The organism is Chryseobacterium angstadtii (assembly GCF_001045465.1).
Classification (GTDB): Bacteria; Bacteroidota; Bacteroidia; order Flavobacteriales; family Weeksellaceae; genus Chryseobacterium; species Chryseobacterium angstadtii.
Window position 1 is genome coordinate 1 of record NZ_LFND01000002.1, and the last position, 230,686, is coordinate 230,686.

Sequence of the window (230,686 nt, forward strand, 5' to 3'; positions counted from 1 at the left end):
TGGTTCTTGGCTCTTGAATCTTGGCTCTGAATCACACTCATTCCCATCAGAATATCCCTGTTTCCGAAACTGAAAGACTTCTGCCAGATTTCTTCACCTCTTTCATTCAAAGAAAGCAGCCAAAGATCTGTACCTTCTTCAATTCCAACTGTTTTATTCCCTGATCTTTCGGATCTTGATTCACCACCGATTAAATAGCCTGTTGATGTTAAGGCTAATGTTCTGATATGATCATCCCCTTTTCCTCCATAATTCTTCTCCCATTCTACTTTTCCGGTTTTGTCGAGCTTGACGATCCAATAATCGCTTTCGCCGGAGTTTTCGGAATTCTTTGAATAATTGATGATTGATAAATGATCATTGATACTGGAAGACGCCCCATTTCTATTAGGCTGCTTTACATCATTGATCATTGATCTTTTATCATTGATGCTTGTGGAACTTCTGGAGTAAATCCCTAACAGTGCTCCTCCATCTTTCGTAGGAATTATTTTCTCCACTTCATCCAGGCCTTTTCCACCGAGAATGGTTTCAGAAAGTACTTTTCCATTTTTATCCAATCTTGAAATCAAGACATCTTTGGAACCGTAACCATTAGTTCCCTGAGGCTCTCGAAGGGAACTTTGTCTGTTACCGGCTACAAAAAATCCCAAATCCGTCGTCTGAATAACAGATCTCGCTTCCTCATCCGAAGAGCTGCCCAAAGTTTTCTGCCATAGTTCATCTCCAAATTCATTGAGTCTTACGAGCCAGATGTCAGATCCGCCTTTGGAATCTTCTTTTTTATCGAAACCTTTTCCGGAATAAGAAGTTCCTGCCAGAAGAAATCCCCCTTCCTGAGTGGCTACAGAAGCCGACAAATAGTCGTGATTATTCCCGGAGAGGTATTTTTCCCATACCTGCTCACCTTGCTGATTGAGTTTTATCAAATGAAAATCATAACCATTGTTTTGCTTTTGGCTATTAGCTGCTGGCGTCTGGCTTTTTGACTGGATTGAACTCCCTGAAATAAGATACTGCTGGTCAATAGTCGTCGTAACCTGGCTTAAAAAATCCTGCGAAGAAGATTGGATATCTTTCTGCCACAATACTTCCTGGGCAGATAACCCAAGAACGGTGCATAAAGTGCATGCACCCAAGTAGAATTTCTTCATCTTTTGTGTATTTAATATTAGTTTTTATAATTTCGAATCAAATTTAACATTTTTTAACATGTGAAAAATACTATTATTAAGATTTAACATAAATAATATCAATTTTGAGTATTTTTCTATGAACACCACCTCCTTAGAATACAAAAATATCTCAGCAAAGCGACAGAACCTGACGTATTTTATACCAATAATTTATTAATAGAAATATCCCAACCGGACGAGTTTTTGAAACAGAATTCTGTTCATTTGAAATAAAAACATAAAAAAATTAAGTTGAAAGATAATTAGTCACTACCCTTCAATTTTTTTCATTTTCAAATTGTCCGTCAGGAGATTCACATTTTCTCACTAAATTTGCAGTGTGTATATAAATAAAGAAGATTTAAACGAATTAGAGTTTCCGCAATTGCTCGCGGAAATCTCTCCATTTGCGTATTCTCCGAAAACGAGAGAAAAAATTCTTCAACTTCGTCCCATGGAAATTGACGAGGCGGAGCTTTCACTGAAAAAAACGTCGGAATATCTTTCGAGTTTTGAAAGCTCAAATGCAATTCCGTTCGATGAATATGAAGATATCGAAAGTGAGCTGAAATTAATGCTGATTGAGAATTACCGTCTGGAAAACAGTGCTTTCATTAAAATAAAAACCTTAACAGAACAGATAGGAAAGCTTCAGAAGTTTTTCCCAACCATGCCGGAAACCTTCCCTACTTTAATTGAAGATGTTTCTGTGCTGGAGTTTAAAAAAGAGATTATTGATAAGGTAGATAAAGTTTTTAACCGTTTCGGGGAAGTGAAAAGTGATGCTTCTCCTGTTTTAAAAGAGCTCAGAACTGAAATTCAGCATGCCAAAAAGGCGATTCAGGAAAACTTTAACCGGGCACTTTTCAATTACGGGCAAAGCGATTTTCTGGACGATATCCGTGAAACGATTATTGAGGATATGAGGGTTTTAGCTGTAAAATCCGGGTTCAAGAAAAGGGTTGCAGGAAGGGTTTTGGGAATTTCAAAAACAGGTTCTATTACCTACATTCAACCGGACAGCGTAGTAAAACACTATTTTAAGCTTCGTGAAAGTGAAGAGGAAGAGAAGAAAGAAATAGACAAAATCCTCAGAAAACTTACCGGTGAACTGGCAGAATTTCAACCACAGCTTTGGAAATATCAGGTATATATTTTTGATCTTGATCTTACGAGAGCAAAAGCAAAATTTGCAGAACTGGTGAATGGAGTTCTTCCCAAGATCAACCGCCACAAGACATTAAAATTAAAAGATGCTTTCCATCCGTTGTTATGGCTGAGAAATAAAGCGGAAAATAAAACTATTTTCCCTCAAACACTTTCATTAACGGAACATAACCGGATTATCTGTATTTCCGGTCCGAATGCCGGAGGAAAATCCATTACGCTGAAAACAGTGGGACTCCTCCAGCTGATGATCCAGAGCGGAATTCTGGTTCCTGTACATCCAAGATCTGAAATGTTTTTCTTTGAAAAGATCATGACGGATATTGGTGATAATCAATCGATAGAGAATCATCTGTCTACTTATTCATCCAGGCTTAAAAAAATGTCCGGGATTATTCGTGAGGCCGATGCCAATACACTTTTGCTTATTGATGAATTCGGGACAGGATCTGATCCTGAACTTGGTGGGGCACTGGCAGAAAGTTTCATGGAGTATTTCTATGATAAAAAGAGTTTTGCCATTATTACCACACACTATACCAATATTAAACTGGTGATAGAGCAGCTTCCGAATGCTGAAAATGCAGCCATGCTTTTCAATGAAGAGACTCTTGAACCCATGTACAAACTGGAAGTAGGGCAGGCAGGAAGTTCGTTCACTTTTGAAGTAGCAGAGAAGAACAGGATCCCAAGATTCATTATTCATGCGGCGAAAAAGAAGGTAGAACATGATATTGTTAACCTGGATAAAACGATTGTAAAGCTTCAGCAGGAAAAGTTCGAAGTTGAAAAACTGAAAACAGATCTTGCCGAAAGAAAAGAGTCTGTGGAAGACAAACGTGATAATCTGCAAAAACTGAATGACCAGTTGCAGCAGAAGCTTTTTAATTTCCAAAAACTGTATGAAGAGGAACACCGCAAACTTCAATTCGGGAATAAAATTGAAGCTTTTATCGACAGCTATGTAAAAGGAAGGTCACGAAAAGATGTGGTGAAAGATTTCGTGAAGATTCTTGAACAAGAAAAATTCAGAAAAATAGGGGCTGATAAAGATGAATCAAAACGTCTTCAGGTGGTTAAAAGAAAGATCACACAGCAGCTTAAAAAAGAAGAGGTCATTGAAAAAATTGCGGAAACCAACGAAAAACTGGAAGAAAAACGTAAAATAGACCGTGCCGTGTGGATGAAGGAAGGACAACGCGTCCGTATTCCGGGAAGTACCAGCGTAGGAACCATTGAAAAAATTTCCAAGAATAAAGTGACTGTGAATTATGGTACTTTCAAGACGACGATTAATGCGGATGAATTGGAGAGGATTTGATGATGTGATAATGCGAAGACGTGGTGATTTGATGATGTGATGATGTGGCAATTATGATTACGATTTACTTATTGGTAGTTTTACAACTTTTAAATTTATAAAAAATAGCGCTGGATTTTTCAGCGCTATTTTAGTTTATTTATTTTTATGAAGCTCAGAAGGGTTGCATTTTCCTTATTTCTAAAACATTTAATTTATATATTTGGGGGATCAAAAAATTTCATCCCATGATTTTCATAAACAGAGCATTGTACCTATCCGCTTTCAGTCTTTTTTCTTTAGCATTTGTCAAAGGGCAGAATAAAGTTCCTTTCGGTGTTGTAAAAGCTGAGGAAGGCTACGCCAATGTACGTGTACACAAGGATAACTACAGAAAAATAGTAGACAAGATCCGTATGCGTAAAGGGGATGTATTCGTTTATGTAAAACCTGCTCCCGGAGAAACGGAATGGATCTGGATTAAATATCCGGAAAAACAGGACGATGAGAAGCCTTTTGTACGATATGAAAATCTTGAGAAAGAAGGTATGGTGAACAAAGAGCGTATTGCTTACATCGATCAGCTGCCTCAGTTTACTCCTTCTAAATCCAAGAACGGGAAATCACTTATTTTTACTGATAACAGCAACCCTAAAATTCCTACATCTCAAAGAACCAAAGTGGTGATTGATGTTTATCCATCGAATGCCGGCTACAGAAAGCAGGAAAAAGATGCCGATGGAAAAATCCTTACCATAGATAAAATTAAACCGTGGGGAATCAAAGATGCACTTCCTGAAGGCATGACGGAGATCAAATCTATTCGTGTGCAACAGCCGGGAAGAGGCTCTGTGTTTGTAAGGGAAGCTATTAAAAACATGTTCCAGCCTACCATGGATTTCAACAATGTTGGGGTAACTGCTCTTGACAATGATCACATCTATCTTTATATGATCAATGGATCCGGTGAGAACCGATATGTCACACTTTGGGCAATCAAGGAAGGAAGAGTAATGAGCCAGATTATTTACAATAGTCCGGAATAATTGCCTTTTTTCTCTGTAATATTCTTATTTTTGCACTGAAAAAGTTTAGCGCTTATTCATCACAGAAACTGGTTCTGCTTAACGCAGATTAAAAGGGAACCGTGTGAAAATCACGGACTGTCGCGCAACTGTAAGTAACTGAAGTCTTTATCAAAGAGCCACTGTGCAGGGCACGGGAAGGGGATAAAAGATGTTACAAGTCAGGAGACCTGCCTATTTCTTTAAACAAGAAACTTTCGCGATTTGAAGTTGATTGATCTGATGGACTGCTTCAGGAATTCCTATGGTTCCTGGTATTGTTCTGTTATTTTAATCTATTTCATTTCGCATTAATTAATAATGAAATATGACTACAGAAGAAAGAATTGCAGCATCCGAAACCAGAATTTTTAAAGCGGTTTTCCCAAACACGACCAATCATTATGATACCCTTTTCGGAGGTACTGCCATGCAGCTGATGGATGAAGTAGCTTTTATCACCGCAACCCGTTTTGCCAGAAAAAGAGTGGTAACCGTAAGCAGCGATAAAATTGACTTCAAAAAGCCAATTCCCGCAGGAACCATTGTGGAACTGATCGGAAAAGTTTCCTACGTTGGAAAAACCAGTATGAAGGTAAATGTAGAAATCTATACGGAGCAGATGTATTCTTATGAAAGAGAACGAGCTATTGTAGGTGATTTTACTTTTGTGGCTATTGACGAATTCAAGAAGCCTATCAGAATACTTTAGATAAATGGTTTCGGGCGGCCTGCGGCCGCCCGAAACCTCATCTATAATCATATTAAAATATTCCCAGGTTGATATCGCTACTCTATCTGAAACACCTTTGTCTATCTTAAAAAAGCTACAGTTTAAAAAATCTTTGTCTTCCCTTGCGAGAAATAAATTCACATAAAAAAATAATATCCCCAGACTTGTATTACTTCCCTAAGTGAAACGCCTTTGTCTATCTTAAAAAAGCTGCGGTTTAAAAAACCTTTGTCTCGCCTTGCGAGAAATAAATTCACATAAAAAATATCCCCAGACTTGTATTACTTCCCTAAGTGAAACGCCTTTGTCTATCAAAAGAAAGCTACAGTTTAAAAAATCTTTGTCTTACCTTGCGAGAAATAAAATTATCTAAAAAATAATATCCTCAAACTTATATTACTTCCCTAAGTGAAACGCCTTTGTTTATCCTAAAAGAAAGCATAACTTAAAAATCTTTGTTTCGCTTTGCGATAAATCTATCTTACAACCTTATCCGTCTCCAGACTTCTGCTCAACAATGTTTCAAAAGCCTCTCCCATCTCATCCGATGCTCTTGTAATAGCATTTTCCAGCATATTTCTGATTTGTTTTTCAGTAACGCCTGCCTCTGTCCAGCTTTTTCCAGACGTATGTGAGTTAAGAATAAATGGCATAATCCGGTCAATGGAGCATGCAAAAATAGCATCCGGTGTTTTTTCTTCCTCAAATTCAAGCCATAATTCAAAAAATTCGCTGCGTAAAGGTTCATCCAGGATTCCGAAAATCTTTTGTGCAGAAATCTTTTCCCGCTCAAATTTCCCAACCATTGCTTTTTCATCAAAAAGAAAGGTATCTCCGGCTTCTATTTCCACCAGATCATGAATGGACAGCATTCTGATGACCCTTAAAAGATCAATATCTGCACGGTTTTTAGCGTATGGATAAAGGATCTGGGCCAGGATAATAATCTGCCATGAATGTTCAGCCGTGTTTTCCCTTCTGGAATCGTCTGCATTGTAATTTCTTCTCTGTACATTTTTCAGGGCATCTACTGCCAGGATAAAATCGATCTCCTTCTGTATCTTCATTTTGTTCTGATATTAATATTTGGATGTCTTTTTAACGACCCATTTGTTATTTATTTTTTCTCTTATTGTTACTTTGAAAGGTTCTTCACTCAGATCTCCTATTTTTTCATAAACCAGATCAATTCCTTTATGGGGAATCACCTGATATTCGTAAGTGTAGTGAAGAGATGCCCCTGACCTTGCATAAGTGATTAACCGTTTACGTTTGGGATCTACTTCAAACATTCCCTGATATGCGCTGGCTATTTCTGTTAATTCTGCGCTGGGAACGAATTGTTTTTTCGTTGAATTAAAGACATACACATCATAAGAAGCACTTCCGTAATTTCCTCCACTGCCGTTTCTTACAGCAATATCTTCTGTTCCGTCAAAATTAAAATCTCCGAAAACAATAGGTCCGTCATCTACCATTTCTGAAGTAAGCGTGACTGTACTCGTTGTAGAAGGTTTTAAATATTCCTTGTAATAGAAAACAAGATCGTTGGAAGTAAGTGTCTGTAATTTTTCGTTGTTCTTATTGAAGATGATGACTTCCGCCCTATTCCCGCAACGGTCTGTTATGCATTCTTCCACATTCACTTCTACATTATATTTTTTTGAAGCCCCATCAATCTTAAAGTGATATTGACTGAAGCAAAAAGGTCCCAGCAAAACAAATACAGATAAACATCTATGAAAAAATAATGTATTGATCATTTGAATGAATAAAAAATTGAGAACAAAAATACGAATCACCAGTCATAATTTGAAGTTTTTTAGCTTGATTTTACAAAATTTGAACAAAACCCAATTTTTCATATAAAATTTATTTCACTGATTATCAATAATTTAAATTATTTATTTTAAAAATTTTACTACTTTGTATTGCATATTACCATTTTATTTACATATCTTTGTAATGTAAAATCGGAATAGGCTCAATCTAGCTAGGGGTATTATTCCGAAACTATAACTAATTAACAAAACTTATTAAAGATGAATACTGAAAATACCAAAGCGCAAATGCGTAAAGGAATTCTGGAATTCTGTATTTTAAGTCTCATCAATTATCGTGAAATGTATGTTTCCGACCTTATCGATGAACTTAAAAAAGGAAAACTGGATGTAGTGGAAGGAACCCTCTATCCTCTCCTTACAAGACTGAAAAACGGCGAGTTCCTTTCCTACAGATGGGAAGAATCTACAGGAGGACCTCCAAGAAAATACTACCAGATCACAGAAAAAGGAAAACTTTTCTTGGATGAACTTCAAAACACATGGGCTGAACTGACAGCGTCGGTAAACCAAATCACTCAAAAAAATTAAAAAAAAAGCTATGAACAAGACACTCTCAATAGGACTCGCAGGTTTTTCTTTCACAATAGAAGAACACGCATATATAAAGCTTAGCGATTACCTGAATGCACTGAGAAGCTCATTGGACGCTTCAGAGGAAGAGGAGGTAATGCACGATATAGAAATAAGAATGGTAGAAATCTTCAGAGATTCTTTAGGAAAACGTGAAGTGATCAACGATACAGATGTAGAAAAAGTGATTGCACAAATCGGGACTCCTGAAAAAATCGAAGAACAGGAAGAAGCTTACTATTCTGAAAAAAATACCAAAAGAACATACCAGACAGGTACTGAATATACAGACAAGAAACAACTGTTCCGTGATCCGGAAAGACAAAAAGTAGCAGGGGTATGTGCAGGTCTTGCCCACTATGTAGGAATGGATATTACCGCTATGAGAGCCATCTGGCTGGGAATATTTGTACTGGGTATTTTCACTGCAGCTATTTCTTCTTCACTGATTGGCCTTCTTTACGTCATTCTTTGGATTGTACTTCCAAAAGCAGAAACGGCAGCAGATTTCCTGAAAATGCAGGGAAAGCCTATGAACTTCGACAATCTTAAAAATGAGTCTAACAAACTGGTTCAGTTTGCCAACGAATCTACTCAGAGGGTCGGAGAAATTTACAACGAAAACAAGCCTTACATCAACAATGCAGGAAGCGGAGTTTGGAATGTATTCAAGTATATTGTGGGAGGATTCTTTGCATTGATGGCCATAGGAAGCATTATCGGAGTATTTGTACTATTTGGACTTTTCGGAATGGATACGGATTTCCCTGGTGCTAATGAGATCAGGTTCTATATGGATGACAATGGGCTTGATAAAATATTGGCTGCCATGATGGTGATCGGAAGTTTAATTCCTGCAATCCTTTTCAGTTTATTAAGCATCAAGATTTTCTCACCAAAAACCAAACTGAGAAATATCGGCTGGGTAATCGGAGGCCTGTTTCTTTTACTGATAGGACTTGGAACCTACTTCGGAATAAGTATGGCTAAGAAAAACCTGATCTACAAAGGAAGCAAGGAAGACACGGAAAACATTGCGATCAATACTACATCAGACACACTTTATGTAGATGTGAAGCAGGTAAATATTCCTCAGAATTTCACAGCCTACAACGATGATATTTATTCTGATAAAAAAACGGTTTATGAAGAAGATTATATCTCTGTAGAAGTAACGAGAAAGCCTGAAGTGAAAACGCCTTACCTGATTATTAAAAAAGAAGGAAACGGCTACAACGTTCCGGTTCAGATCAATGTTCCGGTAGAAATCATAGACAACAAGGTAATACTTCCGAACTACATCAAGTATCCTTACGAGCACAGATTCAGACATTACAGAGTAAATTATGAACTGGTAATTCCTCAAAACGCAGTAGTAATTCCTGTGAAAAAAGACGGAATTGATTTTGACGGAGATCTTAACGGAGACGGCATCAACGATGATGACCAGGACAAAGATGAAAACGGAAAAATCAGAATTGAAAAGAATAAGATTTCTGTAAACGGTTCTACTATTGAATATAATTCTGACGATAAAGACAGTCTTATTATCAACGGAAAAAAAGTTCCGAAAAATCAGGCTGATGTAGTGATTGACTCTATGAAATCCAGCATCAAAAAGATGAATAAAAATGTAGACATCAAAATCAAAGACGGGAAAGACGAAATCTCCATACAAACTAAATAATTAACTTCAGAGAGTGCAGAAGGTGTGAATCTAAGGCAACCGTTTGAAATTCACACTCTTCTTCTCTCAGAAAACGAAAAAAATATTATTATTTAGTTCACTATGTTAAAAAAATGTCATAAATTCGTGTAGTTAAAAAAATATTTAACCAAATCATTAAAAACACCTTAGCCATGGTACAAATTGCATTAGAAATTGTAATGAAGATCGCAGATTTAATCAGCGGTTTGTTTTAAGAGCGATAATATTTCAATATATTTGTAAAGTATAACCAGTTTGGTTATACTTTTTTGTTTTTAATCTAAAGAATATATGAGAAAACTGATAGGCAAGCTGATGTTAAAAATACTGGGTTGGAAGGTCGTTCTGCAGGGCGATGCAAACAGCCTGAACCGTTGTATCCTTGTGGTAGCACCCCATACGCACAACATGGAATACTTACTGGGAAATCTTGCCTACTGGTCTTTAGAAAAACCTCTTAAAATCATCATCAAAGATGCCCATACCAAAGCCTGGTACGGAAGTGTTGTAAGAGGGCTTGGAGGAATAGGCATAGACAGAAGCCAGAAAAACGATCTGGTAAATTTTGTAGCCAAACAGTTTGAAAAGGAAGATTTCAGCCTTGTCATCACCCCTGAAGGGACCAGAAGTTGGGTTCCGAAGTGGAGAAAAGGCTTCTATCATATGGCCTTAGCGGCAAAAGTACCTATTGTTCTTGCTGCCGGCGATTTCAAAAGAAAAATAGTGTATCTGGGCTATACCATTCCTTATGAGAGAATTGCTTCTGCTCCTTTTTCCGAAATTATGGCAGAAATCCAAGATTACTACATTAAAAACGATATCGTACCTAAAATTCCGGCCAACTGGAACCCGAATATTATGGGAACCGGCACAGAGGACGATGCCAAAAGCTAGAAGCCAGAAGCCATCATCATTTATCAATCATCACTTATCAATTATAAAAAATGAAAGGTCAGACTAAAGAAGAACTCCTTATATTCTTAAACAATTGGGGAAACGGTGTAACATTAGCCAAAACACTTGAAATACAATTCACCGATGTTGACGTTGAAAATGAAACCCTTACTGCCACTATGCCGGTACAGCCTAAGGTACATCAGCCTTTTGGTATCCTGCACGGCGGAGCAAGCTGTGTTCTTGCAGAAACTTTAGGGTCAAGCCTGTCTAATCTTTTTATCGACGGCAATAAATATTACGGGGTAGGAACCAATATCAATTCCAATCACCTTAAAAGTAAGAAAGACGGTATTGTAACAGCTACAGCACGTTTTATCAGGAAGGGAAAAACGATGCATGTCTCAGAAATCGAGATCAGAGATGAGAAAGGAACACTCATCAACCATACTACGATGACCAACAACATTATTCTGCGATAAAGAAAACATCAATAAAGAATATAAGACTCAAAAAAAATTGAGTCTTTTTTTATATACTTGCTGCAACCTTTTTCTTTTTTGTCATCTTATAATTGTAACCAAGAAAATGATCAATTATGAAAAAATTACTTTTATCTTTTGTTTTGGTGATTGTAGCACTGTCATCTTGCTCAAGAACTATTGTAGATCCACCGGAAGACAAACTTACCAACGCAGTTGATGTATACGTAGCCGGAAAAGAAAACAACCAGGTTTGCTATTGGAAGAATACTGTAAAAACAAACTTAGTCAATGGAAATAATCTGGAACCCATATCTGTTTATGCAGAAAATAATGACATTTATTTTTTAGCACGTTCCCCCTATAATCCTGCAAATCCACAAAATTATGACTATTATTTTTGGAAGAACAATTCGAGACAGGAAGTAAAACAATATCTGAATATTCCTGCAAGTTCATATTTTTCTTTCCAGCAATTTCAGGTCAAAAACGGGGATGTCTATATTACAGGTGTCATTGAAAATTTAAATCCTCCTACTCCAATGGATAAATACGAGGTCTGTTATTGGAAAAACGGAGTAAAAACCATTGTTTTTAAACATAATGTCCAGTCAATCGAAGTTAATTTATCAATAATTAATTCAGATTTTTACATGATCAGCCATAAATACAATACGGCAACAGCAAAATTTGAACATGGATATTATAAAAACAGCACCTATACTTCCTTAACCTCTCAAAGCAGTTCTTTTGTGGGTAATGGTATATTTGCAGACTCAAATGATGCATTACTTTTCTATTCGGACGGAGCCAGTAATTCTAATAATCTGAAGAACTTATCTAACAATGCCCTCACCACGGTTCCTTTTGAATACAGAACTTTTACACTTGATCAGGTTAGCAATGCAAAATATTTTGTAGCCTCTACCAAATACTGTAAAAATACGATCAATAACATGACCGATTTTTCGAACGATCCCGGTAATTTTAAATTTATAACTGACATTAAGTTTTTAAATGATAATTCTTATATGATCAGGCAACGTGACAATAATCAAGGGGTTGCTCAGAAAGTATTTATTAATGGGGTCGAATCGCAGAGTATGGCTGATCCCAATGGTAAATTTGTCTCCTTATTCGTCATAGAAAACTAATATGAATAACAAAGACTGGAATCATATCTACACGCAATTATCCCCAAAACTCTTGGGGATTTGCCGAAGATATATCCCGGATATCTATGCTGCGGAAGATATTCTTCAGGACAGCTTTATCACAGCCATGCAAAAAGAACATCAGCTTAAAGATGAAAAATTACTTTTCGCCTGGCTGAAGAAAATTGTGGTGAACAATACCCTGCAGTATCTCCGGAAAAGTAGCCGGGAAACTCATTTTGACACAGAAACTTCAGAAATACCCGAAATACCATCAACGATGAGTGAAAACATGGAAGAAAAAACATCTGTTCTAGCCTACGATTTTACGCGTGAAGAGCTGCTCTCCTCTATCGACAGTCTTCCGTCCCATCATAAATCGGTATTTAATTTATTTTATCTCGAAAATCATTCTCATGCTGAAATTGCAGGCATGCTTGGGATTTCCGTGAATACTTCGAAATCACACCTTTTGAGGGCAAAAAAATCTATCCAGACTTATCTTGTCAGCCATGTCTTGAAACCCGATACACAAAAAAAGAAAAAGAAAATCATCCCGCTCCTTATTTTCTTTGGTTTCGGAAATAGGTTGTGGGCACAGAGCTTCCGGAGCCGGTTTTCAGACTTTTCGGTCACCCCGACCAAATCTTTTGAAATTCCGGAGACTGTTCAAAGTAAAAAGATTAATTTTCAGTCCGGTTCAACCATCAACCTTAAAACAAAAATTATTGCAGCAGCATGTCTTCTTATTATTATTGCAGTCTATGTTATGATTTTCCGTCCCTACAATCAAAATCAGGTACGAAATAACAGCACAAGCATGCAAACCTTAGAAAGCAAGACAGAGAGAACAGAAGAAGGAACAAAAACGGAAATTTCAAACCGAACCGTTAAAGATTCCAATACCGGATCTATGCCCAATAAAGAAAGTACAAAAGGTCATCATAATGAAAGTGCAGAGATCAGAGAAAAAAGTAGCAAAATAACTTCCAATAAAACAAAAATCACCGTAAAAGATTCTGTAGAAACGGCTCCTAAAAAAGTCATCGTTGTCAAAAAAATCATCCAGAGAGATACCATTTACGTTGAGAGATAATACCCGTTATGCCTATAAAAAAACTCCTTTACCTTTTATCCACCCTTATTTTCTACCCTATCTGTGCCCAGAGAAAAAAAACAGATACGGTATACGTGTATGAAAAAGTGGTTGTTTATGACACGGTTTACTTAGAAAAGCCCTTGAAAATAAAACCTTCCGGTCTCAATTTCAAGCCTGCCGTCATTGACAATCTTATTCCTGTGACAACACAATATGAGTTTATTTTAATTAAGGATACAACTAAAGGTTTAATCATTAGTCCTAAAAAATTTGATTGGGGTACAGGGGCCGGGATTGGTTTAAAAAGCAGCAGCTGGGCGAGAGAATCATCCAAAAACAGGCAACAGCCCGGGTTCAATGCAGGATTATGGATATCAAGAAATATGTATAAACGGTTTTCAATGATGCTGTCCGCTCATGTTTACTACTGGAATTCTACATTTAATCTTGATGCCAATCGGGAAGAAACCTGGCTGAACGGCTATTATTTTACAGATGACCGCCAGCCTCTCCTTTTTCAGAAATTCAGTGATAAACACTTCGAATATGCAGCCCAGCTGAAAATTTTCTATGAGTGGAAAAGGATACGCCCTTTTGTTGGATTTTTAGCCAACCGGAATATCTATAAAATGCAGTTTATGGTTCCTGAGAATAATATCATCAACAAACTGGATGATTTTAAGTCAAAAAACATCAACATAGGATATTCTATGGGTATACAATACAGAATCATGCAAAAAATTCTAGTTTCATTAGAATATCAGGCCTATACAATGAAAAATATTTCCTTAAAAAACAGCTCTTTTAATTTTGACATTTTTAAGACTAATAATACCTTTGCTGAAAGGAAAATCAACCTGGGAATTTCCTATACTATTTCCAGCTGGTGATTTTCAAAACCTACCCATAATTAATGATTTATTTCAAACTTCCTTTCGACGAAACATTATATTCCACTGATCAAAAACAAAACACGGAATCCGTCAGTTTTCACTCTTTTGATGTATTAAGACAGATTGATTTTAAAGGAAGCATCACAGAAGCCTCCGGACAGTTTGAAAAAACGGATATTATGAGTGAAGATCTGTTGAAAGACGGGAGCCGTTTCAAAGCTGAGACGAAAGAGGAATATACAGATACACTTCACCAAATTATTGAAGTCATTAAAGACTATCAGCTTCCTAAACTGGTTTATTCAAGGAGAAAGATATTCAAAGACTTTAACAGCATTGATTTTAAGGAAAGTTTTGTAAAACTCTGCGCATCTTACCCCAACGCATTCAGATATATTTTCAACAACGGAGAAAACGCCTGGATGGGGGCTTTTTCCGAAACACTTGGAAAATTCAATAAAAAGACCCATCAGTTCGAAACAATGAGCCTGGCAGGAACCCTTCCTGTATCTGAAGAATGGACAGAAAAAGAAATTGAAGAGCAGAAACCGGTTACTTCATACATTCAAAATATCCTCAGAAACTATTCCGGATCCATAGAGATGTCTGAAACCTACGATCATATTTCCGGAAACATCAAACACCTCCGAACTGACTTCAAGGCTCAGATAAACCCGGAAGATCTGGACAACCTGATCAGCGACTTACACCCTACTCCTGCAGTCTGCGGTATTCCAAAAGATTTCTGTAAGCAGAATATTCAGAAATTTGAAAAATTTCCCCGCGAGCTGTATGCCGGATTTATTAAAGTGGAAACCGATGAGAATGTGATGTTTTTTGTAAATCTAAGGTGCGCGAAACTATACAAAGACTCCGTTCATGTATTTGTAGGGGGAGGAATTACATCGCAAAGCAATCCGGAAAAAGAATGGCAGGAAACAGAACTGAAATCGGAAGCGGTGTTGAAAAATCTTGTGGTTTCTTAGGAAATGGTGGCTTTGGGAGCCTCAGTCACAATTGGAATAAAGTTTTTTTATGACTGGAGGAGACCGTTTTTTATTAAAAGATTTAAAAATTCAAAGATTAAAAGATTACAGGAAATGTTCTTCTGTAGCAAATATAAGGTGGCTTCGGGTGCCTCAGCCACCTCCCCAAAAAACAAAAAACCTCCTTCCAATGAAAGAGGTTTTTATTATTTAGAATAATGTAATTCCGAGATTATTTCTTCACTCCGATTCTGCTCCAGGTATCTAATACAAAAAGTAAAATCAGACCAAGAACTGCTGAAGCAATTGAAAATACAAACTTCAGGTTATCTTCTGATAAAAGATCCGTCTGCCAGTCTAATGCATAAAGATTGATGGCAATGAAAACGATAAACACAACTAGAAATACTTTATAAAACTTCTGCATGATTCTTAAAAATTAATATAATTCTGCACCAATTGGGCAAAGTTTGCGGTGAATAATTTTATTGAAATCGCTAAAAGAATAATCCCGAAAACCTTCTGAAGAATAGACAGGGTAGCCTCCCCCATTTTGTTTTCCAGCCACTTCGCTGATTTCAGCACCAAATATACGAAAATTGTATTGAGAACAATTCCTAAAATAATATTAATATCATGAAATTCAGCTCTGAGAGATAGCGTTGTGGTAAGAGTTCCAGCTCCTGCAACCAGCGGAAATGCAATAGGGACAATGGATGCAGCCTTTGCTTCTGTAGTTTTGTTGATCTCAATTCCAAGAATCATTTCAAGGGCTATGATAAAAATCACAAAAGCTCCTGCAATCGCAAAAGAGTTTACATCTACTCCGATAAGTTTAAGAATTTTATTTCCTACGAACAGAAAAACAATCATGATAACTCCCGCAGTAATAGATGCCTTTCCGGCTTCAATCTGCCCAAATTTCTGCTGAAGACCTACCACAATCGGAACAGACCCAATGATATCGATTACGGCAAAAAGAACCATAAAGCAGGTAAAGATTTCCTTAATAGAGAAATCATTAAATATTTCCATCTCTTTGTAATTAATAATTTCGCAAAAATATGAAAAAAAAATAATTATTTGCTAATTTGTGAATACAAATTAACAACCGCTTTCAAAAGTTCCTCCATTCCTTCCGGTGATTTAAGGGGCGAGTATTTCTCCATCTGAATCCTTTGGATCAGGTTTCTGTATTGCTCCGCCACGGAAGATCCTTTATGAGTTTCTAAAAATAGTCTGAAATCCTCCGGAGAGCTCTGAAAATACTGCTTTCTGACATCAAGATCCATTTCTTCCAGAGTATCGAAAAACTTCGGATAATCTGCCTGATCTTTAAGATTTTCAAGATAGCTGAAATAATCGTTTATGTCTGTTTTTAATGTTTCTCTGATCTCGCTTTCTGTTTCTGCCACAGAACCAAGAGGTTTGGAAGATGTAGTTTCTCTAACTAACGCTCGTTTTTTTTGCCAAGTCTTAAATAAAAGATAGATCACAAACAATCCTACAAGAATGGCAATATTGGTAAAGAGAATGTTCCAGTGAAACTTACTCTTCTCTTTCACTTTTAATGTAGTGGTCTTCAGAACGGGTGTATTCACCGTTTCCAAAAGGGTATTGGTATACTCGTTTACTTTTTCAACCGTTGTACGGGACTCAAGGATCTGCTCATGTGAAAAAGCATTCAGAGCAAGGGTTTTCTGCCCAAGATCTACATACTCGCGGTTCGCAGGATCGAAGAAAGCAAATTGCTCCGTCTGGATAGAAATAGGACCCGGTTTTTTAGGAATAACCACATAATTGGCTAAAATTTCACCTTTCATTCCGGTAGTTCCCGGTGCAACTTTGGATGTAATTTTAGGACTGAATACTTCATAATCCGGAGAAGCAATGATCTTAGGAAGATACATATCTGGAAGATTCCCCTCTCCTGAAACTTTTACAATGACATTAATGGGTTTCTCAACCTCTATTTTATCTTTAGATGCATTATAAACACTCACGTTGAAATTACCGACTGCATTTTTAAAACACTCAGGTGATCCTTCCGGCAGTTTTTTCACATTAAGTTTAACCTTATTGGAGACAATCTTATTTTTATTCGAATAAGAGCTTACCGAAGCCGATACAGACGGAACCTCTACATAGCCGGACTCATTCGGGAATACCATAAATACGGCAACAATCTGAGAAGCCATATTTCCGGATGCCGAAGGATCTATTTCGGATTTGCTGAAGCTTACAGGATGTACATTGATATTATCCTGATGTGGAAGATGAACATCTTTCACCTTTCTGAAATTGTCCATGTTTTTAGAATACACTCTCAGAACAGCTACCGTGGCCTGATCCTGATAAATGTCACGGTCTTCAATTTCCATGTTCATATACATCTCCGCGGACATATTCCCGGCAAGAGACCTTCTGTCGAGAATCTCTTTTATATTAACATCGAAAGGTTCGGTCTTATAAATTTTATTATTAACGGTTACCAGTACGGAACCGATCTTAATTTTCCCTTTTTTCTTAGGCTCAAGGGCAATCCTTGATACTTTTTGGGTAATAAGGGTATTCGTAGCCGGATCTATGAAGGTATTGGTTACGGAGCCACTTCCTATAATATTGAATTTGGAAAGGTCAGGAAGCTGGAAACCGGTCTGCTGTACAAGCTCGCTTCCGTTAAGTTCAAGAATGATGGTAAGGTTAACGATGTCTTTGCCATTGTACTCGGCTTTATCTGTTTCCAGGGAAAGATTTACCTGTCCGTAAGAAATTACGGAAGCAAGAATAAATAATATGTAAATCAGTCTTTTCTGCATCACCAATCTTTTTCGTTGCTTTGAGGCATCGAATAAGAGTTCTTGTTTAAGATTCTTCTGGCGGTTTCTTTTTCTTTTTCGCTTACTTTATCTAAAATGGCATTTTCAAGGTTCTTTGGCATTTTTCCTTCATTGTTCTGGTCCTGCTTAGGGGCATCTCCCTGTTCGCTTTTCCCTTCATTTTTCTGGCCACTTCCCTGATCCTGTTTTTGATCTTTTTTGTCGCCCTTCTGATCATCATTTTTATTCTGATCATTTCCTCCTCCGCCTTTTCCTGAATTATTCTGTTCGTTTTTTTGCTGTTGCTGCTTTTCTTTTTCTTTCAGCTTGGCAATTTCATAATTTTTTCTGGTTGCTTCATTATAAGGATCCTGTTTCAGGGCCTGCTTATAATAGTCTGCTGCTTTCTCCGGCTGGTTCATCTGCATATAGCTATTCCCCAGGTTATGAAGAGCCGCTGCTTTATCGGGCAGAGTCTGCGAAAGCTTCTGAGCTTTGTCAAATTCTGCTTTGGCCTCTTCATACTTCTTACTTTTATACAAAGCATTTCCCAGATTATAATGGGCAGTAAAGTCCTTTTCGTTCACTTTTACAGCTTCCATATACTTAGAAGACGCTCCATCATAGTCTTTACCGTTGAATTTCTGATTGCCTTCATACACTAATGTTCTGTAATTTTCCTGCCCAAACATGATACCTGAGAAAGAAAAAGCAATAAAAAACGATAAAAAAATGATTTTAGTATTCATTACCTGCAAAATTATTCGTTTATATGTTAATAAACAGACTTGTATTTGTTAAAGTTCGGTTAAAGTATTTATTTAAAATCCTGATCAGCAATGCATAGAATATTATATGTTGAAATCTTTTTTCGGGTTCAATATATAAATTAAAAAGAAGAAGAAAATGGAAACTATTAAAAAATACTGATAATAGTGATTGGCATTTTGAGATCTTACTAAAGTTTGTGCAGATGAGGCTTTTTTATTCATGGCATCCATGATTTTATCGGGAGCTTCATTGATGTTATTTCCGTCGATATAATCACCTCCGGTAGACTCCGCCATTTTCTTCAGGGCTTCCGTCTGTCTTTTGGAAATCACCGTTCCGCCGTCCATATCCGTTTTATATCCCATCAGCTGTCCGAAAACATATTCAGGGACCGGAGCTCCTTCCTCTGTTCCTATTCCTACCGATGTTATGGAAATGCCTTCTTTATTGGCTAATCTGATCGCTGCATTGTCATTCCCTTCATTATCTTCACCATCACTCAGCAGAATTACTTTTCTCGATCCTTTGCTGACATTTTTAAATTTTTCAGCAGCCACCTGCATGCCTTTCAGGAAATCGGTCCCCTGAATCTTCATAGAACTGGTCTCCAAAGCACTTATATACGTTTCTGCAGATCCGTAATCTGTCGTAAGCGGCATTATGGAAACAGCTTCTCCTGCAAAAATCACAATCCCGATTTTATCATTATTCATCTTCTTCATGGTGCCCAGCATAAGATTTTTTGCTTCTGCCAGACGGCTGGGATCAATATCTTCCGCATTCATGGAATTGGAAACATCCAGCATGAAAATAACATTATTAAGCCTCTGATTGGTTTTTACTTCTTCCGAACCGTTCAGCAGATCAATAATGGAAAATATCAGAAACAGGGTTCCTAAAAGATATAAAGCCGGAAAGAATTTTGTAAATCCCGATCTTTTTTCAAATAAATTATCATGAAACTGACTGTCTGCAAAAATCTCTCTTCTCTTCTTTTTCCATTTCAGAAAACGGACAAGAAAGGAAGAAAGCAGCGGCAGAAGCAACAGCAGCAATAAATACCAGTAATTTCCTAACGACCAATTCATCAGCTTAAAAATTTATATAATACCCATCGCAGCAGTGCATCAAAGAACAGCATTCCCAATGCTATCCAAAGGAAGATTTTAAAATACTCGTCATAGTTGTACAGCTTGGAAACTTTAATATCTGTTTTCTCCAGCTGATTGATCTCGTCATACACTTCTTCCAGACTGCTGTTGGAAGTGGCTCTGAAATATTTCCCGCCTGTAGTCTGCGCTACTTCTCTCAACGTATTTTCATCAATGGTGACTTCTGTTTCCGTAAAAATCAGATCCCCGAAAATATCCTGTGAAGTGGGCATCAGGGCAAAACCGTTGGTTCCTATCCCGATAGAGTATACTTTTATATTATTGTTCTTGGCCAGTTCTGCGGCAAGCTGTGGAGGTATTGCATTCTGAATATTGCTAACCCCGTCTGTCATCAGAATAACCACTTTACTTTTGGCTTTGCTTTTAATAAGATGATTTACGGCTACAGAAAGCCCTTCTCCGATAGCTGTTCCGGGTTCAAGGCCTGCAGAATTGAGGTTTTTGATTTCGTCAATAACTACCTGATGATCCGAAGTTACCGGAACTTTTGTAAATGCTTCCGCAGCATAAGCCACAACGCCTATTCTGTCATTCGGGCGTTTCTGGACAAATTTTACGGCAATATCTTTCAGAGCTGTGATACGGTCCGGGCTAAGGTCTTTGGCCAGCATACTCAAAGAAACGTCTATGGAAAGTATGATGTCTACGCCTTTGGTATCATCCCTGTCCTGAGAAACGGTAAAAGTTCTCGGTCTGGCCATCGCAATGATGAGTGCAGAAAGAATAATGTATTTGGAGAATTTAAGCAAAAAAAGCACGGCACGGATTCCTCCGCTGTCGCCCATATTCTGAACGGTAGGCACTTTGATTCCTTTCTTTTTCTTTCCACCTGCATCCTTAACGAGTAGCGGAATAAACAGCAGAAAAAGCAGCAGAAACCAGGGACTGTAAAATTCAAAATTAAACATCCTTTCTTAAATTTTCAAATTCTAAATCTTTTGATGATCTCTTCACAAAATCCCGTATGTCCGCAAAATCTTTTTCCATAGTAGCCTGATCAGGGAAGGTCTTGGCAAATTTCACCAGATCTCCTCTTAAAAACACATCTTCCACAATTTTTTCATTTTCCTGCGAAATGGTGTTGTTCTTTTTCATCACCTCGATAAGGTCATCCGTAAGAAGAACATCTGCCGGAAGATGGTATTGTTTGGCAATGAATGTTCTTGAAATTTCTATTAATTCAACATAGAAAGAGCGGAAATTACCTCCTTCAATGTATTTTTTCTTTTTTAAGGATTCCAGTTCTTTTAAAGTCTGATTGGTAGCTACCACCGGCGAGCTTTTGGATTTTCTGCCCCATTTAATGAACATAATTACAGCAATAATCAGGGCAATCACCGCCAAAGCAGCCAAAATGTAAAATTTATAAAGCTCCCAATAATCTTTGGTCTCCAGTTTCACTTCCTTATTCTTCATGATATCATTGATCTGATCTGCCTTTTGAGCGGTATTGATCACATCAATTTCATAAGGAATGGTTTTTAAAATCTTACCTCCCACATTGAATTCAAGTTCGGGAATGGTGAATTTTCCTTCGTCGTATACTGAAAATTCAATTTTTCTTTCGTAGGAATTCTGATTCTGCCCGATACTGTCCTTTATTTCCTCAAAGTGAAAAGGCAACAATTCATTCTTAGGTGCAGAAATCACCTGCATCTCATGAATATCATCAATTTTAATAACTAAACGGTTGACTTCCCCCAAAGCGATCGTCTTCTTTTCAAGCTGGGAAGACAGGATCTGCGAAAAAGCATTTCCACAGATTAAAAAAGAAAGTATGAATAGTATTTTTTTCAATTTCAAATAATTGTAATGGAGGCCGGAGCCTTTATTTATTTTTAATTTATTTTTTCTGGAAATAATTATACAGCATTTTCGAATAATCAGCTCCTGTGTTCATGTTCATAAAACTGGCCGAGCTGTTGGCAAAATCTTCTTCCAGAGCGCGGACTTTCTGTTTCTGAGCTTCCGCAAACGTATACCTCCATCTTGCACTGGAAGTATTGGCCCATACTTCTTTTCCCGTTTCAGCATCGTACAGAAGGGCATAGCCTACATCCGGAATTTCATTGTCTTTTTCATCGTAAATTCTCATTCCCAGCAGCTGATGTTTTTTTGAAGCCACCCGAAGCATTTTGGAATCATATGCATCTTCAAAATCCGAGAACAGGAAAACCAGAGATTTCCTTTTAAAAATCCCCATCATGTATTCCATTGCCTTATCAATTTTCGATACGGCGGGCACATAATCTGCCGTCAGAATATTACTGATGATGGAAAGAATATGTTTTCTGCCTTTTTGAGGCGGAATCACTTTATATACTTTATCGGCGAACAGTATCAGCCCTACTTTATCATTGTTTCCGGCAGCGGAAAACCCGAGGCTGGCTGCAATTTCGGCCACATACTCTCTTTTCAGCTGACCTTTTGTTCCATAATCCATAGAAGCGGAAATATCTACCAGAATCATCATGGTAAGTTCTCTTTCTTCTTCCATTACTTTTACAAACGGTTCGCGGAATCTGGCTGTTTTATTCCAGTCGATTCTGCGGATCTCGTCACCAAACTGATACGGGCGCACTTCGGAGAACGTCATCCCCTGTCCTTTAAAAGCACTGTGATACTGACCCATAAGCGAAGCTTCCGTCTTCTTTCTGGTACGGATTTCTATCTGCTTTACTTTTTTTACAATATCTTTTATTTCCATTGTTGTGTTGCGGGGTTCGGGTTGCGGGATATGTGCGACGCTCCATTCTTCATTCTTCATTCTTCATTCTTCATTCTTCATTCTTCATTTTTCATTCTTCACCTTCCTCTAACTTCTCAATTCAATCGAAACATTCAGCCATTCGTTATCAAAACTCGGGCTGTATTTCTTATAAAAATTAATAGCCGGTTCATTCCAGTTTAACACCTGAAAAACCATTCCGCTGTATTCGTTTGATTTTCCATATTCCAGGGTAGCGTCAAACAGAAGTTTACCGATCTTCTTTCCTCTCATTCTTTCGGTCACTACCAGATCTTCAAGATACAATCTTCTTCCTTTCCAGGTTGAAAATCTGTCATAGTATAACGAAATTCCAACGATCTCATCATTAAGTTCAGCTACAAAAGCGCCCCATACCGGAGATTTCCCGAAGCCATCCTCGATAAATTCATCTAAAGTCAGGGTTACTTCGTGAAGCGCCTTTTCATATTCTGCCAATTCTCTGATTAGCTCCAGCATAGGAGGGCAATCTTCGCGGACTGCCTTTCTGATAATCACTTCACTCATTAGGGTGCCTGTATTTTTGCTAAAATTCTGTTGATAATTTCTTCTGAAGAGATTTCTTCTGCTTCTGCCTCAAAAGTAAGACCTATTCTGTGTCTCAATACATCCTGTGCCAATGCTTTTACATCTTCAGGAATTACAAAAGCTCTTCCCTTCAGAAATGCGTAGGTTCTTGATGCAATGGCAAGGTTAATGGATGCTCTCGGAGAAGCCCCGAAACCAATATAATTTTTAAGTTCAGAAAGTCCGTAGTTCTCAGGATAACGTGTTGCAAAAACCATATCCAGAATATATTTCTCAATTTTTTCGTCAAGATAAATCTGATTGATCAGTTCTTTGGCATCTACAATATCCTGCAGCGAAATAACAGGTTTAATAACCGGCTGATGCGAGGTAGAAACCATTCTCATCACCGTTCTTTCATCCTCAAAATTAGGATAGTCTATTTTACATTTCAGCATAAAACGGTCACTTTGCGCTTCCGGAAGCAGATACGTTCCTTCCTGGTCTATCGGGTTTTGAGTAGCCAGTACCAGAAAAGGTTTAGGCAGCTTCATGGTTTCATCACCAATAGTCACCTGTTTTTCCTGCATCACTTCTAAAAGAGCCGACTGCACCTTTGCCGGAGCACGGTTGATCTCATCCGCCAGTACAAAATTGGCAAAAACAGGGCCTTTTTTTATAGAAAAATCGTTGTCTTTAATATTGAAGATCATGGTTCCCACTACATCCGCAGGAAGCAGATCCGGTGTAAACTGTATCCTTGAAAATTCGCCGTGAACAGCTTCCGACAAAGTTTTGATGGCCAAAGTTTTTGCCAGCCCCGGAACCCCTTCCAGAAGAACGTGTCCATTCCCAAGAAGTCCCACCAAAAGGCGGTCTATCATATATTCCTGCCCAATAATCACTTTGTTGATTTCCTTTCGCAGAAGGGAAAATAAGTAGTTCTTTTCTTTTACTTTTTCCGTCAACTGGCGGATATCCTCGGCTTGATATGTATCTGACATAACTTTAATTAAAAATAAGTGGTAAATTTCTGATAAATACTGGCATTAATCAACATAATGAATGCCATTTTTGAGTTAAAGTTTGTTAAATATTCCGGGATCTATAAAGTAAAGAGTACCACATCATAAGAATTCCCCTGCATAAAATTCGTTTACGCAGGGGAATTTATAGTAATAATTTCTTATAAAACAGAAGGTTAAACCGAAGATTTTTGTGGGTGAATGGTTCCGTGCCAGTAAAATTCACTATTCACTATTCATTATTCCCTCTCTTAAAGTTTAGTAATTTTAATTGTAAAGGTATTTTCCGGCATATCTACCGTTTCTTCGTAAGCGCCTACATTGATAAAATAATCAGTGCCTGCCGTAGTGGTAAATGTATAGGTTTCCGCAGCGCCACCACCGCCGGCATCTACCGCTCTCACACATGTGAAACTACCACATGCACCGCTATATATATCCATTTGAGGATCATAAGTACTTCCTGCAGGCATGGTAATTCCTACTTTAAACTGACCTCCGTCTCCTGTGAATTTAAACCAAGTACCATCATTCATTGCATCAGCGCAAGCGGTTATGAATCCATTGTTATTAGTAGCGGATATAGCATCATTTTGCGTATATTCATAAGGAAAAGCAGATGCTACAAATGCTCCTGAACATGCATCATTTGCAGGAATAGGAGGAATAGTCTTGAAGGTAATATCTGTACAACCAACAGACTCAAGGCCCGCTGATACAGCAGTAACTTTAAAATAATAATTCGTATCTCTGTTAAGCGCTGTTGATGGAGTAAAATTAGTTCCAGACACCACTTGCTGATTAATCACATCTGTTCCTCCCGGAGTGGTTCCCAATGAAATTTTATAGGAATCAGCTCCTGAAACGGCAAGCCATGTGATGTTCGGAAGTATGGAAACAGACTGAGCATCGTTTACAGGATAATTCACAAAAGGACATGACGGACCGGGTTTTGGAGTCAACCCGGAAATTGTAATGGCAGACTTATAATTCGCTCTTATTCCTCCGGGTGGAGAAGCAGGATCCACTACCATACGGTCTCCTTTGTAATAAAGGGTGGAATAAGGAATATGCGGATAGACTCTAAAAGCCTCATCGAAGTTATTAATGTCGATACTTGGAGCATTTTCCTTTGCAGCAATGACTAAATTATCTGTATTGTTATAGGCAAAAGGTGTTGCCAAAGTCACTTCAACTTTTCCATTCGTTTTGGTTACGGCTCCGGCAAATACCTGTGTCAATTGCGAAGCAGGAATCCAATCTGTACCGGATGCAAATGCTGTCTTTGTGGTATGTCCCAGGTAAACAGTCCAGTCTGAAGAATCAGCAATGGTGGCCGAAGGATCCAGATAGAATGTAAGGCCTGTGATATTCCCTGCTGCATTCACATTCAGCTCCTGTTTAGGATAAATCTGCTGAACATAGGAATAGGAAAAAAAACTGCTTACGGGAGCGGTTCCCACATTTGTACTTCCGATATTTATATTAACTTGAGCATTAAATACCGAGGCAGTCAATAAAAGAGATAAAAGTAAAATTCTTTTCATAATTAATAAAAAATCAACATTTACAATTTTGCTAATTTAGCAATAATGTTTTGATTTCGATAATAAATATAATTATTAGACCATGAAAAATAATAATTTTAATTAAAATCAATAAAAAAAATACATAAAATAATGAATTTAAACCAATAATATAAAAAAAATACATAAACCTACTTGGGAGTTTTAAATAATAAATAATAAAACAGTTGTTATTTTAAAATAAAACCAATGAAACGCATCATTATGTGTATATTTTAATATATTTGCATTAAATACCAGTCGCATGTATAAAAAGCTATTTTTTTTGAGTATTTTCTTTACGGGGCTTTATCAGTCACAGACAACCGACAGAATGAATCTGATTTCCGATGCAGTTTATTATGACGGGTATGCAGCCACAGTATCCGATCCGGTTCCTGCCGGTCTCACCAGGCTCTCCAACACCCGATACACCAGAAAACTTACGGATGCAGAGCTGAATTCCTTCAAAACAAAAATTGCCATGAGAGTAACCATTGGTGCTCTATGTGATAATTATGACAGACTTGGAAGCGTTTACCTGGCAATGGTTCCTAAAAATCAGCCGAGCTACACCACAAATGATGCCAATGTAAAAAGAATTGAGGTAGGAAGATACATTACTCCGTTTATGAGTAAAAACCGCTCTCCGTTGGAGGTTCCTTATACTTATGACCTGAGCAATATGTACAGCGTCTTTCACAACAGCACATTACGTGCTGCTTATGACCTATACATGGAACTGGATGTTTTTGGCGTTCCTTATGCAGCACAAAATGAAGTAGCAGGATGCGCAGGGAGAATTGATGTTTTCTCAGGAACTTTGACTTTCTTCTCATCGGATGCAGGAATTACACCACCGGATGATAACACCCTTGTTCCTATATTAAGCTACAACAAATTAAATAATTACAATAGCACCGATGTTACAGGTGAAACGGTTAGAATTGTAAGTTTCAACCTTCCCAACCAGGTTACCAATGCCCGCTTCTCTGTAATATCCACTCCTCACGGAGCGAACTCTGGCGGTGAAGAATATGTAAGAAGACAGAACTACACCTATATAGATGATGTACAGATGCTTACTTATACTCCCGGAGGTATTTCCTGTGAACCATTCAGAGTATACAATACGCAAGGCAACGGAATTTACGGATCCAGTCCCAGATCATTTGCAGAATGGACTTCATGGAACAATTGGTGCCCGGGCAACTCAGTACCCATCAGAGGCTTTACCATTCCTACTATGACTGCGGGAAATCATACCCTGAAACACACGATACCAACCGCTGTTTTCAATCAGCAGCAGGGAGACGTTTATTTATCTGTTTATATGCAGGGCAAGAGTAATGGAGCTTTGAGCGTAACAGACGTTAAAACTGTGGATGTAAGCATTTACCCCAATCCTACTTCTGATTTCGTAAATATCAAATCCAAGAGTGATGTGGTTTCCATAAGCCTTTTTGGGATCGACGGAAGAAAACTGGCTGAAAACCGTGGCGAGAACAGGATAGATCTTTCCGCTTACACTGCAGGAGTCTATTTTTTAAATATTGTTATGAAAGACGGAATTACTTTTAAACATAAAATCATTAAAAAGTAATGATCTGTAAAATACAGTTCACATAACTGAAAACCAACCCATTCACGATGAAATATTTTTCAGATCGTGTACAACAGAAAGCTCCTTTGAATACTTTTCAGAGGAGTTTTTTAGTGATAAACAATAAATATTCTTTCTGTGTGCCTTGACAGAAAAAACAAAACATTTAACCATTTTTTTCAGAATTTAAGAACATTTAATTCAATCCTTCATTCAAAAAATTGTCATTTCCAGTTTATTAAACTATTTTTGGAGATTAAAATTTTTGCAAAATGAATTATCATTTTCAAGCACACAGACAAGTGAGAAAGAACCTTTTAGGCATGCTTCAGAATACTTCCCACGAAGATCTTCTGCTGATTCCGGATGGTTTCAACAACAATATCTATTGGAATATTGCCCATACCGTTGCTACCCAGCAGCTTTTGCACTATTACCTGAGCGGAAATCCGTTCAGAATAGATAAATATTGGATTGAAACTTACAAAAAAGGCACTCTTCCGAACTTGAATGTACAGAAATCTGAAGTGGAAGATCTTGAGTTTTTGCTCACCGAAACTTCAAAAATTCTGATGAAAGACTACGACAGCGATTTCTTTTCAGATTATACGCCTTACACCACGAGTTTCGGTATGGATCTGAAAAGTATTCAGGATGCTATTATCTTCAACAATATGCATGAAAGCCTTCATTATGGCTACATCATGGCACAAAAAAGAGCCATATTGGGCGAGAAAGGCAGGTAGTGAATTTCGCTGCGCGGGTCAATGTCAGATGTGAATTTTATTCTTCTTAAAAATTGAATGACAGGGTGAGATTCACAATTGACAATTTACTATATAATTAATAATATATTTTCAATGAAAGACGATTTTATTTTCGGGCTACGTCCCGTGCTTGAAGCTATTGAAGCGGGAAAAACGATTGACAAGATCTTTGTGCAAAATGCACTTCAAGGTCCTATTTATGCTGAGCTGAAAACCATTTTAGCTAAAAATAAAATTCGTCCCAACTATGTTCCAATTGAAAAACTGAACCGTTTTACCAGAAAAAACCACCAGGGTGTGGTTGCTTTTATTTCAGACGTTCCGTTTCACAGAGTGGAAGATATTGTTCCACAGTTATTTGAAGAAGGAAAAACACCATTCTTATTGATTCTGGATAGACTTACAGACGTAAGAAACTTCGGAGCTATCTGCAGAACCGCCGAATGTGTGGGTGTAGATGCTATTGTACTTCCTGAAAAAGGAGCGGCGCCTATCAATTCAGACGCTATTAAAACATCTGCGGGAGCTCTTTATAATATCAAAATATGTAAGGAACCTAATCTTGCCCATGCAGTAGATTTCCTTCAGCAGAGCGGTATCTCCGTATTTGCAGCCACAGAAAAAGCTCAGAAACTGATCTATGATGTGAATTTCACAGAGCCTTGCGCGATTGTAATGGGTAATGAAGAAACAGGAATTTCTAAGGAAGTCATGCATCATTCAGACGAAAAAATAAAACTTCCTATTGAAGGAAAAACACAGTCTCTAAACGTTTCTGTAGCATGCGGAGCCATCTTATATGAAGCAGTAAGACAGAAAATGATAGCTGCCTCCAATCTTTAATCGGATTAGGATATAAGCTTCTGTCATGGGGTTTTATGGTATCGTTATTGATACACAGAACAAAAATATCAGTACAATTTTAATTTAAAAAAATTCAAATGAAAAACGTAGCAGCATTAATGCTCATCTCATCTATAGCTCTTGTATCTTGTAAGAAGGAAACAACCACCATCACTAAAGTAGATCCTAAAACGGGGAAAACAGTTACCGTAGAGGTTCCTGCCGATTCTGTGGCGAAAGTAGCAGAAAACCCTGCTATCAAGGATTCTGCCGGAGTATTCACACAAACCTTTAAGCTGGAAAAAGGAAAAACGTATCCTCTTACTACCTACCAGAGAGATGTGAAAACAATGGAAGATCCTCAGGGAAAAACCATCACGGCAACAAGCGAATCTACGGATGAAATGAATTTCACGGTAAACGATATTAAAGGGAATGTGTATGACATGACCCTTAATCTTGTGGCTAAAAGAAATTCGCAAAGTGCACAGGGCAAAACAGTAATTGTAGATACCAAACAGGCTATTCCTAAAGAAGATGATCTGAAAATGATCTGGAATATCAACAGAGCACTTACCGGAAACAAGCTGAATATGAAAATGGACACTCAAGGAAATGTGATCTCCATTACAGGTTTTGATGCTGTTTACACTAAAGTTGCCACTGCTGTTGGTACCCTGATTAAAGATGCCAACCAGAAAGCAAGTGTTGTAGCCAGTCTTAAAGAAACTTTCAATGAAAAAGTATTGAAAGACCAGCTGAGCAAAAACTTAACGGTAATTCCTAAAAAAGGAGCAAAAATCGGAGGAAAATGGACGACTTCCGAAAGTGCCGACGGAGCCGAAAACATGAAAGTAACTTCCAACTATCTATTAAAAAGTGTAGGAAACGGAGTTGCAGAAATCGGTATAACAGGAGGAATTCCTAAGAAAACAGAAAAGAAAACCCAGGGACCTATCACACACAGTCTGAGCAGTGAACTTGTTCAGAACGGAACCATTAAGTTTGACCAAAGTACAGGATGGATTACCAACCAGAATATTGATGTAAAAGTAACGCAGATTGAAACCATTTCAGACGGAAAACAGTCTCAGTCTATGAAAAGCATCTCCAAATCTTCTGTGATGATTAATCCTTCTTCAAAATAATTGAATTAAAGACGTTTTAGAGTCAGAGGGTTTTAGAGTGAGAGAGTTTGAGGGTTGAGAGTTTGAGAGAAAATTTTTATCGTTGATCATTACTTTCAGGATACCTTATAACCTTTACATTTTAAACCCTGGATTTTAAACCGTACACTTTGAATTTAAATTAGAAATTATGAAGTACATTCTTGAGTTAGTACTCGCAGCCATCATTATTTTCTTTGTCTGGAATATCCTGAGAAGGGTATTTTTCAAGACTTTTTACAGTTATAGATTCAATAACCATAAGGAGAATAATAAGCAGGATCTACACGGCGCTCATAAGAATAATCAGAACCTCAACTGGGATGCGGAAACAGTTGACTATGAAGAGGTAAAAGAAAGTAAAGACAAAAGGTAAAAATTCCAAGAAATAAAAGATAATAACCAGCATGGCCAAAAATAAAAACTTAATTTATATTGCAATTTCATTAATTGTATTTATAGTTTTAGCATTTTTATACTCCACCCCTGTTTTTTCAGGAAAACAGCTTTTTCAGCATGATATCGTACAGTACAGAGGAGGTGCAAAAGAACTCCTGGACTACAGAGCCGATACCGGAAACGAAACCTACTGGAGTGATTCCATGTTCGGAGGAATGCCTACCTATCAGATGGGAAGCCAGTTCAAAGGCGATATCATCAAAAAGATAGACAGTAACCTGAACTTCCTGCCAAGACCGGTCAATTACCTGTTCCTTCTTTTTGCAGGATTCTTTTTCCTCGGAATGGTAGCCGTAAGAAACTGGAAATACGCTTTATTGGGCGCCACTTTCTTTGGACTTTCCACTTATTTTTATATCATTATTGCTGCCGGGCACAACGGTAAAGTAAATACCATAGAGTATTTCGCACCGCTTTTGGCCGGGATTATATTGGTTTATATCCGGAAACAGTACATCTGGGGATTCATCGCAACAACCCTATTTATGGGCCTTCAGATTGCGGCCAACCATCCGCAGATGACGTATTACCTGTTTCTGGCCTTAGGATTTTTATTCCTTTCTGAACTGGTGAGAGCCATTCAGAAAAAGATCCCGATGAAGCATTTTCTTATTTCTTCGGGGATAATTGCCGCCTCATGTGCAATAGGCGTCGGAATGAATTCACAAAGGATTATGGCCAACTCCGAATACATCAAAGAGACGGTTCGTGGCAAGCAGATCCTTACCAACGACAGCCATACTTCAGGAAAATCAGGAATGGATAAAACCAGCATTCTGATGTGGAGCTACGGAAAACTGGAAACTTTGAATCTTTTCATCCCAAGATTAATGGGCGGCGGAAGCCAGGAACCTGAGGCTAAAGAGATGATGAACAGGGTTCAGGAACTTATTCAGGAAAATGTAGGCTCACAGGCTGAAATGGACAGGATTTCAAAAGGATTTAACGGAGTAACCTACTGGGGAGACCAACCGGGAACTTCAGGTCCGGCCTATCAGGGAGCCGTTGTATGTTTCCTTGCCGTGTTGGGATTCTTCTTTGCCTGGAAAAAATACCGTTACTGGATTTTAGGAGCTTCCATCCTGACTATTTTACTGGCATGGGGAAGCAATTTTATGCCGTTGTCTGATTTCTTTATAGACTATGTTCCTTTTTACAGCAAATTCAGAGCTCCATCTTCCATATTAGTGGTTGTAGAACTGTTGTTCCCTTTGATTGCCATCATTGGAATTTACAGATTCTTTACCGATGAAAAACTGACTGAAGAATACAAAAAGAAAATCCTGATGTATGTAAGCGGCGGAACATTGGGACTGCTTCTTATCCTTCTGATTTTCGGAAAATCACTGCTAGGTTTTTATACGGATGGTGAAAAGACCTACTTCCCTCCTTTCCTGCTGGATTATCTTGCTGATGAGAGATTCAAACTCTTCAGAATTGATGCTATCAAAGCGCTTATCTACGTTGTCATAACGGCTGCTGTTCTTTTTATGACCATGAAGAAAAAGCTGAGCCAGAATATTGCTTTGATAATCATTGGGGCTGTAAGTTTATTTGATCTCTGGACGGTCAACAAACGTTATCTTAATGATGAAAATTATGTAGACAAAGTTTTTGCTGAAAATCCTTTCCAGACGGAAAGCTCAGATCTTTTGGCAGAAAAAGTTCAGGGAAATCCGAATTTAGAATCTATTTTAGCCAATGTAAATGTGAATAAAACCCTTGAAACAATTGCTGAAAAGGATAAAACGCATTACAGAATTTTCAACAATATTTTAGGAACATTCAGTGAGACCAATACCTCTTATTTCAAATCTTCCATCGGTGGTTACCATGCGGTGAAACTGAGAAGATATGATGACGTTATCAATGAGTATTTCCAGATCATGGACTCTGTAAAAGTACCGAACGTCCTGAATCTCCTTAACGCAAAATACTGGGTAGTTGGCGGACCGGAACAGCCTCAGGCAATGCCGAATCCGAAGGCCAACGGAAACGCATGGTTTGTAAGCGATCTTAAATTCGTGAATACCCCGGATGAAGAAATTAAATCTATCGGAGTGATCGACAGTAAGAAAACTGCGGTTATTGCTTCATCAGACAAATCTTATTTCAACAGCAAACCGGTTCAGGCAGACTCTTCTGCATTCATCAACCTGACGAAATACCAACCTAATGAGCTGGAATTCAAATCTCAGTCGAAAACACCTCAGCTGGCTGTATTTTCTGAGATCTACTATCCTCACGGCTGGAAAATGTTTGTAGACGAAAAAGAAGTTCCTTACATTAAGGCAGACTATCTTCTGCGTGCCGTACATGTACCTGCAGGAAATCACACCATCAGAATGGTCTTTGAACCTGAAGTGATTGAAAAAGGTAAATGGGTATCCCTTTTCTGCTTCGGATTGTTCATTGCACTGAGTGGATTCGGAATTTTCTGGATGAATAAAAATAAGAAAAAGATCACTTTAACTGAAGAAAAAGCTTAAAACGAAAGTGTCATTTAATCATCTTAATTCAAAACTTAATCGTTAAATTTTAAAACATTAAGAATTAGTTTAAACCGTTAAGATGATTAAGATCTAGATTCAAATCTTCAATTAATGGAACAGAAAAAAATACTGATTATCACCTATTACTGGCCTCCTGCGGGAGGTCCTGGTGTTCAGAGATGGCTGAAGTTCGCCAAATATCTCCCTGAATTCGGGTGGAATCCCGTGGTTTACACTCCTGAAAATCCAAGTTATCCTTTACTCGATGAAAGTCTTCTGAAAGACGTTCCGCAAAATATAGAGATGGTAAAAACCAGGATCTGGGAACCTTATCAGCTGGCCGAAAAACTCAATAAAAGCAATAAGAAATTTAAAGCCGGACAGTTTGATGTCGGAAAGAATCAAAGCTGGAAATCCAGGCTTTCCATCTGGGTAAGAGGAAACTTTTTCATCCCGGATGCCCGCGTCTTTTGGGTAAAACCATCCATTAAATTCTTAGAACAGTATTTAAAAGAAAATAAAATAGATGTTGTAGTTACTTCCGGACCACCCCATTCTCTTCACATGATTGGTCTCGGACTGAAAAAGAAATTCCCGGAACTGAAATGGATTGCAGATTTCCGCGATCCCTGGACGGAAATATCTTACTACAAACATTTAAAACTTACCAAAAGCTCGGACAGGAAACACCGCCAGCTTGAAAGCGCTGTTTTTAAAACGGCAGACATTACTTTAGCGACAAGCTACACGGATGCTGAAAATTTCAGGAAAGCAGGAGCTAATGCCGTTTGTATTACGAATGGATTTGATGAGGAAGTGAAGGGACTGAAAGGCGAAGAAGAGCATCACCCAATTCGTGAAAGCTTTACTCTGAGTTATATTGGTGTGCTTGAACAGCTTCGGAATCCGGAAAGCCTTTGGAAAGTACTGAATGAACTGATTACGGAAAACACGGAGTTCTCTGAAAGTTTCTCTCTGAAATTTGCAGGCAGAATTGACGACAAAATTCTTCAGTCCATTGAAAGTACCCATCTTAAAAATCATATCCTGAATCTCGGTTATATTTCTCATGATAAAGCCGTAGAAGAAATGGCCAGCTCAGATCTTTTACTGATCACCAATTTCCCGAACGAATCATCCAAAGGAATTATTCCGGGGAAGATATTTGAATATCTGGCCACCGGAAAACAGATCATTTCATTTGGTCCTGATGAAGCAGATGTTTCAAGGATTCTGGAAGAAACGGGTGCCGGAAAACATTTTGGCTATGAGAATTCTGAGGAAGTGAAAAATTTCATCCTCGATCAGTTTGAACTCTGGAAAAAAGGAAACGCACTAGGGAATACTCAGAATATTGGACAGTTTTCAAGAAGAAATCTGACTAAAAAACTGGCTGAGATTTTAGGGTAATTTATCCTTGTCAAGGTTCAAAATCTTGACAAGGATGGGTGTTAGTACACTAAATCGTCCACTGATCATTAACAACGGCAATCAGATATTGTTTTCCCTGAAACTCTTCAAAAACAAAACGAAGGGTTTTCCAATCCATTTCGCCATTCTTCTCCGTTCCTTTTATATAGTTTTCGGTAAAATCTTTTCCGGGATAGATTTCCTTTAAATTATTAAGTGAATTCCCTGCTGCCTGGAATTTATTTAATGAATATTGTGATGCCGTAAAATCTTTGGAGAAGACCCATTTTGTAAAATAGTCGTTGATGCTTGCCTTATAAGGATCTCCTGAGCCATCCTGAGCGCCCCATGTAAACAAAGTCTTCGCAGGTTGGGATTTTTCAAAATCTTCCTTCGAAAAATGCATGTCTTCTTTTGGATTCACAAGTGCATACATGGAAAAGCTGATTCCTTTTTCAGGATGAATAAATGCTGCAAAACCTTTATAGTCTTTATTTTTCAAAGCCAGCAGGATTTCATCATTTGTTTTCCTGATGGCTTCTTCGTCTGTTTTTTTCTTCTGCGCGGTGTTCTCAATATTTTTTTCTTTGGCCTGAGCCATAGAATCAATAACATTGGGAACAGGTTTTTCCGGATTTTTTTTACATGCCGTTACCAATGTCAGCATCAATATTGGGATAATGATTTTTTTCATTTTTTTATTTTTTTAATGCGGAGAAAACACCAAAACTAATGCCAATACTATGCACACAATAGATAAGTTCTGTCATCTATTTTCTGCTTAATATAATGGTTTTAAGTAAATTTGTGTTATGGAAATTTTAGATATCCTCATCATCGGAGGCGGTCCCATTGGTCTCAACTGTGCCCTTGAAGCCCGGAAAAACAACCTGACCCATCTGATTATAGAAAAAGGTACCATCGTTAATTCACTATACCATTATCCTTTATATATGCGTTTTTTTTCAACAGCGGAAAAGCTGGAAATAGACGGCATTCCTTTTATCTCAACAGCTCCCAAGCCCGGCAGACAGGAAGCTCTGGAATATTATCAGGGAATTGCAAGACAGAGAGATATCAATATAAATCTTTATGAAAGGGTAATCAAAGTTTCCAAAACCGGATCTATTTTTGAAATTGAAACCTCAAAAGCAGTGTATAAAGCCAAAAACGTCATTATTTCCACAGGCTTTTATGATATTCCGAATCTGATGAATATCCCGGGAGAAAACCTTCCGAAAGTAAAACATTATTACACGGAACCCTACCCTTACGCCCAACAGAAAGTGGTGGTCGTGGGATCAAGCAATTCAGCAGTGGATGCAGCCTTAGAAACCTATAGAAAAGGAGCTGATGTGACTATGATTATCCGTCATTCTGAAATTTCAAAAAGTGTGAAATATTGGGTAAAACCGGACATTGAAAACCGGATTGCAGAAGGAAGTATCAAAGCTTATTTTAATTCTGAAATAACGGAGATCACTGAAAGAACCGTTATTTTTAAAGAAGAAACGGGGCAAATCCATGAAATTGAAAATGATTTTGTACTGGCACTTACCGGATATCTCCCTGATTTTGATTTCTTAAAAAACTCCGGAATAGAATTACAGGGCGACTGCCTTAAACCTCTATACCATCCCGAAACCATGGAAACCAACATCCCGAATCTCTATCTGGCAGGTGTTGTCTGCGGAGGAAAGGATACGCATCTCTGGTTTATAGAAAACTCGCGTGTTCATGCGGAAATGATTGTGAGGAATATTGTTTTTGTGAAGGGATGATTAGATGTAAGATGTCAGATTTCAGACTTTCTTTCTATACCTAAGATAGTTGGTTGGTTACAAAGATATTTAGTATTCGAAATCTGCTTCATCAGCTCAATCTGCGAGAAAAAAGCCTCACGCAGATTGAGCTGATGAAGCAGATGAATAATTATCTTAAACTTTAATTTTTAATATCGGAATTGTATTTGGCTTCTGGAAAAGTAACTTGATACACTTCAACAACTTCCATCTTCAGGCTTCCCTCTTCCATCCAAAAACATTAAAGAATTACTTATTCTCAACCCTCTTGTTTAGCATCCACGGGATTACAAAATAGAATCCGACAGCAATAATTAAACTCGATGCCCCGGTTGCAATCCATAAGATATTGAAGCCTAATTTATCCGCCATCATAGTACCTACATAAGGAGTAATGATAAATGCCAGTGCTACGGATATTCCATTCATTCCCATATACGCTCCTTTGTTGTTGTCTCCTGAGCGCAGAGCTGTTATCGTAGACATAAACGGAAGCGTCCAGATCTCACCGACGCATAAGAGTGTCATAGAAACCACAAGCGTAACAATAGAATAATCAAACGCAAGCATGGCGTAAGAAATACCGCACAATACAGTTCCCAACAAAAGGGTAAGGGCAAGACTAAAGTATTTCTCGGCAATCTGTACCAGACCCATTTCAAGCAATACAATTAAAAATCCGCTGTAACCGAGAATATAACCGATGTTCTGTTGGCTTAAATGCACCGTATCCTTATAAAAAATAGTAAGGGTACTGAACAGCTGGAAAAAACAGATCGCAAACAGCATACAGAAGAAACTGTAAAGCAGAAATTTTCCGTCGCGGTATGGAGAATTCTCTTTTTTAATAACAACTGATTCTTTTGCTTTTTTCGGTTTCAGTAAGGCCTGTTTATTTCTCTTTCCGAAGAACCGGATATACATAAGACCAGCCAGCAGTGCTGCCAACGCATTACTGAAGAATAAAAATTCATATGAAATTGCCGAAAGGATTCCTCCCAATGCCGGACCGATAGAAAACCCAAGATTCACCGCCATTCGGTTTAATGAAAAGGCGCGGGTAATATTTTCCGGTCTCGCATATTTCGTAATAGCCACCGAGTTGGCAGGACGGAAAGTTTCGCTTACAATACTCTGAATAAGGATAATAGCAGCCAGTCCCACTTCTGTTTTAAAAAGCGGAATCAGGCAGAACAGAGGAACACTCAGAAGCAGGCTCAGACTCTGAACCCGGTATTCTCCGATTTTATCTGTAATAAGCCCTCCCAGCCATGAACCCAGCACAGAGCCTATTCCAAAAAAGCTGAGAATAATTCCTGAATTTTCAATGCTAAAATGAAGGTGAGCCGTCATATAGACTCCCAAAAACGGAAGTACCATAGAACCCGCCCGGTTGATCAACATCACCAGCGCCAACATCCAGCTCTCTTCTGAGAGTCCTTTAAAAGAACTCGTATATACGCTAATTAATTTCACAATATTGTTTTTGGGAGAAAATTGAGTGAGTTACAAAATTAGAAAAATTCGCACAGAAGCCCCTTTAAAAGACTATTTTTTTATCAATCATTTTGATAGAGGCAGAAATATACCCCATCTTTGGGAAATAATGTGAACCAATTATGAAAAGTTGTATTTCACTTTAAAAATAAAAAAAGCAGGACCTGTTGAAAGTCCTGCCCTATATTAATCATTAAAAAGATACTAAGGTTTAAAAGAATCCTTTAATGTTACTGTACGGTTGAAGACTAAATCAGAATCCGTAGAATCCTGATCTTTTGTAAAGTATCCGATTCTCTGGAACTGAAGCGGCTCTCCCACTTCAACGTCTTTTAAGCTTGGCTCAGCATATCCTTTAATTGTAGTTACTGAATCCGGATTGATGAAATTCAGGAAATCTACATCTTTCTCCGCATCCGGCTGCTCTACAGTAAAGAGGTTTTCATAAATTCTGATATCTACCGGAATCGCATGAATAGCAGATACCCAGTGAAGCGTGCCTTTTACTTTTCTTAAACTTTCCTCGGTTCCGCTTCCAGACTTACTTTTCTCGTCGTAGGTAGCATAGATGGTCGTGATTTCTCCGTTTTCATCTTTCTCTACTCTTTCCGCCTTGATGATGTAAGCTGATTTTAAACGTACTTCACCACCTAATTTCAGTCTGAAGAACTTATTATTAGCTTCTTCTTTAAAATCTTCTCTTTCGATATATAATTCTCTTGAGAACGGAACTTCTCTTGTCCCTGCGTCTTCCTGTTCCGGATTATTTTCAGTTTCAAGCCATTCTTCCTGTCCTTCAGGGTAATTTTCAATAATCAGTTTTACAGGGTCTACTACAGCCATTACACGCTTTGCTACCTTGTTCAGGTCTTCACGTACACTGAAATCCAAAAGCTGGATCTCGATCAGGTTTTCTCTCTTGGCAACTCCTACTCTTTCAATGAAATTTCTGATGGATGCCGGAGTGAAGCCTTTTCTTCTCATTCCTGAGATCGTAGGCATTCTTGGATCGTCCCAGCCTGTCACTGCTTTTTCAGCAACCAGTCTCTGTAGTTTTCTCTTGGACGTGATCATATAAGAGACATTCATTCTCGCGAATTCTCTCTGTTTCGGTGCTACTTTAGCTTCGTCGTATACCTGCTCCAGATACCAGTTGTAAAGAGGTCTGTGGTTTTCGAATTCCAATGAACACAATGAGTGCGACACCTGCTCCAGATAATCGGATTCACCATGCGCCCAGTCGTACATAGGATAAATCTTCCATGCGGTACCTGTTCTGTGGTGAGGTCTTTTAAGAATTCTGTACATCACAGGATCACGAAGGTTCATGTTAGGAGAAACCATATCGATCTGAGCACGAAGAGACATTGAGCCTTCCTCGAATTCTCCGTTCTTCATTCTTTCAAACAGGTCCAGAGATTCTTCTACCGGACGATTTCTATACGGCGACTCTATTCCAGGCTCTGTAGGGTTCTTTCTCTGTTCCGTAATCACTTCAGATGGCTGCTCATCTACATAAGCTTTTCCTTCTTTAATCATCTGTACGGCCCATTCGTAAAGCTGCTGGAAGTAGTCGGATGCATACAGCTCTTTATCCCATTTAAAACCTAGCCATTCAACATCTTTCTTGATAGAATCCACAAATTCCTGCTCTTCTTTTTCAGGATTTGTATCGTCGAAACGAAGGTTTACGGGAGCGTTGTACTTTTCACCAAGACCAAAGTTGATGCAAATGGCTTTGGTATGGCCAATATGCAGGTACCCATTAGGTTCAGGTGGAAAACGGAAACGGATCTGGTCTTTTTTCAGACCGTTTTCGATATCATCTTCAATAATTTGCTCAATAAAATTGAGTGATTTTTTTTCTTCTTCCATTATTAAATTAGCTTTTATTGTATGCAAAAAAAGTTTGACAAAGTTACGGAAAATTTGGGGCTTACGAAAATGATAATTTAAAAGCTAAACTGATGATAATTCAATATTTTTGATTACATTAGATGAAACTAAAAACCGTTTCCAAAACTACTGACTATGGCTGTTTATATTTTAAGCAATCGTAAGATCGTCCGCCACAAGGGCGAAAAACTAGACTCATTTTCCAATGATGAGTACTCTATTCCCAATTTCAGGATTGCAAAATGTGATTTCGACAACTATAAAGAGCCCACCGCAGCCGCAAAAAAAAAGAAAGATTATACCAACCGGGCTATCTTAAATTACAGACTATTTTCCGAACCTGAAAAACAGGGTTATCAGGATGTCCTGGAAGTTCTACAAAATGAAAAAGGCATTAAAAAATCTACGCTCACCGCAAATAATCTAGGCGGTACGCAGAGAATGTTCTATGAGCTTTACAAAAATATGTCTTCCACAAAAGACCGGAGCGATGTTCTGATTTTTATTCATGGATATGCTTACGATTTTGATGATGAACTCAAAGCCATCATTGATCTGAAAAAGTTGTTTATCGACAATCCCGCTTCACCTGTAGAGCACATTCTTTTTGTAAGCTGGCCTGCATCAAGCAGCATTGTTCCATTGACGTATTTTGATGACAAAGCATCGAGTATCAACTCAGGATCGTCGCTGATGAGGCTGTTTTATTTTTACACTCAGTTTTTAAAGGATATTTTTTCAAACCGCGATCTGGCTCCCTGCAATCAAAGAATACATATCATGGCTCATTCCATGGGGAACAGAGTGCTGCAAAGTATGCTGTACAGCCTCAAAAAAGAGAATATCCTGCGTGTGATAGATCAGGTTCTTCTTTTGAATGCGGATGTAACGTACAAGGTTTTTGAGGATGCGGAGGATTCATTCAATAAGCTGCCTTTATTGGCCAACCGTGTTTCTATTTATATGAACAGAAAAGATACGATATTGGGGATCTCACAATTCACAAAAAATATTCTGACTCCAAGATTAGGTAAAAACGGACCCGGAGACATTGAAAGGTTTAAAGATATTGTATCTGTTATCGACTGTACTTTTGTAAAGGATGATGTGTTGAACAGCTTTAAATATGAAGTGGGAAATCACTGGGGATACCTGTCCAGTTCGATGGTACAGAAGGATATTTTCCAGAATCTGTATGGTGTAGACCGAAACTTAATCACCGGGAGATCAAAAGATAACGAAAATACATTCACAATTATTTCTTAACAATACATTAAAAAAGCGCCTATGAAATGAATCATATGTTAAACTTTAAACTTACGTTTAAATTGGCACAAAGATTGTAAATTTTCATTAAACAGAGAAATAAAAATTTTATCATGAGAAGAATTAAAAACAAGTTTTCTTATCTATTGAATTATATTAAGAAAGCAATTTTCGTAAAAGACGTGATTTAATTGAATATTATTAACCCATAAAAAAATAAATTATCCGACCCTAATACTACTTTATCCAAACCTTGTTTCTACCTGTATCTTCCGTTGTTCTCTACGGAGGAATATGTTATTTAATATTTTCTCAATTTTCTTTTGTAAAAGTAAATTTATTACACAATTTAAAAGTCTCAGGTTAGTGAATTTAGTTAAATTCAGTTAAAATCTTGTGCAATAAAAAAAAGAGATTGATATTTACTTTACCAATCAAATTAAAATTTTGCTATGAAAAACATGAGAAAACTTCAAAAAGGAGAACTGAAAACCATTAAAGGAGGAATAATTCCTATAGGCTGCAACAATTGGGATCCCAGAAAAAGATGTTGCAGAGAATGGGACGCTGAACATTCCGGGAATGCAACGTGCGCAGATTCTCCTCCTTCATTTTAATCTAGCTCGTTAATTCCTTATTCTTTTTTGAACCACAGCAACTCATTTCTGAGTTCCAGACTGGATTCAAAATTATTGACAAATAGAGATCCGGTGCCCAAACCTTGCGGCATCGGATTTTTTTTGGTAAAGGTATACTGAGCAATAGCGTTCAGGCCTATATTACTTTCAAGGGCAGATGTAATCCACCAGCCTATATTCAGTTCTTCTGCAAGAGAAATCCATTCATCAGAACTCGCAAAACCACCTACCAAAGCCGGTTTTAGAATGATGTACTGGGGTTTGATGGTTTCTAAAAGCTTCTTCTTTTCAAGGGAATCTGTAATTCCGATCAGTTCTTCATCCAGTGCAATAGGAGTCGGTGTTTCGGAACATAATTCAGCCATATCTTTCCAATTTCCTGCTTTGATTGGTTGTTCAATAGAATGAATATGAAGGTCTGCAAGCTGCTTCAACACCGTTTTTGCTTCATCTTTACTGAAACCTCCGTTGGCATCTACACGAAGCTCGAGCTGGTCTTTTGAAAATTTAGCTCTTAATTTTCTGAGGATTTCATGTTCAGAATTCCAGTCTACACCTATCTTCAGTTTGATGCAGTGAAAGCCTTTATCAAGCTTTTCCTGAATCTGTTCTTCCATGTAGCCGATATCTCCCATCCAGATCAGTCCGTTAATCGTGATAGCAGATTTTCCTTCTGTAAACTCACCAGGAAAATACAGATGATTTCCGTGTTTCAGATTCAGAACAGCCTGTTCATAACCGAACCATATGGATGGAAATTCTTTTAACTCCTCTTTTAAATAGATTGGATCTTCATTGATATGTTCGCACAACCATTGAAGCTTTTCTTCATAATCCGGTCTGTCATCAAAACTCAATCCTCTGAATAAGGCGCACTCCCCGATTCCTTTATTTCCATTGTCTTCAACTTCAAGAAAAAAGGTCTCTTTTTCATGCAAAACGCCGCGAGACGTTCCGCTCGGGCGTTTAAATTCTAATAAATATCTGGAATATTTTGCTTTCATTATTTTACACTGTCGATCCGCATAAATTCCTCTGCTTTTTCCACCATCTGAATGCTTCCACAGAAAAACGGAATTCTCTGATGAAGTTCCGTAGGTTCTACTTCAAGAATTCTTCTGAATCCGTCAGTAGCTTTACCACCAGCCTGTTCAGCCAGAAACGCCATAGGATTACACTCGTACAACAGTCTCAGTTTTCCGTTGGGAGCCTGAGAATAAGAAGGGTAAATATAAATTCCTCCTTTCAGCATATTTCTGTGAAAATCAGCTACTAAAGATCCAATATATCTCGATGTATAAGGACGGTCTCCTTCTTCCATCTGACAGTATTTAAGGTAGTTCTTTACTCCCTGAGGGAATTTGATGTAATTTCCTTCGTTAATGGAATAGATTTTCCCGGTTTTTGGGAAAGTCATATTAGGATGGGAAAGATAATAGGTTCCCAGAGAAGGATCCAAAGTAAATCCGTTTACGCCGTTTCCGGTAGTATAAACAATCATGGTAGAAGAACCGTAAATTACGTAACCTGCTGCAATCTGATTAATTCCCTTCTGAAGAAAATCCTCCAGCTGAACCGGAGTTCCCGGTTCTGTAACTCTTCTATAAATAGAGAAAATAGTTCCTACGGAAACATTCACGTCAATATTGGAAGATCCGTCTAAAGGATCAATAAGTACTACATATTTACTAAGATGCCCGTTTTCTCCACATTTAATGTCTATAAAATCATCATTTTCCTCAGATGCAATACCGCAAACCACCTCTCTCTGAGACAAAGCTGTAATAAAGATTTCATTGGCAATCACATCCAGTTTCTGCTGTTCTTCCCCCTGAACATTCTGATTTCCGGCAGCTCCTGTAATATCTACGATCCCGGCTTTATTTACTTCTCTGTTTACCACTTTCGAAGCCAATCTTATTGCACTTAGAAGACGGGAAAATTCACCTGTAGAGTATTGAAAATCATCCTGTTTATCTATAAGAAATTCTCCTAAAGTCTGTAATGGTTGATTTGACATATTTTTCTTTTTACGTTTTCGCCAAATTTCGGAAAATTTATCGGAGAAAGAAAGCTTTTATCAGAAAAGACCTTATCATTTGTTTTTCAATACGATACAAGACTCACCCTCCTATACACTTAAAATTCCGGGTACAATATTAATCCCCATTTGATGACAATAAATCAATGAAATTCTGATAATATTCATCAAGTCTCAATTTTAATAAAATCTTAATTCCTTCAAGGCCCGGGACACTTTCATATCTCATTGTAAATTTATAATTTTGACATCCGTAAAAAACTCATGTAATTTTTAATCTAACAAATTTATTTTAAACAAATTAATGAAAATTTTCAAGTTTGGTGGAGCATCAGTAAAGGATGCTGAAAGTGTGAAAAATGTGTCTATGGTTTTAAAAAGCCAGGGATTTTCCAAATGTCTGCTGGTGATTTCAGCAATGGGCAAAACGACGAATGAGTTGGAAAAAGTTGTAGAACTTTATTTCAAGAAGGATAACTATCAAACTGAGATTGAAAAGATAAAACGAAAACACATTGAGATTGCGGAAGGTCTTTTTCCTGAAAATCATGCCGTTTTTGCGGAGATCAATGTATTTTTTGATGATATCGATTCATTTTTAAGAAGAAACAAGTCGCCCAACTACAATTTTGTCTATGACCAGGTGGTAAGCTGCGGGGAAATGATCTCTACAAAAATCCTCAGCGAATATCTGAACGAGATTCAGTTTACGAATCAGTGGCTGGATGCAAGAGATTATATCAAAACAGACAATTCATATAGAGAAGGTGCTGTAGACTGGGCAAGAACAGAAGAGTTCATTTCAACGCTGAATACGGAAATCTGCTATGTAACGCAAGGTTTCATAGGTTCTGATGACAATAATTTCACGGTGACTTTAGGAAGAGAAGGATCTGACTATTCTGCTGCTATTTTTGCTTACTGCCTGAATGCAGAAGCTATGACCATCTGGAAAGATGTTCCGGGTGTAATGACGGGAGATCCAAGAAAATTCAGTGATGTTTCGCTGCTTTCCAATATTTCTTACGAAGAAGCTATTGAGATGGCTTATTACGGAGCAAGTGTCATTCATCCAAAAACATTACAGCCTCTACAGCAGAAAAGCATTCCGTTCTATGTAAAATCTTTTGTAGATCCTACTAAAGAAGGAACCAAAGTGGGTGCATCAGATAAGAACCAGCAGGAAGAATCTTATATTCTGAAAGAGGATCAGGTACTGTTGAAAATTTCTACCAGAGATTTTTCATTCATTGCTGAAGATCATATGAGCCTTATTTTCGGATATCTGTCGAAATATAAGATTAAAGTATCTCTGATGCAGAATTCTGCTATTTCATTAGCCCTGTGTCTTGAAGATAAATTCAATCAGGTGGATGAGCTTAATGATGAACTTCAAAAAATATTTAAAACTAAAGCAGTTAAAAATGTATCTTTATTCACAGTAAGAAATGCGAATATGGATCATATTGATCAATTTTACCAGGAAAAAAATGTATTATTGGAACAAATTTCCAAAAATACGGTTCAAATGGTAACACAATAATTTTAACTGCGACTAAACACATATGAGTTTAATTTCGAAAAACGATCTTATCACAGCTTCCGGCTTAAGCAAAATCGGGTTCCTCAAAAACCCGGTGGCTTCTGCCGTGATGAGCATTGCCAAAATAAATGAAGTTAATAGGTTATACGATAAATTAAAGGACAAGGAAGGCAAAGACTTTTTCGACTCATTTGTAAGAGAAAGAAATTTAAGCTACATCGCTTTTGAGGAAGACCTGGCGAAAGTTCCCAAAACAGGACCTTTCATTCTGGTTTCAAACCATCCGCTGGGTGCGATTGACGGTATTTTAATGTGCAAAATTCTTACGGAAGTACGACCGGATTTTAAAGTAATGGGTAATTTCCTTTTGGAAAAAATCAAGCCCATGGAACCGTATGTAATTTCTGTAAACCCTTTTGAGAACAGAAAAGAAGCTTACAGCAGTACCTCAGGCATGCGTGAAACCCTGAAACACCTTCAGAACGGAGGCTGTGTAGGGATTTTTCCTGCAGGAGAAGTATCCAATAAAAACAATCCATATGGTGAAATTCTGGACAGAGAGTGGGAAAAACCAGCCCTTAAACTGATCAGAATGGCCAAAGTTCCGGTAGTTCCACTGTATTTTCATGCTAAAAACAGCCGCCTGTTTTATCAGGTAGCCAAGCTCCATCCGAGTTTACAGACGCTTATGCTTCCTGCCGAAATGATGAATGACCGGGAAAAACCAATCAGAATCAGGATAGGAAAACCAATCACCGTAAAAGCAATGGATGAAAGCGAAACCATTGAAGAACTGGGAGAGTTTCTGAAACGTAAAGTGTACATGATGAAATCTTACTACGAGAAGAGAAAATCATTGGCACAAACCATCAATTTAAAAAATTTAACGGTAAAATTTCCTCTCTTAAAAGAAGAAAATATCGTTCAGAATATTATTGACGAAACACCTAAGGAAGATATCCTGAAGGACATCAACCGTCTGAAGGGTACTGATAAGATGCTTTTCAGTAATGGAAACTATGAGATTTATTTCACGACTTACGAGGAAATCCCTTCTGTCATGAGAGAAATCGGGCGTCAGAGAGAACTTACTTTCCGTGCTGTGGGTGAAGGAAGCAACCTGCCTTTTGACCTGGATGAATATGATAAGCATTACCATCATCTTTTTCTATGGGACAGCAGCGCAGAGAAGCTTGCAGGAGCTTACAGAATGGCTTTAGGGAAGGAAGTCATGAAAAAATACGGCATCAAAGGATTCTATACAAGCTCTTTATTTGAGTTTGAACAGGACATTCACCCGTTTTTCAAAAAAGTCATTGAAATGGGCCGTGCCTATATCTGTGAGGAGTATCAGCAGAAGCCACTTCCCCTTTTCCTTTTATGGAGAGGGATTGTACATGTATGTTTGAGAAATTCCGATCATAAATTCCTGATGGGCGGTGTAAGTATTTCCAATAAATTTTCGGAGTTTTCCAAGTCTCTGATGATTGAATTTATGCGTTCGAATTATTTTGATTCCGCAGTGGCTCAATATATCACTCCGAGAAATGAATACAAAGTAAAGCTGCGCGACAGGGATAAAAATATCTTTTTTGAAGAAATGGAATCGGATCTGAATAAGCTTGACAAGATTATTGACGATCTTGAACCTGAGCTTAGGCTTCCTGTTCTGATCAAAAAATACATCAAACAGAATGCTAAAGTAATTGCTTTTAATGTAGACCCGAACTTCAATGATGCCATAGACGGACTGATGTATATCCGCATCAGCGATCTTCCGGAAAGTACGATAAAGCCTGTACTGGAGGAGATGAGCGACCACATCAGAAAAGAACAGGAAAATAATTCAGCTGAAAATCAGTAAGTTTTATTTTTATTGAAAAAAAGTCCCGTTAATACTTGCTTCATATAAGAAAACTTACTACTTTTGCATCACTTTAAAACAACGAAGTAAGACAAACAAAAATATAATGGTTTCTTAGCTCAGTTGGTAGAGCAATGGATTGAAAATCCATGTGTCCCTGGTTCGATTCCTGGAGAAACCACAAGAAATAGGACTATTTCTCTCCCCTCAAATTGTATAATTTGAGGGGTTTTTTATTTTTAATGGCTTATCAAAATAAGCTACTTTCTCTTAATTTGAAGGTAATCTTTTCTGTGACCTGCATATTCTGACTTTTCAGGTAACCGAATTTCTTCGAAAGTCCCATCAAAAGGGTTGTTCATTTGGTCCGGATCTTCCAAAACCATATTGAAAAAATTTAGCAAAGATTCTCAAAACTTGCAGTCACAACAATTGGATTGAAAAATATAGCAACTCCAATCAACTGGTGGTGCCTATTCAAAAACAGGTAGGTACCAGTTTGTACAACTATTTTAATTCTTAATTTAGAAAAGAAAATTTTTATTACAGGTATACCGAAGTGTTTATATTATTACTAATCAAAAATTTAACCCAACAAGATGAGAAACAAATATTTTATTTTTTTATTTCTGTTCTTTTTACAGACAGCTTTTGCTCAGCAGTATAAAATGCCAGTAGCATATGCAAACTCATTACAGCCACCACAACCTGGATTTGAGGCAGGCATGTGTAATGATAATAATACGAATACACTTTACCATTCCCGGTATAATTTGAGTACAGCGATGCCGGATCAATTAAATTTCAATTTTTCCAATCGCGTAAAAAGTGTAAATAAACTGATATACAAGCCCAGACCTTCCGGACCCAACGGAATCTGGACAAGTGTAAAGGTTTCCTATTCCACACAATCTGATCCAACCATTTTTACGGCAGCAACCGGAGTTATTTCCTGGGCAGCGGATAATACGGCTAAAACAATAGACTTGCCAACAGCAATTATTCATCCTGCCGTTATAAGAGTAGATATTTTGGAGGCTAAGAATAATTTCTCAAGCTGTGCAGAAATGGAATTTTATTCTTCAGAACCAATGGATCCTGTACAAACAGAATGTTCGCTTGCAACCAATGAGTTCTCGGCTTATACTGATATCGCAGTGCTACCTCAGGTTTCAGGATCATCAGCTTCAAGCTTCCAATCGGGTGAAAACATTGAGATGTCTTTTGATGGTGATGTAAACACACTTTATCATTGTAGTTGGGATGCTACAGCAGCCACCTTTCCTATTTCTCTGATTTATAAGTTTGATGGACAGACCGCTATGAATTATTTAAAGTATATACCAAGACAGGATGGCGGGCCAAACGGGCTTTTTGGAAATATAAAAATAAGTTATAATACAGTTTCCAATCCTGTTTACGTAGATATTTCCACTCAGAATTTTGGGCAAACAGGTACTATTAAAACTGTAGTTTTTCCTTCTACAATTATTCCATTAAATATTAAGATTGAAGTGCTGGATGGAAAAAACAATTTTGCCAGCTGTGCTGAAATGGAGTTTTTCCAAACAAACCCAAATAGTTTTAATTCTTCTCAGTATGCTAATATATTTAATGATAGTATTTTTAGTACGCTAAAACCTTCTGTTACCCAGCAGGATATTGATGCGATTGCCTCTCCGTTCATAAAAGGCTTAGCTCAATGTCTGTTTAACAATACATATAATAAAAAATACAGAGTTCAGACGTTTACTGCTTATAAAACAATTGAATCAATAAACAGTCAATATAAAATAGCAAATTACAACGGATTTGAAAATCCTACAGGAATTGCGTTTCAGAACAATACCACAGCAATTGTTTTTGCAAAAGATATTACCAATACAAGCAACGTTTATTTAAAAATTAGAGATTTCGCTACTGAAGGATCGTCTCCTGAAAAATCTTATGAATTGAAAAATGGGCTGAACATTCTTACTATTACCAATGCCGGACTTGGATATATTTCCTATTACACTGATGATGCAAATGCTGCACCTATATCGGTAAATATCACAGCTGGTATTGTAAATGGTAAATATAAAAAGGATACAACATCTGCAGAATGGGTAGAAATGCTAACTAATGATGTCTATCCAAAAATTGATGTAGAAGGTTATTACACAAAACTACTGATTGATAAGTCTGCCATAAGCAATTTCCATTTCACAACCGCTCAGCCTTTAATTGATAAATACGATGCAATTGCTAAATCTGAAAGAGAAATGATGGGCTTTTTCAAATTCAATAAAAATTTTAAAAACAGACAGCTTGTTTACACCGAATCTTCAGGAGGCTGGTATGCAGGAGGCATGGGTGCTCATCTAGACCTTACCTGGGGACTTTCAAATTCTGCTTCGGCAACCGGGCTTGACATTTGGGGAGTAGCTCATGAATTAGGTCATATCAACCAGGTACGTCCCGGCTTAAGATGGATTGGAACAACAGAAATTACAAATAATTTGTATTCATTGTGGGCCTATTATAATTTGTATTCACCTACAGGAGCTAACAGGTTTACAAGACTGGAAGGTGAAATTGCGGATAAAACTGTTTTTCCTAAAGTTACCGGAAACCGGTTTGGAGAAATTATTATTCAGACACAAATTAACGGGAAGAATATTATGGATCAGTTCAGAACAGACTATGTGAATCCTGCTGACGCGAATTTCAGAAGCCTTGTTCCGTTTTGGCAGTTAGAATTGTATTATCAGTTAGCGGGTGCTTCAAAAGGTGCTTCAACCCTTGCATTTGATTCAGATATGTCGGATGAAGATACACAATCTCCATCAGGTCCGGTTACAGGGGTAGATTATGCCCATTGGCTTGCTGTAGTGGCTGAGAAAGTAAGAAATACGGATGAATCTCAGCTTACACAAGGACAACTGGTAATGAATTTTGTGAAAAATACGTGCGACGCCGTACAAGAAGATCTTATTGATTTCTTTACAAATACAGGGTTTTTAAAACCTATTAATGCTACAATTTCAGATTATTCAAACGGTCAGCTTACGATTACACAAAGTATGATTGATGATGTGAAAGCCTATGTTTTAATGAAGGGATATACAAAACCAATCTCTCCGGTGATTAATTATATTTCGGCAAACAGCGTGAATGCATATAAAAATCTTCTGCCTGTTTCTGGTATTACGGGAATTGGGGCTCAAATTGTGAACAATACGCAAGGCCAATTTTTATTGGTAAATAATTCTCAGTGGAGTAATGCTGTTGCGTTTGAAACTTATAATGCAAGTGACCAGCTAATCAGTGTTTCTATTACAGGAACAGGAGATACTACATTGGCAAATACCTATGTTGATTTCCCTTCTGGTGCCGTGAAAGTATATGCAGTAGGATATAATGGACAAAAAATTCTCGTTTTCCCGGCAAATACGTTAGCTGTTGATGATATTAAGACCAATAATAACGACCTTGTTGTTTATCCGAATCCTTTAAAAAATGGACAAAAATTAGTGATTAATATTAAAAATCCAAAAGAAAATCTGAAAGCAGAATTATATGATATGGCAGGAAAATTATATATTTCTACAAAAGGTTCTTTATATGAGATAAATAAGGAACTTAACAATAAAATACAAGATTTGAGAACTGGAATTTATGTTATTTTAATCAATGACGGAACCCATCAATATAAATCTAAAATTATTAAAGAATAATATTTGTACAAGTCTTGCATGTTAGGTTTGCAGCCATCGCTCAAATCTGTCAGCAATACTTTTAGATACAAGAAAAGGAGGTCCAAAAAGGGCCTCCTCTTTTTATTTCATGAAATCATCTTCTACGGATGGGAAAACTCTCTCTTATTTTGCAGTGCATCTATTGTGACAGCACACATTCAATCTAATTATTTGATGTCAATAATTGAGAATTTATAAATAGTTGAATGTTCATATACATTTTCAGGAGTGAGTATTGGTGATGGAAAATGAGATTGATTAATGGCATCGGGAAAATTTTGCGTTTCTAAACAAAATGCCTCTCTTTCCCGGTATATATGATCCTCTTTTCCTTTTTCATTTTTAATCCAATTGGCTGTATATAATTGTAAGCCCGGCATCGTGGTCAAAACTTCCATTTTTCTACCTGACTGCGGCTCTATGGCCGTGGCTACCAAATCTAAACTATGTATATGGTGTTTCAAAACAAAATTATGATCATATCCATTTCCAATAGCAAGTTGATCGTGATCAGTATCAATCCGGTCTCCAATACATGTGAAGGAGGTAAAATCAAACGGGGTATTTTTTACATTTAAAATCTCACCTGTTGGTTCATGGTTTTTTGTAAGAGGGGTGTAAAAATCAGCCTCAATCTGCAATTGATGGTTATTTATTGTTCCGCAACCTTCTCCCGCCAAATTAAAATAAGAATGATTCACAAGATTGAGTATCGTTTCCTGATCTGTTGTCCCTGAATAATCTAACCGCAATTCATTATTTTCATTAATAGAATAGGTTACTGTTACAGTTACTGTACCCGGGTATCCTTCTTCCCCGTCAGGAGAAGTGTATTGAAAAGCTACTTTCGAGACAGAAGATTCTTTAACCTCCCATATTTTTTTATCAAAACCAATCCAACCACCATGCAAATGATTGCCCTCATCGTTCACTGCTAATGAATATTCTTTTCTGTTTAATGTAAATTTTCCTTTTTTGATACGATTAGCATATCTGCCACAAATAGCTCCCTGATAAAGTTTATTATTATCAATATATTCCTGTGCTGTATCATATCCCTGTACTACATCTGCCAGTTTCCCCTCTTTATCCTTAACATTAATACTCACTATGATTGCGCCATAATTAGTTACCTGCACAATCATCCCATTCTTATTTTTCAGAGTAAATAATTCTACTTTTTGATTGTTGTGAACTGTGTTAAAAGCCACTTCATTGATGATACCCATTATTTTAAAAATCTAATTTAACGGCTCCTTTTTGTCGGATAAATAAAGGATGACAAGAACCGGCACCAAATAAATGATTTAAAGTTGTTGTATATTTTTCAAGCAAATTTTCAGGAACAAAGGCTTGTATCGTTCCTGCAAATCCTCCTCCATGCACACGCCAGGCTCCGGCGCCTTTCAGTACTACCTCACTATAAGCCAATCCCAATGAAACGGCCTGTTCTTTTATGTTGCTTGATACATAAACATTTTGATTGTACATATATGAACTATGTCCTGAATCTATTACCAATTGTAAAAATTTTTTAAAATCATTCTTCTCTAATGCATTTACTTCATCTACTACCCGATCATTTTCGCATTCAAAATGAATTGCCCTTAAAATAGCCCGGTCTCCCACTTTCTGACGGATAGAAGGTGCCATATCCATTACTTTTTCCAGAGTAGTTTCTCTCAGCACACTACATCCTAAATGGGCTGCAACTTCTTTCATCTCTTTAGGTAAAACAGCATATTCATTATTCAGATTGGTATGATCTCCCCGGGTATCTGTAATGACTAAAGAAAAACCCGTAGATTCAAAATCAAAATCTATTTTTTTAACGACAGGATTTTTTACATCGGCAAAATCAATGGTTACCAATCCTCCTACCGAACAAGCGACCTGATCCATTAATCCACAAGGTTTTCCAAAGAAAACATTTTCTGCATATTGCCCTATACGAGCATTTAATATAGGATCTAATTTACCTTTATTAAATAAATGACTAACAATTACTCCAATTAATACTTCAAATGATGCTGATGAACTTAATCCGGAACCTTTAGGAACACATCCGTCAATTACGGCATCGAATCCTCCTATTTCATATCCCAATTCATTTAATCGGGCATTAATCCCCCGGACAAGAGCATTTGGAGTTAAAAATTCATTTTCGTTGGGAATAAGATGATTTAAATCTACTTCAAATGTTTGATAACCTGAAGATTCAATCCGAATTATATCTGAATTATTTTTAGCAGCAATGGCAATATTATCCAGGTTTACTGCGCCTGCTAATACGCGACCATGATTATGGTCTGTATGATTACCTCCAATTTCGGTTCTTCCCGGGGAACTGAAAACAGAAACCTCTTTATCTCCAAAAACGTCTTTGAAACGGGATAATGTTTTGGTATACCGGGTTGCCTGCTGACGTAATAATTCTGAATCTCGCCCATATAACGCTCTAAAAAGAGGGATATCACCTTCTTTAACTAAAGAATCAATATATTTAATATCTGACATTTATTTATATTTGATTTATAAAACAATATACGTTAATTAAGAGCCTATTTAAATTTTATCAAAATTAACTTTTCTACCCTTTTAAAAGGTCTAACTTCATTGACGAATATTTTTTAACCTAGTATAATATTAATAGCATAACCTATAAAAAATGAAAAATTTTCTAATTTATTTTTTTCATTTTTTCCTTTAGCTATATGAAGTAAAAGTCCTACATAATGACAATATATGGCCTTTACAATTTTATCTATTTTTATAATGAATTATTGAACTTTTTTTAAGAATTTCGGCACTTTGTTCCGGCGTAATATCTCTTTGAGCCTCTGCTAACATTTCATATCCCACCATAAATTTCTTCACACTGGCTGAGCGAAGCAAAGGGGGATAAAAATGCATATGAAAATGCCATTCTTCATGGGATTCTGAATCTGTAGGAGCCTGGTGTATTCCTGCAGAATAGGGAAAAGAAACGGAGAAAATATTATCGTATTTCGTAGTTAAATCTTTCAATATTTGAGCCAATAAAGCTTGATCTTCATGTGAAAAAGCCAATAGGTTATTTAAGGGCTTTTTACTGATAATCATTGTTTCAAACGGCCAGGTTGCCCAAAATGGGACCAAAGCCACAAAACCTTTATTTTCCAGTATAATTCGTTCATTAATTTCTATTTCTCTTTGAAGATAATCAGACAGAAGGGTTGTTCCATGTTTATCATAATAGTTCTTCAGATTTTGCTGTGTTCTGGCCACCTGTGAAGGAATGGATGACTGTGCCCAAATCTGCCCGTGAGGATGGGGATTACTACACCCCATAATGGCCCCTTTATTTTCAAAAATCTGAACATGATTAATGTAATCCAGTTCTCCCAGATTCTGATATTCTTCTTTCCAGACAGACACCACGTTTGTGATTGCTTCTACGGACATTTCAGGAAGAGTCAATGAATGGTCATGTGAAAAGCAAATTACCCGGTTAATTCCTCTTTCAGGTTTCATTTGAAATAACTCATCCTCAGTTTTATCAAAGGATACTCCTTCGCTCAATAAAGATCCAAAATCATTATCGAATACATATACACCTTCATACCGGGGGTTTTGGACTCCGTTAATTCTTAAATTTCCCGGACATAAATAGCATTCGGGGTCATACTGATTTTGAACGCTTGTTAATGGTTCCTCCTGCTGTCCCTGCCATGGCCGTTTTGCTCTTTGTGGTGATACCAAAACCCATTCATCCAATAAAGGATTATATCTTCTATGTGGATGATCTTTACTGTTAAATGAATTACTCATACTGAGTTTATTATTTATATCAGTTTGACCCGTTTTCAGGGATTAATTTGTCTAAAATAGGTTCGGGTAATGTGTTTAATTCTTTATTAATTTTATTATTCTTCTGTTCAAAAATAATAATCTCATTATTACCCTTTTTTAAATAGCATCCCGGTAAATATAATGTCTGCTGTGGCCCTACTGACCAATATCTTCCTAAATTAATACCGTTAACAAATACAATTCCCTTCCCAAAAGGTCGCATATCTAAGAAAGTGTCTCCCACTTTCGATACATTAAAATTTCCTTTGTAGATGGTGGGTCTGTTCTCTTTTAAATCAGATTTTTGTTTGGCATCAATTACCGGAGCCTTTTCAAAAGGGAGCCCGTACATTTCCCAATCTCCGGTTATTTTTCGGTCATTAATAAAGACAGGAGAAATAATTCCTTTTGTATTCTTATTAATAGCAGCACCATAGTTAATTCTTCCCATGTTTTCTACCAGAATGTCTAGTTTTCCATTGAAGGGTATATTCACTTCACATTCATATTTTTTATAGTAACGGTTAAGCTCTCCTACTTTTTCCCCATTCACATAAACAATCGCATAATCTCTTAATCCATCAAGTTTTAAAGTTCCTTTAATGGGCTGATTAAAATTTTTGCTGTACCAAACATAGCCATACCCTTGATTTAATTGCTCAAAAGTTAAAGGGTCATCATTAATTACGGGTTTTACCTTATTTTTTAAGTTTTCCAAATCAATTGCCTGAGACAATTGAATACCCTGAATCTGAATGACTGGAATTTTGGAAGGAATAGGAGGCGTAGAGGAATTTTTTAATAACTCTCTTAATTTCAAATACTTTTCGGTTTCCCAACCTGCCTCAGTAATGGGAGCATCATAATCATAACTGGTCATACTCGGCTGTATATCATGATCTTTATCATAATTGGCTCCAGAGGTAAACCCAAAGTTAGTTCCTCCATGCACCATGTAAATATTAAAAGAAATATCATTATTCATGAATTTTTCAATGTGGCCTTTTACTCTTTCCGCTGCTTTACGAGGGAAAGGTTCTGCCCAATGATCTAACCACCCGGGATAGTATTCTGCCACCATAAAAGGCCCTTCTCCATTATGGAATTTCTTTACTTCTTTCTTAATATTTTCTGGATTCTCGTCTCCATTTGCAGTTGGCAGAGCGCCAGGCAAAGCGCCTCCTTCAAATAACCAGTCACCATCTGAAGTAAAAAACTCCATACCTTTGAAACCCACTTCTTTTAACTGATCAAATACAGATGAACTGTATTTTTTATGATCCTCCATTTTAATATCTTCCCGTTGAGCAACAAAAGATCCGAATTCATTTTCTCCCTGCACCATAACAATAGGACCTCCATTAACAACCAGATAAGGTTTTACCACCTTGTAAAGCTCTGTGAAATAGGCTTTTGTCGAATTTAAAAAAGGAGTATTGTATTCTCTGATTTTCATATCCTTATCGTTTTGCAAAAACCAAGGATAACCACCGAATTCCCATTCTGCACATACATAAGGGCCCGGACGAAGAATGACCATTAAGCCTTCTTCTTTTGCAATTTTTAAGAATTCGGATAAGTTTCGGTTTCCGGTTTGAAAATCCCATTTTCCGGGAGCTATTTCATGATAGTTCCAAAATACATAAGTAGCTATTGTATTTAGCCCCATGGCTTTAACCATTTTTAAGCGATGTCTCCAATACTCATGAGGAATTCTAGCGTAATGAATCTCACCTGAATGCAATTTAACAGCCTGTCCGTTAAATTTAAATTCTCCGCCTTCGATTTTGAAAGATTCGTATTTAATAGGTTTCTGCTGTGCATTGATCAAATTGACACCTATTAAGGACAGGGCTAAAATTATATTTTTAATAAGCTTCATAGTATATTATAAATCTAGTTTAGTTAATAAAATAAATTTATAAAATTACCCAATACCACCATACTAGCTCCTACCGGTTTTTGTAGATTGACCACCAGTTTAAAAATTTGGAAATATGATGAGACTTGTTAAAATAATTCTTTACTCGTTGTAGCCAATTACCAACAGATCATCAATTCCACGGAACGAGTTCTTACTAAAGAACTGCTAAAAAAATCACCATTTCTTATTTTCTCAACTGCAAAACTCAAAATTATTCCTATTACCAAAAACGAACATAAATAGCAGTTAGAAGCAATACAATAATGACAATCAGGAATAATGTTCTATTGTCCACTTTGAACATATTTTTGTCTATGGTAAAAGCTTTTGGATTTACTTTTGGCCCAAAAAAACTTAAAAGAACCATTACAGCTACAGTAATGAAAAATGACCAACCCATATTGATCAGGAAAGGAATTTCTGTAATGGTTTTCACCGCGCCATTTTCCAATTTTTCATAGGTGAATGCCGTATAAATCCATGTTTCTTTTCCAAATAGTTCAACGGCAAAGCTGTTAAAGAATATAGATAATAAAAAACCAAGAATAACGCCAACTATAGCAGCGGTTCCGGTAGTTATCTTCCAAAACATCCCTAAAATAAACATAGCAAATACCCCCGGACTAATAAAACCTGTATATTTTTGTATAAATGTAAAACCTCCTTCTCCACCGATTCCCAAAATATCTGTCCATGTAAATACCAAAGCAATCAACATCGCCACTATAATTGCCCAACGTCCTGTTCTTACCATTTGTATTTCAGAGGTGTTGGTTTTTAAATATTTTTTATAAATATCTAAAGTAAAAATGGTGGATATACTGTTTACTTTTCCGGCAAGTGATGCTACTATTGCAGCTGTTAAAGCAGCCACCGCAAGACCTTTAAGCCCAGATGGAAGCAACCCCAACATTGCAGAATAAGCACTATCTTTTACTCCATTAAAATTTGACAAATGACCTTTTGTATAGAGTACGTAAGCTGCAATCCCGGGAAGCACAACAATTACAGGCATAAAAAGTTTTAAAAATCCTGCAAATAAAATTCCTATTCTTGCTGTTTTTAAATCTGCTCCTAACGCTCTTTGGGTAATGTATTGGTTACACCCCCAATAATTAAGCTGTACAATCCATTGTCCGGCAAAATACATGGCTAAGCCTGGCAAAGCTATATATTTCTGTGCCGCTAAATTTTCTGGCATTGATAAAGTGGTGGTGGTAACTTGTGGCTTATCCAGAATGAGTTTGAAATGTCCCGGAGCTTCTTTCAAAAGGGTATCTAAACCCGTTAAGGCATTTCCCACAGCAGCACCATTAATTCTTTGATCCACAACCTGTAATGCCATATACACTGTAGCAAAACCACCAATAATAAGAACGGTTACCTGAATAACATCCGTGTAGCCAATAACTTTCATCCCTCCCAATCCAATAAACAAAGCCATCAGTAAAAGTACAACCATAATGATATGCAGATGACCTCCGCCAAGTAACGAATCAATAGCTACAGCTCCTAAATAAAGAATGGAAGTAAGATTAACGATTACATACAAAAACAGCCAAAAAATAGCCATAATAAGAGAAACAGACTTATTATATCGTGTTTCCAAAAACTGGGGCATCGTATAAATTTTATTTTTGAGATAAATAGGAATAAACCATACTGCAATAATGATAAGTGCAATGGCAGCCAGCCACTCGTAGACAGCTACGGCTACTCCTATGAAGAAGCCTTCCCCACTCATTCCAATAAATTGTTCTGCCGAAATATTAGATGCAATCAAACTCGCTCCAATTGCCCACCATGTAAGTGAGCCTTCTGCAAGGAAATAATCTTTGCTTCCTGTAGTTTTTGATTTTTTCCGCTTGTATATCCATAAGCCGTATACCGTTACAACCAAAAAATAAATTAGAAATATAACAAAATCAGATGTCGATAGTTTTCCCACGCTTAAAAATTTTTATAGTAAGTTTTTCATAGATTTTTATACTTTTCAGCACTTTCATGTAGTCTAGGGTATTCAACAGTTTAGGGATCCTAATAAATCATTGAGAATAAAATTGAATCTTTCACACCACAATTACATAAAATAAGCCTATATGTTATCAAATGTATAAATTTAAGAAGCACTTCCATACTTGTTCCTACCAGTTTTTGTATATTTACTACTAGTTTAAAAAATATTGGAAATATTATGAGGCTTATAAAAATAATCCCCGACTCTTTTGTGCCTAAATACCAGCAGATTATAAACTCCATTGAACAAGCTCTTGCTCAACAGCTGCTAAAAAAAAATGACAAACTACCTTCCATCAATAAGGTCTGTATGGAATTTGGTATTTCCAGAGACACCGTCCTATATGCCTACGAAACACTGAAAAAAAGAGGAATAGTAAATGCTATTTTAGGTAAAGGATATTATATAAAAAGTACCGATTGGGATTTTGAAGAGCGAATTTTTCTACTATTTGATGAACTGAATGCTTTCAAGGAAACCCTTTATAATTCATTTTTGGAAGAGCTGCAGCAAAGATCTAATATCCATGTTTTTTTCCACTATTTCAATATAGATGTCTTCAAGAAGTTAATTGAAGAAAATAATGGAAACTACACAAAATACATCATTATGCCGGGCAATATGAATGATACGGCACCCATTATTAAGATGCTTCCAAAGAAGGACGTTTATATATTAGATCAAACCAATTTACATTTAAGAGAATATTCATCAGTACATCAGAATTTCGCAAAAGACATGTATAATGGTCTGTCAAAAGCGAAAACTTTGCTCGAAGCCTACCAAAGACTGATTCTTATTTTCCCCGGAAAAAAAGAGCCTATAGGCATGGTAGAAGGATTTACGAGTTTTTGTGAGCAGTATAAAAAGAAACATACCATTATCAGTAATTTTACCGATGAAGAAATACAGAATGGAGACGTATTCATCATTCCTGATGATAAACATTTAGTCAACGTTATTAAGCAGTCTAAAAAGCAGAAGCTGAAGATTAAAAAGGATTTCGGAATTATCTCCTACAACGAAACGCCACTCAAAGGGATTGTAGAAAATGGCATTACTACGATTTCTACAGATTTTTGGCAGATGGGAAAGATTTTAGCGGAGATGATTCTTAATGCCAAACAACAAAGAATTGAAAATGCTTCGGATTTAATTATCAGGAATTCCCTGTAATAGATTTGAATTAAATTTTTTATCTGAAGCTGCTTTCATAACAACACAAATAAAAGTTAAAAAAAGGCTCAGATTATACAATCCAAGCCTTTGACTTTTTAACTTACTCACATCGTGAGATTAGTGTCAAAAAATGTAAATTCTTTCTTTTGTTTTTAAACAGCCTCGTAATTAAAAGCCAATAGAATTCAGTGTTTTATCAACCAGCAATCCATTAGTAGCTTTTATATTAAATGATCCGTTTCGTTTTGCCTTAAATTTAATAATGAATAAATCCGCTGTGCCTTCTAAAGGACGTTTTTGTCCTACACTAACCAGCGTAGGATATAATACCTTCTCTTTGTTGGAATGCAGTCTATCATAAGTCAGGTTTTCCATTTGTGCGATATTTAATGGCGTAATTCCTATATATTCCAATTCCTGTTGGTTATATGGAATAGCAAAACTCAATGCATTTACAGATTGCAGATTACTCCCTTTTACTACAACTTCAATGATATCATTCTTAGCATATTGCTGTTTTGAAGCAGAGACTGTAATGCTGCCTTGCAATGGTTTCAATTCTTCATCGCTTACTCCTCCATCTATTTTTGTCGCAACGTTAGAAATATCATATGCATCAATGAAACCGTTCTTATTTATATCTCCATTGCTGATATAGCCTTCAAAATCAGAATCTCCTTTTCTCAAACCTGTATAATTCATATAGGAAGTAAAGTCATTCCTGTCAATTTTCTGATCATTGTTGATATCGCCAGGAAGCAAACTTGAAGACCCTGGAACTTTGAATACATATAATTCGTTTCCACTGCCAAAGTTTTTGAAAGCATTGCTTACTTCAATCTTCATAAATCTTGTGGTAGGATGTGTGGCGAAATCTAAAGATTTACTTTTGTTATTTCTATCCCATGTAAAAGAGCCAAGTTCTGTCCAATCTTTTTTATTATCACTATACGAAATTTTACCGTTCATCAATATTCCGTTGTAACCACTGCTTCTGGGAATATATTCTAATTTGCTTATGGTATTAATAGAGCCTAAATCTAAAATTATTTCAAAAGGGACTTTGCTTTTTTCATAATCTGAATGCCAGCCCGTGCTCACATCCTGATCAAAAAGATTTTCTAAACCTTCTCCTTCCTGACTTGGAATTGTGGCTGTGGCTTTTATGCCTTTAATGGCGAATTCATAAGGGTTTTTATTGGTTTGAGCTGAAAAAGGAACCCAATCGGAGGTATTGGCTTTATTTACGGCTCTTAATTTGAAATCATATTTCGTTTCAGGAGTTAATCCTTCAAATAAGAAAGAGGTGTCTTTTATATTACTGTATACCATATTGTTATATAGTATTTCGTAATAATCAGCATTAGGAATTGTATTCCATGACGGCAATATAGAATATGCGGTGTTTGTGTTTTCTGAAGTGATTGGTTTTAAAACTTCTGCAAATACTCCGGAATTATTTTTTAATTGATTGGCATTAATAAACTGGTAGTCTTTAATGACAAGCTCTACTTTGTTTTTGCTTACATCGGTGATTTCTGATTTTATCCAAACTTGTGGATTTCGGGAAATTGAAACCTTTGCAAATTCAGAATCTTTTGTAGAGAAATTATTGAATTCCGGTTTGCTGTTGTAAAAATATACGTTCGTAGCATTATTGAATTCATCTAAGGTATTTACGGCATTCAGTTTTATATTTTTACCCCCAATAGAAAGTTTTACAGCAGATGGTTTTTTAGTAACATTAATTCTAAATTCTGTCATTTTTTCTTTTTCAAAACCATTAAAATTACCTTGAGTAGGAGAAATGCTTATTGTTGCCGTATTTTTCACCACATTACTTTCTATAAGGGTGCTTACAGATTCTTTTTTCCTGTAATTTTCGGTTACGCCATCGTCATCATATTCTGTAAAACTGGATTTGTCTGAAGGATACACTTCATACATTCTTAATTTTTTATTGATTTGATGAATGTTGTTATTGGCATTTACCATCGGAATAATAGCGCCCGGCTTTACAAATAGAGGGAGTTTCCAAACTGGAGCATCGAAATGATTTAAAACAATGCCTCCTTCATAAGTCTGGCCTGTAAAGTAATCAATCCAATTTCCTTTAGGAAGGTAAATATTATTTCTAATGTCATTTCCTGCTTTATCCATTTTTGTAGCCTGATATACCGGAGCTACTAAGAAATAGGGTCCATACTGATATTGGTACTGGGTAGATTTTCCTAAGGTATATTCATTAGCTTCATCTAAAAACATGGCTCTGATCATTGGCAATCCCTCTACAGCTTCCTTCGCGATACTATAGGTATAAGGAAGCAGATTGGATTTCAATTTTAAATAGTTCCTGTTAATAGAAGCAGCTGATTCACCCAAAGCATGGGGATACTTTTCATTGGTTCCCCAGCCATCCATGTTGAGTTGCATAGGAGTAAAGGTTTTCCATTGGAAATCCCTTGTATTGATAATCGGGTTTTTCCCTCCGAAAATACCATCCATATCCGAGGTAATGTTAGGTTGGCCAGACAAACCAGAACCTATATAGGTAGGAATGTGGAATCTGATATATTCCCACTCTCCACCGGTTTGGTCTCCTGTCCAAATACCTGCATATCGTTGCGAACCAGCCCAGCCGTCTAATGAAATGATAAAAGGACGACTTCCGTTACCATAGCGTGGCATTATTTGAGCTACCTCTGAAATACCGTTCAGCCCGAATGAATAACCAGGGCCTACCCAGGCAACATCGGTTTTTAATACTCTTACGCCTGCGTCACCTACTTCCTTTATGATATCTCTTTGCAAAAGGGCGCTTATCCCATCTTTAGGATGCAAATCTGATTGCGTCCACAATCCTATTTCTACTCCGTTTTGTCTGGCATAATTTCCGAGAGATTTTAGGTTAGCGATATTGCCATCCAGGGTTTCTGTCTGTCCGTATCCTGCACTGTAGCCATCATTGGGTAAAATCCAGCCCAAAGGCATATCTGTATTTTTATAACGGTCTATCACTGCTCTGGCAGAAAACTGATAGTTATTTTTTTCTCCATTTAAAGATTCTTTAACGCCACCGTTATCTTTCTGGCTCTCTTTATATCTTTTTCCGTCTTCAAATAGAATTCCTTTCTCATCTTCTTTCCAATAATCTCTATTGTAGGCATTAAGATGTCCTTCATAAAAACCAAACTTGGGTAAAAGTACAGGGTTTCCCGTGAGCTGGTAAAAATCGTTCAATAAAGATTCAGGATGATCATTTACCATAAAGAAAACATCCAGATAATTGGTCTCATGAGCCAGTTTCACTTCATTTTTATTCTGTTTACCGAAATCATAATATCCTTTCTTGAAAGTATGCCACATAAAACCATATCCGTTGGTAGACCAATAATAAGGATTGGGTGATGCCACGCCACCATCAGTCCAGTTGTTTTGATTCACGATGAAAATAGTATTTCCTTTATGAGAAAATCGACCGTTTTGTACACCACCTCCATAGAAATATTCATCTTTTCCCTGAGATAAAGTGAGCACGGCTTCTTTAGAATTAAATTCAATGGGAGCAATAAAAGAACATACCTGTTTATTAAGGCTCAGGTTGAATACTTTAAATAAAGAAGTTGTTTTTTCTATTTCTATTTTAATTTTACCGGTGGAGATAGAAACAGTCTGTGGTAAATTGTTGACAGCAATTTCTTTTACTTTTTTTCTAGGCTGATCTACCAAAATTTGAGCAGGAGGTACCGCTTCGGGATTTCTTACGTCTCCGCCTTTTGGATCTAAAAATAACCGAAAAATATTTTCTCCATAAAAATCTATTAGTATTTTTTTGTTGTCGGAAAGCAAAACTTCTACTGAAGTTTCTCCTTTCTTAGAAACATTTTCAATTTTTTGAGCCTGAATTTTTCCAATGAAGAAAAAAAGAAAAGCGCTCAGTAGTAAAATCTTTTGAATTTTTGAATTTAAAACTGCATCCATTTACCTTGTTGATTTTATTTATTTATTACATTTTACACTACTCTAAGAAAGTAAGATCAATATTGAAGATAAAATTAACTGTAATATTTGTGATATTAAGACTTTCAAGAATAGTTTTTTATCAAATACCCACTATAATTGGCTTTTACTAAATGGTTATTTATATAAAATTAATATCCCTTTGCTGCCTGAGCTTCTTGTAATTTCGGATTTAAATCCACCGCAGTTTGAGGGTAAGGGAATCTGTAAAACTTATCATTCCAAACCCTTGCTGCCACTTGTGTATTGGTAATATCATAGACTGTTTTCATTACATTTGGAGCAATTTTCCATCTTCTGATATCATAGAATCTATGCCCTTCATTTGCCAGTTCTATTCTTCTTTCATTTCTGATAATCTCTCTTAAGGTTTCTTTTGTTTGTACGTTGTTAACCCCTACCATACCTGCTCTACTTCTAATTTGATTTAATGCATCATAAATAGTAGCATCCGGGCCAAAAAATTCATTTCTTGCTTCGGCATATATGAGTAATACCTCTGCATAACGGATAAGCATAAAGTTGTTGCTCATATTTAAGTTCTCATCTAATGAGCCATAATCTGCCATTTTTTTATAATTATAACCTATCTTAGACGTATTGTTCGCACCTTGATTCCATTTGAACAGTGTACTTGTCCCAAAACCTTTTAAGTAAGACCAGGGTCCGTTTGGATGCATTATACTCGCATATAAACGGGTGTCTCTGTTTTTAAATTCATCCAGATAGGCATTATTTGGATTACCATGATTATAATTTGAAGCTCTTGTAGCATTAGAAGGAGGTGTAAATGCCGTTCCATCTTTATTCCAATAGGCATTTACCAAATCAATGGTTGGGGTTACAGAACTCCATCCACTCTCTTCATTTGGCAATAGGAAAAGAGCCATGCTATTACTAAATACTCCTTTAGAATCCGGTACAAATTGAGCTTCTAAAATTGATTCTTTGTTGCCATTATTTTTGGCCCAGAACAACGACTGATAATTACTTAAGCCTTTATAAAAATTGTCCTTATCTGCGGCAGAAGTAAAGGTAACAAAGCTGTCATAATTTGTACTTGTGTCTACTGAAGATGTATTGAAAAGATCGTAAGCTCCGGAATTCATTACTAGCTGAGCAGCTTCATAAGCTTCTTTATATTTTCCTGTGTATAAGTATACCCTTGCCTTAAATGCGGATACAGCTCCTTTTGTTATTCTACCTTTATCCTGGCCAGAGGAGTAAGCAACTGGTAAATCATTTTCAATAGCATTTAATTCACTGATTACAAAATCATCAATTTGAGTTTCAGAAATAGGGGTAAGAGTAGCCCCATCCAATTCACCTGTTTTTTGCACGAGTGGAAGAGCTCCAAAGCGTTGAGATAAATCAAAATAATTAAAAGCTCTTATAAATCTGGCTTCTGCTTTATATCTGCCAGCCAAATTTTTATCCATTGGGATTTCATCAATTTTTTCCAAAAAAGTATTTGCTCTTCTAATGGTAGTAAAATTGTATCCGAAATCTATAGAAGGAAGTATGTTTCCTGCAGAAGCATCTACTGCGGTTGTTTCCCAGGGATATTGAGCATATGAATTATCGGTAAAACTATCGTTATACAAACTGCTGTAAGCAGCGCTAGACATGTATGTATAAATACCATTTAATGCCAAGGTAGCGTCTTTTTCAGTTTTCCAGAATGTTTCTTCTGATACTTTGTCTTCCGGAAACCTGTCTAAATTACAAGAACTGGTCACTATTGTCAAGGAAACTGATAGTACTATAGTTTTTATTTTTTTCATTTTCAGAGGTTTAATAAATTAAAAAGTTGCATTGATACCAAACGATATGGTTTTTAAGTTGGGATATGCTGAACGAGCACTAGCCATTTCAGGATCAAAATCTTTCATTCGCTTGTCTCCTCTCAACGTAAAGTAATTTTCCAAGTTTGCATATATTCTGAATTTTTTCAATCCTATGAGGCTACATGTTTCCTGAGGAATGGAATATCCCAAAGTAATAGACTTAATTCTAAAGTAACTTGCATCAAAAAGCCAAAAATCTGAAGTAACCCCTATATTTTGAGTTCCTCCTCCAGACGGCAAAACCCTATGATACAAAGCATTAGGATTTTGATTCTCCGGAGTCCATCTGTTATCTGAAACATATTGTTTTACACCGGCACCATTGAAAAATGCCTGAGAAGATTCTTTATCCAGATATACCTCAACATTAGCCACTCCCTGCCCTACTACACTAAGATCAAAATTTTTATACCTGCCTCCTATACTTAAACCATAGGTAAGGCTTGGAACATCATTTCCTATTACCGTTCTATCGTTTTCATCAACAACTCCATCACCATTAATATCTACATACTTTATATCGCCAGCTTGAGAAGTACTGTATAATTTAGGATAATTATTGTTAATATCTTCCTGGGTTAAGAGCCCAGCAGTCTTGTATCCGTAGAAATCACCAATTGAACCTCCTACTTGTGTTATCCAATAATCATTGTATAGGGGCTTGCTGTTTATAAGTGAACGAATATTATTTCGGTTTTTAGCAAAATTAGCATTGATGTAAAAGTCTCCATTTTCAAAATTTTTATTATACCCCAAAGTAATTTCTATTCCTTTATTTTCTACATCACCTGCATTAATTGGTGGTGTTTGGTTTATGTTTGGATCATTGTCTATGAGTACACCTGTTTCATATGGTAATTGATTGTTCATTAATGCACCCTTTGTAAGACGGCTATATACATCTACCGAGAAAGTAAAAGTATTGCTGAATAAAGATCCATCCAGCCCTATATTTTTGGTAACAATTGTTTCCCACCCTATACCCGAAAAGCCAAGCTTACCTGGTACCATTGCCCCTACTATTGCATTCCCCAGAACTACAGAAGTATTATCTATATAGGTTTGATTGTCATAATAACCAATGGTATTGATAGATCCGGTGCTACCATAAGAACCTCTGAATTTCAGTGTATTGATAAAACTCAGATTTTTAATGAAATTCTCCTTGTCTAACCTCCAGGAAGCCATAACTGCAGGAAAATATCCCCATCTGTTTTCTTTAGCAAAACGCGAAGATGCATCTGCCCTTATAATACCTTCTAAAAAATATTTTTCCTGATAATTATAATTGATACGAGCGAAAACAGACTGGAAAGCATATTGCCCGGTATTGGATTTTAATTCATCTAAGGTTCCGTCCAGGGTACTAAGAGCACTTAAAGAATGTAATCCATCTTTTGGAATATTAGATTTTTTACCAGATATAGATCTGGTTGTATAGTCTTCATAGGAAGCACCTCCCAACACTTTAAAATAATGTGATGATATGTTTTTTTCATAACTTATCAAGGCCTGAGTATTAAGTAATTCATCAGAATTCCAGGACTCAGAATAGTTATTAATCGCTCTCGCAGTTGAACCAATTGGAGCGTTGGTTAAAAAGTTGTAAACAGGGTTTAGTGTATTTACAAAGGTCCCTAAACGATAGTTCCAATTTGAATAGTTGATTTGAGCATTTACATTTAATCCTTTTACAGGAGTGTAGTTGGCAGATAATCCTCCCATAAATTTTTGATCATTTGACTTAGAATCTCCTCCCTCAGTGTTATTTCTTACAGGATTGGTATTTGCAAATGTGTTATCTACTTTACCGGCATTAACAGATCCCCACCATCCATTCGACTGTCTTACTACCATAGTAGGCGTTATTCTTGCTAATTCTGCGGTATTAATACTACCTCCCTGATCATTGATCATTTGTTTGATAAACGATATATTAGAATTTACGGTAAGTTTATCACTTAATTTAGAGGAGGTATTGGTCCTAAAAGAATATCTATCCATCCCTTTTGTAGGGGATAGAGACTCCTGCTTCAAATACCCTAAACTTGCGAAATAACGGGTTTTATCTCCACCTGACACATTGATCTCATTATTAAGCACATTGGCCATTTTTCTATAAGTTGCTTTATACCAGTCTGTATTTGGGTATCTGTCCGGGTCTGTACCTGAAGCGGTAAGATCTATTTGCCCCTGATTATATTGAGAAAAATGACCAACATTATTATTAGCGTTATAATATGCTTCATTTTTCAGCTTCATATATTCAACAGCATCTACATACTTAGGCAGATAGGTGGGCGTCTGATAGCCATTATACATATTATAACCTATACTCATCTTACCTCCACCGCCTTTTTTGGTCTCGACAAGAACCACCCCATAACCAGCTCTTGCACCATAGATAGCTGCCGAAGCATCTTTTAATATGCTTATATTTTCAATATCAGCCGGGCTTAGCCTGGAAAAATCTGCAGCACTAGAGGGAATACCATCTATAATATAGAGGGGTGAATTCCCTGCAACACTTCTTCCCCTTACATTCAAGGTGGGTACAGAACCTACATCTCCCAAAGAAGACTTAATGGTAACTCCTGGTAAAGCACCTTGTATACTCGCTGTTAAGCTTGTTGTTGGCCGATCCTGTAGTATCTTTTTATCAACAGAAGCTATAGATCCGGAAACAGTTCCTTTTTTCTGTTTTCCGAATCCTACTAAAACAACTTCTTCCACCTCTTTTACTTTTTTAGGGATAGAGTCCGAAGGTTTGTTTTTAGTTTCCTGTGCATCCACTAATGTGATAGATGACATTAGAATGGCACTCAAAATACAAATTGTAGTTTTCTTCATCTTTTATTGATTTTTATAACAATATTATTCTATCGAGGATAAGGGTAGTTCTCTTCTTATTTTTCCGTTTCTGAGTATGAACTAACTATTACTATAACATTAACCCTGTGTAACTCAAATGTATAGTTTTACATCATACCTCCATACTGGTAGCTACCAGTTTTTGTACCTTTACCACCAGTTAGAAAATCATTTGAATATGCCTTATCAGAAAGCCCTTAAAGATTGATTATGGTTGGCAGACACGCCTTTTTCTTCTCTATTTTCCAAGAGAAAAAAACATTTAACCTATTGATTTTTTTGTATTATAAAAGCGTTTTCACCTTGTTATTCATGGATCATCAACCCAATAGTAAGTCGGGTTTTTAAAGGTTAAAATAATAATGGGCGGAAAAAATCCGCCCAAAACTACCTTCTGTACTGGTCAAAAATTGGTAACAGTAAAAAAGTAAAATATATTAAATTTGATTTATAGAATATCCTTAAAAAACAGGCATATTACTTCCCCTGCAAACCTTTAGGAAGTGAAATTTCTTCTACAGAAAGACATTATTCAACTTTTTAGAATTCCCACCTTACAAAAGCTTCCATGGCAGCATAAGTGGCAAGTCCCATTTTATGATACGTTTCTGCTGTTTCTCTGTTCCTTTCTTCTGCTCTTTGCCAGAATTCTCTCATGTCTGTCCCCTGGAATACTACCCCATCTTTTTGAGATTGATGTTTGAAAACTCCATAGCGTTTTTCCAAAATTTGATCCGGGCTTAGCGGAACTGCCATTTCTATTTCTTCTATAGACCATTCTTTCCATGCTCCTCTATATAGCCATAGCCAACAATCTTTCATATATTCATTTGGTCTCAAATTTTTAACAGATTCAAAAATAGCATCCAAACACACTTTATGCGTTCCATGAGGATCTGCTAAGTCACCAGCTGCAAATATCTGATGTGGTTTTACTTTATCTATGATATCCGTTACAATTTCTATGTCTTCTTTGCTCAATGGTTTTTTCTCTATTCTGCCTGTTTCATAGAATGGCATTTCCAGAAAATGAATCTGGCTGTCCGGTATTCCCACGTAATAGCAGGTAGATCTTGCTTCTCCTTTTCTTATTAAGCCCTTTATATGTCTTACTTCAGGAATGTCTATATCGCTATTTTTCTTATTTTGTAAAAATTTGACTGCTTTATCAAAAATCTTTTTCGCCGGGCCATTTTCTATGCCAAACATTTCGTTGTAATCACACACAAAATTGGCAAATCGCAATGCTTCAGAATCTGCTACTGCTATATTTCCGGAGGTTTGATAGGCTACATGAACTTCATGCCCCTGTTGGTGCAACCTTATGAAAGTTCCGCCCATACTAATAATATCATCGTCTGGATGCGGACTGAATATAAGGACTCTTTTCTTAGCCGGAGTTTTTCTTTCTGGTCTATTACTGTCATCCGCTCCTGGCTTACCTCCAGGCCAACCGGTTATGGTATGCTGTAGTTTATTGAAAATCTGGATATTGATATCGTAAGCCGGTCCTTTGTCTGCCAGCAAATCGCTCATTCCGTTTTCTATATAATCAGAATCGGTAAGTTTTAGTATAGGTTTTTTTATTTTTTGGGCTAATCCCAAAACTGCTTTTCGGATTAACACATCAGTCCACTCTATTTTTTCTACCAACCATGGAGTATTAATCCGGGTAAGTTTATGAGCAGCTCCCTGATCCAATACAAAAGTAACGTTTTTGTGTTCCTGCAAATAGGAAGCTGGCACCAGATTGGTAACAGGACCTTCTACAGACTCTTTTATAATATTTGATTTAGATTCGCCCCAAGCCAATAATATGACTCTTTTCGCTTCCATTATTTTCTTTACCCCTAATGTAATAGCTGTTCTGGGCGTATTTGACAGTCCTAAAAATTCATTGCTTGCGGCTACTCTTGTGATATGATCTAATGCCACAAGGCGGGTTTTGGAATTTTGTAAGGAGCCCGATTCATTAAACCCGATATGACCATTACCACCAATACCCAGAACCTGTAAATCTATTCCGCCTAAAGCTTCTATTTTAAGTTCGTAGTCAGTACAATAATCAGCTATTTCTTCTTTAGATAATGTTCCGTCAGGAATATGGTAGTTTTCAGGAAGAATATCTACTTTATCCAACAATAATTCTTTCATAAAACGCACATAACTATGTATGGAATCTGGTTCCATAGGATAATATTCGTCAAGATTAAAAGTGACTACATTTTTGAAACTCAAACCTTCTTCTTTGTGCATGCGTACCAATTCAGCGTATAAACTTTTGGGCGAGGAACCTGTTGCCAGTCCTAAAATACAAGGTTGTTTTTGAGACTGCTTTACGCGTATAAGGTCTGAAATTTCTTTTGCTACGGATTTTGAAGCTGAAAGCGAATCCGTGAAAATAACTGTCTCTATCTTTTCAAATCTTTTTTCAAATCCTGTAGAGAAATCTATTGTACTCTTTAACATATTAATTGGGTTTTGGAGAGGGCTAAAATTGAACTTATAGTATATAGAGAATTTGTGTTTCTAAATTTTTAATTATTTTTTTTCAGTTATAAGGATATTATTTCTTTCGTTTCCCTATTTCTTTTGTCATAGTATTCTATTGTTTCTAGTAATGCCTGGTCTAATGAATAAAGAGGTTTAAATCCTAATTGTTGAAATTTAGAGGTATCTGCTGTTGAATGCTTAATATCTCCTGCCCGTTCTTCTAAAAAAACAATTGGTGATTTTGAATTCGTAATTTCAATAATTTTTTTTGCAAGCTCAATAATAGAAGTGCTGTGCCCTAAAGCAATATTATAGATAGAGTCTCCTTTTTCTGAGGCAAAAATATTGGCACGAACTATATCTTTTACATAAATAAAATCTCTGGTCTGATTTCCATCTCCATAAATAGTAATCGGTTCATTTTTTAGTGCTTTATTTATAAAAATGGGAACGGCAGCGGCATAGGCAGAATCAGGATTTTGTCTCGAACCAAAAACATTAAAATATCTCAATGAGGCAGTGGGTATTTGCCATTGTTTCTGATACATATTCAGGTAATATTCACCATCCAATTTACTGATGGCATAAGGAGTCATGGGTTTTGGAGCCATGCTTTCTATTTTAGGAAGAATAGGATCATCTCCATAATTGGCAGCAGAGCTTGATAAAATAACCTTACAGCCATAATTACGCTTAGCAGCTTCTAAAACATTGATGGTTCCATGTGTATTAATATCTATACACTCCGAAATATTGATTAAAGACTCCGGTACACTTACTAATGCTGCAAGGTGAAAAATAGTTGAGGCTTCCTGCGCATATTTAAAAAGAAGGTTTTTATCCCTTATATCTCCATTGATAAATTCCACATCTAATCCTTCCAGATTTTTTTTAAATCCTGTCCTTAAATTATCTAATACGATAACATGATGCCCATTTTTTGACAGTTCTTCAGCGATATGGCTTCCGATGAATCCTGCGCCTCCGGTAATAAGATATTTTTTCATAGATCAATAATCATTTCGTTAAACTGTTGCTCTAAACTATGTATAAGTTTAAACTGATTTTTGGTACGATCAAGATTGTGCTCAGGGTATTTGGTTTTGAAATAAACATCATTATTGAGATAATCTGTAAGAAATCTTAGTACAATAATAAATATCATAGTTTTTGCAGCTAAGGGTAAATATTGTATTTCAATTGGCGTTAAAACACCTCCCATTTTTTCCAAAAATCCTTTAGTATAGCTTTTATAGAACTCTAAATTAAACTCTACTTTTGATAAATCGGTTTCATCTTCTGTAGCCGTATTGCAAATGGTACGAATAGCATCTCCGAAATCGTAATGTATAATACCTGGCATTACGGTATCTGTGTCTAATACACATATTCCCCTGTTTTTTTCATCAAAAAGCATGTTTGATATCTTAGTATCATTATGAGTAACCCTTATGGGGATTTTTCCTGTTTCTTTGAGATGCTGAAGAATCAGCATTTCGTCTCTTAATTTTGAAACCCAGTTGATATAAGGTTCTGCTTTTTTAAGACGGTCAACTCTGGCACTTTGAATGGCAAGTTTATATTGCTGAAAACGGAAAGACATATCATGAAATTTTGGAATCACCTCTATTAGCTTTGAATGATCTAAATCTGATGTGAGATTTAAAAATTCGCCCATTAATTTACCTCCTTCGTATGCAATTTCATTATGAGTTACTACTTCATGTATTTTTCCCGCTTCAATATAAGGCATCAGATTCCAATAACTAATTCCATCCGTATAATAAAAGTTTTCGCTGTTTTTTGCTTTAGTAAAGCAAAGCACTTTTTTTCCGATTTCTTTTGGGGATAAATCATTTAATTTCTTTAATAGATGATTGCTGACAGTAACTTTATTACTTATAAGACCGGGAACATTTTTAAAAACATGATGATTAATGCACTGTAAAACATAATGTTCACAAGAATCTGTAATAATAAGAAAAGTATTATTGATGTGCCCTGAGGTGAGTTCACTATACGATTGAAAATTAAACTTATGTTCAAACTGATCAAAAATTGAATGAATTTCTTTTTCTCTCATGGGCTTTGATTCTGATTTATTTACATACAGGATACAGTAGAAAATTTTTAATAGGCATTATTTGAGGAAACAGGATAAATTTACCAGTTGTAATGTTAGATTATTCCCATAAATTCTCCGGATAAAGTTTCTTCATTCTTAATTCTGAAATGGCTTTTTGTACCATTTTTTTATCTTCAGGATAGGTAACTCCAAACCACCTGTCATCAGATTTCAGTAATTTTACGTTAACCTTTCCGGATGCTATACTGTCGGCAACCAAAGTGGGCAAATAGTACTCTGCTTTTAAACTCTCTTTGTTTTTTTCTAAAAAACGATTAAAAGAATCACTGCCAAATTCAAAACACCTGGGTGTGAACCCCCAAAAATTCATAGATACTGTTACTTCTTCTTCAATGGGTGTAAAACTCTCATCTTCTTCTTTGTACCTTAATCCGTTTTCGCTTTTCTCTATATATGTTCTTTCTGTTACATTTAATAAGTTTCCATTAAAATCTACATCACATACACCCCGGGAAACATAGCCATGGTCTGAAACCGTATTCTTCAGTAAATAGCCTATCATACTAAAATTATAAGAGTTCATATCTGTATTTTTCAGAAAATCATACATCACCATAAAAGCATCTCTTCCATAAAAATCATCCGCGTTAATAATGGCGAAGTTTTCGTGTATCACATCTTTAGTAAGCAGTAAGGCATGCCCCGTACCCCAGGGTTTGGTACGTTCTGCATTTAGATATTTTAGAGGAACACGATCAATCTCCTGATACACATACTCAATTTCAGCTTTTCCTTTTATTTTTTTCTCTATTAATGACTTAAACTCATTTTCAAAACTTTTACGAATAATGAAAACAAACTTCTTAAAACCAGCCTGCAATGCATCATATAAAGAAAAATCTATGATTGTATCTCCCTGTGGAGTAAATATATCTATCTGCTTAAGACCTCCGTATCTGCTGCCCATTCCGGCTGCTAAAACTATTAATGTAGGGTGGTGATTTGTATTCATTTCTTTAATGAAGTCATTTAAACTTTTTTTGTTTAATAAAATTAAGAATTAAAACAATCGTACAAACCAGTACCTACCGGTTTTTGAGTATTCACCACCAGTTGATTTGTCTTGTCCCTTTACATTAAGAGGATATAAATTTTGTCTAAAAAAACTTAATTATAAATTATAAGGAATAAGAAAGATAAAATATACCCCTGGAAAATAAAAAACCGCCTCAATTATGGCGGTTTTTATTTTCAGTCAATTCTAGAAGATTATAAACTGTTGACACAGCTAACAGAGTCTTATTTCCAAAAGCTCCACACTTTTCCATCAAACATGGCAAAACTTTTACTGTTCTGATCATAGCAAATGGTTCCCGGATACGGATTCGGCATATTGACAACATTGGAGACTACAGGCAGGATTAAGGCTTTATCTGAAGATTCAAATACCAGGGCTCCACCGGAAGCCGTTGATGTGTCAGATCCTATAATAATACTGTTTACGCCTACCGGCTGAGGCGTGGAAGTGTTAAATGATACTGCACTGGTATCTCCCTCATCTGTAAAATTTATACTTCCCGAATCTGTAAATCCTATTATTCTGTTTTGATACATCATAATTGTTCCGGGAGAAGGATTAGGATTTCTATTTGAATTAAGAATAGGTATGATAATTCCTTTATCCAGACCTGCTGGAAAGTCCATAATACCACTCCCTCTTATTGTTTCTGTTTCCACTCCTATTTGAGCACTCAGAATACCTGAACAAATAACAGCCAAGACACAAATAATGCTTTTTATTTTTTTATTTTTCATTGATCTTTTTTTAATTATTACAGGCTCTTACCATACATTTCCACGCACTTCCATTATACAAACTAAAGCAGTTGGCAGAAGTATCATAAATAATCATTCCTTCTACCGGAACAGGAATATTTGCCGGAGTGGTTCTCGTAATTACCATCCCTTCAGATCCGGACTCCAGTGCTATAAAACCATTGGGAATATTTTCAGGCCAGTTATTCTGTTTTGTACTATATCCGGTGATTCCTATCTTCGTAAATGCAGTAGCAGGTGTTGTATTCGGTTCTCTTGTACAAAATGCATTACCTGCACCAAAGGAAATATATTTATCACTTGGAAATTCGTAATCGAAAACAGCTGTACCTCCCAAAAAACTTAATGCCGGTATGTACTGCAGATTTGTACCAAAAGCCGGATCATTAGCCACTATCATATACACCTTGTTCAATGCTGTAGCCGCAGGAATATCAGGATAAGAGGATAAATCAACTTGAAGATATGTTTTCCCGGTGTCATTGGTTCTTTGCACCCGCCAGATCCTCTGTATTCTGCTGAAAGTAGAAGGATTACCCATGGCGACTAAGCTTATATCAGTAACATTATTATCTCCCAATACAAGAAAAGTTTTATCCTGGGCAAAAGGAGTTCTCGTAGCCGCTGTATTTGCAGAGATAAAATCATTATCATTGGCAACAGTAAGAATCGTATTTGAATTGATACTGTTTGAAACTTTCTGATTCAGGACCGAATTATTATCTAATGCCAGCCCAAAAATATTGTTATTAAAAGTTGTATCTGCAGCTGAATTCCAGGAAACAGAACCATCTGAAGTTAAATAATCCTGTGGCTGCTCCAGCGTAATCCCATACTTAATGGCCAAATATGAATTCACCCTTTGCCTTTCAGCAGCCGTTTGTGTTTCAGAATAGAGGATAAACTCTCCAATTCTGTCGCCCGCTAAAGAAGTACTTCCGTTTCCTCCGTCATTATCCATTAAAAGTACCATTCCCGGATAATTGGCTGTAGAAGATACATTATTGGAAGGGCCTCCGTATGATAAACCGTTATTATCAAAAAAATAACCCATGCTCCCACCGGAAATGCTGTTATAATAAGACTGTATACTTGGAATATCGGTTCCCACAGTACTGATTGTATTACTTCCAAAAAAGACATCCCCGAATTCTTTCTCATTATAGAATTCAGGGCGGTTCCCATAGGTTCCAAAAAAAGGAGACTGCCACACCCCTGCAATATCTGAAATGTTCGAGCTTCTTGCTGTTCCGTTCATTACAAAAACAGTTCTGTAGTTGGTTGATCCTGTTCTCGACAAATGAGTATAGGACGTTATAGCATTGGTTGTATTATCAGGAAAACCCAGGGGAAATTTATAACCGGCCCGATACCCATTCGTGCTTACGATTTCAATCGCAGGATTAAAGTTGAAATTCGGGATAGAAGTGGCAGCTCTATAAACAGGTCTTACTCCGATTCCCGGGTCTGCGTAATTTCCGGGAATTCCCTGATTGGCAATTCCATCTACACCACCTATTCTCTGATTGCTCCAGATAGCAACCTGAGCATTGTCAATACTTGTACCGGTTCCTTCGTCGGCTTTTACCCAAATTTGTAAATTATTTGAAACACCTCCCGGAAATTGAGCCCAAGAGATACCATTCATTACTAGCAAAAGGATTATAATAAATTTGGGGAATACTTTCATTGGTGTTTAATTTTAAATCAAAGTTATAAAATAATATTCCACTAACTGTGATTTTTTTACTTCCTAAACACATGACAAATACATCCTAATTTTCACATGGAAAACACTGGTTTTCTGATTATTGAACACTACAATTCCTTCAGTAATCTTTCAGAATCCCATACGGTAGCAAACTCTTCATTTAAATTGGCAAGAGCAGTAAGGTGAATCAGTTCAGCGTCATATTTCTCCCCATTGATCCCTACTCTGTCAAAAGCTGCGGTTGCATCTGAAATAACATAGGTTTCATACCCAAAATTCCCGGCCATTCTCGTTGTCGTTGAAACGCAGTGATTGGTTGTAATCCCTACAATCACCAGAGTATGTATACCCAACTGATCTATCCTTTCTTTTAAATCCGTTCCGATAAATGCACTGTTTACATTTTTTGTAATCACCGGCTCACCCTCTTGTGGCAGAACATACTCATTAAACTGAAAACTAGGATCAGATCCATGCAGTCTTGATTTTGTATTAACAGAACTGTGTCTGATATGAAAAACAGGCAGATCAAGTTCCCGCCATTTTTTCAGGATAGTGCCGCTGATCTTTTCCGCATCTCTGTTATTCCTTTTTCCACCCCAATAATGATCATCCAAAAAACCTTTCTGAATATCAATCAGAAGAAGTCCCGGTCTGTTGTCTCTTAAATTCATCTTTTATCTTATGCTTATTGTAAATTAAAAATTCTGCTGTATAAAAATTGTTTATATTCTTCCGTTAACGGGGAATCGAAAAGATCAAACACATGTACGGCACCCGGTATGACCCAAAGTTCAGTTTTAACCCCAGCCTGGTATAAAAACTGAGCAAATTCTATAGCTTCATCCCTCAAAGGATCAAGTTCACAGGCAACAATTGTTGTTCTCGGCAGCCCCGGAAAATCAGAATAATGGGTAAGATCGGAATAGATTAAACTTTTATCCTTATCATTCCCAAGAAAATGGAGCCATGCCGTTTCAGCATATCTTTTATTCCAGAGGGGAGCATCTGTAAACTCGTTCATGGAAGGCGTATTCAGTTTATTGTGAATCACAGGATATAATAAGAACTGATGCTTTATATTTTGGAAACCGCTATCATTAGCCATCTGTGTAACTGCTGCCGCCAAATGCCCTCCGGCACTCGCTCCAAATACAGAAATACGATCCGTATCAATTCCCAGATACTCATTTCCATGCATAATTACCCATTTCAATGCATCAAAGCCGTCCAGTACCGGAACCGGAAATTTATATTGTGGGGAAAGTCTGTAATCAACAGAAATAATAGTTGCCTTAAGATGATCTGCTATTTCAAACATCTGATGATCCACCTGCTCAGGTAAGCCAAAAACATATCCTCCCCCGTGAAAGTATACGATTGTTTTCTGCCGATCAAATTCCTCCGGCTGATAGATATGCAGCCTGATCTGAGAATGATCAACGGAGCTCGTTATGAAAATATCTTTTACCTTAATATGATCGGGACCTTTGAAGGGATTATTCCTTACCAGTTCTTCTCTTTCTTTCTGAATAATTTCCGGGTTGTCCAAAAATATCTTCTGATCTATATCTAACGAAAACGGAAAGTTCTCAATGCTTACTCTAAGGTCTTTGTCAATTCTGTTGAAATCCATTGCCAATTGGTATAAATGATTATATATGTCTTCAGTGAATGAAGTTTCCCCATACAGACAGGAAGTATGACTTTATTTTGTAAATTTAACTGATGAATATCGCTTTCCAAAATTCTCAATAAATTGTATGGAACGAACAAAAATGTTAGTATGAGTATTAAAGAATCATCCACCAATCACGAAAATAAAAAAGGTCTGGAGCTTAGCTGCTCTGAAATATATGCTGTGAATCTCATCAGCGGCCGATGGATCCTTTCTATCTGCTATTGCCTCAGAACAGGAAAAATGAGATTCTCTGAGCTCAGAAGAAAGATCCCGAATATCAGTGAAAGAATGCTGACCATGCAGCTCAAAAAAATGGAGGAAGAAAAACTGGTTTTAAAGACGGTGTATGCAGAAGTTCCTCCCAGGGTAGAATATGAATTAACGGAAATCGGCAGAAATCTTATTCCCGTTTTAGATCAGTTAGAAATCTGGGGTGAAGATCACAAAAAAATAAAAAAAGGCTTGTAGCAAAGGACTCGCTGATTTTTAAGCGGATACCTGCTCTAAAAAACCATCGTCAAAAATACTTTTCAAATTAATCATAAAAAAACTTGCGCGGTATTGGAAAATATTATACTTTTGCACCCACAATAAACAACGAAACAAATGGTTTCTTAGCTCAGTTGGTAGAGCAATGGATTGAAAATCCATGTGTCCCTGGTTCGATTCCTGGAGAAACCACAAACCGCCTTAATCAAGGCGGTTTTTTTATGGTTGTATATCAAAAATTCTACAGTTTAAAGTTATATCCAATCTGAGCATAAAAAGGAAGCAGAGGCTTGGTTTTAAAATCCTGCGACACTATATTTCCGCCTTTCAGATAAATTTCCTGGTTCCGGAACGTATATCCGCATTGCAAACCATAATAAAAGTTTCCACCTGTTGCCGGTTCATACCAACCGTTTTTAACATCAGGATAAATCTCCTTATATTTCTCCGAATGTTTAAAGTGGGTTACAATAGCTTTATCAAAGCCTACTTCCACCCCTCCAAACCATTTCGGTCTGTAATATCCGATCACTCCTGCCATATCCAGTCCGAAATTCACAATGGCAGCATTTTCATTCTCAATCAGTCTAAAAAGCCCCTGAACCCTTGTAGACAGCTGAAAATCGTGAACCTTTATCCATCTTACATTCACCCCGGCTTTGGCCTTATAATCATCCAGTAAATCATTTCCGGACGGAGTAGAAAATTCTGCACCAAGCATCATCGGAAAAAGCCTGCTATTTAATTTATAACTGTATCCAAGCCCGAAAATAACTCCGTACTCCGCTCCGATATTGGCATTAAGGATATGTTTTTCTTTATTTTCAGAACCCCAGTTGATGGTCTGAGCATTGGTCATACCGATCATCAACACAAACAATGCAGTCTTATATATCATTTTTTTCATGGTTGTGAATTAAAGGGAATTAATAAAGGCGGTTATTTTAGGTTTCGTTTGGTTGTTCCATGCGCCGGAATTGGTAACGATACCGTCGTGCCCTACTCCTGATACTTTCACAACGGAAGGATTATGATAACTTGATGTAATTTTCTGTGCCCAGGAATCCGGATATGCTTTATTTCTTTCGCTGTAAAAGAATAAGGATGGGCCGTTATAATTCTGCAGTCCCTTTGAAAAATCAATGGTATACTGATCCCCAATATCAAAAAGAGCATCCATAATAACTGCTCCGCTCCGCCAGCTTGCACTGCTGTCAAAATCACCTTCACCGGTAATGTCATTTTTGGATGCCAGCATCGACATTTTATAATCCAAAATCTCATGCTGATCCTCTTTCCCTGAAATAAACTGATCCATATAAGCCGAATCATTAAGAATCTCACTCCATAATTTGAATGACCGGGACTTTTTAACGTAATCTTCGATATCATTCCATTTCAGGCCGCCAGGTTCACACAAAACAAGCCCCTGAATGTCATTCGGGTATTTCCCTGCATATCCTGAAGCCAATATTGCTCCCCAGGAATGCCCGAAAAGAACCACTTTCTGCCCCGGATTTTTGCGGTAATGAGCAATCACGGCATGAAGTTCATCATACATCACATCTATAGCCCCTGCCCCCAGATTGGTGTAGGACTTTTTGGGGAACCGCTGGGAAAGCCCGGAACCTCTCTGGTCATAAAATACAACACGAAATCCTTCTGCCGCAAGATCTTTCCCATTGAGAAGATATCGGTAATCTCCTCCCGGACCGCCGTGGATGGCAATAACAAGGGTTCCGTTTTCCGGACCGAAAGCCTCGGAATGAAGCATAGCGCCGTTCGCAAACAGGGAAGGCAGTGAAGAATCCTGATCTACCGTTTTAGGAACCAGATTTCCGGGACCGTCAATTGTACGTCCATCCGTACAGGAAAACAATAAAGTAAAAATAGTAAAGGTAGCCAGAGCGGCATTCCTTTTTTTAAAAGCTTTCATGCTCATAATTTTGGGTTTAAAATCATGAGGCAAAGATTCATTATTCCCGAAAGCCAATCGCCCCAATAGGCAAGTTGACACACATTTACCGTCAAAATCAACAATCTGATTTAAAGCAACTTATGAAACCTGAACCCTTTTCCCTGAAACTTGAAACCAGAGATCAGGAAGTTTTCTGATACTCGCTGGGAGTTACGCCTGTATATTTCTTGAAATTTCTGTTAAAAGATGTTTTAGAATTGAACCCACATTCAAATGCTATAGAAAGCAGCGTGTACTGTTTGCTTTCAGGAAGTGAAATCCTGTTTAAAAATTCTTCTATTCTTTTTTCATTAATCAGTTCATAGAAGTTTTTTTCTTCTTTGGAATTAATGACCTGAGACAGATAATTCGGATGAATATCCAGTTTTGCCGCCAGTTCATTCAAAGTAAGATTAGGATTGATAAACGGTTTATCTTCGCTCAAAAGCTGCATCAGCCTTGAATGTATGTCATCAATATTTTCTTCGGATAAAGTAGATTTCTGGTATTTCTTTTCCACAGAAATCATGGATTCTTCATCATTTTTATTTTCAAAAACAAGACTTGCCTCTTCTGTATTGCCAGCAAAAACTGGTACCGGCTGATTAAAAACCTGAACCTGCTTGATTCCAAAATAACCCAGCCAAAGGATAAATATGGTAACAGCTCCGTAAATAATATTCACCTGTTCCGTAAAAAGAACCAGTCCCCAGATCAATGCAATCCATATAATAAGATACAGCAGCCAGTTAAAATTGATTTTTTCCGTATTGGAAAACTGCTGAACCATATTTTTCCTGAATCTATAAAGGGCAGAAAACGAAAGAACCACATAAATAACTCCGGAAATATAGATGGAATACAGTTTCAGAAACATTTCTGTCTCAAATTCCCTTCCATGGTGCTTGAAAATCTCGACTCTCTCTTCAAATGGAGCTGCATAAAAAGACAGAAACATCAGATTGCATATCAGCAACGGCACAAAATGCAGCAGATGCTTCCATGAAAACTGCTCCGAAGAAGTCTGTCTTTTGATATAAAGATATAAAAACGGACCATAAACCAAAGGCAGTGAAAATCCAAAAAAAACAAAAGAAGGATAGAGAACGTACTGATCGGTAAGAAGCATGTAATGCCCTGCCAGATTTAACCCGATTGCGATAAGCCAAGCTGCGAGAATAAAATCTGCTATGCTCTTATTTCTTTTGGTAATTAAAAGAAAAGCTAAGAAAAAGGCTAAAAAAACTCCGGATAGGAAAAGCATAAAAAAGCTTCAATATTTTGTTAAGTGAATTATGATCAATAGTTTCAACGCAAAAATAGATATAATTTTAAAGCAAATTTAAACAGACTTCAATTTCTTGTACAGATCTCAATTTTAAGAGAACTCTTATTTAAAAAATCATAAAACCAATGTTTCATATAATTGTGTTAAAGCTATCCGCTTTCCATTATGCGTTCCTCTATTTATTCTATTTTTATTTCCATTAATTTTTAATAATTTAGTTGTCAGTTATTATTTTCCATTAACCCATTTAAGCCCGCTTATCATTCCTTCAAATTGATATGTATGAAAAAAATTCTTGATGAGTATTCGAAATACGGTCCATTATTTCTGGTAGACGAAGAGCATTATGAAGAATTCTGCAGCTATCTTAAAGAAACCAATTATAAAAAATCCGATTTTTTCCTGAGAGAAGGTGAAGAATGCCAGTATTTAGGTTTTCTGAAAACCGGTTTCATGAGAACGTTCTACATCAATGAAGGAGGTGAGGATGTGAACTTCAATTTTCATTATGACAATTATTTTTTCACCGATTATGAGAGCATTCTTTGTCATACCCGTTCCAAAATGAACATCAAAGCTGTCAAAGAATCGGAAGTTTTGCTTCTTCATAAAGATGATCTTCAGAAACTTTATAAAAAAAATGCGTACTGGCAGGAATTCGGAAGAAAAATGACGGAAATTATTTATCTGAATGCCAAAAAAAGAATTGAGGAACTGCTCTATTATTCCCCAGAAAGGCGCTACCATAACCTATTAACAGAAAATCCTAAAATATTTCAGCTGGTTGCCCAAAAACATATTGCAAGTTATCTTGGAGTAAAACCACAGTCATTAAGCAGAATCCGCAACAGAACTTTAAAACGTTAACTAAAGTGAACATTTTTTAGAAAATGTACCACTAAATTTGTGTTACAAAATGTAAAGAATAAAAATATGGAAAACAAAAATGTAACAATTATTTTAGTTCACGGAGCCTGGGGAGACGGTTCTCACTGGAGACACGTTATTGAAAATCTTCACAGCGAAGGCTACAAAGTACGAAGTGTTCAGAATCCATTGACTTCTATGGATGAGGATATCCAAAAAACAAAAGATCTGATTGACTTACAGGATGGAAAAGTACTGTTGGTAGGACATTCCTACGGAGGTGCTGTAATTTCTGGAGCCGGAAATCACGATAAAGTGGTAGGACTGGTTTATGTTGCTGCTTTCGCACCGGACAAGGGAGAAAGTCTGGGAGGAATCTTCGGACGCAGAGAACAGCCTGCAGGCGGAGCTAATATTGTTCCGGATGAGAAAGGATTTCTTTGGATTAAATATGACAAATTCCATGAAAGCTTTGCGCAGGACCTAAACCCTGAAGATTCGGTGGTGATGTCTTTATCACAAAAACCTATCCACGGAAGTATTTTCGCTGCTGAAGCCGGAGAACCTGCATGGAAAACAAAACCAAGCTGGTATCAGGTTTCTGACAACGACAGGATGATTCCTCCTGCCACAGAAAAGGAAATGGCAGAAAGAATGAACGCTAAAAAGATTATTCATCTTGATGCAAGCCATGCTTCATTAGCCACTCATCCTAGAGAAATTACAGAATTGATCAAAGAAGCCGTAGAAGCTGTTTCTTAATCAGTTACAAACTAAAAAAATTATAAAAGACAGTAAACAGGTTTCGGCCTGTTTATTTTGTTTTAAGGAATCGGCTGCAGTCTTAAAATTCGTTAATATAGAGGCTGAGCGTATAAATTCATCGTCTATATTTTGGAAAATAACTATCTTCGCCTACAAATCTAATTTGAAAATGAAGAAGATCATCTCCGGGGTATTTGTTTTCTGCTCTGTTGTAATATGGGCTCAGGAAGCCATACAGTTTCAGGAACTGCCATTCAAAGATATTCTTGCCAAGGCTAAGAAGGAAAAAAAGCTGGTTTTTCTGGATGCTTATACCTCTTGGTGTGGGCCATGTAAGATGATGGAAAAGAATGTGTTTACCCAGAAAACAGTCGGAGATTATTTCAACCCCAATTTCGTGAATGCCAGATTTGACATGGAAAAAGGTGAAGGAAGGGAAATTGCAGCTAAATACGGAGTACGCTCCTATCCTACTTATCTTTTTCTGAATGGTGAAGGTGAACTGGTTTCGCAAAACTCAGGCTACATGGAGGCAAGTATGTTTATAGCCATGGCTCAGGACATCAACGCTCCGGGAAACCAAAAAGGATCTCTCAAAGAGCGTTTTGCTAAAGGAGAAAAAGATCCGGAATTCCTGATTAATATTATGAGACTGAACTCTTCTTCAGATTACGATTTCGCTAAAAAAGCTTCCGAAAGATATTTTGAAAACAAAAAGAAAACCGAAGAAATCTCAAAAGAAGAAATTGGGTTCCTTCTGTTTTTTGTAAAGTCTACGGAAGACAGCAACTACAAAATATTTACCTCAAGAAAGGCAGAGATTCTTAAATATCTTCCTGAACAAACTTACAATGAATTTGACAGCCAACTCAAACTTTCAAAGATTGTAGAGCAGGCTATTGATGATAAAAATAAAAGAATCAACGAGGAGTATTTCATGAAAACGGCCGAGCCGCTAGTAGGAAAACAGCTTGCACAATCAAAACTAAACCAGACGAAACTCAGTTACTACGAGCAAAATGCCAATTTCCCTGAATTTGAAAAAGCAGCGTTAGAGTATTATAACAATTCCGATGCATTCGAACCTAATGAACTGCTGAGAGCGGCATGGGTATTCGGTGATCACATTAAAAATCCCGCATCATTAAAGAAAGCAGCAGAATGGGCTGAAAAATCTGTAATGCGTGGAGAAACACCGGAAAACACTTATATTCTTGCGAAACTTTATTTTCTGACCGGGAACAAGGAAATGGCGAAAAACTATGCTGAAATGTCCAAAAACATGGCCGTTCAGACTGGTAAAGATTACCAACTCGCAGACGAATTACTGAAACAAATAAAATAAATGCTAAAACACAAATTTCTTACCGCATCTATAGCCATCCTTTCTGTAGGAAGTCTTACAGCTCAGGAGCAGGAAAAAAGCCTATACATAAAAGGCAATGCACTTCTGGCTCCAATTGGAGTGATTAATGTCGGTCTGGAAAAACAACTGACTCCAAAAATTACCATACAAGGCGACGTTCTGGTATCACCCTGGAAGTCTTTTGCAGGACATGAAATGCAGTATTATTCTCTTTCTGTGGAAGGAAGATATTATTTTAACCAGGCATTCAGCCGTTGGTATGTGGGAGCAAACATAGCAGTAGCTGCCTTTAATGCTCAAAAATGGAGCTATTGGTCCGATGCTCCGATCACTGATGAAAGAGGAAAAACTTTTATTACTTCGAATTTGTATCAAAAGGGATATTCTCTCATATTGGGCATTACAGGAGGATATCAGTTTAAATTATCCGATCGATTGAATATGGACATTTATGCATCAATAGGCTCTTCACAAGATTTCTATAAAGGATATGACCGCTCCACAGGGGAACGGTACGATTATGCACAAAAGCTCAACAAAAGCGGAGAGATTATCCCTTACAGAGGTGGTGTCATGATTTCTTACAAACTAAAATAACAGCATGAAACTGTTCGGAAAAAACCATATTATTATTTCACTGATTACTTTTGTGATCCTTTTTTTAATGAATTATATCGGAAACGATCTTCCCGACAAGCTGGAGAGAGCCCTTATGACTGCTTTTGCCGGTGTCATAGGATTGTCTCTGGGACTTTTCATTCTTAATAAAGGGAAAAACGATAAAAACCCACCTCAGAATTTCGACTGATTAAAAAGTGAATGGTTAATTATGAATTAGGCTTCGCCTGTGAATTTTTCTATGATCAATAGATTCACTATTAACCGGCGAAGCCTAATTTACAATTGACTTTCAGAAACTAGTCCTGGTACATAACATACTTCGTACGAATCTTTTCAAATTTTTCCAGATCACCTTTCCACGAAGCTTTAATTTCCTGAATTGATTTTCCTGCAATGATTTGTTTTCTGAACTCATCTGTCCCGGCCAGTTTATCGAAGAACAGGTTCTCAAGAAAGAATCCCTGTTGCGGGTTTTTATAGCTTTTATAGGATTTAATCAGCCATTCAAGATTCAGCTCCCTCAAATCCTTTGAATACGTTGAAAGATCTTCACCGTAGCATAATTTACCATTCAGGAAGGGATCTTTCGCTCCAAAATTCGGTTTTGGGGTAAACTGGTAAGGTAATCCCTGCGTCCATGGAGATCCGTAAATCTGAAACGGAAGACTGGTTCCTCTTCCTACAGAAACCTGAGTTCCTTCGAAAAAGCACAGACTCGGATATAAATTAATTGATTTATCGTTGGGCAGATTCGGAGAAGGTTTATCCAAAATTGGATACCGTTGTTTTTTATGATAGTTTTTCATCGGGATCAGCGTGTATTTTGCCTGAACTCCATTTTTAAGCCACTTTTCGCCATTCACCATCTTCCCATACTCACCTATCGTTAATCCGTAAACAACCGGAACTTCATGCATTCCTACAAAGCTTGACCATTTTTTCTTCAAAACCGGACCATCTGTATATCCGTCATGAGGATTTGGACGGTCAAGGACCATTATTTCTACATTATTTTCCGCTCCGGCCTCCATCAAATAAGCTAAAGTTGAAATATAAGTATAGAATCTCACTCCTACATCCTGGATGTCAAAAACGACAATATCAATACCTTTAAGCTGCTCAGGTTTAGGCTTTTTATTGTTTCCGTATAAAGAAATAATAGGAATTCCTGTTTTGGTATCTACCCCGTTTTTCACTTTTTCACCAGCATCAGCATCACCTCTGAACCCGTGCTCCGGAGCAAAAATAGCTTTGATCTTAATATTGTTTTTTACTAAAAAATCTACCACATGGTTTTTATCACTCATCAACCCGGTTTGGTTCGTCACCACTCCTATTGTTTTATTTTTCAGCAACGGAAGATAGAGTTCAGACTGGTCTGCCCCGTTCTTAAAACCCCGTTGATCTTGACTCTGAGAATAATATTGGTTGAATACTCCTAAAAAAATTAGGCAAATAAGAAGTAAATTTTTAATTTTGAAATCTAAATTCATAAGCTTGAAATTTCCTTTATATTTCTCTAGAAAAATAGCGTTTTCCAAAGATAACAAAAATAACCTTTCAAGAGTTATCATCTTCATCGGCAGGCTTTCCGTAGCTTTGGGAATCATTGTTTCCTTAATTACGGTAGCTACAGGGTTCGGTTCCAAAAAAGCCATTAAGGAAAGACTGGCAGATTTCAGCGGACACATTACCGTACGGTCTACAAGATCAAATTCTTCTTACAATACTTCCGTACTGGATAATCAGGGGCTCAATATTCAAAGAATCAAGGAACTTCCGGATGTAGAAAGTGTTCAGAAATATGCTACGGTAACTGGAATCATGCGTAATGAACATAATTTTTCAGGAATTATATTTAAAGGAATCGGAAAGGATTTCGACAGCCTGAGATTCAAAAAATTTCTTGTAGCCGGAACAACTCCGAAGGTAACAGAGAAAGGGTACAATAACGATGTGACTATTTCACAAAAGGTGGCTAATGATCTTCACCTTAAAGTTAATGACAGTATAGTTACCGTATTTTCAAAAGCAGACCAGAAACCTATTTACCGTAAGTTCAGGGTTATCGGAATTTATAAAACCGATATTAAAATGATTGATGATCAGTTTGTTATCGGCGGAATCAATCATGTAAGAAAAATTCAGGAAATGAAGCCGGATGAAATCGGAGGTCTTGATATTTTCCTTAAAAATGTAAACGATATCGATAAAGATTTTCCGGAGATTGAAAAACTGATAGGCTACAAAAATTACGCTGAAAAAGCAACGGAAAAATTTCCGCAGATCACCGACTGGATCAGTATTTTTGACACCAATATTGCACTGATCATTATCATTATGCTCATCGTAGTGGTTATCAATATCATTATGGTTCTTTTAATTCTGATCATTGAGCGAACCAATTCTATCGGGCTTTTAAAAACATTGGGAGCCAGCAATTCACAGATTAGGGCTACTTTCATCAATTATACTTTAATCATTATGATCCCCGGGCTTTTGTATGGAAATGCCATTGGCTTAGGTTTGATTTTACTTCAGAAATTTTTCGGAATCATCAAACTAAATCCTGAGAACTATTATGTAAGTACGGTTCCTGTAGATCTTAATCCGGTAGCGATTATATCTATTTCATTGGGAATTCTTCTTATTTCCGGTCTCGCTTTGATTATTCCGAGCTACCTGATCAGCAAGATTTCTCCGGTGAAAGTGATTAAATATAACTAAGAGAAATCGTATGCCTTTAAAGATCAATGGTGAATTGTGAATATTGCTTCGCAAGTCAATTGTTAATGACCAACTTTCAGTAAAATTCACAATTGATCATTCACTATTCACGATAATTGCAAGGTGAAAAGTCAATTTTGCTTCGCAAGTCAATTGTCAATAAACGCACATTAATAAAATTCGCAATTGACCTTTCATTATTCATTACAAATCATAATCTTTAAATTACGCAGCTAATTTTTAAAGCATTATCTTTGCACCGCTTATAAAACATTTATGAAATACGCAAAAAATATTCTTGAAACGATAGGAAATACACCGCTTGTAAAACTTAATAAAGTTTTAGGGGAAGACTTTCCTGCATTAGTTTTAGCAAAAGTAGAGACCTTCAATCCAGGAAATTCCGTAAAGGACAGAATGGCTCTGAAAATGATAGAAGATGCCGAAAAAGACGGCAGATTAAAGCCGGGAGGCACCATTATTGAGGGAACTTCAGGAAATACCGGAATGGGGCTTGCTCTTGCCGCCATCATCAAAGGCTACAAATGTATTTTTGTAACCAACTCCAAACAGTCTAAAGAAAAATGTGATATCCTTCGTGCTGTAGGAGCAGAAGTTATTGTTTGCCCTACTGATGTAAAACCTACCGATCCGCGTTCTTATTATTCAGTTTCAAAAAGACTGGCTAAAGAAACAGAAAACGGATGGTATGTGAACCAATATGATAATTTATCCAACAGAACGGCTCATTATGAGTCTACAGCACCTGAAATCTGGGAACAGACGGAGGGTAATCTGACTCACTTTGTAGTAGGTGCCGGAACAGGAGGTACTATTACAGGCTGCGGTACATTCTTCAAGGAGAAAAATCCAAACATCAAAGTAATCGGAGTGGATACTTACGGTTCTATTCTGAAGGAATTCCATGAAACAGGTGAGCTTCATTATGACCATGCTTATACATATATTACGGAAGGAATCGGGGAAGATATTATTCCTGAGAATTATGATATGTCCGTAATTGATCATTTTGAAAAGGTTACTGATAAAGACGGAGCTATCTATGCCAGAAAACTGGCTAAAGAGGAAGGAATTTTCTGTGGATATTCTGCAGGAAGTGCAATAGCTTCTCTTATTCAGATGAAAGACCAGTTCACTAAAGACGATGTAATTGTTGTTCTTCTTCATGACCACGGCTCAAGGTATGTAGGAAAAATCTACAACGATGAGTGGATGAAGGAAATGGGGTGGCTGGAATAAAAACAGAAAGGCGAATAGGCGAAGAAAGCTGAGGAGGCTAATTATGAAGAGGTGAATTTACTTGTTAGTCGCCTACAAAATAAAAAAATCAGAGTAGTGCCACTCTGATTTTTTTATTTTTATTAATAGGCAAACTTATAGATATGCTTATTTGCCCTTTCAGCCTTTCTTAGCTTTATTTGCCATCTCAGCTTTCTTCACCTATTCGTGCCTTTTCAACCTCCTCCTACATCTTAATATTCTTCTTCAAAGCCTGTTTTAAAGCTTCATAATCTCCTTTACTCATAGATTTTCTAGGAAACATATAATTGAATTTTCCTTCTAAAGAAATAAATTCGTCATTGACATCAAAGTCCTTAAAGTCGCCCCATTTACTTAATTCTTCCTGATGATTGAGATTGACATTAAAAATTTCATTATTTAATCTGATTTCGTAGATTTCGGAATCTTCCAGGGATTTCAGGTATTTGTTCACCTCTTTTTTCCATCGGGAAACCTTGTTGATGCTTAAAGAAAGATAGACGGTACACAACAGAAATAAAAAGCTTACAAAATATAAAATGCCAAACTTCTCTTTGCTTAAATCATCTTTGAAAAAAAATAAAATCAAAAGAATTCCTCCTACAACTGCGGTGGTTACCGTTTTACCCTTCGTAGCAGACGAAAAAAACAGGCTTCCCTGCTGACCGCTGAAATAAATTTCTTCAAAATCTTTTCTGTTTACATTTAATCGGATGACTTTCTCGGCATTCATTTCTTAGAACTGTTTAATTTGTTTTTAAAGATGTACAAAACTAAATTAAATATCTTCATATTGGTCATTCATGGCAGAAAGTTTATTCATCAGTTCACGGTTTTTCTGCTTTAAAGCTTCCATTTTCCGAAGCATATCACTGATCACCTCCAGACCTGGAAGATTGATTTCCAGATCGTAATGCCAGTTGGTAAACCTTTCGAAAACCGGAAGATCTTCATATAATAAATACCGGATTTCATTCTCTGTTTCTATGTTCAGTAAACCCACATCCACCAATTCGTCAAAAAAAGTGATCTCTATATTGTATATTCTTACGAGTTCTTCCCGCGATATTCTTTCAGTCATGGCTTAGGAATTTTTAAGTTGTTCAAAAAGTTCTTTTTGTCGATCGGTAAGATCCGTTGGCAATTTCACTTCATATGTCACAAAAAGATCACCGGACTGGCCTTCTTTTTTGTACACCGGAAAGCCTTTTCCCTTCAGTCTTACGGTTGTACCGTTCTGCGTTTCAGGTTTTACTTTGAGATTCACACTTCCATCCAGTGTGTTTACTTTTACGTCACCACCCAAAACAGCGGTATACAGGTCAATTGACACTTTGGTTTTCAGATCGTCCCCGATTCTTTCAAAATCAGGGTCCATCGCAATATTGAATGTGATGTACAGATCTCCGTTCGGGCCTCCATTAAATCCCGGACTGCCATGTCCTTTCAGTTTGATTTGCTGCCCGTCATAGACTCCGGCCGGAATGGTAATTCTTACTTTTTTACCATTGATTTCAAAAGTCTGCGGATGGGTTTGTGCCGCGTCTTTCAGGTTTAAATTCAATTCAGCATGAACATCCTGCCCTTTGAACTTTCCTGAAGAGGTTCCTCTCGAACTTTTCCCGAAACCACTGCCGGAACCGCCAAACATACTTTGGAAAAAATCTGAAAAATCTTCACCTTCACCGAAATCTGCTCCGGAAAATCCGCCTCCGCCATAATTCTGCTGCTGATATTGCCTTTGCTGTTGCTGGGCTTTTTCATATTCTTCGCCATGTTTCCAGTTCTCTCCGTACTTATCATATTTAGAACGGTTTTCAGGGTTACTGAGTACCTCATTGGCCTCATTCAGTTCTTTGAATTTTCTCTCCGCTTCTTTGTCGTCGGGATTAAGATCAGGATGCAGTTTTCTGGCCAGTTTTCGATAGGCCTTTTTGATATCATCCTGGGTTGCGCTTTTATCTACGCCTAAAATTTTATAGTAATCTATATAAGCCATAGAAATCTGGTTTACTCAAATTTATGAAATTTGCAACTGAAAATTGTATAAGAGAATGTTAAAAATAAAGCTATCTTTGATAAAAAGCGCTGCATGAACGAGGTACTGAAAAACTACTCAGGAATTATACTTTTACTCTTAGGAATTGTTGCCGGAAGCATTATCGGAATTACGGCTCCCGGTGTTGTGGAATATATTAAACCGCTTGGAGATATTTTCCTGAACCTCCTTTTCGTAAGTGTGGTTCCTCTGGTGTTTTTTGCCGTTTCCAATTCTATTGCTTCCCTGGAACAGCAGTCTAAGTTTGGAAAAATCATTTTGGTGATGTCTTTCACTTTTCTGTTTTTTATTCTGACGGCAGCCGTTTTTACTATTTGCGCCGTGTATTTGTTTCCTGTTTCGGGAGTTTCAGGCAGCTCTGAAATTGTTTCTGAAGCGGCTAATGAAGACAGCTGGGGCAACAGGATCGTGAGTTTCTTCACCGTTGGAGAATTTACCCAACTTTTTTCAAGGCAAAATATGCTGGCTCTTCTTATCTTCTCTTTCATGACCGGTTTTGCGGCCCGAAAGTCCGGAGAAAAAGGCCAACCTTTCAGGGTTTTTATTGCTTCCGGATATGAAGTGATGAAGGAGCTTCTTTTATTGATTATGAAACTGGCTCCCATTGGTCTGGGTGCTTATTTTGCTTATCAGGTAGCTACTTTGGGACCTCAGCTTTTTGGGTTTTACGCTAAGCCTTTAGGACTTTATTATATTGCTGGAATTGTTTACTTTTTTGTATTCTTTTCACTGTATGCTTTTATGGCAAACGGTCAAAAAGGGATTAAAAGTTTCTGGGGCAATGCGGTATACCCTACTCTAACAGCTTTGAGTACCTGCAGCAGTTTTGCCACTATGCCTGCGAACCTTCAGGCTGCCTCAAAAATCGGAATTCCGAATTCTATTGCCAATCTGGTGATTCCTATCGGTACTACGCTTCATAAGAACGGGTCTTCCATGTCATCTATTATCAAAATATATGTGGCTTTTCTGATTATCGGGAAAGATTTTTTCGATCCTGCCAATTTACTTCTTGCCTTAGGAATCACGGTTTTTGTAAGTATTGTAGCAGGCGGAATTCCCAATGGCGGTTATATTGGTGAAATGCTGATGATTTCTGTCTATAAATTACCACAGGAAGCCATTCCGGCTGTAATGATTATCGGAACACTGGTAGATCCGCTGGCTACAGTTCTGAATGCTGTAGGAGATATTGTGGCTGCGATGTTTGTGAACCGGTTTGTGAAGGTCTGACTCATATAATAAAAATTATAATTTTCTATAATATTTTCTAAGTATCCGCTAAATAAAAAGTCCTACGGATCGCATAAACTTCAAAAATTAACTTGAAATTTAATATGAGCTCTTTTTATAAAAGTATCGGCCTCTATGATAGGTTTAATATTGATATTGAAATGCATAAACCTGATTTCATAGAAAGTTTGAAGAAAATTACATATAAAACAAATACTACCTTCATTTCATTAGTTCCCGATAATGGGATTCCCACAAGATTTGAATATCGGGGAGAAATTAAAGAAGATTATTTTCTGATAAAAAGAAGATTGTATTTTTTTGACACAAATGTTATAGTTCCGGTTATAAAAGGTAGATTTTCACAACAGGAAAGTAAAAAGACATTGATCAATATTGAATTATTTCCTTCAAAGATTCATATGATTAGTCTTACTTTCTTATCCATACTTCTCCTGATCATAATTTTAAATATTAATTATCTTCTTCAAGAAAATGCAGAACTGATGTTTTCATCATTCATCCCTTTAATTCTTGTAATTTCTCATTATTTCACTTTAAAAGCCTGTATAAAAAGAGGCAGATATGACTTTGAAAGAGAAATTCATTTTCTTGCCCAAAATAATAATCAGTTTAAATTATAAATTTAATTCATTCACTTCGTTTTACAGGCTCCAGGTTTTCATATTCTTCCGGAGTGAAAAGTCTGTAATGAACTTTGAAAGTTTTGCCTAAAGGGGTTTCTAGGGAAAAGCCGCCCGGTCCGAATCCATCTGTAACATCCAGTGTAAAGTGAGAATATTTCCAGTATTCGAATAAATCGCGGTCTATCCAGAATTCATGTCCATTGATCGTTCCAATCATGGCATCATTCATGCGGGGGAAAAATCCTCCTTTCTCAAAACATTGCGGCTGAGTACCTTCACAGCACCCGCCTGCCTGATAAAACATGAGGGCTCCGTATTTTTTTTCGAGTTCGAAAATAATGTCCAGTGCAGCTTCTGTAGCGGATAGTCTTGATATTGTGGTTTCCATTTTTTTCTTTTTATTAAACAAGTTTGTCTGTATTAAGGTACGAAGATTTAATTGATGATAGAATTCAGCATTTCTTTTTGAAAAGCATTTTTGATTAAGTGATTTTGTTTCTTTTAGCTGTATATTATTAATCGCAAAGGGCGCAAAAGGTATTTCTTAGATTATGTTTTAAGGCGCGAGGATTTTATCTCCGATAAAATAATCATGTTGATAGTTAGAATTATTAAGATTAACTCATCAATTTTAAATTCTACCATAAAAAAAGCAGTATTAAAATTTGACAAAGTCAAATCCCTGGCGCCTTAAAACTCTATTTTTATAAAAAATTGCGCCTTTGCGATTAACAACAATAAGGACATTCTTCTATTTTCTTTTTTAATAAATGAATATATTAGTTAATCGCAAAGGCGCGATTTTTTTTATCTTTATTCTGTTGTAAGGCGCGAGGATTTTATCTTCGATAAAATAACAGACTGCTGAAATTCATCCAAACAAGATACTCTGTATTGCAAAATGTATTTGTATTCTTCATCTTCTTTTACTAAAAAACCCGGCAAAAAAATCTGCCGGGCCCATTAACTCATAACAACTTAATTTGAGCCGGCAATATCTAATACGATCCTGCCGTCAATCTGTCCTTTCTTCATTTTATCAAAAACGTCATTGATATCTTCCAGTTTTGCCGAGGTTACCGTTGCTTTTACAAGGCCTTCATTAGCAAAATCGAGTGCTTCCTGAAGGTCTTTCCTTGTTCCGACAATAGAACCTCTCACGGTTATTCTCTTTAATACGGTTTCGAAGATAGGAAGCTCAAAAGAACCCGGAGGAAGCCCGTTAAGCGCAATGGTTCCTTTTCTTCTGAGTACATCTATCCCCTGTTTGAAAGCAATCGGAGAAACGGCGGTAATAAGTGCACCATGCATTCCTCCGACTTCTTTATGCAGGTATTCTCCAGGGTCTGTATTTTTTGCATTCACGACGAGGTCTGCTCCCAGTTTTTTCGCGAGTTCCAGTTTGTCATCTGCTACATCAATAGCTGCCACATGCATTCCCATAGCTTTTGCATACTGAACAGCCACATGTCCCAGTCCTCCTATTCCTGAAATAGCCACCCATTCTCCAGGTTTTGTTTCAGTTTCTTTTAAACCTTTATAAACGGTAACTCCTGCACACAAAATAGGGGCAATTTCCAGAAAATTGACATCCGATTTTAGGTGTCCCACATATCTTGAATCAGCAATTACATATTCTGCAAAGCCCCCATCTACACTGTATCCGCCATTTTTCTGAGCTTCACAAAGGGTTTCCCATCCGGTAATACAATAATCACAGCATCCACAGGCACTGTACAGCCACGGAACTCCTACCGCATCTCCTTCTTTTACCTGTGCTTCCGGTCCGCAAGCCACTACAATACCTACTCCTTCATGTCCTGGAATCAGAGGCATTTTCGGTTTGGCAGGCCAATCTCCGTCTACAGCATGTAAATCTGTGTGACATACTCCGCAGGCTATTACTTTTACCAATACTTCATATCTTCCGGGCTCTCTCACCGGAACTTCTTCTATTTTAAGCGGCTGTCCGTAGCCTTGAACTATGGCGGCTTTCATTGTTTTTGGGATCATATTTTTTTGAGTTTGGATTTGGATTAATGGTGAATGATAAATGATGAGTGATGAATGGTCAATTGTGAATTTTACTATTGACTGGTCATTCACTATTGACTTGCGTAGCAAAATTGACTTTTCACATTGAAAAAATCCTCTTCGTCTGTTTTCGCGTGAGGGATGGGAGGGGCGGCGAGGAACGAGCCGGTACGGAATGAAATGGAGCACCGAAACGAAGTGAAGCCCCGGACAAGCCCGACCGTTTTGCCCCGGCTTCTGCAGGGGCAAACGGGCACGCCCTAATATTTAAAAATTAAAAGAAACCTAATTTGTTTTTGTTATAGGAGATCAGCATATTTTTGGTCTGACGGTAATGGTCAAGCATCATTTTATGGTTTTCTCTGCCAATTCCCGACTGCTTGTATCCTCCAAAAGGTGCTCCTGCCGGATAAGAATGGTACTGATTTACCCAAACTCTTCCCGCCTGGATCTGACGCGGAACATTGTACAGCTGGTGTGCATCTCTGGTCCATACGCCTGCCCCAAGTCCATAGATGGTGTCATTGGCTATTTTGATTGCTTCTTCCTCATTTTTAAAAGTGGTGAAAGCCAGTACCGGACCGAAGATCTCTTCCTGGAAAATTCTCATCCTGTTGTTGCCTTTGAAAATCGTAGGCTGGATATAAAACCCATCCTGTAAATCTTCACCCACATTATTTACATCTCCTCCAATAAGCACTTCCGCTCCTTCTTCTTTTCCTAACTGAATGTAGGAAAGAATCTTATCTTTCTGGATCTGGGATGCCTGAGCTCCCATCATTACTGTTTTGTCCAGAGGGTTTCCTACTTTTATGGCTTTTACTCTTTCGATGACCTTTTCAATGAATGCATCCGCAATATCTTCCTGAACCAGAAGTCTTGAAGGACATGTACAGATTTCTCCCTGATTCAGGGCAAAAAGAACTGCTCCTTCAATGGCTTTATCAAGGAATTCATCATCAGCATCCATCACTGAGCTGAAGAAAACGTTTGGAGATTTCCCTCCTAGTTCAAGGGTTACAGGAATAATATTTTCTGTTGCGTATTGCATTACGAGGCGCCCCGTGGCTGTAGAACCCGTAAATGCGGCTTTTGATACTTTCGGGTTGGTCACTAAAGCTCTTCCCAGCTCGGCTCCAAAACCATTAACGATATTCATCACTCCCGGAGGCAGCAAATCACCAATAATTTCCATTAAAACCATGATAGAAACGGGTGTACTTTCTGCCGGCTTCAATACTACACAGTTTCCTGCAGCCAGGGCCGGAGCCAGCTTCCAAACCGCCATCAGTATCGGAAAGTTCCAGGGGATGATCTGAGCAATAACTCCCAGTGGTTCGTGTACGATCAGGGAAACGGTGTCTTTATCAAGTTCGTTGTGGGAACCTTCTTCTGCTCTGACTACGGAAGCAAAATACCTGAAATGGTCTATTGCAAGGGGTAAATCAGCAGCTAAGGTTTCTCTTACCGCTTTTCCGTTATCGATGGTTTCAACGATGGCAAGGTACTCAAGGTTTTGTTCTATCCTGTCTGCTATTTTATTCAGAATAATACTTCTTTCTGTAGAGGATGTATTTTTCCATGTCTGGAATGCTTTATCAGCCGCATTTACCGCCAGCTCCAGATCTTCTTTGGAAGAATGGGCTACCTGAGTGAAATTCTGCCCGTTAACCGGTGAAACTACATTGAAATACTGTCCGTTAACCGGAGGAGTAAATTTACCGTCAATATAGTTATCGTATTTGTTTTTGAATTCAGGCCACTGGAAAGCAGTCTCTGATTTCGGTTCTGTCATTGTGCTCATATTAATGTAATTTTAATTTTTTCCTACCACCAAATTACATTTACCCATGAAAAAGAGATAGCACAATCGTATAAAAAAGCTTCAAAATAGTGCAGATGTTCAATTTTATAATTTTATTAACAACAGTGTAGGGCTAAAATTTATATATTTGAGTTATTGGGTTTTACAAAATGTTTAGAAATGAATAACGATAATAAATTTTTATTAAACACTCCTGAATTAAAGAAAGAGAGCCAGTTATTGAACCTTGTTGAAAACCAGACAAAATTCAATCTAAACAACTGTGAATTTAGCATTTACGAGACTCACAAAGCAGCTTTCGGGGTCAAACTTCATTTTGAAAATATTGCTTTTACTGCCATGTTAAGGGGTAAAAAACATATGAAGCTGGATAATAAAACCAATTACTTTGATTATTTTCCCGGAGAAAGTGTTCTTGTTGCTCCCGGAGAAACGATGGTCATCGACTTTCCCGAAGCAGATGAAGCCCCTACCCAATGTATTTCTTTAAGCCTGAATCCTGACTTTATAGAGGATTCTCTCAATTATTTAAATTACAGTCTTCCTAAAGTGGATGAAACTTCGCAATGGAATATTCAGCTGGATGAGTTTTTTCTTTTTAATAATAAATCTTTGGCTTCTGCAACGAATAACATCATGAGAATAGCCATGGATGATAATACTCAAAAGGATATTATGGCAGATTTTGCATTGAAGGAACTTCTGATCCGCCTGATGCAGACTCAGGCAAGAAGCATGGTAGAAAAGAATATTGCAAAAAACAAATCCAGAATAGGATTCGCGGTAGACTATATCCGTAAAAACCTTCACCAAAAGCTGTCCATCGACAGTATTGCAAAACTGGCTTATGTAAGCAAATCCAATTTCTTTAAAATGTTCAAGGATGAATTGGGAACTTCTCCGAATGATTTTATCCTGCAGGAAAGAATCAACAAGGCAAAGGAATTGCTAGCCGGACAGAACAGCATTAAAGAAACGGCCTATCAAACAGGGTTTTCAGACACCAATTATTTCACCCGGGTTTTCAAACAGCTGGTAGGAGTTACTCCAAAAAGCTATCAGACAAGGGCTGTATTTTCTAAGGAATATCTGTAGTCCGGATTAAAAAATAAATGGGACTGTCTCACTTTTGAGACAGCCCCATTCTTTAAATATTGGTGGCAGTATTTTTTTAGTATCCCGTATTCTGAACAATATTCGGATTTGCATTCAATTCGTTTTGAGGAATTGGTAAAGCAAACTTATAACTATTGTTTGGCAAGTTAGCAGGATTTGCTGCAGGGTAGTTGGAAGAACTGGAAGAGTAATCAGCCGGATCTCTATTAATCGTAACATTAGCTTTCGTTGCTAATCTTTTGATGTCTATAAAACGATGTCCTTCATAGGCTAACTCTAATCTTCTTTCTTTTAAAATTCCAGCCCAAGCAGCTGTTGCATTTGCATATACAGGAGGAACTTGTGTAACTCCAAATCTTGCATCTAAAACAGATTTTAATGCTAATCCTACTCCAACTAAATCTCCAGCTTCTGCTCTTGCTTCCGCTTTGATTAAATACATTTCAGAAATTCTCATGATTTTAAAATCATTGTTGAATCCATTAGTAGCCGTAACCGCTGCTGTAACACTACCCGTCTCGGTGCCCCCATGTTTCTGAATAATTAATTTATCCGTATTTCTGTAATCAGCAGAAGTTGCATAATTAGGATCAATAATAGAAGATGGAGCTACAATCACATTTCTTCTTACATCACCTGGATTTTGATCCAGTATATTAAAAAGTGATCTACCCACTTCATAGAGCGGGGAACCATTTAAGTTCGGTGCTACAGAACACCATCCATTATGCAAATTAGTACCCTGGGCATTTTGCTGAACAGTTCTTTTTAATCTGAAAATAACTTCTTTATTTGCAGGTTCATTATCCGTAAAGAATACTTTTCGGTAATCTGCCGGATTTGCTAAAGTAACACCTGAGTTATTAATTACATCATCCGCCCATTTTTCTGCATTAATGTAATCTTCTTTATAAGCATAAGCCCGAGCTTTTAAGCCTTTTGCAAAGTTTTTATTCGCAAAATTATTATTTGCAGTATAATTACTCAGGCTATTATAAATTGCTAATGCTGCATCTAAATCGTTATGAATTTGTGCATAAAATTCACCATTCTTCACTCTGGGATTTTCTTTTTCTTCCGGCTCAAATACTCTATTGGCAAGTATTCCAGCCAATGCATTATCATCTTTTAGATTGGGTGAAAAATATGATAATATTTTCAAATGTCCATAAGCTCTAACAGTCAAAGCTTCTGCTTTCAATCTGGAAATCAGCTCAGCATCGGTTGGGTTAATTGGCACTACAGTATCTGCATATTTAATGACTCTGTTAGCTCTTGCTAAAGCAAAATAAGTGTTAACCCAGATATTAGACGAAAGCTCTGAAGAAGGAATCACTAAAAATATATATTCTGAAGAGATACCCTGCCCTCCATTTGCATAACCAATTCCAACCTCATCTGTAAAAACAGAAGAAAAAACAAACTCTGATCTATTGGAAAGTATATTGTATGTTGAGTTAATAAGCTTTTGTAAATCTGAAGATTGTGTGATGGCAGTCTCTTCCGTTAAAGATCCCGGAGTAAATGGTGCTATAAGCTCATTACTACAAGAAGTAAATAATATTCCTGATGCTGCTATTATATATTTAAATATTTTTTTCATTGTTGTTTATCTTAATTTAATTAGAACTTAATATCAAAACCTAATGTTACAACTCTAGGTGTTGGATATCTTTGTTGATCAGATGCGTTTGGATTTTCCACATCATATCCTTTCCATTTTGTAAATGTGAGTAAATTTTCTCCCTGTAACGTGATTGCCATATCACTGATAAAGGTATCTGCTAAGAGTTTTTTAGGAATTCGATATCCCACCTGCACATTTCTAAGTCTAACATAAGAAGCATCTACCAGGAATCTATCAGAATTACCCTGTAACCCCAGATTAGCTGCTTTAAGAGAAGGAACATTTGTATTGGTATTAGTAGACGTCCAAGCATTTAAAAGATCTCTCTCCACATTAAACTGTGCTATATTATTAGGGTTATATAAACTAGACATATCATAATCAAAGCGCTTTACTTTTGCAACAAAAGTGAAAGTAGATGAAACAAAGAAACTTTTGTAGCCAAAATCAAACCCAAAACCTCCCTGGTATTTTGGCAGTCTATTTACCCCCATAAGCTTTCTATCCGCATCTGTAGGATTTTCCGTTGAATTACCATTAGCATCCTCAAACAAAAGATTACCATTCGCTGGGTTTACACCTAAATATTTATATAGAAAATACTCTCTAAGCAATCCATCATTAGCAGTAACTACTAGCCCATCTGCAATCCTGCCACCCCCAGATTTGATACCACTTATCTTTTGATTATTTATTGATCCATTTACTCTAAAGGTTAGCGAAACACCGTTTCCATTGCTCCTTAACATATCATAAGCTAAGCTTAATTCAATACCTTTATTTTCTAAAATGACATCGGTATTTCTTACGATACTCAAGGTTCCCAACACCGGAGCTGTAGGATCCGGCATATATAAATCATGCGTTTTTTTCACATAATAATCGAAAGATCCTTTTAATCTTCTTTTAAAAAATTCAAAATCAGATCCGATATTATACTGTTTGGTAGTTTCCCATCTCAAATTTTTATCACCGAAGTTAATTGCATAACCTTGAGTTCCGTTATATGTATTATTGGTTACACTGTAAACATTGGTATAGCCCGGAGGGTTTAATCCTGCATAAATGGTTCCGTCTACAATTCTCTGATTTCCTTGTGTACCATAAGATGCCCTAATCTTGAATGCATCTACAAACTTTATATTCTCCATAAATGTTTCTTCATCAAGATTCCATCTTCCTCCGACAGACCAAAAAGTACCCCATTGTTTATCATCAAAGAATCTATTGGTTCCATCTCTTCTAAGAACACCCGTAATTCCATATTTTTTATTAAAATCATAATCAACTGATCCAAAATATGATATCATGGCCCACTTTAACTTTGACGTACTAGTTGTTGGTACATAAAAATCATTGCTTGATGTATCTGCCACATAGCCGGCTCCTGTTCCGGGAACAAATGTTTTGGGATCAAGTCCTCTTTGTCTTGTATTATTAATATTGAGCTGCGAATAGTTATATTCAGCATTTCCCTGGAGTGTAAAAGTATGGTTACCTATTGTTTTAGAGTACTCCAATTGCCAAAGATTATTAAATAAAAATTCCCTTCTCAAATTCATATCTTCAAAACCGGAAAATTCCTGTGCTCCTTTGAATAAAAATGCATTAAAGGAAAGTGGATATTCTGATTGAACAAATCTATTATTCAGGTATTGTCCTGAAGTTCTCATCTTTGCTGTTAAATCATTGGTAAGCTTGTATGATACATTAGCAGCCATATCCATTCTAATTTCTTCCGTAAGATTGCCATAGTTCACTAATTTATCCATTAGCATTAATGGAGTGTACAACAATGTTCCATCTTTGGAGTATAAATCAAATAACTGTTGCCCACTTTGATACAGATCAGGAGATAAATAAGGTGCAGATTGATAGGCTCCTAAAACATAATTTCTATTAACTGCTCCACCATCCAGTATTGCTTCATTATTTTTAGAGAATCCAAAACCTGTAACTAATGAATATTTGAATCGCTCGTTCTCGCTCCTGCCATTAATATTGTTTCTTACAGTAAATCTTTTTAATCCCGTTGTTTTTAAAATTCCTTCATTATCAAGGTAACCTACTGACGTATATGAATTAATGTTCTGCCCTCCGGATTCTATTGCCAGGTCATGGCTCTGGGTAATTGCAGGTCTGAAGAAAATTTTCCTCCAGTCTGTATTTATAGTATAATTAGCAATTTGCTCATCAGTCATTTTAGCTCCCATACCTACACCAAACCCTTTTTGCATGGTTAGTAATTCTTTGGCATTGGAAAAGTTGTATTTTGGATCCTGTAAAACAGACACTCCAAACTGAGTACTATACCGAACACGCATTTTTTGGTTGTACTTCCCATTCTTTGTGGTAATTATTATGACCCCGTTGGATCCTCTCGATCCAAATTCTGCAATTGCCGCAGCATCCTTTAGTACAGAAAAAGAATCAATATCATTCGGATTTATTGATCTAAAATTATCACTATTGGAAGGAAAGCCATCAATAACATACAATGGATCAGAATTTCCATTATATGTACCTACTCCTCTAATGATAACCGTAGGCTTAGCGCCCGGTTGTCCAGTACTTGCAGTAACATTTACTCCGGCCAATTGCCCCTGAATAATATTCATGACATTTGCATTAGGCCTGTTTTCAATCGTTTTACTATCAACTGTTGCAACTGAAGTTGCTGATGTTTTCTTGGTTGTATTTCTATAACCAATAACTAAAACTTCATCAATTTCTTTTGAGGAGATTGTATCTTTTTTGACCTTCTGTGCTGACACAGCCTGCCCCATAAAGAATAAAGCTCCGACACTTAACACACATAATTTTACATTCATGTTTTTAATTTTAGCATTATAGACAGCAAATATGTTAATAAAGCTTAACAAATTCAAAACACAAAACACTGTAAAACAACGAATTAAAGCGTATTAATTTAGTTAAAAACAAAAAAACAACCTATTTAAAAAACATGGTTTATCAAAATACTTTAAAAAATTCTTTGAAATAGAAATTAAATGGAATTTTTATGACAGAAAAAAAAATAACTCTAATAAAACGAAATCAAAAAATTTTAAAATAAAATTAACAATAACTTAAATTATCATTAATAAAATAAAGATTCATTTTTATCAATATGTAAACAAAATAAAGATTTCACCTCTAAATTCATCAAAAAAAATAAACAATAAATCATTAAAAAAGAAAAAGCATTTCAAAGAAAGAAGTGTTTTTTATAAGTTATTAAGAAATTAATTAGAAGGATGCACTTGGCATAATCAACAGATTATTTTAATTTTAAGATCAAATACATCTATGAGAACACTTACGGTCTTCACTATTGTACTGCTTATTTCCGGTATCCGATGCGAAGCACAAATTCGGGAGAAGACAGATCATACCTTATCAGTTCAGGGACAGATTCCTTTGTGGAACCATAATATGCCTGAAGGTCCGGGTCCTCAAGATGCAGAAGTTATAACCGATAAAGGATCTGTCACCCATATTTCAAATCCACGGCTGATTGTTCATCAACCCTCCAATCCCAACGGAACTGCTATTCTGGTGATCAGCGGTGGTGGATATGCCCATATTGAGATGGGTAAAGAAAGTACTCCTGCAGCTCAATGGCTCCAGTCTGAAGGAATTACAGCGTTCGAACTTATTTACAGGCTTCCGCAGGAGAACTGGAAAACGTACAATGTCCCATTTGAAGATGCCCAAAGAGCCATGCGTTTGATTCGAAGTGTGGCTAAAAAATATAATATTGACCCCCATAAAGTAGGAATTCTGGGGTTTTCTGCGGGAGGACATTTGGCAGGTTTTACATCGGCTCTGCCTCATAAAAAGCTTTATCAGCCCGTTGATGAAACAGACTCTTTATCTGCCAGACCTGATTTTACAGGATTAATATATCCGGTTATTTCCATGCTGCCTCCCAATAATAATACCCATTCACGGAAAAGTATTATCGGAAACAAACCTGCTCTTTCGGTGGAAACCGCATTTTCGGTGGAAAAACAGGTAACTTCTGATATGCCTTTTACTTTCCTGGCACAGGCACAGGATGACCCTATTTCTTCTGTAAATAACAGCATACTTCTCTATTCTGCTTTAAGAAAAGTGAATGTTCCGGCTGAAATGCATCTTTTCCAAACCGGAGGACATGGCTGGGGAATGGGTAAAAAAGAAAGCCCAACTGCCTCATGGCCGGAACTTTTTAAAGCTTGGGCTGAGAATAATGGTTTCTGGAAATAGAGAGGAAGGAAGTTTGAAGCTGGGAGAGGGAAGCTGTTCTATTCTGAAAGTATTGAGGAGTATCATCCTTGTCAAGGTTTTTGAACCTTGACAAGGATGATAATTCACTGGGATAGAGATTCAGATCCAGATCCTTTACCCCGCTGATATTTTTTAATCCTGACTATGATAATATCTGGCTCCGTTCAAAACAGGATTTCCCGATTCTACAGATACAAGACCAAAACCGCTGTAATCTTTATTAACGGACTGATTCAGCTGTTTTCTGTGGAGTTTTTCATAGGTTTCAAAATCAATAGCCGTTCTATTTTTTAAATTTTCAAATAAATTCCATTTTGAAACTACTGTTTTCCAATCTTTAGAAACTTTTCCTGCAAAAACTTTCGATTTTGAACCACTTCCATATCCTAAAAACCCAATTTCTTGACCATCCAACTCTTCGTTTTCATTAAAGGAAACCTGCAATGCAGAAAGCAAAGCCATGAATATAGAAGCCGTATACATATTTCCGATTTCTGAAGACGCACGCTGTGATTTTTCAATCTTTTCGTTAATAAAACCCAAATAATTTTCTGATTTTGCTACGGCCTTCTGTTCCTCCGGCGTTTGGTAAGAGATTCCATTTTCGAGACTGTAAATTTCTGTAAATACTCTTTTTCCGTGGAAGGCATAAGGAAGATGGAAAATAAGGTATCTCCAGTCCTCATAAGGTTTATCTTTTCCTGTAATTTCTTTATAATGCTGATAAGCTTCTCTTATTCTGTCCTGGTAACACTGATTTGAATATTGTCCGTCAAAAACAGGTTCATCCGTAAAAACTTCAATTTTATCAGGGAAAGTATCTGGTGCCGCATTGAGATCTTCTTTATGATAGTGTCTTCGGGGTTTAAAAAAGTCGAAAACACTTTCTGTAGCCACTCCCCAGTTGTTTTCTATTTCCAGGAGATCAGGTTTTGATGAAACCAACAGTGCTACTGCGCCTCCACCCTGAGTGTATTCTCCGGAAGATGCCAGTTCATATTTAGCATAATCGCTGGCAATAACCACTGCTTTTTTATCAGGATTCACTCTTACAAAATCAAGAGAATTATGCAGGGCATCTACTGCTCCGATGCAGGCAAAGGTCATATCTACCACATCACAGTTTCTGAAACATCTTTCTCCAAACTCTTTTTCCAGTTGCTTTTCAACCATCTGCATCGCATAAGAAGCTGTTGGTTTAGCAGCATCCAGAGCACTTTCGGTTCCCAAATAAATTCTTGCTATATCTTTCGGATCAAGATCATAATCCTTAATCAGTTTTAATAAAGCTTCAGCTGCAAATGTTGCCGCATCTTCATGAACATCCGGAAAACCCATCTTATGCAGCCCCAGGCCTTTTTCCAGTTTTGCCGATTCAATCCCTCTTTTCTCCGCCAGATCTTTAATTTCTAAATATAAAGACGGCACATAATAGCCCGCAGCCTCAATTCCAAAAGTCATTCTATTTTAAATTTTTATACGAATTTATAAAATGATGTTTGAATACACCTCCAATTTTGGGGTCTAATTTCTCTTTTCAATGCAAAAATCATAAAAAAACCGCTGTTTATTGCAGCGGTTTTATATGATTATAAATTTTAAAGGTCTGTTTACTTAAAATCTTCAATGGCTTTGTTCAGCGCATCAATCTGCTTGTTAATGCTTGCTGCATTCTGAGGATTCTGTCTCAGCAATTCCATTTTCTTACTTAAACCATCTTTCAGCATCTGGGAAATCATCATTTTTACCTGAGGATTGTCTCCCATTTCGCCTTTCGCATGGCTTAGGATTTTGGTTACATTTTCAGTTGCTTTCAGGTTATCTGAGCTCATAATCCAGTTATACCCTTCTTCTGCAGACTTTCCTAATTCCGGATTCTGGAATTTAATAAATGGATAGAATGCCACAAGTGGAGTAATATTAGACATCTGAGACGTCACTTTATTCTTTACAATAACAGGAAGAAGCTGGCCCAGCATTTCATCTGAAACGCCTTCAAGATCAATTTTATCAGCCAGTGTACTTGCTTTTGACGGATCTATCGCTACAACACCACTTAACGAATTAGCTTTTACTGCATTAGAAACTGCATTAATTCCTTTTTCAAAAACCGGAAGGTATTTTTTATCCTTCGTTTTCGTCAGGGCACCAATTGCAGCAGCCTGAACAAGGGTTTTCGGATCATTGGATGCTAATTTCTCAACATCTGCTGCCAAAGCTTTTGCCTGCTCAGGATTGGAAAGATCCATCAGCTGAAGGGCTTTGATTCTTGTTCTGAAATACGGATCTTTTAATGCTGCCGCCAATAATTTTGTCGCTGCAGGATTTTTTCCTACCTGGTCTTTTATAGCTGTCAAAGCCGTGTATCTGCTCTTAAATTCCTTAGAATTGGTGAACTGCATCAGGTTCTGCTCCGGAGTTTTCGTATCGGTGATATCTGCCAGCAAAATACCGTCTGCATTGATATTGACAAGATCAGGCGTTTTAGAAACATCAAAATTAAAGGTATTCTTCGCTTCTGCATTTACCCAAACGTTGTATCTTTTCGGCTTTCCATTGTCGTATACATCAATGGCAAGAGGGAATTCAAAAGGCTGCTCCTGAGTCTGGTTGATTGTTACCGCCACCTGTTTTTTTACCGGTTCAAAGGTAAACGAGTAGTTGATTTTAGGATTTCCGCTTCCGAAATACCATTGGTTGAAAAACCAGTTCAGGTCTTTTCCGGAAACTTTTTCGAAAGACAGTCTTAGCTGGTGAGCTTCTCCATTCTGATATTCATAGCTTTTCAGATAATCATTCATTCCGGCAAAGAAGGCATCATCACCCAGATAATTTCTCAGCATATGAAGGATACCTCCACCCTTTTGATAGGTTACAAGATCGAAAACATCTTCTCTGGAATCATAATTGAATCTTACCAGATCTTTCTTGAAATCTTTGGGATTGTGGATGTACATGTTGACATCAGACATTTGGTGGTAATCTGCCTGATCTTTTCCGTATTTATACTCATTCCAAAGGTATTCGGAATAATTGGCGAAAGATTCGTTTACGGTAAGGTTACTCCAGCTTTCCGCAGTTACAAGATCTCCGAACCAATGATGGAACAGTTCATGAGCAATAGTATCTTCCCATTTGTTTTCATCAATTAACTGTCCCGGTTTCTGAAGAATATCGCTTCCGTGAAGAGTGGCTGTCGTATTTTCCATGGCGCCACTTACATAATCTCTTCCTGAAATTTGTGCATATTTTGCCCATGGATAGTCATATCCCAGCTTTTTGGAGAAAAACTCGATCATTTCCGGGGTATTTCCGTAGATCTGTTTTGCATAAGGTTCATATTCTTTTTCGATGTAATAATCTACCGGAATATTTTTCCATTTGTCTTTAACGATGGCATACTCGCCTACCCCCATAAAGAACAGATAAGTGGCATGTCTTTTATCCATTACCCAATGATCGGTTCTCAGGTTGTTCCCTTCTTTCTGCGAATCTTTTAAAATTCCGTTGGAAAGGGTAACATATTTGTCAGGAACGGTCATGTAGATTTCCTGAGTAGTCTTCTGATTGGGTTTATCAATGGTTGGGAACCATGCAGAAGAGGATTCCGTTTCACCCTGCGTCCAGATCTGAGTAGGCATATCCGGATCCTGTCCCTGTGCATTGATGAAATAAAGTCCTTTGGCATCATTGATGGCCATGCTTCCTTTTTGTTTCACTTCATTCGGGCGGGCGGTATACTTGATATATACGGTATATTCCTGATTTTTCTGATAGGTTTTATCCAGTGTGATTTTTAGGATTTCGTCTTTGTATTCATACTTCAGGGGAGATCTCTTTCCGTTGTTGTCCAGAGCTACTTCATGAATCAGCATTCCTTTTGCGTCAAGGGTTAATTCATTGGTAGGATAAAAATAAGGAGAGGCCGTCAACCATTCTTCCCCGCCCATCTGCTCTTTCTGATAATCAAAATTGACTTTAAGCTTTGTATGTTTAAGCTCCGTTACTTTGGTATGTGTAGCTCTGTACACTTTTTCTCTTCCTGAAGTTTCGGTTTGTGCTGATACATTCGCGGAAAAGAAAATTCCGAGTATAGCAATGGACAAAATCGCCTTTTTCATCTGTTACTTTATTAATTATTTTTTAGAATTATTTTTTGTTATTATATCGAAAATATCATTCACGAGGGTTTCATAATCACCTGTTTTCAGCTGTTCTTTTGTTTTGGCAAATGCTTTTTTCAACTCGCTTTCGGGATTTTCATCATCAATAATTTCTGCAGAAGCCACGCCTTTCAGCTGTAATACTGCATTTTTTAATGCTTCCAGATCTGCTCCTTCTTCGGTATTTATCTTCAAATATTTCATTTTACTGTTTTTTAAATGTAAACTTATTGGCTCCCTGTGAGAAATCCATCGTTCCTTTTTCAGCGTTGAATTTCATATTGATTCCTGCCATTTCAAACTTAAATTCACTCTCAGAGACTGCTTCCAGTGGGAATGTGCCCTGTCCTGTAGCCTGCCCTTTCAGTTTTCCGTCTTCTAAAAATATTTTGATGTCCAGCGGGAATCCTTCTGCCTTGTACAATCCTTCATATTTTTTCAGAATTTCTGCGGCTACAGAAACTTCTCTAAAATTAGGCATTTTAAAGTCTTTGCCAATGGATGTCTGCAGCATTTTAATAGAAATATCATTATTGTTATAATCGGACTGATTGGTCATAAAGCTGACAGCCGTTTTCAATTCAGGGAAATAATACAGTACGGAAAGGAACTGATCAATTCCACCATTGTGCCCATATCCGGAATATTTTTCGAAAGGTACTTGTGCAATTCCGTAGCCATATCCGTCTTTAAAGTTTTTCATCCGGGCCAGACTTTCTTTACTGACCAATTTTCCATTTTCCAGGGCAATGATAAATTTCAGAAGCTCGGCAGGTGTAGAAATAATATTTCCTGCGCCTGTCGGAACACTCATATCAGTTTCCTGCCACGGCTGGTAACTTCCATTGGAATACGTATAGGAAAGTGCCTGGTTTTGGGAGGGATCAATTTTTCCGCCTACTTTTGTCAGTTTTAATTTCAAAGGTTCGGTTATTTTTCTCTGAAGCAGCTCTGCATAGGTCTTTTTGTATACTTTTTCCAATATAAAGGCCAGCAGAATGTAGTTTGAATTGCTGTATTCATATTTGGTTTCCGGAGAAAAGTCACTTTTATATTTTTTAATGATAGTAAGCAGCGACTGTTCCGTCTGCGGCTTTGTGTTATAAGTCCAGTATTCTTCCTCATCAGTCAGATTGTGGATTCCGCTTCTGTGCTGCAGAAGATTTTCAATGGTGATTTTATCTGCATTCTCAATTTCCGGATACCAGGTGGAAAGTTTGGCGTCAAGGGCTAACTTTTTCTCTTCAACAGCTTTCATCACAAGTACTGCGGTGAATGTTTTCGAAATAGAACCAATGCGGTATTGGGTATTTATATTGGCTTTCTGCTGTTTTGAGGCATCGGAAAAACCAATAACTTTCTGAAAAGTGGGCTGGTCATTTTCCGTCATGGCAAAACTTCCCATTACTTTATGATGTACAGAAAGTGAATCGAGATAATCCATGAGTTTCTGTTTGTTCACACTTTGCGAAAACGCAGTACAGGAAATGCCTGCTGCCGCAACAAAAAACAGTTTTTTAAGAATCATATTATCGTTTTACAATCAGTAGTAAAATCGCAGAATCTGTTACAAACAAAATGGGAAATATTACCGGTAATCTTCAGCAGAAATCCCGTTATTTTCCAGCTGTGACATGATTTGGGGCTCATTTCTCCAAAGGCTGTCTTTTTTGAGATAATTCAGAATTATTTTTTTGTTTCCGGTATTATTAAAGGAAAGAAGCATTGATACATAATCCCTTTTACGGCTTTCTCCAATAGAATCGTTTTCGATAAGTTTTATAAACTCTTTCTGCAACGGGCCAGCATATTCTTTTTTGTGCCAGGAATCGAGGTAAAGCAATGCGGGCAGTCTATGATTGTCAAAGGCTAGTCTGACAATCTGCTGTTTTAGACCGTCGGAATAGGTTCTGTTTCTCAAAGCTGTGGCAAGGATCAGTTCAGAAGCATCCGGCATAAAAAGAAGCATGCTGTCGAGCTGTTTCAAATTGACATCAGACTTCAGTTTTTCCGGTTTTAATGTGTAATAATAATTCCAGTACACAGGTTCTGCAGGATGATCTTCACCGATGATACAGCCATTCTGAATATGAATCTTCCCTTTTCTGTGGAGCATTTTCTGAAAACCCGACACATCGTATTTCCCTTTTCTTTCTAAAAGTCCAATAACTGCATATACAGCTACTACACTATTTTTATTATCCGTAAGGGCAAACAGTTCCTGTTCTGAAGCAGCGTCATATAATTTTCTGAAATTTTTGAAATTGGGAGGGTTACCTTCCGAACCTTTTCCTCCATAAGCCGTTTCATAGACATTTAAAGCAGAAATATCTTTCACGGTTTTTCTTAAATGCTGAGGCACATTCAACGTATCAAAGACAACATCTTTTGTGAAGTCAAATTCTTCAATCAGCGGATTGGATGCAACTTTCTTTTCTTTCTGCTGATGTTTCTGACAGCCCGAAAGAATAAGGATGGCAACTCCCGCAAAAATTGTCGGAAATTTCATTGATTAGATGGCTACAGGAGCTTTAATTCCCGGGTGTGGGTCGTAATTTTCAAGGGTAAAATCTTCAAAATTAAAATCAAATATATCTTTTATCTCAGGATTCAGCTTCATGACCGGAAGCAGTCTCGGTTCTCTGGAAAGCTGTTTTTTCACCTGCTCAAAATGGTTGTTGTAGATATGAACATCTCCGAAGCTGTGAACATAGTCTCCTACTTCAAGATCACACACCTGCGCTACCATCATCAATAAAAGTGCGTAGCTCGCAATATTGAAAGGAACTCCCAGAAATACATCGGCACTTCTCTGATACAGCTGCAACGAAAGTTTTCCGTCTGCTACATAGAACTGAAATAAGGCATGACATGGTGCAAGGGCCATGTTGGGAATTTCTGCAGCATTCCATGCGGAAACGATCAGTCTTCTGGAATCCGGATTTTTTTTGATCTGATCAACTACCTCGGTAATCTGATCTACTATTTTTCCGTTGGCTCCCTGCCAGCTTCTCCACTGAGCTCCGTAAACAGGTCCCAGATCTCCGTTTTCATCTGCCCATTCGTCCCAAATGCTCACTCCGTTGTCATTCAGATATTTGACATTGGTATCGCCTTTTAAAAACCACAACAGTTCATAAATGATGGATTTCAGATGTACTTTTTTGGTGGTTACCATTGGAAAACCTTTAGACAGATCATATCTCAGCTGGTACCCGAAAACACTTCTGGTTCCGGTTCCGGTTCTGTCGGTCTTATCTGTTCCATTGTCTAGGATATGCTGTAAAAGGTCTAGGTAGTTCTGCATTTTTAAAGGCGGGTTTTAATGGTTCAAATTTAGAAAAAACTAACCGATTTTGAGTTATCATAGATCATAAAAAAACAGCTGTGAAAATTATTTCCACAGCTGTTTACTATTATTATTTTCTTATTGAATCCCTTAGAATCCGTTAAAAATCAATGATTAATTTTTAATAATTTTCTGGGTTACTTTCTCTTTTCCATTGTCCAATGACAGTACATATACTCCCTGAAGCAATGATTCAACGTTGATAGATTGAGATTTTGTTTCTCCGGAAAGCACTACACTTCCACGGGCATCGGTAAGCTGATACTTGAATTCTGCCCCGGAGCCGGATTTAATCTTAATCACATCTTTTACAGGATTCGGATACACGCTGATTGCATTATTTCCATTTACTGAAGATTCAGCAAAGATGGAGTTGATAGTACCTGCGGAAGCTATTCTCAGGGTATAGTCTTCAACCTGTCCGTAGCTAAATGTTCCACAAGATGAGGAAGGCACCGCGTTGTATTTCATTATGACTCTCATTCTTGTATCTCCCGTAACAGCAGTACTTGGAATGGTTATATTACCGGATACAGGAGAGGTTGTACTTGCCGTTTTTGACCAGGCCAGTTCTCCGGTGTCTGTGAAATCGCCATCGCCATTATAATCAATATAAACAGCATATCCTTCACTGTATTTTGTAGAAGTCCAGGAAGGAGTTATAGTCACTGTGTAAGAAGTTCCTTTTGTGACATTTCCAATAACAGAAGTGAAATTCTCATATCCCGTGGTTCCTGTTGAAGCTTTATTGATATCTGCAAATTTCACATTACTGATTCGTTCATCCGCAGTAGAGTTTGCAGAAGCCGAACAATAAGTAACAGCCGTACCCGATTGAGTTGTTACACTCACTGCATTACTTGCCGCTGAAATATTTCCTGCCGCATCTTTTGCTTTAACCGTGAAGCTGTACGCAGTTGCCGGAGTCAGTCCTGTTACTGTATAAGTGGTAGCTGTCGTAGATCCAAGAAGGCTTGTTCCTCTATACACGTCATAGCCTGTTACCGCTACATTATCTGTGGATCCGCTCCATGAAAGTGACGTAGAGTTCTGGGTTGTCCCTGACGCTGCCAATTGAGGTGCTGTAGGTGCCTGAGTATCGGTAACCGGAGTCCCTGAGTAGGCGGTTCCTAAACCTACTGCATAAAATGCATTCTGAGTAGCCTTATGTTCCGCAGAATCTGCACCGAAAAGATCTTTTGCCGTTTGAATTCCATAGGTCATGGCATTCGTATAATTAGAATTGGCTGTAAGATAAGAGGTTTCTAGTCTGTAAGCTATTTTTGCTGCTTTTTCAAATCCTATTCCTGTAACGTTATAATTATTTCCTATATCATTCGTTCCGGTACCTCCTGTTACTAAAAGATAGAACCAGAAGTTTAAAACACCGCTGTTGGTATGAACGCCACAATAGTCGTTCTGTTGCTGACTAGGCGTAACACATCCTGTAGTGGTTGCATCTTTCCAGTAGGTTCCTTTATAAGTATCCGGCTGTTTGGACAGACCTGAGTTTGGATTACTCAAAGATCTCAGATAGTTGGGGGATACTTTTGTAATCTCCTCCCCAATTAAAAAGTTTTGTTTTTCCGGGGCATATGCATTTTCAACCACCGCTCCCCAAATATCGGAAAAACCTTCATTCATAGCTCCGGATTCTCTCTGATAGGCCAGCTGAGCTGTAGATCCGCACACGGCATGTCCTAACTCATGGGCTGTAACGTCAAAGGCTGCAAGCGGTTTAAAAGTGGTTGCTCCATCACCATACACCATTGCAGTTCCGATCCAGGCTGCATTTTCCCAGGAAGTTGATACATGGATATAGCTATTGAGAACAGCTCCCTGATTATCATAACTATTTCTGTTGAATGTATTTTTGAAATAATCATATGTTTTTTCCACTCCCCAATGAACATCAAGTCCTACATCGTTACCACTGGCATTATGTTCTGCCGCTGTCCAGTTGTTATCAGTGTCTGTAATATCGGTCTTTACAAGGTTGGTATATGCTCTATTTCCGTTGTTGTATGTATTGACACCTCCTCCTCTTGTATTGTCTCTTAAAACATATTTTCCGTTGAGAAGGGTGGTTTCAATAGATTTTGTTCCGCTGTACCTTGTTTCGGCATTTGCAGTAACAAAAATAGATCTAAAGTCTTCTTTTGATTTATTTTCTGCTCCTATCACAGAATGATTATGTGTTTCATTTCCATGGACATTCTCATTAGCATGCTTCATGATAGGATCATTAAGCAGCACCGCCCCTGATTTCGCATCTACATATACATTGGATCTTAAAAAAGGTTCTGCTGAAAAAATGTCGAATTTATAGGATAAGAGAAGTCTGAACTTTCCGTTGGCAGCCTCAACCGGAATTAAAACCAATTCTCCTTTAGGCTGATATCCAATTTCTCTTCCATATTCGGTATTGGTCATCAGGGTTTTTGCGCCTATATATTTCATGGCTTTCTGAAGGGCTTCAGATTCGGAAACATCGGCCTGGGTATTGATATCAGAAGTATCGTACATTTCGCCATTCATACTTACCAGGCTGCCTTTTATGTAATGCAGGGTATATCTGGCAAATTCAACTTTAATTCCGTTGTGATAAAGCTGGTACCTTTCATCGGAAAAATCGCTGAAAAGTTTGGCAGATTCGGTTTTCACCATTTTCGATCCGGCCGGCAGGTTTAAAACCTCTGAAAAGAATCTTTCATTATCAGACAAGGCTACCTCTTTAGCAGCAGCTCCGGGATTAAAGATAATCAGTGATGATCTTCCGTCTTCACTGTTTATTCTTTGCCCAACATATTTTTGGGCCTGAAGAGAAATCCCACTTATTAAAAGCGGAATAAAAATCGCAGAAGTCAATTTTTTTTTCATAAATAAAAATTTATATTGTTTTATTGGAGTGTTACCAAATTTAATAATAATACCTATGCAAAAACAATAAAATTTCATTTATTTTAAATTAAAATTCATAATTATAGTTAAATAATTAAATATAACATAATAATAGAAAACAAATATTTAACAAAAAATATCAATTCAATTGAATCAAAATACTAAATAAAATTTCATAACCATTTCATTTGATTAAATATTTTAAACATGAAATCCTATAAAAAATTAATCGTTTAATCAGGAATTCTGAAATATTTCTTTATCAACAGTTTTTTTAATTAAAAAAGAGGATACAGTATAAACTGCAACCTCTTTTTATTACCGGATTCCGGCTGGACAACTATTTATTTATTTTATATGCCAGCAAACACCTCAATCTATTTCATTAAGAATCTGGCCTATAAAAAACTAAACACCAGTTTACCATATATTCAGAATGGTTTGAGTTATATTATTAATTGTAAATTCTTCACCTGCTTTTTTTCCGTACATCGCCTTCACCAAAGGAGACTCTGCAGAAACAGTCATAATTTTCTGATTTTCTGATACAATTTCACCCAAAGATGCTGCAATATAAAACAGTCCTTTATCTGTTTTTACAAGGGCTCCGTTTTGGACTTTCTCCGATGGTTCAGTATTTATTTTCTGAATAACTGACTGCTGATTTAGAGATTCGTTTAACTGTCTCTGGAGGTTATTGATCTCCTGCTGAAGCATTTCGCGGCCGGTTTCGTATTTATCTCCCATCGAACTTTTTGTATCGTTACTGGAAGCACGGGTTTCGGCAATAAGCGTTTCGAAATACCGGATCTTCTCTGCAATTTTTGTTTTTATTATATTTAGTAATTCCTGTTTGTTCATGTTGTGACAGTTTTCGTGTAGAAACTCCCGTATTAATTTCCCGGGAAGATGATGGGCAAAAATATGAATTTTGGCTAAAGCCGGCTGCAGATTTTGGATAAAATAAGCGGGCTAAAGCCCGCCCCTATTGAATATTTATAATAAGCTGAATATATTTCAACTTCTATTTATGAGTATTTATTTTTCAAAAACGGCATAGTCCGAAACATTCAAAACGAAATATTTTCCGCTGTCAAAGTCCCTTTTTGTTCTGTCAAAAACATTTTTAAAAGTACCTGAAAGATTTTCATCTTCAATAGTAAAGTTGACGGGTTCTTTTGACATATTCAGAACAACAAGCACCTCGTCTGCTCCATTTTTTCTTACATAGGCCAGAATTTTATCATTAGCCGTCGTATTCAGCAAATAAGTGGAAACGTTGCTGTCTCCTCCTCTTAATGCGGGATTGGAGGCTTTTAACTCCAGTAAGGTTTTATAAAAATCAGCCATCTGGTAAGTAGTGCTCCATTTAATAACATCTTTTTCGAAGAATTCCAGTCTTTTCATATTGGGAAGTTCCTGACCGGAATACAACAAAGGAACGCCGTTCCAGGTAGCAGAAAATACAGCCATGGGCTTTGTGATCACGCCATATTTTTCATATTCCGTTCCGTTCCATGAGTTTTCGTCATGGTTTGACGTAAACCACGCCCGCATTGAGGCGTCCCCGATGTTTGAATATTGTCTCAGTAAGTCTTTGAGTTCCTGAAGAGGTTCGTTTTTCTTATAATAATCTGCAGATTTGTGCATCCATTTCCATGAATAACTGGCATCGAATACTTTTCCATAGGCAGGACTTTCCAGTTCATCAAATTCTCCTAACCAGAAAAGTGGCTTTATTTTTTCCACTTCCGGGCGAGCCTGTTCCCAAAAATCTACTTCTACCCACGAGGCAAGATCGCATCTGAAACCATCGATACCGGTTTCTTTTACCCAGAATTTCATGGCATCAATCATTGCCTGCCTCATCTCCTGATTTTTGTAGTCCAGTTCTATGATATCATCCATTCCGGAAGCGATGTGAAATTTCCCATCCGGGTCTTTCAGATAAAATTCAGGGTGAGTTTTCGTCCAGATATGATCCCATCCTGTATGATTGGCTACCCAATCTATAATGACTTTGAAACCTAATCTGTGTGCTTCATTCACCATATGTTTGAAATCATTCATGGTTCCGAATTCCGGATTGATGGAAGTATAGTCGGATGCAGCATAAGGACTTCCCATACTTCCTTTTTTGTTTTGCTGGGCAATGGGAGTTATGGGCATAAACCAAAGTGTTTTGACGCCCATTTTCTTCAGGCGGGGCATTTCTTTTTCAAATGCTTTGAATGTTCCTTCGGGGGTATATTGTCTTATGTTTACTTCATATATATTAGTGGTGTGCTTCCATTCTTTCGGCAGATTCATAGTGTTTGTTGTATTTTGAGTGGTACAGGAAACAATTCCCAGACCAATTACTGATAGTAGAATTAATTTCTTCATGCATTTATTTTTAACAAAAGTAAGGAAAAATGAACTGTGTAAAGGTGAATTGTGAATTTTGCTTAGCAAGTGAATGATTAATCGTCAATAATAAATATATGGTCATAAAATTCACTATTGACTTGGCAGCAAATATTGAGTCAATTGTGAATCGTCAATGGTGAATTTTATATCTGTGAAAAACTGACCATTCACTTGCGAAGCAAAATCCTACTTTCACAAAAAAAACCCCGGATAAAAAATCCAGGGCCTTCTTATATTATTTTCAGATATTATCTTTCATCGTCGTTGTCTTCTTCATCTTCGAAAACATCGTCGTCGTAGTTTTCTTCTTCTTCATCATCAAAATTATCGTCATCTTCATCTTCGAAGTTACTATTTCCTCCAAAGTCATCATCAAAGCTGAAATCATCATCCATTAAAGGCATTGCAGATTTTTTCTTAGATCCTCCGCTACCACTTTTGCTTGGTGCTTTTAAAGGAACGTTTCCAAATCTGTAAACAGTGATAGGATAATTAACTCCTTTTGTCTCTTCAATGATCTCCACAAGCTCACAGAAAAACTCCCAAAGATCAAGAAGTCCATACTGGAACTGGGCTTTGTCACCTACATTTCCAAAAGCTTCATCAATATATACATCCGACATAATTTCGCCATCACCATCGTCACTCATATCTTCTAGGGGAACACTTTTAACAATTGTTCCGTCATCTTCCAACATATTAAAAGTAGAAAGTTCGTCTCCCTGCAGACTGAACGCACTTTTAATTCCCAAATGTAAGTTCCATAGTGATTGCTTTCCTTTTACTTCAATATCACGGAAAATATCCTCTTTCGCATCTAATATTACGCGGATCTTGTAAACCATATCAGTTTCTTAAATTACTTTTTTTGCCTTAATTATTATGATAAATCTCTGTTGCAAATATATAATAAATGACATGTGACAAAAAAATATTTCAGGATTTTTTAAAATATTTTTTTTTCTTACATTTTACCAAAATTATTTACTTTTTTCAAGCATAAAACTAAATTTGGTTCCTTCCAGATAAACACTTTCTACTGTAATATTTTCGTTGTGGGCTTCCAGTATGTGTTTTACAATGGCAAGTCCAAGTCCTGAGCCCCCTTCCCTTCTGCTTCTGCTGGTTTCCACACGGTAAAATCTTTCGAAGATTCTTGGAAGAATTTCGGCCTTAATTCCCATCCCGTTATCAATAACTTCAATTAAAACTTTATTTTTGAGAACGCTGGTTTTCACCACTACTTTTGCTTCCTGTCTGTTGGCATAATGAATGGCATTGGAAATTAAATTAATAAAGACCTGTGAAATCTTCTGTTTATCGGCATCCACAAAAATCTGGGGATGAAGGGTCTGAATCTGCAGGGTGGTATTGTGCTTTTCCGCTTCAAATTCAAGCAGCTCAAAAATTTCTTTAATCAGCAGATTCACATCAAATTTTGAGGAAGTAATGCTGATTTCTCCCGCTTCAAGCCTGTTGATCATATCAAGATCTGTAACGATCGCAATGAGTCTTTCTACAGATTTATCAATTCTTTCCAGATATTTATCGCGAATAGTAAGATTGTCTACTCCGCCATCCCTAAGGGTTTCCACATATCCCTGAATAGAAAACAAAGGGGTTTTAAGTTCGTGGGAAACGTTTCCGATGTATTCTTTACGGTAGCTTTCCATTTCCTTCATCATATCGATCTCCGTTACCTGTTGCTGATTGAGATCCGAAAATCTTTCTCCAAGTTCTTTGATGGTGATATTTTCGTTATTGTCGTTCACAATTTCCTGAGGAAGCATTTGTGAAAGCCCGCGAACCTGCTTTTTTCCGTAATAGTTGAAAAGAAGTTCAAGAACTACATAATTGATGATAAAAATAAGGACCAGACAAATAAAAAGCCCCATTTTAAAAAAAGGGGTCTGGTAATAGATATCCTTCAGTGAATCAAAAATGATTACTAAAAGAAACATCACCAGTGTCAGGAGACACGAGGCGACGAGTGTAAGTCTGTAAAATTTCAATTTTACAAGTTTTTATTGGTTATGTAAAAGTAGGAATTTAAGGTCTTAAACGATAAGCTTATAACCGATTCCTTTTAATGTCTGGATGGTATTGATTCCCAGTTTTTCTCTTAATCTTCTGATGTGAACATCAATGGTTCTCTCTCCTACAATCACATCATTGCCCCATACTTTTTCAAGGATTTCTTCTCTTTTGAATACTTTTTCGGTATTGGAAGCCAGAAGATACAATAAATCGAATTCTTTTTTAGGAAGAAGGAACTGCTGCCCGCTTTTTGAAACCCTGAAGTTGTCTTTATCAATCACCAGATCTCCGATTTCGATTAATTTAGCATTATCAGAAACCTGTGAAGTAAGCTGTAATAGAGCATTTACCTTAGAGATAAGAATTTTTGGTTTGATCAGCTTTACGATATAATCATTGGCACCTGCCTGGAATCCTGCCAATTGGGAGAATTCTTCACTTCTTGCAGAAAGGAAAACTATCAGTGATTTCTGAAGTTCTTTTACTTTACGAAGCTCCTGACAGGTTTCGATACCGTCTTTTTCCGGCATCATGACATCGAGCAGGATAAGGTCCGGAATGATTTCTTTGGCTTTATCTATACCTTCGTTACCATTTGTAGCAGTATAGATATCATAACCTTCTTTTTCTAAGTTGTAAGACAGAATCTCTAAAATATCCAGTTCGTCGTCTATTAAGAGTATTTTCTTTTGGTTCATTTTAAATTTTTACTGAGTCAAAGTTAATAAATTTTAAAGCACAGATGAACACATCTATTATCGTTCACATAAAGTTAACAATAATATCCTTTTCTTAATGTTTAGTTAAAAAAAAATTAAAATTCGCTAAACCACTTACCCCACTAATCTTTTATTCCTTTGCACCGAAAGAATCTAGTTAACAAAGTAAGTAAAATAATGAGAATTAATAAACTTAGCATCGCGGTCATATTTCTATCCGGATCCATGTTTTACGCTCAAGAAACGAAGCAGGACACGATCATTAAGGAAAAAAAGATTGACGGCGTAGTAATCCAAGGAAGCAGCAACAAGAAAACGGAAACTGCAGTATTAGGAGAACAAAAAAAAGCGATTATTCAAAAGCAGGCCGTAAGTGCTGAAGAGATTTCCAGAAAAGGAATTTCCAACGTAGAACAAGGCCTTACCAAAGTAACGGGAATTACTACAGTAGAGGGAAGAGGACTTTTCGTAAGAGGTCTTGAAGAACGATACAATTACTTATTGATCAACGGTCTTGGATCTCCATCCAACAACCCATTCCAAAAGATTATTGCCCTGAAACAGTTCCCTACGGACGTAGTAGGAAAACTGAATATCTATAAGACTTTCAACTCCAACCTTTACGGAGATTTTGCGGGAGCTACTTTTGATATTGAAACCCTTACGATTGACAAACCATTTACGAAGGTGGAATTCAGTGTGGGAGTGAATACTTTGAGTACTTTCAGAGATAATTTTAAGGTAGCTGAGGGAGCAGATGGAATAAAGGGATACTTAGGACTCAACTCAAGAGACAGAAGATTACCTAACGAGGTTAGAGATTTCAGACCCAATACCCATAACTTTACAAAAGACGAATCCCTTAATTCTTTTAAAGATTCATGGAATGTTGACAATGTTAAGTCTCTTCCAAATACAAGTATAGGTTTCACAACGGTACAAAAAGTAAAAGCAGGTGAAACAGGAAATATCGGATTCCTTTTCTCTTTAAACCAAGGTTCAAAATATTCATATAGAGAAGGAGCCAGTAACCAGTTCAGAGATAACGGGCAAATCATAGAATTAAGTAACTTACTGAACAAGAAGAGTTATGTTTATGAACTTGAATCATCTGTATTGTTAGGGGCTGCTTATAAAAATAAAGGAACAAATATCAGCCTTAATGCTATCTATTTACAAAACTCTGAAAATATAATTGAAGATTTTACAGGATACAAAAACTTCAGTGTTGAAGACAAGCGTTTTTTCAGAACAAATCAACAGGATATTTCAAGATTTTTAAATCTACAACTAACGGCTTCTCAAAAGCTTGGAGAACGTCATTTATTCAAAGCCGGAGGTAGTTATGTAATCAATAATTATAGCCAACCAGATAGAAAAATTTTCGAACTTACCTTACCTAGTGACTACAGTAATGCTGCATTTTCCTATGGAGGAAGTAACCTCATCAGACAATATCTGGATGTTAATGGCAGATTTTATGGTTCAGCTTTCGGAGAATATTCCGTTTTCTTAGGAAATAAGGGTGACCGAAAGGATTATCCAATACAATTATCTGTTGGATATAATGGCTTTTCTGATATAAGAAAAAATTCGTACCGATTTATTTTTGGTACTCCAAAAGGAATTAATACTCCTGTTCAAATTAATGTGGATCAGCCTCAATCTACTTTTAACAGCTCTATTCAAAATGATAAGCTTTTCTATAAAGAAGAAAGTAACCCTAACGGATATTTGTCAAATATTTATCAGTTCGTGAACGCAGGCTATCTTAACTTTAATTATAAGCCTAATGAAACTTGGGACATTTTAATTGGTGGAAGGTTTGAAAATGACATGCGTGTAATCAGATATTCAAATGGAGAAGAAGGGGTTAAAGATATAACACCAAACAAAAATTATATTTTACCATCCCTTTCCATCAAAAAAGCATTAAATAATAAAAATAATTTAAGACTTTCATTAAGTAAGACCATTACACGTCCGATCCTTATTGAAACAATGCCAATTGAGTATATCAACCCTGATAACACAACTGTCCGAGGAAATCAGTTTATTCAGAACAGTGAAAACTATAATATTGATTTGAAATGGGAATACTTCCCAACAAACAAAGAGATGTTTGCTGTGAACCTTTTTGCAAAGAGAATCGATAATGCTATCGAAAAATCTATTGCGCCATCCGGAAATGCAAGTGGTGTTGTTATTACCTACTATAATGCAGACAAAGCGACTCTTGCCGGAGTAGAATTAGAAGGTATTCTAAATTTAGGTAGATTTTCAGAAGCTTTAGACAAGTTTACATTGGGAGCAAATGCTACATTCATGTATTCGGATGTTAAAAGAGGTACTGATCAACTTAAAACAGAAAAACCTAACCTTCCTGGATTTACTGATGATCAACTACGCAGAAGAGGATTACAAGGAGCCGCTCCTTATACAATCAATGCTGATTTAAAATATGAGTATAAAAACTCAAGAAATTTAAGCAGTACATTCTCAATTGTTTATAATGTTTCAGGATCAAAAATATATGCCGTAGGAGGTTCAGGAACAGACAATTACTATGAAAAACCATTTAATCAGTTGGATTTTGTATACCAAAATCAAATCACTAAAAACTGGAATGTTAAACTGGGAGTTCAAAATATCCTGAACAGTAAATATCGTGTAGAATTGGGAGACAACAGTTATTATGCTGTAAAAACAAATGGCAATTATGCCCTTAACAATTATTTCACAGGAGTCAACTTCAACTTTACGGTTGGCTATACTTTCTAAATTCGTAAAAATTAAATCTTAGTATAAAAATGAAAAAGAATCTTTTATCCTTATTTTCCTTAGCTCTAGCATTGAGCTTAACATTGTCTTCATGCTCTATTGAAATTAATGACGGAGACAATGGTAGTGGAACTGTAACTACTCCAGGTACCACGGAAAGTGTACTTAGCGGTAGTGGAACGCTTTCTGGTACAATCACAAAAGATATTTTAATCAAAAAAGGGAATTATACTCTTGATGGTGTTGTAAAAGTAACAAACGGGGCAACAATTACTATTGAAGCTGGTGCTGTATTTAATGCTGTAACAACAAAATCAAGCAGCTTAGTTATATTACAAGACGGAAAAATAAATGCTGTAGGAACTGCAAGCGAGCCTATCGTTTTCACGACAGCTAACAAACAACCTGGAGATTGGGGTGGAATTACGTTATACGGTAAGGCCCCTATCAAAGCGGTAAATGGATTACCACAGGCTTTATCTGAAGATGGAAACAGCGTTTATTACGGAGGTGATGATGCTAACCATAATTCAGGAACAATGAAATTCGTTCGTGTTGAATATGGTGGAAAGAAAATTAATGATGGTACTTCTGAAACCAATTCTATGACATTCTATTCTGTAGGAGCAGGAACTACTCTTGAAAACCTGGTATCTTACAAAGGAACTGATGATGGTTTTGAGTTTTTTGGAGGAACCGTTAGTGCTAAAAACCTTGTAGCCTATGGAAACTATGATGATTCATTTGACTGGCAGGATGCCTGGAGCGGACAAAATAACACCAACTGGTACGCTTTCCAGACAGGAACAGGAAACTTTGGGATGGAGATTGAAGCTTCTGCGAATGTAGACAATACAGCTCCAAAAATTTCCAATATCACATTGATCAGAGATGCCAATACAAATCCTGAAGTTGCAGGTTCAGTGGAAATTTCTGCAATCCAGTTCAAAAGACAAGGTACAGGTATTTTCTCTAATGTATACATCAGCGGATATAAAAATATGGGTGGAAAAAGTGCTTACGCAGTTTTAATCCAGGATGCTGCTACAGAAACAAGCCAAGTGAATACCGGAAAAGTGGTTGTAGCTCCTCTTACTTACTTAAACTCTGATAACGCAGGAGTTTGGGGATATGCATTTACTCCAAACGGTGCTAAAACATTCACCAATACAGCTACAGTTACCAAAGTAACCCTTACTCCCGGAGCATGGGCTACAGTAGATGGAGTAAACCTTTTAGCTGCTTTACAGTAATAACTAGTTTCTTCATATCAAATTTTAAAAGCCATCAGGATTTCTTCTGATGGCTTTTTTGATTTTATAAAAACATGCGGATCACTCTTTTGGAAGCTCTCTATCCAATACTATTTCACCACTTCATTATAATAAACCGGCATATAGCTATTTTTATCATACCCCATAATGATGATCCTGTAATTTCTGGCTTCATCATTGTTATAAAACTGCACTTTTGCAGGCTCCCGCTGAATTTCCAGAAAAGGATTCCAATACAGTACAGAACGGGCATCTTTTGGAATTTTTCTAAACTCTTCATTGCTGTAATCCGGGTTGATGAACGGAGTATCTTTCGGATATCCTTTTAATGAAATTTTCTTTAGCATGCTGGGTTGATTAGAATTGGCAGAACCCGTCATTCCGCCTCTGCGCGTATAAATGGCAATAGCCCCATTACCGCCGCCAAAACCGCCTGCAAAATAGCCCTTGATGACTTTCACCATAGCAATATCTGCCACAGAAATAGATGAAATATAACCCGCATCTGCAGGCATTTCATCTACATAAATTCCCACGCGGGATCCCCTCAGCATGGGAACATAATTGCCTCCCTGCGACTGTATGTCCAGCCCAGCCACTCTTCCCTGCAGCCACTGAAGAATATTGACACTGGCCACATTATTATTATCGTTTACAAAATCAAAAACAACTTCATTTCCACTTCTGAATAAAGAACTGCTTAATGTGGCATTAAGCGTTTTGGTTAAATTTTTCTTCTGTCCTGTTAACTTAACCTCTTCAATATCCGTCACTTTTTCTCTGAGGGTCTTCTGAATATTTTTATTGGTCACATATCCTGCAATTTCATCAGGCAGCTTTTCATTGGCATCACGTTTTGTCAGGAGATACCGGCTTTCCGGCATATTGCCTTTATAAGGGATAAAATCAAAATTAGGCTGAAAGATCACCTGAACCTGTTCTTTGGGAATCTTCTGTTCGCTGTTTAGCTGATAAGATACTTTCAAAACATCTTCGAATACCAATCCGTTTAAACTGAAAAAGCCTTTATCATCTGTTTTTACCTGATGAAATGCGGTGGACGGGCTTTTATCCGTAGTTGAAAAAACAAGGTTAAGATCTGCGTTAGGAGCCGGATTTCCCAGAACTGAAACTTTTCCTTTGTAAGAAATATAGTTTTCAGGTTTATTTTTAATCATAGGAAAGTTTCCCAGAGTCAGCATTTTCCAGTCGAAGCGTTTCCATTTTTCGGAAATTAACAAGGCATCCAATGCTTCTCCATTACTGTTTTTATCGAAATAGCGGGCAGGAGAACTGATGTTTGATTTGATATCACCTGTAAGCCATAAAGTACTTAAAAGGTTGTTATCATCTTCAGAGCTTTGGGCATTTCCGTCCATAACAAGTACGGAATAATCAGACTCGCTGTCGTCTTTTGTAATACTGAAGGAGTTGGAAGCACGCGGACTTTCACTAAGCGATAAGGACTGAAGTTCAGGTTTCTTAATTTTCAATAATTCATGCTGCACAAAACAAAGCCTTTGTACAAGCAAGTTCTCATGATCATCAAAAATACTGATCTGCAAAATACCATTTACGAGTCTATCAGCTGGAATGGATAATGTTTGGCCGGATATTTTTGCAGCAATGGCTTTATAAACCAGCTGATTATCCATAGTTCCGATGATTTTATATCCTTGAGATGCCGACAGGTTTTTTCCGGTTAACGTAAAAGCTACCGCCTCTGAATTACTTTTTACCTGTAGATGAACACCAGATACAGCTACATCGGGAAGATCTATACTTTGTTTAGCTCCATTAGAATCAAAAACAATCACCCTGTATTTCTTCCCATTTTGAGGCGTGAGTTCAAATGCTCCTACATTTTCATCAAAACCGTCGAAGCTTATCATTTTGGTATCCGGTTTTTCAGTATCAACAACATAGCCACTCCATTTTGAAGGGGTAAAACCTTTGGAACGAAGTCTTACGGCAAATTTTGTGGGAATTCCTTCAATAAAAGTTCCGCTTTCAGGATAAGCTTCAGCGTGCCATGCCGAAAGACTATCTTTCACAAGCTTTTCCGGAGAAGAAGGATTGTAGACTTCAATAGGACGTATCAGTTGAAAATCCTCACTGAAATTAGTCATCCATGTTGTATAAGCTCTTATATAATAGACATTTTCTTTCAATGTTTCCGGAAGGCTGATGCTTCCGCCACCTTTTCCATTCAGGAGAGGAACGAATGTTTTTGTAATCTGGGTTTTGTTCTGGTCATACAATTCTACAAAAAGATTGGTAGAAATTGTAGAAGGATTGTACCCTTCAAATACAATGGCTTTAAACCATATATTTTCCCCTGTCAGATAATTTTTTTTATCAAAAAGCAGATGTATTTTTTCCTGAGGATATTTTTCTTTAAATGTTTTTAATGCTTCTTCAACTTTAATTTGTGAATTAAATTCATTAACCATACCCAGCACAAGTATGAATATCAGTTTTCTCATCATAGTATGAATTTGGTTTTATTTTTTCAAGATTAAATAATAAAAATAAACTTTTTACAAACAATAAAAAACTAAATCAAATTTAAGCTTTTATATTTTTATTTATTTCAATGAAAATATAAAAATACCTCAAAAACAGACACAAAAAAAGCCATCGGAATAACCCAATGGCTTTTATTTACAAAGAACAAGTATATAAAAAATATATATTTCAATTATGATCTCCAGAACAGATTCCCATCATTCATAAGGGCTTCTACTGTGGAGATTCTGGAAACGGCTTCTGCAGAACAGGAAGCATCGGTAAGGATAACGGATGCATCGTCTCCCGGTTTCGGCCATTGCTGTTTTCCTTCATCATTTAAAGGAATGGTGGTCTGAGTAGCAAACTGAAGGGCTCTGGATAAGTCGAACTCCGTTTCATATCCATATAATTCTGCCATAAGATTCGCCTTCTGAAGCATATTCCCGGATCCGAAAGTACTCCAGTAATCCTGCACATTATCATTTCCAATCAAAACATTCACTCCATGTTTTTTCAATACAGGAATTGGCATAATGGTTCCTCTGAACGGTACTGAAGAAGCAATTCCTACCTTTCCTGCTGCCAGTCTTTCCGCAATATGTTCTGTTTCTTTCTGGGAAAGATGTCCTAAAGCAAAAGCATGACTTACAAATGTTTTCCCCTGCAGTTCCGGATTTTCAATCGCCTTATCAATCAGATAATGAATTGTTTTCATTCCGGACTCTCCTGCTTCATGCAGATGAATATCAATTCCTTTTTTATGGTCTAAAGCCAGCTGAACTGTAAAATCGAGTACTTTTTCTATATTTCCGTCAATGCTGAAAGGATCAAGCCCTCCGATAAAACCTACACTTTTCAGCTTTGCTGCCTCTTTCATTAAAGGAAGAGTATCCGTATAATACAAACCATGTTGTGGAAATGCAACAAGTTCAGCTTTAAAAGAATCCTTCTTATTTTCTAATGCCGTTTCCAGATGTTCAAGCGATTGTAAACCTGACGTAGGATCAATATTAAAATGTGCTCTCGAATAATGAGTTCCGTAATGCTGGAGAAGACTGATCAGCTGTTCTGCCCTTTCCACGGATGTTTTCAGAAGTTCGGGAATGATTTCCTGCTCGTAAGCAATCATGTCCTTCACCGTTCTCCGTTTGGGCGAAAGTGCCTGCCAGGGAAGTCCATACAGGGTCTTGTCCAGGTGGATATGCATATCTCTGAACGCAGGAAGCATCAGAAACCCTTTGGCATCCCAAACATCAGAAGCAGGATCATTCGCTTTTACCATTTTGATTTTTCCTTCTTCAATTTCAATACTGAAAAGATCAGTTTCTGTACGGACCACTTCTCCTTCATTGTATTCGAATCCCGTTTCGAGACGGACATTTTTGAGTGAATATTTTCCTTTTGCTGCCAACTGGTAGGGAAACTGCATGACTTTTATTTTAACATGACAAAGGTACAACCGCTTCATTTCAGGAGCGATGTATCAATTATGCTTTGTTTTGTATGGATTATTATTTAACCTGAGTCGGGATAAGGAGTAGCATTAAATAATTAATTATTAAAGCTATCATTTATCGCAATGATAAACAAGGAATTCTTTACCTTTTAAATGTCTTAAAGCGAGACAAAGCCACTTCGTTTATTAAAGTAATACAAAGTTGGGTATTACTTCGATAGGCTTTATTTCTTTGTACATCTTAAAAAATGAAAAATCATCGTATTAAACCTTTCTGTTCAGTTTTTCATTTAGAAAGCATTATCCCAAACCCAAGTTATTTAAACTGAGACGGAGTCATTCCCGTCTGTATTTTGAAAAATTTGGAAAAGCTGGCATGATCGTAAAAGCCTAATTCATAAACAATATCTTTTACAGACATTTCCGACACTTTTAAAAGGCGTTTTGCTTCCAGCAGAATACGGTCCTGAATAAGGGAAGATGCCGAAGCATTGAGATTTTTTTTACAGACAATATTCAGATAATTGGCAGAAATATGAAGCTTCTCCGCATAAAAAGAAACTGATCTCTGCGTTTTGAAATGTTCATCAATAAGATGCAGAAATTTGGAAATAATAGGATTGGAATGATATTTTTCAAAATCTTTGAAAGTTCCTTCCACGGATTTACTGACCAGCAGTCCGATAAGCTCACTTCGTTTCTGTATGACTTCCCAAAATACATTCTCCGCACTCACCTCTTTCTGAATGGCCTGAAATTCATACAGAAAAGTTTTAAAAATTTCTTTGGAAAGATGAATAACCGGATGATTCTGATAATAAGAAGCTGAAAATCTCAGGGAAGGCAGAAAACTTTCAAACCAGTCTCTGCTGATCATCAATTGATAACCCACCGTCTCCTTTTCTATCACCCACTGATGCACCTGATCCGGAAAAACAAGATGAATCTGGCTGTTTCCTACCTCGTATTCCGTAAAATCTATGGTATGGCTGCCTTTCCCGCGTTCGAATAGATTAATGATAAAAAAATCGTGCTTATGAGGCTCATCAATAGAACGTTCCCCATGCAGCTCATTAAACAGCAAATGACAGCCCTGAAGCTGGTTTTCACTGAATTCCTGAATTCCCAAAACCGGAAAATGATCTGTATGATAAGCCACGTGCCCTGATTTTCTCCTAAAATTAGTAAAATTTATGCAGGAAATCTTCGGGGCAGAGGAAATTTTCATTCTTAAACAGGTTTGATAAGTTTTTGAAACATTAAGAACGGTGAAGGAGGTAAGAATGGTTCAATTACGCACGTTTATATTTCTTGAAGTAAAATTTTAATACACTACATTCCCCTGATACACCAACGATTCCACATTGGAAATTCTTGAAACTGCTTCTGCAGAACAACTTGCATTCACCAGCACGAAATCTGCCTGATCTCCTGTTTTGGGCCATTGCTGTTTTCCCTGATCATCCAGTGGAAGAACATTTGCTGTTGCCAGTTTCAGACTTCTCGATAATAAAAACTCTGTGGAATATCCATACAGCTGAGCCATTAAATTGGCTTTCTGAAGCACACTTCCCGTTCCAAAAGTATTCCAGTGATCTACAATACTGTCATTACCTGTCAATACATTTACATGATGCTTATACAGCGTAGGAATCGGCATGATGAGACTTCCGAACGGAATGGTAGAAACAATTCCGATCTGAGCTTCCGCCAATTTTTCAGCGATCTCTTCCTGCTTGGCTTTATCCAATTTGGCCAGAACAAAACAATGGCTAAGGAATGTTTTTCCTTTCAGTGAAGGGTTTTCATTCACTTTTTTAATAAGATATTCAACAGTATTCAGGCCGGATTCTCCTGTTTCATGAAGATGGATATCAATTCCTTTTTTGTGGTCTAAAGCCAATTGAACGGTGAAATCAATTGTTTTTTCAATCGCTCCATCTATGGTAAAAGGATCTACACCGCCAATAAAATCAATATCCATCTGTGCTGCTTCTTTCAGGTAAGGCGCTGAATCTGTATAAAATACGCCATGTTGAGGAAAAGCCACAAGTTCAGCTCCGAAAGTCTTTTTCTTATTATCCAGCGCTTTCTGAAGTTTTTTTAATGAATTCAATTGGGATGTCGGCTCGATATTGACATGGCTCCTTGCGAAAGAAGTTCCTTTGGACTGCAGCAGTTCAATCATTTTTTCTGCTTTGAATGTTGAGTTTTTCAGCATTTCAGGGAGCATTTGCTTCTCCAGTTCAATCATTCCTTTTACGCCTCCTTTTCTTTTTCTTACTGCCTGCCATTGGTCTCCGTAAAAGGTTTTATCAAGATGAATATGCATGTCTTTAAAAGCAGGAAGCATCAGCATTCCTCGGGCATCAACAGCTTTTGCGTTGGGCTGGTTCGGACTGATGGTTTTTATCTTTCCGTTTTCTGTTTCTACATAAAAAAGATCGGTTTTGGTAGCTATTACTTCTCCTTCCTCATATTCGAAGCCGGTTTCCAGACGGACATTTTTAAAGGCTGTTTTTCCTTTTGCCAGGTGATTCTGTTCATCGAAAAAAGGAGATGCTGCCATGATATTGGGTATTAAAGTAAGTCCGGCGGCGGCCAGTGCTGAGTTTCTTATAAAATCTTTACGCGAAATAGGGTTGTCAGAGATATTCATTCCAATCTGTTTATGACAAAATTAAAAAGAAGCGGAATGATCGGGATGTATGGTTTATTACAATATCTGTACGATTTATTGAAGCATTGTGTTTTTTGGTTTTGAAAAGGTGTAATTATTTTTTTTTGACCATTCTCCAAAGGATAAGGATTGGGATCCGATGAATATTATTCTTCGTTAAAACTCTCCTATTTCAAAATAATAATGTCATAAAAAAGACCGGATTTAGTCGTCCGGTCTTTGTATAATGTATGGGTTAGCTGTTAAGAATATTCAAATTTTCTTACCGCTTCCAATGTCATGTCAATTTCTCTGTCTTTGATTGCGTCACTTATGAAATAGGTTTCATAGCCGCTTGGTGGAAGATATACTCCATTTTGAAGCATCTGATGGAAGAAATTATTGAACAAAGGATGGTTTGCTGCCTGCGCTTCATCAAAATTGGAAACTCTGTTCGTATGGAAAAATACGGACATCATGGATCCTTTTCTGTTGATCTTATGTGCAATTCCTTTTTCATTCAGAATTTTACCGATTCCGAAATCCAGGGTTTCCGTTGTTTTATTGATTCTGTTGAAGAATTCCGGATCATTTTTGATAAGCTGTAATGTTTTCAATCCGGCTCTCATAGCCAATGGATTTCCGCTTAAAGTTCCGGCCTGGTAAACGCCTCCTTTAGGGGCAAGGTGGTCCATAATTTCGTTTCTTCCTGCAAAAGCTCCTACTGGAAGACCTCCACCGATTACTTTACCGTAAGTCACAAGGTCAGCCTTTACATTATAAAGTTCCTGCGCTCCTCCGAATGCCAGTCTGAATCCTGTCATTACTTCATCAAAGATTAATAACGCTCCGTTTTCGTCACAGATTTTTCTTAAATTCTGAAGAAAATCATTTTCAGGAAGTACGCAACCCATATTCCCGGCAACCGGTTCAATGATAACGGCAGCAATTTCCCCTTGATTGTGACGGAAAAGGTCTTCTACCTGTTCAAAATCGTTGTAACGGGCTAGCAGAGTGTCTTTAGCTGTTCCTTCCGTAACTCCGGGAGAATTAGGGTTTCCGAAAGTAGCAGCACCACTTCCGGCTTTGATTAAAAATGAATCTGAATGGCCGTGATAGCAGCCTTCAAACTTCACAATTTTATCTCTTTTCGTAAAACCTCTTGCCAGTCTTACGGCACTCATACATGCTTCTGTCCCTGAAGAAACCATTCTGATCTGGTCAATATTCGGGACATTTTCTATGATAAATTTTGCAATTTCTGTTTCCAGTTCAGTGGGTGCACCGAAAGAGAAGCCTTTTTCAGCCTGCATTTTCAGTTCTTCCAGTACTTCAGGATGGGTATGTCCTAAAATGGCCGGCCCCCAGGAATTGATGTAGTCAATATAAGTATTGTCATCTGCATCGGTAAGGTAAGCTCCTTTTGCGGATTTCATAAATACGGGAACCCCTCCTACCGATTTGAATGCGCGCACAGGAGAATTTACGCCGCCCGGAATGTATTTGTAGGCTTCATCGAATAAAGCCGAACTTCTTTGGTATTTCATATTTTAGTGGATAGTTGACCATTTATATTGGGTCGTTCACTGAAAACTGACCCTTAAAAAACGTCAACAAAAAATTAGTTTCTAGGTTTTTTATCAATTAAATAAATCAACTGTCCTGCGGAAGGTTTTTGTCCTTCATCCATTCTGTTTTTTGCGTATAATTTATTTAATTTGATTCCGAATTTCTGTGCGATATCGTGCATATCCTCGCCTGACTCGGCTTTGTAGATGGCAGTAGTTCCTGCGGAGTTTTTAGATTCAAGGAACACAATATCATTTTTCTTTAAAATATTGCTGTCCAGTTCATTCCATTTAGCCAGTCTGCTTTCGCTTACTTTGAATTTATCTGCAATGAATTTTACGGTGGTATCTTCAGGAATAACGATATATTTTAAGCCTTCATTCGGGTGGCTTTTAATCAGGATTGAGTTAAGAATTTCGGCTTTTGTTTTGATTTTTTCCACTCTTTTCTGCTGCTGGGCATAAGAGGTCTGCTTGTATGGAACTTCTACGGTAACGGGTTCTTTAGCTTTCTTAACATTCATTTTTGATGGTTCCAGCTGAGCCATAAATGTTCTGTCGTCTTTCAGATCCGGATACATTTTCAACACGGCATACAGCACTTCTCTGGAATTGGTATCATCGTACTCGTAAAGTCTGTATCTTTCAATTTTGCCGATCAGGATTGAGGCATAACGAGGGTTTGTAGCATACCCTGCTTTTTTCAGTCCATGTGCCCATGCCTTGTAATCTTTCATGTTCAGATTGAAAAGGTTGGCGTAGTATTTTCTTGTGGACAGGAATATGGAGTGATCTTCATAAGACTGTCGCGGATCATCATAAACACGGAAACATTCATTGGGAGCATCATCCGTATGCTTCATGGTTTTTCCTGTCCAGTCTTCTTTACATTTTATTCCGAAATGATTTTTGCCTTCCTGTGCCAGTCTGCTCTGCCCTCCTCCGGTCTCCAAGAGTCCCTGGGCCAATGTAATAGAAGCCGGAATTTTGTATTTTTCCATTTCTTCTACCGCATATTTAGCGAATTTTTGAATATACTGGTCTTCAGTAGCCCAAGTCTGAGCTGAGAATTTTGATAAAACTAAAAGGCTTATGAGTAAGAAAAGTCTTTTCATGTTTTTCAATTTTTACTTATATAATTAAATTTCTATTCTGTTTTTCTAAAAGCAGATTAGCTCCTTCAATACCCTGCAATCCGCCGGTATGAAAACACAAAACCCTGCTGTTCTCAGGAAAATAGCCTTCATGAATGAGTTCGAAAACTTTCTGCATCATTTTTCCTGTATATACCGGTTCCAACGGAATCCCGTATTTCTCTTTAAAATCATTGATAAAACGGATCGTTTCATCTTTTATTTTACCATAACCTCCGAAACATGAATCTATTAGATTAAGATTCCGCATTGAAGTTAATTCTAAAATTTTATTCTCAAGTGAAGCATCGTCAACTACTTTAAAACCTATAACTTTCTGATTTTCTTCACAAAATTCTGCAATTCCGGAAACCGTTCCTCCGGTTCCGACTGCGGTGCAAAGATAGTCAAAATCTTTTGTTTGGTCATTCAGCATCATTTTTACGCCTGCAACGGCTTCTTTATTGGTACCACCCTCAGGAATAATCAGGGCATGAGGAAATTCGTTCTGTAAAAATTCGGTTAATTTTTCTTTATGTCTGTATTCTTCACGGCTCACGAATTTAAGATTCATTCCGTTTCTTTTCGCAAACAGCAGTGTAGGATTGTCCCGCCATTTATTGGCAAGCTCTTCTCCTCTTATCAGGCCTAATGTAGGGATTCCCGCTAAATTTCCGACCGCAGAAACTGCTGCAATATGATTGGAATATGCTCCTCCAAAAGTAATCAGGTAAGGGCTTTCCGGATGGTTTTCCAGATAATTGTTGACGTTGTAAAAAAGTTTCCAGTATTTATTTCCGGAAATCTGAGGATGAATAAGATCTTCTCTTTTTATAAAGAGTTTTATATTGTAATCAGTAGGTATTTCCTGAATGGGAACAGTTTCTGCCGGGAATTTTAATAGCATTTCTAAAGTTTAACTATTATTGCAAAATTACTAAAAGATTTGGATTTGTTTTTTTGTTTTGAAATTTAGGTTTTGGCTAAAGCCAATGGGTGTGTTATTTTTTGAGCGAGCGGGCTAAAGCCCGCCCCTATTGAATTTTAATAAGACCTATTAAATCATTAAATCATTAAATCATTAAATCATTAAATCATTAAATCATTAAATCATTAAATCTTTTAATCTTTTAATCTTTTAATCTTTTAATAATTCCCCCTCCAATACTTCCTGAAATTCCAGAATTTTCTTTTCCTCAGATAATTGAGATCATGCTCCATAGTATAGGCTTCCCTTTCAAATGAGATTCTTTTATAGGCAAGGAAGCTGTTTTTTAATTTGAAAAACCAGTAGTAATATTCGATGACATAAAAAATATAGAAGAAAATGACAAGCATTTCCAACTGCTGTCTTAAATGGATTTTTTCGTGATTGATAAGTACTTTATTTTCCTTATCTTCGGGTTTCCTAATGAAGATAAAGGGAAAAAGAGCGATGCCGTTAATTTTTAATTTTTTTAGAGGCTTTTGGCATATAATTATCATACAAACAAATATAAAGTTTTTTTGACTTAGAGATTTAACTTATGGCCCATTATGACATCAAAGAAGGTGAAGACTTCTACTACAATGAACAGGGGTACAAGGTTTTTACGGAAAAATTCCATCTGAAAAGGGGATATTGCTGTAAAAGCGGCTGCAGACACTGTCCTTACGGGTACGATAAAAAGACTGATACATTCATTAAAAACGATAAAAAAAATAAATAAAATGAAAAAATATATTTTTATTTTGTTAGCAGCGGCTGCATTAGGCCTTACATCGTGCAGTCCATTTCAGGTGCGTTCAGATTATGCGGAATCTGCTAATTTCACGACTTATAAAACCTATAAGATAAGAATTGACGATCTGAAACTGAATGATATTGATAAAGACAGAGTGTTAAACGAATTATCGAGACAGCTTCAGAGCAAAGGTCTTCAGTCCGGCGAAAATCCTGATCTGATCGTTAATGTAAAAGCCAATCATAAAAAAGTAACGGATATCACCAGCAGTTCTCCATACGGAATGTGGGGATGGGGCGGTCCTTTCGGATGGGGCGTTGGAATGAACAGAACATGGACCAGCAATTATAATGAAGGGGCACTCATCGTGGATCTTATAGATTCCAGAACGAACAAACTGGTTTGGCAGGGTATCGGAAGCGGAATTTCCGTAGATTCTCCAAAAGCTAAACAGAGACAGATTCCTGAGATCATGGCTGAGATCATGAAAAACTATCCTCCTCAGAGAAAATAACAGATATTTAAATCAATTATCATATAAAAACGCCGGTACAATATTTTTGTACCGGCGTTTATTATTTTAGCAAAACCTTACTTTTTAATTTAAATTGTTCAAGTAATAGATCAGTTTATCATTCCTGTTTGTGACAAACTCTTTTCCGTCTTTATTGATCCTGTATACTAAAACTCCCTGGTTATAAGTGTCCCAGATTTTAAACTTATATATTCTTTGTTTGGTATATATACTGACAAAATATTCTTTTCTTTTTATGGGATGATTAACCCATGAAAATTCATCAGACTTTAGTTCCTGGAAAAGTTGATTATATTTCTCCGCATTATAGGTTTGATTATTGATAACTACTCCTGTGACATTTGAAAATACTTCGTGGTTATACGTATTGTATTCTTTTAAATCATACCCTACTTTGATCAAATATCCCATCAATAAGATCACATATATTGTGAATGGAATGTATAAATTGATTTTTTTCTGTTTTACAACAGCAATAAGAATGATGGTCAAAAACGAAAAAACAAAAATAATTCCTATATAAATACTCCCCATAATTTACTTTAATCCTGGCATATAGTTTCTGTGTTATAAAAGTAGCGCTTTTAAAAATAGGATGGCCATTATTAATTTCTCATCAATTTCCCTTCATTGCAATGGTATGCATAAAACTCCATGCAGTACATTTTAAAATTAACAATAATGTAATTTCTTATTCGTGAAAATATAGTATTCTTACAAAAATTTTATTAGTATGAAAAAAATTATCTTATGTACTGTAATAGCGGGGTTTGCCAATGCCCAGGCTCCTGCAGGTTATTACAATTCTGCAAATGGATTGAGCGGTGCCCCGCTGAAAACGGCATTAAGTAACATTATTTCAAACGGACATCAGGACAAAGGATACGGAGGTCTCTGGACGGCTTATAAAACGACTGACATTGATAAGAATTATGAAAATGACGGTTCGATTATGGATATCTATTCAGAAAAACCTTCAGGAGCCGATCCTTACAAATATACACCGGGAACCAACCAATGTGGGACCTATTCTACGGAAGGTAACTGCTACAACAGAGAGCATATTGTTCCTCAAAGTTTATTCAGCGAAGCTTCTCCTATGGTTTCGGATATCCACTTCATCAGGGCTACAGACGGAAAGGTAAACGGGATGAGAAGCAATTATCCTTTCGGAAAAGTAGGGTCTGCAACATTCACTTCGAAAAACGGATCTAAACTGGGGAGTTCTTCTTCTTCAGGATATGCAGGGACGGTTTTTGAACCGATTGATGAGTTTAAAGGAGACGTGGCAAGGATGATCTTCTATTTCGTAACCCGTTATCAGAGTAAACTTTCTTCTTTTTCTTCGGGTAATATGCTGGGAAGTTCAGCGTTTCCGGGATTACAGACCTGGGAACTGAATGTTCTTCTTGCGTGGCACAACCAGGATCCGGTTTCTCCTGCCGAAGTTGCCCGAAACAATGCTTCTTACACCTATCAGGGTAATAGAAATCCGTTTATAGACAATCCTAATTATGTCAATCAGATCTGGGGTTCTTCCACGCCGGGAACTACCGACCCGGGAACGCCTACTCCTAATCCGGGCACCAACTGTGTGAACGAATCGTTTGAAACAATTCCGGCAGCCAATGCTTCTTACACGACCAGAACATGGACAGGAAGCGGGATTTCATGGACTGCAACCGATGCCAGAACCGACCAGACGATCAATACCAAAGCGATTACGGTAAGAGATGGTTCTCTGACTTCAGGAAGTTCCGCAAACGGAATCGGATCTTTAACGGTGACCACTCAGCTTAAATTTTCAGGAAGCAACGGAACTTTTGATGTAAAAGTAAACGGAACAACCGTAGGAACAATACCTTACAGCGCTACTGCAACCACTACAACGATCAATAATATCAATATTTCAGGAAATGTAACGGTAAGCCTTATCAATAGCTCATCCAGCAACAGAGTAGCTATTGATGACCTTAAATGGACTTGCTATTCGGGAACAGCCAGGATCGCTCAAAAATCGTCTGCAGAAACAGCAGCGGTTCAGGAACTTCAGGTATACCCTAACCCAATCTCCGGACAGGAAATTTTTGTAAAAGGAAATACGCAGAACATTAAAAAGGCTGAAATCTTTAATCTTCAGGGGAAAACTTTACAGACTATCAACAGTCCTTTTAAAAATGGAAATTCCATTAAGATCAGAAATCTTGAGCAGGGAATCTATATTTTAAAACTGGATCAGACTACGCTGAAATTTATTGTGAAATAAATGATTAAATAGAAACAGATGACCGGTTCAGTAATCCTGAACCGGTTTTTTTATTTTTGATACAAAGCCTAAATTTAACCTGAATTCGGGTTAAAACATTTCAGTTTTTATCATTTGGAAAGGAAGTCAGAAGCTCGAAGAGGGAAGTTATTGAAGTCCAAAAATAGAAATACAGGGATATTTTTATTAATTTCTTTAAAACTACTTCAATAGATCATAAAAGAAATTGTTAAATGCTTACCGTCCAATAGTAACTTCCATCCCCCATCTTCCATCTTTTAATCTTAATTTCTTATCCCGAATACAGGTTAAATTTATCTTTGGGAATCGTCTTTTTCCTTAATGATCTTAGACCAGTCGGTGAACATTTTGGTGATGGTATTTGTATTCATCACGCTGAAAAAGAACATTCCGGCTAGGATAGTCAGCCAGCAGTACGCCAGCTTAATTCCGTTTCTGTCTGTGATGAAAAAAAGGATGAGCATGGCAACGGATCCCAATAAAAATGTAAACATAAGTGTATACAGCAAGGTGTGGATCACATACATATTCAGTTTAAGTTTTCTGAATATCCAGCCTAGAATAGCCATTGGAATCATGAGTAACAACGGTATAAAGAGGGCCCCGAATATGACAATTTCCGGATGAGCCGTAAGATCATTTTCAAATCCGAAAAATGTATTAAAGCTGAATTCCATCATATTGTTTTTCTGAATTGGTAACTTCCAGTAAGGTTTTATCCTGATAGGCCAGCATTTTCGCCAGTATTACATTAGGAAACTCATGAATTCCAATATTATACAGGTTGACACTGTCATTAAAAAATTCTCTGCGGTCTGCAATTTTATTTTCCAGTTCCGTGATTCTTTTCTGAAGTTCCAGGAAGTTATTATTGGATTTGAGTTCCGGATAGTTCTCCGATACGGCAAAAAATGATTTCAAAGTCCTTGAAGTTTCATTGGCAAGCTCTGTTTTCCGGTCGGAGCCTGTCGCACTGTTGTAAGAGGACCTCAGCTCTGTAAGCCGGGTAAGGATTTCTTTTTCATAATTCATGAAATGTTTGGCCACGCTTACAAGATTGGGAATTTCATCTGCTCTCTGTTTAAGGACAACGTCTATATTGCTGTACGATTTTTCTACATTGAATTTCAGCAAGACCAGTTTGTTGTACAAATTGATCAGGAAGCTGATGACTGCTACTCCCAGCAATCCGAGTAATATGAAGGCGACCGTCCGGTTCATTATTGTAAAAGTAGGTATATGATGATTAAAAGAATAATGGAACAGGTAAATAAGAATGACCTCAGCAGCGGCTGGTAGGTATTCCACACATTGATTCCGGAAGCAGAAGTGATTCCCAGAACTTTATAATGTTCGTCTTTTCTGATAAAAGGAACTCCGTCTTTACCATCTGCATATCCTACAAGCAGCATTTTCTGCCCGTCTTTTAGAAGGGTTTCCGTATATCTTTTGTTACCATTACTGCTGATGTTTGTTTTTTCTAAAAAGATCAATTCAATTCCCTCGGGCTGTACTTCTATCATTCCGGTATCGTCCTTCATCTGAAAGACTTTACACCGGGTTTCCCTGTGAGTGGTGGTGTATGATTCCCTGTTGTTATCATCTTTTTCAATATCTTCAATGGTGTAGTAATATCCGATACATATTTCATGATTAACCGGAGAAATCATCTGGTCTTTCATAATGAGTGTTCCTTCTATTTCTACAAGTCCTTTGGCAAGGGATTTTATTTTTGATGTAGGAATAGAGTTCTGCAATCTTAAAAACCGTTTAGCGGGAGTAGGACGCATCAAAAGCAGCGCTGTCACAACCACCAGGGCGAGAGGAAGCAGAATAATGACCCGTTCCGCGTAACTGTCATAATTTTTATAAATATGATCCAAATGCTCATGCAGCGGCATTTTTTCTTTAAAAATCCGCCACAGAATAAAATAGAGAAAACAAAATACAACAGTTCCTATGAGTGCGTATTCCAATTTTGATATTTTTCTGCTATTCTCCATTTATTATCTGAAATTAACCCTATTTTATTTCATGTAGTTATACCACGGAGATCCCTGAGGAGTCGGGTATTGTAATCCGAAAACAGCATTATTTCTGTAGGCTTCTTTGGTTACAGTCACATATTTATTTCTGATTCTTCCCCCCTCTTCAATGGCTATACTCAGGATAGAATAGTTTTTCCCGTCATCCCAGAAAAAAGAAGTGGGATAGGTAAATGAATTTTTCTCTCCCTGATTCCATGAGACGTTCTCAGGTGAGATTTTTTTAAGCTTTTCAAAAATCGGTTGTACAGATTTTGCCTCTACCGTGGCTTGATCTTTTACGGTAGCGGTAGGTTTTCCATTTTTACCGACTATCTTTTCAACGAATTCTAAAGCATATTTTTCATCGGCATTGGTATCCACGGCACCTATCTTTCCTTTGTAAACCGTAATCCTGGTTCCCATTGTTTTTTCGAGAGGAATTTTATCGTACGTTAAATCTTTGTTTTCATCTGCGTAATACTGTACGATATTCTTTTCAGGGGTTTCATCTTTCAGAAAAAGACCTGTGCTTTCGAAGTTATATTTTTTTGCATCTTCGCCCGGAGAAACGGACGCTACATCGAAAGTTTTGCTTTCGCAGCAGATATTGAATAATGCTGTTACAATCAAAAATCCAAAAAGTCTTGTTTTCATATTGTTTAAACCTATTTTAATATTTATAAATTTTCTACTGTTACATCTTGAGATAGAGTAAACCTATACATACTCCATTTACAATCATTATTCCTAAAGCAAAATATATAGAAATCCTGATTCGTTTTTTTAAAGCAAAAACTGTAATATAAGTAGACAGCAAAGAGGTAAAAAAAGCAGCTACTCCGGTAAAAACACCAGCAAACAATAGCATAATCGGGTCAATATCCAAAGCGTTTGCACTGGTCCTGGAAGAAGTATCGGTAATTTTAACTTTCTCTCCGGTCTTTAAAGGTGTATTGGTTGTAAAATCCAGTGTCTTGAATACTTTCACGCCATTCTCATCAGTATAGACTACTTTTGGAAAGTAAACCGGCCGATCATAATAGGAAGATTTTCCAAAACTTTGTGTTTTCACCAGTTCTTTCTTATAGCCGATGACAGTGGCTTCATAACGGGGTTCATAATAGGCCCTGTAAGTCTTTTCCCATATAAAAGTATAGGAAGATACAAAAGTCATGATATTAATACCGGTCATCAGAAGAGAAACAAAAAACAGGACAACTATTTTTTCTGCTATGCTTTCCCTTTTTTTATCCTCCGATTTATTTAATACTTTCTCATAAATCTTATATCCTGTGAATATAGAGATTAAGGTGATAAAAGCCACAAAAAATCCAAAAAAAGTCATTCTGTCAGATTATCGTTAATCCTTTCTCTCTACTTCTCATGTGTAATTTTACTTCCAGTTCTATATTACTCTGTTCAAAAGAATCCGGGCTTTTAAACTGCAAAGGCTGGGAACCATCGTTCCTGATTAATCTTACCAGTTTCCCGTATCCCATTATTTCCATTTTAACCTCTTCCCGTTTTAATTCTATAACCGGTAATTTCTGGGAAAATAGCTGCCGGGCACCATTTAAGAAATCGTTTTTTCTTTCTTCACTGAAATAAAATGCCTGCTCCTGAAGGTTCTTTTTGTCTTCGGACATTTTCAGGAAGGTTTCCAGATCGTGTTGTTCCAGAACATTCCGGATTTGGTGATAGTAATTATAAACCTGATCGAACAGTTCGTTTTCCGGAATCGTATTAAGATCTACAGAATTCTGCCAACCGTCCAGTACAAAAGGAAGCTCTACTTCTATCTCTGTGGCAATCTCAAATTGGGGAAACTGAATGCCTGAACTGAGGCCGTTCCAGGGCGATTCTATCTTGGGCTGAAATGGTGCTCTTGTTTCTTTCATGCGCGCTGCTTCAGAAACAAGAAACTCAATTCCTAAGTAAGAGCTTTCTTCCGTCAACAGTTTTTCTCCATATTTAGGTGACATTTTCCCGACCACTTTATACTTTCCGCTTTGAAGGATCGCGTGGTTAATGGGTGCCACTACAATATTTCTTTCATTGCCTTGCGTCTGCAATCCTTTCCATTCGTCTATAATCACATCATTTACATATACTTCAGTCTGGCAAAATGAGTTAATATTTAAGTGATAATATGGATTTTCCAATTTTTTCATTTCTGTTAAATATAATGTTTTTCAAAATAGTATTCTGATTTATCCAAAGCTTTTTCCTCCATTCTAAAGCTGCTTTTCCACCATCCTACTTCTCCTTCTACGGAACCGGTAATTATGATTCCGGAAAACTTCAATACCGGTTGGAAGTAAAGTCCTTTATCATCTGTATTAATGATAAAGTCTCCGCCAAAAAATGCTTCTCCTTCCAATCTGGCCTCCGCTCTGAAATCTATAATTCTCCTCTGTCTGCTGGCGTTAAATTTCCCGCCTATTTCAATGGCCAGTACTACTTTTACGCCCATTTTTCCGCCAATCGTTGTTTTACCGTCTATTTTTACTTTACCACCAATGATCTTCAGTGCTTCCATTTCTATTTCCAGCTCTCCGTAAAATGTTGCCGAAAAAGTGACAGCTCCTCCTATTTTCTCCAGCCCTTTTCTAAACTTGTCAATTAATTTGGCGGCGGCAGGATTTCCCGTTAAACCGTAAGATAGTGCAGTAACCGCACATGCTAAAATATCTATTTCAACGGAAGCTCCAATAACAGGCTTCAGCCCTATATTAATTTCACCTGTGGTTCCTAAAAGATTGGTTTCAGGATTTCTTTCAAGATACCATTTTCCAACAAAAGTAAGTTTGGGATACCTAATATCAAAACTTGCCGGAATTGAAGCTGTTTTTGCTGTACTTTGTGCAAAATTGATTACATCTTGTAACACCCCGATAAAGCGGGCTATAAAACGTACGGCCAACCCTATTCTGTCTGCAAATTCATTGGTAAACGATCTTTTCGTAAGACCATTATCCCATTCAGCGGTAAGCCCTACTCCTACGGAAATAGGAACCTTTCCGGATTCATTCATCCGCCATCTTTTATACCCTGCCTGTCTTGATTTTTCCTGATGTTTGGCATAGATATTTCCGGGCGGCATATTGACTGCCTTGTAATTTGAAACATTAATTAAAAACTCAAAAGCAAGCTCCCATTTAATATCAGGATACACTTTGAGTAAGACGGCTGTTCTTCTCTCATTGCTGAGATACCTGCAACTGTGAATGTGCAGATGAAACTGGTTGGGATTCGTGGCCATAGGCCAGATATACTGTAACGGAAGAACAGTAACCCTTGAAATATCTGAGTAAACATTATAATCAAAAGAAGGGGTTGTAAAAGTCTGCATGGTATCTCCCTTATCTACCGCCTGTCCTACATCTATAATCTGAACCTGCTTTTTATGCTTTTTCTTGCTGTCTCTAAAACATTCCTTGGTATCAAATCCTGTAATATCTATGGTAAGCTTCTTTTTGGTTGAAACGCTTGGAGCCACTACTTCATAGTTAATGGTCTGGGCATCATGAGCATTAAACACAAAGGAAATATCAACTCTTCTGTTGTTTTCATAATCCTTTTCATTTTTATATTTGATATTGTCCTGTCCCATTTTATCATCCGTGGGATCCACCTCTCCTTTTCCTACCGAAATTATTCTTGTGGGATCCAGGCCTCCTTCTGCAAAAAATTTCTTTACAACATCTGCCCTTCTTTGGGACAGTCCTTTGTTATAGTTTTGCTTTCCTATGACGCAAGCATACCCACTCAGGTTCATGGTAGAATCTTTGTGTTCCAGAAGGAATTTAAGGACATTATTCAATATGGCTTCTCCATCTTTATCTATGATTGTAGAATCATATTTATAGTAAATGGTTCTTTGAATCCGTTCCTGAAGTGCTGCAGACGACAGTTTTTTGATTCCTTTTCCATTATCAAAAACTTTTACTGTAGTATTATTGGCTTTCCCTTCCTTTACTTCAGTTTCCGTTATCTTAATAACTTCAAACTTACAGGGCTCGTACCGGGCTGCGTTTACGTCGGGTTTATATACTTTGGTAGGGGTCTGGTTTTTACTAACGTTGGCATTGGTGGTAATTACTTTGTTTTTCACATTGAGATAGATGGCATGAAGATCATCACCCAGATTATCTTTAATGTACTGCTTTGATCCTGAATCTTTTACTTTAATATAAAATTCCTCTACATTCTGGATATTATCTACATAGGCCATCCATGAGTAAGTATTTTCTATTTTTAAATTCACCTCTCCGTCGATTACCTGTACATTGCTGTATACGTGTACCAGCTTATCTTTTTTGGCTGTCTGCTGATTCCAGAGTTCTATGATAAGTGTATTTCCATTAAGCCCTTCCGTTGTCAGATTAAGATAAACGATGTGGCCATAGGAAATATAGTTGTTTTTGCTTTGGTTTTTTATGCTGGTTTTGCTTCCTCTCTGAGTCGTCCATTTACTGCTGATAATTTTAGGTTCGCACCAGCCTCTTACATAAAGTCCTACATTATTTTTGGTATCTCTTTTACCGGAAAAGCTAGCCTCAATATAAAATTGATAACTCCCGGAAAATTGTTTGTCAATACTGAATTTATAACCTGTAGAAGACGGGACCTGATAGATAATAATTTTACGGTCATTGGTTTGTCTCATCCAGATTACAGGCTTCTTTTTATCTTCGGCTGTTGTACCCGGCAGCCATTCATCTACCTGAAAAGTGACATCCTGATTGGGCACAATAGTAACTCTCTGCCCTGGAACAGACATTTTCGGATAAAAATTCCCTTTTGTAATCTTTATTTTTTTTACACCTTTTGCCATTTCTTTATGATTTAGATTACACCATCCTGCCCTCCGTATTTGGGCTGCTCATTATACATTTCCTCAGAATCCACCAGCGGATTGATCTGCTGCTGTACATCCTGATCCGCATTTTTAAAGTTCTGCGGGCTGCCTTCCGTTCTCTGTCCGTGATCTATGATTTCAATGCAGGGTGTTCCGGCAATAGCGCAGACGGCTTTGCTATCTTCTAAAATGATATATCCGTTGTTGTTGAGCTGTACTTTTTCATAAAAATTCTGCCATTCCGTGACCATAATTTTGCAGGGCGGAGGCGGACTTCCCATTTTGAGACAGTTCCCGAAAGTATTTTTCTCAAATGTAGCGGCTCCTATTTCTTTCGTGGTAACGATCAGTTTTTTAGAAGCATTTTTATCGTTTGCGTATTCTTTCTGGTGCGAGAGTACTTTAAGTTTGTCCGGAGCTTGTCCGAACTGGCATTTGCACATAGCACCCTGTACTACAATATGTTTTTCTGCCATGGCTAAAATTCTTTATTTGAAATTACTAATCTGCTTAAATATTCATTCCCGAATTCCGGATCAAATTTAGATGCCCCGTCATATTTCAGGTTATAAAGATCGACCGTTGTTGAGAATTGATGATTTGGTTTGATTCTCATGTTGTTACGTTTTTTTTCTCAATTAGTCTGCCAGGGCAGCTACTACTACTGATATCTTCTTTTTCTTTTCGAGCTGTATATCACATTCCAGATACATTGATTCTGAAAGTGAGGTTTCTCCGTTCAGATGATAAGTGATCCTGAAATCTCCCTCATGATTCATCACCGGATCGTCATCAATAATCATGGAAAACGGGGCTTTATTCATAAAATCATACACCGTTCTTTCGTCATTCAGCTTTCCTTCGCCTTCTATATGAATCAGGTTGTATTCATCTTTCAGAGGATCTATTTCCAGCTGCACTTTATATCTGGGTTCCACCGGATTATTGACAATCGGGAAACTTTCCGCTGTTTCCGTCTGATAGTTCTGTCCGAAACTCTGGTATATCCCGAAAAATAATGTTCTGATGAAATAATCATTTTTGAGGTAAAGATCTATTGCATCGGGCTCATATATTACCTTTTCTATTTTTTCGCAATAATGGTCTACCGTTTCACCATCAAATTCTTTATAGACTTCTTCTTTTACAGCGGGCCATCTTTCTTTAAACACCGAAAGATTTTCTACCGCGCTGAATTTCCCCTGCTCATCTACACTGATCTGCAACGGATAGAGCACCTGAGAGGTTTTATACGCCAGCAGATCGGCTATTTCGTTTACTTCTTCTTCATTCAGATAAAGGGCGGAAGTCCTGTCTATATCAAAATAATGCAATTTGTTCTCTGTTTTCAGCCAACGTACAGACATTTCATATTTCAGTTCATTCTTATGATCATCATTTTCAATGGTAATGGTAACCCCATATTTTTTGAATGAATTCTGCGGCTGAAAAACTACTTTGTTTCCCCTACCGAATTCCACCAGTCTTTTTTTATCCGTAACAGCCGTTCTGGGAAGAAATATTTCCTTCTGGCCGGTAAGCTCTATCAGGATCATATCTTTTACGCCACAGTGGTTATTGTGAAACTGTTTTAAAGCATCTGCATCCAAATGATACAATGTGGCTATACTTTTTAAGCTTTCCTCTTTCCGGATGGTATGTATATTAAATTTCTGCATACAGTATTCTGCATCAATATTCTTTATTTTATTTAATGCTCAGGATGTAAATAATTAATAAGGCAATCCCTGAGAGCATCAATATGAAGTTCGTCATTCTGTTCGTCTCATTTTTGGTGAAAAAACTGACTATAATTTCAACCAAATTCCAGAAACACCACAAAAGGATCCAGCAGACATTCAGAACAAGATTCATAGGAATGGACATCCCGCTGTTTCCTCCTATCGACTGAACGGGAGCTCCAAACCAGGAATCCCAGTTATCATAGATATAAATCAGCAGAAATCCCAATACTAAGACCCCGATTCTTATGCCCAGATGTTTATTCATATCATTAAGCTTTATGCTTTACCCTTTCTCTGTCTGATGTAGGATCCATTCCGATTCCTTCTCTTCTGGCAGACCAGTGAAGGTATTTATTTCTGAGTATCCTCAAATCATCCTGTTCTTTCATCTCTTTCTGATAATCCGCATATTTCTGTTCCGGTATAGAGGCGCCTCCATAAGCGGTTTCCACGTCTTTATACCTTTTAAAGATGTATTGTTTTCCGTCTGCCATTGCATAGGGCCTCAGACGGTTTTTCACTCTTACCAGCAGCTGATCATCCGAAATGGAATAAGTTTCGTCGGTAAGCTTTTTTATAGTCAGGGGAACTGTTTTCTGAACTCCGTATTCTGCCATAAAATGTAAGGGAATATAGCTATACGTTTTTTTCAAAAATGCACGGGACCCTTTTAATGCCAGATAAAATCCGGGAGTAATGGTCAGTTCATTTTCCTTGTACCAGGCTTCCGCAATAAGTTTGGCTTTTAATGTTTCCAATTTTGCACTGGTTGTCCATGAGGTTTCAACTTCTTCCCAGGTCTCGGGACCATCTTCGTACGCTCCTCCTACATCACAGTGCACACCGGGAAATATTTTCTCAATGCCTACAGGTACATTGGTAAGGTCAAAGTTTTCTCTGTGCTCGTTTTCCGCTACAAAATGAATAATAGTCTGTGCTCTTCCGATGTCATTCAGACCTAATTCCGCAACATCATTATGAAAATTAGGCATTGCAGAAAAATTTTTGGAATAGGAAGAAACGGTATCATAAATACCAAGAAATCTTACCCTCAATACATCGACGGTAATTCCAGCTTCCTGCAGCTTCAGTCCCAAATGTCCCCATTTTGGCAGCTCCTCGGATTCTACAGTACTTCCGTCACTGTCAGAATGAGAAGTAACGGTCATTCCCTCATATGAAACAGTGGTTGTTTTGGCTTTGTATTTTGATTTTCCTATCTCGTGTAAGAAATTACGGGCTGCCGCTGCACCACGGCTGAAACCGAAAACATCAAAAGTAAGAACAGCAATTTTATCCGCTTTTTTTGAACTCTTGATGGTTTTTACTTTTTTTACGATCTCCTCACAACCTTTTCTCACTTTTCCGCGGATTCCGGTATCCCCCGTTCCAAAAGCATAACCCAGCATAGAGTCTTCCTTTTTGTCTTCCGTCCCGATTCCTTCTATATAAATTCCAAAATTTTTGTCGTAATTATCCCATAAGCGCGCTACATTGCTCCAGTCGTTGTTATAACTGTTATTATCACCGGGTTTTCCTCCGTTTTTCTTATAATCGGCTGTTTTTTCCCTTCTTTCGGTGGTATTGGTTTTATTATTCAAAGTTCCGTCATAAAATATCCCAAGAGTAATGTCTAACACTTCCTCTTTGGCTATTTCCGGGGTATAATCTCCAAATTTATTATTGTGCATCGTTCTTATTTTAATATTAATGACAGAAGCATCAGTTTACAAAGATGTGTGGCTGACGATCATTACTCTATTTTACGGGATAATCTGATCTTCGCTTTGGTAATCGGCAGTTCTTCTTTTTCACTTTTTAATGAAAGGGCAGCACCTGTATTATCTGCGTTTACCTTTATCGTAAAGGCTATGTTCTTTTCTTTTCCCAGCTTTTGGAACAGGTCAAAAATTTCTTTTTCGTCAAAAGAATCTACCCATACCGCGTATCTGTTTTTATTCTGATCTCTCCAGTAAAAACCGCAGAATTTGGGAACCGCTCTTTTTTTATAGGTATCTGCCGTTAAGGTTTCACCAAAAAGATTTTCCTGTTCGCCGTTATAGCTGGTCAATCCAAAATCTATCCATTCACTACCTTCGGGCAATATTACGGAAGGTTTCCAGTTGTATCTTTCTCTGTATACATCATAGATATCCGGAGCCGGATACCCTTCTTTTTCTATTTTGGCTCTAATTTCCGGTTTGAATGTTTCATAAGAAGGGTCTTTCACCATTCTGTCTGCAAAACCTTCTTTGAGCATGTACTTGGCATTCTCATAGGCTTTTTCCTGGGTAATAATCGTATCATGAGCCTGAAAAACACCTACTTCTTTCTGATTCCCCGGACCGTTGATCCATAAAACGACTCTCCCTTTCGGGGCAAGTCCTACAATAAAATTGGTGTAGGTTGCCTTCTTGCCGTTGTCCTGATCTATAAAGCCTTTTTCAAAAAGTTCTTTTATTTTTTCGTGATCCAGATTCCACTTTCCGGTGTAAAATGTTTTTTCCACGAGAGAATACCAGGTAAATTCCAGGGTGGTGGGAATATCCATCTGCTGGGTTTCCACACTCATGGTTCCGCCTTCATTTCCCCAGCCTGTATTCTGAGTACCCCAGATGGCATCGAAACCATAGGTGAAATCATCTGCAATGATGGCTCCTTTGTAAACCTCCATCGGATATTCCTGTGGTGCCGAAACGGTTCCCAGCCAACTGTATTTTTGTTCCATTTTTTTATTTTGACAATTGATTAATGAGAAACTACCTGCAATAAAAAGAATCAGAATTCTTAATTTACTTGTTTCCATGGGACATTATTTTCTTATTGCTTGCCAAAACGAGGTTGTTTTTCTGAGCTTCCACATTAATTTTCTGTGCAATCTTTTCAACCTTTTTGCCGACATTCAGATGGTAGGTATCGTTCACCTTTATCTGTATATTTTTTGCTGTTTTGATGATCGCCATATCAGAAAAGTTTTGATTTTTCAGCACTGTTGAATTCTACAATCTTGCCACTCTGCATCGTCATATTTTCCAGTTCGCTGAACATGGATATCTCTCCGGCAATTTCATTAGAGGTCTCCGACTGTCTTTTGAATTCTTTTTCTACCATTTCCGTTCTGGTATCCGAAGATTCCCGGATATCTCCTGAAGCCGTCTGAACGATATCTTTCCCTGCTGTGGAAATAATGCTTTCATTGGCGCTGCTGTTGATTCCTTCTCCTGCGCTGATGGAAATTTCTTTTCCGGCCGTCATCGTAATGTTATCGCCCGCATTCAGGGTGAAATTTTTAGGAGCTTTCATGCTGATGTTTCCTGCTCCGTCCATAAAATAGATGTTTCCGCTTGGATCCATAATCTTTACGCTTCCTTCTTCATCATTCATCAGAATTCTGATTCCGCTTCGGGTCTGAATAGATTTCAGGTGGTTGTTGACTCCGCCGCCTAAACCTATTCCTCCATGGAACATTCCTCCCATTACAAAGGGTCTGTCCGGATGGCTGTGAACAAAATTCACCATCACCTGATCTCCTACTTCGGGAATGGCTACATAACCTCTGTTTTGGGTGATCTGGTCTGTTCCTCCGGCATCCGGGCTCATCATTCTGATAAAGTGGGTATTGTCGCTGGTCTGCCAGTCGAACTGTACCTGTATTCTGCCCTGTCCTTCGGGATCTGTATTGGATATGACGACTGCGGTCTGTGGTTCGGCTTTAGGAATTCTATATTCCGGTCTAGGAATAAATCCTGTATCTGCCGCAATCCCTACAAAGCTTCCGTGGTAATGCCCGATGGTATCAATTTCATGTTCTGCTTCCGTGATCATGATTCTTGTGAAATAAGAGGTCTCATTGGAGTCCTGTTTCCGCATCTGAACATCGGCAATACATCCCGGGTGCAGAAACGGAACCGTCGTATTCCCTGATATGGAAAAAACATTCACCGCTTCGCTTCCTGAGGCACTTTTCTGGGAATATTCAACATCCAGATGGGTTGATGCTTTGATAGGAGCAATCTGAAGTGAAGGGGTTTTGTAAATATTATTGTTGTGGTCGTAAGCTGTTTTTGCGATATCACTTACATGCTGAATAGGCGTGGCACCTGAAGTAAGCTTTTCGTTTTTATTGCTGTTGTAGCCATAAAACTGGGGTTTGGTGTGTACGGCCTTCAGTTCCACCTTAATGTCGTTGGCACTGCTTCCGTAAGTAAGGATTATAGGCTTGTTCTGAGGCGGAAGTTTTCCGAAATGAAGAACTTCACCGTCATAAAAGAACTGTTCCCCATAGGCTTCAGCCATTCTTGCCAGATAATTATAATGGGTCTCGTCATACTGGCTGCTGTAGATGATCTGGGAAAAATTATTGGCATCAACTCTGATATCAAAACGGCCTTTATCAATCCCCTGTTTAATAACTTCTTCAGCGATAATTCCCATATTAACAGGCTGATTTCCGCCAAAACTCTGGATATGGGAAGCCCCGTCCAAAAGGATTGTAGGACTGCATCCGGTGAGCACGATATTTCCAAGACTCATTTTTTCCTGGCTGAATGCCACTCCGGTAATAATCCCTACAAAGGTTCTTTCCGGACTGTTGTCTATATCTTTATATGAAATAACCGCGGTGAGACGTTTACCCAGAAACTTATTGGCGTCTTCCAGGGAATGGGTCTGGCGGTCTCCCAGGGTATCATGAGCAAGTGTAAGCGTGAATTCATGATGACGCTGGGTGCTTTGTTTAAGCTTAAAATGTTTATAAAATTTGATGATTTTTCCTTCTATGACTAAGGAAAGCTTTACCAGACGGTTGATTCCGGTATGATGATTCTCGGACACTCCGTCTGCATTTTGTGTCGGGCGGAATGACGTTCCCTTTGGTTGTTCAGGTATAGTAGCCATATTTTATAAAGTGATTTGTGTTAAAAAGGTGTATATTATTCATCGAATCGGGAATTTTTGAAAATAAACAAAGATTCCCGGCCGGAAAACAGCATTCACAACAGGTAAAAAAAGACCGTCTTGAGGGACAGTCTCTTTATATATTGTACTACTCGGGACTTAGCTTAATGGCCAAAGTCCGTCATAAAATGAGTTTCCGTATGTTATGCTTTCTGCACTTACTACGAAGCTTACCAGCATATTATTGCTGTCAATTGCATCAAAATCCACTTCATGCTGGATTACGTATCCGTTTTCCCACTTCAGTGTAATCAGCGTTCCTTCTTCATGAGATTTATTGAACATGATTTCTCCGCTCGTCGGTTTATACTTGCTGTTTAATAAACTTTCCAGAACATCTGATTTTTCCGTAGCCTCGATCGTTACTTTGATTAACGCATTAGACGGATCTGATGCTACGCGTCCTGAAACGTCTGTAGATCTTGATACGCTGTAATTAAGTTTTAAAAGCTTCTGCCCTTCTCCTCCATTGAATTTTAATATTCCTCTTGAATTTCCTGCCATATTCTTACATTTTTAATCATTAATGATTATACTGTTCATAAAGTTTGCCTAACAAAGATAGACTTCGGGTTCTAATTTAAAAAGTTTTTATTTAAGAGATTTATATTTTGTAGTAATTCTACGACTTTTCATTTTTTTGTTCATACACGTCAAACAGAGCGATTACAACCGATCTTTTATTAATGGGAATGCATATAAAAGTGTTTATAATAGTAAGACACAATCATAATGATCAGATTGATTACAACCAAAGTCATCAGCAGACTACCATACTTTCTTTTTTTGTCTACAAAACTCAGACCTAATGTTGCAAAAAATATCAACAGTGTGTATACCGTCGGATACAGATGAAATGCTTCTGAAAACCTTCCTTCGAAAACCAGTACAATGGCTCTCTGTGCTCCACATCCCAAGCATTCCACACCCAGAAACTTTTTACTGGGGCAAGTCAGCATAAAGTCTTCAATACTCATGATTATGATGAAATTTTGGCTCTGGTATACTGGTGCGGAAAGAAACAGTTTTCTTTCATCTCAAACGATCCCTGAACGGCAATGTAAGGGTTTCGTAAGATTTCTCTGGCTACAAATATAAGATCAGCCTCTCCTTTCTGCAGGATATCTTCAGCCTGTTCTACCTTCGTAATCAATCCTACAGCACCAGTTTTCACTCCTGTCTCGCGTCTGATCTGAGAAGAAAACGGAACCTGATAGCCATTAAATACAGATATTTTCGCTCCATGGATATTTCCTCCGCTTGAAACATCTACAAGGTCTACGGCATGTTCTTTTAATATTTTGGCCAATTCCACACTGTCGTGGATGTTCCATCCGTTATCCGCATATTCGGTTCCGGAAATCCTTACAAAAAGGGCTGTATTTTCATCCAGTTCTTCGTTTACAGCTTTTACAATTTCCAGCAGAAACCTGATTCTGTTTTCAAAACTTCCTCCGTACTCATCGGTCCTGATATTGGAAAGCGGCGACAAAAACTGATGAATAAGATATCCGTGCGCTCCATGAATTTCTATAACATCAAAACCTGCTTTTATGGCTCTTTTTGCCGCTTCTTTAAAATTCTGTACCTGTTCTCTGATCTCCTCAATGCTGAGAACATGCGGAATTCTTTCTGAAGGATGATAAGGAACCGGGCTCGGTGCTACTGTTTCCCAGCCTTCTTCAACAGGGATCTGCAGATTGTTCCAGGTAGATCCTTTTCTTCCGGCATGAGCCAGCTGTATCCCGATTTTACTTTCTGAACGGGTATGAACAAAATCAACAATTTTTTTAAGTGCTTCCGCTTGCTCATCATTCCAGATTCCCATACAGTGGTTGGTGATCCTTCCTCTGGGTTCCACTCCCGTAGCTTCTACCATAATAAGACCTGTTCCTCCCTGGGCTCTGCTTCCGTAATGTACGAAGTGAAAATCATTAGCCACTCCGTTTTCGCATGAATACATGCACATGGGAGACATTACCCATCTGTTCTTCAACTCTATATTCCTGAATTGTATGGATATATATAGCATTTTATTTTTTTGAATTTTAATTTAACCGTGAATAAAAAAGATTGTCCACCTGATAAAAAATGGCTAAATTTAGCCCCCATTTTTTAGTGTTACTAATATATGAAAAAAGACGTGCAGATCAGTTACGAGCATTTTAAAAACAGCAGTGAACTGAATGATATAGAGAAAACATTATTCGCCAGAGCGATTCAGGCCCGTGAAAATGCCTATGCTCCTTATTCGAATTTTCTTGTAGGGTGTGCTGTTTTGCTGGAAAACGGTGAAATTTATTCGGGTAATAACCAGGAGAATGCAGCTTATCCATCGGGGTTGTGTGCAGAAAGAACTACTCTTTTCTGGGTAGCAGCCAATTTTCCGGATATGAAAGTGAAGAAAATTTTCGTGGTGGGAGGTCCTAAGGAATTCCATGAAAAGAATCCGCCAATCCCTCCTTGCGGAGCCTGCAGACAAAGTTTAATAGAATACGAAACGAAGCAGAAAGAAAATATAGATCTTTATTTTTCAAGTATGAATGATGAAGTGGTAAAGGTGCATTCTATTAAAGATCTGCTGCCGTTTTATTTTGATTCTACGTTTTTGTAGGGAAAGGGCGAAGAAGGCTGATGTGGTGATGTGGCGAAGATATAAAATAGGGATGAAGGGGGATTTCTAATGTTCTATTTTTTCATCTTTATTTTTTAATGGACAAACGGTTATCTTGTATAGACTTTTCAGGTTTATGGATTTCATTTGGTATAAATTACATCATTTCTATAGTTTTAGCATTTTGCAAATTTGCCCTTCCGTCTTTTAGCTTTTCAGCCTCTTTGTACAATACATTTAAAAGATTATCTTTGCAAAAATTTTGGTTTCCAGTCTATTGGAAATAATAGGGAATTGGGTGAAACTCCCAAGCTGTCCCCGCAACTGTAAATCGCAATAAAAGTTTCTGTAAAAAACCACTGTTCAAACGGGAAGGTACAGAAAGCGAAAGTCAGGAGACCTGCCAAAATCATAACAAAAAATACAGATTGCTTTCGGAGGAAAAGTAAAACAGCATGGATATAAAAAGATCTTTATTATTGCTTTGTTCGTCTTATGGCGGTTTTCTTTTTGGACAAGAGAAGGCCATTGACACCATTTATATTTTCGACAGCCAGATGAATAAGGCTAAACTTTTTCATCCGGTACGTACCATTTCACCTCGGGATATTGAGAAAAACTCGACGAATCTTTCTGAACTTTTACGTTTTCAACCTTCTATTTATATAAAAGAAAATGGACGTGGCGCGGTTTCTTCTCCGTCTTTCCGGGGAACTACGGCCCAACAGACGGCTTTTGTATGGAACGGAATCAATATCAACTCCAGTTTTCTGGGCCAGGGCGATGTGAATAATATTCCTCTTTTCGGGTATGATCAGATCGGTATTAAAGCCGGTGGAGGAAGTGTTGTTTACGGCAGCGGCGCGATCGGGGGAAGTATTCACCTGAATAATATTTTAGATTTCAATAAGGGTTTTAAAGGTTCTGTTTACTCGGAAGCTGCTTCTTTTGATACTTATAATAATTTTGCACAGGCTTCTTTCAGCAATGAGAAATTAAGTGTAAAGGTTTCGGGAAGCTATTTCACCAGCCAGAATGATTACAAGGTCCCTGAATTTGTAGTGGGAAGTACAGGTTACAGCAATATCAACGGAAAATACTACAATACTTCGGTTAATATCGGGGTATCCTATAAAATTGTACCTCAACAGACTATTTCCTGGCAGAATCAAATCTTTGATGCTTCACAGCATTATCCGATTTTTGAACAAAATGGAAACAAAACAAAATATAACGCGCAGACTTTAAGGAGCCTGATTTCGTGGGATATTCAAAAAGCCAATCTTTCCAACAGTCTAAAAGCGGCTTATACGGAAGATAATTTTCAGTATTTTTCAGACCTTAATCTTCCCAAAACCAGCGGAGCGGAAGGAAAGAATTATATTTTTAAGAATGATTTCAATTATTTCATCACCCCGAAAATCAATATTAATGTTATTGGCGAATTTCAGGTAAATAAAGGAGAAGGCTATCAATCAGGAATTGGAGTTATCAGTAGAAACGTAGGCTCCCTGGCTGGTCTTGTAAGGTATTTTGCGACAGATCAGCTTCGTTTTGAAGCAGGAATTAAGAAAGATTTTGTGGAAGGAATCTCTTCACCTCTTTTATATTCTTTTTCCGGAAAGTGGAATGCTGTTCCATGGTATCATGCGGGAATCAACTTTTCAAGGAACTTCAGATTTCCATCATTTAACGATCTTTACTGGCAGCCCGGCGGCAACCTGAATTTACTCCCGGAAACTTCCACGAATATCGATATGGACCACGAATTTATGTTCGGAGATTTTAAAATAACATTAAGTCCGTATTATATGGACATTAAAAATCTGATCAACTGGCTTCCTACTCCCAACGGATACTGGGCCCCTTTCAATACATCGAGAGCTGAGTCTTATGGTCTTGAATCGCAAATTACATGGAGTAAAGACTTCGGGAAACATCACTTTAAATTCGATACGGGCTATACGTATTCAAAATCCATCAACAAGAATACCCAGATGCAGATGATATATGTGCCAATTCACAAAGCTGTCGGGAATGTTGAGTACGGATATTCTTTCCTGAAAATTTATGCGCAAGGACTTTTCAACGGCCTCACCTATACGACTACGGACGAAAAAAGAGCTACGGCCATTGATCCTTATTTTCTATTAAATACGGGAATCTCCGCTTCTCTTTTCAAAAAATACACTTTAGGATTTAAAGTGAACAATATAACCAATACTGTTTATCAGACGGTGTCTTACTATCCGATGCCTAAGCGAAATTACAGTGTTTATGCAACCATTAATTTTTAAACTAAAAGTATTATGAAACTGAACAAACTACTCCATCTTCTTTTTGCCTTTACGCTTCTTCTGGGCGTTGCATCTTGTAGCAATGATAACAATGATGAGCTGGTAATCAATTACGGAAACGGTATTTTTATTTCCAATGAGGGAAATTTCGGGAAGCCTAATGCGGAGGTCACTTTCGTTACTGCAGATCTGAACTTTAAACAGGATAATCTTTTCTCAACCAATAACGGAGGTGCCAAATTGGGTGATGTGCTACAGATGATGGCTTTTAACGGCCAAAATGCTTACCTGCTGCTGAATAACTCGAATAAAATCCAGATCGTTGACCGTTCTAATTTTAAAGCCAACGGTGAAATTACCGCAGAGCTTAATCAACCGCGTTATATGGCTTTTGCGAACAACAATATCTATGTAACCAATGATAAATACGGAGGTGATAAGTTTGTAAGCATTTACAAAGTAGCGGACCGCTCTTTCGTTAAGAAAATTCCATTCACGGATGCTGCCGAGAGAATTGTAGAAGCGGGAAATAATATCTTCGTACAGAATGCTTCATTTGGTTTTGGGAACAAGATTACTTATATCAATACTTCTACCAATGATATTCAGTCTGTCATTACTTTACCGAACGGAAATATCAATAAGATCGTTTCAAGCAACCAAAATGTATATGCTATTGCTGCCGGAACTGCAGATTCTTATATCTATCAGATCTCAAGCGCAGGAAGCATTACAAAAACAACTACTTTAACAGGTATCGCCAATGCTAAAAATCTTGAAATTTCAAACGGTAAATTCTATTTTACTTCAGGAAAAAATGTGTACACCATGGATATGAGTGCTACAACCACTCCTACTGCTCCTCTGTTCACAGTAGCCAGCAGTATCGATCAGTATTCTGATCTTTACGGATTCAGCGTGGTAGGCGACAAGATTTTCACTTCAGATGCCAATGGATTTACCCAAGACAGTAAAATTGTTGTTTATTCAACTTCAGGATCTATCATCCGATCTTTTGCTGCCGGTATATCTTCCAACGGAGCTTACTGGAACTAAGAAATTAATACTTCGGTATTATTTATAAATTTTTATTTTTTTTCATCATTTGTGTTTTTTATCCGGGCTCTTTTTTAAGAAAGAGCCCGGATTTTGTTTTATAAAACGGGCTCAGGCTGGACTTCGTCCAGCCTGAGCTTATTATTTTTACTGATTGACAGTTTAATTATATTTCAATCCCAGCTTCTCAGCTTCAGCAATCACAAATTTGGCTGCTTCTTCCCTGTCGTTGGGTATCTCTCCTTCCAGAATAGCTTCTTTTACTTTTTCCTTCAGAATTCCGATTTCTTTTCCGGGTTTAAGATCAAACATCTGCATGATTTCCTCTCCGGTGATTGGCGGCTGGAAATTACGTACCTGATCTTTTTCTTCAACTTCTTTAATCTTCACGGCAACGTATTCAAAATTCTTTTTGAATCTCTCCTGCTTTTTGGAATTTTTGGTCGTAATATCTGCTTTGCACAAGGTAAAAAGGTCTTCCAGATTTTCTCCGGCATCAAATAAAAGTCTTCTTAAAGCAGAGTCTGAAGCATCATCTGTAATCAGAGCAATAGGACGTGATGAAAGTTTAACCATTTTCTGAACATATTTCATATCGCTTCCCAATGGCTGCTTCAATCTGTGGAAAAGGGTTTTCACCATTTTTGATCCCAGAAACTCGTGTCCATGGAACGTCCAGCCTGTTCCTTCTACAAATTTTTTGGTCGGCGCTTTGCCCACATCATGTAAAAGAGCTGACCATCGCAGCCACAGATTGTCCGTATTTTCAGAAATATTATCAACCACTTCCAGCGTATGGTAGAAATTATCTTTATGGGTTTGTCCTTCTACTTCTTCTACTCCTTTCAGTTCAATCAGTTCAGGTATGATAAGCTTTAAAAGTCCCGTTTCTTCCATTAATCCCAATCCTACAGAAGGTTTTGCAGACATCATAATCTTGTTGAATTCCACCATGATTCTTTCCATAGAAACAATTTTGATTCTTTCCGCTTCCTGTTTGATAGCATTCAAAGATTCTTTTTCAATGGTAAAGTTTAATGTGGAAGCAAAACGAACTGCTCTCATCATTCTCAACGGATCATCAGAGTAAGTTTGCGCTGGTTCCAAAGGAGTTCTTAAAATACCTTTTTCAAGATCTTCAACCCCATTAAAAGGGTCTATTAATTCCCCGAAATTGGCTTTATTCAAAGAAATTGCCATGGCATTGATGGTAAAATCTCTTCTCTTCTGATCATCTTCAAGAGTTCCTCCTTCTACTTCAGGTTTCCGGCTGTTTTCGGTGTAGCTTTCTTTTCTGGCTCCTACAAATTCCAGTTCAAGATCTTTATATCTGATCATGGCGGTCCCGTACGTTTTAAAGACCGAAACTTTTAATTTGGGATCAATATCTTTGGCCACGGTCTGGGCAAGCTCAATACCGCTCTGTTCCGTTACAAAATCAATATCCGTAGATGCTTTTCTCTTCATCAGAAGATCACGGACATACCCCCCGACAATGTACACCGACTGGTTATTTTTCTCCGCGGCATCCGCAATGATTTTGAATAGTTTTAAATTTTTATTTTGGGTAAGATTAATTTTCATCGTTAATAAATAGATCGTCTTTTTCCAGCAATATATATTGTACCCTTAATCATAATGGGCATACATTTTATTAATTTTTCCTTCTTCATCAAAAAACATGACTTCCACAGCATATTTATCCATGATAGACTGATAGAACAAAGCCACCGAATCTACTCCTGCCGTAGATTGTATCAGTTCGAAATGCAAATCAGGGAATTTATCCAATACTTTTCTCCAATATTCACGGACCGCTTTCTTTCCTTTGAGCGTGCTTTCTGTTCCTCCTGCAGCCAGCTTAATCATAGGTGTTGTAATCTCAATATCCTCTGCATAATGGGAAAGTATCTCTTCAAGATCGTGAGAATTCCAGGCATTCATCCATTCTTCAGCAAACTTTTGATGGTTCATGGCATGTCTTTTATAGGTTGAAGAATGCAAAGATAGAAATTTAAAAAAAGAAATCCTGCCAGTATAGATTGACAAGATTTTAAAATGAAGGAGTTATTTTAGAATTTTATTCACGAAGAACCTTAATCCTGTTGTCACTCCAGATTTTTATCACGGAAGATCCTGAATATTTTGAGACCTTTTCCCGGTCTTCTTCTACCGCATAATCTACCAGCTTAATCATTTCCGGTGAAATATCCGAAAATTTCATGGGGCTTTTATCACCACTAAAATTGGCAGAGGTAGAAACAAGCGGACGATTCAGTTTGGTAATAAGCTTTTTGCAGAAGTCTGTTTTTATCAGTCGGATTCCTATGCTGCCATCTTCAGCAAGCAGTTCTTTAGGAAGCCCGCGGGGATTTTCATAGACAATCGTTACAGGTTTTTCGCTTAGATCAATAATTTCCCAGGCCATTTCCGGAACATCTACCAATTCCTGGAGTCTCTTCTCTGATTCTACAAGGATGATCATTGATTTGTTCTTTTCTCTTTTTTTGATGTCAAAAATTTTATTGACAGCTTCTATATTGGTGGCATCACAACCGATTCCCCAGATGGTATCTGTAGGGTAAAGAATAGTTCCGCCTGATTTGAGTATTTCTACAATATTTTCCATAATTAAACGGGTCATAAAACCTGAGGATAAAGGTAAAAAAACGGGAAGGGATTACCAAAAAATACGAAAATAAATGTTTTTTATTGGTGAATTTCCTAAGTTTTGGCTAAAGCCATAATTGACCTTATTTCAATTATGATTCCGACACAAGAAACAATATTAAGTAATTGATTATTAAAATACTATCATTTATCGCAAAGGCAAACAAAGGATTTTTTTACATTTTGAATGTCTTTAAAGTTAAACAAAGCCACTTCGTTTATTAAAGTAATACAAAGCAGGATTAATCTCCATGTAGAAAATTCAGGTTGTTTCAATAAAAAAACGGGCTAAAGCCCGTCTATCAAATTTGATAAAATATTGTTTAACATCCGTTATTCCTCTTCTCAAATCTTGACTCTTGGTTCTTGATTCTTGCCTCCAAACCCTATTCCAATACCGGCAAATACCTCTCCTTAATCACCGTTAAATGATGGTAATTATGTCCTGCAATCAGCTTTCCAATAGTTTCTACAGCTATTTCATTGCCGTTGGCAATACCTTTATTGCTTAAAACTGAAGGTTCAAGGGTTTCAAGAAGAATCTGAGAAGATTTTCTTACCAGCTTATACTCTTCCAGCAGTGAATCTAGGGATCTTTTATCGGCAAAAGAAGAAGCGGCATATTTTTCTTCATCAAAACCCGGCAGTTCCGCTGTTTCTCCTCTTGCGAACGCCAGAATCCTGTACTGAAATATTCTTTCGGTATCTGATAAATGGAGCAAAAGTTCTTTAAATGTCCATTTTCCTTCCGCATAGGCAAATCCGGCCTGCTCTTCGGTAAGGTTGGTGAATATTTCGATGGTTTGTTCTCCGGATTTTTTGAGTTCTCCCTTCCAGTCCTCAGAAGGAATCTGGTCCAGATATCTTTGTATGTATTTTTGAAAATCAGACATGCTTTTTGGTTATAAGTAATGAGTGATGAATGATGAGTGATGAGTGATAAATGATGCCACAAATTGACTATTGACTATTCACAATTGACCATTCCCATTTTTAATTCTTAGTTCTTAATTTTTCATTTTTAATCTCCTTTGTTCGTCCATTCATAAAAATTCACAGAGTCATAAAGTTCGAAACCGCAGGCGGGATATAATTGGTTTCCGACATCATTGCTTTTACCTGTTTCCAGGAGAACTCCGCAGGCATCTGATGATCTGCACAGCTCTTTGGATTCTTCAATCAATTCTTTGGAATATCCTTTTCCTCTATGGTTTTCGTTCACGTAAAGATCATTCAGCAGCCAGTAGCGCTGCATTCTGGTGGATGAAAATATAGGATACAACTGGACAAATCCTGTTAGTTTACCTCCTTCTTCCGCCACAAAAATTTCTGAATCTTTATTCTCCATTCTTTTTCTGAGAAAATTCTCGGCAGAAGGGATATCTGATTCTTTGTGATAAAAAACCCTGTACTGGTCAAATAGCTCTGCCAGTTGATTCAGATCATGGGTGGTTGCTTTTCTGGTATTTTTCATATTAGTTATAAATGGTGATCGTAGCTTAATACCCGTTTCATTTTCCACTGCTTATCTTCAAGAATCCACAGAATAGTAAATTTTGCGCGGCTTCCCTGCGTCCATTTTCCATTGGAAAATTCGAAGAAATCATGTTCACCTTCTTCAATAAAAGCGTATAAAACATTATTGCTATATAACGGATATACTTTTATACTGTTGGGAACCAGATCCCTTCTTATTTTATTGGGACCGCCACAGATGTTATTTTTAATGGAAGCGGTAAAAGCTTTTTCTCCGAAAGTGATTCCCCCTTTATCATGGTAAAATTCCAGATCGTTGCTTACGATAGATTGGTAATGAGAAAGATCACATTTATTAAATCCTATATCAAATATCAGACTGTCCAGCTTTTTGGCTGTTTTATACAATTCATCGGTGGTTTTTACCTGAGAATATGTAATCTGACTGAAAAGACTCAGGATTAAAATACATGTGATCTTTTTCATTGTATGTTATGTTAAAGTATTAAGAAAATGCTTTCTCAAGATCTGCGATAAGGTCTTCCGCATCTTCGATCCCTACACTTAAACGAACCAAGTCGTCTGTAATACCTAATTCTTCACGTTTATCCGCAGGAATAGAAGCATGAGTCATTAATGCCGGATGATTGGCTAAAGATTCCACACCGCCCAGAGATTCTGCCAGAGTGAAAACTCTTACTCTTTCCAAAAACTTAACCGCATCTTCTTTTTTTCCTGATTTGAAAGTAAAAGAGACCATTCCTCCGGATTCTTTCATCTGAGATTTTGCAAGCTCGTACTGAGGGTGAGATTCCAATCCCGGATAGATCACTTTGTCTACGGCAGGATGTGTTTCAAGATATTTGGCTACTGCAAGTCCGTTGTCTGAGTGACGCTGCATTCTTAATGCCAATGTTTTGATTCCTCTTAAAACCAGATAAGAATCGTGAGGGCCTAAAATACCACCGCTTGCAAACTGAATGAAGTGAAGTTTCTCCCCCAATTCAGCATCTTTTGCGATCAATGCTCCGGCAATGACATCTGAATGTCCGCCCAAGTATTTTGTAGCTGAATGCATTACGATATCTGCCCCAAGATCAATTGGTCTCTGAATATAAGGAGTCGCAAAAGTATTATCTACGGCTACGAGGATATCTTTTCCTTTGGCTATTTCTACTACCGCTTTGATGTCTACCAGTTTCATCAAAGGATTGGTTGGAGTTTCTACCCAGATCAGTTTTGTTTTATCTGTAATAACGTCAGCAATTTTAGAAACATCATCAAAATTCACGAACGTAAATTTTAACTGGTATTTTTCAAAAAGCCTTGTGAACATTCTGTAAGTTCCTCCGTAAAGATCGTCTACTGCAATTACCTCATCTCCCGGATTCAATAATTTCAAAACACAGTCGATGGCTGCCAGTCCGGAACCGAAAGCCAAACCTCTTGCTCCGTTTTCAATACTTGCCAGAGAGTCTTCCAATGCCTGTCTTGTAGGATTGGCTGCTCTTGAATATTCATATCCGGAATGTACTCCGGGACTTTTCTGTGCAAAGGTAGAAGTTAAAAATACAGGAACATTTACAGAACCTGTTGCAGACTCGTGGTGCTGCCCTCCGTGAATTACTTTTGTATTAAAATTCATAATATTTTATTTTTTATAAGCCTCCCATGAAAAAGTCGAGGCTTTTCGAAACATTGTCAGATTTTCTTTTCACATCCAGCTTTCCGTTGAAGGCATAAGCCAGAACCTCTATATCTTCGGGAACTTTATCCGGAACAGTTGTGGTGAAAGACACTTTATACTCACTGTTTTCATATTGGTCCTCCCCTGTTTCTTTAAGTTCTTCAAATTTTCCGTTGATTTTGAGAATGATTTTTTTCAGGGAATGATCTATATAAGCAATATCCAAGCCGTTTCCTTTTCGGAAGTCCTCCATATTTGGAACAAGCTCAATAATAGATTCGCCTTCCATATCATGAGGATGCAGGCTTCCTTTTAACATCGCGGCAGGAATATCTTTCTCTTTGAATAAAGCGATATCCAAATTTTTATTTTCAGAAACTTTCTCCGTTTCGGAAACCGGAGTGTTTTCAGTGGCCGGAAGCTTCTCTGAAGTTACCGCAGAATCCAGTGTTTTCGTTTCTTTGGACTCCGTTTTTTTACTGCAAGCGGCCAACAATACCGCTGTACTGATGATTAAAAGTGTTTTTTTCATGATATTTTGTGATTGGTGGAGTTTCTATCTTACATTTTGATGGCTGATTTTATCGCAAATTCTTCAGCGATCTGCTCTATCCACTGGGCAACATCTTCTTCTCCTGTTGCTCTCTGATAAGTGCTTCCTAAAGATACCAAAATCTGGTGGATAAACATCTTCATCTGATCTACAGGCATTTCTTTCGTCCAAAGATCAATTCTTAAAGCTTCCATCGCTTTGTCGTCCCAAACAGAAATCATAGTGGCTTTTGTCTGTTCTTTTTCTACACCGCCATCCTGAGCATTCCACGTTATATTTTCCGGAATGTGGTTCTCATCCAACTCTACATCTATTGTAATCTGAGTTTTTCTCATATCAATCTAAAATTTTTCCGCAAAGTTACTACTTCTTCAGCTTATCTAAAATTTCTAAGAAGTTATCTTCATCAGGAAATGGCATATTAAAATTATAAATTTTCCCATCCGGATCTATAATGACAAATCTCGGAATACTCTGAATTCTGTATTTATTCATAAACGGCTCTGCATTGGCCAGCCAAAACTGCGGAATATTGGAAGGCTTTGTTTTCAGATAATTCTTCCATTTAGACTGATCCTGATCCAGACTTACCGATATAAACTGAATATTGTCGTAATATCTGTACTGGTAGCTTCTGGTTTCAAATACCGGACGGATCTGCTTGCATGGCCCGCACCAGCTTGCCCAGAAATCAATTACCACATATTTTCCTTTATATTTTGAAAACTGACTTTTTTTACCCTGTTCATTCAGAAGGACAAGATCCGGAAATACTGAACCTTTCTGCGAACTGTTGATCAGATCAATTTTCGAATACAACATTCCTTTATAATCTGCATTATCTACTTTTCCTATTTCAGCGGCAAAAAGTCGGTTTCTTGCTAAACTGTCCGTCTGAAGTTCAATAGCTTTTCCTAAATGTTTTGCCATCAGCTGATCTCTTGAAATTCCTTTAGGCATTGCATTAATCTTTACAAAAAGAATACTGTCCGGATTAGACGTCTGGTCTTTATCTGAAAGCATCTGATCCAATTTATACTGAAGATAGCTGTTATCCTTACTTAAAAGAGGTCCCGGTTTCTGAATATTTTCATTAAGCTCCTTAACAAATGAAGCAGGAGGTGCGAATTTCGGATCGTTCCAGGAAGTCATTTTTCTGTAGTTATTGATTTCGTTCAGATATTCAATAGCCATCTGCTGTCTTCTGTACATTTTATAATCTTCAGAAAGTGCATCATTTTCCGGGTCTGCAAAAACATTCAGGATTCTTTTATTGTCTTTCCAGTCAGATACTGCCAGTTCATAAAATTTCTTCGGATCGTTATTACAATTCTGCTGTTCAAGAGCATAACCAAACTCATAGCCAAAAGAATTTTCTGTATTTTTATATTCCTGATCGGCTTTTCGATTAGATTTTAAGTAGCTTACCATATTGGCTCCATTGAGTTTAATATCAAAATCAAACCAGTCGCCGCTTTTCATGACAATATCCAGTTTTTTACCTCCAAATTCAAGCACATACTCATCTAATGGAACAGGTTGCGTGGCTACCCAACTGAAAGTATTGTTTTTAACAGCTACCGCACCTATCTTTTTATGAAAATCTTTGGAATAGATACGCACTGAATCTATTTTTAAATCCGTTTCCAGTTTTCCTGTAATCGAAACTCCGGTTCCGTCACTTTGATAAGGTTTAGGTTTCTGGAATATGTATAGAAATCCGGCTCCGAAAATCACTGTGGCAGCTGAGATCAGGATATGCTTTTTATTTTTAAGGAAAGCATTTTTAAATCCTTTTCTGCTGTACCAGAAATACCCCAGTACAAGGAAAACAAACATCCAGAAAAGACTCATATATTCCGAATGTGAAATAAAATTGTTCAGGTTTCTTACCTCGGGAGCCTTCCAGAAAGTATATAATGAACTGTAAGGATTAAAGAAAAAAGACTGTTTCTGTACCAGCGATGTAATATTGGAAGCTATTCCCAAAGCACCGATAAGAAACGACCAGATGAATCCCTGAAATATCACCGAAACGCAAAGCTGAAGAGCTGCGATTCCCAGAACCGTTACACAGACTCTGATCAGGGTCTTCACCATCCAGACTGCATCAAAAGTAAGTAGTTTGGCTGGATCCGGATGAATATAATAATCTGCCAACGCCAAAGTAATGTTGAAACCAAAATAAGAGATCACACATATAAAACTCAGCAACAGCAAAATAATATATTTAGAAAAATACAGATCGAATCTGCTTATCGGCTGCGTTTCCATGAGCTGCCAGCCATTATTTTTATGATCGGTCTGCGCAATTCTGTTGGCTGCAATAATAATGAACAGAAGCAGAATGAAAAACGTAAAATATTTAATCGCTTCACCACCTATTCCATCTTCGAAAACGGAGTATGGAAGTGTTCCTTCTTTGGCCAGATAAGACTTGAAAAAGTAAGGAACGTAGTTAATTAAAGGAACCAATGCTCCCAGAACTATAGCAATATAAGACAGTCCAAGTCCTTTTGTTTTCAGCCATTCTACATTGACTGCTGTTAATAATTTTTTCATCCGTGTTAATTTTTAGTGATTTCCATAAACCAGTCTTCAAGACCCGCACTGTTTTTAATTTCGAAGATTTCAGCATCCTCCAAAACGAGCTTTCTCACAAGAGCGGCGATATTGTCTTTTGATTCAGCGGTAATTTCAATGCTTGCAGAATCAATTAATTTTGGGGAATAAGTCTCCGGAATTTTGTCCATGAACTGTTCTGCATTGGCCAATCCTATTCTGATATGATCATATCGGTACAGTTCATTCAGATCTTTTATACTTCCTGTAAAACGTATTTCACCATGAGAAATAATGGCAAGATGGGTGATCATTTTTTCAATTTCCTGAAGCAGGTGGCTTGAAATAAATATGGTTACGCCTTCTTCCCTGTTGAGTTTAACCAAAAGTTCACGGATTTCCAGCATCCCGTTCGGATCAAGTCCGTTGACAGGTTCATCCAGAATCAGCAGGTCTGGTTTCCCCAGTAGAGTCATGGCAATGGAAAGTCGCTGTTTCATCCCAAGAGAATATCTTTTCATCTTCATATTTCGGCTCTCCCACAGTTCTACAAGATATAATACCCTCACACATTCCGATTCCGGAAGATTTCTGAGTCTGGAAATCACAAGCAGGTTTTCCCACCCTGAAAGATGGTCGTAAAAAGCAGCGGTATCAATGAGGCTTCCGATTTTATTAAATCCCTGCGGATAAAGCTCTGACAGGTTTTTATCAAATATGCGAATCGCTCCGGACTCATCCGGAATACTGCCGATCAGCATTTTCATGGTGGTAGATTTACCAGCCCCGTTAGCGCCAAGAAAGCCAAAAATACTCCCTTTCGGAACCGAAAGACTGATATTCTTCAGAATGGGCTTTTCCCGGGTAAATTCAAAATTTAGATTCTGGATCTGTATGACATTTTTCATTTGGTGTATTTCAATTGAAGCAAAAGTACAATTAAAATAGTAATATGCAATACAAAGTAGTAAAATTTTAAAAACAATTACAAAAAAAGCCTCCAAATTACTTTGAAGGCTATCTTTTATCTTGACTACTAGGGCGTTTTTGGCTTGTAAACTGCTTCGTTAAAAATTTTTGTGGCATCAAGCTTCAGAAAATCTACCAGTTTGGTTTCCGGCTTCTGCCTGAAGTAAGCTTTGCAGATCTGCCATCCGGTAAAAATTCCGATCTGGGGAGAAGATTCATTATCAATTTCTGTATAAAATTTCGAGAAAGGCCCTGGCGAAATAAAACGCTCAACCAGTCTTGGATCGTCACCGAAAATCAGGTTACTTTCCACAAAATAGTTCCAGATGTTGGCTTCGTTAGCTATTGCCCAGTCATATTGCTTTTTGGCATAATTCATTTTAAGATACTCCGGTGTATCCGGAAGAAAAGCATCCTGAAGGATCATGATTTTTCCGTTCAGAATAACTTTATCGATGAATTTCTGATGATCGGGAGATTCTGTTACAATACTTTCTGCAAAGATCTGCGAAACTTTCGGTACGATATTCTGCGGGTTCATCGATTTCTGGAAATACAGCTCAAGTCCTTTGTAATTAGCATTACCATCCCCCATAAATCCTGTAATATCTATGAACAGAAGATTTCCTTTTGAATCATAAAAAATAGGATCCTGAACCATTTGCAATGCCGATGAAAACAGATATACTTTAGGCGTTTTGAATTGCGGAAAATAATATTTCATATGGGCAAACAAATCCTGAAGCTCCTTCTTAAGCTTGGCCTGATCTATTTTTCCGGCAGCTTCTTTGTAAATCTTAATTTCTTCTGCATCTACTCTTCTTTTCCCGAAATCGGCATCAGAAACGGTTCCCTGAAACCAGGGAAATTTCGCTTTAAACTGATCAAGAGGGGTATTCTGATTATAAAATTCACTGGAAATGTCCGTAAGTTCTACTTTTTCGGCGGTATCTTTCACTTCTACTTTCCACTGGTTCTCAGGTTCTCTTTTACAGGAATCCATAGCGAGAACTAAAACGGAAGAAAGGGCAATAATTCTAAAAATCTTCATTATTTTTACATGAAATTTAAGTCCACAAAAATAAGGATTAAAAACACAATGGATGATGAAAATTAAAATATTTGTAACTATGGGCCTGATTATTTCAGGAATATCTCTTTTTCGGGCTCAAAAACTCAATTTTAAAGATCAAAACTTTGAAAAAGCTGTTCTCGAAAATTTCGATCTCAATAAAAACGGTTCGTTAGAGCCACTGGAAGCCGATTTGGTTACCAATTTATTTCTGGTTCAGAAAGGCATTACTTCCACAGATGATCTGAAGCTTTTTACGAAGGTTAAAATGATTGTACTTGATGACAACACCATTTACAGTGCTTCTATTACAGGATTTCCCCAACTTGAACTATTTTCCTGTACAGGATGCAAAATGACTTCCTTCAAGGCAGAAAATCTCAAAAACCTGACTTCATTGTATCTCGACAACAATCTTCTGGAAAATATTTTGCTGAAGGAGACTCCAAGAATTGATCAATTAACATTATCTTTAAATCAATTAAAAACAATAAACATCAACTCACTCAAAAATCTAAGAAAGCTGAACGTTGAACACAATACAATCCAAAAACTGGATATTTCTGAAAATACATCCCTTCAAACCCTGAATGTGGGTGGAAATACCATGAAAGAATCCGATATTAAAATGGGTATGAAAACCGACGTTACAATTTTTGGAACTGAGCCTTAAATCACTGCTATGAAAATAGAAACCCAAAGACTGATTTTAAGAAAACTCGAAGAAACGGATATGGAACGGATGTTTCTTCTGGATTCTGATCCGGAAGTCATGAAGTACATTGGTGTTCCGCCACTCACAGAACGTCATGAATCATTGAATGTCATCAACATGATCAGGAAACAATATGAAGATAACGGGACGGGAAGACTTGCCGTGATTGAAAAGGAAACCGGATTACTGATCGGCTGGAGCGGTCTTAAACTCCTTACCGAAGAGATCAACGGTTATAAAAACGTTTTAGATTTAGGCTACCGTTTTGTCCCTGAATCCTGGGGAAAAGGCTATGCATTAGAAGCTGCAAAAGCCTCTCTTGACCTGGGTTTTAATGAAATGAATGCTTCAACGATTTATGCTCATGCGCATTCCGAAAATGCAGGATCCAATCATATTTTAAAAAAATTAGGCTTTGAAAAAACCGGTGAATTCGTAGAACCTGACGGGATCTGCAACTGGTACGAGCTGAAACGCGAAAAATATTTATCATAAAATGCTTACAATAAGACAGGAAGAAGAAAAAGACCATCAAGAGGTTTTTCAGCTTACGGAACAAGCTTTCCGGGATATGGAACACAGTGATCATCAGGAACATTTTCTGGTGGAAAAACTGAGAAAATCCGAAGCCTTTATTCCGGAACTTTCTCTGGTTGCAGAAACTAAAAATGGAGAAATTGCCGGTCATATCCTTTTCACAAAACTAAAAATAGTAAACGGCTCTGAAACCTTTGAATCTCTGGCTTTAGCTCCTGTTTCCGTAAAACCGACATTTCAGAACCAGGGAATCGGAGAACAGTTGATTCTTCGCGGGCACGCCATTGCCAAAGCATTAGGCTTTCACTCGGTTATTCTGATCGGGCACGAAAATTATTATCCAAAGTTTGGTTACGAAAAAACGAGTAATTTTGGAATTTCATTTCCGTTTGACATTCCTGAAGTGAATGGAATGGCTGTAGAGCTTACAAAAGACGGATTGAAAAATGTAAAAGGAATGGTAGAATATCCTAAAGAATTTGGAATATCTTAACTGTTTTTCATTAACATTAAGAAGTTTAGTTGCTTGCAAAAACTATGAATCTGAATGCCTTAATGTTTGAAAATTAATAATTTTGAACGTTTTTTCAACATGAAGGAGTTAAGATGACTATTTTCGTGTTGAAAAAATACATTTAAACACACTAAAAAATAAACAATGCAGACTCAAAAAGTAATAGATCATATTGTCAAGTGGTTAAAAGATTATGCTGTAAAAGCTAAAGTAAACGGATATGTCATTGGAGTTTCCGGAGGTGTAGATTCCGGTGTAGTGTCTACTTTAGCAGCCATGACCGGATTAAAAACCCTTCTGATTGAAATGCCGATACGCCAGAAAACGGATCAGATAGACCGTGCCTGGGAACATATGAATGATCTGAAATCAAAGTTTCCAAACGTAGAAGCTATGTCTGTAAACCTGACTCCTGCTTTTGAAGAACTTTATAAAACATTTGACGTAAAAGACGATCTGTATCCTAATGAAAAGCTGGCTTTTGCCAATACAAGATCTCGCCTGAGAATGCTTACTTTGTACTATTACGGCCAGATCAACGGGCTTCTGGTATGCGGAACAGGAAATAAAGTGGAAGATTTCGGCATCGGGTTTTATACCAAGTATGGTGACGGCGGTGTAGATGTCTCTCCTATCGCAGATCTTTACAAAACAGAGGTGTACACTCTTGCCAGAGCATTAAATCTGGTGAAAAATATACAGGAAGCTATTCCTACGGATGGTCTTTGGGATGTAGACAGAACAGATGAGCAACAGATCGGAGCCACTTATCCTGAGCTGGAAAAGATCCAGAAAGAATACGGAACTAAAACAGCCGACGATTATGAAGGCCGTGATAAAGAAGTCTTTTTAATTTTTGACAGAATGCACAAAGCAGCCAGACATAAAATAGACCCTATTCCGGTTTGTGATATTCCGGAGGAATGGAGAGAGAGCTAATTGTGAATGATGAATGATAAATGATGAATGATGAATGATAAGTTATAAATTATGAATTATGAATGGTAAAATAAGATCGGTCTTTTTTATTTGTCTGGGACTTCTTTTTGGAATGTCTGTCATGTATATTTACAATAATTTCATCGCAGACAAAAAGGAAAATACGGAGGCCGCAAAACCGGAAACTGAACGTTACGGAAGCGCTTCCACGGAGTACCAAAGCACTGCAGGAAATACCTCATCACAGTCTATTGATCAGCTGACAGAGGAAAAAACAGTAATTAATTATGTAAAGCAGAATCACAGGCTTCCTGAATATTACATCACTAAAAACCAGGCAAAAAAGCAGGGATGGAATCCTTCTAAAGGGAATCTCTGCGAAGTACTGCCCGGAAAAGCTATTGGAGGTGATTCATTCGGGAACCGGGAGAAAAGACTTCCCGGAAATGAAAGATATTATGAAGCAGATGTGAATTACAACTGCGGAAACCGAAATGCAGACCGGATAATTTTTACAGAAAAAGGTGATGTTTATCTGACTAAAAACCATTATAAAAGTTTTGAAAAGCAGTAGTTAAATAGGGTCATTGCGAGGAGCGTAGCGACGAAGCAATCTTTAATCATAAAAATAAACCTAAACCTAAAAAATATGAAACCAGGCTTTGTTTACATTATGACCAATAAGAACCATACAACACTTTACACAGGTGTCACTTCGAATTTGCCCAAACGTGTCCAACAGCATAAAGAAACCTATTACGAGCAAAGCTTCACATCAAGATACAAATTATACATACTTGTGTATTGGGAGTCATTTCAAGAAATTGGAGATGCTATTTTTAGAGAGAAACAAATCAAGGCAGGTTCAAGACAGAAAAAACTGGATCTCATTAATTCCATAAATCCGGAATGGAGAGATCTGACCGGGGATATAGAGAATATCATGGATCCTTTTTGAGATTGCTTCGTCGCTACGCTCCTCGCAATGACAAGATTAAAAAAATAAATGAATAGTAAATAAAGAATATGAAGACAATATATATCGATTTTACAGACATAGGTGATTATGAAGATTTCTATGCCCAATTAAAGGAAAAGATCACTCTTCCTGAATATTTCGGAGACAATTTGGATGCCCTGTCAGACGTTATTACCGGTGAACTGGAAATGCCGCTTCACCTTGAGTTCGTTAATATGACGGTAGACCAGCTTGAAATCTTTGAAGACCTGCTGACCACTCTTGAAGACGCGGAAGATGAAACAGAAGATTTCAGCTTCACCTACTATCTTGAACAGTATGAAGATGATGAGGAAGAAAACGAAGAATAATTTCAATAAGATCATTGAATAATAAAAATGAGCCCGATCAAGTAACGGGCTCATTTCTTTTATGTTATAAGGATAAATTTATTGCCCAATTTAAAATCAGCTGATCATAAAAATTTAAATAAGTATGAGCTGATTATTTTTTAAAATTCAGACTGATTCAATCGTAAAAGCAGAAATAATTCATATTAATAATCACAAACATCTAATTCTTAGTATAATATTCATTTATTTTCTTCCATTTTTCAAAAAAAAAGGTTAATATTTGCATAATTATTACTTTGATAAACATACAAAAGGTAAACACATGAAAAAAAAATCACTTTCTCTCATTGCATTATTAGGGGTTTTCGCTCTCAATAATGCGCAGATTGGCATTGGGATAAACAATCTATCCCCCGCAGCTACGCTGGATATTTTAGCGAGCAATGCTACGGGAACCAGTACTAATATTGACGGGTTGCTAATTCCTAGAGTAGACAGACAAAGAGCACAAAGTATGTCTGCCGTTCCTGTTTCCACCCTTATTTATGTAAACAGTATTGCCACAGGAACATTAGCGGGTACAGCAGTCAATATAGATGCTGCCGGCTATTATTACTTCAACGGAACAGCATGGACTAAGCTGGTGCCTTCCCTCAATATTTATAATTCCAATGGTTCCATTACATCCGGTACCAGAACTGTAAGTACGGGCGGTAACCTTTTAAACTTCGTAAATGGCGGCAACAGTGTAAGAATAAATACTGCCGGAACGGAAGGATCATTGATAGCAGCAGGCTCATCAAGAGGAGGCCTTTCTTTGGCTGGTGGTTCCGGAAATATCGACTATTTTGTGGATAATGCGGGGGCTGCACAGTTCAATTCTTCAGGAAATGCTACAAAACTTTCAATCGGCTCCACAACTGCCACTCCAATTGCTTTCAAAGCTAACGGTACTGAAAGGATCACCATACTAAGCGGAGGAAATGTAGGAGTAGGAAATGCCGCGCCTAATACAAAACTGGAAATTACTTCGGGTACAGCCAATACCTCTGGTACAATTCTTACCAACCTCAACTCTGCATCTCCTATCGGTGCGGGTCAAACTCTGGGAGTAGATGCCACAGGAAACGTGATAACAGTAGCCAATCCAACGCCTGCCAATGTAACAACAGCCTCGGTAAACAGTACCACTGGAGCCAGTTATAATGTGAACGACACCACGGTAACTTTAATCCCGGGAACCACGCAGTCTATAACTATTCCGGCAGGTGGAAAAGCTTTATTCATCAATTTTATGCTGGGGATAGATTATGGCAACAACCCTGCGGGAAGCGGGGCTTCTTACTATGAAGCCCGATTATATATAGACGGTGCTGCAACAGACTGCTATATGCGTACCCAGGAATATGGGCCGGGGGGACTAAGTGCTCAGTTCAGTTTTAACACAGTAAAATTTCTTACGGCAGGAAACCATACTGTAGATGTAAGAATGACAAGGACTTTCAATAACGGAATTGCTTCGGGAACTAACATGGTTTGTGCACCGATTTCTATGTCATTTAATGCCACTTACCTGAATTAATTGAGGTAAAAAAGTAAACATTTTACAGTTTTTTATTGTGAAACAATGAATTATTATCTTAAAAACATTTCCTATGAAAAGAATTCAACTCTCCATCATACTTGCAATTACCGGTTACTCATTATTTACAGCTCAGGTTGGTATTAATAACAGTAATCCTCTTTCCACATTGGATATCACGGCAGCTAATTCTACGGGAACCACTTCCAATGTAGACGGCATGGTAATTCCCAGAGTAGACAGACAAAGAGCTCAAAGTATGAGCGGTACTCCTGTTTCCACGATGATATACGTTAACAGTATTGCCACGGGAACTCAAACAGGAACAGCAGCCAATATAGATGCTGCAGGATATTATTATTATAACGGAACAGCATGGATAAAATTAAATCCTCTGGTGAATATTTATACTGCAGATGGTACTTTAAGCGGTGTAAGAACCGTAACGACGAATGGAAATTTCCTCAATTTTACCAGCGGAGCCAATAATATAGGTATTACTACAAGCGCAACGGAAGGAAGAATTTCTGCCACCGGCTCTACAAGAGGGACATTATCCCTGTCCGGCGGTACTTCCTTAGTAGATTCCTTTGTAGACGATGCCAGCGCGGCACAGATCAATTCTTCAGGTACTTCTACAAGATTAAGTATGGGAACTACAAATGCTGCGCCTATAGGGCTTAAAACAAACGGAACAGACAAAATGACTATGCTTAGTAACGGAAATATAGGAATAGGTGTAACTGCTCCCAATACAGCTCTGGAACTAAGTTCAGGAACGGCAAACACATCAGGTTTAAGATTCACCAACCTTACTTCTGCGTCACCCATAAACATGGGCCAGGCTTTGGGCGTGGATTCCAGCGGAAATATAATAACGGTTGCTAACCCGAGTCCTACCAATGTAAGTACATCTTCAGTGAACAGCACATCTGCTGCCAACTTTAACGTGAACGATCTTGCTGCGACTATCGTAACCGGAACATCACAGACCATTAATATTCCAACCGGAGGAAAAGCCTTATTCATTAATTTCATGCTTGGTGTAGATTATACAACCAATCCTGCCGGAGGCGGACAGGCTTATTATGAAGCAAGATTGTATATAGACGGTGTGGCAACAGACTGCTACATGCGTACTCAGGAAATCGGAGTGAGTGCCAATGCTTTTTTCAGCATCAGTACCATTAAATTTCTTACCGCAGGAAACCATACCATTGATGTAAGAATGCAGAGAACATTCAACAACGGAACCACTTCCGGGGCCAATATAACCTGTTCTCCGCTTTCAATTTCGTTTAATGCCTCTTATCTTAACTAAATATAGAACAGATAAGATATGGCAATGGTGAAAATTAATCATTATCTTAAATCACTACTCATGAAAAAAATTCAAATCTCAATCATACTTTTAGCCGCAAATATTTCGCTTGCTATGGCGCAAGTTGGTATAAACACTACTACGCCTGCTTCTACACTGGATATTATTGCAAAAAATGCAACAGGCACCACCACCAATGTGGACGGCTTATTAATTCCTCGAGTGGACAGAGAAAGAGCACAAAGCATGACAGGTGTTCCCAATTCCACAATGGTTTATATCAATAGCATTGCTACGGGTACATTGGCTGGGACTGCTGTAAACATAGACGCTACCGGATACTATTATTTCAATGGAACCGTTTGGGCGAAAATAGATCCTTCTATCAATATCTATACTTCTGACGGGACTTTACCGACAGCAAGAACGGTAACCACGAACGGAAATACGCTGAGTTTCGTAAACTCAACAAGTACCATAGGAATTGCAACAGGCACCACCCAGGCGATACTTTCTGCAGCCGGATCTGCAAGAGGGTCCAACACTCTATTAGGAGGATCTGCCAGACTTGACATGTTTGTAGATAATGCCAGTGTAGCTCAGATTAATTCCTTTGGAAATTCAACCAAACTGAGCGTCGGAACGGTTAATGCTACTCCATTTGCCTTAAAAACAAACGGAACAGACAGGATGACGGTATTAAGCAACGGAAATCTTGGCATAGGAACCACAACCCCCAATGCAAGATTTGAAGTGGCTTCAGGTACTGCCAACGTTTCGGGAGTACGTTTAACCAATCTTACTTCTGCTGCTCCCATCGGTACAGGACAGTCTATCGGAGTGGATGCTACCGGGAATATAATTACGGTTGCCAATCCGGCTCCTGCCAGTATCAATACAGCAACAGTAAACAGTACTACCGGTGCCGATTATAACGTAAACGACCTTGGAGCAACAATAGTAACGGGAACATCCCAATCTATTACAATTCCTGCAGGTGGTAAAGCTTTATTTATCAATTTTATGCTGGGAATAGATTATGTGGGTACCCCTGCCGGAGGTGGTGCGGCTACTTATGAAGCAAGACTCTATATCGACGGGGTTGCAACGGACTGCTATCTCCGTGTTCAAGAAGCTTCAGCCGGAGCCAATACACAATTTACCATCAATACGGTAAAGTTCCTTACGGCGGGCAATCATACTTTAGATGTAAGAATGACCAGACCTATCAACAACGGAACAACTTCCGGTGCCAATATGCCTTGCCGTCCGATTTCAATGTCTTTTAATGCTTCGTATATCAATTAAACGATTCATTTTTTATTACATACAAAACTCGCAGAAAATCTGCGAGTTTTTTTGGTCAGGTCTTTCAAGTGCGTCTAATTTTATTTTACTCTTTTATGAATTTGAAACTCTGTGAAATTTCCCCTTTCACGAAAATCTGCAGAATATAATTCCCTTTTGATAAAGAAGAAACATCCATTCTGTCTACCACAACACTGTCTGTTTTTACTTTCTGACCTGCCATATTGTATATTTCCACCTTCTCTATTTTTTTGGATCCTTTGAAATAAAGAACCTCTTTTACAGGGTTTGGATAAATGGAAAACTGAGTATTATCTTTTGTACTTTCATTCGTAGAAAGCTGTATTTTCGAAAGATCCAGATAAAATGCAACAATCTGGTTGGATGCATTCGTTCCTATTCCGGCAATTCTTCTTCCATCCTGAGAAATGGCAAGAGGAAGAGACATGGTAACTCCCTGCGTATTGATCCCCATATTTACGGCATAGTCATTCAGATTCACACGCCCTCCTCCGGAAGTCCATATAAAGCCTTCTCCAGACATCGGAGGTGCCGCAAACGCTCTGAAAAACCCGACTACTTTATTACCGTCGGCAGAGATTCCGGTTGCTCCCCCTCTGAAGAAGGCTGAGGAATTTGGATGAGTGATGTATGTAAGACCGTTTACACTGTTCCATACGTATGGATTAGGCATTGCGGATCCTATAATTGTTGTTCCATCGGCAGATACATCTCCTGCTTCTCCTACGTATCCGCCATTATTGTCTGTAATATAACTTTCAGTTCCGTTTACCCACTTGGCACCGCTTCTGGTTCCGTTGTCCTGATCCTGCCACCCGACAATCACTGAACCGTCTCCATTAATGGCATTTGCTCTGGAACTTCTCCCTGAAACCATACTCCCAAGATCGGTCACTCCGTTTACGGCATCCCATTTTACGGCATGAGCGTTTCCCGCAGTCAGCCATCCCAGCCCTACGATTGTATTTCCGTCTGAGGTCATTCCCCATGTAGAACTTACATGTCCGTCCCAGCCCGTAGGAACAAGCCCTCCATGATTGCTCCAGGAAGAGGAAGCTGTATTGTAAGTAGAGATTTCATTAAACCCTGTTCCGACATTGGTGGTGGAAGAACCTATTTTGGTACCATCGGCTGTAATGAGAGTTCTTCCTGCAGCGGGATATCCATTAGAAATAGAGCCTATCTGAACGAGGCCGTTGATCTCATCCCATTTGAAAATCTGCCCGGCACTGGTATGCATGCTTACAATTCCCCCATCAGAAATACCTCCTACGGTATAGTTTCCGACAGCCATCACAGTCAGTTGAGCTTTTGAAAATAAAAATCCAACTACACAACAAGCATATAAAGCTTTTATTGAAATTTTGTAAATCTTTTTCATAATTATTTATGGTTAACATTTTGAATTGGCTGAAACAATATTAATATTATATTTGTGTTTTTTAAAAAGTTTGGCTTACATAATTCATGAAATTCAAAAGAATTAAAAATATAAATCATTAAAAATCAACCTTATAACCATCATCTATTTTGAGGACCCATCAGCAGGAAATTGTAAGAAAAAATGAAAAAAAATTATTCCCCTGCCAGAGCAATCTGGTCCAAACCATCCGGTTTCTGCTCATTATTTTCTGTTCGGTTTTAATGAAAGGACAGTCTGGTCCGGATTTCAGTATTTTGGCAGACAAAGCTTTTCAAAAACTCTATCAGAATCCTGATGACTGCATCAGCTATTCGCAAAGCCTTCTCATCAGCGATCAGAATCCTGAGCACCGGGTAGTATTGCAGAATATCATTTCTCAGGCTTATGCTATGAAAGGAGATTATGTGCAGTCTGTTAATATCTATAGTCAGAAGGACGATACTAAGGAAAAAGAAAATCAGTCTTTTTTTATACAGGCCGCCGGCGATTACAATCTTGCCGATCAGTATCAGAATCTGGATCTCTACAGCCAGTCCCAGCGAATCATTACCGGAATTTTGGCAGATAACAAACTGCTAAAAGGTGACAATCCGAGAATGAACGCCATTACTGCCAAGCTTTATCAGCTCCAGGCCATTAATTTCGGGATTAACAGGAATCTCAACGAAGCTCTTGAAAGCCTCGGCAAAAGTGACCGGTATCTCGGGCCTCATAATCAGGAAAATCAGATCCTGGAGATAGAAAACAGGATTTTCAAGGCTTCTTATTTATTAAGGCAAAATAAACAGGAGGAAGCCAAACATCTTCTGGAATCTACCCTTCTCCTTGCAGAAAAGAATACGGATTATTACTTTTTACAGGCATTAGTCTATGAAAATTTATCACGTTATTATTTTTTAAAAGAAGATTATGACAAAGCCTCCGAAATTCTTGAAAAAGGACTTTCCAGGATTGAAAGCCTGCCTTATAACCAGCTTAAAGCAAGGATTTATGAATCTCTTTCCAGAAATTTTTTTGCGCTTCATCATGATGAAAAATACCATCAGTACAACAAGCTTTATACAGAGCTCCGAACCCAACTGGATTCCAATACCAAAGAAGGTATCCGCTATATTGTAAAACTGGTGGAAACCAATCAGATTAATAATTTAGAATTTCAGAAGCAAAAGCAGACAAAGAAGGTTCTTTTGATATCTGCGGGTATTATCACTATTATTTTAAGCCTTCTCATTTATTTTTTAATGTTAAGAAGCAGTCATAAAGATCTAAAAAAGCAGTCGGAGTTTTTTCAAAAACAAAAGGAACAGGAGCTGAAAACAGGACCAAAGCCATCTGAGGAGATTAATTCCGGAAATAAAACCTCCGAAAAAGATCCGAATAAAATTTCAAAGGAAAAAGAGGACGAAATTCTCCAAAAACTGGAAGAATGGGAAAAACAGCAACGGTATCTGGATAAAAGCATGAGTCTTTCGGTACTATCTTCTCAAATGGGTGTCAATACAAAATATCTTTCCGAAGTCATCAACAGCAGTAAGGGTAAAAACTTCAACAGTTATATCAATGAATTAAGAATCAATCATATTGCGCGTCTTCTGAGAACAGATCCCGTTTATCTTAATTACAAGGTGAGTTATCTGGCTGAATATTCAGGGTTTTCTTCGCACAGTGCATTTACAACGGTCTTTAAATCTGTGACGGGTATGTCGCCCAATATTTATATCCGCGAAATCAGTAAAAACAGTGCATCATGAAAATTATCTCAAAAATTATTACAGGATTTTTCCTGGGTCTCTGTCTTTCAGCTTCCGCACAACCGGTTTCTTTTGATTCACTGATGAAAAAAGCCCGTCTTGAAATCTACGACAATCCAGCCCACACGATCCACATAGGGAAAAATCTGCTTCAACAAGAAAAAGACATTCACCGGAAAATCAGTATTTATCAGCTTCTTTCTACGGCCTATATTGCGAAAAGAGATTTCGACCAGTCTCTGCAGTATCTTTTAAAAGCTAAGGAGACAGCAGAAAAAACAAATGATCCGAAAATACGGACCAGCGTCCTGATTTCTGCTGCCATTCAGTACCAGCAGATGGAACTTTTCAGTAAAAGCCTTGAAACTCTTAACGAAGCCGATCAGTATCTTGACCAGCTTCCGGATCATCTTCAGGAAAAACACATCGAAAAAGCAAGGAGCTTTGCGATCCGGGGGATGATTTATAAAAGCCAGTCGAATTCTGAGATTGCCCTTGAAAAATTCCTGATTTCTATTGAGAATTTTGATAAAACCCAACATAAACATCTTACGTATTCCAATATGAGCGTGGTTTATTATAATATCGGTTATTGCTATCTTAATCTCAATCAGCCGGAAAAAGCGCATGAAGCATTCGTACAATCTGCAAATTATGCCCGAAAGAACAAAGCGAAAAGCCTGGAAGCCTTTGCTTTAAAAGGTATGGCAGAAATGTACAAACAGAAAAAGGAGAATGAGACAGCTCTCCATTTGCTTATCAGAGCTGAAGATCTCAGCAGAAATACGGGTGACCTTATCCTCAACGAAGGTATTTATAAAGAAATGTCTGAAAATTATCTGGCTATGGGAAAACCTCATCTTTATCAAATCTACAGCCGGAAATATTTTGAAATGCGTTTTCAGAGAGAGCAGAATGAGCTGAGCTCCATCAACCATTCTATTAACGAACACAATAAGGAAACTCTGAAAAAAAGTACTGCAATGAAAACCCGGTATCATTATTTTACGGGAATTATTTCAGGTATTGGCTGTCTTATCATTGTTCTACTGCTTTTTTTAGTTCTGAAGCTCAGAAAACGGAACCTTCTGTATAAAAAAGAGATCCATGAACTGATCCAATCGAAGACAACAGATTAACTGGTCCGGGAGCAGCATCCAATAATCCATAGAAAAATCTACAATACAATCATCTACAATTCACAAAACCAAGCATTTAAACAAAGGTATAAATACAGAAACAAGTATGTTTAAACTTTTTTAAAAAAAACAAAAACCAAATGATGATTGATCTCGTATATGCCTAAAAGATCCTTACTTAAAAAATTAAATAAACATCATAAAATCATTTAAAGTGATTTTTATTCAAAATAATTAAAAAAATTAAGTAAAAAATCAATCATCGGAATATTTTTTGATAAATTTAAATAAAATTAGAACCAATGAAGAACACGAATTTTATTACACCTTTTTTATTCGCAGGATTTTTATTTGTTGAGGCACAGGTAGGAATTGGAATAACTTCTCCTGACGTGAATGCCGGTTTAGATGTGACAAGCTCCAATAAAGGAGTCCTCCTGCCTCGAGTAGCTCTTATTTCAACCAACAATGCTTCTCCGCTTTCCGCTCATGTAGCGGGAATGAGCGTGTACAATACGGCTACGAATACTACAGTGGCGGCCAGTCCGGTATATCCCGGGGAGTATTATAATGACGGGACTCAATGGCTCAGAAAATCCACATGGAATGATGTAAGAATGGTTACCGGAGGAGGTATAACCGATGCTATTTCTCTGACCACAGCAGATGTTGTTGCCCAGACTGCATCAACCACTATCCTGAGTACTATTTCTTTTACGCTGGACAGACCGTCAACTGTGGAATTTAACGCCAATGTCTCTACACGGTATACTGCTTCCGGAAGTAATACGACGCCAATATCAGACGGAGCTGTAAAACTGTGTACAGCCAATTTTCAGTTTACCACAGCCCCGACCGATGTATCTACTACGGCTTTTTTTGGGGATCATTCCACCTCTTATACCAATTCTCTTTCTTCTGCCAGTACTTCTACGGGAGACATCTATCTGAGTCCATTTGCAATCGTTACACTGCCCGCAGGAAGCTATGTCCTGAATTTAAGGGGAATTGTTTTAAGCGGAACGGCTTTCAGGATAGGTTTTGGCGGAGGTACGCGTGATTTGATTCAGATCAGAGCCACTCCTTTACAGTAACCGGAAGGCACTCTATTTTTTAACACCATTACAATATTAAGATATGAGAAAAATTAAATATACCATTCCTTTTTTTCTGGTTTGCATTTCATCCTATAATGCTCAGGTAGCCGTAGGATCTGCGAATGCCAATGCCGATGCCCAATTAGATATCACCAATACCAACAAAGGTTTTTTACTGCCCCGCTTAGCATTAACCGCCACCAATAATCCAGCTCCTTTAACAGCTCATGTTGCAGGAATGATGGTCTATAATACAGCTACCAATACTTCTGTTGCTGCCAATCCGGTATATCCCGGTGAATATTATAATGACGGAACTCAGTGGCAGAGAAAATCTGCGCTGAATGATATAAGAATGATCGCGGGAGGTTCTATTACCGATTTACTTTCTCCTACCGCTGTAGATATTGCAGCAGGCGCTTCGGTTACCACTACTTTAAGTACCTTTTCATTTACATTGGACAGGCCTTCTTCCGTAGAATTCGGTGGAAATATTTCAATGTCTTTCAATGTGAATGGTGACAGTACCACTCCCCTGGGAGATTCTTCTGTAAAACTTGTTACCGTGAATTTCGTATTTACAACGGCACCAAGCGGAATTGCTGTGAATTCTCCATTTGGAGACGCTACTATGAATTATATGAATACCACAACCGCCAATATAACAACTATTTTAGGGAATTTTTATACGGCTCCTCATGCTACCCTTCTGCTGCCGGCAGGAAACTATGTCGTTAATTTAAACGGAACAGCTACCAGCAGTAATGCTTTCAGAGTTACCTATGGCTCCGGTGTGCGGGATATGGCCATGATTAAAGCAACCCCTACAAAATAACAGAAATATTGAATATCAACTATTAAAAAATAATCCATGAAAAATATACTTCCTACAATGATTACCTTTCTGGGGATTTCCTCAACAATGACGGCACAAGTGGGAATAGGCCTGGCATCGCCCAATACCAATGCTATGCTGGAAGTAAGCAGCACCAATAAAGGAGTATTACTTCCGAGAGTTGCCCTTACCGCCACCAATAATCCTTCTCCACTTTCGGCCCATGTTGCAGGAATGACCGTATATAACACTGCCACCAACAGTTCAGTGGCAGCCAATCCTGTCTATCCGGGAGAATATTACAACGACGGTACCCAATGGCAGAGAAAATCTGCCTGGTTTGAGAAAACAATGATTTCCGGCGGAACAATAGGCGGAGATGCTCTTGCTTCAATCCCTCTGGATGTTCCGGCCTCTACTACCACCGGAACCATTACTTCTATTACCCTGACTACCCTTTCTTTTACATTAACCAGAACTTCATTAGTAGAATTCAACTCCAATATCTCTGCGGTTTTCACCAATACAGGTATTGCTCCGGGTGCTACCGGAGCGGGAATAACGGACAATTCGGTAAAGCTTTGTAATACTTACTATTCGTTTACCGCTGCACCTGCCAGTATTCCAATCAATACGATATTTGGATTGTCTTCAATGTCATATATCAACAGTTTCACGACTTTTATCACTACCGGAAACTTCTACCTTGTTCCCCGTTCTACTCTTTTGTTACCTGCCGGAAACTATACGGTAACTTTAAATGGTTCCGGAGCCAGCGGTACTGCTTTCAGAATAACATTTGGAGTCAGTAACCGCGATACCATCAATATAAGGGCAACTCCGGTGAAATAAGTTTTTACCAAAACCAGTTAGTTTTTAATGGTACAAAAAAAGAGATGCAGTTTTGCATCTCTTTTTTATAATAGGGTAAAAAATATCCCCCGATATTTTATTACTTCGTTTACGCCTGGAAACTGAAATCTCAAAATGAATAAGATACCAAAGCTGTCATTATTATATTTCCTCACAATTTGGCAGGTGTACTATCTCAGTAACCTTCAAACATACCTGATTACAGCAGATATTAAGAGGTGGACATTTACGGTCAACTGAACATGCCATATTGCCGCTGCCTTTGATGATTTTCAAATCTTCTCTTGATAATTTTTTCATGGTTATAATTTTTTTTATTAATTTTTCAAATATAAAAATATATCCCTGAAGTTAGAATTAATATTCAAACAAAATTTTCAGAATGTTCATGGCCTTAAAACTTCGGTTTCATTTTTTTATGCATCAGGAGAGATGTAACAAAAAAACATTCCCCGAAAGGAATGTTTTGTATACTATTAATATAAGGTTTTAACTTATCTTCCAATAACTTCTGTGATCGGGTTTCCTACATTTCCGCTTGGGAACTGAATTTTCAATAAAGATGAAACGGTAGGAGCAATATCAGTCATGTTATAGGCTTTGTTGCTTTCTCCTTTCTGAATTCCCCAGCCCATAAAAATCAATGGAATGTGGGAATCATAAGAATTCCATACGCTGTGTGTGGTTCCGGTTTTAGAATATGGAGGCAGCATAGAATCGTGTGAGATCAGCTGGATATCACCGCTTCTCTGTCTGTTGATTCCGTTGATAATTCTTTGTTTGATAGGTTCCGGAATCGTAGCTTCCTGTACTTCGTCTACAGATACGGCATAAAGAACGGTAGGGTCTTTCTGAAGTTCTTTGATGGTAAAGTCTCTCAGATCATCCAATTCAATTTTGTTGTCCTGCATCAGCTTTCTGTCGAAATAAATCTGATAATTGTCTACGGCATTAATAAGCTTGTCTACTCCGAATTTATCTTTCAGTTTCTGATTGATATCTTTTTCCATTCCTTCCCCGAAGAATCCTGTTGCAATCTTATGTTCTTTCAGGAAGCCTACTGAATGAGCTCCTCCATGATCTGCAGAAAGGAAAACGGTATATTCTCCTTTTCCTACTTTGGAATCCAGATAATTGAAAAATTCAGCCAGATCTTTGTCCAGTCTTATATAAACATCTTCCACTTCAATAGAATTCGGGCCAAATTTATGACCTGCATAATCGGTAGAAGCTAAATTGATTGCCAGGAAATCCGTCACCGGATCACTTCCCAGTTTTTCACCTTCCACAGAAGCTTCAGCAAGTTTCAGAGTCAATGTATTTCCAAAAGGAGTATAACGGATATTGTCTTTTTTGGTCTGATAATCCTGAGCTAAATTACTGTAAGGGAAAACCGGCGTTTTTGCACTTCCCAGTAATCCTTCCCATGGAGAATTATCCGGCGAGCTTTCTGTGTATTGATTGATAGGAAGTAATGTGTTCCATCCGTTGGCCACTAATTTTTCAGGCAGGTTCTGAGAATTGAAGGATTTTACCCATTGAGGCAGATCATTCATATACCAGCTGCTCGTAATGAAATTTCCGGTACTGTCATCAAACCAGAAAGCTCCGTTGGGTGTATGCCCCGCAGGAAGAATAGAAGCACGGTCTTTCAGTGAAACCCCGATCACTTTTCCCTGGAAATTGGTAGCCAGTCTTAATTCATCGGTTACGGTTGTAGACCAAAGGTTTTTAGGAGAATGACTTCCTATTTTAGCGTTGGTGGTGCCTACAGGCTGAACAGTCTCATCTGTGGTACAATATACATTTTTTCCGGTTTCTTTATCCGTCCAGTCGTTTCCGGCAATCCCGTGGATCGCAGGTACAGAACCCGTATAGATGCAGGTATGTCCCAAAGCCGTAATGGTAGGTACGTAAGGGATGTGCACGTTATTTAAAGAATATCCGGTATTCAGAAGCCTCTTGAAGCCATCATTTCCATATTTTCCGTAAAAACGGTACAGATAATCCCACCTCATCTGGTCTACGACCAATCCTACTACTAATTTTGGTCTTTCTACCTGAGAATTTTTACTCTTCTGAGCATTGATTGTAATTACAGACAGTAAAGCCGCTGCTGCAATTGAAATTTTCCTAAGCATCTAGTACATTTTTGTTGACCACAAATTTACGGGTTTTGAAAGTTTTGGCGTGTGAAATTTTATTAAATTTAAATTAATCCATTTTGTCTTCTGCTGTCATTCTTTTTTACGGTAAAAAAATACTTTTTTAAAGCTGACATATAATCTAACCGGCTAATAACAGATGCCCTGCAATAAAATTTACTTATTTTTACATCTAATAATTAATGACCAAACTTATGTTTAAATACATTTCTTTCTTTCTAATTTTTATTATCGTTAAAACAAGTGCACAAATCAATAAACAGCAATTAATTGATAATTGGGCACTGTCAAAATCCTGTATGCTTGATGGAAGCAGGGATCTTTCACAAAACTCTGAAAGATTTTTAATATGGAAACTCTCAGATAACAAACTTTGCGAGTATTCTAATCCTATATTTGAAGATCAGAAAGTATGTTATGACATAAAAATAGAAAATAAAGATATCAGAACCTCACCAAAAACATCCTATGAAATTGAAAGACTAACCGGTGACACTTTGATTGTTATTAATAGAATAGAAGGAGTTACCGCAAATGATAAAATAAAAAAGATGTCATTCATACGAACATCAAAATTCCAAAAAGAGTATCTCAAGACCGTAAGTAATGATAGCACCGCAATGGCTACTACATATTTTACACCTTCGCTAAAAAAGAATATTTTCTCTGATATTTTAGAACGCTCTATGACGAATAATGATCGTGATCTTAATATCAAAGGAAGCATTATAATTTATCCAAAGAAACAAAAAGTAGAGTTTCAGTATGAAAATGTAACTGGATCTAAAAACAATGTAAAAGGCATAGAATTTTTAAAATCAAATATTGAAAGTAGTTATCATCTATGGAATTTAAAAGGTTTTGAAAAATTTGAGCAGGTAATAATTCCATATCATATAGAAACACAAATTAAATATGTGGATACATTTAAAGGTTCTACAATGAAATTCGCTTTTTTTAATAATGCTCGTAAAGACTTGAATAAAGTCCCTGTAACAATAAAAGATAAAATATTGTCTGATGAAACCTACAATAAAGCTATGGATCCTATTGATAAACAAAAATTAGATAAAGCCATAGAATTATTTAATAAAGCATTTGACCTAGATAATACAAATGTAGATGCCTTGTATAATGTGACATCTATAAGTCTGAATAAAAAAGATATGACTACAGCGTGCACTGCTTTGAAAAGACTGAAGAATCTTGAACAGGTTGAAGGAACAAAACTTTTTAATGATTTATGTTCAAAAAACTGATTCGTTTTGACATGTAATTATCTGATTTACCAATATTATGATTTTAGTAATATACTGATCACTTAAATCTCCGAAAACCTCATTAAAAAATTATATTATGATTCAATTCAAATACGTTATTCTCTACGTAGAAGATGTTGAAAAATCAATGAAATTTTATCAGGATACGTTTGATATTCCGGTTAAATTCATCACTCCGGAAAGGGATTACGGAGAACTTCTTACAGGAGAAACCAGCCTTTCTTTCGCTTCAATAGCTCTGGCAGAATCCAATATAAAAAAAGGATTCTCACTTCCCCAATCCGTGGAAAAACCTTTTGGAATCGAATTGGGATTTACGACCGATGATGTTGAAAAGCTTGTAGAAAAAGCGATTAAAAATGGGGCTGTTCTTTATGAAGATGTTGCCGTAAAACCATGGGGTCAGAAAGTGGCGTATATTCAGGATCCCGACAAGTATTTAGTAGAAATCTGTACAGAAATTCAATAAAATCCACTATATCTACCTTTCCATGAACATTAAAAAACTTGAAAAACTGACTGAAAATCCTACATCCGACTGGGGAATTAACGGATATACGACCAACACGATATTATCCGTCTCTTTTGTTGAGTTTGGAGGTTCTTTTGAATTTATTTTAAAAGAAAAATCTCTTCCCTACACCAAAGTCTGGAAAACCGGTTCCGATGATATTGATGAGCTTAATGAAATGATTGAAAAGGGACATTCTTTCGGAGCTTTTGAAGAAAATAAGCTTACAGGCTGGATTATTTGTGAACACAGAACCTGGAACAAGAGCTTTTACATTGACAATATTCTGATCAGTGAAGAATTCAGAAGGGGCGGAATCGGGGTCCAGCTGATTAAAAATGCAGTCCGTGAAGCCCGGAATTTAAACTGCAGAGTCATTGAGCTTGAAACCCAAAATACGAATTATCCGGCGATACAGTTTTACAGAAGAATGGGCTTCGGTATTACAGGACTGAATACAAGATTATACGAAAATCCTGAAGAAACAGCTGTTTTTATGACATTAGATTTATAGGAGAATATACCGAAATACTGAGCAGTTTCTTTTCAAACCCGGAAAGTGCTTTCATTCCATTGAACCCATAAACGATTTTTTGTAGCTGGAATGGCAAATATATTTTTCATTATCAATTCTATTTACGCCACTCTATTTAAACCATATAATCAATAAATTATTAAATATTTACAATATTTTGTTTAAATCACAATCAAGTGTGTTAATATTTTTTATATATTAGTAATCAACAAATTAAAATATTAACTGCTATGAAAAACTTAAAGAAATTAACAAGAAAGCAGCTGGAATTGATCAGCGGAGGTGATGTAGCGTATGGACTTTGTGACGCAGACGGAAACTGCCCTCCTACTTTCGGCTCTTATTACTGCAGTGGAGGAACATGCTACAGATCTACCGGAGGCGGAAATCCGGGCGGAGGCTGCGATGAACCATTACGTTTATGCCAGCCCTGGGAAACCGGATGCGGATGCGTTTATTTTTAAAGAAAATATTGTTAGATAAATTTTTGGAGGGCGGTCTTTTTACCGCTCTTTTTTATTGACCAGCTTTTGGGGCAGATCATATAAATATAATTATATTAGTCGCATGAAATATTTAGAAAAAATTCAAGGATTACTTCCGTTAGGATATATATACTTAATTATTCTTGGACTTTTAAAAGAAGCCCTCCTCTTTTATCCATTGGGAATCAATATCCTGAAATACTCATCGATTACCGACATTCTGATCAGTCCGATATCTGATATGGTTGCTAATCCGATCCTCATCCTTGTTATTGTTTCCGTGGTACTTCTTTTCTTTTTATTTCAGACTTTCCTTGTCAGATACAGTCATAAGGGCTGGGTCAGGAAAATATTGATAAGTTATAAAATGAATCCGGAGCTGAACAAACAGGAATTAAGAAAAGCCATGATTCCGGTATTTATTATTCTGGCGGGTTTTGAGCTTCTGGCATTATTCATAGGGTTAGGAATCGGTCATGGTGAAAAAATTAAAAAGAAGCTGGACAGCCAGACTTTACAGCCCAATTACATACTGACTTCAGATTCTGGAGAACCTTCTCCTATTCATTTGATAGACATCAACAGTGCTTATTACTTTTATGTAAAAAAGGGCGAAAAACAAATTAAAATTGCTCCGGTAGGAAGCATCGAAACCCTTGAGGTAATTCCTAAAAAATAATATGCGAAATAAACCATTCACGGAGTATATAGATGAAAAACTCATCGGCCATGAAAAAAGATGAAACTTGTAGGAACCAACGACAAAAGTTACCCAATAGGCTGCCTGCCTATTCTCGAAGGGTATTCTGCAACTCCGTTAGCACCTTCAGCAATGGTTGCTTATTGATAACATTCAGGATTTCGAAAGTCAAAACAAACATCTACTCTTAAAGTAATAAAATCAGTATTCCGGTTGTTATTATACTATGAAAGCAATCCATACTCTACTGTTCATTTTATTTTCCGCAGCTATTCTGAGCGCTCAGAAAACCAGTCCTGAAGGTTCTTTTGAAACTTCCGACCATGTGAAAATCAGTTATAGAGTTTCAGGAAAGGGAGAAGCCTGCATTTATGTTCCGGGAGGTCCGGGACAGGGATATCCTTCTTTTGAACTTTTGGGTGGGAATACCCTTGAAAAAAAGATGAAGATGATCTATATGGATCAGCGTGGATCCGGCACCTCAGGAAAATCGGAGAATTATCATCTGGACGCAATGGTTCAGGATATTGAGGAGCTTAGACAGCATCTGAAAATTGACCGGGTTTTTCTTCTGGCTCATTCTTTCGGAGGCATCATTGCGGTTAATTATGCAAAAAAATACCCTCAGCATACAAAAGGACTCATTCTGGCCAATATCACCCTGCATTTTCTCAATCATGAAACTCTAAAAGAACAGATCGAATATGGAAAATCTCTTCTTCAGCAGCCTGATAAAACCATCTCCGAAGACAGTCTTTCCACAGAGCTTTCAAAAGTCAGCAGCGCATTGAGAAAGAAAAGAATAGGGTACAAATTTCTCACGGAAGATATTGAAACAATTAAAAAGACAGACGAAATAGATTCCTTACATCCACGGATTATTGATTTCGGAATGGCCGTCATTTCAAAACCCAAAGAATTCCCGGAATACTATGCCGATTATGCTTCCATTACAAAAGACATTCGTCTTCCTGTACTTATTATCACCGGAACAAAGGATAAAGCAGTAGGGACACAACATTACAAAACATTTCATTTCCCTGATCAGAAAGTGGTTCCCATAGAAGGAGGACATCTTTTGTATTACGAGAAAAACAGGGAATTTGTAGATGCGGTCTGGAGTTTTATCAATCTCCGGAAGTAGTTTCAATATCTGTCAAAATAGTAAATAATCAACGTGCCTTTCGGTGCGTTTTTTTTATTTTATATTGAACCTGAAGTTTTTACAAAAAAAACTTATCTTTTCCATCTACATATCTGATAAGAAAATGAAAAAACTCAATCTATTTTTTTTCCTGATCATGGCCTTTTCGTTGGCCTACGGTCAAAAAGATCAATATAATTTCTATTTCAAAACCTGGAATTTTTTAAAATATTACCATCCCGATCTTGCAAGCGGAAAGACAGATCCCGACAGTTTATTCTTAGCAACGATTGAAAAAATGAATGATCAGTCGGATGCTGATTTTGTTATCCGAGTTTTAACGGAAAAACTTAACAATCAATTTCCCGGAGCTCCTGTAAAAGATGAAGCGAAAGATGTATTATCAGTCAATCAGAATTTCAACTGGTATCAGAGAAATAAAAGCATCAGTGCTGAACATAAAACATTACTCGACAACATTTATGGTCACAGATTCATAGCCTCTTCTACAAAGAAAGATCAACAGGAAGCAGATAAAAGTAAAAATCAGTTTCCGAAAGACCAAAATCTCCCTTTGCCCTACCGTTTATTGATTATGGCGAAGTTTCAGGGTTCTATAGATTATCTTTATCCGCATAAATACCTGATGGGCAAAGACTCTGATTCTTATTTTCTGGAACTACTGAATAAGGCCATTAAATGTACATCCCGCAAAGATTTTGAAATTATTCTTGCCAAAGCTGCTGCTAAAATGGAGGACACTCATGCATTCAAATTTTATGATCAGCTGCAATACAAGAATGAAATATACCACCGATTGTATTATCCTCCTTTTGATTATGTCGTTTTCGATGATCATCTTCTGGTCACACGCATTGTTCTTCCCGAAAAGATATCTAAATCCCATATCCGGATCGGAGATAAAATAACTGAAATTAATGGTAAAAGCATTCGTCAGATTGTTAAAGAAAAGCAGGAACTTATCTCTGCTTCGAATAAGGAAACGCTTCTCTACATGATCTCCGATTATCAGAAAAACCTGATCTGGCCGGATAATCTTGCCCAAAAAGAGTTGAAAATACAGTCGGAGGATCATAAAAATCATACCGAAAAAGTAGATTTTACAGATTTTAAAAACAAAGAAGATCTGGCAAAAGTCACGGAATATATAAAAGAAAAATTCCGTAAGAATGACAACTATAAAATGGATCACAAAGATATCGCCTATTTTAAAATCCATGATGTAATTCGTCTTGCTGATAACATTTCCGATGATCAGCAAGACGCTCATATGGAGCAGATTTTTAAAGAGGCTACATCCAAAAAAGCCATTGTTTTTGATATGCGGGGTTATCCGGACTGGGGCGGATTCGTATTTCATTACGTTTATAAATATTTCTCGCCTGTAGAAAATCATTTTGGCCTGTATTACGAACCCAACATTAAAAATAGAGGGACTTATACTCCCATCAGCTACGCTATATTCGGCCATTACTACCCTAATATTGAAAATAAAAAAGTCCATCCTTATAACGGAAAAGTCTTTATCATCGTTAATCCTGAAACATTAAGTATGAGTGAATGGAATACCATGAACCTTCAGAATGTTTTCCCTCAGGCGATCACTATGGGTCAGAAAACAGCCGGTGCCGATGGAGATATCGTGACAGAGCCATTGGCTGCCGGATATAATTTAGTCTTTACCGGAAACGGTATTTTTTACTATGATAAGACACAAACGCAGAAAGTAGGCGTTAAAATCAATGAGGTCATCCGGTATAAAGATGAGGATATTATCCAGAAGAGAGATCTGGAACTGGAGAGGATTTTAAAGGCTTTGAAATAAACGGGATTTTGAGAATTAGTCTCGGCGCGGCCTCCGGCCGCGCCGAGATAAATTCCATAAGCATTCAGGACTCACTATAAAAAAGTTCAGCGCGGCCGGAGGCCGCGCTGAACTGCTATATAAAGCTTAAATCAATTAAAATTTAAGATCTCCGTTCACTTCTCTTACAGCATTAGCTGCTTCAGCAAACTTCAATTGTTCGTCTGCTGTAAGCGTTACGTTAACGATCTTTTCTACTCCGTTTGCTCCGATAATAGCCGGAACTCCTAAGCAGATATCATTTTGTCCGTACTCACCTTCAAGCATTAGAGAACAAGGGATCATTTTTTTCTGATCGCAAGCAATCGCCTGAACCATTACAGAAACAGCTGCACCTGGTGCATACCAGGCAGAAGTTCCTAATAATTTGGTAAGAGTAGCTCCTCCTACTTTAGTTTCTTCGATTACGTATTTTTGTTGCTCATCACTAAGGAATTCAGTTACAGGAACTCCGTTTCTTGTCGCTTTACTCAATAATGGAAGCATTCCTGTATCACTGTGTGCTGCAATTACCATTCCGTTAACATCAGAAATCGGGCTTTCCAATGCTTCAGCCAATCTGTACTGGAATCTTGCAGAATCCAGAGCACCACCCATTCCGATGATTTTGTGCTTAGGAAGACCTGAAGTTTTGTGTACAAGATAAGCCATAGTATCCATTGGGTTAGAAACCACGATAATGATTACTTCCGGAGAATGTTTTACAAGGTTTGCAGTAACGTCTTTCACGATACCTGCATTGATACCGATCAGTTCTTCTCTAGTCATTCCAGGTTTTCTTGGAATCCCTGAAGTAATCACTGCTACATGAGAACCTGCAGTTTTGCTGTAATCTCCCGTTGTTCCTGTAATTTTTGTATCGAATCCGTTAAGTGATGCTGTCTGCATCAAATCCATGGCTTTACCTTCAGCAAATCCTTCTTTAATGTCTACTAAAACTACTTCAGAACAGAAGTTTTTCATTGCGATGTATTCCGCACAGCTTGCACCTACAGCGCCTGCACCTACAACAGTTACTTTCATATTGTATACTTTTTTTAAAATTATTTTTTAAGTTGAGTCTAAAAATTGAAACTCCCAAATTTAACAATTCCTGAAAAAGTGAGCAATTTTTCAGAAATTTAATTAGGCTTCAAAGAAATTAATTCACGTTCAGTAAAAACGTATATAGTTTTTTGGCCCCGGAAAGGACTTCATTATAGTTATCTTCAGTCACTTCAGTATCCAGAACCTCTTTGAAATTTTTCCACATCGGTCCTGTATTTTCCTGATAGCATCCGAAGAAATTAAAGGTTACCTGATCAAAACCTTCTGTTTTGGAAAGCTGTTTTGCAATCACATTTCCACCCAAAGTAGAACCTTCAATCACGTACATAGCACCCAAAGCTTCATGCTCGTTCTCAAAATGAAGACCGTGGGAAACGGTTTGATTTTCCAGAGAAAGACTTTCAAGATCCTTTTCAATAAGAGAAAGTTTCTTTCTGTCCTTCAGCTGAAGTTTTTCAGAATATTTATCGGAAAGGCTTCCGAATATTTTATCTTCACTGTGAAGAAGCATCAGATAGTTGGTATTGATGATCTTTTTGTAATCTTCTAACGTGAAAGTTTTATTAAAAATTTTTTCAGAATTGAAAAGTTTCTCCGCAGCATCGTGATATTCTGCCGTGTTTTGTTTAAGATACTCTGATACCATAAATAAGGTTTTTAAAGTTTCCCAAATTTACGGTTTTTTGAACGTTAAAATGAAACAAGTCCCTTCTTTATTACTCTCATAATCCACATTTCCTCCTATCCGCATCATAATTCTGTATACAATAGACAGCCCTACCCCATTTCCTTTAAACTTTTTAGCATTGTCCATCCGGTTGAAAATCTTGAACATTTTGTGCTTCTCTTCCTCCGGAATTCCGATTCCGTTGTCTGAGATTCTGTATACAATGGCTCCTTCTTCTTCCGTACCCCGGATTTTCACCTTAGGTTCTTCCTGATGAGAAGAATATTTTACAGCATTGTTGATGATATTTAAAAATACCTGATGAAGCAATGTCTTATCAGCAAGAACATCCGGACATTCCTCAATAGTAATCTCACTTTTCGGACTTTCAAAAGTGATCTTTGCATTTTCAGAAATCTTTGTAATGGTATGAAAGGGCCGTAGACGTTCCAATTCTATTTCACTGTGTTTGGCGCGGCTCAGCTGTAAAACATCATGCATCATTTCCGCCATATTATCAATTTCTTCGATAATGGAGGTCAGTTTATTTTTATTCCTTTCTGTTTCTTCAAAATTAGAAAGAAGCATCTGTGCATTCAGCTTCATTACTGTGAGAGGCGTTCCCAGGTCATGCGAGATCGTGTAGGAAAAACTGTCCAGCTCCTCATTTACTTTTCTCAGCTCGTTATTCAGTGCTTTGATTGCGTTGTATTGTTTATGTGAAGTTTCCAGGATTACATCCCGAACGGCCTGTACGGCACTGATATTTTTGGAATCCCATCTTTTTGAATTCCCTTTAATGTTTTCCGTGAAAATATGAAAAGATGTTCTTGGGGAAACCATCTGCTTTTCTTCACCGTTCTGAAGAAATACTTCAACTTTTTTCTCAGGATTTCCTGCCCAGCTGATATGCTCATCAAATTCTTTACGGAACCAGATCAACATTTCTTTTTTGTTTCTCTCAATAAAATAAATGATGATTCCGGCTGCCTTTTCATCCAGCCCCAATTCCTGTCCGTAATCTTTAAGAAAGCTTCTGCTCACAAAAATACTTTCTGTGGTATTTTCAAGCGCCCAATGGGCAATAGCATCAATCGTTTCCCGCTCCGGAACCACTCCTGTTGTTATCGTATCACCTTCTGAAATAATGACAAGACCGTCGGCATCAGGCAGTTTTCTGATCTTTCCTTTGTTGTCTGCCAGAGAATCAAAAAGATGATTATGCTTTAAAAACTCAGCCTTTAACTGTGACGATTTTTCATTCAGTTCCAAACGGTATTTCAATTCATTTTTGGATTTGAATGAAGAGTAGGCATTCGAAGCCAAAGCCGTAAAAATTCCGGCCTGCACCCTGTCTTCAAGGTCAATATGCTTAGGTTCCGAATTCTGGCAGGTAACCAGCCCCCACAAATGATCATCAATAATAATCGAAACACTGAAGCTGGAAGAAGCCCCCGAGTTTTTGATATATTTTCCATGAATTGGTGACATGCCTCTCGCAGCAGAAAAACTAAGATCAATATGACCTTCCGTTCTGCTCAAAAGCGGAACCGTTTCTGCATATACATTACTGAAAATTCTTTTTCTTTTCTTTAAGTAGAGTTCCCTTGCCTGTCTTGGGATATCAGATTCCGGATAATGTAGACCGAGGTAGCTCTCCATTGCCTCATCTCTTCGTTCCGCAATAACTTTTCCCGAACCGTCCATCATAAATTTATACACCATCATCCGGTCATAATTGACAATTTTGGAAAGCGTGTTCAGCAATTGTTCCCAGATCTCCTTCTCACTGTCAATCACATAAAAATTATCATATTTATTGGAAATCCTTTTATAACGGTTTTCCAATACGGCTTCAAATTCAAGGAAAATATTCTTTCCGCTTCTGAAAACAGAAAAATGATATTCTTTGTCACCAATGAATACCTTATCAAAATGAGTTTCGTTTTCTCTTTTTGTAAAATCCTGTAGAGAAGCATACAGATCGGAATCCAGAACAGACCGGAAAATTTCCGGAAAATCTATAAGTTTTCTGTCAAAAAGCTGCTCAGCATTTTCGATTCTGAATATATCCGCAATATTCCCGCTGAAAAAAGTAATGGAAAGGGATTCTGCATCAAGGCCAATCAGGTATCCAAAACTTTGTATATACCCAGGAATATGGATGGGCTCCTCATGACACTCTACAAAATTCATATATTTCTTTGATCAATCAAATATAACGATTTTTTTAACGAGATATTACTTTGTGGTATCAAATCACGGAAGTCCTTAAAATACCATTATCCCGATAATCTGTGAGTTTAAACTCCCTGAATTCCATGACAGAAAGGCTTACTTTTTCAATACGGATATAAGCTTATCATTTATAATATACTAAAAATTTCGGAACAGATCAAGTCTAATCTTCTGATTATGATTCATCACATGAATTTTACATTAACTCTTAGAATTATTATGTTAAGTAAACAAAATTCATTAAATTTATATCACCAAATAATGAATACGTTTAAATATTATTGATTTTTATTGCATTATTTCCAATAAGGTCTTTATTTAAATTCAAATAATACAACTATGAAAAAGTTCCCTTTAATTATTCCCACATCAGAAAAAAGAATCCATTGCGAAGTCTGTACAGGAAAGACCTGTAAATCCCTGGAAAAAACGATGAATACGATAAGTTCCATGAATTGGAGCAAGTCTCTTTCAAACTTCCCGGCAATTCAATAATAATTCATTAAACACAAATACTATGACCCTTTTTTCACCAAAAAAGAGAAGTCTGATCCTTTGTGCTCTATTGGCAGGTTTTTCTGCTACCGCACAGATCCAGGACTCACTCCGCCCCAATAAACCGGAGGAAGACCCCGTGAAATATCCCGTACTCCAGATCAAAGGTCTTTTTCAGGCCCGTTACCTTGTTGGTATGGCCAAAGATGTAGATGTGAACGGCCTGCATCACGCAGACGGATCGGGAACCAGCAATAATTTCATGCTTAAATACATGAGGGTTCAGGTACGTGCGCAGATCAGTAAAAGAACAGAAGTTGTGGCACTCGCCAATCTGGCAGATTTCAAAAATGATCCTAAAAGCAGGGTTCTTGAAAATGCTTATCTGAAATACACCTTTAATCCCAAATTAGCCTTTACTGTAGGACAGTTCAGACCATGGTTCGGAATTGAAGAAACCTATCCAATTGACATTATTAAATCTCTGGACTGGTCCAATCAGTATACAGAATTTGGAAAACTGGGCTGGACAAGCTTCCAGATCGGGCTTTCTGCAACAGGACAGCTTCAGTTGGGCGAAATACCTTTTCAATACGCAGTTTCAGTTGTGAATGGGAATGGAAAAAATCAGATCAATGATAATGACAACGGAAAACAATATTCCACAAGACTGGTTTTCGGACTGTCAAAAAAATACAATTTCAATGTGGGTCTTAATGGAGGGATCGGTGAAGTTTTCAGCAAAAAAGTCTACGCTGTAGGAATCGATCTGAGTTCACTCATCCAGTTTGATTCCAAATGGAGTCTTGATATGCAGCTGGAAGCCAAACAGGCAACTAACCACGTTCTGTACAATTCCGTTGATCCGGAACTCAGACCCTTCAATCCGGACGAGTACCTGATCCGGGGAGCCTATTTTCTCCCGAACGTAAGGTATGAGATCAACCATAAAAACCTAAGTGCTTTTGAACTTTCCTGCCGGTATGAATATCTGGACACCAATTTCAGACTGAATTCAAATCCCCGGCAGACCATCACCCCGATGTTCGGGCTGGAATTCCTGAAAAACTACGGAGCCCGGATTCAGCTGGGTGTACAGTTTGACCGATACAAACATCAGATAGAAAATACTACCCAATACAACAACAACCTGTTCATTGTTCAGGTACAAAGCAGATTTTAACCGCTTAAATAGTAGAGATCATGAAAGAAATTAACATCAAAAATATCGCGATAACGTTTGCCGTTGCGCTGATTATATGGTTTATTCCGGCTCCGGAAGGTGTTGCTGAGAATGCCTGGCATCTGTTTGCCATTTTCGCGGCCACCATTTTAGGAATTATTCTTAAAGCCGCCCCAATGGGTACCATGTGTATGATGGCCATTGGATTTACCGCTCTTACGCAGGTAGTAGCTCCCGGAGATGCCGGGAAATCCATCACCAAAGCACTTTCCGGATTCGGGGATAAAGTGATCTGGCTGATCGGGATTTCCTTTTTTATCGCCAGAGGATTTATCAAAACAGGATTAGGAAACAGAATTGCTTTTATATTCATCAGAATTTTTGGGAAAAGCTCATTAGGCTTGGCTTATGGACTTGGGCTGGCTGATGTATGCCTTGCCCCTGCTATTCCCAGTAATACGGCCCGTGGTGGCGGAATCATCTACCCGATCATGAAATCCATGGCCATCAGCTTCGATTCTGTTCCTGAAAAACCGGAAACCCACAGAAAACTGGGATCTTTCCTCACGCTGAACAGTTATTATATGAACCTCATCGCTTCGTCTATGTTCCTTACCGGAACTGCAAGTAACCCGATGTGTCAGAAATTCGCAGCTAACTTAGGCATCAATATCACATGGATGTCGTGGGCTGCGGCAGGTTTCGTTCCGGGATTGGTAGCGTTCTTCGTTGTACCGCTGGTTTTATACAAATTATATCCGCCGGAATTGAAAAAAACAGGAGATGCCCCTAAAATGGCAGCCCAGAAATTAAAAGAAATGGGACCTATTTCAAGAAATGAATGGCTTATGCTACTCGCCTTCTTCATTCTTCTGGCGCTTTGGATCTTTGGAGGTGCACTTTCTATTGACGCTACTACCACGGCTTTCATAGGTCTTACCCTTCTTCTCCTCACCTCTGTATTAACCTGGGAGGATGTAAAAGGTGAAAAAGGAGCCTGGGACACCATCGTATGGTTTGCGGTTCTCGTTATGATGGCCAGTTCTTTGAACGAATTGGGATTCATTGGTTGGTTCAGTGATCTTATTAAAGTAAAAATAGGAGGATTAAGCTGGCAGGTAGCCTTTCCGGTCATTATTGTCGTTTACTTCTTCAGTCATTATATTTTCGCCAGTGCTACGGCCCATGTTGCTGCTATGTATGCCGCTTTACTGGGTGTTGGTGTTTCTTTGGGAATCCCGCCTATGTTATTGGCGATGATGCTTGGGTTCTTAGGGTCTATTTACGGAGTACTTACCCATTACGGACACGGTCCGGCTCCGGTATTTTACGGAAGCGGCTATGTAGAACTGAAAGCCTGGTGGCTGAGAGGCCTTGAAATCGGTATTGTACTGCTGATTATCTATATGGTAGTCGGAGGACTGTGGATGAAAATTTTAGGATATTATTAATGATTAAATCAAAACTATGCTGTCAACCTTGTCAAGAAAAATGCTGATGTGTCTTACAGGACTTTTCCTGAGCTTCTTTCTGCTGATCCATTTCTTGGGAAACCTCCAGCTGTTTCTTCCGCAGGAGCAGGCCCATCTTCAGTTTAATGCCTATTCGCACTTTCTGTCCGGAAATATTCTGATCAAAATGGTCTCATATGTTCTGTACGCAAGTATTATCCTCCATGCTCTGGATGGATTGGTTATTACGTTAAAAAATAATAAATCAGGAGGCGGATATCAGTCTGAAGGACGGGGAAGAGCCAGTAAATGGTATTCCCGAAATATGGGAATTCTAGGAACCCTGATTCTGATCTTTCTGGTGATCCATTTTCAGAATTTCTGGTATGTCTACAAATTCGGAACTACGCCGCTGGACGAAAACGGAAATAAAGACCTGTATATCTTGGTTGTGACTGTTTTTAAAGAATGGTGGTATGTCATCATCTATGTTATTTCCATGGCTGCTTTATGCTATCATTTGATTCATGGGATTCACAGTGCGGCCAGAACGCTGGGGCTTTATCATCCCAAATTTGTCAGATGGTTTAAAACTGCCGGAATTGTTTATTCAGTCATTATCAGTGTAGGTTTTGCGCTTATGCCGGTGTATGTATTTTTCACAGCCAATTAAACACAAAAGTCATGATTTTAGATTCAAAAATACCACAAGGCCCATTAGAACATAAATGGGATTATTATAAAAAGAAAGCAAAACTCGTGAACCCCGCCAACCGTAAAAAACTGGATGTGATTGTCGTAGGAACAGGACTTGCAGGAAGCTCAATTGCGGCTTCACTGGGGGAAATGGGTTATAATGTAAAATCATTCTGTTTTCAGGACAGCCCGAGAAGAGCCCATTCCGTAGCGGCACAGGGAGGAGTGAATGCTGCAAAAAAATATAAAAATGATGGAGACAGTGTTTACAGAATGTTTGTAGATACGCTGAAGGGTGGAGATTTCAGAGCCCGGGAGGCCAATGTTTACCGTATGGCAGAATGTTCTTTACATCTTATTGATCAGGCTGTTGCGCAAGGTGTTCCGTTTGGTCGTGAATATGGCGGTTACCTCAACAACCGTTCATTCGGTGGGGTTCAGGTGAGCCGGACGTTTTATGCAAGAGGACAGACTGGCCAGCAGCTGCTTTTAGGAGCTTATCAGGCGCTGATGAGACAGGTCGGAAAAGGAACGGTACAGCTATATTCAAGACATGAAATGCTTGATCTTGTGATGATCGACGGTAAAGCAAGAGGAATTATCGTCAGAAATTTAGATACCGGAGAAATTGAAAGACATGCAGCACATGCTGTTGTGCTCGCAACCGGAGGTTACGGAAAAATCTATTATCTGTCTACCTTAGCGATGGGTTGCAACGGTTCCGCGATCTGGAGGGCTCACAAAAAAGGGGCTTTAATGGCCTCTCCGAGCTGGATTCAGGTTCATCCTACTTCCTTGCCCCAATCCGGAGATTATCAGTCTAAACTTACATTGATGTCAGAATCATTACGAAATGACGGAAGAATATGGGTTCCTTTAAAAGCGGATGAAACCAGAGCAGCCAATGATATTCCTGAAAATGAAAGAGACTATTATCTGGAACGAAGATATCCTGCTTTCGGAAATCTTGCGCCCAGAGATATTTCTTCCCGTGCCGCCAAAGAAAGAATTGATGCCGGCTATGGAATCGGCCCGCTGAAGAATGCTGTTTATCTCGATTTTTCCAAAGCCATACGGGAACAGGGAAAAGAAAAAATACAGGAGAAATACGGGAATTTATTTGATATGTACCTTAAAATCACCGGATATGATGCCTATAATGAGCCCATGATGATCTCTCCTTCCGCGCACTTCTCAATGGGTGGTTTATGGGTAGATTATGAACTGATGACTACCATTCCGGGGCTTTTTGCTTTAGGAGAAGCTAATTTTGCTGATCATGGAGCTAACAGATTAGGGGCCAATTCTCTTTTACAGGCTTCTGTAGACGGGTATTTTATTGCTCCTTACACAATTGCCAATTATTTGGCTGATGAAATTCATACCGGAAAAATTTCGCCGGACATGCCTGAATTTGAAAAGGCTGAACAAGCTGTTAAACAACAGATTCAGGATTTTATCAGTATCCGGGGGACGAAAACGGTTGACTATTTTCATAAAACATTGGGAAAACTTTTATATGATTACTGCGGACTTGCGAGAAATGAAAAAGGCCTGAAATTCGCCATCGAAGAAATAAGAAAACTAAAACAGGAATTTTATAAAGACGTGAGGGTTTCCGGACTGGGAGACAAAATGAATACGGAACTTGAAAAAGCAGGCCGCGTAGCCGACTATTTTGAAATCGGAGAACTGATGTGCTATGATGCTTTAACCCGAAATGAATCCTGCGGCGCTCATTTTCGGGAAGAATTTCAGACTCCGGACGGAGAAGCGCTGAGAAATGATAAGGAATATCAATTTATTTCGGCATGGGCATGGACTGGTGAAAATAATGAACCGGAACTGATCCGGGAGCCTTTGGTTTTTGAAGAGATACAGCCGACGGTAAGGAGTTATAAATAATGTAAAAAGTGAAGAAAGCTGATAAAGCGAAGAAGGCGAAGAAAGTATTGAAAATAAAGAGGTTTTATGCAAATAGTCTCACATGATAAGCCTTCTTTGCCCTATTTGCCTCAACTAAAAAACAAAAATTATGGATTTACATCTTAAAATATGGAGACAGAAGGACAGACAAAGTGAAGGAAAATTAGTCAGTTATGATTTGAAAGAATTGAATCCTCACATGTCTTTTCTGGAAATGCTGGATACGTTAAACGAAAAACTGATTACCGAAGGCGATGAGCCTGTAGAATTCGATCACGACTGCCGGGAAGGAATTTGTGGCCAATGCGGCATGATGATCAACGGAATCGCTCACGGTCCTTTAAAAAATACAACTACCTGCCAGCTCCACCTACGTTCTTTTAAAGATGGCGAAACAGTACTGATAGAACCTTTCCGGGCAGAAGCTTTTCCGGTAAAGAAAGACCTTAAAATAGACCGTTCTGCTTTTGACAGGATTATTTCATCCGGAGGATTTGTATCCGTTAATACAGGACAGGCGCCTGATGCAACGGCTATTGCAGTTACCCATCAGACTGCTGAAGAAGCCTTTGATTCCGCTGCATGTATAGGTTGCGGAGCCTGTGTGGCCACCTGTAAAAATGGCAGTGCTGCGTTATTTACTTCTGCGAAAATCACTCATATGGTCCTTCTCCCTCAAGGTAAGGAAGAAAGAAGCGCACGGGTCCTGAATATGGTTGCCCAAATGGACACCGAATTATTCGGGCATTGTTCCAATACGGAGGCCTGTGAAGTGGAATGTCCTCAGGGAATTTCTGTGCTGAATATTGCCAGAATGAATTATGAGTATGGAAGGGCGTTGTTCTTCAGGAAAAAGTAGTTTTGAAGAATACCCTTGTCAAGGTTCAGAACCTTGACAAGGGTAACTTTCAGCCTAAGGATTGATAATGGCCACTACTCTGGCCGGTGCTGCTGAGCCCCCAACAATCTTCAATGGAAATACACTTACTTTAAATCCTGAAGGTGGAAGTGAGCTGAGATTAGTCAGCTGTTCGATATGTAAATATTCTTTTTCAAGACCAACGCGATGCCCTTCCCAGAAATATTCCGGGTCGTTGAGTTCTCTTGCTTTTTTGGCCATATATTTTAGTGGAAGATCCCATCCCCACTGATCAATTCCCATTACTTTCACGCCCTGGTCAATCAGCCATTCGGTGGCTTCTTTGCTCATTCCGGTTCCTTTTTCTACAAAGTCTGCGGTTCCCATCATTTTGTCGCGGTCCGTTCTGATCAGGACAATATTTCCTTTCTGAATGGTGATTCCGTTTTTATCCAGATCTTTTTTGAGATCATCAACGGTAATGGCTACAAAGTCTTCTTTGTGGGTACAGTCGATTACAATGCCGTCACCATAGCACCAATCAAGAGGAATCTGATCAATGGTCTTCGCAGGTTTTCCTTCAACCACAGGGCCATAATGCCATGGCGCATCAATATGGGTCGTGGCGTGAAGTCCCATATTTTTAATGGAATCATCTGCCCAGCCTGTCCAGTTTTTAGGAAAAAGTCTGAATGGAAGGTTTAATGCCAGTCGAATAAGCCAATGTGATTTTTTGTGTGACTTGTGCTTAATCTTTACCCTCATAAACCAGGGATCTCCGGCATTATACTGAATCGGTTTGGATAAATCTATAATAGTTGTTTGCATACGACAAAGTAAGAAAAAAGGGGCGAAATAGCCAATATGAAAAGAGGACCAATTTAAAAATTAGCCCTCTTTGATTCTTTATATTTAGAATGTCAGTGATGGATTTTGCTTTGCAAGTGAATGGTTAATGCTAGAATCAAGATTTCAGATATCAGATTTTATACAGAGGAAATTGCTGCTGGTGACTTCGGGAGCCTCAGCCACCAGATATGGGTCGGTCTATTCAATATTTCTGGATTTTTTGACATCAACTTTCTAACCTCGAATCCCGCATAGCAAAACTCATAATTTATAACGCTAAAACTCTCAAACTCGTCCCCCGAAACTCGAATCTCTAAAACCCTCTCACTCTATCTCTCTCCGACTCTCTCACTCTCGTTTGATTACACTTCTTTTTCGAAATAAAGTCTGTAATATTTTCCTTTATCATCCTCGCCCATTTCCAGCTTCTGTCTGTCGCCGTGGATATAGATGTGGAAGTTTTTGTCCAGTTTGATGATACTTTTAAAATGACGCTGGGTTTTCTTTACAGCCGCTTCACTGATCGGGAATTCTTCTGCAATATTTACCTGCATATCCTGCTCATAATCGGTCTTGAAATTCACAAAACTTTCGATAACATGCTCGTCTCCTAAAACTTCTGTAGCAAACTCATCCAGTTTAAATTCTTCTTTTTCTTTGAAAAAATTAATGGATTTATTTAAGAAATCTGCCTGATCTGCTTTTGAAACTTCAAATTCCTGTGGAAGCTGCTTGGTGATATAATCTTTGTAAACCATTAAGGCTTCCTGTGTATGGAAATATTCGTCGTCACGTTGTTTTACTTTCAGGAAGTCTTCAAACCAGTAATACATATCTCCGTTTTTGTTGTTATCAACTACAGAAAGTACGTATCCGGTTTCTTTGTTATTGTTGTAAATCAGAGCAGCTTTGTCAATTTTAGACAAACCGATTCCCTGGTCTTTTTCAATATCGAAAGTTTCTTCCTGAGGAGAAATTTTAAGGAAGGATTCTCTTTTTTCTGTTTTAAAAATTCCGATTTTATCTACTTTATCCGGACGGTCGCTTTCCTCTTCAAAAAATACAATAAACAGTTCTCCTCCCTGAACTCTTGGGTTTTCGGCAGCTTCGAAAAGATGCTTGGCGATATTCTCAGACTCCCAAAGGAATTTTGCTTTGTCTTCAAAAATCTCAGATACTGAACTGTATACCGGATTATTGACCAAATACGTGTCACTGTAAAAATGAAAGGTCTCTTCTGATTTAAAAGAACCTAAAAAGTAATCTTCAAGCAGCTCTGCCATTCCTTCTTCCAGCTTCAGCTCTTCCTGGGACAGCGTTAAAGATTCTCCGTTGATTTTATTTCCTACTCTATGTACTATAATTTTTGAAAACATGTCCTGAATAATTTGGAGTGCAAAGATATTCATTCTATTCTTTCCATCATACAAATAAATAAGCCGTCTGAAGTTTGTGAGGAATTCCTGCAGACTAAGAAAATGGCGCAGATTGCCTTTCAAATGTATATTTAAACCATTAAGATTGATGAAGGAGGAAAGGAAAGTTAAGGGAAAATCATATGATTTTTTTTCAGAGGATAGATTGTAAAGCAGGATTTTCTTCATACTCTTAAAACCTTACTCATTCTTAATGGTTTAAAATTAAAGAAACAGGTTCTCTTCATTTCGTTTTGATAAAAACCTTATCATTTTGACAGGCTTTTTCCGGCTTGGGCAGCTTTCAATATTCAAACAAAACCATGATTATCAACTAATTAAACAAAACTATTCATCAAAGGAATACGGTTGGCATCATGATCTTCAAAACAAATCATATGGACTTAAAGACCTTAAACCGCATTGACAAGTTAAGAAGATTAAAAAGCAGAGGACCCAGAACTCCAAAGTGGCTGAAACCTTATCACCTGCTTTTCATGGCTTTTCTGACCGTTTTCATCTTTGGAGCCATCATTAAACTTTTAGAACAAAAACCTTAATCATATGAACTATTCAGAAGCCGTGCAGGAAATCACAGAAATTATTCCTGACTTTGAAAATGAATTAACGAAAACCACGCCTCAGAATTCTTACAGCGTAATCCGAACCTTCACAGAGCGTATCAAAAATATGATCCGACAGAATGACAGAAATATTTTGTTCAAAAGCCTCCAAAAGATGGACAAAATTTACACAGACGGAGATGCTGCTTTAAAAAATGCAGTAGAAGGTGTTTTTATTTATTCTCTGGACAATTTTACAACATTTTGCAGTGGAGAATACAGAAAAGTGATCTTTAGTCACATATCAAAAGAGCTGCAACTCACCTATTCGAGACAGATTTACAGCCATGGCATTTAAAGTTTTATTACATTTCTCGTCTGTTTCGTTACAAAATCAAGTTTTACTTAAAAACAGAAATCACTCAAATTCAATATATTATGAAAACAAAGATCAGAAGAATTTCCGACTGGAAAACATGGAAAACCACGACTAACAGGCACAATACAGAGGTATTGGTTACTCACATTGCCGTGATTATAGGTGTTTTTATTTTTGCTGCCTTGCTGTAAATTTTGGTACACATTTCGCTGCAAGATAAATACTGAAAAATATTAATTATGATGAAAGTACAAATGCAAACTATTAATAAAAAGATAGCTGTTGAATACTTAAAATTTTTCTATCCGCCACTTCGAAAGGAAATCACACAATTATCTGTGCAGGAAAACTTTGCCGGTGTTATTCAGGCTACGATTAACTATTTAAAGAATATGCTTCAGGAATCCAAGATTTATATCATAGCCCATCACATGAAGCTTATGGACCTGATTTACAGAAAAGGGGATTCTTATGTGAGAACCATGATTGAAAACCTGTTTGTAAGATCTTTGGAAAGTTTTAAGAAACACACCAAGATTCAGCACTGGAATCTTCTTTATCATTATATGCCTGAAAATTTTCAGGTGATTTATAATGAGCAACAGAAACAGGATCAGATTTTTTTCGGTAAGTAAGAAATAATTTAATTTGTAAATAGGCTCCTCCGGCATTTTTGTTGGAGGAGCTTTTTTTGGAATTGAAGGAGATATTTTTTAAGCAATTGATGATTTTTTTGACGCAAAGTTGAAAGGTGCATGCTTGATTTTAGGGAGCTAAGAAGGTGACTGCGTCACTGATGAAGTGCGTGGAGAATGGGATGTGTTTAGTTGGGCGAATTAATTAAAAATAAAGGGTGGTTTCAGTTATTTGGGTACTTTAATTATGCTTAGCAGATATTTTTTGAAATAATATTTCACCACATGGTGTAAAATATATATTTTTGCAAAAATTAATTAAATGAAATGCTCTTTCTTACTTGTTCTGGCCGTTTTGCCCATGATGTCGTGCAGTGGAAATGATGATCCGGCGGTTGAGAATATTAAGCCTGTTGAGAAAGAAGTTTACAGTTTAGTATACCAAAATTACAGTGTTCAGAGTATTTCTGCTTACAAAGGTCCTGCAGGCCAGAAAACAGCTCCTTCAGAATCTTATCTGAACAGTTACTGGAGCACTTATCAGGAGCCTGCATGGAAAAAAATAACACTGGATCTTAAAAACAGTACCATACAACTGATTTCGGGAACATCTGCCGATATTTCGTACAGCATAAAAGTGGAAAAGGACTCTGTATTTATAAACGAAAATAACAGCCAGAGTTTTATTGGGATTTTCAGCAAAAATTACTCTCAATTTATGCTTAAAAGATCATTCCGCTACATTAAAAAGATGCCCAGGGCAAATACTGATGCCTTAGTCATTTCTCAGAAAGCTGTTTTTGGAACTACGCTTTATGAGGATATTTTTGGAAAAAACATTTTCAATACTCCTTCAGAAATGACGACTACCGGAGATGATGTTCTCTGGACCAATATCGATTATCACTATAAAAACTTATAACAAATTTTGACGATGTGTAATCAGATCTTAGAAATATCCTTTCATACATTTATTTGATCTGAAAACAGCCTCCCCCGATTCATTACCGGGGGAGTTTCTTATTATTTTTTATTTCCAATTTATATGATTTTTATCACTATTAAGAGAATTACAAACAATCATATCAATTACTTACATTTTATTAACCATCTGTTAATAATGCTTAACAAAGATTTAATCAAAAGATATTTCACCAGTATGTGTAAAAATAATACATTTGGGATCTCAAATTAAATTTATGAAAAGAATCATTTTACCCATTGTATTGCTGGTTGCAGCCAGTATTTCAACCATCTCCTGTCGTCAGGATATCAACGAAGATGCACAGACTGTTGCAGAAGCAGGAAAAGCTTCAAAAGGAATCAATCCTGTGGTAACACTGCCTTCAAAATATTTAAATTATGATGAAGTTTCCGTTGGAGGAAAAGAAGTAGCATCAAAAACCACCACAGTTACTCTTAACAGTGACCAGATGGTAGTAACGTCGCCTAACAAGACATTCATTGGAGGGGTTTACAATTCTACTACTTTGGATAACCTTTCTTACACGCCAATCAGTTATCCGGTGAAGCCCATTACGGTTTCTTACTCATTTCCTTCTGATTTTATCGTGGACACTATTGAAAAGCCAACGCTTTCAAGCATGAGATCTTCTATATTCAAAGCGATGCAGAGTGCTAATTTCAGCGGTCAGCAGTCTTTGGCTTTTGACTATAACATTAAGCAGTTCTCTTACTACAGTGAACTTAAAATTGCATTCGGTGCTAATGTCAATATCGGAAGTATTTTCAGTATTGATATCAGCGGAAGCAACAATAAAGTGAAGAAGAACACAGGGATTTTTGCCAAGTTTACTCAGAAAAACTTCACAATTGATATGGATCTTCCGGATAACGGAAACATTTTCAAAAACGAATCTGATCTGAATCTGGCAGCTTCTAAAAATCCGGTTTACATCAACTCTATCACTTACGGAAGACTGGGAATTATCTCTCTGGAATCTGATTATTCTTACAACGAAACTGCTTTTGCTTTAAAGGCAGCTTTAAATGCTAAAATGGTCAATGGATCTATCAGTATTGATGTGCAGAGTAAAAAAATTCTTGAAGAATCTGACCTGAAGGTTTACATTCTTGGAGGTATAGGTTCTGATGCGGTACAGGTAGTACAGGGTTACCAGGGATTCATCAACTTTGTGGTGAACGGAGGCCAGTTTACAGCCAGCGCACCGGGAGTTCCTATTAACTTTACAGCAGCTCATGCAGGAGACAATTCTGTATACTATACAACGTTTACTGTAGAAAAATAATCATGAAAAAACTGATTTATATAATGGCAGCCATCTCTATGGCTGCTTTATCAAGTTGTACGAATGAGCTGGACAAAGCTGAGAATCAGGAAATGGTCCGTACTCCTCAACAGGTGGTAAACATTACATCATTCGGAACTTATCCGTCTGCATTATCGGGAAAAAGCAGAAGCATGCTGGCTAAAGGCGGCAATGCAGAAGAATTTACGGAAACAAAAGAGTTCGAATCTTCTGAATCTATCGTGCTTCCTCACCTTCAGATGTATATTTTCCCGGGATCTCTGCTGAAAGGCAATTCTATACAGGATATGAATTTTAAACCGATTACGGCTTCGGTAAAACCTGTTACTGTTTCCATGTCGATTCCTGCACTGAATAAAAAAACAGCATTTACGATTGACCAACCTTCTTTATCCAAAACAAGACAGCTTGTACAGGATTATATTCAGTCTGCGGATTTCACGCAAAACGGAACATTAAGCTACAGTGTTGAGCAATTCACTTCTTATGACGAACTTAAAGTGGCCTTCGGATCTAATGTGAATACAAGATCACTGTTCGGAAAAAGTTCTTCCACTACGAATATTGAAGAAGGAATGATCGCTAAAAGAACAGGATTCTATGTGAAATTTTACCAGACCTCTTTCACGCTGGATATGGATATTCCTGCGGGATCACTGGTGAATGATACGAACCTTGACACAGGCGGTATAGAACCTGTTTATGTGAATTCTATTTCTTACGGAAGAATGGGTGTTTTAACGATTGAAACCAATGAATTGGCAGAAACGGCAAGAACGACCATTAATGAATCTTTCAGTAAATTATTTGTAAAAGGGGAAAGCTATCTGACACAGGATGAAAAGAACTTCCTGAACGGAGCAGATTTCAATCTGTATTTAATCGGCGGAAGCGGAGTAACTGCAGCCCAGTCTTTCAAAGGATATGAAGCTTTTGTGAATCATATTTCAAAAGGGACGTTCTCAAAAAGTCAGCCTGGAGTTCCAATTTTCTGCTCTTATTCTTACCTGAAGGATAATTCTCCTGTGAAAACAACGTTCAAGTTTGATATTAAAAATCCACCGGTCTATGTAAAGCTTGTGAAAGAGAATGTGACGAGCGGCCGTAACAGAAATGTAGACTTAAAGCTTTATTTCTATTCGAGCAAGAGCCAGACCAACACAATTGCTCATCCAAGCATTCGCTTTGTGATCAATAAAATATCAAAAGTAGGTAGAAAAAATGGCGGCATGAACGGACCATGGACCTACACCACCACAAATGAACCTATTATTCTTCAAAATGCCGGAATGAATATTAATATGAGTATTCCCAATCAGGTACTTTCCCGTGAGAACGGGCCTTGTGTGCCACGGGGAAGATTCGGGTGTGAAGTAGTACCTATTTACACGGAAGAAGTGGAATACAGTATTGCCCCAAGTGACAAGTACAACTATCTTGTTATAGATTAAAAATATACTTTACAGATGTATGATCTGGTTACCTTATTGGTTTCTCTGGTCTAAAAAAATCTCCTCTGGCGAATTGCCGGGGGAGATTTTCTTTTAAATGCTTCATTTATCGCAAGGCTAAACAAAGTTTCTTTCTTCCTTGAATATTTTTAAAGATAAACAAAGCCACTTCGTTTAGGAACGTAATACAAACTTAAAAGATGTCAATCTTTTCTGTCTGGTAATTACTCTATCCCTAATTCAGGTTATTTAAGCTGATTAATATTAAAACGCATGTAAGGATTATCTTTTCTGTCGACTCTGTATAACTGACGGTGTTTCAATGAATCTTCCACCAGAATTTCAACGGAAAAACCTTCATTGGGTTTTAGGTTTTCTGCTTTCAGATAAATATTCCCATCGGTCTGCGGATTTTTGATTTCAACCGGAAAATGATCGGTCCATTTTACTTCCCCTTCAAGATTTTTTACAGAAAGTATTTTCCCGCTTTTGCCATAATTCCGGAAAATAATTCCGATGGAGGTTCTGCGGAACTCATCTTCTGACCAGAAATTAGGTTCTTCCAGAACGGGAGAACTTAGAGTGTAGATATTACTGATTTCATATCTTTTGCCGTTTTTAAAGAAATCTACCGCATTTCTGAGGTGATCATCCATCTCATTAAGATTTTTTGGGGCAGCGTTCAGAAAGTCCTTTTTATCCAGAATGTAAGTCTGTGCAGTATCTTTTTGCTGTTGATATGCTTCTCTGACACTCAGAAAACTTGCGGTATATGTTTTAGGCTGAATAATCTTTTTACAGATCACTTCGTTGCCATTTACCTTTTCCACTTTTAAAATAACCACTTCGTACTCATGATATCCCAAATCTCTCAAAACATAAGCCTGATCTGAATTGATATTCTGAATACTGTTTGCATTAAAGCTGTAAATAAAATCCTGGGTCAGTTGATTTTCTTTCTTGGCTTCATAATTTTCAATCAACTTATCTCCGAAGTAATAAAACGCGATATAAGGAATAAAAACCAGTAATATAAGCAGAAGATAAGAGGTTTTGAATCCCGTTCTCTTTTCTTTTACCACATGGGTATTGGATAAGGAATCATGCCATCCTGTTTTCCAGAAAAATGATACCGGATTAAAAGGAATACTTCTGCATAATGTTCTCTGAAAAATATTTGAACCGGACGGATGCTTGGCCAGATAGTTAACGACTCTGGATTCTGTAAGGAATTTTGCCGGCGTAGATCCGAAAACAATTTCAAAGAAAGGATAATAGATCATTCTCAGAATAAAAATAAATACCAGTAAAGCGAATTCATTTTTAAGAAAAATTTTTAAAAAATGACTTTTCGAGGAAGCATCCAAAATAACCATCAATAAAGGAAAAAACACCAAAAGCATAATCAGGGTATCAATGATGAAATGGAAAAACCGCTGGACTTTCGGAGTGTCTTTTATTGTCGTTCCGGTTTCTGTAGTAACGGCCTCCAGCGTTTTCGCTTTTTTTATGGTTTTCAGTATATAAAAACTAAGAACCACATAAGCCAATGAAAGTACTGCATTGATAAAAACAAAATAATGCAGTTTTACCCCGTCTCCAATTTTTAAAATACTTCTTATGATATAAATGATATAACTGGGAACACTTACAAGATTTGAAATTAAGATGACAGAAAAAGCAAATGCAATGAGTCTTGTATCTTTCCCTTTTTTGATAAAGAAAATAATGCTGCCTAAAAACAACATACCGAGAATAAAAAACTCCCATACATCAAAAGCTGTTTTTGTAGTCCCCAATAGAAGATACAATGGTTTGAAAAGCCAGAATATACTTTCTGATTCCTGTGTTTCCGCACCATAAACAGTAGCATTTTTGATCACATAATAGGTCTTTCCTATGGCAATCATGCCCAATAATGAAAGAAAAAAAGAAGAAAAACCTATAATGTAGGATTGCTTTTTTGAGTAAATATGATTCATGTAATGTTATTTATTTTTCGCAAAAATAGAAAAATTTGTTAACTGCTGTTTTTTTACAAGATTATATAAATAAAAAAAAGACGACTTCAATAATAGAAGTCGTCTTTTTATATTGTCACTGAAAAATTATTTTTTTAAATCAGCTTTTACATCTTTATAGCCGTCTGCCACTGCATCTGCTCCTTTTACAGCAGTCTTTTCAACGCTTTTCGCACCTTTGGTTGCTGTTTTACCTACCCATTTTGTGCCACTTTTAACTCCTTTTTTCGTTGCTTTTGCTCCTTTGGTTGCTGTTTTACCAACCCAATTTGCCCCATCTTTAACTCCTTTTTCTGTTGCTTTTGCACCTTTATCAATAGCAGTGCCTACATTTTTTGCTTCTTGTTTTACTGTTTCCTGAGCATGCACGGCTGTTGCAAATAAACCGAAAGCTAATATGGCTAATACATTCTTTTTCATTGTCTTTTTTTTAAGTTAGTATGATAGATATAACATAAAACAAGCCAAACCTATATGACAAAAAAAGATTAATAAATAATTTAATCAAATTGGGAAAAATTAATAACTATCATTTTTCGTTCCTGCTTCTTTATGATCCCCTTCAATAGGTTCAAAATGATTATTTCATGACGGCTTCGTCCACTGAAATAGGCTGTTCAAGAACAATCACCGGTTTTTTCTTTTTCTTCAGAATAAGATCCAGCAATTTCTGAACTGAGAATGTCAGAACTATATAAAGCAGGATAAGCATCAGGACAAAGCCTATTCCATGTTGTCTGTATCCGAAAATACCTTTACCCCAGGAGATTAAAATCCATTGGATCATGTACATTGAGGTTAGATTTCTGCTGCAGTATTTTAACGTTTCGGTGAATTTATTTTCTTTAATTTTTGAAGTGATCCGGAAAATGGCCCAAAGGAAAATCAATGTCCATCCGGCAAAATAAATAACGCCACCCGGTCCCATATGATAAAAACCATTGTAGTTATAATCGCCGTATAGAAAGACCAAAGGAGCGCCAAGTGCTATAAACAAAAGCCCGATATACAGCATGTTTCTGAATAATTTTCTACTGTCATAGTTCAGCTCCTGATACCATTTACCAAAAAACATCCCGATGATGATAAATGATATCCAGGGAAACACAGGAAAATAAATATAAGCAGGATAATCGTTGCTGAAAAAAAGATCGGAGATATAATTCAGAACAGGATAATCAATATGAATTCCGCTTACTTCTCTGGATACAGCTGCAATCAATAGTCCTATCGCTAAAATACCATACTTGTTCTTCACATATTTTCTGATAAAGCCAACAAATAATAAAGAGATCCCCGCTAGCTGTAAAATATCTCCCAACATCACTAAATACATATACTGCTGCTCTATCGGGCCGTGCCATCCATATTTCTGAATAAAATTATCCGGGGCAAATCCGAGAACTGCAGGAACAATAAATTTCATAAAATTCATGAAGAAAGCGGCTAGTAAAAGCAGTCCGCCACGCTTTATTGAACTTTTAAGGCTTTGATGACTGGAGGTCATAAAAGTAAGTCCCATGCAGATCATAAAAATGGAAGTTCCTCTGCCCAAAAAGACAATAAAGCTTCCGATAACCGATTCTGATTGTGATTTTACATTGGCGTAGATGAGTAAGGTATGGATAATGATCATCCCGATTACACTCATCCCTTTTATTAAATCCAGCGCCGCAATTCTTGTGATTGGCTGTTTCATAGTTTTTTTAGTTTTTAAAAATACTGCAAACCGTACCATGAAATAATTGATTGAGATTATCCGGTAACCGTTTTACAAGGAGTAAAGTTATTTTTTTTCTTAAAATTTTATTTATTCTAAATAAAAACAAATATACAAGTTAAAAGTAAATAACAATTCATTTTATTTATAAATTATCATGAATATTATTTAGTCACCTTAAATTATCCTTCTGTATATGAATGGATTACTTTCAACATTTATAAATTATTTTTTAAAAACCTGATATCCAAACAATAAAAAAACCGCAACAGACAATGCCTGTTGCGGTTTTATATGTAATGTAAGCGTTCTGCTTACCGTGATTACTTATTTTACTTCTTCGAAGTCTGCATCCTGTACATCATCAGCTGCACCTGCATTACCTCCAGGGTTTTGAGCCCCTGCTCCGGCTTCTGCCTGCTGTCCTGCTGCATACAGTTCTTCTGAAGCGGCCATCCATGCTGCGTCTAAAGCTTCAGTTTTAGCTTTTACATCGTCTGCATTTTTAGCTTCGAAAGCTGTCTTTAATTCTCCGTGAGCTGCTTCGATAGCTGCTTTTTTGTCAGCTGAAAGTTTTTCACCGAATTCTTTTAACTGCTTTTCAGTCTGGAAGATCAATCCGTCTGCTTTGTTGAAGATTTCAACTTCTTCTTTTCTCTTCGCATCAGCTGCAGAGTTTTCCTGAGCTTCTTTCTTCATTCTTTCGATTTCTTCGTCAGAAAGACCTGAAGAAGCCTGAATCTTGATGGTTTGCTCTTTTCCTGTTCCTTTATCTTTAGCAGAAACGTTCAGGATACCGTTCGCATCAATATCGAAAGTTACTTCAATCTGAGGAACTCCTCTTGGTGCCGGTGGAATATCAGAAAGATCAAATCTTCCGATTTCCTTATTATCGTTGAACATTGGTCTTTCACCCTGTCCTACTCTGATGCTTACTGCCGGCTGGTTGTCAGAAGCTGTAGAGAATACTTCAGATTTTTTGGTTGGGATCGTAGTGTTCGCTTCAATTAATTTAGTGAATACAGATCCCATAGTCTCGATACCTAAAGAAAGAGGGGTAACGTCAAGAAGTAATACATCTTTTACGTCTCCTGTTAATACTCCTCCTTGAATAGCAGCACCAATAGCTACCACCTCATCCGGGTTCACTCCTTTTGAAGGTTTTTTCCCGAAGAATTTTTCTACTTCTTCCTGGATAATCGGGATTCTTGTAGAACCACCTACTAAGATTACTTCGTCAATTTCAGAAGTTGACAGACCTGCATCTTTCAATGCTTTTGCAACAGGCTCCATAGATCTTCTTACCAAGTCAGAAGCTAACTGCTCGAATTTCGCTTTAGTTAAACTCTTCACTAAGTGTTTAGGACCTGTAGCTGTAGCTGTAATATATGGTAGGTTGATCTCAGTCTGAGGAGAAGAAGATAATTCAATTTTCGCTTTTTCAGCAGCTTCTTTCAATCTTTGAAGTGCAATAGCGTCAGATTTTAAATCTACCCCTTCTTCAGCTTTGAATTCGTCAGCCATCCAGTTGATGATCACATCATCAAAGTCATCACCTCCTAAGTGAGTATCTCCATTTGTAGACAATACTTCGAATACACCGTCTCCTAAATCAAGGATAGAGATATCGAAAGTACCCCCTCCAAGGTCATATACTGCGATTTTCTGATCTTTATGGTTTTTATCTAAACCGTACGCTAATGCTGCAGCTGTAGGCTCATTGATGATTCTTTCGACTTTAAGACCAGCAATTTCTCCGGCTTCTTTTGTAGCCTGTCTCTGAGCATCGTTAAAGTAAGCCGGAACAGTGATTACTGCTCTTGTTACTTCCTGTCCAAGATAATCTTCAGCAGTTTTCTTCATTTTCTGAAGCGTCATTGCAGAAATTTCCTGTGGTGTATATTCTCTGTCGTCGATTTTTACTTTTACGGTATCATTTGGTCCTGCTACTACTTCATAAGGCACTCTTGAGATTTCTTTAGCATCTTCCTTAAAATGAGTCCCGATAAATCTTTTGATAGAGTATACAGTTTTCTTTGGATTCGTTACAGCCTGTCTTTTTGCAGGATCCCCTACTTTTCTTTCACCATCTTCAGTAAATGCTACAATAGACGGAGTTGTTCTTTTACCTTCCGCGTTCGGGATAACAACAGGGTCTTTTCCCTCCATTACAGCAACACAAGAGTTGGTTGTTCCTAAGTCAATTCCAATTATTTTACTCATAATATTTATATTTTTTCTAATTTTTATAGGTTAATTTACACTCTCAATTTCTCAATATCTGTACCATTCAAAAAATTATGACAAAATGACACAATAAAAATAAAAACCTCGTCTTGATCAAACTTTCTGTAAATTAATCTGGAAATATTTTCAGGAAAAACTACTATAAATTAAAAAAACAGAGCAGGTGTAGAACCATTTAAAAAAAGCATTAGATATTGATGACAGAGAATGAAGATATAATTTAATTATCATTGGGAATACTATCAGCTATATGGAAAAATATGCTACCAACGGACAGTTTTGCCTCATAAATTATTATGCAGAACACTCTTAATATTTTTTATATTTTTATAAAAAATTACACACATCACATGAAAAAAGTTGGCTTACTTATTATGTGTTATGTCTCCCTCTGTTTTGGAACATTACAAGCGCAAAAAAAAGATCCTGTTATAATAATTTCTACAGAAAACACTACACTTGCATACACAATAAATACTAAAAACCAGCTGACCCAATTATACTTTGGACAAGCTTTAAAAACAATTCCGGATTATTTACTCATCAATTCCCCTTCCTTTCCTGCGCTCATCACACAAGGAACCGCCCCTGTTCGCGAGCCTTCGCTGGGAGTCGTTCATGCTGACAACAACCCGTCATTAGAACTTCAATACTTTAATCATCACACAGAGGTAAAAGGAAATATACAATCTACTGAAATCCAACTCAAGGATCCTCAATATCCGTTTTTTGTATCATTACATTTTAAAGCATATAGGAATGAAAATGTTATTGAACAGTGGATTGAAATAAAACATCAAGAAAAGAAACCTGTCCTATTAAAATATTATTCTACTGCATTTCTTCAGCTGCAAGAACAAAACTATTATCTCACTCACTTTTTTGGAGACTGGGCAAATGAAATGCGTATGCAGGAAAGTCTTCTTCCGGAAGGCATTTATAATATAGAATCTAAATTAGGAACACGGGCAACCAACTTTGATCTGCCTTCTTTCATGCTTTCAATAAATACTCCGGCCAATGAAGAGGATGGAAAAGTATTGGCGGGAACACTGGCATGGAGCGGTAATTTCAAATTAGCTTTTGAAAATATTCGTTATAGTGAAGATGTTGGACATCTCTTGCAGATTTTACCAGGTATTAACAATTATGCGTCCGATTATACTTTACCTCCCGATACTCTTTTTACAACCCCTTCTTTTATTTACACTTATTCTTATACCGGAAAAGGGCAGGCTTCCCGAAACCTTCATCAATGGGCTGTCAACTATGGAATTTATAAAGGAAAAGAAAATAAATCAACTCTTTTAAACAATTGGGAATCAACTTATTTTAATTTTGATGAGCAAAAGCTCTCCGGTTTGCTGAATGAAGCACAAAATTTAGGGGTAAACGTTTTCCTTTTGGATGATGGCTGGTTTGGAAATAAATATCCAAGAAATAATGACAATGCCGGATTGGGAGACTGGGAAGTTGATCGTAAAAAACTGCCCAATGGTCTGCCATTTCTGGTAAATGAAGCTAAAAAGAATAATGTAAAGTTGGGCATATGGGTAGAACCGGAAATGGTGAATCCCAAAAGTGAATTGTATGAAAAACATCCTGAGTGGATCTTAAAATTGTCCAACAGATCGGAAGACCTACGCAGATCCCAGTTAGTACTAGATCTTACAAATCCTAAAGTTCAGGAGCATGTTTTCAAAGTTGTAGACAATATTCTTCAGGAGAATACCGATATTGCTTATATAAAATGGGACTGTAACCGGTATATGACCAATAGCTTTTCCAATTACCTGAAAAACAATCAAAACAACCTGTTTATTGATTACACTTTAGGTCTTTATAAAGTGTTGCAACGCATTCGCCAGAAATACCCGGATGTGGAGCTAATGTGGTGTAGCGGCGGTGGCGGTAGGGCTGAATATGGAGGCTTAAAATACAGCAACGAATTCTGGCCTAGTGATAATACTGATCCTTTACAGCGAATATTCATTCAATACGGATACTCTTATTTTTTTCCTATGGGAATCCAGTGTGCCCATGTAACTAACTGGGGAAAACAATCTCTGAAATTTAAACTGGATGTTGCCATGAGTGGCAAACTCGGATTTGATATTAGGGTAAATGAAATGAGCAGCCAGGAACTCAAACTGTCCCAAAATGCACTGAACAATTATAAGAATTTCCAAGAAGTTATCAATATAGGTGAAATGTACCGGCTAATAGCTCCTTACAACAACCATTATGCAGCATGGATGCTGATTGATCAATCCAAAAACAAAGCATTGCTATATACTTATAATCTTCAAACTCAATTAGGGGATCATTTTACTCCGATATACTGCAGGGGACTTGATCCTGATAAAAAATACCAGCTCAGAGAACTCAATCTTGAAGATGAAGACCATCCTCAACTCCCTCAAAACAAAAAAATATTCTCAGGAGATTTTCTAATGAAAGTAGGGCTCCAATGGTTTTTAAAAGGAAGCTTAAAAAGCAGCATTATTGAACTGAAAGCTGTAAATTAAGTATAGCTCAAGCTCATTATCAGATAAAATTAATCAAAGTTTAACTTTAGAAAGTTAAATTAAACTTTACGAATGCCTATTTTTGATAAAATATACACTTTAGAATGTCAATACACTTTAATCCGCGAGATATCACATGGCTTGCTTTCAATGAAAGAGTTCTGCAGGAAGCTATGGACGAAAATGTCCCTTTACATTTAAGAATACGTTTCCTGGGAATTTTCTCCAACAATTTAGATGAATTTTTCAGAGTACGTGTAGCCGGATTAAAGCGTGCTATGGATTTTAAAGAAAAAGTAATTGCCGAGTCTTTTTATCAGCCGCCGTCAAAAATCCTTCAGCGGATCAATGAAATAGTAATCAGGCAGCAGCAAAATTTTGATAAAACCTGGAAGCACATTCAGACTGAAATGGCAACCCACAAGGTTTCTATCAAAACTTCTAAAAATCTCACCGCCAAACAGAAAGAATTTGTAAGACAATACTTTGATGAAGTGGTGGAATCTAATGTGATTCCCATCCTTCTTCACGAAAATACGCCTATGCCTTATCTGAGAGACAAGAGTCTGTATCTTGGGGTGGCCATGAGAAAAAAAGACTGGCAGTATTCCAGTAATTATGCGATTATTGAAATTCCGTCCCGTTTTGTAGGAAGGTTTGTCCTGCTGCCAACGGAAGATCCGGAAGAAAAAAATGTGATGCTGCTGGAAGATGTCATTACTTTCAACCTTCCGCATATTTTCTCTTATTTCGGTTATGACGAATTTGCAGCCAATGCCTTTAAAGTAACCAAAGATGCCGAACTGGAGCTGGATAATGATATCCGCACCAATTTCGCAGAAAAGATAGAAAAGGGACTTAAAAACAGAAGAAAAGGAAAACCTACCCGTTTTGTTTTTGATAAAGATATGGATAAGGCTCTGCTTGAACTCCTGATCCGAAAATTAAATTTAACGAAAAAAGACAGCATTATTCCCGGTGGGAAAATTCACAATTTTAAACATTTTATGGATTTCCCTGATGTTTTTGAGGCCTACGAAAGACCTGTGGAAAGAACTTCTTTCACGCATCAGGCTTTTGAAAACGGAGAGAGGGTAACGGATGTTATTTTAAAGGAAGATGTTCTTCTAACCTTCCCTTATCATAAATACAATCCGGTGATTGACCTTCTGCGTGAAGCCGCCATGGACCCGGATGTAAAGTCTATACAGATCACCGCTTACCGCCTTGCCAGCAGTTCAAAAATAAGCAACGCACTGATCTATGCCGCCAGAAATGGTAAGGAAGTAACTGTTATGCTGGAACTTCAGGCCAGATTTGACGAAGAATCCAACCTCAATTGGAAAGAAATGCTTGAACCTGAAGGCATCACTGTGCTCATTGGTCTTCCGAATAAAAAAGTACATGCTAAACTTTGTGTAATCAAGAAAAGATCACACAACAAGACTATTCAATATGGTTTTGTAAGTACCGGAAACTTCAATGAAAAAACAGCAAGAATCTATGGAGATCATTTGCTGATGACTTCGGACAGAGGTATCATGGCAGATATCAATAAGGTATTCAATGTTCTGAAAAAGCCTAAAGATGATTTCCTGCCTATTTTGAAGACCTGTAAAAATTTAATGATCTGCCCGCAGTTTATGCGTGAAAAGATTGTTCACCATATTGATAAGGAAATTGAAGAAGCTAAAGCAGGAAGAAAAGCGGAGATTATTGTCAAGGTGAATTCTATGAGTGATAGAGCTTTGATTGAAAAACTGTACGAAGCCGCTAACGCCGGAGTGGTTACCAAAGCCATTGTAAGAGGAATCTACTGTCCTGTTAATCAGAAAGAGTTTAAAGAAAAAATAAAAGCCATAAGCATTGTAGATGAATATCTGGAACATGCAAGGGTAATGTACTTCTACAACAAAGGTGCGGAAGATATGTACATCTCTTCTGCCGACTGGATGACCCGTAATCTCGACTACAGAATTGAAGCAGCTGCAAAGATCACCGATAAGGAACTGAAGAAAGAATTAAAAGATATTCTCGACATTCAGTTGAGAGATAACGTAAAAGCTCGTATTTTAGACAAAAAATTGAGCAACGAGTATGTCCGCAACGAAAAAAAGGAATGCCGTTCTCAAATAGAAACCTATAAATATTTAAAAGCTAAAACAAGCAAGAAATGAAGATCGCAGCGATAGACATAGGAAGCAACGCCGCCAGACTTCTGATCAATGAAGTAAAGATCAGCAACAGAAAACCAGAATTTATAAAACTTAATCTTTTAAGAATCCCTCTGAGGCTGGGCATGGATGTTTTCACCATGGGAATGATTGGTGAGGAAAGAGAAAAAATGGTCATTGATTCCATGAAGATTTTCAGCGACCTGATGAAGATCTATAAGGTAGACCACTACCGGGCCTGCGCCACAAGTGCTATGCGCGATGCCTCGAACGGGAATGAAATCATAGAAAAAGTTCAGGAAACTTCAGGAATCAATATAGAAATTATTTCCGGTGACGAAGAAGCTACATTAATCTACGAAAACCATGTTGCAGAAGGTCTTGATAAGGAATTCGCCTATCTGTACATTGATGTGGGAGGAGGTTCCACAGAGCTTACTTTTTATGAAAATGGAAAAATGGTGTATGAAAAATCCTTCAATATAGGAACCATCCGTCTTCTGAATAATCTGGTGACTCCAGAAAACTGGCAGGAGATGAAGGAAGAGATCAAGCACAATATCGTCAGTAAAAAACCTATTGTAGCGATTGGTTCCGGTGGAAACATCAATAAGGTTTTCTCTATGAGTAAAACTAAAGACGGAAAACCAATGACCCTTGCTCATCTTAAAAAAGTATATAAAGAATTTAATGCACTTTCTGTGGAGGAAAGAATGACAAAACATACGCTCAGAGAAGACAGAGCTGATGTTCTGGTTCATGCTTTGAGGATTTTCAACAATGTAATGTCCTGGTCTGATATCAACAGGATTTTTGTTCCTAAAATTTCTGTTGCAGACGGACTGATTCACAATATTTACAGCAACCTGCACAAAAAAAAATAAATTTACGACACGCTATATCATAAAACCCGGCCAGCTTTTGACCGGGTTTTGTTGTATAAAAAATCACTCTCTTTTAATTGGTTTGCCATAATAATAAGATTACAGATGTTATTTTATTTACTGTATTATGCAATCATTTCATATTATTCTTCAGAAATGTAAAATTTTTGCTGTAAATTTAAAGTAATACTAAATCTTAATACGTCATACATCATATCAACAGAGAAAAAATGAATCCGATCAAAATAATTCTTACAGGAGCAACCGGTATGGTAGGTGAAGGGGTATTAATGGAATGCCTTGAAAACCCGAATGTGTCTGAAATATTGAGTGTAAGCAGAAAGCCCTCAGGAAAAACCCATCCGAAACTCAAAGAATATCTCGTTCCTGATTTTTTATCCATCAGTCCGGATGACGAAAATCTTAAAGGCTATGATGCGTGCTTTTTCTGTGCGGGAGTCAGCAGTGTGGGCATGAATGAAGAAGATTACACCAGGATTACTTATGATACTACCCTTCATTTTGCTCAAGTGGTTTTAAAACAAAATCCGGAAATGGTTTTCAACTACGTTTCAGGGGCTTCTACAGACAGCACAGAAAGTGGAAAACTGATGTGGGCCAGGGTAAAAGGCAGAACGGAAAACGCTTTGAAAAAATTAGGATTCAGAAATGCGTTCAATTTCCGTCCGGGATTCATGAAACCGGTTGAGGGTCAGATCAATGTAAAATGGTTCTTTAAACCATTTATTTGGTTTTTTCCTGTTTTTTTTCCTTCAAAATCATTAACTTTACACGAAGTGGGCAGAGCGATGATTAATGGGGTGCACAAAGGCTATCCTACATCCGTTTTAGAAATTAGGGACATTAAAAATTTAGCAATATGAGAGATATGGTAAAAAGAATCGTTCTCGTTATTTTTGTACTCCTGGTTCTCACTGCAGTTTCAGGGTATTTTTATATGCAGAAACATCCACTTGAAGGAAAAACAGCGGTAGAGAAAACATTGAATTTTTCGGGAAGCAAAGTGAGTAAATAGTGAATAGTGAATAGCGAAGAAAGCAAAAAGGCAAAATCGCTGATTTGCTAATTAGCTTATTAACCGACTTGCTTGTACTATTCTTTTTGCTGTTTTGCCATTTCGCTAATTCATCTAATTAACCCGCTTACCTGCAATATCCTTTTTGCAATTTCGCCTTCCCTGCTATTTTGCCTTTCGCCTTAAAAAAATCCAATAAGTAAATACACTAATTTGTATATTAACCAACCCACTTGTATTATTCTTTTCGCTAATTTGCTTTCTTAGCCTTCTTAGCCATTTACCTTTTCACTCATTCCCCATTCATATTTTCCACCTTTCCACAACATCTGTTACCTTTTTATTAAACATTTATTAAAATTCCATTAAAATACTTGCGATGTATAAAGTTCATTTTTGCATAAATCTAATGCACGTAAAAAATGACCAACAACTATCTATTAAAAGGATCTGTCATTGCCGCATTCTTCCTTCAGGGCGGGCTTTTCGGACAGACGCTTATCCATTACTGGAATTTTAACAATAATACTTCTGCAGCATCCATTACAACCCCTTCTTCCACATTGGTCGGAGGATCTCTTGCCGCCATAGCCGGAGGAACCAGCGAAATAGATTTTGCAGGCGGTACCGGACAAAATTTTAATGTAGATAATTTCAATACAAGAAATGGAGATCCTTCCGGAACCCATTTAAGATTCAACAATCCGATTGGAGGAGCATTACAATTCAACCTTCCTACAACCGGTTACCAAAATGCCATTGTAAAGTTTACCACCAGAAGATCCGGACAGGGTGCAGGAACTCAGACATGGTCTTATTCAACGAACGGAACCACTTTTGTGCCGTACCAGACCGTGAGCCCACAGGATGCAAATCCTCAGCTGATCACTTTCGATTTTTCCGCTGTTTCAGGTGTTTCCAATAATCCTAATTTTAAATTAAAAGTGGAGTTCTCAGCAACTGGAGGAGGAACGGGAGGAAATAACCGTTTTGACAATTTCACCATGGATGCCACTGCTTCCGGAGGAACAGACACTACTCCGCCCACAGCAGCTTACCTTCCCGCCAACAACACAAATAATGCTTCCATCTCTGTAAATCCAACTATTTCCTTCAATGAAAATGTAAGACTTACAGACAATTCCGCGATCACCGATTCTAATGCACAAAACCTGGTAGAATTCCGTTTGGGAAATGCTTCAGGTACTCAGGTTCCCTTTACAACAACTTTCAGCAACAATAAAATCACAGTAATTCCTGCAGCCACATTGACTGCCGGACAGACTTATTATCTTGCTCTTAAACCTAATACAGTTGAAGACTTTAGCGATAACGGTATTACGACGGTAACTTCCACCAGCTTCACGACCGCAGGAACCACAGTTTCACTGGATAAAAATTTCATTAAGGTGAATGAAAATGCAGGGACGCTGGCTTTCAAAATCAATGTGACCAATCCTTCGGCGGCAACGGTAAATCTTGTCGTAAAACCTGCCCCGTTCAGTACTGCGGATAATAATGATTTCACACTGGCCAATCAGACCATCAATATTACTCCATCCACAACAAGCTATACCGTCAATATTCCCATTATTGATGATACACTGGAAGAACAGCAGGCAGAATATTTCGTACTGAGCCTTGAAAATCCAACCGGAGCAACCATTTCCGGAGACAATACGGCCACTGTTTATATTGTGGATAACGACAAACCTGCTCCGGTTCCTTCCGGGCAGATTCAGTTGAATTATGTAGGCAGCTTTGATCCTTCAGGAAACAATAACAGTTCTACCGAAATTGTAGTTCATGATCCTGCTACTCAAAAGCTATTCACGATCAGCTCATTGACAGACGTTTTTGATATTATTGATTTCACTAATCCTACGGCTCTGTCGGTCGTTAGAACAGTCAATATGGCTCCATACGGAGGAATTACAAGCATTGCGGTTAAAAACGGTATTATTGCAACCGCTTCTCCGAATGCAGATCCTCAACAAAATGGCTCTGTTGTGTTTTTTGATATCAACGGAAATTTCCTGAAACAGGTAAGTGTGGGAGCTCTTCCGGATATGGTGGCTTTCACTCCGGACGGAACGAAAGTGATTACAGCAAACGAAGGTGAACCCAATGATGCCTACACCGTAGATCCTGAAGGAACCATCAGCATTATTGATATTTCAGGAGGGATCGGAAATCTTACGCAGAGCAATGTCACCACTCTGAATTTTAACAGTTTCGATTCTCAGGTAGCCGCTTTAACAGCGACAGGACTTAGAAAAATAAGAACGAATAATACGCTTTCGCAGGATTTAGAACCTGAATATATTACTGTAAGTGCAGACAGCCAAAAAGCCTGGGTAACGCTTCAGGAAAACAATGCAGTCGCCGAAATTAATTTAGCCACAAAAACCATTTCCGGCATCTGGGGATTAGGTAAAAAAGATATGAGTCTTCCGGGTAACGGTTTTGATGCTTCGGATAACAATGGTGAAATCTTAATCGCCAACTGGCCTGTAAAAGCTTATTATATTCCGGATGCGGTTCAGAATTACAAAATAGGAAACACCAACTATATCGTAACCGCTAATGAAGGTGACGAAAAAGATCTTTCAGGATACAGCGAAAGAACAACGGTGGGAGCCAATACTTATACACTGGATCCGGCCCTGTTTCCTCAGGCCTCAGTTTTAAAAGCCTCTCATAATCTGGGAAGATTCAGAGTTTCCAGCGCAACAGGAAATACGGATGCAGATGCTGACTTTGAAGAAATTACCGCTTTAGGAGCACGTTCATTCTCTATTTTCAATGCTGATACCAAACAATTGGTTTATGACAGCGGAGACCGTTTCGAAAGGTATATCGCAGCCAATCATCCCCTGATTTTCAATGCTGACAATGAAAGCAACGGAGCGAAAAACAGAAGCCGTGCGAAAGGTCCGGAGCCGGAAGGAGTTGCTTTGGCCACTATCAGCGGGCAAACATATGCTTTCATTACTCTGGAAAGAACCGGAGGGGTAATGGTTTACAATATCTCTGATCCCAACAATCCTACATTCACAGATTATAAGCATTCGCGCTCAACATCTGCTTATGGTGGCGATAATGGACCTGAAGGTATTACCTACATCGCTCCGACGAATACCACCACCGGAAAAGGTTATATTATTGTTGCCAATGAGATCAGCGGAACATTATCAACCTATGAGGTGGCCACTCCTATTACTTTAGGGACAGGTGAAGTAAAAACTGAGAAGGCAACATTCACGGTATTTCCAAATCCTGTAACGAAAGGGAATACACTGTATTTCAACAGAGCACAGGATTATGAATTGTTTGATATGTCCGGGAAAATGCTCGGAAAAGAGAAAAATGCTTTAACGATAGACACTTCAAAACTTTCCACAGGAGTTTATCTTGTGAAAACATCTGAAGGAGATGTGAAGAGAGTGATTGTGAAGTAGCCCGAGGTTGCGGGGTACGAGTTTTTTAGTTTCGGGATGCGGGTTTCGAGATACGGGATATGGGTTGCGGGGTTAGAAAGTTGCGTCAGTACATCAATCCAAAAATATTGAATGAACCGACCAATATCTGGTGGCTGAGGCCCTCGAAGCCACCAGCAGTAATCTCTTCTCTCTAAAATCTTACCTCTTCATTCGCCCTTTCTAACAATAGAAATGTCTTAAAAATATAGTTCAGTTGATAAGGTCCCGGATTTTCCGGGGCTTTTTTGTATATTCATAACGGGACTTAAATATATTAATATGGATATGGAAAAGATAGAAAGAGCAAAATCTACTATCTGGGATTTTGGAAATGAAATTCTTTATAACTTATGCAAAGAGCATTTTGAACATTTAAACGAGGAAGTTATTATCACAAAGACATTATTTATAGGAAGAATCTATGCTGCTGCAATTGAAAGAAGAAAAATAAAAATTGATCAAATTAACAACGATAATTTTTACATTACTAAAGTTGCACCAGCTTTTAAAAACTCAAATTTGGATAGTAATCTAAAAATCCTAAAAAATTCATCATTAAATAATATATGGGAAATCCTTACAACGCATAAGGAATTACAAAATATATTAAAGAAAATAACTAACCTTGATAAAAGATCTTTTTCATCTAAATATCTGCACTTTCATCTTCCGGATTTATTTTTTATTTATGATACCAGAGCTGTAAATTCTATGAATGAAAATTACCCACAAAAAATCCCTAATAAATATCGCGAGATAATAAACAGTGAACATGTGGATAGAGAATATGCTAAATTTTTCTGCAAATGTCTATTATTAAAAGAGCAATTGGAATCAGAAAGTACAGAAACCATCACACCTCGGATTCTTGATAATATTTTAATCCACCCATAAAAAATCCCTGAAAATAAAATTTTCAGGGATTTTTCTTATCCTTCTTTTGAAGAGTTATCCTTCGATGGTTCCGGATTCATATCATCAAAATTCTTTTTTTCTTTCTTTTCCGGAACAGTGATAATTTCTTTTTTCACCTCATCCGGTTTTCCTTTCAAATAATCGGGTAAATTAAGACCTGCCATATTAAACAGATCGTTCAGCGGAGGGACGGTTTTCATCATCCCTGAAACGAAATTGGCCGTAGAGCTATTTCCGTCCTGTCCATTTCCGCTATCCCAAACGGTTACTTTATCGATCTTGATATTTTTAACTGCTTCCACCTGGGTTTTAACCAATTCAGGAAGTTTTTCAATTAACAATAACTGGAAGGCGCTGTTGGTATCGCCTCCTGCAGCCTGTACTACTTTGTCATAACCTTCAGCCTGCTTCGTCAGAATCTCATAAAGACCTTTCGCTTCGGCTTCCATTTTAGCGAAAATAGCATCTGCTTCTCCTTTTGCCTGTAATCTGATTTTTTCAGCTTCGGCCTGGGCGTCAATGATGGCTTTCTGTTTTGCAATTTCTGCGTGGACTACAATATTGGCCTGTTGTGTAGAACGTTCTCTTTCTGCTCTTGCCGCTTCGGCTTTTTGTTCAGCAAGATAAGATTCTTCAAGAGATTTTGCAGCCTGTACCTTTTCTGCAGCCGTTGCGATTCTTAATGCTTCCGCTTCTTTTTCCCTTCTTTCGGCATCTGAGTTCGCAATGGTAATTTTTGCTTCGTTTTCCCCTTTTACCGCGATAGAGTTCGCTAAAGAAGTGGCAATTCTCGATTCTTTTTCAGCTTCTGCTTTACCGATAGATTCATCTTTTATAGCAGCGGCAATACTGATTTCTTTATCTTTTTGCGTGATGGCAATCTTTACATCTCTGTCTCTTTGCGTCTCGGCAATCTGAGTATCTTTTTCCCTGTCGGCAATTGCTTTTCCGGTTTCCCCGATTTTCGTTTGTTCAGCAACACTGATGATGGCTTCGTTAATCGCTTTTGCAGCCGCTTCTTTCCCCAAAGCTTCAATGTATCCGGATTCATCCCGGATATCCGTAACGTTTACGTTGATCAGTTTTAAACCGATTTTCTTCAATTCCGTATCTACGTTTTTAGAAATATTATCCAGGAACTTATCTCTGTCAGAGTTGATCTCTTCAATCGTCATCGTGGCAATCACCAAACGAAGCTGTCCGAAAAGAATATCTTTGGAAAGCTCCTGAATCTGCTCCTGTGACAATCCTAATAATCTTTCTGCTGCATTCCCCATAGAATCCGGTTCTGTAGAAATAGCAATGGTAAATCTACACGGTACGTCTACACGAATGTTCTGTCTGGATAGCGCATTGGTAAGATTAGCCTCAATAGAGATCGGTTTCAAATCAAGATAGGCAAAATCCTGAATCACGGGCCATACAAAAGCACCTCCCCCATGAATACATTTCGCAGAGCTGCCTCCTGTTTTTCCGTAAATAACTAAAATTTTATCCGACGGACATCTTTTATACCTCGAAATAAGGGCTAAAAATGTGACGAATAGTACAAATACAATAACTAGTATAAGAATAAGACTTCCTGGTATGGCCATAAATAGTTTTTATAAAATGGTTATAATGATTTAAATTTTTGATACAACAAGGATCTTGTCATAAATATAAACAACTCTCACCGAGTCTCCTGACTGAATTTTTTCTTTTTCTTCTGTCATAGCCTGAAGTTCGTGGCTGGTGCCGTTTAAAGAAATCGTAATTTTTCCTTTTCCGCTCATGTTTTCAGGAATGGTAAGATAGACTTCTCCGGCCCTTCCGATCAGATTTTCAAGTTTAAACGTATTGTCTTCCGTAAGTTTCATAATCTGAAGAATAAGGATAAAGAACAGGAATATAAATCCTGCCCCGACAAGGACTGCAATAAAGATCAGTAAAGCTTTACTTCCTATAGCATTATAAAAAGCAACGCCACTCCATCCAAACCCTAAAAGAAAGTTGATTAAATTTCTGAAAGAAAATAACTGAAACGGACTGTCCGCATGACTGTCTCCGCTAAAATCTGCGTGCGCAACCTCTCCATGACCTCCTCCGATAAAAGTAAGAACCGTTTGAATTAAAAAGATAAAGCTGGCTGCTATAGCCGTATACCAGAAGCCCTGATGCAGCGGCTCCAAATTTTGCAGAAATTCAAACATAAGATGCGTTTTTCACAAATATAATTAAAAAAAGCCACCAAACCAAGCTAAAATCCTATAAAAAGCAGTGATAAAGCAGGAAATTATCTGCTTTTAAACTGAGTTCAGATTAAGAGAGATATTAAAAGTTACGAGGTACGGGATTCGGGTTTGAGCGTGGGAGGGTTTTAGGGTTTGAGAGTTTCGGGAAGTGATGAGTTATAAATTATGAGTTTTGCTACGCGGCATTCGAGGTTAGAAAGTTGATGTCAAAAAATCCAGAAATATTGAATGGACCGACCCATATCTGGTGGCTGGGGCTCCCGAAGTCACCAGAAGCAATTTCCTCTGTCTAAAATCTGATGTCTGAAATCTGAAATCTTGGCTCTTGATTCTTGATTCTTGATTCTTTAATTTCCATTCACCATTCATTTGCGTAGCAAAATTGACTATTGATCTTCCTTTGACCATTGATCTTTCTAAACCTCAGCCTTAGCCTAGAGATTTGAAATCTTTCTATCCCGAGCTCAGTTTAAATTCCCTTTAAGTATAAACATCTACCACAATTTTATAACAGTGCCATCAGGATTAGATCTAATTTTATCCCGCGAAATGAAAAGAGTATTCCACCTATTTTTCCTTCTTCTTTATGTAGTAATTTCTTCAGGATTTACCACAAGTAAACATATATGCAAAGGAAATTTAAGTGAAATCCATGTAGGACTGAAAAATCTCTCCGATATGGACTGCACGAAATGCAGTACCAATAAAGAGAAAAACCACGGAAAATGCTGCAAATTAGAAGTAAAAAAGGTCTACAGAGCAGATAATCTTACGGCGTCCCACAAA

The 230,686-nt window shown here is 37.5% G+C and carries 199 protein-coding genes, 2 tRNA genes and 2 riboswitches (1 of these 203 cut by a window edge); of the genes, 90 read left to right on the forward strand and 111 right to left on the reverse strand.

Going from position 1 to position 230,686, the window contains the following annotated elements:
* Positions 1–1,154: hypothetical protein (locus tag ACM46_RS05355; RefSeq protein ID WP_048505624.1), on the reverse strand; the 1,154-nt coding region annotated here is incomplete at its 3' end.
* Positions 1,155–1,515: 361 nt separating this feature from the next.
* Here ACM46_RS05355 and ACM46_RS05360 point away from each other — a divergent pair.
* The 3 genes from ACM46_RS05360 (at position 1,516) to ACM46_RS05370 (ending at position 5,418) form a co-directional block, all read left to right on the forward strand.
* On the forward strand, positions 1,516–3,663 hold the full coding sequence (locus tag ACM46_RS05360) for an endonuclease MutS2 (RefSeq protein WP_048505625.1): 2,148 nt from the start codon (positions 1,516–1,518) through the stop codon (positions 3,661–3,663).
* 227 nt (positions 3,664–3,890) lie between these two features.
* Complete coding sequence (locus ACM46_RS05365) at positions 3,891–4,688, forward strand: hypothetical protein (protein WP_048505626.1); 798 nt, start codon at positions 3,891–3,893, stop codon at positions 4,686–4,688.
* A gap of 52 nt (positions 4,689–4,740) precedes the next feature.
* Positions 4,741–4,919, forward strand: a riboswitch (cobalamin riboswitch).
* Between the two features lie 115 nt (positions 4,920–5,034).
* The gene (locus tag ACM46_RS05370; protein ID WP_048505627.1) at positions 5,035–5,418 is read left to right on the forward strand and encodes an acyl-CoA thioesterase; all 384 of its coding nucleotides are present in this window, start codon (positions 5,035–5,037) and stop codon (positions 5,416–5,418) included.
* 497 nt (positions 5,419–5,915) lie between these two features.
* Here the strand turns inward: ACM46_RS05370 and ACM46_RS05375 are convergent, their stop codons facing one another.
* A complete protein-coding gene (locus tag ACM46_RS05375; protein WP_048505628.1) occupies positions 5,916–6,506 on the reverse strand; it encodes an HD domain-containing protein in 591 nt (196 codons plus the stop codon).
* Positions 6,507–6,518: 12 nt separating this feature from the next.
* Positions 6,519–7,202 carry an FG-GAP repeat protein gene (locus ACM46_RS05380; protein WP_048505629.1) on the reverse strand — a complete coding sequence of 228 codons (684 nt, stop codon included), beginning with the start codon at positions 7,200–7,202 and terminating at the stop codon, positions 6,519–6,521.
* Positions 7,203–7,481: 279 nt separating this feature from the next.
* On the opposite strand from ACM46_RS05380, the gene ACM46_RS05385 reads away from it, so the two are divergent.
* The 8 genes from ACM46_RS05385 to ACM46_RS05420 all read left to right on the forward strand — a co-directional run bounded on the left by ACM46_RS05385 (position 7,482) and on the right by ACM46_RS05420 (position 15,069).
* Complete coding sequence (locus tag ACM46_RS05385; RefSeq protein WP_048505630.1) at positions 7,482–7,811, forward strand: PadR family transcriptional regulator; 330 nt, start codon at positions 7,482–7,484, stop codon at positions 7,809–7,811.
* 10 nt (positions 7,812–7,821) lie between these two features.
* Positions 7,822–9,540 (forward strand): PspC domain-containing protein, encoded by a 1,719-nt coding sequence (locus tag ACM46_RS05390; RefSeq protein WP_048505631.1) that lies wholly within the window; start codon positions 7,822–7,824, stop codon positions 9,538–9,540.
* Positions 9,541–9,852: 312 nt separating this feature from the next.
* Complete coding sequence (locus tag ACM46_RS05395; protein WP_048505632.1) at positions 9,853–10,455, forward strand: 1-acyl-sn-glycerol-3-phosphate acyltransferase; 603 nt, start codon at positions 9,853–9,855, stop codon at positions 10,453–10,455.
* A 50-nt stretch (positions 10,456–10,505) separates the two neighbouring features.
* Positions 10,506–10,937, forward strand: coding sequence for a PaaI family thioesterase (locus ACM46_RS05400; protein WP_048505633.1), 432 nt, complete (start codon positions 10,506–10,508; stop codon positions 10,935–10,937).
* Positions 10,938–11,053: 116 nt separating this feature from the next.
* The gene (locus ACM46_RS05405) at positions 11,054–12,091 is read left to right on the forward strand and encodes a hypothetical protein (protein WP_048505634.1); all 1,038 of its coding nucleotides are present in this window, start codon (positions 11,054–11,056) and stop codon (positions 12,089–12,091) included.
* Between the two features lies 1 nt (position 12,092).
* Entirely contained in the window at positions 12,093–13,187 is a 1,095-nt protein-coding gene (locus tag ACM46_RS05410; protein WP_048505635.1) for an RNA polymerase sigma factor, read from the forward strand.
* A gap of 8 nt (positions 13,188–13,195) precedes the next feature.
* The gene (locus ACM46_RS05415) at positions 13,196–14,080 is read left to right on the forward strand and encodes a hypothetical protein (protein ID WP_048505636.1); all 885 of its coding nucleotides are present in this window, start codon (positions 13,196–13,198) and stop codon (positions 14,078–14,080) included.
* 23 nt (positions 14,081–14,103) lie between these two features.
* Positions 14,104–15,069 carry a chorismate-binding protein gene (locus ACM46_RS05420; RefSeq protein WP_048505637.1) on the forward strand — a complete coding sequence of 322 codons (966 nt, stop codon included), beginning with the start codon at positions 14,104–14,106 and terminating at the stop codon, positions 15,067–15,069.
* A gap of 232 nt (positions 15,070–15,301) precedes the next feature.
* Here ACM46_RS05420 and ACM46_RS05430 read toward each other — a convergent pair whose 3' ends face one another.
* From ACM46_RS05430 to ACM46_RS05480, 11 genes are all read right to left on the reverse strand, one after another.
* Positions 15,302–15,496, reverse strand: a complete 195-nt coding sequence (locus ACM46_RS05430) for a hypothetical protein (RefSeq protein WP_034728849.1) — start codon at positions 15,494–15,496, stop codon at positions 15,302–15,304.
* A 5-nt stretch (positions 15,497–15,501) separates the two neighbouring features.
* On the reverse strand, positions 15,502–16,104 hold the full coding sequence (locus ACM46_RS05435; RefSeq protein WP_048505639.1) for a MarC family protein: 603 nt from the start codon (positions 16,102–16,104) through the stop codon (positions 15,502–15,504).
* Positions 16,105–16,148: 44 nt separating this feature from the next.
* Positions 16,149–17,888 (reverse strand): BatD family protein, encoded by a 1,740-nt coding sequence (locus tag ACM46_RS05440; RefSeq protein WP_048505640.1) that lies wholly within the window; start codon positions 17,886–17,888, stop codon positions 16,149–16,151.
* Positions 17,888–18,637: a tetratricopeptide repeat protein gene (locus tag ACM46_RS05445; RefSeq protein WP_053082672.1), complete on the reverse strand. Its 750-nt coding sequence runs from the start codon at positions 18,635–18,637 to the stop codon at positions 17,888–17,890. Before ACM46_RS05445 ends, ACM46_RS05440 begins: the two co-directional genes overlap by 1 nt.
* A 102-nt stretch (positions 18,638–18,739) precedes the next feature.
* On the reverse strand, positions 18,740–19,747 hold the full coding sequence (locus ACM46_RS05450) for a vWA domain-containing protein (RefSeq protein WP_048505641.1): 1,008 nt from the start codon (positions 19,745–19,747) through the stop codon (positions 18,740–18,742).
* The gene (locus ACM46_RS05455) at positions 19,747–20,739 is read right to left on the reverse strand and encodes a VWA domain-containing protein (protein ID WP_048505642.1); all 993 of its coding nucleotides are present in this window, start codon (positions 20,737–20,739) and stop codon (positions 19,747–19,749) included. Before ACM46_RS05455 ends, ACM46_RS05450 begins: the two co-directional genes overlap by 1 nt.
* On the reverse strand, positions 20,732–21,628 hold the full coding sequence (locus tag ACM46_RS05460; RefSeq protein WP_048505643.1) for a BatD family protein: 897 nt from the start codon (positions 21,626–21,628) through the stop codon (positions 20,732–20,734). Before ACM46_RS05460 ends, ACM46_RS05455 begins: the two co-directional genes overlap by 8 nt.
* A 46-nt stretch (positions 21,629–21,674) precedes the next feature.
* Positions 21,675–22,538: a DUF58 domain-containing protein gene (locus ACM46_RS05465; RefSeq protein ID WP_048505644.1), complete on the reverse strand. Its 864-nt coding sequence runs from the start codon at positions 22,536–22,538 to the stop codon at positions 21,675–21,677.
* 108 nt (positions 22,539–22,646) lie between these two features.
* The gene (locus ACM46_RS05470) at positions 22,647–23,105 is read right to left on the reverse strand and encodes a GNAT family N-acetyltransferase (RefSeq protein ID WP_048505645.1); all 459 of its coding nucleotides are present in this window, start codon (positions 23,103–23,105) and stop codon (positions 22,647–22,649) included.
* Complete coding sequence (locus ACM46_RS05475; protein ID WP_048505646.1) at positions 23,105–24,109, reverse strand: AAA family ATPase; 1,005 nt, start codon at positions 24,107–24,109, stop codon at positions 23,105–23,107. The genes ACM46_RS05470 and ACM46_RS05475 overlap by 1 nt, the downstream gene beginning before the upstream one ends.
* Positions 24,110–24,381: 272 nt before the next feature.
* Positions 24,382–25,677, reverse strand: a complete 1,296-nt coding sequence (locus ACM46_RS05480; protein ID WP_048505647.1) for a hypothetical protein — start codon at positions 25,675–25,677, stop codon at positions 24,382–24,384.
* A 283-nt stretch (positions 25,678–25,960) separates the two neighbouring features.
* Between ACM46_RS05480 and ACM46_RS05485 the strand changes: the two genes are divergently transcribed.
* The 7 genes from ACM46_RS05485 to ACM46_RS05515 all read left to right on the forward strand — a co-directional run bounded on the left by ACM46_RS05485 (position 25,961) and on the right by ACM46_RS05515 (position 34,435).
* Positions 25,961–27,298 carry a peptide-N-glycosidase F-related protein gene (locus tag ACM46_RS05485; RefSeq protein ID WP_048505648.1) on the forward strand — a complete coding sequence of 446 codons (1,338 nt, stop codon included), beginning with the start codon at positions 25,961–25,963 and terminating at the stop codon, positions 27,296–27,298.
* 272 nt (positions 27,299–27,570) lie between these two features.
* Entirely contained in the window at positions 27,571–28,044 is a 474-nt protein-coding gene (locus ACM46_RS05490) for a DinB family protein (RefSeq protein ID WP_048505649.1), read from the forward strand.
* A 114-nt stretch (positions 28,045–28,158) separates the two neighbouring features.
* Positions 28,159–28,908, forward strand: coding sequence for a 23S rRNA (guanosine(2251)-2'-O)-methyltransferase RlmB (gene rlmB, locus ACM46_RS05495; RefSeq protein ID WP_048505650.1), 750 nt, complete (start codon positions 28,159–28,161; stop codon positions 28,906–28,908).
* A gap of 98 nt (positions 28,909–29,006) precedes the next feature.
* A complete protein-coding gene (locus ACM46_RS05500) occupies positions 29,007–30,056 on the forward strand; it encodes a DUF6263 family protein (RefSeq protein ID WP_048505651.1) in 1,050 nt (349 codons plus the stop codon).
* 169 nt (positions 30,057–30,225) lie between these two features.
* On the forward strand, positions 30,226–30,450 hold the full coding sequence (locus tag ACM46_RS05505; RefSeq protein WP_083997345.1) for a hypothetical protein: 225 nt from the start codon (positions 30,226–30,228) through the stop codon (positions 30,448–30,450).
* 31 nt (positions 30,451–30,481) lie between these two features.
* On the forward strand, positions 30,482–33,022 hold the full coding sequence (locus tag ACM46_RS05510) for a YfhO family protein (RefSeq protein ID WP_048505653.1): 2,541 nt from the start codon (positions 30,482–30,484) through the stop codon (positions 33,020–33,022).
* 114 nt (positions 33,023–33,136) lie between these two features.
* The gene (locus tag ACM46_RS05515; RefSeq protein WP_048505654.1) at positions 33,137–34,435 is read left to right on the forward strand and encodes a glycosyltransferase family 4 protein; all 1,299 of its coding nucleotides are present in this window, start codon (positions 33,137–33,139) and stop codon (positions 34,433–34,435) included.
* Positions 34,436–34,484: 49 nt separating this feature from the next.
* On the opposite strand, the gene ACM46_RS05520 is transcribed toward ACM46_RS05515, so the two are convergent.
* Complete coding sequence (locus ACM46_RS05520) at positions 34,485–35,129, reverse strand: hypothetical protein (RefSeq protein WP_048505655.1); 645 nt, start codon at positions 35,127–35,129, stop codon at positions 34,485–34,487.
* Positions 35,130–35,247: 118 nt separating this feature from the next.
* Between ACM46_RS05520 and ACM46_RS05525 the strand changes: the two genes are divergently transcribed.
* On the forward strand, positions 35,248–36,216 hold the full coding sequence (locus ACM46_RS05525; protein ID WP_048505656.1) for a YpdA family putative bacillithiol disulfide reductase: 969 nt from the start codon (positions 35,248–35,250) through the stop codon (positions 36,214–36,216).
* A 270-nt stretch (positions 36,217–36,486) separates the two neighbouring features.
* Here the strand turns inward: ACM46_RS05525 and ACM46_RS05530 are convergent, their stop codons facing one another.
* Together ACM46_RS05530 and ACM46_RS05535 are read right to left on the reverse strand one after the other, a co-directional pair.
* Positions 36,487–37,656 (reverse strand): MFS transporter, encoded by a 1,170-nt coding sequence (locus ACM46_RS05530; protein WP_083997346.1) that lies wholly within the window; start codon positions 37,654–37,656, stop codon positions 36,487–36,489.
* Positions 37,657–37,938: 282 nt separating this feature from the next.
* Positions 37,939–39,609 carry a glutamine--tRNA ligase/YqeY domain fusion protein gene (locus tag ACM46_RS05535; protein WP_048505658.1) on the reverse strand — a complete coding sequence of 557 codons (1,671 nt, stop codon included), beginning with the start codon at positions 39,607–39,609 and terminating at the stop codon, positions 37,939–37,941.
* 156 nt (positions 39,610–39,765) lie between these two features.
* Here ACM46_RS05535 and ACM46_RS05540 point away from each other — a divergent pair, with 156 nt between their 5' ends.
* On the forward strand, positions 39,766–40,896 hold the full coding sequence (locus ACM46_RS05540) for an alpha/beta hydrolase (RefSeq protein ID WP_048505659.1): 1,131 nt from the start codon (positions 39,766–39,768) through the stop codon (positions 40,894–40,896).
* Between the two features lie 452 nt (positions 40,897–41,348).
* Positions 41,349–41,513 carry a bacteriocin-like protein gene (locus tag ACM46_RS23490; RefSeq protein WP_420911828.1) on the forward strand — a complete coding sequence of 55 codons (165 nt, stop codon included), beginning with the start codon at positions 41,349–41,351 and terminating at the stop codon, positions 41,511–41,513.
* Between the two features lie 17 nt (positions 41,514–41,530).
* Here ACM46_RS23490 and menC read toward each other — a convergent pair whose 3' ends face one another.
* A complete protein-coding gene (menC, locus tag ACM46_RS05545) occupies positions 41,531–42,538 on the reverse strand; it encodes an o-succinylbenzoate synthase (RefSeq protein ID WP_048505660.1) in 1,008 nt (335 codons plus the stop codon).
* Positions 42,538–43,554, reverse strand: a complete 1,017-nt coding sequence (gene fbp / locus ACM46_RS05550; RefSeq protein WP_048505661.1) for a class 1 fructose-bisphosphatase — start codon at positions 43,552–43,554, stop codon at positions 42,538–42,540. Before fbp ends, menC begins: the two co-directional genes overlap by 1 nt.
* A gap of 325 nt (positions 43,555–43,879) precedes the next feature.
* On the opposite strand from fbp, the gene ACM46_RS05555 reads away from it, so the two are divergent.
* From ACM46_RS05555 to ACM46_RS05570, 4 genes are all read left to right on the forward strand, one after another.
* Entirely contained in the window at positions 43,880–45,118 is a 1,239-nt protein-coding gene (locus ACM46_RS05555; protein WP_048505662.1) for an aspartate kinase, read from the forward strand.
* Between the two features lie 22 nt (positions 45,119–45,140).
* A complete protein-coding gene (locus ACM46_RS05560) occupies positions 45,141–46,982 on the forward strand; it encodes a lysophospholipid acyltransferase family protein (RefSeq protein ID WP_048505663.1) in 1,842 nt (613 codons plus the stop codon).
* A gap of 108 nt (positions 46,983–47,090) precedes the next feature.
* Positions 47,091–47,163: transfer RNA gene (locus ACM46_RS05565), tRNA-Phe, on the forward strand.
* Positions 47,164–47,581: 418 nt separating this feature from the next.
* Positions 47,582–50,701 (forward strand): M60 family metallopeptidase, encoded by a 3,120-nt coding sequence (locus ACM46_RS05570; protein ID WP_048505664.1) that lies wholly within the window; start codon positions 47,582–47,584, stop codon positions 50,699–50,701.
* A 188-nt stretch (positions 50,702–50,889) separates the two neighbouring features.
* Here the strand turns inward: ACM46_RS05570 and ACM46_RS05575 are convergent, their stop codons facing one another.
* The 5 genes from ACM46_RS05575 to ACM46_RS05595 form a co-directional block, all read right to left on the reverse strand.
* Positions 50,890–51,951, reverse strand: a complete 1,062-nt coding sequence (locus ACM46_RS05575) for an aldose epimerase family protein (protein ID WP_048505665.1) — start codon at positions 51,949–51,951, stop codon at positions 50,890–50,892.
* A 4-nt stretch (positions 51,952–51,955) separates the two neighbouring features.
* Positions 51,956–53,239 (reverse strand): galactokinase, encoded by a 1,284-nt coding sequence (locus tag ACM46_RS05580; RefSeq protein ID WP_053082673.1) that lies wholly within the window; start codon positions 53,237–53,239, stop codon positions 51,956–51,958.
* A 243-nt stretch (positions 53,240–53,482) separates the two neighbouring features.
* A complete protein-coding gene (locus ACM46_RS05585; protein ID WP_048505666.1) occupies positions 53,483–54,532 on the reverse strand; it encodes a UDP-glucose--hexose-1-phosphate uridylyltransferase in 1,050 nt (349 codons plus the stop codon).
* A 19-nt stretch (positions 54,533–54,551) separates the two neighbouring features.
* Positions 54,552–56,435 (reverse strand): beta-galactosidase, encoded by a 1,884-nt coding sequence (locus ACM46_RS05590; RefSeq protein WP_053082674.1) that lies wholly within the window; start codon positions 56,433–56,435, stop codon positions 54,552–54,554.
* 262 nt (positions 56,436–56,697) lie between these two features.
* Complete coding sequence (locus tag ACM46_RS05595; protein WP_048505667.1) at positions 56,698–58,425, reverse strand: sodium:solute symporter family transporter; 1,728 nt, start codon at positions 58,423–58,425, stop codon at positions 56,698–56,700.
* A gap of 246 nt (positions 58,426–58,671) precedes the next feature.
* On the opposite strand from ACM46_RS05595, the gene ACM46_RS05600 reads away from it, so the two are divergent.
* The gene (locus tag ACM46_RS05600) at positions 58,672–59,670 is read left to right on the forward strand and encodes a GntR family transcriptional regulator (RefSeq protein WP_048505668.1); all 999 of its coding nucleotides are present in this window, start codon (positions 58,672–58,674) and stop codon (positions 59,668–59,670) included.
* 171 nt (positions 59,671–59,841) lie between these two features.
* On the opposite strand, the gene ACM46_RS05605 is transcribed toward ACM46_RS05600, so the two are convergent.
* The 11 genes from ACM46_RS05605 to ACM46_RS05655 all read right to left on the reverse strand — a co-directional run bounded on the left by ACM46_RS05605 (position 59,842) and on the right by ACM46_RS05655 (position 78,173).
* Positions 59,842–63,654 (reverse strand): TIM-barrel domain-containing protein, encoded by a 3,813-nt coding sequence (locus ACM46_RS05605; RefSeq protein WP_048505669.1) that lies wholly within the window; start codon positions 63,652–63,654, stop codon positions 59,842–59,844.
* 170 nt (positions 63,655–63,824) lie between these two features.
* Positions 63,825–65,477, reverse strand: a complete 1,653-nt coding sequence (locus ACM46_RS05610; RefSeq protein WP_048505670.1) for a RagB/SusD family nutrient uptake outer membrane protein — start codon at positions 65,475–65,477, stop codon at positions 63,825–63,827.
* A gap of 18 nt (positions 65,478–65,495) precedes the next feature.
* Positions 65,496–68,390 carry a SusC/RagA family TonB-linked outer membrane protein gene (locus tag ACM46_RS05615; protein WP_083997347.1) on the reverse strand — a complete coding sequence of 965 codons (2,895 nt, stop codon included), beginning with the start codon at positions 68,388–68,390 and terminating at the stop codon, positions 65,496–65,498.
* 561 nt (positions 68,391–68,951) lie between these two features.
* Positions 68,952–70,880, reverse strand: coding sequence for a glucosamine-6-phosphate deaminase (nagB, locus tag ACM46_RS05620; protein WP_048505672.1), 1,929 nt, complete (start codon positions 70,878–70,880; stop codon positions 68,952–68,954).
* Between the two features lie 86 nt (positions 70,881–70,966).
* Positions 70,967–71,911 (reverse strand): SDR family NAD(P)-dependent oxidoreductase, encoded by a 945-nt coding sequence (locus ACM46_RS05625; RefSeq protein WP_048505673.1) that lies wholly within the window; start codon positions 71,909–71,911, stop codon positions 70,967–70,969.
* Entirely contained in the window at positions 71,908–72,987 is a 1,080-nt protein-coding gene (locus ACM46_RS05630; RefSeq protein WP_048505674.1) for a phosphotransferase, read from the reverse strand. The genes ACM46_RS05625 and ACM46_RS05630 overlap by 4 nt, the downstream gene beginning before the upstream one ends.
* A gap of 100 nt (positions 72,988–73,087) precedes the next feature.
* Complete coding sequence (locus ACM46_RS05635; protein WP_048505675.1) at positions 73,088–74,002, reverse strand: nucleotidyltransferase family protein; 915 nt, start codon at positions 74,000–74,002, stop codon at positions 73,088–73,090.
* A 287-nt stretch (positions 74,003–74,289) separates the two neighbouring features.
* Positions 74,290–74,805, reverse strand: coding sequence for a hypothetical protein (locus ACM46_RS22785; protein WP_131707543.1), 516 nt, complete (start codon positions 74,803–74,805; stop codon positions 74,290–74,292).
* 10 nt (positions 74,806–74,815) lie between these two features.
* Entirely contained in the window at positions 74,816–76,474 is a 1,659-nt protein-coding gene (locus tag ACM46_RS05645; protein WP_048505676.1) for a DUF8202 domain-containing protein, read from the reverse strand.
* Positions 76,475–76,644: 170 nt separating this feature from the next.
* Positions 76,645–77,211 (reverse strand): cysteine hydrolase family protein, encoded by a 567-nt coding sequence (locus tag ACM46_RS05650; RefSeq protein WP_048505677.1) that lies wholly within the window; start codon positions 77,209–77,211, stop codon positions 76,645–76,647.
* Positions 77,212–77,225: 14 nt separating this feature from the next.
* Complete coding sequence (locus ACM46_RS05655; protein WP_048505678.1) at positions 77,226–78,173, reverse strand: alpha/beta hydrolase; 948 nt, start codon at positions 78,171–78,173, stop codon at positions 77,226–77,228.
* A 150-nt stretch (positions 78,174–78,323) separates the two neighbouring features.
* Between ACM46_RS05655 and ACM46_RS05660 the strand changes: the two genes are divergently transcribed.
* Together ACM46_RS05660 and ACM46_RS05665 are read left to right on the forward strand one after the other, a co-directional pair.
* Complete coding sequence (locus tag ACM46_RS05660) at positions 78,324–78,686, forward strand: winged helix-turn-helix transcriptional regulator (protein WP_048505679.1); 363 nt, start codon at positions 78,324–78,326, stop codon at positions 78,684–78,686.
* A 140-nt stretch (positions 78,687–78,826) separates the two neighbouring features.
* Positions 78,827–78,899: transfer RNA gene (locus ACM46_RS05665), tRNA-Phe, on the forward strand.
* A gap of 49 nt (positions 78,900–78,948) precedes the next feature.
* Here ACM46_RS05665 and ACM46_RS05670 read toward each other — a convergent pair.
* From ACM46_RS05670 to ACM46_RS05680, 3 genes are all read right to left on the reverse strand, one after another.
* Positions 78,949–79,614: a hypothetical protein gene (locus ACM46_RS05670; protein WP_048505680.1), complete on the reverse strand. Its 666-nt coding sequence runs from the start codon at positions 79,612–79,614 to the stop codon at positions 78,949–78,951.
* 9 nt (positions 79,615–79,623) lie between these two features.
* Positions 79,624–80,643: an alpha/beta hydrolase gene (locus ACM46_RS05675; RefSeq protein ID WP_157859427.1), complete on the reverse strand. Its 1,020-nt coding sequence runs from the start codon at positions 80,641–80,643 to the stop codon at positions 79,624–79,626.
* Between the two features lie 163 nt (positions 80,644–80,806).
* Positions 80,807–81,928, reverse strand: coding sequence for a helix-turn-helix domain-containing protein (locus ACM46_RS05680; RefSeq protein WP_048505682.1), 1,122 nt, complete (start codon positions 81,926–81,928; stop codon positions 80,807–80,809).
* A gap of 306 nt (positions 81,929–82,234) precedes the next feature.
* Here ACM46_RS05680 and ACM46_RS05685 point away from each other — a divergent pair, with 306 nt between their 5' ends.
* The 5 genes from ACM46_RS05685 (at position 82,235) to ACM46_RS05705 (ending at position 85,758) form a co-directional block, all read left to right on the forward strand.
* Positions 82,235–82,819 carry a Crp/Fnr family transcriptional regulator gene (locus ACM46_RS05685; protein WP_048505683.1) on the forward strand — a complete coding sequence of 195 codons (585 nt, stop codon included), beginning with the start codon at positions 82,235–82,237 and terminating at the stop codon, positions 82,817–82,819.
* 66 nt (positions 82,820–82,885) lie between these two features.
* Positions 82,886–83,581, forward strand: coding sequence for an alpha/beta hydrolase (locus ACM46_RS05690; protein WP_048505684.1), 696 nt, complete (start codon positions 82,886–82,888; stop codon positions 83,579–83,581).
* A gap of 172 nt (positions 83,582–83,753) precedes the next feature.
* Entirely contained in the window at positions 83,754–84,929 is a 1,176-nt protein-coding gene (locus tag ACM46_RS05695) for a thioredoxin family protein (RefSeq protein WP_048505685.1), read from the forward strand.
* Positions 84,930–85,547 (forward strand): DUF3575 domain-containing protein, encoded by a 618-nt coding sequence (locus ACM46_RS05700; protein ID WP_048505686.1) that lies wholly within the window; start codon positions 84,930–84,932, stop codon positions 85,545–85,547.
* Positions 85,548–85,551: 4 nt separating this feature from the next.
* On the forward strand, positions 85,552–85,758 hold the full coding sequence (locus tag ACM46_RS05705) for a hypothetical protein (protein ID WP_048505687.1): 207 nt from the start codon (positions 85,552–85,554) through the stop codon (positions 85,756–85,758).
* Between the two features lie 109 nt (positions 85,759–85,867).
* Here the strand turns inward: ACM46_RS05705 and ACM46_RS05710 are convergent, their stop codons facing one another.
* Positions 85,868–87,064 (reverse strand): exo-beta-N-acetylmuramidase NamZ family protein, encoded by a 1,197-nt coding sequence (locus tag ACM46_RS05710; protein WP_048506133.1) that lies wholly within the window; start codon positions 87,062–87,064, stop codon positions 85,868–85,870.
* A 4-nt stretch (positions 87,065–87,068) separates the two neighbouring features.
* Between ACM46_RS05710 and ACM46_RS05715 the strand changes: the two genes are divergently transcribed.
* Both ACM46_RS05715 and ACM46_RS05720 read left to right on the forward strand, forming a co-directional pair.
* Positions 87,069–88,298, forward strand: a complete 1,230-nt coding sequence (locus tag ACM46_RS05715; RefSeq protein ID WP_048505688.1) for an ABC transporter permease — start codon at positions 87,069–87,071, stop codon at positions 88,296–88,298.
* 276 nt (positions 88,299–88,574) lie between these two features.
* Positions 88,575–89,558 (forward strand): PLP-dependent cysteine synthase family protein, encoded by a 984-nt coding sequence (locus ACM46_RS05720; RefSeq protein WP_048505689.1) that lies wholly within the window; start codon positions 88,575–88,577, stop codon positions 89,556–89,558.
* Between the two features lie 226 nt (positions 89,559–89,784).
* Here ACM46_RS05720 and ACM46_RS05725 read toward each other — a convergent pair whose 3' ends face one another.
* From ACM46_RS05725 to ACM46_RS05735, 3 genes are read right to left on the reverse strand one after another with little or no spacing between them, the layout of a single operon-like run.
* The gene (locus tag ACM46_RS05725; protein WP_048505690.1) at positions 89,785–90,312 is read right to left on the reverse strand and encodes a hypothetical protein; all 528 of its coding nucleotides are present in this window, start codon (positions 90,310–90,312) and stop codon (positions 89,785–89,787) included.
* A gap of 45 nt (positions 90,313–90,357) precedes the next feature.
* Positions 90,358–90,660, reverse strand: a complete 303-nt coding sequence (locus ACM46_RS05730) for a chaperone modulator CbpM (RefSeq protein WP_048505691.1) — start codon at positions 90,658–90,660, stop codon at positions 90,358–90,360.
* 3 nt (positions 90,661–90,663) lie between these two features.
* Positions 90,664–91,578: a DnaJ C-terminal domain-containing protein gene (locus ACM46_RS05735; RefSeq protein WP_048505692.1), complete on the reverse strand. Its 915-nt coding sequence runs from the start codon at positions 91,576–91,578 to the stop codon at positions 90,664–90,666.
* A 93-nt stretch (positions 91,579–91,671) separates the two neighbouring features.
* Between ACM46_RS05735 and ACM46_RS05740 the strand changes: the two genes are divergently transcribed.
* On the forward strand, positions 91,672–92,871 hold the full coding sequence (locus ACM46_RS05740) for a dicarboxylate/amino acid:cation symporter (protein WP_048505693.1): 1,200 nt from the start codon (positions 91,672–91,674) through the stop codon (positions 92,869–92,871).
* Positions 92,872–92,975: 104 nt separating this feature from the next.
* Positions 92,976–93,515 carry a hypothetical protein gene (locus tag ACM46_RS05745; protein WP_048505694.1) on the forward strand — a complete coding sequence of 180 codons (540 nt, stop codon included), beginning with the start codon at positions 92,976–92,978 and terminating at the stop codon, positions 93,513–93,515.
* A 7-nt stretch (positions 93,516–93,522) separates the two neighbouring features.
* Here ACM46_RS05745 and ACM46_RS05750 read toward each other — a convergent pair whose 3' ends face one another.
* The 3 genes from ACM46_RS05750 to ACM46_RS05760 form a co-directional block, all read right to left on the reverse strand.
* Positions 93,523–93,906, reverse strand: a complete 384-nt coding sequence (locus tag ACM46_RS05750; protein WP_048506134.1) for a DUF779 domain-containing protein — start codon at positions 93,904–93,906, stop codon at positions 93,523–93,525.
* A gap of 590 nt (positions 93,907–94,496) precedes the next feature.
* Positions 94,497–95,531: an alcohol dehydrogenase AdhP gene (adhP, locus tag ACM46_RS05755; protein ID WP_048505695.1), complete on the reverse strand. Its 1,035-nt coding sequence runs from the start codon at positions 95,529–95,531 to the stop codon at positions 94,497–94,499.
* 295 nt (positions 95,532–95,826) lie between these two features.
* Positions 95,827–97,356, reverse strand: a complete 1,530-nt coding sequence (locus tag ACM46_RS05760) for an aldehyde dehydrogenase family protein (protein WP_048505696.1) — start codon at positions 97,354–97,356, stop codon at positions 95,827–95,829.
* Between the two features lie 180 nt (positions 97,357–97,536).
* On the opposite strand from ACM46_RS05760, the gene ACM46_RS05765 reads away from it, so the two are divergent.
* Positions 97,537–98,472 (forward strand): AraC family transcriptional regulator, encoded by a 936-nt coding sequence (locus ACM46_RS05765; protein WP_048505697.1) that lies wholly within the window; start codon positions 97,537–97,539, stop codon positions 98,470–98,472.
* A gap of 76 nt (positions 98,473–98,548) precedes the next feature.
* Here ACM46_RS05765 and ACM46_RS05770 read toward each other — a convergent pair whose 3' ends face one another.
* Both ACM46_RS05770 and ACM46_RS05775 read right to left on the reverse strand, forming a co-directional pair.
* Complete coding sequence (locus tag ACM46_RS05770; protein WP_048505698.1) at positions 98,549–100,096, reverse strand: RagB/SusD family nutrient uptake outer membrane protein; 1,548 nt, start codon at positions 100,094–100,096, stop codon at positions 98,549–98,551.
* A 20-nt stretch (positions 100,097–100,116) separates the two neighbouring features.
* Positions 100,117–102,951 (reverse strand): SusC/RagA family TonB-linked outer membrane protein, encoded by a 2,835-nt coding sequence (locus tag ACM46_RS05775; protein WP_048505699.1) that lies wholly within the window; start codon positions 102,949–102,951, stop codon positions 100,117–100,119.
* Between the two features lie 478 nt (positions 102,952–103,429).
* On the opposite strand from ACM46_RS05775, the gene ACM46_RS05780 reads away from it, so the two are divergent.
* Positions 103,430–104,371 (forward strand): alpha/beta hydrolase, encoded by a 942-nt coding sequence (locus tag ACM46_RS05780; protein ID WP_053082676.1) that lies wholly within the window; start codon positions 103,430–103,432, stop codon positions 104,369–104,371.
* Between the two features lie 153 nt (positions 104,372–104,524).
* Here ACM46_RS05780 and ACM46_RS05785 read toward each other — a convergent pair whose 3' ends face one another.
* The 12 genes from ACM46_RS05785 to ACM46_RS05840 all read right to left on the reverse strand — a co-directional run bounded on the left by ACM46_RS05785 (position 104,525) and on the right by ACM46_RS05840 (position 119,949).
* Positions 104,525–105,853 (reverse strand): hydroxymethylglutaryl-CoA synthase family protein, encoded by a 1,329-nt coding sequence (locus tag ACM46_RS05785; protein WP_048505700.1) that lies wholly within the window; start codon positions 105,851–105,853, stop codon positions 104,525–104,527.
* 149 nt (positions 105,854–106,002) lie between these two features.
* Positions 106,003–108,513, reverse strand: coding sequence for a M1 family metallopeptidase (locus tag ACM46_RS05790; protein ID WP_048505701.1), 2,511 nt, complete (start codon positions 108,511–108,513; stop codon positions 106,003–106,005).
* A gap of 15 nt (positions 108,514–108,528) precedes the next feature.
* The gene (locus ACM46_RS05795; RefSeq protein ID WP_048505702.1) at positions 108,529–108,759 is read right to left on the reverse strand and encodes a hypothetical protein; all 231 of its coding nucleotides are present in this window, start codon (positions 108,757–108,759) and stop codon (positions 108,529–108,531) included.
* A 1-nt stretch (position 108,760) separates the two neighbouring features.
* A complete protein-coding gene (locus ACM46_RS05800; RefSeq protein ID WP_241485970.1) occupies positions 108,761–110,083 on the reverse strand; it encodes a serine hydrolase domain-containing protein in 1,323 nt (440 codons plus the stop codon).
* Between the two features lie 60 nt (positions 110,084–110,143).
* The gene (locus ACM46_RS05805) at positions 110,144–111,064 is read right to left on the reverse strand and encodes a hypothetical protein (protein ID WP_048505703.1); all 921 of its coding nucleotides are present in this window, start codon (positions 111,062–111,064) and stop codon (positions 110,144–110,146) included.
* 3 nt (positions 111,065–111,067) lie between these two features.
* Complete coding sequence (locus tag ACM46_RS05810; protein ID WP_048505704.1) at positions 111,068–111,862, reverse strand: thymidylate synthase; 795 nt, start codon at positions 111,860–111,862, stop codon at positions 111,068–111,070.
* Between the two features lie 156 nt (positions 111,863–112,018).
* Positions 112,019–114,784, reverse strand: a complete 2,766-nt coding sequence (locus tag ACM46_RS05815; protein WP_048505705.1) for a M4 family metallopeptidase — start codon at positions 114,782–114,784, stop codon at positions 112,019–112,021.
* A gap of 441 nt (positions 114,785–115,225) precedes the next feature.
* Positions 115,226–115,666, reverse strand: a complete 441-nt coding sequence (locus tag ACM46_RS05820; RefSeq protein ID WP_048505706.1) for a hypothetical protein — start codon at positions 115,664–115,666, stop codon at positions 115,226–115,228.
* 177 nt (positions 115,667–115,843) lie between these two features.
* The gene (locus ACM46_RS05825) at positions 115,844–117,190 is read right to left on the reverse strand and encodes an alpha-amylase family glycosyl hydrolase (RefSeq protein ID WP_048505707.1); all 1,347 of its coding nucleotides are present in this window, start codon (positions 117,188–117,190) and stop codon (positions 115,844–115,846) included.
* Between the two features lie 272 nt (positions 117,191–117,462).
* Positions 117,463–118,059: an IS1096 element passenger TnpR family protein gene (locus ACM46_RS05830; RefSeq protein ID WP_048505708.1), complete on the reverse strand. Its 597-nt coding sequence runs from the start codon at positions 118,057–118,059 to the stop codon at positions 117,463–117,465.
* A gap of 135 nt (positions 118,060–118,194) precedes the next feature.
* Entirely contained in the window at positions 118,195–119,226 is a 1,032-nt protein-coding gene (locus ACM46_RS05835) for a sensor histidine kinase (RefSeq protein WP_048505709.1), read from the reverse strand.
* 45 nt (positions 119,227–119,271) lie between these two features.
* Positions 119,272–119,949, reverse strand: coding sequence for a response regulator (locus ACM46_RS05840; protein WP_048505710.1), 678 nt, complete (start codon positions 119,947–119,949; stop codon positions 119,272–119,274).
* A 198-nt stretch (positions 119,950–120,147) separates the two neighbouring features.
* On the opposite strand from ACM46_RS05840, the gene ACM46_RS05845 reads away from it, so the two are divergent.
* Together ACM46_RS05845 and ACM46_RS05850 are read left to right on the forward strand one after the other, a co-directional pair.
* Complete coding sequence (locus ACM46_RS05845; RefSeq protein WP_048505711.1) at positions 120,148–122,751, forward strand: TonB-dependent receptor plug domain-containing protein; 2,604 nt, start codon at positions 120,148–120,150, stop codon at positions 122,749–122,751.
* Between the two features lie 29 nt (positions 122,752–122,780).
* The gene (locus tag ACM46_RS05850) at positions 122,781–124,004 is read left to right on the forward strand and encodes a hypothetical protein (RefSeq protein WP_048505712.1); all 1,224 of its coding nucleotides are present in this window, start codon (positions 122,781–122,783) and stop codon (positions 124,002–124,004) included.
* Positions 124,005–124,114: 110 nt separating this feature from the next.
* Here the strand turns inward: ACM46_RS05850 and ACM46_RS05855 are convergent, their stop codons facing one another.
* From ACM46_RS05855 to ACM46_RS23625, 8 genes are all read right to left on the reverse strand, one after another.
* On the reverse strand, positions 124,115–126,514 hold the full coding sequence (locus ACM46_RS05855) for a hypothetical protein (RefSeq protein ID WP_117614422.1): 2,400 nt from the start codon (positions 126,512–126,514) through the stop codon (positions 124,115–124,117).
* Positions 126,515–126,726: 212 nt separating this feature from the next.
* Positions 126,727–127,965, reverse strand: coding sequence for an amidohydrolase (locus ACM46_RS05860; RefSeq protein ID WP_048505714.1), 1,239 nt, complete (start codon positions 127,963–127,965; stop codon positions 126,727–126,729).
* 343 nt (positions 127,966–128,308) lie between these two features.
* The gene (locus ACM46_RS05865) at positions 128,309–129,151 is read right to left on the reverse strand and encodes an AraC family transcriptional regulator (protein WP_048505715.1); all 843 of its coding nucleotides are present in this window, start codon (positions 129,149–129,151) and stop codon (positions 128,309–128,311) included.
* Positions 129,152–129,316: 165 nt separating this feature from the next.
* Entirely contained in the window at positions 129,317–130,651 is a 1,335-nt protein-coding gene (locus tag ACM46_RS05870; protein ID WP_048505716.1) for an amidohydrolase, read from the reverse strand.
* A 263-nt stretch (positions 130,652–130,914) separates the two neighbouring features.
* Complete coding sequence (gene hemL, locus ACM46_RS05875; protein ID WP_048505717.1) at positions 130,915–132,198, reverse strand: glutamate-1-semialdehyde 2,1-aminomutase; 1,284 nt, start codon at positions 132,196–132,198, stop codon at positions 130,915–130,917.
* A 74-nt stretch (positions 132,199–132,272) separates the two neighbouring features.
* Positions 132,273–133,334 carry a glucosaminidase domain-containing protein gene (locus ACM46_RS05880; protein WP_048505718.1) on the reverse strand — a complete coding sequence of 354 codons (1,062 nt, stop codon included), beginning with the start codon at positions 133,332–133,334 and terminating at the stop codon, positions 132,273–132,275.
* Between the two features lie 16 nt (positions 133,335–133,350).
* Complete coding sequence (locus tag ACM46_RS05885; RefSeq protein WP_048505719.1) at positions 133,351–134,259, reverse strand: 1-aminocyclopropane-1-carboxylate deaminase/D-cysteine desulfhydrase; 909 nt, start codon at positions 134,257–134,259, stop codon at positions 133,351–133,353.
* Positions 134,260–134,498: 239 nt separating this feature from the next.
* Positions 134,499–134,837: a hypothetical protein gene (locus ACM46_RS23625; RefSeq protein ID WP_048505720.1), complete on the reverse strand. Its 339-nt coding sequence runs from the start codon at positions 134,835–134,837 to the stop codon at positions 134,499–134,501.
* 41 nt (positions 134,838–134,878) lie between these two features.
* Between ACM46_RS23625 and ACM46_RS05895 the strand changes: the two genes are divergently transcribed.
* Positions 134,879–135,061 carry a C1orf53 family protein gene (locus ACM46_RS05895; protein ID WP_007842321.1) on the forward strand — a complete coding sequence of 61 codons (183 nt, stop codon included), beginning with the start codon at positions 134,879–134,881 and terminating at the stop codon, positions 135,059–135,061.
* Between the two features lies 1 nt (position 135,062).
* Positions 135,063–135,590 carry a DUF4136 domain-containing protein gene (locus tag ACM46_RS05900; protein ID WP_048505721.1) on the forward strand — a complete coding sequence of 176 codons (528 nt, stop codon included), beginning with the start codon at positions 135,063–135,065 and terminating at the stop codon, positions 135,588–135,590.
* An 84-nt stretch (positions 135,591–135,674) separates the two neighbouring features.
* On the opposite strand, the gene ACM46_RS05905 is transcribed toward ACM46_RS05900, so the two are convergent.
* Positions 135,675–136,145 carry a hypothetical protein gene (locus tag ACM46_RS05905; protein ID WP_131707545.1) on the reverse strand — a complete coding sequence of 157 codons (471 nt, stop codon included), beginning with the start codon at positions 136,143–136,145 and terminating at the stop codon, positions 135,675–135,677.
* A 199-nt stretch (positions 136,146–136,344) separates the two neighbouring features.
* On the opposite strand from ACM46_RS05905, the gene ACM46_RS05910 reads away from it, so the two are divergent.
* Complete coding sequence (locus ACM46_RS05910; RefSeq protein WP_048505723.1) at positions 136,345–137,877, forward strand: endonuclease; 1,533 nt, start codon at positions 136,345–136,347, stop codon at positions 137,875–137,877.
* Positions 137,878–138,191: 314 nt separating this feature from the next.
* Here ACM46_RS05910 and ACM46_RS05915 read toward each other — a convergent pair whose 3' ends face one another.
* From ACM46_RS05915 to namA, 18 genes are all read right to left on the reverse strand, one after another.
* The gene (locus ACM46_RS05915; protein ID WP_048505724.1) at positions 138,192–138,578 is read right to left on the reverse strand and encodes a hypothetical protein; all 387 of its coding nucleotides are present in this window, start codon (positions 138,576–138,578) and stop codon (positions 138,192–138,194) included.
* A complete protein-coding gene (locus ACM46_RS05920) occupies positions 138,559–139,119 on the reverse strand; it encodes a LemA family protein (protein ID WP_048505725.1) in 561 nt (186 codons plus the stop codon). The genes ACM46_RS05915 and ACM46_RS05920 overlap by 20 nt, the downstream gene beginning before the upstream one ends.
* Positions 139,119–139,874: a hypothetical protein gene (locus ACM46_RS05925; RefSeq protein WP_131707546.1), complete on the reverse strand. Its 756-nt coding sequence runs from the start codon at positions 139,872–139,874 to the stop codon at positions 139,119–139,121. Before ACM46_RS05925 ends, ACM46_RS05920 begins: the two co-directional genes overlap by 1 nt.
* Before the next feature lie 51 nt (positions 139,875–139,925).
* A complete protein-coding gene (locus tag ACM46_RS05930) occupies positions 139,926–140,579 on the reverse strand; it encodes a hypothetical protein (RefSeq protein WP_048505727.1) in 654 nt (217 codons plus the stop codon).
* A 40-nt stretch (positions 140,580–140,619) separates the two neighbouring features.
* The gene (locus tag ACM46_RS05935) at positions 140,620–141,270 is read right to left on the reverse strand and encodes a hypothetical protein (RefSeq protein ID WP_048505728.1); all 651 of its coding nucleotides are present in this window, start codon (positions 141,268–141,270) and stop codon (positions 140,620–140,622) included.
* Between the two features lie 4 nt (positions 141,271–141,274).
* Positions 141,275–142,096, reverse strand: coding sequence for a hypothetical protein (locus ACM46_RS05940; RefSeq protein WP_048505729.1), 822 nt, complete (start codon positions 142,094–142,096; stop codon positions 141,275–141,277).
* A gap of 5 nt (positions 142,097–142,101) precedes the next feature.
* The gene (locus tag ACM46_RS05945) at positions 142,102–144,762 is read right to left on the reverse strand and encodes an OmpA family protein (RefSeq protein ID WP_048505730.1); all 2,661 of its coding nucleotides are present in this window, start codon (positions 144,760–144,762) and stop codon (positions 142,102–142,104) included.
* An 11-nt stretch (positions 144,763–144,773) separates the two neighbouring features.
* Positions 144,774–145,262 (reverse strand): DUF4280 domain-containing protein, encoded by a 489-nt coding sequence (locus ACM46_RS05950; RefSeq protein ID WP_048505731.1) that lies wholly within the window; start codon positions 145,260–145,262, stop codon positions 144,774–144,776.
* A 2-nt stretch (positions 145,263–145,264) separates the two neighbouring features.
* Positions 145,265–145,402, reverse strand: a complete 138-nt coding sequence (locus ACM46_RS23300) for a hypothetical protein (RefSeq protein WP_157859428.1) — start codon at positions 145,400–145,402, stop codon at positions 145,265–145,267.
* Positions 145,403–145,424: 22 nt separating this feature from the next.
* Positions 145,425–146,465, reverse strand: coding sequence for a hypothetical protein (locus ACM46_RS05955; protein ID WP_048505732.1), 1,041 nt, complete (start codon positions 146,463–146,465; stop codon positions 145,425–145,427).
* A 28-nt stretch (positions 146,466–146,493) separates the two neighbouring features.
* The gene (locus tag ACM46_RS05960) at positions 146,494–146,796 is read right to left on the reverse strand and encodes a hypothetical protein (protein WP_048505733.1); all 303 of its coding nucleotides are present in this window, start codon (positions 146,794–146,796) and stop codon (positions 146,494–146,496) included.
* Between the two features lie 4 nt (positions 146,797–146,800).
* Positions 146,801–148,222, reverse strand: a complete 1,422-nt coding sequence (locus ACM46_RS05965; RefSeq protein ID WP_048505734.1) for a T6SS phospholipase effector Tle1-like catalytic domain-containing protein — start codon at positions 148,220–148,222, stop codon at positions 146,801–146,803.
* 62 nt (positions 148,223–148,284) lie between these two features.
* The gene (locus ACM46_RS05970) at positions 148,285–149,259 is read right to left on the reverse strand and encodes a DUF2931 family protein (RefSeq protein ID WP_241485971.1); all 975 of its coding nucleotides are present in this window, start codon (positions 149,257–149,259) and stop codon (positions 148,285–148,287) included.
* A gap of 64 nt (positions 149,260–149,323) precedes the next feature.
* Positions 149,324–149,494 carry a hypothetical protein gene (locus ACM46_RS23305; RefSeq protein ID WP_156122705.1) on the reverse strand — a complete coding sequence of 57 codons (171 nt, stop codon included), beginning with the start codon at positions 149,492–149,494 and terminating at the stop codon, positions 149,324–149,326.
* A 1-nt stretch (position 149,495) separates the two neighbouring features.
* On the reverse strand, positions 149,496–151,427 hold the full coding sequence (locus tag ACM46_RS05975; protein WP_048505736.1) for a type VI secretion system Vgr family protein: 1,932 nt from the start codon (positions 151,425–151,427) through the stop codon (positions 149,496–149,498).
* A gap of 159 nt (positions 151,428–151,586) precedes the next feature.
* The gene (gene tssD, locus ACM46_RS05980) at positions 151,587–151,991 is read right to left on the reverse strand and encodes a type VI secretion system tube protein TssD (protein WP_048505737.1); all 405 of its coding nucleotides are present in this window, start codon (positions 151,989–151,991) and stop codon (positions 151,587–151,589) included.
* Positions 151,992–152,170: 179 nt separating this feature from the next.
* Positions 152,171–152,464 carry a DUF2752 domain-containing protein gene (locus ACM46_RS05985; protein ID WP_048505738.1) on the reverse strand — a complete coding sequence of 98 codons (294 nt, stop codon included), beginning with the start codon at positions 152,462–152,464 and terminating at the stop codon, positions 152,171–152,173.
* Between the two features lie 2 nt (positions 152,465–152,466).
* Complete coding sequence (gene namA, locus ACM46_RS05990; protein WP_048505739.1) at positions 152,467–153,519, reverse strand: NADPH dehydrogenase NamA; 1,053 nt, start codon at positions 153,517–153,519, stop codon at positions 152,467–152,469.
* Between the two features lie 99 nt (positions 153,520–153,618).
* Here namA and ACM46_RS05995 point away from each other — a divergent pair, with 99 nt between their 5' ends.
* From ACM46_RS05995 to ACM46_RS06005, 3 genes are all read left to right on the forward strand, one after another.
* Entirely contained in the window at positions 153,619–154,101 is a 483-nt protein-coding gene (locus tag ACM46_RS05995; RefSeq protein ID WP_048505740.1) for a cytidine deaminase, read from the forward strand.
* 246 nt (positions 154,102–154,347) lie between these two features.
* Positions 154,348–154,523: riboswitch (cobalamin riboswitch) on the forward strand.
* 33 nt (positions 154,524–154,556) lie between these two features.
* Entirely contained in the window at positions 154,557–156,398 is a 1,842-nt protein-coding gene (locus ACM46_RS06000; RefSeq protein ID WP_048505741.1) for a TonB-dependent receptor plug domain-containing protein, read from the forward strand.
* Positions 156,399–156,410: 12 nt separating this feature from the next.
* Positions 156,411–157,454: a YncE family protein gene (locus ACM46_RS06005; protein WP_048505742.1), complete on the forward strand. Its 1,044-nt coding sequence runs from the start codon at positions 156,411–156,413 to the stop codon at positions 157,452–157,454.
* A gap of 162 nt (positions 157,455–157,616) precedes the next feature.
* Here the strand turns inward: ACM46_RS06005 and ACM46_RS06010 are convergent, their stop codons facing one another.
* The 12 genes from ACM46_RS06010 to gldB all read right to left on the reverse strand — a co-directional run bounded on the left by ACM46_RS06010 (position 157,617) and on the right by gldB (position 168,422).
* A complete protein-coding gene (locus ACM46_RS06010; protein ID WP_048505743.1) occupies positions 157,617–159,038 on the reverse strand; it encodes a CCA tRNA nucleotidyltransferase in 1,422 nt (473 codons plus the stop codon).
* A 45-nt stretch (positions 159,039–159,083) separates the two neighbouring features.
* Positions 159,084–159,428: a nuclear transport factor 2 family protein gene (locus tag ACM46_RS06015; RefSeq protein ID WP_048505744.1), complete on the reverse strand. Its 345-nt coding sequence runs from the start codon at positions 159,426–159,428 to the stop codon at positions 159,084–159,086.
* 106 nt (positions 159,429–159,534) lie between these two features.
* A complete protein-coding gene (locus ACM46_RS06020; RefSeq protein WP_048506137.1) occupies positions 159,535–160,083 on the reverse strand; it encodes an L-threonylcarbamoyladenylate synthase in 549 nt (182 codons plus the stop codon).
* Positions 160,084–160,510: 427 nt separating this feature from the next.
* Positions 160,511–161,017 carry a DinB family protein gene (locus tag ACM46_RS06025; protein WP_048505745.1) on the reverse strand — a complete coding sequence of 169 codons (507 nt, stop codon included), beginning with the start codon at positions 161,015–161,017 and terminating at the stop codon, positions 160,511–160,513.
* A gap of 128 nt (positions 161,018–161,145) precedes the next feature.
* Positions 161,146–161,598, reverse strand: coding sequence for a GNAT family N-acetyltransferase (locus ACM46_RS06030; protein ID WP_048505746.1), 453 nt, complete (start codon positions 161,596–161,598; stop codon positions 161,146–161,148).
* 5 nt (positions 161,599–161,603) lie between these two features.
* Complete coding sequence (locus ACM46_RS06035; RefSeq protein WP_048505747.1) at positions 161,604–162,086, reverse strand: DUF4440 domain-containing protein; 483 nt, start codon at positions 162,084–162,086, stop codon at positions 161,604–161,606.
* A gap of 19 nt (positions 162,087–162,105) precedes the next feature.
* Positions 162,106–163,245 carry a cystathionine gamma-synthase gene (locus ACM46_RS06040; RefSeq protein WP_048505748.1) on the reverse strand — a complete coding sequence of 380 codons (1,140 nt, stop codon included), beginning with the start codon at positions 163,243–163,245 and terminating at the stop codon, positions 162,106–162,108.
* A 13-nt stretch (positions 163,246–163,258) separates the two neighbouring features.
* Entirely contained in the window at positions 163,259–163,819 is a 561-nt protein-coding gene (locus ACM46_RS06045; protein ID WP_048505749.1) for a membrane lipoprotein lipid attachment site-containing protein, read from the reverse strand.
* 29 nt (positions 163,820–163,848) lie between these two features.
* On the reverse strand, positions 163,849–164,175 hold the full coding sequence (gldC, locus tag ACM46_RS06050) for a gliding motility protein GldC (RefSeq protein ID WP_048505750.1): 327 nt from the start codon (positions 164,173–164,175) through the stop codon (positions 163,849–163,851).
* Between the two features lie 28 nt (positions 164,176–164,203).
* Positions 164,204–166,402, reverse strand: a complete 2,199-nt coding sequence (locus ACM46_RS06055) for a thioredoxin-like domain-containing protein (protein ID WP_048505751.1) — start codon at positions 166,400–166,402, stop codon at positions 164,204–164,206.
* A gap of 5 nt (positions 166,403–166,407) precedes the next feature.
* A complete protein-coding gene (locus tag ACM46_RS06060) occupies positions 166,408–167,310 on the reverse strand; it encodes an ABC transporter ATP-binding protein (protein WP_048505752.1) in 903 nt (300 codons plus the stop codon).
* 128 nt (positions 167,311–167,438) lie between these two features.
* Positions 167,439–168,422, reverse strand: coding sequence for a gliding motility lipoprotein GldB (gene gldB / locus ACM46_RS06065; protein WP_083997348.1), 984 nt, complete (start codon positions 168,420–168,422; stop codon positions 167,439–167,441).
* Positions 168,423–168,474: 52 nt separating this feature from the next.
* Here gldB and ACM46_RS06070 point away from each other — a divergent pair, with 52 nt between their 5' ends.
* The 10 genes from ACM46_RS06070 to ACM46_RS22790 all read left to right on the forward strand — a co-directional run bounded on the left by ACM46_RS06070 (position 168,475) and on the right by ACM46_RS22790 (position 176,670).
* Positions 168,475–169,116 (forward strand): leucine-rich repeat domain-containing protein, encoded by a 642-nt coding sequence (locus ACM46_RS06070; RefSeq protein ID WP_048505754.1) that lies wholly within the window; start codon positions 168,475–168,477, stop codon positions 169,114–169,116.
* Positions 169,117–169,125: 9 nt separating this feature from the next.
* Positions 169,126–169,653 carry a GNAT family N-acetyltransferase gene (locus ACM46_RS06075; protein WP_048505755.1) on the forward strand — a complete coding sequence of 176 codons (528 nt, stop codon included), beginning with the start codon at positions 169,126–169,128 and terminating at the stop codon, positions 169,651–169,653.
* Position 169,654: 1 nt separating this feature from the next.
* Positions 169,655–170,188 (forward strand): GNAT family N-acetyltransferase, encoded by a 534-nt coding sequence (locus tag ACM46_RS06080; RefSeq protein ID WP_048505756.1) that lies wholly within the window; start codon positions 169,655–169,657, stop codon positions 170,186–170,188.
* Positions 170,189–170,353: 165 nt separating this feature from the next.
* Positions 170,354–171,148: an NAD(+) synthase gene (gene nadE, locus ACM46_RS06085; RefSeq protein ID WP_048505757.1), complete on the forward strand. Its 795-nt coding sequence runs from the start codon at positions 170,354–170,356 to the stop codon at positions 171,146–171,148.
* A 58-nt stretch (positions 171,149–171,206) separates the two neighbouring features.
* Positions 171,207–171,722, forward strand: coding sequence for a ribonuclease domain-containing protein (locus ACM46_RS06090; RefSeq protein ID WP_048505758.1), 516 nt, complete (start codon positions 171,207–171,209; stop codon positions 171,720–171,722).
* A gap of 75 nt (positions 171,723–171,797) precedes the next feature.
* A complete protein-coding gene (locus tag ACM46_RS06095; protein WP_048505759.1) occupies positions 171,798–172,106 on the forward strand; it encodes a GIY-YIG nuclease family protein in 309 nt (102 codons plus the stop codon).
* A 68-nt stretch (positions 172,107–172,174) separates the two neighbouring features.
* Positions 172,175–172,477: a barstar family protein gene (locus tag ACM46_RS06100; protein ID WP_048505760.1), complete on the forward strand. Its 303-nt coding sequence runs from the start codon at positions 172,175–172,177 to the stop codon at positions 172,475–172,477.
* Between the two features lie 304 nt (positions 172,478–172,781).
* Positions 172,782–174,041, forward strand: coding sequence for a hypothetical protein (locus tag ACM46_RS06105; RefSeq protein ID WP_048505761.1), 1,260 nt, complete (start codon positions 172,782–172,784; stop codon positions 174,039–174,041).
* A gap of 73 nt (positions 174,042–174,114) precedes the next feature.
* Positions 174,115–175,362 (forward strand): hypothetical protein, encoded by a 1,248-nt coding sequence (locus ACM46_RS06110; RefSeq protein ID WP_048505762.1) that lies wholly within the window; start codon positions 174,115–174,117, stop codon positions 175,360–175,362.
* 60 nt (positions 175,363–175,422) lie between these two features.
* Complete coding sequence (locus ACM46_RS22790; protein ID WP_053082677.1) at positions 175,423–176,670, forward strand: hypothetical protein; 1,248 nt, start codon at positions 175,423–175,425, stop codon at positions 176,668–176,670.
* An 85-nt stretch (positions 176,671–176,755) separates the two neighbouring features.
* Here the strand turns inward: ACM46_RS22790 and ACM46_RS06120 are convergent, their stop codons facing one another.
* Complete coding sequence (locus ACM46_RS06120; protein WP_048505763.1) at positions 176,756–178,072, reverse strand: T9SS type A sorting domain-containing protein; 1,317 nt, start codon at positions 178,070–178,072, stop codon at positions 176,756–176,758.
* A gap of 263 nt (positions 178,073–178,335) precedes the next feature.
* Here ACM46_RS06120 and ACM46_RS06125 point away from each other — a divergent pair, with 263 nt between their 5' ends.
* From ACM46_RS06125 to ACM46_RS22800, 5 genes are all read left to right on the forward strand, one after another.
* Positions 178,336–179,865, forward strand: a complete 1,530-nt coding sequence (locus tag ACM46_RS06125) for a response regulator transcription factor (RefSeq protein WP_083997362.1) — start codon at positions 178,336–178,338, stop codon at positions 179,863–179,865.
* Positions 179,862–181,004: a tetratricopeptide repeat protein gene (locus tag ACM46_RS06130; RefSeq protein WP_048505764.1), complete on the forward strand. Its 1,143-nt coding sequence runs from the start codon at positions 179,862–179,864 to the stop codon at positions 181,002–181,004. The genes ACM46_RS06125 and ACM46_RS06130 overlap by 4 nt, the downstream gene beginning before the upstream one ends.
* Positions 181,005–181,306: 302 nt before the next feature.
* Positions 181,307–182,098: a hypothetical protein gene (locus ACM46_RS22795; protein WP_053082679.1), complete on the forward strand. Its 792-nt coding sequence runs from the start codon at positions 181,307–181,309 to the stop codon at positions 182,096–182,098.
* A 43-nt stretch (positions 182,099–182,141) separates the two neighbouring features.
* Positions 182,142–182,936, forward strand: a complete 795-nt coding sequence (locus tag ACM46_RS06140; protein WP_048505765.1) for a hypothetical protein — start codon at positions 182,142–182,144, stop codon at positions 182,934–182,936.
* Positions 182,937–182,972: 36 nt separating this feature from the next.
* Entirely contained in the window at positions 182,973–183,788 is an 816-nt protein-coding gene (locus ACM46_RS22800; protein WP_053082680.1) for a hypothetical protein, read from the forward strand.
* Positions 183,789–184,303: 515 nt separating this feature from the next.
* On the opposite strand, the gene pafA is transcribed toward ACM46_RS22800, so the two are convergent.
* Positions 184,304–185,950 (reverse strand): alkaline phosphatase PafA, encoded by a 1,647-nt coding sequence (gene pafA, locus ACM46_RS06150; protein WP_048505766.1) that lies wholly within the window; start codon positions 185,948–185,950, stop codon positions 184,304–184,306.
* A gap of 218 nt (positions 185,951–186,168) precedes the next feature.
* Here pafA and ACM46_RS06155 point away from each other — a divergent pair, with 218 nt between their 5' ends.
* The 7 genes from ACM46_RS06155 (at position 186,169) to ACM46_RS06185 (ending at position 192,475) form a co-directional block, all read left to right on the forward strand.
* Complete coding sequence (locus ACM46_RS06155) at positions 186,169–187,233, forward strand: tetratricopeptide repeat protein (RefSeq protein WP_131707547.1); 1,065 nt, start codon at positions 186,169–186,171, stop codon at positions 187,231–187,233.
* Between the two features lie 97 nt (positions 187,234–187,330).
* Positions 187,331–187,723, forward strand: a complete 393-nt coding sequence (locus ACM46_RS06160) for a VOC family protein (RefSeq protein WP_048505768.1) — start codon at positions 187,331–187,333, stop codon at positions 187,721–187,723.
* Between the two features lie 22 nt (positions 187,724–187,745).
* The gene (locus ACM46_RS06165) at positions 187,746–188,279 is read left to right on the forward strand and encodes a GNAT family N-acetyltransferase (RefSeq protein ID WP_048505769.1); all 534 of its coding nucleotides are present in this window, start codon (positions 187,746–187,748) and stop codon (positions 188,277–188,279) included.
* Between the two features lie 251 nt (positions 188,280–188,530).
* Positions 188,531–188,764, forward strand: coding sequence for a hypothetical protein (locus ACM46_RS06170; protein WP_048505770.1), 234 nt, complete (start codon positions 188,531–188,533; stop codon positions 188,762–188,764).
* A 103-nt stretch (positions 188,765–188,867) separates the two neighbouring features.
* Positions 188,868–189,464: a hypothetical protein gene (locus ACM46_RS06175; protein ID WP_048505771.1), complete on the forward strand. Its 597-nt coding sequence runs from the start codon at positions 188,868–188,870 to the stop codon at positions 189,462–189,464.
* Positions 189,465–189,711: 247 nt separating this feature from the next.
* Positions 189,712–190,629, forward strand: coding sequence for an alpha/beta fold hydrolase (locus tag ACM46_RS06180; protein WP_048505772.1), 918 nt, complete (start codon positions 189,712–189,714; stop codon positions 190,627–190,629).
* Positions 190,630–190,753: 124 nt separating this feature from the next.
* On the forward strand, positions 190,754–192,475 hold the full coding sequence (locus ACM46_RS06185) for a S41 family peptidase (protein ID WP_048505773.1): 1,722 nt from the start codon (positions 190,754–190,756) through the stop codon (positions 192,473–192,475).
* 135 nt (positions 192,476–192,610) lie between these two features.
* On the opposite strand, the gene ACM46_RS06190 is transcribed toward ACM46_RS06185, so the two are convergent.
* From ACM46_RS06190 to ACM46_RS06200, 3 genes are all read right to left on the reverse strand, one after another.
* Positions 192,611–193,537 carry a malate dehydrogenase gene (locus tag ACM46_RS06190; protein WP_034745431.1) on the reverse strand — a complete coding sequence of 309 codons (927 nt, stop codon included), beginning with the start codon at positions 193,535–193,537 and terminating at the stop codon, positions 192,611–192,613.
* A gap of 118 nt (positions 193,538–193,655) precedes the next feature.
* Positions 193,656–194,207 carry a biliverdin-producing heme oxygenase gene (locus ACM46_RS06195; RefSeq protein ID WP_048505774.1) on the reverse strand — a complete coding sequence of 184 codons (552 nt, stop codon included), beginning with the start codon at positions 194,205–194,207 and terminating at the stop codon, positions 193,656–193,658.
* 27 nt (positions 194,208–194,234) lie between these two features.
* Positions 194,235–196,424, reverse strand: coding sequence for an ATP-binding protein (locus tag ACM46_RS06200; protein ID WP_048505775.1), 2,190 nt, complete (start codon positions 196,422–196,424; stop codon positions 194,235–194,237).
* 381 nt (positions 196,425–196,805) lie between these two features.
* Here ACM46_RS06200 and ACM46_RS23310 point away from each other — a divergent pair, with 381 nt between their 5' ends.
* From ACM46_RS23310 to ACM46_RS06225, 6 genes are all read left to right on the forward strand, one after another.
* Positions 196,806–196,961: a hypothetical protein gene (locus tag ACM46_RS23310; RefSeq protein ID WP_157859429.1), complete on the forward strand. Its 156-nt coding sequence runs from the start codon at positions 196,806–196,808 to the stop codon at positions 196,959–196,961.
* Positions 196,962–196,983: 22 nt separating this feature from the next.
* Positions 196,984–198,144, forward strand: coding sequence for a porin (locus ACM46_RS06205; protein ID WP_117614423.1), 1,161 nt, complete (start codon positions 196,984–196,986; stop codon positions 198,142–198,144).
* A 20-nt stretch (positions 198,145–198,164) separates the two neighbouring features.
* Complete coding sequence (locus ACM46_RS06210; protein ID WP_048505776.1) at positions 198,165–199,595, forward strand: anion permease; 1,431 nt, start codon at positions 198,165–198,167, stop codon at positions 199,593–199,595.
* A 16-nt stretch (positions 199,596–199,611) separates the two neighbouring features.
* Entirely contained in the window at positions 199,612–200,268 is a 657-nt protein-coding gene (locus tag ACM46_RS06215; RefSeq protein ID WP_048505777.1) for a succinate dehydrogenase cytochrome b subunit, read from the forward strand.
* An 11-nt stretch (positions 200,269–200,279) separates the two neighbouring features.
* The gene (locus ACM46_RS06220) at positions 200,280–202,196 is read left to right on the forward strand and encodes a fumarate reductase/succinate dehydrogenase flavoprotein subunit (RefSeq protein WP_048505778.1); all 1,917 of its coding nucleotides are present in this window, start codon (positions 200,280–200,282) and stop codon (positions 202,194–202,196) included.
* Between the two features lie 130 nt (positions 202,197–202,326).
* Positions 202,327–203,076: a succinate dehydrogenase/fumarate reductase iron-sulfur subunit gene (locus ACM46_RS06225; protein WP_048505779.1), complete on the forward strand. Its 750-nt coding sequence runs from the start codon at positions 202,327–202,329 to the stop codon at positions 203,074–203,076.
* A 54-nt stretch (positions 203,077–203,130) separates the two neighbouring features.
* Here ACM46_RS06225 and ACM46_RS06230 read toward each other — a convergent pair whose 3' ends face one another.
* Positions 203,131–203,904, reverse strand: coding sequence for a cyclase family protein (locus ACM46_RS06230; protein WP_048505780.1), 774 nt, complete (start codon positions 203,902–203,904; stop codon positions 203,131–203,133).
* A 383-nt stretch (positions 203,905–204,287) separates the two neighbouring features.
* Positions 204,288–205,301 carry a nucleoid-associated protein gene (locus tag ACM46_RS06235; RefSeq protein ID WP_048506143.1) on the reverse strand — a complete coding sequence of 338 codons (1,014 nt, stop codon included), beginning with the start codon at positions 205,299–205,301 and terminating at the stop codon, positions 204,288–204,290.
* Positions 205,302–205,738: 437 nt separating this feature from the next.
* Here ACM46_RS06235 and ACM46_RS06240 point away from each other — a divergent pair, with 437 nt between their 5' ends.
* The 7 genes from ACM46_RS06240 to ACM46_RS06265 all read left to right on the forward strand — a co-directional run bounded on the left by ACM46_RS06240 (position 205,739) and on the right by ACM46_RS06265 (position 210,659).
* Complete coding sequence (locus ACM46_RS06240; protein ID WP_241485972.1) at positions 205,739–205,900, forward strand: hypothetical protein; 162 nt, start codon at positions 205,739–205,741, stop codon at positions 205,898–205,900.
* 4 nt (positions 205,901–205,904) lie between these two features.
* Entirely contained in the window at positions 205,905–206,261 is a 357-nt protein-coding gene (locus tag ACM46_RS06245) for a DUF7674 family protein (RefSeq protein WP_048505782.1), read from the forward strand.
* A gap of 80 nt (positions 206,262–206,341) precedes the next feature.
* On the forward strand, positions 206,342–206,473 hold the full coding sequence (locus ACM46_RS23785; protein WP_277619844.1) for a hypothetical protein: 132 nt from the start codon (positions 206,342–206,344) through the stop codon (positions 206,471–206,473).
* A gap of 48 nt (positions 206,474–206,521) precedes the next feature.
* Positions 206,522–206,917, forward strand: coding sequence for a DUF7674 family protein (locus ACM46_RS06250; protein WP_048505783.1), 396 nt, complete (start codon positions 206,522–206,524; stop codon positions 206,915–206,917).
* A 322-nt stretch (positions 206,918–207,239) separates the two neighbouring features.
* The gene (locus tag ACM46_RS06255) at positions 207,240–207,839 is read left to right on the forward strand and encodes a hypothetical protein (RefSeq protein ID WP_048505784.1); all 600 of its coding nucleotides are present in this window, start codon (positions 207,240–207,242) and stop codon (positions 207,837–207,839) included.
* 277 nt (positions 207,840–208,116) lie between these two features.
* Positions 208,117–209,187: a thiol-activated cytolysin family protein gene (locus tag ACM46_RS06260; protein ID WP_048505785.1), complete on the forward strand. Its 1,071-nt coding sequence runs from the start codon at positions 208,117–208,119 to the stop codon at positions 209,185–209,187.
* 2 nt (positions 209,188–209,189) lie between these two features.
* Entirely contained in the window at positions 209,190–210,659 is a 1,470-nt protein-coding gene (locus ACM46_RS06265) for a thiol-activated cytolysin family protein (RefSeq protein ID WP_053082681.1), read from the forward strand.
* A gap of 245 nt (positions 210,660–210,904) precedes the next feature.
* On the opposite strand, the gene ACM46_RS06270 is transcribed toward ACM46_RS06265, so the two are convergent.
* The 4 genes from ACM46_RS06270 to dnaK form a co-directional block, all read right to left on the reverse strand.
* The gene (locus ACM46_RS06270) at positions 210,905–212,641 is read right to left on the reverse strand and encodes an RDD family protein (RefSeq protein WP_048505786.1); all 1,737 of its coding nucleotides are present in this window, start codon (positions 212,639–212,641) and stop codon (positions 210,905–210,907) included.
* Between the two features lie 126 nt (positions 212,642–212,767).
* A complete protein-coding gene (locus tag ACM46_RS06275; RefSeq protein ID WP_048505787.1) occupies positions 212,768–213,100 on the reverse strand; it encodes a hypothetical protein in 333 nt (110 codons plus the stop codon).
* 160 nt (positions 213,101–213,260) lie between these two features.
* A complete protein-coding gene (locus tag ACM46_RS06280) occupies positions 213,261–214,379 on the reverse strand; it encodes a heparan-alpha-glucosaminide N-acetyltransferase domain-containing protein (RefSeq protein WP_048505788.1) in 1,119 nt (372 codons plus the stop codon).
* A gap of 348 nt (positions 214,380–214,727) precedes the next feature.
* Complete coding sequence (gene dnaK / locus ACM46_RS06285) at positions 214,728–216,623, reverse strand: molecular chaperone DnaK (RefSeq protein WP_048505789.1); 1,896 nt, start codon at positions 216,621–216,623, stop codon at positions 214,728–214,730.
* Positions 216,624–216,997: 374 nt separating this feature from the next.
* On the opposite strand from dnaK, the gene ACM46_RS06290 reads away from it, so the two are divergent.
* The 7 genes from ACM46_RS06290 (at position 216,998) to ACM46_RS06315 (ending at position 227,645) form a co-directional block, all read left to right on the forward strand.
* Positions 216,998–219,175 (forward strand): alpha-galactosidase, encoded by a 2,178-nt coding sequence (locus tag ACM46_RS06290; RefSeq protein WP_173426473.1) that lies wholly within the window; start codon positions 216,998–217,000, stop codon positions 219,173–219,175.
* Positions 219,176–219,279: 104 nt separating this feature from the next.
* Positions 219,280–221,352 (forward strand): polyphosphate kinase 1, encoded by a 2,073-nt coding sequence (gene ppk1 / locus ACM46_RS06295; RefSeq protein WP_048505790.1) that lies wholly within the window; start codon positions 219,280–219,282, stop codon positions 221,350–221,352.
* On the forward strand, positions 221,349–222,233 hold the full coding sequence (locus ACM46_RS06300) for a Ppx/GppA phosphatase family protein (RefSeq protein WP_048505791.1): 885 nt from the start codon (positions 221,349–221,351) through the stop codon (positions 222,231–222,233). The genes ppk1 and ACM46_RS06300 overlap by 4 nt, the downstream gene beginning before the upstream one ends.
* Before the next feature lie 230 nt (positions 222,234–222,463).
* On the forward strand, positions 222,464–223,117 hold the full coding sequence (locus ACM46_RS06305; RefSeq protein ID WP_048505792.1) for an NAD-dependent epimerase/dehydratase family protein: 654 nt from the start codon (positions 222,464–222,466) through the stop codon (positions 223,115–223,117).
* Positions 223,114–223,269 (forward strand): hypothetical protein, encoded by a 156-nt coding sequence (locus ACM46_RS23315; RefSeq protein WP_157859430.1) that lies wholly within the window; start codon positions 223,114–223,116, stop codon positions 223,267–223,269. The genes ACM46_RS06305 and ACM46_RS23315 overlap by 4 nt, the downstream gene beginning before the upstream one ends.
* A gap of 422 nt (positions 223,270–223,691) precedes the next feature.
* Positions 223,692–226,730, forward strand: a complete 3,039-nt coding sequence (locus ACM46_RS06310) for a choice-of-anchor I family protein (protein WP_048505793.1) — start codon at positions 223,692–223,694, stop codon at positions 226,728–226,730.
* Between the two features lie 306 nt (positions 226,731–227,036).
* A complete protein-coding gene (locus tag ACM46_RS06315) occupies positions 227,037–227,645 on the forward strand; it encodes a hypothetical protein (RefSeq protein WP_131707548.1) in 609 nt (202 codons plus the stop codon).
* A 35-nt stretch (positions 227,646–227,680) separates the two neighbouring features.
* Here ACM46_RS06315 and ACM46_RS06320 read toward each other — a convergent pair whose 3' ends face one another.
* Positions 227,681–229,261: a flotillin family protein gene (locus ACM46_RS06320; protein WP_048505795.1), complete on the reverse strand. Its 1,581-nt coding sequence runs from the start codon at positions 229,259–229,261 to the stop codon at positions 227,681–227,683.
* Between the two features lie 30 nt (positions 229,262–229,291).
* On the reverse strand, positions 229,292–229,858 hold the full coding sequence (locus ACM46_RS06325) for an NfeD family protein (RefSeq protein WP_048505796.1): 567 nt from the start codon (positions 229,856–229,858) through the stop codon (positions 229,292–229,294).
* 591 nt (positions 229,859–230,449) lie between these two features.
* On the opposite strand from ACM46_RS06325, the gene ACM46_RS06330 reads away from it, so the two are divergent.
* A protein-coding gene (locus tag ACM46_RS06330) for an HYC_CC_PP family protein (protein WP_048505797.1) crosses the window boundary here: on the forward strand, positions 230,450–230,686 show its 5' portion. It continues 168 nt past the right edge of the window; the window shows 237 of its 405 coding nt (coding positions 1–237); its start codon is at positions 230,450–230,452; its stop codon lies off the right edge, out of view.

Coding starts and splice junctions, on each gene's coding strand:
- ACM46_RS05365 (WP_048505626.1), top strand. CDS start 3,891: ATGATTTTCATAAACAGAGCATTGTACCTATCCGCTTTCAGTCTTTTT.
- ACM46_RS05370 (WP_048505627.1), top strand. CDS start 5,035: ATGACTACAGAAGAAAGAATTGCAGCATCCGAAACCAGAATTTTTAAA.
- ACM46_RS05375 (WP_048505628.1), bottom strand. CDS start 6,506: ATGAAGATACAGAAGGAGATCGATTTTATCCTGGCAGTAGATGCCCTG.
- ACM46_RS05380 (WP_048505629.1), bottom strand. CDS start 7,202: ATGATCAATACATTATTTTTTCATAGATGTTTATCTGTATTTGTTTTG.
- ACM46_RS05385 (WP_048505630.1), top strand. CDS start 7,482: ATGAATACTGAAAATACCAAAGCGCAAATGCGTAAAGGAATTCTGGAA.
- ACM46_RS05390 (WP_048505631.1), top strand. CDS start 7,822: ATGAACAAGACACTCTCAATAGGACTCGCAGGTTTTTCTTTCACAATA.
- ACM46_RS05395 (WP_048505632.1), top strand. CDS start 9,853: ATGAGAAAACTGATAGGCAAGCTGATGTTAAAAATACTGGGTTGGAAG.
- ACM46_RS05400 (WP_048505633.1), top strand. CDS start 10,506: ATGAAAGGTCAGACTAAAGAAGAACTCCTTATATTCTTAAACAATTGG.
- ACM46_RS05405 (WP_048505634.1), top strand. CDS start 11,054: ATGAAAAAATTACTTTTATCTTTTGTTTTGGTGATTGTAGCACTGTCA.
- ACM46_RS05410 (WP_048505635.1), top strand. CDS start 12,093: ATGAATAACAAAGACTGGAATCATATCTACACGCAATTATCCCCAAAA.
- ACM46_RS05415 (WP_048505636.1), top strand. CDS start 13,196: ATGCCTATAAAAAAACTCCTTTACCTTTTATCCACCCTTATTTTCTAC.
- ACM46_RS05420 (WP_048505637.1), top strand. CDS start 14,104: ATGATTTATTTCAAACTTCCTTTCGACGAAACATTATATTCCACTGAT.
- ACM46_RS05430 (WP_034728849.1), bottom strand. CDS start 15,496: ATGCAGAAGTTTTATAAAGTATTTCTAGTTGTGTTTATCGTTTTCATT.
- ACM46_RS05435 (WP_048505639.1), bottom strand. CDS start 16,104: ATGGAAATATTTAATGATTTCTCTATTAAGGAAATCTTTACCTGCTTT.
- ACM46_RS05440 (WP_048505640.1), bottom strand. CDS start 17,888: ATGCAGAAAAGACTGATTTACATATTATTTATTCTTGCTTCCGTAATT.
- ACM46_RS05445 (WP_053082672.1), bottom strand. CDS start 18,637: ATGAATACTAAAATCATTTTTTTATCGTTTTTTATTGCTTTTTCTTTC.
- ACM46_RS05450 (WP_048505641.1), bottom strand. CDS start 19,747: ATGAATTGGTCGTTAGGAAATTACTGGTATTTATTGCTGCTGTTGCTT.
- ACM46_RS05455 (WP_048505642.1), bottom strand. CDS start 20,739: ATGTTTAATTTTGAATTTTACAGTCCCTGGTTTCTGCTGCTTTTTCTG.
- ACM46_RS05465 (WP_048505644.1), bottom strand. CDS start 22,538: ATGGAAATAAAAGATATTGTAAAAAAAGTAAAGCAGATAGAAATCCGT.
- ACM46_RS05470 (WP_048505645.1), bottom strand. CDS start 23,105: ATGAGTGAAGTGATTATCAGAAAGGCAGTCCGCGAAGATTGCCCTCCT.
- ACM46_RS05475 (WP_048505646.1), bottom strand. CDS start 24,109: ATGTCAGATACATATCAAGCCGAGGATATCCGCCAGTTGACGGAAAAA.
- ACM46_RS05480 (WP_048505647.1), bottom strand. CDS start 25,677: ATGAAAAGAATTTTACTTTTATCTCTTTTATTGACTGCCTCGGTATTT.
- ACM46_RS05485 (WP_048505648.1), top strand. CDS start 25,961: ATGTATAAAAAGCTATTTTTTTTGAGTATTTTCTTTACGGGGCTTTAT.
- ACM46_RS05490 (WP_048505649.1), top strand. CDS start 27,571: ATGAATTATCATTTTCAAGCACACAGACAAGTGAGAAAGAACCTTTTA.
- rlmB (WP_048505650.1), top strand. CDS start 28,159: ATGAAAGACGATTTTATTTTCGGGCTACGTCCCGTGCTTGAAGCTATT.
- ACM46_RS05500 (WP_048505651.1), top strand. CDS start 29,007: ATGAAAAACGTAGCAGCATTAATGCTCATCTCATCTATAGCTCTTGTA.
- ACM46_RS05505 (WP_083997345.1), top strand. CDS start 30,226: ATGAAGTACATTCTTGAGTTAGTACTCGCAGCCATCATTATTTTCTTT.
- ACM46_RS05510 (WP_048505653.1), top strand. CDS start 30,482: ATGGCCAAAAATAAAAACTTAATTTATATTGCAATTTCATTAATTGTA.
- ACM46_RS05515 (WP_048505654.1), top strand. CDS start 33,137: ATGGAACAGAAAAAAATACTGATTATCACCTATTACTGGCCTCCTGCG.
- ACM46_RS05520 (WP_048505655.1), bottom strand. CDS start 35,129: ATGAAAAAAATCATTATCCCAATATTGATGCTGACATTGGTAACGGCA.
- ACM46_RS05525 (WP_048505656.1), top strand. CDS start 35,248: ATGGAAATTTTAGATATCCTCATCATCGGAGGCGGTCCCATTGGTCTC.
- ACM46_RS05530 (WP_083997346.1), bottom strand. CDS start 37,656: ATGTTGGCGCTGGTGATGTTGATCAACCGGGCGGGTTCTATGGTACTT.
- ACM46_RS05535 (WP_048505658.1), bottom strand. CDS start 39,609: ATGGAAGAAGAAAAAAAATCACTCAATTTTATTGAGCAAATTATTGAA.
- ACM46_RS05540 (WP_048505659.1), top strand. CDS start 39,766: ATGGCTGTTTATATTTTAAGCAATCGTAAGATCGTCCGCCACAAGGGC.
- ACM46_RS23490 (WP_420911828.1), top strand. CDS start 41,349: ATGAAAAACATGAGAAAACTTCAAAAAGGAGAACTGAAAACCATTAAA.
- menC (WP_048505660.1), bottom strand. CDS start 42,538: ATGAAAGCAAAATATTCCAGATATTTATTAGAATTTAAACGCCCGAGC.
- fbp (WP_048505661.1), bottom strand. CDS start 43,554: ATGTCAAATCAACCATTACAGACTTTAGGAGAATTTCTTATAGATAAA.
- ACM46_RS05555 (WP_048505662.1), top strand. CDS start 43,880: ATGAAAATTTTCAAGTTTGGTGGAGCATCAGTAAAGGATGCTGAAAGT.
- ACM46_RS05560 (WP_048505663.1), top strand. CDS start 45,141: ATGAGTTTAATTTCGAAAAACGATCTTATCACAGCTTCCGGCTTAAGC.
- ACM46_RS05570 (WP_048505664.1), top strand. CDS start 47,582: ATGAGAAACAAATATTTTATTTTTTTATTTCTGTTCTTTTTACAGACA.
- ACM46_RS05575 (WP_048505665.1), bottom strand. CDS start 51,951: ATGGGTATCATCAATGAAGTGGCTTTTAACACAGTTCACAACAATCAA.
- ACM46_RS05580 (WP_053082673.1), bottom strand. CDS start 53,239: ATGTCAGATATTAAATATATTGATTCTTTAGTTAAAGAAGGTGATATC.
- ACM46_RS05585 (WP_048505666.1), bottom strand. CDS start 54,532: ATGAGTAATTCATTTAACAGTAAAGATCATCCACATAGAAGATATAAT.
- ACM46_RS05590 (WP_053082674.1), bottom strand. CDS start 56,435: ATGAAGCTTATTAAAAATATAATTTTAGCCCTGTCCTTAATAGGTGTC.
- ACM46_RS05600 (WP_048505668.1), top strand. CDS start 58,672: ATGAGGCTTATAAAAATAATCCCCGACTCTTTTGTGCCTAAATACCAG.
- ACM46_RS05605 (WP_048505669.1), bottom strand. CDS start 63,654: ATGGATGCAGTTTTAAATTCAAAAATTCAAAAGATTTTACTACTGAGC.
- ACM46_RS05610 (WP_048505670.1), bottom strand. CDS start 65,477: ATGAAAAAAATAAAAACTATAGTACTATCAGTTTCCTTGACAATAGTG.
- ACM46_RS05615 (WP_083997347.1), bottom strand. CDS start 68,390: ATGAAGAAAACTACAATTTGTATTTTGAGTGCCATTCTAATGTCATCT.
- nagB (WP_048505672.1), bottom strand. CDS start 70,880: ATGTTAAAGAGTACAATAGATTTCTCTACAGGATTTGAAAAAAGATTT.
- ACM46_RS05625 (WP_048505673.1), bottom strand. CDS start 71,911: ATGAAAAAATATCTTATTACCGGAGGCGCAGGATTCATCGGAAGCCAT.
- ACM46_RS05630 (WP_048505674.1), bottom strand. CDS start 72,987: ATGAGAGAAAAAGAAATTCATTCAATTTTTGATCAGTTTGAACATAAG.
- ACM46_RS05635 (WP_048505675.1), bottom strand. CDS start 74,002: ATGAATACAAATCACCACCCTACATTAATAGTTTTAGCAGCCGGAATG.
- ACM46_RS22785 (WP_131707543.1), bottom strand. CDS start 74,805: ATGAAAAATAAAAAAATAAAAAGCATTATTTGTGTCTTGGCTGTTATT.
- ACM46_RS05645 (WP_048505676.1), bottom strand. CDS start 76,474: ATGAATGGTATCTCTTGGGCTCAATTTCCGGGAGGTGTTTCAAATAAT.
- ACM46_RS05650 (WP_048505677.1), bottom strand. CDS start 77,211: ATGAATTTAAGAGACAACAGACCGGGACTTCTTCTGATTGATATTCAG.
- ACM46_RS05655 (WP_048505678.1), bottom strand. CDS start 78,173: ATGGATTTCAACAGAATTGACAAAGACCTTAGAGTAAGCATTGAGAAC.
- ACM46_RS05660 (WP_048505679.1), top strand. CDS start 78,324: ATGAGTATTAAAGAATCATCCACCAATCACGAAAATAAAAAAGGTCTG.
- ACM46_RS05670 (WP_048505680.1), bottom strand. CDS start 79,614: ATGAAAAAAATGATATATAAGACTGCATTGTTTGTGTTGATGATCGGT.
- ACM46_RS05675 (WP_157859427.1), bottom strand. CDS start 80,643: ATGAAAGCTTTTAAAAAAAGGAATGCCGCTCTGGCTACCTTTACTATT.
- ACM46_RS05680 (WP_048505682.1), bottom strand. CDS start 81,928: ATGCTTTTCCTATCCGGAGTTTTTTTAGCCTTTTTCTTAGCTTTTCTT.
- ACM46_RS05685 (WP_048505683.1), top strand. CDS start 82,235: ATGAAAAAAATTCTTGATGAGTATTCGAAATACGGTCCATTATTTCTG.
- ACM46_RS05690 (WP_048505684.1), top strand. CDS start 82,886: ATGGAAAACAAAAATGTAACAATTATTTTAGTTCACGGAGCCTGGGGA.
- ACM46_RS05695 (WP_048505685.1), top strand. CDS start 83,754: ATGAAGAAGATCATCTCCGGGGTATTTGTTTTCTGCTCTGTTGTAATA.
- ACM46_RS05700 (WP_048505686.1), top strand. CDS start 84,930: ATGCTAAAACACAAATTTCTTACCGCATCTATAGCCATCCTTTCTGTA.
- ACM46_RS05705 (WP_048505687.1), top strand. CDS start 85,552: ATGAAACTGTTCGGAAAAAACCATATTATTATTTCACTGATTACTTTT.
- ACM46_RS05710 (WP_048506133.1), bottom strand. CDS start 87,064: ATGAATTTAGATTTCAAAATTAAAAATTTACTTCTTATTTGCCTAATT.
- ACM46_RS05720 (WP_048505689.1), top strand. CDS start 88,575: ATGAAATACGCAAAAAATATTCTTGAAACGATAGGAAATACACCGCTT.
- ACM46_RS05725 (WP_048505690.1), bottom strand. CDS start 90,312: ATGAATGCCGAGAAAGTCATCCGATTAAATGTAAACAGAAAAGATTTT.
- ACM46_RS05730 (WP_048505691.1), bottom strand. CDS start 90,660: ATGACTGAAAGAATATCGCGGGAAGAACTCGTAAGAATATACAATATA.
- ACM46_RS05735 (WP_048505692.1), bottom strand. CDS start 91,578: ATGGCTTATATAGATTACTATAAAATTTTAGGCGTAGATAAAAGCGCA.
- ACM46_RS05740 (WP_048505693.1), top strand. CDS start 91,672: ATGAACGAGGTACTGAAAAACTACTCAGGAATTATACTTTTACTCTTA.
- ACM46_RS05745 (WP_048505694.1), top strand. CDS start 92,976: ATGAGCTCTTTTTATAAAAGTATCGGCCTCTATGATAGGTTTAATATT.
- ACM46_RS05750 (WP_048506134.1), bottom strand. CDS start 93,906: ATGGAAACCACAATATCAAGACTATCCGCTACAGAAGCTGCACTGGAC.
- adhP (WP_048505695.1), bottom strand. CDS start 95,531: ATGATCCCAAAAACAATGAAAGCCGCCATAGTTCAAGGCTACGGACAG.
- ACM46_RS05760 (WP_048505696.1), bottom strand. CDS start 97,356: ATGAGCACAATGACAGAACCGAAATCAGAGACTGCTTTCCAGTGGCCT.
- ACM46_RS05765 (WP_048505697.1), top strand. CDS start 97,537: ATGAATAACGATAATAAATTTTTATTAAACACTCCTGAATTAAAGAAA.
- ACM46_RS05770 (WP_048505698.1), bottom strand. CDS start 100,096: ATGAAAAAAATATTTAAATATATAATAGCAGCATCAGGAATATTATTT.
- ACM46_RS05775 (WP_048505699.1), bottom strand. CDS start 102,951: ATGAATGTAAAATTATGTGTGTTAAGTGTCGGAGCTTTATTCTTTATG.
- ACM46_RS05780 (WP_053082676.1), top strand. CDS start 103,430: ATGAGAACACTTACGGTCTTCACTATTGTACTGCTTATTTCCGGTATC.
- ACM46_RS05785 (WP_048505700.1), bottom strand. CDS start 105,853: ATGACTTTTGGAATTGAGGCTGCGGGCTATTATGTGCCGTCTTTATAT.
- ACM46_RS05790 (WP_048505701.1), bottom strand. CDS start 108,513: ATGAAAAAGGCGATTTTGTCCATTGCTATACTCGGAATTTTCTTTTCC.
- ACM46_RS05795 (WP_048505702.1), bottom strand. CDS start 108,759: ATGAAATATTTGAAGATAAATACCGAAGAAGGAGCAGATCTGGAAGCA.
- ACM46_RS05800 (WP_241485970.1), bottom strand. CDS start 110,083: ATGATTCTTAAAAAACTGTTTTTTGTTGCGGCAGCAGGCATTTCCTGT.
- ACM46_RS05805 (WP_048505703.1), bottom strand. CDS start 111,064: ATGAAATTTCCGACAATTTTTGCGGGAGTTGCCATCCTTATTCTTTCG.
- ACM46_RS05810 (WP_048505704.1), bottom strand. CDS start 111,862: ATGCAGAACTACCTAGACCTTTTACAGCATATCCTAGACAATGGAACA.
- ACM46_RS05815 (WP_048505705.1), bottom strand. CDS start 114,784: ATGAAAAAAAAATTGACTTCTGCGATTTTTATTCCGCTTTTAATAAGT.
- ACM46_RS05820 (WP_048505706.1), bottom strand. CDS start 115,666: ATGAACAAACAGGAATTACTAAATATAATAAAAACAAAAATTGCAGAG.
- ACM46_RS05825 (WP_048505707.1), bottom strand. CDS start 117,190: ATGAAGAAATTAATTCTACTATCAGTAATTGGTCTGGGAATTGTTTCC.
- ACM46_RS05830 (WP_048505708.1), bottom strand. CDS start 118,059: ATGGTTTACAAGATCCGCGTAATATTAGATGCGAAAGAGGATATTTTC.
- ACM46_RS05840 (WP_048505710.1), bottom strand. CDS start 119,949: ATGAACCAAAAGAAAATACTCTTAATAGACGACGAACTGGATATTTTA.
- ACM46_RS05845 (WP_048505711.1), top strand. CDS start 120,148: ATGAGAATTAATAAACTTAGCATCGCGGTCATATTTCTATCCGGATCC.
- ACM46_RS05850 (WP_048505712.1), top strand. CDS start 122,781: ATGAAAAAGAATCTTTTATCCTTATTTTCCTTAGCTCTAGCATTGAGC.
- ACM46_RS05855 (WP_117614422.1), bottom strand. CDS start 126,514: ATGATGAGAAAACTGATATTCATACTTGTGCTGGGTATGGTTAATGAA.
- ACM46_RS05860 (WP_048505714.1), bottom strand. CDS start 127,965: ATGCAGTTTCCCTACCAGTTGGCAGCAAAAGGAAAATATTCACTCAAA.
- ACM46_RS05870 (WP_048505716.1), bottom strand. CDS start 130,651: ATGAATATCTCTGACAACCCTATTTCGCGTAAAGATTTTATAAGAAAC.
- hemL (WP_048505717.1), bottom strand. CDS start 132,198: ATGAAATACCAAAGAAGTTCGGCTTTATTCGATGAAGCCTACAAATAC.
- ACM46_RS05880 (WP_048505718.1), bottom strand. CDS start 133,334: ATGAAAAGACTTTTCTTACTCATAAGCCTTTTAGTTTTATCAAAATTC.
- ACM46_RS05885 (WP_048505719.1), bottom strand. CDS start 134,259: ATGCTATTAAAATTCCCGGCAGAAACTGTTCCCATTCAGGAAATACCT.
- ACM46_RS23625 (WP_048505720.1), bottom strand. CDS start 134,837: ATGATAATTATATGCCAAAAGCCTCTAAAAAAATTAAAAATTAACGGC.
- ACM46_RS05895 (WP_007842321.1), top strand. CDS start 134,879: ATGGCCCATTATGACATCAAAGAAGGTGAAGACTTCTACTACAATGAA.
- ACM46_RS05900 (WP_048505721.1), top strand. CDS start 135,063: ATGAAAAAATATATTTTTATTTTGTTAGCAGCGGCTGCATTAGGCCTT.
- ACM46_RS05905 (WP_131707545.1), bottom strand. CDS start 136,145: ATGGGGAGTATTTATATAGGAATTATTTTTGTTTTTTCGTTTTTGACC.
- ACM46_RS05910 (WP_048505723.1), top strand. CDS start 136,345: ATGAAAAAAATTATCTTATGTACTGTAATAGCGGGGTTTGCCAATGCC.
- ACM46_RS05915 (WP_048505724.1), bottom strand. CDS start 138,578: ATGATGGAATTCAGCTTTAATACATTTTTCGGATTTGAAAATGATCTT.
- ACM46_RS05920 (WP_048505725.1), bottom strand. CDS start 139,119: ATGAACCGGACGGTCGCCTTCATATTACTCGGATTGCTGGGAGTAGCA.
- ACM46_RS05930 (WP_048505727.1), bottom strand. CDS start 140,579: ATGAAAACAAGACTTTTTGGATTTTTGATTGTAACAGCATTATTCAAT.
- ACM46_RS05935 (WP_048505728.1), bottom strand. CDS start 141,270: ATGACTTTTTTTGGATTTTTTGTGGCTTTTATCACCTTAATCTCTATA.
- ACM46_RS05940 (WP_048505729.1), bottom strand. CDS start 142,096: ATGAAAAAATTGGAAAATCCATATTATCACTTAAATATTAACTCATTT.
- ACM46_RS05945 (WP_048505730.1), bottom strand. CDS start 144,762: ATGGCAAAAGGTGTAAAAAAAATAAAGATTACAAAAGGGAATTTTTAT.
- ACM46_RS05950 (WP_048505731.1), bottom strand. CDS start 145,262: ATGGCAGAAAAACATATTGTAGTACAGGGTGCTATGTGCAAATGCCAG.
- ACM46_RS23300 (WP_157859428.1), bottom strand. CDS start 145,402: ATGAGAATCAAACCAAATCATCAATTCTCAACAACGGTCGATCTTTAT.
- ACM46_RS05955 (WP_048505732.1), bottom strand. CDS start 146,465: ATGCAGAAATTTAATATACATACCATCCGGAAAGAGGAAAGCTTAAAA.
- ACM46_RS05960 (WP_048505733.1), bottom strand. CDS start 146,796: ATGAATAAACATCTGGGCATAAGAATCGGGGTCTTAGTATTGGGATTT.
- ACM46_RS05965 (WP_048505734.1), bottom strand. CDS start 148,222: ATGCACAATAATAAATTTGGAGATTATACCCCGGAAATAGCCAAAGAG.
- ACM46_RS05970 (WP_241485971.1), bottom strand. CDS start 149,259: ATGGAACAAAAATACAGTTGGCTGGGAACCGTTTCGGCACCACAGGAA.
- ACM46_RS23305 (WP_156122705.1), bottom strand. CDS start 149,494: ATGGCGATCATCAAAACAGCAAAAAATATACAGATAAAGGTGAACGAT.
- ACM46_RS05975 (WP_048505736.1), bottom strand. CDS start 151,427: ATGGCTACTATACCTGAACAACCAAAGGGAACGTCATTCCGCCCGACA.
- tssD (WP_048505737.1), bottom strand. CDS start 151,991: ATGGCAGGAAATTCAAGAGGAATATTAAAATTCAATGGAGGAGAAGGG.
- ACM46_RS05985 (WP_048505738.1), bottom strand. CDS start 152,464: ATGAGTATTGAAGACTTTATGCTGACTTGCCCCAGTAAAAAGTTTCTG.
- namA (WP_048505739.1), bottom strand. CDS start 153,519: ATGCTATATATATCCATACAATTCAGGAATATAGAGTTGAAGAACAGA.
- ACM46_RS05995 (WP_048505740.1), top strand. CDS start 153,619: ATGAAAAAAGACGTGCAGATCAGTTACGAGCATTTTAAAAACAGCAGT.
- ACM46_RS06000 (WP_048505741.1), top strand. CDS start 154,557: ATGGATATAAAAAGATCTTTATTATTGCTTTGTTCGTCTTATGGCGGT.
- ACM46_RS06005 (WP_048505742.1), top strand. CDS start 156,411: ATGAAACTGAACAAACTACTCCATCTTCTTTTTGCCTTTACGCTTCTT.
- ACM46_RS06010 (WP_048505743.1), bottom strand. CDS start 159,038: ATGAAAATTAATCTTACCCAAAATAAAAATTTAAAACTATTCAAAATC.
- ACM46_RS06015 (WP_048505744.1), bottom strand. CDS start 159,428: ATGAACCATCAAAAGTTTGCTGAAGAATGGATGAATGCCTGGAATTCT.
- ACM46_RS06020 (WP_048506137.1), bottom strand. CDS start 160,083: ATGGAAAATATTGTAGAAATACTCAAATCAGGCGGAACTATTCTTTAC.
- ACM46_RS06025 (WP_048505745.1), bottom strand. CDS start 161,017: ATGTCTGATTTTCAAAAATACATACAAAGATATCTGGACCAGATTCCT.
- ACM46_RS06030 (WP_048505746.1), bottom strand. CDS start 161,598: ATGAAAAATACCAGAAAAGCAACCACCCATGATCTGAATCAACTGGCA.
- ACM46_RS06035 (WP_048505747.1), bottom strand. CDS start 162,086: ATGAAAAAGATCACATGTATTTTAATCCTGAGTCTTTTCAGTCAGATT.
- ACM46_RS06040 (WP_048505748.1), bottom strand. CDS start 163,245: ATGAATTTTAATACAAAAGTAATTCACGGAGGGCAGCACCACGAGTCT.
- ACM46_RS06045 (WP_048505749.1), bottom strand. CDS start 163,819: ATGAAAAAAACACTTTTAATCATCAGTACAGCGGTATTGTTGGCCGCT.
- gldC (WP_048505750.1), bottom strand. CDS start 164,175: ATGAGAAAAACTCAGATTACAATAGATGTAGAGTTGGATGAGAACCAC.
- ACM46_RS06055 (WP_048505751.1), bottom strand. CDS start 166,402: ATGAAAAAATTATTAACAGCAGTCAATGTAGAATGGCTGAAAACAAAA.
- ACM46_RS06060 (WP_048505752.1), bottom strand. CDS start 167,310: ATGAAAAATGTCATACAGATCCAGAATCTAAATTTTGAATTTACCCGG.
- gldB (WP_083997348.1), bottom strand. CDS start 168,422: ATGAAGATTTTTAGAATTATTGCCCTTTCTTCCGTTTTAGTTCTCGCT.
- ACM46_RS06070 (WP_048505754.1), top strand. CDS start 168,475: ATGATGAAAATTAAAATATTTGTAACTATGGGCCTGATTATTTCAGGA.
- ACM46_RS06075 (WP_048505755.1), top strand. CDS start 169,126: ATGAAAATAGAAACCCAAAGACTGATTTTAAGAAAACTCGAAGAAACG.
- ACM46_RS06080 (WP_048505756.1), top strand. CDS start 169,655: ATGCTTACAATAAGACAGGAAGAAGAAAAAGACCATCAAGAGGTTTTT.
- nadE (WP_048505757.1), top strand. CDS start 170,354: ATGCAGACTCAAAAAGTAATAGATCATATTGTCAAGTGGTTAAAAGAT.
- ACM46_RS06090 (WP_048505758.1), top strand. CDS start 171,207: ATGAATGGTAAAATAAGATCGGTCTTTTTTATTTGTCTGGGACTTCTT.
- ACM46_RS06095 (WP_048505759.1), top strand. CDS start 171,798: ATGAAACCAGGCTTTGTTTACATTATGACCAATAAGAACCATACAACA.
- ACM46_RS06100 (WP_048505760.1), top strand. CDS start 172,175: ATGAAGACAATATATATCGATTTTACAGACATAGGTGATTATGAAGAT.
- ACM46_RS06105 (WP_048505761.1), top strand. CDS start 172,782: ATGAAAAAAAAATCACTTTCTCTCATTGCATTATTAGGGGTTTTCGCT.
- ACM46_RS06110 (WP_048505762.1), top strand. CDS start 174,115: ATGAAAAGAATTCAACTCTCCATCATACTTGCAATTACCGGTTACTCA.
- ACM46_RS22790 (WP_053082677.1), top strand. CDS start 175,423: ATGAAAAAAATTCAAATCTCAATCATACTTTTAGCCGCAAATATTTCG.
- ACM46_RS06120 (WP_048505763.1), bottom strand. CDS start 178,072: ATGAAAAAGATTTACAAAATTTCAATAAAAGCTTTATATGCTTGTTGT.
- ACM46_RS06125 (WP_083997362.1), top strand. CDS start 178,336: ATGAAAGGACAGTCTGGTCCGGATTTCAGTATTTTGGCAGACAAAGCT.
- ACM46_RS06130 (WP_048505764.1), top strand. CDS start 179,862: ATGAAAATTATCTCAAAAATTATTACAGGATTTTTCCTGGGTCTCTGT.
- ACM46_RS22795 (WP_053082679.1), top strand. CDS start 181,307: ATGAAGAACACGAATTTTATTACACCTTTTTTATTCGCAGGATTTTTA.
- ACM46_RS06140 (WP_048505765.1), top strand. CDS start 182,142: ATGAGAAAAATTAAATATACCATTCCTTTTTTTCTGGTTTGCATTTCA.
- ACM46_RS22800 (WP_053082680.1), top strand. CDS start 182,973: ATGAAAAATATACTTCCTACAATGATTACCTTTCTGGGGATTTCCTCA.
- pafA (WP_048505766.1), bottom strand. CDS start 185,950: ATGCTTAGGAAAATTTCAATTGCAGCAGCGGCTTTACTGTCTGTAATT.
- ACM46_RS06155 (WP_131707547.1), top strand. CDS start 186,169: ATGTTTAAATACATTTCTTTCTTTCTAATTTTTATTATCGTTAAAACA.
- ACM46_RS06160 (WP_048505768.1), top strand. CDS start 187,331: ATGATTCAATTCAAATACGTTATTCTCTACGTAGAAGATGTTGAAAAA.
- ACM46_RS06165 (WP_048505769.1), top strand. CDS start 187,746: ATGAACATTAAAAAACTTGAAAAACTGACTGAAAATCCTACATCCGAC.
- ACM46_RS06170 (WP_048505770.1), top strand. CDS start 188,531: ATGAAAAACTTAAAGAAATTAACAAGAAAGCAGCTGGAATTGATCAGC.
- ACM46_RS06175 (WP_048505771.1), top strand. CDS start 188,868: ATGAAATATTTAGAAAAAATTCAAGGATTACTTCCGTTAGGATATATA.
- ACM46_RS06180 (WP_048505772.1), top strand. CDS start 189,712: ATGAAAGCAATCCATACTCTACTGTTCATTTTATTTTCCGCAGCTATT.
- ACM46_RS06185 (WP_048505773.1), top strand. CDS start 190,754: ATGAAAAAACTCAATCTATTTTTTTTCCTGATCATGGCCTTTTCGTTG.
- ACM46_RS06190 (WP_034745431.1), bottom strand. CDS start 193,537: ATGAAAGTAACTGTTGTAGGTGCAGGCGCTGTAGGTGCAAGCTGTGCG.
- ACM46_RS06195 (WP_048505774.1), bottom strand. CDS start 194,207: ATGGTATCAGAGTATCTTAAACAAAACACGGCAGAATATCACGATGCT.
- ACM46_RS06200 (WP_048505775.1), bottom strand. CDS start 196,424: ATGAATTTTGTAGAGTGTCATGAGGAGCCCATCCATATTCCTGGGTAT.
- ACM46_RS23310 (WP_157859429.1), top strand. CDS start 196,806: ATGAAAAAGTTCCCTTTAATTATTCCCACATCAGAAAAAAGAATCCAT.
- ACM46_RS06205 (WP_117614423.1), top strand. CDS start 196,984: ATGACCCTTTTTTCACCAAAAAAGAGAAGTCTGATCCTTTGTGCTCTA.
- ACM46_RS06210 (WP_048505776.1), top strand. CDS start 198,165: ATGAAAGAAATTAACATCAAAAATATCGCGATAACGTTTGCCGTTGCG.
- ACM46_RS06215 (WP_048505777.1), top strand. CDS start 199,612: ATGCTGTCAACCTTGTCAAGAAAAATGCTGATGTGTCTTACAGGACTT.
- ACM46_RS06220 (WP_048505778.1), top strand. CDS start 200,280: ATGATTTTAGATTCAAAAATACCACAAGGCCCATTAGAACATAAATGG.
- ACM46_RS06225 (WP_048505779.1), top strand. CDS start 202,327: ATGGATTTACATCTTAAAATATGGAGACAGAAGGACAGACAAAGTGAA.
- ACM46_RS06230 (WP_048505780.1), bottom strand. CDS start 203,904: ATGCAAACAACTATTATAGATTTATCCAAACCGATTCAGTATAATGCC.
- ACM46_RS06235 (WP_048506143.1), bottom strand. CDS start 205,301: ATGTTTTCAAAAATTATAGTACATAGAGTAGGAAATAAAATCAACGGA.
- ACM46_RS06240 (WP_241485972.1), top strand. CDS start 205,739: ATGGACTTAAAGACCTTAAACCGCATTGACAAGTTAAGAAGATTAAAA.
- ACM46_RS06245 (WP_048505782.1), top strand. CDS start 205,905: ATGAACTATTCAGAAGCCGTGCAGGAAATCACAGAAATTATTCCTGAC.
- ACM46_RS23785 (WP_277619844.1), top strand. CDS start 206,342: ATGAAAACAAAGATCAGAAGAATTTCCGACTGGAAAACATGGAAAACC.
- ACM46_RS06250 (WP_048505783.1), top strand. CDS start 206,522: ATGATGAAAGTACAAATGCAAACTATTAATAAAAAGATAGCTGTTGAA.
- ACM46_RS06255 (WP_048505784.1), top strand. CDS start 207,240: ATGAAATGCTCTTTCTTACTTGTTCTGGCCGTTTTGCCCATGATGTCG.
- ACM46_RS06260 (WP_048505785.1), top strand. CDS start 208,117: ATGAAAAGAATCATTTTACCCATTGTATTGCTGGTTGCAGCCAGTATT.
- ACM46_RS06265 (WP_053082681.1), top strand. CDS start 209,190: ATGAAAAAACTGATTTATATAATGGCAGCCATCTCTATGGCTGCTTTA.
- ACM46_RS06270 (WP_048505786.1), bottom strand. CDS start 212,641: ATGAATCATATTTACTCAAAAAAGCAATCCTACATTATAGGTTTTTCT.
- ACM46_RS06275 (WP_048505787.1), bottom strand. CDS start 213,100: ATGAAAAAGAATGTATTAGCCATATTAGCTTTCGGTTTATTTGCAACA.
- ACM46_RS06280 (WP_048505788.1), bottom strand. CDS start 214,379: ATGAAACAGCCAATCACAAGAATTGCGGCGCTGGATTTAATAAAAGGG.
- dnaK (WP_048505789.1), bottom strand. CDS start 216,623: ATGAGTAAAATAATTGGAATTGACTTAGGAACAACCAACTCTTGTGTT.
- ACM46_RS06290 (WP_173426473.1), top strand. CDS start 216,998: ATGAAAAAAGTTGGCTTACTTATTATGTGTTATGTCTCCCTCTGTTTT.
- ppk1 (WP_048505790.1), top strand. CDS start 219,280: ATGTCAATACACTTTAATCCGCGAGATATCACATGGCTTGCTTTCAAT.
- ACM46_RS06300 (WP_048505791.1), top strand. CDS start 221,349: ATGAAGATCGCAGCGATAGACATAGGAAGCAACGCCGCCAGACTTCTG.
- ACM46_RS06305 (WP_048505792.1), top strand. CDS start 222,464: ATGAATCCGATCAAAATAATTCTTACAGGAGCAACCGGTATGGTAGGT.
- ACM46_RS23315 (WP_157859430.1), top strand. CDS start 223,114: ATGAGAGATATGGTAAAAAGAATCGTTCTCGTTATTTTTGTACTCCTG.
- ACM46_RS06310 (WP_048505793.1), top strand. CDS start 223,692: ATGACCAACAACTATCTATTAAAAGGATCTGTCATTGCCGCATTCTTC.
- ACM46_RS06315 (WP_131707548.1), top strand. CDS start 227,037: ATGGAAAAGATAGAAAGAGCAAAATCTACTATCTGGGATTTTGGAAAT.
- ACM46_RS06320 (WP_048505795.1), bottom strand. CDS start 229,261: ATGGCCATACCAGGAAGTCTTATTCTTATACTAGTTATTGTATTTGTA.
- ACM46_RS06325 (WP_048505796.1), bottom strand. CDS start 229,858: ATGTTTGAATTTCTGCAAAATTTGGAGCCGCTGCATCAGGGCTTCTGG.